Here is a 230686-nt window from a genome sequence, read left to right as displayed (position 1 = left end):
GCGTTCTGCATGTTGCTCGCGAGCGAATCGGCCGTCAGAAAGTCCGGCTGCAGCCATGCGTTCGCGATCACGACCGCGAGCAGCATGACGAGCGCGGGCAACGCGCTCGCGACACGCGCGCACGACGCCCTCAGCGCGACCCCGAGCCGTTTGCCCGGCGGCCGTGCGTCAACGCCAGCCAGTCCCTCTCCCAGATGCGCCTTCATGCCGCGCTCCGGCCGAACAGCGCGCTCGTCACGCGGGATTCATTCATCTCATCACCTTCCAGCTCCGCGACGATCCGGCCTTCGTACATGACGATCAGCCGGTCGCAAACCGCGAGCAATTCTTCGGTATCCGATGCATACACGAGCACGGCGGTCCCCGCTTGCGCAAGCGCACCGATCGTCTCGTAGATTTCCCTGCGGGCGATCACATCGACGCCCTTGGTCGGATCGCTGAGCAGCAGCACGTCGACCTGCCGGTTCAGCCAGCGTCCGATCACCACCTTCTGCTGATTGCCGCCCGAGAGATCGCGCACCGGCTGGCTCACGTCGGAGGTCTTGATGCGCAGACGCGCCACCACGTCGTCGACGAAGCGGCGGATCGGCGCGCGACGCAAGCGCCACGGGCTCGCCTCGAAGTTCACGCTGACCTGCGCCAGATTGAATTCGACCGGATGATCGAGCCACAGGCCCTGGCGATGCCGGTCGTTGGGCACGAGACACACGCCCGCGGCGATCATCTGACGGGCCGAGCGCGGCACGATCGTCCTCGCTCCGGCTGATCCGTCCAGCCTGAGCTCGCCGCCGTCCGGCACGCGAAAGCCTGCGAGCGCGTCGAGCAGTTCTTCCTGCCCGTGGCCCTGCAATCCCGCGATGCCAAGGATCTCCCCGCGTTTCAACTCGAAACCGACGCCGCGCAGCCGCGCACCCGCACGCAGATCCCTCACGCTGAGCGCGACGGTCCCAGCTGTATGCGCCGGACGACCGGCACGTCCACGCTTGCCATCGCGCACCTGCGCGGCAGCCGCGCCGCCCATCAGCTCGAGCACGCGCGCTTCGTCGAGTTGACCGCCAACCGGTAGCTCGCCCACCGGGCGGCCGTTGCACAACACCAGCACGCGATCGCACAGCGCTTCGATCTCCGCCATCCGATGCGAAATGAAAACGACCGCGGTGCCGCGCGCCGTCAGGTTTCGCACGACGTGCATCAGGCTGTCGACTTCGGCGGCGGTGAGCGCGGCGGTCGGTTCGTCGAGAATCAGAATGCGCGGCTTGAGCGCGAGCGCTCTCGCGATTTCGACGAGTTGCTGATCCGCGGCGCTGAGACTTCCCGCGCTCGCCTCGACGTTCCACCCCGGCCTCAAACTCTCCAACAGTTGCGTGGCACGCGCACGCGTGCGCGGCTGATCGAGAAAACGGCCCGCACGGCACAGCTCCGCGCCGAGAAACACGTTCTCCCACACCGGCAGATCGGGCGCGAGACCCGGATGCTGATGCGCGATCGCGATACCCGCCGCGCGCGCCGCCCTCGGTGAGCCGAGGCGCAATGGCGTGCCGTTCATGTCGATCGAACCTTCATCCGGCATCCGGTCGCCGGCGAGGATGCTCGACAACGTCGACTTGCCCGAGCCGTTGGCGCCGAGCAGCCCCAGCACTTCTCCCGGGTTCAGCGTGAGGCTCGCGCCATCGAGCGCGAGCACGCCGCCATAGCGTTTCGTCAGTCCCTTCGCGATGAGCACGGACATGATTGGCGCTATTGCGTGAAGAGCGCATCGAGCTCGGCTTCGCTCAGCCATTGGCCGAGAAAGTAGCTGTCAGGCTTGTTGCTCATCGAAGCGAGCGTAGCGTCGAGATTCTCGGCCGTCACGGTCTTGGTGATCGGGAAGTAGTAGGTGTTGTCGGGCAGCGGCTTGAGCGCGCGTCCATGCGCGAGGCGCACCGCGATACCGAGCGCCGTGCGGCTGATATCGGGCGGATTCACCTGCACGAAGACCTTCATTGGATTGCCGGCGTCGCGCTGCTTTTTCCATTCGGTGAGAAAGCCCTTTTGCGCCTCGCCGGTCATGATCGGCACGCGACGATTCGCGTTCTCGAACGCGCGCAGAACGCCGAGCGCCATCGCATCTTCGGTGAACACCGCGTCGATTTCCGGTTGCGCCGCGATCACCGTCGCCATCACCGATTGCGCCTTCGCCTCGTCCCATTCCCCATAGCCGGACCAGACGACCTTGATGCCGGGATATTTCGCGAAGGTATCGAGCGCGGCCTTCTTGCGCGCCTCGGCGGCCGGATGGCCGGGAATGCCGTCCAGCACCACGACATTGCCCTTGCCGTGCAACTGCTCCGCGATCCATTCCGCGTAGCGCTGGCCCCACTTGTAGTGATCGACGGTCACGTTGGTCGCGTAGCGATTCGACACCGCCTGGTCGAACGACACGACCGGGATCTTGCTGCGCTGCGCCTCCGAGATCACACCGTTCAACGCGGTGGCCGAGTTCGCATCGACCATGATCGCGCCGACCTTCTGGCGAATCATGTTGCGCATGTCCTGAATCTGCTGACCGGTGTTGGCGCCGGATTGCTGCACGACCAGCTTGTCGGCGAGGCCCTTCGACTTGTATGCATCGAACTGCTGATTGGCGCCGTCGATCATCTGATTGCGCCATTCGGTGCCGAAATAGCCGTTGGACAAGCCGATATCGGGTGCGGCGGCGAACGCCGATGCGCACGCGAGGCTCGTCGCCACGGTGGCCAGCAAAATACGCGGTGTCATCTCGTCTCCTGAAGTCTCATGTGCGCGCGAACACGCGAGCCGCGTCCCGCGGCCGGCTTCGCGCATTTTTTTGTGGGTGAAGCTCAGTGCACCGGTGCAGCGGTCGCCGCCCCGGTTTCGACGCCCGGATCGGCCGGCAAGGCAGCGCCCACATGAAGTTCGCCGCGCGGCGGCAACGCGTCGTGTTTCGTCTTGAAGATCTCGCCATCCTTCATCACGAGCGTGATCTTGTTGGGGTCCTGCAGGATCGTGAGGTCAGCGAGCGGGTTGCCGTCGACGAGAATGATGTCGGCGAGATAGCCCTCGCGAATCTGGCCGAGCTCCTCGGGCATCATCATCAGCTCGCCGCCGTAGCGCGTGGCCGCGATCAGCACTTCCATCGGCGTCATGCCGAGGTAGTCGACGAAGTATTGAAGGTCGCGCGCGTTCGTGCCATGCGGCATCCATGCAAAGCCGTAGTCGCCGCCCGGCAGAATGCGGATGCCGCGCTTGTGCATTTTCTGCAGCGTGATCGCGGCGGTTTCGAGCTCGCGCTTGTAGCCCATCTTCGTCGCCATCTCCTCGGTGATGCCCCACTTCTCCGCGTGATACAGCGTGCTGATGAGCCAGCCGATACCCGGCGCGACGAAGTGCTTCTCCTTGTTCGCTTCGAGCATGTCGAGGGCTTCCTCGTCGGCGAAGCTTGCGTGGAAGATCAGCTCCAGCCCGTGCCGCACGCATTGCTTGACCGATTCGCTCGAGCGCGCATGGGCCGCCACACGCTTGCCGGCGCGCTTCGCCTCGGCGGCGAGCATGGCAATCTCCTCCTCGGAAAACGGCGACGACTCCGCCGAAATGCCCGCGATGTATTCGCCCGACAGATTGATCTTCAGATGATCGACGCCATACTTGACGAACATGCGCGTGGTCGCGCGCATCTCTTCCGGCCCGCTCACGACCGCGCCGAAATTCAGTTCCTTGAATGGCATGTGCGGCAGCGTGTTGTCCGCGAGGCCACCGAGAATCGTGATCTCCTGGCTGCCCGCCAGATAGCGCGGACCCGGAAATTCGCCGGCGTTGACCGCATTGCGCAGCACGACATCGAGGCGCGGCTTGGCGGCGGCCGCGCCTAGCGCCGAGGTCCAGCCCATCTCCAGATAACGCTTGGCCACGCGCACGCACCAGAGCATGTGCTCCTCGGGCGGCATGAACTGGATCGCGGAAAGCGACGGCTGGTCGTTCCACGAGAAATGCGTGTGCGCTTCGGTCATGCCCGGCATCAGGAATGCGCCACGGCCATCGATGCGCTGTGCCTGCGGCGCATTGATCGGCTCTTCCTCGCGAGCGACGCGGATGATGCGCTGCCCGTCCACCAGCACCTGACCTCTGAAAGGCTGGGCACCGCTGCCATCGAAAACCGAAACGTTGGTGAACAAGATCGAACTCATGTCTGTCTCCTCCACGCGGCGCGGAACGCGCTTGGGCGTACGCCGCAGGTTGATTACTGCCTGATCCTGGTTAGCTTCCGATCGGGCGCCCGTCGATCGCCGTTCAATGCGGCTTTTGTGATCGACGCGGCTCGCCCGCCTGTTCAATTCCTCACAGCACCGCCTGATAGAAACGCTTCAACTCGGCCGTCGCTTCGGCGGGTTTTTCGAACGTCGTCCAATGACCGCAGCCGCTCAGCACGACCACTTGCGCGCCCCGGATGCGCTCGCCCATCGCCTTCACGGCGTCGGGCTTGCCGACGCCGTCCTGGTCGCCGGTCACGAGCAGCGTCGGCACCTCGATGCGTTCGATCTCGGCGGCTTGCGCGCCGGCCAGCGCCTCGCAGCTTTGCGCATAGCCTTCGGGCGATTGACGCATCACGCTTTCGCGCACGAGCGCGAGCGTCACGGGCCGCTGCGACTTCGTTTCGTCGCTGGTGGCGCCTTTGACGATCGCATCGGCGATCTCCTGCAGGCCCGGCACGCCCTTGTCGCGCGCGATGCCCGCGCGCTGACGCATGCCGTCGCGCGCGGCGTCGGGCGGAGCGACGAGCGGCCCGAACAGCGCGAGGCTTCTGACCAACTCGGGATACTTCACCGCCAGATGCTGCGCGACGATGGTACCCATCGAATGCGCGACGATGTCCGCGTGATTCACGTGAAGCTCGCGCAGCACGGAGACGATCGTGTCCACATACGAATCGATCGACAGCTTCCGCTCGGGCAACGGCGAGCGCGCGCTGCCCGGCAGATCGATGCGGATCACCTTCCTGCCTTCGAACGCCGGCAGCACCGGCGTCCAGTTGTTCGAGGAACCGCCAAGACCGTGGATGCAGACGACCGGCGCGCCTTCGCCTTCGGTCTCGATGAATACGCCTTGCACTTGCGTCGTTGCCATGTTCATGCCACCTCGTTTTCAAGGATGCCGATGCGCGCAATCTCCATGCGCACGACATCACCGCTTTGCAGGAATTTCGGTGGATTGAAGCCGATGCCGACGCCGGCCGGAGTGCCCGTCGCGATGACGTCGCCCGGCTGCAGTTCCATGCCGGCCGACAGCGTCGCGATGATCGTCGGGATGTCGAAGATCAGCAGCTTCGAATTCGACTCCTGACGCAACTCGCCGTTGATCCAGCAACGCACGTCGATGTTCGAGGCGTCGAGTTCGTCGGCCGTGACGAGATAAGGGCCCATCGGGCAGAACCCGTCGAGCGATTTGCCGAGAAACCACTGCCGATGCAGCTTTTGCAGATCGCGCGCGGTGACGTCGTTGATGATCGTGTAGCCAAACACGTGATCGAGCGCATTGGCCTTCGAGATGGCCCGACCCGCCTTGCCGATGACCACGCCGATCTCGGCTTCGTAGTCGAGCTGTTGGGTCACGTCGGCATGTCGCGGAATGCGCTCGCCCGTCGCGATGATCGTCGACGCGGGCTTGGTGAACACGACGGGCGCCTCCGGAATGTGCTCGCCTGCCTGTGCGCTTTTGTCGAAGCCGGACTTGCTGAACTCTTCGGCGTGGTCGTGATAGTTCTTGCCGACACAGAAAACGTTTCGCCGCGGCTGGTCGATCGGTGCGAGCAGCGTCGCCGACGCGAGCGCGTACCCTTCGCCACGCGGACGCAGCGCTTCGCGCAGGTCGGAGAATTGTTGAACCAATTGGACCATGTCACCGGAAAAGCCGTCGCAGAGCTGCGATACCGGCCAGTACACGCCGGCTTCCGTGTCGACAAGGGCGACCGCTCTCGCTCCTTCGTGGCGCAAAGTTGCTAATTTCATGATGGGCCTTTAATCTAGGTCTGGTGGGTCAATCTGGAACCACTGTAGGACCAACTTTGGACAAATAGAACTAGGGTTAACCAAAAACAAGAACCAATTGGTTCTGTTTGATGCACGGCAGGACTGGGTATGAGTGACGTCGAGACAAGACTGACAGTCAGGGCGAAAGGGGCACGGGAGCTCGCCAGCTATCTGGAGGAAGCGATTCGCAGCGGGCGTTTCGCTGAAGGCGTGCGCCTACCGCCCGAACGCGAACTGAGCGAGGAGTTCGGCGCTTCGCGCGGCGCCGTCAGGCGGGTACTCGCCGATTTGAAAGAGCGCGGGCTCATCCGCCAGACCGTTGGCAGCGGCACGTTCGTGCTGCCTGGCGCCAGCTTGCCGGCACCGGCGCCTATCCCGCTACCGCTGCCCGAGACGAAGCCACACCCGGTGCAGACGAGCCCGGCCGAGCTGATGGAAGCACGCCTGCTGATCGAACCGCTGATGCCCGGACTCATCGTCCGTTATGCGACGGTGGCCGATTTCGCGCACATGAGCGAGTGCATCGAGCGTTCCGAGGCGGCGCAGACGATCGAGGAATTCGAGCACTGGGACGGCGAGCTGCATCGCGCGTTGGCGGTCGCGACGCACAACAGCTTCTTTCTGCGCGTGCTCGAATTGACCAACGAGGTGCGCGAGCAGGGCGAGTGGGGACGTCTGAAGCGCCTGTCGCTCACGCCTGAACGGCGCAGCCAGTACGAGGCGCAGCACCGCGCGATCGTGGAGGCGCTGCGCGATCGCGATGCCGAGGCGGCTTGCGAGCTACTGACGAACCATCTCCGGCAAATCAGAGAGAATCTATTCGGGCGTTGACAGCATCGATCCACTGGCATTTGCTGAGGCGGCTCTTCGAATCAGAGAAACAAATTCTCCCGGCGGCCGCGGCGGCGAGGACAGACTTCCCTCACACATCACGCAGCCGTCGTCCCGGAGAAAATCGCGCTGCGCCGGATCTCCGCAAGTGTTTCCGTTCGTTTCCGCCGCGTTGATGCTCGGCCTTCGTGGTGTTCCTTCCTCTGGTTTTCCTGTTCGACGTCGCATGTCTTCCGGCTTCGAAATTTCCGAAATCCATCGAAAAGCTATCCCGGAAACTCGACGGCTTCGGCCTGTGGGACCAAAGTCTGATTGACCGACCTGAAGGTCACGAGTCTCATCATTTCGGAAAGGTTCGAGTGTCCGATAACCGCGTACGTGCCATCGAGCCCATCCAGGCCGGTGCCGATCCGGCGCAAACCCGCAATGATCAGACAGTACTGGTATAGCAGATCGACTCGCCTGTTGGCAGCACTGTCGGTTGCGGGTGTTGACAGGACCCTCGCCGTGCGGCATCGCGGTAAAGGCGGGGGATCCAACCCGGAAGACGCGACCATAAGGTAAGCGCAGATATTCGCGCACTTCATCGCGCAGTCTCCTTTGCATGGCCTCGAGGCGAACCGCGAACCTTTCGAACTCCACTGCGGTGTGGATATCAGGGAGAGCGCAAACATGGACTGGAATCGCTGGTACAGCTTAAAGAGTTACCTCAAAACTTCACTATGGACTGTGCCGCTCATCGCAGTAGCGATCTATGCTGTGGTAAAGCCCCTCACTGAAATGCTGGGAAGGTGGATGATAGGGCAACGCATCCTTGATCCGAAAACCGGCCTCCTTGGGCTATCCATGACTGGGGCGCGGTCACTCGTTGGCGACGTAGTTTCTGCAGATCTGGCGTTTCTGGTGTTTACGTTCGGCTCTCTGCTCGTAGCAATCCAGGTCGCTGGCGGCCAATACACCCCACGGATCATCGCGACGACATTGCTGCGCGATAACGTCATCCGCGGCATCTCTGGTTTGTTCGTTTTTACACTACTATTTGCCAACAGAACCCTGGGCTGGATGGGGGAAAATGAGGTACACCAATTTCAGGTATTCATTGCGGCGCTATTTGGATTTGCGTCCGTCGTCGCATTCCTTTTCCTGATCGATTACGCGGCGAAGTCCCTGCGGCCGGTAAGCCTCGTAGCGCGAGTTGGGGAACTCGGAATAGAGGTCATCGAGAGCGTCTATCCCACCCCGACTACGGGCCGAATTGCCCGGCCGAGACTTGACCAGAAGCGAGGTGAACCGACCCGCACCATTCGCCACCGTGGGAAATCGGGCATTGTTCTGGCCGTGAATCTCGACAGGCTTGTCGCCAAGGCGAGGCGCACTAACTCGGTGATCGAATTCGCGCCGCAAGTCGGCGATTTTCTCGCAGTGGACGAACCCTTGTTCTATTTGTACGGGAGCTCAGACGCAATCGATGAAAACAGGCTGCGCACACTGGTTGCTTTTGGGACTGAGCGCACGATGGAACAGGATCCCATGTTCGCGTTTCGCATCCTGGTCGATATTGCGCTGAAAGCGCTATCGGCTGCGATCAACGATCCAACCACGGCCGTGCTGGCGATTGATCAGTTGCAACGGCTATTGCGTGTAGTGGGAAAACGGTCTTTGTACAACGAAGAGATTGTCGATAGCTCTGGACGTGTGTGTGTCATCTTTCGAACGCCGAACTGGGAAGATTTCGTGCACATCAGTTTTCGCGAAATACGTCAGTGCGGCGCGGGCAGCATTCAGATCGCGCGCCGTCAGCGCGCGGCGATTGAGAATCTCATCCAGTGCTTGCCGGAACATCGCCATGACGCCCTGCGTGCCGAGCTGACACTGCTCGACCGCACGATCGACGCGAAGTATATATTTTCCGAGGACCTGGCCTTGGCCCGTATCCCCGACTCGCAAGGGCTGGGAGGATCGGATACCTCGACCGCAAAACAACCCACTCCTTTCTGAGGTAAGCCATGCGCAAACTCATCATGGGAATCGTTGAGTTCCGGGAGAAAATGCTGCCGCAATACGCGCAGCAGTTCAGCAAACTGGCGCTCGCGCAGACACCTGATGCGCTCTTCATAACATGCTCGGATAGCCGCGTGGTACCGGACCTGCTCGCCTCAACCCATCCCGGTGATCTCTTTACGATGCGCAACGTCGGCAACCTGATACCACCGGCGACCACGGAGGGCGTCTCTACCGGAGATCTTTCCGAGGCAAGCGCGATCGAGTACGCCGTGCTGGTGTTGAAAGTCGCGAATATCGTCGTGTGCGGGCATTCAGAGTGCGGTGCGATGAAGGCAGTCTTCTCGAGAAACGCCAAGCTGAAATCGCCAAACCTCGATAAATGGCTATGCCACGCCAGCAACGCAGCGTTTCGGCTCGAACAGGAAGGTCCTCTCGATGACAGCCTGAAAACGCACGATCAATTGTCGCAACTCAATGTACTGGTGCAACTCGAGCACCTGATGACATACCCGATCGTCCGCCAGCAAGTCACTGCCGGGGCGCTCGTATTGAGCGGCTGGTGGTTCGACATCGCGACTGGCGCCATGTATGCCTATGAGCGCACGAGCCGGTCATTCGAAGTCATCGACCGCGCGATGGCTGAACGGATGATCACGCGCCTTGCCGCACGGGCGCGATGATGGATTGCGAAGTCCCGCCAGCCGGGCGGTAAGGCGCCCGAACTCGACGAGTGCGTGAACGCGTCCGCTAATGGCGACGCAGCGGTGTTTGCGGGCCGCTGCGAGCGCAGCACCTTTCGCCGCATTGCTGATTGCACCGTCTCGTGGCTCGACGCCGACCGGACGGTGACGAGCCTCAAAACCCAGCTTTTGAATATTTTGGTCCATTTGCTTTTGCAATGAAGCGTCTGTACCGGCGACGTCTTACTGCTGGACGTGTGTCAGTTGTGCAAAAACGCCTTCCCGATACTATCGGCGTGCCCGGTTAATTGAGGGGACTGGGTGTAACCAGCGTCATGGAGGGCAGTCGTTGTTTGTGCCACGAGCTTCTGGAGTGGTTCCGTGACTCCGCCGGGTGACCTCAATTGTTCTAAAAAGAAATACGTAAATGCACCGTTATACCTGTCGTTTATATAGGCATCCGCGCTCGTTTGTGAGCTCTGACAACCTGCCACCAACGAAATATTAGGCAGCGCTGAAGAAACGTCCTTAAAGCTCCGGACTGTCTTTACGGGCTTCTGAGGCCGGGCACTGTAGAATTGTTTTGGCGCTCCCAAGCGGTAAAAATCCTTCTCGAGATCGCCACTGTGACATGAGTCGGACCCCCATGCCGCTACTACCCCATTGGGAATCTTTGAGAAGATATTGTGAAAATCGTCGACCGTGACAGACGTCTCTGGTGTGAAATCAAAATCGACGGGACATATCACGTCGGTGCCAATATCGCCCTCGGTGAGTTGAGCGCCATGACCGCTATACCAAAGAATGAATTTGTCACCGCTTTTAAGTTTGGCAACTGCTGCGGAGAGACTTGCTTTTATCTTCGATGCAGTCGCCTCGGCGTCCGTTATCGTAATTATTTCTGTCGGAGAAAATTGGTATTGCGACTGTAGTTCCTTGGATATGTCGGACACGTCATCGAGACAACCGTGGAGAACGTTAGGAAACGGATATGCGTTTATCCCTACCAGTATGGCATGGTTCATGATCGTTCTCCTCGGCGATTTAGAGTCACTTGCCCTACGGAACATTGCGTCCCTACGCGCTACAGCTTAGGCATGTTGATCTTGCAGCTGCAAGGGTAGGACCAAAAAATATATTGCAGATAACGTATGAAGAAGATCGTCGTCGATAAATAGAAAAGATGATGACCGGATTCGCCTGGCGTTGAGGTTCTTCCTCTGCCCGCTTCACGTTGATTTGCCGACTTTACTATTGGGAGGTGTGTTGCCGGCAGCCCACCCGCTCAATGAGCGAGTCGTCCGATGCTGCGATGCTCCCGAATGACGCTATGTGCGTTATCGCACAGTGATGTTTGGTTTTAGCGCGCCCCCTGCCTCCGCGCACTCTCATCAACCTTGCTTTCGCCATGCCTGATTACTATGGTTATGGGGGCGCAACCCAATCGATTGCTACCACGTTCCCGGGAATGCGGAAAACAGCAAGGAGACGACGCCATGCCCGTGCCGACCGCCAGGAAAATCATGATCATCCGGCACGCGGAAAAGCCTGATGGAGCCGGCACGCCGTATGGCATCAATGCCGACGGGGAACAAGACAATGAAAGCCTCATTGTGCGCGGCTGGCAACGCGCCGGAGCGCTTGCGGCGTTTTTCGCTCCTGCTCGAGGTCCGATGCAAGACCCGAGACTCGCGAAACCCGAAGTGCTGTTCGCGGCAGTGGTTGCGCCGCACGCGAAGAGCGAGCGCCCAACCGAGACAATTACTCCGTTGAGCCAGCGGCTCAAGATCCAACTTAATGTTCAAGGTGAGTACACCAAGGGACAGGAAGCGGCCGTTGCGAATGCCGCACTCATCAGCCAAGGCACGGTCCTGATCTGCTGGCAGCACGAGGACATTCCGACGATCGCCGACAACATTCCACTATCAAATGGCCCAGTGCCGGGGAAATGGCCTGGCGACCGATTCGATATCGTGTGGGTCTTCGACTTGCAACCTCCCAACGGCCTATACGCGTTCAGCCAGGTTCCGCAGGAACTGCTGGAAGGCGACCAACCTACTGTCATCTCTTAGCGATTGTCGAACCACGCTGCCGCGAGAGCGCGGGGGAGCAGCTGGCATAGTTGCGTACGCAAGTCGCGCGCCATGGAGCACGACGCACGGCGCCCCGGGATTCGAGCGATGCTGTGTCGCCGCAGCAAAAACCGTGGCCGCTCTATCAGTTTCTGCAACGCCCTTTCCAAAAACCTGCCGGGTTCATCAAGCTGGAGGCGGCGCTATCGCAATCGAAGTTCGTCGCGATTTACGGTCTCGTATTCGATGACGGAGGTCCCGATGGGAAGGGAGTGCATGAAACGCACTTCAATTCCACGCCTGAAGATAAGGATAAAGATGGCGCCGTCGTTGTTTACAACGTTGACGCAAACCAGAATCCGTCACGGACGTGGTTTTTCTTCAAATTTGTCGGTGACCAGATCACCACGTGAGCCCAATCATGGCCAGTAACAAAAATTCAAAGCTAAGAGATATCGACCGCGTGATCCGGAATAATCTGGGGCCGTTGACCAAGCCGGGTGTGCTGACCGTGCGTCCTGGATACGAAATCGCGGACGACCAACTCACTGGCAAGGCCGCGATCGTTGTGACGGTCCATACGAAGCGGGCGTTGGCATCCCTTTCGCGTGATGAAGTGCTGCCGAATTCAATCGAACGTATTCCGGTCGACGTTCGTGAGGCGACCGCGCATCAGCGCCTGCGCGCTCACGACCCCGCCGCCGCCGCACTGATCCAAGCCTATGGACGCCCCGAGGACAAGGACCCGGAGTGGGATTACGAGCGCGAAATGCCGAGTGGGCGGCTCCTAAGCGACAACCGCAGCGCTATCAGGAAGGCACTGGCGTACCGGATGGCCAATCAACCAGCGACGGCTCGCGCGCTGCATGCTCACACGCAGAAGCAGAAGATTGCGTACGTTCCCGCACCCGGTGTATCGCTAGATCCGGTCGCACTCCGGCAGGCGACGATCACTGCGCATGTCAGCCCCGACGCGGGGCTGGCAACACTGCAATCGTTTCTAACGGGAACACAACATTCCCTGGTTGTTGGCATGTACGACTTCACGTCCGGCCCGATCCTGCAAACATTCAAGACTGTTCTTGACGGTACAAAGACGCTGCAGATGGTGCTCGATAATCCCCCGCCGAATAAGATAGGTGACCAGACAGACCCGCAGACCGTGGCTGAGCTCGATCAGGTGTTGGGTCGCCGAGCGAAAATCGTCTGGGCGCTCGACCGACCGGACGTATTCGCGGCCGCCTGGATGTTTCCGTACGCGTACCACATCAAGGTTATCGTTCGTGATGGCAACACGGTGTGGCTGTCGAGCGGCAATCTGGACAATAGCAACCAGCCCGATCTGCATGCGCCTCCGCACACGGAAGATCGAGATTGGCATGTGATCATTCAGGACACGACGCTAGCCGGCATCTTTGGGGCGTTTCTCGATCAGGACTACGCGAGTGCCAAGGACCACCAGACTGCTGCAGATGCCGGTGCGGACATGCAACGAGCCGTTGCGGATGCGAATACGAAGCTCGCTGCGGAAACCAATCCGCCGGTGAACACACGGGTCATTCCGACTGACGGTAAATACGTTCCAGCGAAAGTATTCAGGAATGTCAACGTAAGTGTTACGCCTCTGCTGACGCCGGACAAGGTAGAAGGCTCCACGACGCAGGGCCAATATCTGACGAACATCCTGCAGCTCATCGCGAGCGCAGAGCACTCGCTATACATCCAGCTACAATACATCGAATCTTCGAGTGGCTCGGGAGACTACAACGGACTGCTTCAGGCAATCGCCGATCGTGTCGCTGCGGGTGTCGATGTCCGACTGATAGAAAGCGCCGAATATGGAATGAAGTGGGCGGAAAAGATGAAGGCGGCAGGTGTCGATCTCACCCAGAACATTCGTCTGCAGCGCAATGTGCACAACAAGGGGTTCGTGGTCGATTCGAAGGTGGTTGTCATCAGCAGCCAGAATTTCTCCCCGGCCGGCATAGAGGATAATCGCGACGCAGGCGTGATCATTCCATCGCAGCCGATTGCAGCGTACTACGAAAAGTTCTTCGTCTCCGATTGGGAAGAGCGCGCGAAGCCTTTCGTCGCCGGCAAGCCGGTGAGTGGCGCAAAGAAGTCGACCACGCAGAAGACAGCCGCAAAGAAGTCAGCGACGAAAAAGGCCCGGCAGCCCGCCGGCAAGGCGGCGGGAAAGCGGGCCATTGCAACCAGGACGCCGAGAAAATAGAAAAACAAGCGTGCCCGCGAGGCATGTTTGCATATCTTTCTCAAAGCCGCGCGAGCGCGCTACAAGAGCCACTCGACAGAAGCGTGATGTATGACATGCCAAGCGAGTAATCGGGTTATACAGCCACGACAACTGTCACCACACACAGGAAAATGACGAGCAGGCTAAAGCGGTTCCTGACTGCATAGACAATAGGATCGTCGTGCATCTCACCACGAAATGCAAGCATCCACGCCCGACTTATCCAATACAGCAGCAAGCCGAAGAGCACCCACAGGGCGTGGGGATGGCGATAGAGAGCGTGGACATCTGCCGAGTTCAGGTAAAGCGCAAGAATCAGCACCGCAACATATCCCGAAGCTGTTCCGAACGAACGCACAATGCCCAAATCGTGCGTGTCATACCCACGTCCTGAGGCGGACGCCTGACCATTGCGAAGCAGCGCATCGAGTTCGGTATAGCGCTTTACCATGGCAAGGCTCAGAAACATCATCACCGAGAACAGGATGAGCCAGTCGGACAAGAGAATATTGCCAGCCGCACCGCCCGCTATGATGCGGCTCGTGTAGAGCGCGGCAAGAGCAAAGACATCCACGAGCACGAGGCGCTTGAGCTTGAACGAATACAGCAGCGTGGCGACGAAATAGCCGGCCAGTACCACACCGAACAGCGGGTCCAATCGAGACGCCAGGGTCGCCGACGCGATCAGAAGCGTCACCGTGAGGATCATTCCGAATGTGAGCGATAGTTGCCCCGAGGCGAACGGCCGATGCTTTTTGTTCGGATGGCGGCGATCAGCATTCAGGTCGAGCATGTCGTTCAGCAGATAGCCGGCTGACGCGCAAAAGCTGAAAGAAAAGAAGGCGGTCACTTCCGCCAGCACCGTCGGCAGATCAGTGAAACGGTGTGATGCAAGAAGCGGCACGAAGATCAGCAGGTTCTTCACCCATTGATAGACACGCATCTCTTTGGCGACCAGCCGCCAAAGAGAGCGCTTTTCTTCAAAAACGAGGAGGTCCTGGTTGACCTTCTTTGCCGCATCCGCGATGCGCTGATCGCCCACCACGATCGCCCCACGCGCCTGCTTCCAGACTGGCAAATCCGCCAGTTCGTTACCGCAATAATCAAATCCGCGATGACCGAAGTGAGCAGTTAGCACACAGCCCTTCTGACTGCCCTTGAGATTGCGGACTTCATCACTGGCAAGCACGCCGCTGAAGAAGCCGAAATGACTGGCGATCTGATCAGCGAGTTGTTGATTGGACGCCGTACAAAGATAAAGGTCTCGCCCGTTCTCACGCTGGTCGCGCAAATAGCTGACGAAACTCGCGTTGTAAGGCAAAACCGACACGTCGATAGAGATCCGCTTCGCAATTTCGGCTTTCAGGCAGGCTCTGCCCTTTAACAGCCAAACGATGCAAGCAAATAGGTAAATGGGGTTTTTCTTGACGAGCATCAGGAACGACTCGGCAAGCAAATCCGTCGAGGTTAGGGTCCCGTCGAGATCTACGCACAGGGGAACGCTTACGTCACTCATTTCAAGACCACCCTCTCGTTTCGCTTATACGCCCTCACACGCTTTTCGAAGCCAGATTATTGTTCTACAGAAAGATTCCGAATTTTCAGCCTGTCACGGAGGCAGCCAACGCAGCATTGCAACGATGAAGGCTTTTTACGGAGCCGAAGACGTTGCAATGGAAGCGAAGGACCAACCACAACCTGCTCGACGCAACGCGTCGTGTGATGCCTTGTCTACACCGCGTATTTCTCATTCGTCGTGCTCGTCTAACATCAGTAATTGATCTCAACGGGGACGCAATTCATAGAGCCGATGTTCGGGTAAAGTCGCAACGAGTTGCCAACCATCAAGGGTCTCTGGCAGCCGTCGGTACGGGTCGAACACCGCAAGATAGACCGCCGTGAACCGGCTTTGAAGGTCCGGAAAACGGTCCAGCAGTGCAGTCGACCACGCGCGCAACATCGCGCCATTTGCTTCGAAATCCGGGTCCCGGTTAGAGCTCTCATCCTGGAACTGCCTCAATGCTACGTTCTCGCTCCGGTAGAGCACGGGTTGTTGCCCCGCTTTGAGATACAAATCCGGCACGAGTACGCCATCCACTGTTGCGAGCGCCACCACCTTGTCCAGATATGGGTTCCAGCGGTGGGGGTCCTTCCATGGAGACGGGTAGGCGGTGTCCTGCTTGTACTGGAACAAGACGGAACCGGCCTTCAGAGACGCGAACGTACTGCGGTAAGCCTGAATGACAGGCCTGCCGCCCCGCCAGTCCTCAGTCACGGTCGCAATCCGCAAAACAAAGACGAGCGTGAGCACGAGCGCGCCGATACGTTGAAGACGTGGCGCCACCGAAGGTTGTATGCCAACCAGCGCGGTCAGCAAAAACGCGAAACTGAGCCCACATCGCTCGATCACCCCGTAGGAAGCAAACGCGTCAAACGGTGCGAGCAGGACTACCAGCGGAAGTGCGAACACGGTTATCCGGAACTCCGGCTCGCACGTCCACCATCTTTGCACGAGACCAGTGACCACGAACACGACCAATCCCGCCACGATCGCCACATCGGCTACGCGATTGCCCACCGACAGGACATCGACGCAGTAAGCGATCTTCGAGAGTACGCGGAAAAGGCCGAAGTTGGTTGCCCCATGAAGGCCACCGGTGCTGCTGTGAACCAACAGTGCAAAGGGAAGCAGCAACGGAATAATGCTCGCGGCCGCGTGGCGAGCCAGTGCATGAATCGAGAACTTCCTCTCGCGAATAAAACAGCCAAGTTCCCACGTGCCTGTGATCAGAGCGAAAACGGCGAGCGGAAACAGATGGCAAAAGTAGATGACAAGGGCACTGCCGCACGAGACCAGAATCCGCACGAGGGTGGACCTGCGCAACGCCACATGTGCGGCGATTGCCCAAAAGCAGACGCCAAGACCAAACAGAAAGTTGTCGTAGCCGCGTATCAGTATCCAGTTATAGAGCAGCAGGAAGCTGATAAACGGTAACCATGACCAGCGGCCATTGGCAACACGGCTCAGCACTAGGCAGCCCGACGTCAGTAGCCCGAGTTCAACGAGGGTAAACAGCCAGGTGGCCCATTCCACCGGTATGAACTTCGTGAACCACGGGACGGCCAGGTCCATCGCTAGGTCAGGCAAGACATCCCACTGAACGACGAAATTTCTAACATACGATGCCGGATGAGAAAGAATGTCGACCCGGACGATATTGTAGAAATGTTGCCCAAGAGGAGGAACTGACGTGGTGAGGAATGGCACCGATGCAACGATAGTCGCAATCAGCCAAACACCCCACAGATGCAATGGCGAAACACCATGGTTCATCTGGTTTCTGACAGTCATCAAAAACCTCAGAAGATTGTTTTAGGATTCTCTAGACAAGGGATAAGGTATGCGCGTGCAACGCCGACGGCACGTAGTTCCGCGATGGCCTCACGACAGGCCATGCAGCAACGGGGTTACCGGGTAGGGCTTTCTGAAAGAAAACTCTAAACGTGGAAGCTGAAGGTTTTCTGAAGAGGCGGGAAACACTATGTGTCGCGCACCACATACCTCTGCAAAAGAGGCTCGTAAATAATGAGAGTCACAACACGGCAAATATCCGGTCACCGTTTAGACGAGCATGGCAGAAAAAAATGGCCTAACTCTTTCAAGGAGAGTAGGCCATGAAACACACGCGGGAACCAAAGCATCGGCGCCGGACGGAATCAGTCCGCGATGGCGGATGAAGCCACGTTCGATCTCGTGAATTGGCCGGCCGTTTGCTGGAAAGCGCCGACGGCTGCACGTGCGAGTGACGGCGCGGGCGAATGTCGGTCATGGCGGCCCCGGTCCTATGAGGAAACAATCACCGCTACGAAGATCCGAACACCGAAAGCGCCACGGCCAACAGGGCAGGTAACGCAAGCCATAACAGAGCTGGCACCTTCCATTGCCTCCCTACTCCACGATGCCGATGCTCGGCTTTATCCGCCGGCGCTTTCGCTTCACAACGCTGGCGTGCGGCTTGTATAGCCTGACGCCAGCCCGCTCCTTCGCCGCGCCTTTCACGCACTGCGTATAGCGGCTTGTGTGGTGGCGTGCTAGTAGGCCCGCTGGCATGGTCCTTAGCCGCCTTTGCGGCGAGCTGACGGTCATACTCCGCGCGCTTGGTCTCGTCGCTGAGTACAGTCCATGCCTCGTTGAGGATCAGCATGATCCGCGTCGCGTCCGGGGAGTCATTGCGGTCAGGGTGATACTGCTGACATAGCACCCGGTACGCCGCCTTGATGACGGGCAGAGGGGCGTTGGGCGCCACCTTCAGGTTGTCGTAGTGTGTGTGCATCTCTGTTCCCCGGTTTTTGAATTTTCTTGTCGAAGGACAATACCTCGTGTGCCCGCGTGGAACGGACGTCAAGGCGCGGCCCCAACCTCTATGGATGTAGCGGATTTTCAATCGTGCACGAAACGGGATGGCTCGCCATGTGGTAAACCGAACAGTTGGCGCGAAGAATCACTGACGCCAACGCGGCAGCGTTGCACCTGCTTCGAGGACGAGAAGCGCGCCGTTGCCGACGCTCGTGGCGTCGTGGTTGCAACGCCATGTTGGCTACAACACATAGCGGTTACAACGCCTTCAGTAAGCCTTCAGCTTCCACGTTTAGAGTTTTCATCGAGAGCGCTCCCGCACCTGAAGCGACGGTAACGTTGGTACCCAAAAAGTGGTGCCTTGAATGACATGGCGCTTTCCAGATCGGCGCGCCGCGGTCAGCGCAGCAATTTTTGCGTGCGGCATTTCTCGCCGCCCACCTGGACCACGCTGGCCTTGCATTGCGACTAGCTCATAGAAGAAATACAGAAAATGAATAGCGTCGATTCGTCTATCGAAACATATCTGTCAACTATCCATTTCAGTCATTTCTCGACCCAATCCATACAAGCCATCGCCGGCCTGTACAGCTGTAAAGGCCTCGTTCTGATTCCCGTGCTGTGGTGGATGTGGTTCCAGCAAGACGAGCGGCGCGCATGGCGGCGCGAAATGGTTGTCGCGACGCTTCTCAGCGGCATCGTGGCGTTTTTCGTCGCAAGACTGCTGACTCACTGGTTGCCGTTCAGAGTGCGCCCCCTCTATAACACCGAACTTCATCTGCAGTTCGCAAGCAGTGCGACCACGGGTGCGGGCCTGGCAGATTGGAGTTCGTTCCCAAGCGATCACGCAATGCTATGGATGGCCATCGCCACCGGCATCTTCCTCGTGCGGCGGCGCATCGGTGTGCTGGCGCTGCTCTACACCGTACTTTTCATTTGCGTCCCGCGCGCCTATCTCGGCTTTCACTACCCGAGCGATTTGCTCATGGGTGCCGTCATGGGGATTGCGATCACCTCGATCATGACGAGAGATGCGATCCGCGTGCGCTATGCGACTGCGCTGCTGCGCTGGATCGAACGCCACCCATCGCCGTCGGCGATGCTGGCCTTTATTCTGTGCATCCAACTCATCATGCAGTTCGACGAACTGCGTAATCTGGCGAGCGACATATTCACGTATCTTTGAACCGGGCGTCGCGAACAGGCACTCCCGTCAGTTGGGCGCGACTGACAGCCCGTCGTGAGTCCCGATGACTGGTCGGAACGAGCGAATCAATGCGGTACTATCGGCGCACGGCGCGCGTCTCGATCTACGTCCGGCTTCGCCGTTATCCGGTTGTCGAAGCCGCGGAGCTTTCGGCGCTGTATAGAGGCCCGGCAGTCCCCGTGTGCGCGATACTTCGCAGAGTCGCAGATGAAACGGCCATTGAGATGGATCGGCGCTATCCTGGCGGCCTTTGCGGTCGCTGCCCTGCTGGCTCTACCGTTGCCTGAGTCCGTCGACCTGACGACGGAGATCGTCACCGCGATCTTGATCGAGCGACCGGATTCGGTGGTTTTCGACTACGTGACGACACCCGCGCACTGGCCCGACTGGCACCCGTCTTCGTTATCGGTAAGCGGGGCGACCGATCACCCGTTGAGCGTTGGCGAACAGGTTGCGGAAGAATTTCGCGTGGCGGGTCGGCGGGGAAGCGTCGTGTGGACGGTTGCCGTGCGGGACCGTCCGCGTAAATGGGTCATTATCGGCAAGATAGATGGCAAGCCCGCCGGCACGGTGCGCTACTCCCTGACGCCCGTAGCGTCCGGGACACGATTCGAGCGTGTGTTCGTGTACCGCTCCCCGTCACTTTGGTTTGCAGCAGCGAATGTCCTGTTCCTGCGCGCGCGAATCCAGCAGGAGTCCGACGAGGCGGTCGCGCGGCTGAAGAAAGCGGTGGAAGCGATGCCGTAGAGCGGGTTGCACCGGCAATCGGATGGCTCGCCCTCTTCCCGACATGGCAGGCGGACCACGCGTGCATCGATGGTGTGCCGACAGGGTGGCGGATGGCACTGAAAGGGACGGAAAACGGCACGCGGGCCCTGCAGCCTTGCTGTCGTCTGCCGGCTCGCCGCCGCTGGCGGAGCCCGCGCTCGGAGCCCAACTATCTCGCCGCTCGCCGCGAATCACGACAGTTAGCAAATCTTTATGACGAATTCGGGTCCCGGTTTGGTCAAGCGGCTTCCCTTTGGGCTCGATATGTGGGCTGCCCCACACTTCGGTGCCAATTCCAACCCGTCAGAGGCTGTCCGAAGCGCCCTTTCTCCATAAAATTTCCCAAAAGGGGATCGGCACGGAGAAAAAATTATGGACGCACTTGCAGGTTTTTTCGTCTTTGGGGTTTCGTTAGCTGCGATCGTTGCGACAACAGAAGTCAACGGAAAATTGTGGTGGGCCAGTCTGCTCGGCACCCTCGCAGCCGGACCGATTGTGGCCGCGGTGCTGTTAATGGCGATCCCCGGCACTATAGGCAATATCGAGGCCGCAACGCTTGCATTTCTGGTGCCGCTCATCATTATGTGCGTCGCCCTATCGAGGCACATCATCCCGCAAATCACCGCGGAGCACCGCAGTTGATGGCATCACGTCCGGGCCTTGCGCGCGCCGAGCGTCGAGGAGGGTGAAGTCGACGAGTGTCATGCGCTTCGACGCCTCGCGACTAGCGCGGCGCAGCCGCGAAGCGCTGGTTGTAGCCGGGATCCGACAGTGGACCCCGCCTCGGCGATTCGGATCAAAACATCGCCCGCGAGCACACTGCCCATCGCACCGAGAACGCCCTCGCCTTCGCCGAACTCACCGGCCGTTTCAAGTCCGGACTCCTGAAGTTCCTGTTCGAACTCGTATTCGTTCATGTTGCCCATGCCGTGCCTCCCTGTGCGCGCTGAAGATCACCAGACGACATGGATGCAAACCAGGATCGCGTGACTGCGAGCCGTCGCCAGCGGCAGGCGCCCCGAACAACGCCTGCTCGCATGGATCCGGCCACCCAAAGCCTATGCCTCTACCTATGCCTACGACGACCGATCACGACTACGCGCTCGCGTAGCACCCGTAATCACCGCGACGCCGAGCAGTATCACCGCCACGATAGCAATGATGTGCTGCGCGACATGCAGCGCCATCAATCCCCACGCGACGCCGCCAATGAAAATGATCCATCCGACCAGATAGATGAGCAGGGTCATCGTTTTTCTCCTTGCGGTTTCGGCCAATAGCGCCGGTTGCCTGCGCTGCAAGATTTACCTGGCGCTCCGATGATCCGCTGACATCGCTTCTATCGGTGCGGGACGCGGTGCATACGACGCCCTCGCCGAAGAAGCGATCAACGGGTCTATCTCCAAGCACATTGCGCGCCTGACGCCGCCATCGCGCGCGGCCCGATGGACGACCGCGGTTCGCTCCGCCGCAATATCGGATTCGAATTTGCGGCCGATTCCAAGGTGCACGGCGGCGTCCCATGCTGCGGGGCCTTACACTTCAATGCCATCCAACCCGAACTTCTCGCGTTGTGCCTGGCATGCTCCCTGCGTCCCACATCATTTTTCGCGCAGCCGCCCAGGCACCGCGCTCATCCGCTATCGATCGACATGGACGCTCCCCGCAACAAACCCGGCCCGAACTCGCCGCCCTCCGACAGTCGCGCCGGCTTCGTACGCGTGCGAGGCGCGCGCGAGCACAATCTGAAAAACGTCGACGTGCAGATTCCGCGCGATGCGCTCGTCGTGTTCACGGGTGTATCGGGCTCGGGCAAATCATCGCTGGCGTTCGGCACGCTGTATGCGGAGGCGCAGCGGCGCTACTTCGAATCCGTCGCGCCGTATGCGAGGCGCCTGATCGAACAGGTCGGCGTACCCGAAGTCGACGCGATCGAAGGGCTGCCGCCCGCGGTCGCGTTGCAACAGCAACGTGGCGCACCGAGCGCGCGCTCGTCGGTGGGCAGCGTGACGACGTTGTCGAGCCTCGTGCGCATGCTGTATTCGCGCACCGGTGACTATCCTCCGAAACAGCCGATGCTATTCGCCGAGGACTTCTCGCCAAACACGGTGCAAGGCGCCTGTCCGACCTGTCATGGGCTGGGCCGCGTGTACGAGGTCACCGAGAAATCGATGGTGCCGGACGACTCGCTCACCATCCGCGAGCGCGCGATCGCCGCGTGGCCGCCAGCGTGGCACGGACAGAACCTGCGCGACATCCTGGTGACCCTCGGCTACGACGTCGACACGCCATGGCGCGATCTACCGAAAAAAGATCGCGACTGGATCCTCTTCACCGATGAACAGCCGACCGTGCCCGTCTACGCCGGCCTCACGCCCAAGGAGACTCGCGCCGCGCTCAAACGCAAGGACGAACCGAGCTATCAGGGCACGTTCACAGGCGCGCGCCGTTACGTGCTGCACACCTTTGCGACCACCCAAAGCGCGCTGATGAAAAAGCGCGTGTCGCAGTATCTGGTCGGCAGCGTCTGCCCGACCTGCGATGGAAAACGGCTCAAGAAAGAAGCGCTGTCGGTGAAATTCGCCGGGTTCGATATCGGCGAGTTTTCACAGTTGCCGCTCGCGGAGCTCGCCGCGCTTCTCGCGCCGATTGCGCGCGGCGAATGGCCGAAGCCAGATACGGCGACGACCGGCCGGGGCAGCGTACTCAGCAAGAGCGCGATGCGCGAAGCGGTCGACCAGCGGGTCGCGGCCGGCGGTTCCGCGCACAAGGCATCGCCCGATGTGCGGCGCACGCCGAACCTGTCCGGCGAGAAGCGCCTCGCGGCGCAGCGCATTGCCGCCGAACTGCTGGTGCGGCTGACCACTCTGGTCGAGCTGGGCCTCGGTTATCTCTCGCTCGAGCGCAGCACGCCCACGCTGTCGTCGGGTGAATTGCAGCGCTTGCGACTGGCCACGCAATTGTCGTCGCAGCTATTCGGGGTCGTGTACGTGCTCGACGAGCCATCGGCCGGCTTGCATCCCGCCGATGGCGAAGCGCTCTTCAGCGCGCTGCAGGAATTGAAGGCAGCGGGCAACTCGCTGTTCGTCGTCGAGCACGATCTGCAGACGATGCGGCGCGCCGACTGGCTGGTCGACGTCGGTCCGGCGGCCGGCGAAGCGGGCGGCCACGTGGTCTATAGCGGGCCACCCGCAGGACTCGCGAAGGTCGAAGCGTCGCAAACGCGCCTGCATCTGTTCGCCCCGCTCGCGCAGGTCGATCGCACGCCGCGCGATGCCACCGGCTGGCTGCGGCTCGCCAACATCACCCGCAACAATCTGCACGGGCTGAACGTCGCGTTCCCGCTCGGCTGCCTGAGCACGGTCACGGGCGTCTCCGGCTCGGGCAAATCGAGCCTCGTGAGCCAGGCGCTGCCGGAGCTGGTCGCGAGGCGGCTGGGAAAGATCATCGAAAGCGCGGACGACGACGAACCGGACCCGCTGCTCGCCACCGCGACGATACCGACGAGCGGCCACATCGCCGACGGCATGGACGCGCTGCGGCGGCTCGTGCGTGTCGATCAAAAACCGATCGGGCGCACGCCGCGTTCCAACCTCGCGACCTACACGGGTCTTTTCGACCACGTTCGCAAGCTGTTCGCGGACACGCCCAGCGCGCGCAAGCGTCACTACAGCGCAGGGCGCTTCTCGTTCAACGTCGCGCAAGGGCGCTGCCCGACCTGCGAAGGCGAGGGCTTCGTCAGCGTCGAGTTGCTGTTTCTGCCGAGCGTGTACGCACCTTGTTCGACCTGTCACGGCACTCGCTACAACGCATCGACGCTGGAGATCACGTGGCACGATAAAAACATTGCCGAGGTACTGGGCCTGACCGTCGACACCGCGTGCAGTTTCTTCGCCGACGAAGCCGGCGTGATGCGCGCGCTGAATGCACTGCGCGACATCGGCCTCGGCTATCTGCGGCTCGGCCAGCCCGCCACCGAGCTATCGGGCGGCGAAGCGCAACGCATCAAGCTCGCCACCGAACTGCAACGCGCGCAGCGCGGAGACACGCTTTACATCCTCGACGAACCGACCACCGGCCTCCATCCCGCCGACGTGGACCGGCTGATGGTGCAACTGCAGCGGCTCGTCGACGAGGGCAATACCGTGGTGGTGGTCGAGCACGATATGCGGGTGGCCGCCCAAAGCGACTGGATCATCGACGTCGGCCCGGGTGCCGGCGACGCCGGCGGGTCGATCGTGGCATGCGGCACGCCGGCTGAGGTCGCCCGCGAAAAGCAGAGCCGCACGGCCGCGTATCTGCGGCAACATCTCGTGCCGTGAGACAGAATCTTTCGGCATCCACCCGCGCATTTGCGCAACGAGCGACTACAGTTGATTGGCGGGACGGCGACTGCGCCCATGACAACTTGCGAGCGTCCGTTTGCGTCCGTTTGCGCCCGTCGGTTCGCAGACATCGCGAGAAGCGAAGTAAGCTGTCCGCGCGGGGCCGGGACATAGCTGGGAACGCATGAACCAGGCGAACACTCAGCAGCTTGACCACGCCGATATCGATCGCGCGGCACTTCACCCGTGCCCATCTCTGGAGGGCGCCTGAACTGCGCGCGATGCGCGTCTTCGTGCAGTCGAAATCGTATTGATGCGGCCATAACGGAGGCCAGAATGGCGCCTGTAATCGTCGATGTCGCGGAACAAAAGCGCTTGAACGACGCGCATACGGCGCAGGTGCCGTGGAAGAAGTGGGGGCCGTATCTGAGCGAGCGGCAATGGGGAACGGTCCGCGAGGACTACAGCCAGGATGGCGACGCGTGGAACTATTTCACCCACGATCATTCCCGCTCCCGCGCCTACAGGTGGGGAGAGGATGGGCTCGGCGGCCTGTCCGACGACCGGCAGCAACTCTGCTTTGCGCTCGCATTGTGGAACGGGCGCGACCCGATTCTGAAGGAACGCCTGTTCGGCCTCACCAATAGCGAGGGCAATCATGGCGAGGACGTGAAGGAATATTACTTCTATCTCGACAGCACGCCCACGCACTCGTACATGAAGTATCTGTACAAATATCCGCAGCGCGAATATCCGTATCTCGACCTGATCGAGACGAACCGGAAGCGATCGCGCGACGAACTCGAGTACGAACTGATCGATACCGGCGTATTCGATGACGACCGGTATTTCGATGTCTTCGTCGAATACGCGAAGCTCGATCCGCAAGACATCTTCGTGCGCATTTCCGTGCACAACCGCGGGCGGGACGCGGCACAGCTTCGGATCCTGCCGACGCTATGGTTTCGCAACACCTGGTCGTGGGGCCATGACGATCGCAGGCCGTCGCTGAGCGAAGCGGGTCCGGGCGTCATTCGGGCTAGCCATCATGAACTGGGCGACTACTGGCTCTATTGCGACGGCGCGACGGAACTGCTGTTCACGGAAAACGAAAGCAATGCGCAGCGTCTGTGGAATCAACCCAATGCGTCGCCCTATGTGAAGGACGCATTCCACGCGTATGTGATCGGCGGGCAGCGCGAGGCAGTGAATCCGGCCCGGACGGGAACCAAGGCGGCCGCCCATTACGCATGCAACGTCCCCGGCGGCGACAGCGTAACGATCCGGCTGCGCCTGAGCGCAGTGAGCCGCGACAACGCCTTCGACGGTTTCGAGAACACCTTCACTGAACGCATCGCCGATGCGGACGAGTTCTACGCGCACATCGCGCCGAAGTCGCTGACGGAAGATTCGCGCCGGGTGCACCGTCAGGCTTTGGCAGGCATGTTGTGGGGCAAGCAGTACTACTACTTCGATCTCGAACTGTGGCTGCGCGAGCATGGGAGTCACCCGTTGCTCGAAGGTGAGCGGCTCGATGTGCGTAACACCGGGTGGTTCCACATGCTCAACGCGGACGTGATCTCCATGCCGGACAAATGGGAGTATCCGTGGTACGCGGCCTGGGATCTGGCGTTCCACACGATCTCTCTGTCGCTCGTCGACTTCGATTTCGCGCAGGAGCAATTGCTGCTGATGTTGCGCACGCTGTATGTGCATCCGAGTGGCCAGATCCCGGCCTACGAGTGGAACTTCAGCGACGTCAATCCTCCGGTGCATGCCGCCGCCACGCTCTGGCTCTACCGGTACGGTAAAGAGCTGGGACGGGCCGATCCGCGCTTTCTCGAGCGCTCGTTCCAGGGGCTGATGCTCAATTTCAACTGGTGGGTGAATCGCAAGGATCCGTCAGGTCGCAACGTGTTTTCCGGTGGCTTTCTGGGGCTGGACAACATTGGGGTGTTCGATCGGAGCGCGCAGCTGCCGACGGGTGGATCGCTGGAACAGGCGGACGGAACCGCGTGGATGGCGTTTTATTGCCAGTGCATGCTGGAGATGGCGATCATCCTGACGGAATACGATCCGATGTACGAGGAGATCGCCTTCAGGTTCGTCCAGCACTTCATGTGGATCGCCTACGCGATGGATCGGCGCGGCGAACATGCGGACGAGATGTGGGACGAGCAGGACGGCTTTTTCTATGATCTGCTGCGGCTTCCCGACGGCCAGACCAGGCGCCTGAAGATAAGGTCGATGGTGGGGCTGCTGCCGCTGTGCGCGTCGACGGTGTTCGAAGCAGATGCGGTGACACGCTATCCGAAACTGATGGATCTGATCGCCCAGTTCCGCAAACGCTACCCGGAGTTGCTCGCCCACGTGGCTCCGACAGATGCCGGCTTCATCGGCCATCGGGAGCGCCGGCTCCTGTCGATCCTGAACAGGCGCAAGCTCGAGCGCGTGCTCGGATACCTGCTCGACGAGAACGAGTTTCTCGGGTCACATGGTATCCGTTCGCTCTCCCGCTATCATCTCGAGCATCCGTATGTGCTCAACGTCGGTGGGACCGACTACAAGGTGCAGTACCTGCCGGCTGAATCGAATACTGGCATGTTCGGCGGGAACTCCAATTGGCGAGGGCCGGTATGGATGCCGGTGAACCTGCTCATCGTCAGGGCACTCATGAATCTCTACAGCTTTTTCGGCGACGAGTTCAAGGTTCAATGCCCGACCGGGTCCGGACATTACATGACGCTGTTCGAGGTGACGCAGGAAATCGTCCGGCGACTGACGGGTACGTTCTTGCGCGACGCGGATGGACAGCGTCCCGTCTATGGCGGGACCAGCAAGTTCCAGGACGATCCGCACTGGCGCGACCTGATCCTGTTCTACGAGTATTTCCACGGAGACAACGGTGCGGGGCTAGGGGCCAGTCATCAGACGGGCTGGACGGGCCTCGTTGCACCTCTGCTGGACATGTTCGGGCGCATCGATGCTCAGACCGTACTCGAAAGCGACCGCTGGCGCGTCATGGCCGGCGCCTGCGCGCAACAGGCCGGCCGGGAATAGATCACGGGAAGTGGCGGGTTCCGCTCTCAACGCGCACCGTCCGTGACCATCGTTGCGGACGTCCTGAGACCCATGACTATGCTCAGGAGGCTTAAAAGCGTCACCGTAGCGGCCAGAATCGCAGCGAGATGGAGTCCTTCGGCAAGCCGGTCGAACTCCGGCCGCACCAGCGCACCGAACAAGCCCACGCCGAGCACGCCACCAATCTGACGTGCGGTGTTCAACACGCCCGATGCGATGCCCATGCACGACGAGTCCACGTGCGCCAGCACCGCGGTGTTGATCGACGGCACCGCGAGCGCCACACCGACTCCAACCGTCAGCAACGGCAACGCCACTGCCAGCGCGCTGCTATCCACCCGAACGAACGCAAGCGAAACATAGCCGAGCGCCGCCAGCGCCTGGCCGACGAGCATCGGCAGGCGGCAACCGAAACGCGCGGTGAGCGAACCTGACGCGACATTAGCGACTGTCACCACAGCCGTCATAGGCAAAAATGCGAGGCCGGTTTCGAGCGGCGTGTAGTGACGCGCGCTCTGGAAAAACAGACTCATCGCAAACATCAGTCCGTAGTAGCCGAAATTCAGCGCCAGCCCGGTTAGCGCGCTGACATTCACCGCGGCATTGCGAAACAGCGCGAGCGGCAACAATGGCTGCGCATGCCGAGCCTCGACCATCACAAACAAACCGCCCGCAACGGCCGCGACGGCAAATCCCATCAATACGGTCATGCTGGTCCAGCCCAGCCTGCCGCTTTCGACCACCGCATACGTCAGCCCGACCAACGCAACGACGGCAAGCGTCTGACCGGCCAGATCGATGCGACGCGCCGCGTGCGCCTCGGTGTCAGGCGCGTGAGCAATGGTCAGCCAGATGCCCGCGACGCCGATCGGCACGTTGATCAGAAAAATTGCCGGCCAACCGAAGCGCTCGACGAGCACGCCGCCGACCAGCGGGCCAGCCCCCAATGCGAGCGCCGCCGTGCCCGCCCACACGCTGACGGCCCTGGCCCGCGCATGCGGGTCCGGAAACGCCGCGCCGAGCAGCGCCAGCGACGACGGCACGCATAGCGCCGCGCCGATGCCCTGCACCACCCGCGCCACGATCAGCATCGCCGCGCCACCCGACAGTCCGCACCCCACCGATGCGCAGGTGAACACCACGAACCCGGCGAGAAACATGCGACGTGCGCCGAAGCGGTCGGCCAACGCGCCAGCCGACAGCAGCAGGCTCGCGAACGCCAGCGTGTAGGCGTTGACGACCCATTCCAGCGCCGTCGAATCGAGGCCGAGGCTATCGCGCATTCGTGCAAGCGCGACGTTCACCACCGTGACGTCGAGACAGATGATGACGAAGCCGAGGCTCGTCGCGAGCAAGGCAAGGCGTGGTGATCGGGCCGGTGAGCTGAGCTGTTTGCGCATGATGTCCGTGCATGAAGTCGGGCGATGCGGAGCCGGGATGGGCCGCAGACGACGTGTACGCGGACTGTATTCCTATAGCGAAGATTGATAAACGCACGGCGAATAGCAACAGAACCAATTATTATTGAGGAATGGATCTCCTCAAAGCGATGACCGTATTTGTGCGCGTAGTCGAAAGCGGCAGCCTGACGGCGGCGGCGGTGGCCTGCGACCTGTCGCCGACGATGGTCGGCAATCACCTTCAGGCGCTGGAAACCCGGCTTGGCGCGCGACTCATCCATCGCACCACGCGCAAGCAGCAGATCAGCGCGTTTGGTCAGGCCTACTACGAACGATGCGTCGAGATCCTTGGGCTGGTCGACGATTCGGAACGACTCGCGCTCGATCATCTCGCGACGCCGCGCGGACGCCTGCGTGTGACCGCGCCCGTCGTGTTCAGCAACGAATGCCTGATGCCTGTGATCGCGGATTACTGCGAGCGCTATCCCGAAGTGAAGCTCGATATCGTCGCCACCGATGCGCTGTCGGACCTGCTCGACGACGGCTTCGAGGCGGCGGTTCGCATCGGCGCGCTGGGCAATCCGGATCTCGTCGCACGGCCTCTGAAGCCGTACCGTCTCGTGTTGTGCGCGTCGCGCGGGTACCTGACGACGCACGGCACGCCGTCATCGCCCGACGCGTTGCGCTCGCATCAGTGCCTGACCTACGCGTATCCACCGCGCTCGGAATGGCACGCGGCGCAGGCCGAATGGAGCCTGCAGGGTCCGGACGGACGCGTGAGCGTGCCCGTCGACGGCAGGCTGAGAATCGACAATTCGGAAGCGCTGCGACGGGCGGTGCTGCGTGGTCTCGGCATCGCCATGCTGCCCGAGATTCTGGTGGCCGCGGATCTGCGAGCGAAGCGGTTGGTCGAAGTGCTGCCGGAGTTTGCCGCGCCCGAGCGGCCATTGAATCTGCTGTATCTGCGTGAGCGACAGACGTCGCCGAAGCTTCGGAGCTTCATTGAATTCATCGTCGAGCGCTTCGGCGCCCAGGCCGCAACATCAGCGGGTTGAACGCCCGGCACCGACTCTCAATGCGAATCCTGTTGCTGCCTACGCAGGTTGTCCCTGACACGACGGGCGACCAGAACCGTCAGATAATCCGTGATTCGTGCACCTTCGCTGTATTCGATCCACGTTTGCGCGTACATCTGCAAGACCGTTTCCTCGGGCGTGTTGGTAGCGGCCGCAATCTGCTTGATGACATCTTCGACGTTGCGCGTGACCATTGCTTGCTCCCGGCGTGCGGTGATAAAAGACCGTCACACACACGGTACGCGCCCCGATACGCAAGTCAATTGACCTGCGTCAATTGACCTGATCTATGACCGTTTACGCTTTGGTCGAGGCGCCCGGCAGCGAGGCCCTCACTGAAACACCGGTTTTCCCGACGCGTCCTTGACCTTCGCCTTCCACTGCGCGCGGATTTCCGACACGACCGCATCCGGCAGCGAGATGTAGTCGAGATCGCTGGCAGCCTGCCCGCCGCTCTTGAACGCCCAGTCGAAGAACTTCAGCGTTGCCGCGCCTTGCGCCGGCTTTTCCTGCGTCGCGTGCAGCAGCACGAAGGTCGCGCCGACGACCGGCCATGCGTCCTTGCCCGGCTCGTTCGTCAGGATCTGGTAGAACGACGTCTTCCAGTCCGCGCCCGAGGCCGCCGCCTTAAAGGTTTCGGTCTTCGGCGCAACCACGGCACCGGCCGAATTCTTCAGACTGGTGTAAACCATGTTGTTTTGCTTCGCATACGCCCACTCGACGTAACCGACCGCGCCCGGCAGCCGTTGCACGAAGGCGGCGACGCCGTCATTGCCCTTGCCGCCCGTACCGGTCGGCCAGTTCACCGTGGTGCCTTCGCCGACCTTCGACTTCCACTCCGGGTTCACCTTCGACAGAAAGTTCGTCCAGATGAAGCTCGTGCCCGAACCATCGGCGCGGCGCACCACGGCGATGTCCGTATCCGGCAGCTTTATGCCCGGATTGAGCGCGGCGATGGCCGGATCGTTCCATTTCTTGATCTTGTTCAGATAGATGTCGCCGAGTACGGCACCCGACAGCACCAGTTGACCGGGCTTCACGCCGGGCATGTTCACGACCGGCACCACGCCGCCGACCACCGTCGGGAATTGGAACAGGCCCGTCTTCGCCAGTTCGTCGTCCTTCATCGGCGCGTCGGAGCCTGCGAAATCGACGGTCTTCGCGATGATCTGCTTGATGCCGCCCGCTGAACCGATGCCCTGGTAGTTGACCTTGCCGCCTCCGCCCTTATGGAAAGCGTCAGCCCACTTGTTATAGATCGGGGCTGCGAAAGTGCTGCCCGCGCCTGTGACGTCCGCGGTTTGCGCTTGCGCGGCCGCGAGGGGGAGAGCAACGGCAAGAACTGCAATTCCTCGTTTGAACAGCATGGTTTGCCTCCACGAGATTGACTGACCGGATCAATAGTTGCAGCAAGCTACGCTCCGCGATGCAATTGCTCGACTATGCATCTTGCGGGCCCACGCTGGCTCCGCTGGCCACCCGCTACTTGCGCTGGTGCGCGGTGCTTTCTTCAATGGTGTCCGCTCCGCTCTGGCCCGCCTGATGCTGCATCGTGCCTGCGCGTCGAACCTTCCCCAACGCTCGAACTTTCAAACTTAAGCGGTTCAGATGACATTTCGTTGACAGCCGTGGCGAAGCGTCCAGGCGGTCTGATCGCGCGGCTCAGCTTCGAAATAAACGCAACGACGAATGAACATCTTGCTGGGAGAAGAATTCAGCAACGATCGCACAATGGGATTCTGAAAACCATCGACCGCCACGAACCTCGCCAACACACGTTGATTCCCAACGTGAAAGCGCCGCGTAAGTACATTAACTGAAAGCGGCAATTGGACTTACTCGGAGCTTTCTGCAATTCGCCAATCCGTCACGAGACGACATTGCGCACATGCGGTGCAATCCGACTAATTTGTATCCGTCAAGGAAAACACGGAAGGAGAAAAGCGCGCATAACGTCTACCGTTCGATTTGACTCAATACATCGACATCAAGCGGTTCCGCGTTGCGTTTTTTAGTCGGTCAGGGGCTTAGGACAGGTAAAGACACGAGCCTCCGGCGGCTCGAGCGACGATCAACGGAGTCAACACAGCGCTCCAACGACAACGCCGCTGCGCGAGCCTTCCGGCCACCAACAGGAGATGGCGCGATGCCAAACCTCGTCCGTATCGTATTCCTCGCATGCCTCGCTTGCCTCGTCGCGACGACCGCGGCAACGGCACAGACCCCAGCCTCACAACCCTCCTCCGGCACGATGCCGGAGAAGATGCCATTCGACATTCCTTACGGCACGCCAATAGGTGTAGACACCGCAAAGAAGCTGCTCGCGATTGCAGAAGCGGAAGCAAAGAGACGGGATTGGAAAATGAACATCGCAGTTGTCGATACGCATGGCGAGCTCGTTGCATTTGAACGCATGGACGGCGCGCAATACGCATCGATTGCGATATCGCAGAACAAAGCTCGTACGGCGGCGCGATTTCGTCGCGAAACCCGCGTCTTCTACAACCAGTTCGAGAGCGGACATACGTACTTGAGCACGCTGGATCCGGAACTGGTCGCGTCGCCGGGAGGATTCCCGCTTGTGGACGCAGGAAAGCTGATTGGCGCTATCGGATGCAGCGGTGGCACCGCCGAGCAGGACGCCGCCGTGTGCAAGGTGGCGGCCGACACGATCAAATAGTGCCAACTGTCATCGGTAGATCCGTTCGTGAAGGTCGCGCACGCCGACCGGCGCGCCCGTGCCGAGCCCGAACTCCTTCGCCAGAGGGGGAAATCCGCCCACGCTAACATGCACAACCTATATCTTTAGCTCAATTCAATATTTAGTCTTTGCATAACCCGGTGTTAGCCTGAATTCGTTCCGCAGGCGTGCACCGCGCCACGTCTGCGTCCGCTGCCATTTCTCCATCGAAACGAATATCCGGCAAGGAGCTACCGTGAGCGTCGAATTCATCGGCATGATCCAGCAACGCAAAGTCTCGGAGACACATGCTCCCCAAGGCCCCGCGATCGATACCGACTACGTGCGCACCTTCGCGCAAGCCCACGAAAACGCGGGCTTCGACCGTATCCTCGTGCCCCACAGTTCGACCAGTCCCGACGCGACCATCACGATCGCCTATGCCGCGAGCGTGACCTCACGTGTGCATTTCATGCTCGCGCATCGGCCGGGCTTCGTCGCGCCGACTCTGGCGGCGCGGCAGCTCGCGACGCTCGATCATTTTTCCGGCGGCCGCCTCGCGGTGCACTTCATCTCCGGCGGCAGCGACGAAGACCAGCGACGCGACGGCGACTTCCTGAGCCATGACGAGCGCTACGCGCGCACCGACGAGTATCTGCAGATTTTGCGCCGGGTCTGGACCGAAGAGCGTCCGTTCGATCACGAGGGCCGTTTCTACCGCTTCGAAAAAGCCTTCTCCGATGTGAAGCCGAAACAGACGCCACACGTGCCGATCTATTTCGGTGGCGCATCGGAACCCGCGCTCGCGGTCGCGGGCAAACACGCGGACGTCTACGCGCTGTGGGGCGAATCGAAACAGCAGGTCCACGAGCAGATCACGCGGGTGCGAGCCGAAGCCGCGAAACATGGCCGCAGCGTGCGCTTCTCGGTGTCGTTCCGGCCGATCCTCGCGTCGACGGAAAAAGCCGCGTGGGAACGCGCGGAACATATTCTCGACGAGACACGCCGGCTGCGCGTCGAGCAAGGCTTCGCACGTGGTGGCCCGCAACAGAGCGAAGGCGCGCGGCGTCTGCTAGCCGCCGCCGGTGACGGCGTGCGCGCGGACGAGCGTCTGTGGACCGCGGTCGCGAGAGAGATCGGCGGCCGTTCGAATTCGACGGCGCTCGTCGGCACACCGGCACAAGTCGCGCAAACGCTCGCCGAATATCACGCGCTCGGCGTCACGACGTTCCTGATCCGTGGCTTCGACCCGCTTGAAGACGCGATCGACTACGGCCGCGAACTGATTCCCGCCACGCGCGAACTAACGTCGCGCGCACGCCACGCGGCGTAACAGGAGCGTGACGACATCATGAGCACCGTACTCGCCGATCCGCCCTCGCTTGCGTTTCGCCCCACCCCCTTGCGCCAATTCTGGTTCGACGACGCAGCCGAGCCGCCCCGCTCGCTCGCGCAGGAGCGCCTGCACCGGCAACAGCGCCTCGCCGGCGCGTTCCGTCTGTTCGCGCGTTACGGATTCGCGCAGGGTCTGGCCGGTCACATCACCGCGCGCGATCCCGAATGGACCGATCATTTCTGGGTCAATCCGCTTGGCCGCCATTTCGGCCGTATCCGTGTGTCGGATCTGTTGCTCGTCAACAGTCACGGCGAGATCGTGATCGGCGACGGACCGGTGAATCAGGCCGCGTTCGCGATTCATGCGGCCATTCACGACGCACGGCCCGACGTGGTGGCCGCCGCGCATACGCATTCGCTGCACGGCAAGGCATGGTCGACGCTCGGGCGTAAGCTCGATCCATTGACCCAGGACGCCTGCGCGTTCTACGAAGACCACGCGCTGTTCGATGACTTTCGCGGCGTCGTGCTCGACACCACTGAAGGCGCGCGCATCGCGGACGCGCTCGGCTCGCACAAGGCCGTGATCCTGAAGAACCACGGCATCCTGACGGCCGGTCCTTCCGTGGAGGCAGCCGCGTGGTGGTACATCGCGCTCGACAACGCGTGCCATGCCCAACTGCTCGCGCAGGCGGCCGGCACGCCGCAGCCGATTCCGCACGACGTGGCGGCTCTCACGCATCAGCAGGTCGGCCGCGCGAACGGCGCACGACACGCATTCGACAGCCTGTATGAAGGGCTCGTCGAAGCCGAACCGGAACTGCTCGACTGATGGCCATGCATAAACTACGGCGTTTCGTCGGCGCCATCGCCACGCTCGTCGATTCTGGCGTCAATGAAGCCGAATTGCTCGACCAGGGCGCACACGCGCTGCGCGAGCTGATCCGCGTCGACGACTGGTTGCCGGACGCATACGTGCAAGCGTCCGCCGAGCGCTATCAACAGTTTCTGTTGTATGCCGATGCGCGCCAGCGCTTCAGCGTCGTCAGCTTCGTATGGGGACCGGGCCAGCAGACGCCGATTCACGACCACACGGTGTGGGGTTTGATCGGCGTGCTGCGCGGCGCCGAACTCGCGGCGCCATATGCGCGCCACGACGACGGCACACTGCGTCAGACGGGCGCCGAAGTGCGCCTCGAAGCGGGCGACGTCGATGCGGTGTCGCCGGGCATCGGCGACATTCATCGCGTTCGCAACGCCTACGACGACCGCACGTCGATCAGCATCCACGTGTATGGCGCGAACATCGGCGCGGTGCGCCGCTCGACGTACACGTGCGACGGCCGGCCGTTGCCCTTCATCTCCGGTTACTCGAACGACACGCTCCCCAACCTGTGGGACCTCAGCAAGGAACAGCATCACTGATGACGACCTATCCGGTTCGCACCTACGAAGACGTGCGCGAAGCGCTGCTCGCGCGCCGCGAAATCGCGCTGCTCGACGTGCGCGAAGAAGACCCGCATGCGCAGGCTCATCCGCTGTTTGCGGCCAATTTTCCGCTGTCGAAACTCGAACTCGACGCCTATCCGCGTCTGCCGCGCCGCGATGTGCCGATCGTACTTCTCGACGCCGGCGAAGGCCTCGCCGCACGCGCCGCCGACAAACTGACGGCGCTCGGCTACACGCAGGTCGCGTTGCTCGCGGGCGGGCTCGACGGCTGGATTCGCGCCGGCGGCGAGGTGTTTCGCGACGTCAACGTGCCGAGCAAGGCATTTGGCGAATTCGTCGAAGCGCGCCGGCACACGCCTTCTTTGTCGGCCGAAGCGGTGCAGACATTGCTCACGGATGGCGACGACGTCGTCGTGCTCGACGCACGGCGTTTCGACGAATACCAGACGATGAACATCCCCGGCAGCGTCAGCGTGCCCGGCGCCGAACTCGTGCTACGTGCGCGTGCGCTCGCGCCGGACCCGATGACGCGCGTGATCGTCAATTGCGCGGGGCGCACGCGCAGCATCATCGGCGCGCAGTCGCTCGTCAACTCGGGGCTGCCGAATCCGGTGGCGGCGTTGCGCAACGGCACGATCGGCTGGACGCTCGCGGGGCAGCCGCTCGAACATGGCAGCGATCGGCAATTCGATTCGCGAGCCGGGCTCGATACACACAACCTCGCCGCGTCGCGCGGCGCGGCGCGCGCGCTTGCGGACCGCGCGGGCGTGAACCGCACGACACTCGACGAAGCCACGCGCTGGACCGCGCAAGCGTCGCGCACCATCTATCGCTTCGACGTGCGCACGCCCGCCGAATACGAACGCGCGCATGCGCCTGGGTTTCAGGGCGCGCCGGGTGGCCAGCTCGTGCAGGAAACCGAGATGTTCGCGCCCGTGCGCGGCGCACGTGTCGTGCTGTTCGACGACGACGGCGTGCGCGCGAACATGACGGCGTCCTGGCTCGCGCAGATGAACATCGACGTATATGTCGTCGACGGGGCTACGCCCCAAGACCTGAGCGCGAGCGGCGCATGGCGCGGCGCAAAGCCCGAGCCGGCGCCCGCGCCACTCGTGTCCGCTGACGAACTGGCCGCGCTCCTCGCAGACCCTTCGAGCGGGACTGTCGTGATCGACGTGACGGCCAGCGCCAATCATGTGAAGGCCCATATTCCGGGCGCCTGGTGGCTCGTGCGCTCGCGACTGTCGAACACCGTCGACGATCTGCGCACGCTCCCCGATGCGAAACGCTACGTGCTCACGTGCGCGACGAGTGCGCTCGCGCCGTTCGCGGCGCCGGAGATTGCCGCGCTGACCGGCAAGCCCGTCCAGGTGCTCGAAGGCGGCACGTCCGCCTGGATTCGCGCGGGGCAACCTACCGAATCTGGCGACGCTCGCCTCGCGTCGCCGCGCATCGATCGTTACCGGCGTCCATACGAGGGCACCGACAACGCGCGCGAAGCGATGAACGCGTATCTGGAATGGGAGTACGGCCTCGTCGCGCAGCTCGAGCGCGATGGCACGCATGGCTTCTTCGTGATCTGATCCACGGATGCGACACGGGCGCCGCGTCAAGCGTGCGCCCGCATCGTCGTCGTTACGCCGCGCGCGACAGGCGCGCCGCCTTGAAGCTCTGCGCGACGCTTTCCGACAGCACGGCGAGCGCCGAGCGCATCTTGCCGAGCGCGTGCGACCTGACGATCCACACCGCGATCTCAGGCTTGAAGTCGCTCACCTGAACCACATCGAGCCGCGCGGCATGCGCACTGATGCGCAACAACGGCAGCGGAACCAGCCCCAGTCCGACGCCATCGGCGACGAGGCCTAGTTGCAGTTCCGTGCCGAGCGTCTCGAGGTTGAGCTTCAGCGCATAGCCTTGCGCGGCAAGCGCCTGCTGCAATCCCGCCCGAAAACCGCAGCCGTCCGGATTCAGCACCCACCCATAAGACTGGCATTCGGCCAGCGTGTGCGTGCGCTTTTTCAGACTGCCCTTTCGCGCGACGACCGCGAGCTTCAGCTCACCGAGCGTTTCTCCGGCCAACGTGTCAGGCAACACGCGATTGGCCGCCAACAGCACGATCGCGGCGTCGAGTTCGCCGTCATCGACCTTCTGCAGCAATGGATTGCCCCACCCCGTCGACACGCGCGCCTGTAACTCCGGATGCGCGCCGCGTAATGCATGCAAGGCCTTGAGCATCGCAACGTCGGCGACCGTCTGCGCGACGCCGAGGCGCAGCACGCCGGCAAGCGGTGCGTCGTCGGTGACGAGATGCCTGAGCGCATCGACTTCGCGGACGATCGCGCGGCATTGTTCATACACGGCGCGGCCCATTGGCGTGGTCTTCAACGGCTTGGTATTGCGGTCGAGCAACTCGACGCCGAGCGCTTCCTCGAAGTTCTGGATGCGTCGCGTGACGGCAGGTTGCGTGAGCGCAAGAGAATCGGCAGCCTGACTCAGCGACTGGCTGCGCACGACGGCGACGAAGGCTTCGATCTCATCGAGTTTCATGGAATGTTGTATGGCTGGATTGAACGTTGAATGGCCCGCTCATGCATGACCCTTGCATGAGCTTAGCGTGTCGACGCACCGATGTTCAAGCGGCGCGCGCTTTCCCCGCTCGCATATTAACAAAGCAGAACAATGCGTTTGCCTTATAAAACGTGCATACGTATCGTGTGCTTTTCTACCTCGCCTGCGCAGCGCATCCCATGTCCTATCTTTTGAATCGGTTTCTACTGAGGTTTTCCGGACTTCTGCTTGGCGCGCTCGGCGCGTTTGCCTCCTCTGCGGCGATGGCCGATGCCACGCTCAAAGTTGGCGACCAGCAGTTGCAGACTCGCGGCATTCTCGAAGCGTCTGGACAACTGAACAATCTTCCGTACAAGATCGAATGGTTCAATTTCCCGGCCGCGCAACCGCTCGGCGAAGCGCTCAATGCGGGCGCGATCGACGTCGGCGGTCTCGGCGATGCGCCGCTGATCTTCGCCTACGCCGCGGGCGCGCGGGTGCGCGCAGTCGCGGCAACACGCTCGATACCACGCGACCTCGCGATCATCGTGCCCGACGGCTCGCCGATCAAAACGGCCGCCGATCTCAAGGGCAAGCGCATCGCGACGACGCGCGGCTCGATCGGCCACTACCTCGCAATTGCGACCTTGGAGCGCGCCGGCATCAAGCTGTCCGACGTATCGCTGCGTTTCATGCAGCCGGCCGATGCGAAGGCGGCGCTCGCGTCGGGCAACGTCGATGCATGGTCCACGTGGGACCCGTACGTCGCCCTCGCCGAGCAAAAGGATCATGACCGTAGCATCGCGAACGGCATCGATCTTTCGTCGGGACTCAGTTTTCAGGCGGCGACGGAGACTTCGATCAACGCCAAGCATGCGGAAATCGCCGACTTCCTGAAGCGCGTCGCCGCAGGCCAGCGCTGGGCGCTCGCGCATCCCGACGAAGTCGCCGCGATGCAATCGAAGGTGACCGGCTTGCCACCCGATGTGCTGAAGACGGTCTACCAGCGCGCGCAATTGCATCCCGTCGCGATCGACGACGGTCTCGTCGCCGAGCAGCAAAAGACCGCCGACCTGTATCACCGCGCGGACGTGATCAAGACGCGCCTCGACGTCACACCAAGCTTCGACCGGCAGTTTCCTCTCGACGCGCGATGACCTCGCGGGCAACCCGGCAATCTGCGGTCGCAGCCGGTCCCATCACGATGGCGAGCCGTCCCCCGCATAGCGCGCTTGCGGACGAGATCGGCGCGCATCGAGCGGCTTGATCCAGCGCAGCGCCATACCGATTGGCTGACGCTGCGCGATGCTCATTCAGAGCCAGGCGAGGCCAGGTGCGGCCTCGCACTTTCGTAAGGTGCGGCGCCGGGTCACCCAGGCGCTGTGTCGACTGAACGATGCGTCAACGCGGGCTGCGAGTATGTGGTGCAATCCACAGGTTGCTCGCGGCAAATCGCAGTTGCCTGAACGCAATGCCGGTAAAGGCCATGCGACGCCCCACAAGCACGCCCCTCACGTGGGGTAAACTGCCTGCTCAAGCCCGCCATCTGGCGTTCCCACACTCCTTTCCGTCATGAAACCAAGACTTGACGCCGCGGTTTTGACCGCGCTCTGTGCCGCGGCACTGTTCGGAGCGGCGACGCCCCTCGCCAAAGCCCTGCTCGGCTCGATGTCCCCGTTCATGGTCGCAGGCCTGTTCTACCTTGGAAGCGGCGTCGGACTCGGTGTCGGCATCATCGTTCGCCGGATGCGACGGCCGTCGACACACGCCAGCCATGATCATCGGATTCAGAAAGCAGAATTGCCGTGGCTTGCCGGCGCGATCGCCGCCGGGGGGGTCGCCGGGCCCGCGCTGCTGATGCTGGGCCTGTCGAGCACGCCGGCCGCTACGAGTTCGCTGCTGCTGAATCTCGAAGGCGTGCTCACCGCCATCGTTGCATGGGTGGTTTTCCGGGAGAACGTCGATCTGCAAGTGTTTCTCGGCATGGTTGCGATCGTCGCCGGAGGCGTGATGTTGTCCTGGACTCCGGGAAAAGCGGGTGTGCCGGCCGGTGCGCTGCTCATCGTCGGAGCGTGTCTGTGCTGGGCAGTCGACAACAATCTCACGCGCAAGGTGTCCGCGAACGACGCGATGGTAGTCGCGTGCCTGAAGGGACTCATCGCCGGTCCTGTGAATCTTGCGATTGCAATCGCGACTGGAGCGTCACTGCCATCGGCAATCACGGTGGGTGCAGCCATGCTCACAGGGCTTGCAGGCTATGGGGTGAGTCTTGTTCTATTTGTCGTCGCGCTTCGTCATCTGGGAACGGCACGCACGGGGGCTTACTTCTCGATTGCACCGCTGTTCGGTGTCGCCATCTCGCTGCTCATCTGGCCTGAACTTCCGGCCGTCACCTTCTGGATTGCCGCAGCGCTGATGGGGCTTGGCATCTGGCTTCACGTACGCGAGCGGCACGAGCACGAGCATACTCACGAACTGATTGAGCACTCACACCGGCACCGGCACGACGAGCATCATCAGCACGAGCACGACTTTCCGTATGCCGGTGACGAGCCCCATACCCATCCGCACGTCCATCTGCCCATCACACATTCGCATGCGCATTTCCCGGACATTCACCATCGTCACCAGCATTAGGCCGTTGTCCTGATTGCAGGCGGCACCGTTGTTGGTGCGCCGGGGTGGTGAGTTGGCAGGCGTCATCGTCTCCGTCAATTGCTCCGCTCAGTGAGCGGATGGCCACCTGGCGTTACTGGAAGCGCCCTCACGGCGGTGCGTGCCTTCCAGGCTATCCATGCGACAGAGCAGCGCTTTCGCCTGCTTCTCGATGTGCATAGGCAGCAATGGCATGACCAGAGTCATCCGTACCCTGCCTCGCCAGTAGTTCAGGCTGGCGACTGCTCCCCCTTCGACCTGGTACACGTAACGAGTCGAGCACTCGAGATAGTCGAGTACATGTCTGATGTGCGCCAGATCTTGCTCTGCCAGTTCGTAGCTCAAGATGAAGTCACCGTCGTCAGTTGGGCTGGATTGTCTTCGTTGATGCTAATTCGACGCTTTGGTACCCATGCCGCTGGTCATGGCACCACGCTGGCACATGGGAAGAGACTCTTGCATTTGGCTTGCGACAGTGACACGCAACGCACCCTTGCTGGTTCGCCTGCCAACCTTGGACAGGACAATCCCACTGCGCGTTGGCTGCCGATAGCTGTATCAGCTACGTGTGACGGCTTTTTTTTTCGCTTGATTTCGGGTTTCGAGTGACAACAAAAACTAGTCGACACGCTCACCGACAGTCGAACCGATTTGTTTTTTTATAGTGCGAAGCTGGCCCAGGTCGGCGCAGCCACGTCTTCTGAAAACACTATCACGCATTGCTGAAGGAATACTTATGGGGTTCGCACGTTGACGCCAACTGCAAAAGACACTATCTCCGTCGGTCAAACAAAAAATGCGTCAGACCCACTGAATCAGCATCGGAAAATTCCCGATAGCGCGTGTGGCCAATAATTAGGATCGCTTTGTGAATTCAGCGAGAAGAATTCGTGACTGCACTCGAGAACCGCAAGCGCCAGCCACGAGCGCCGCCATTCAGCAGACTAAAGATTCGATGGACGTCAAAGAACCACAGAGACAAGCGCAAGTTCTTTGCACGGATTTGCCTCCTCGCTACATCTGCCATCGGACACGACAAAAGTTCTGAACCTTTCGAAAGATCAGTGCAGGTGAATCGTAGGGGTGGTCACGTGACCTGCACAAAAACGACTTGTCGCCGCCTCCTCATCGTCATTTGGAAGGTCTAGTTTTCCAGGCTGTAACACGCCGTAAGGATTCGAAGAGAGGTAGACGCCGTCCAACAGTCGTGCAAAGCAGTTCAACGCCTCAATGGAGCTCCCCATGATCCAGACACCAAGATCGACATTCCATCGGCCTTCAGTTTTTGCCTTGCTGAGCGCGGTCTCGCTAGCGGCTGCCGCAATCTACTGCTCTGCGGCGGACAGCAAGCCTCAATCCACGATGGATACATCTTCGGACACGGTAACGCCGATCAAACATGTCATCGTCATCGTGGGCGAAAACCGGACGTTCGATCACGTGTTCGGCGCTTATCAGCCGAGGGCTGGCCAGACCATATCCAACCTGTTGTCCAAGGGCATTATCAAGGCAGACGGCAGACCAGGACCCAACTTCAAGTTCGCTGAGCAATACATGGCCAAGGCCACGAATCCGTCACGGTTCGACGCCAGCCCAGAGGCGAAGCACCCTTACTCGACACTGCCCGCGCCGAACACGGGCTCGGCGCCTAGCGCGGCAAGCGACGCGAGTCCGCCGCCGTTTGCAACACTTGCCGAAGCACAGAAAGTCGAAGGGTATGCCCTCGAAACAGGCGATCTCATTCAATTGACTACGGGGGCGACGGGCCTCCCCAAAGACGTTCCTGACACGCGCTTTGGTTCGAACCTGTACAACCTGCCGAATGGTCCGTATCAGATCTCACGTGTCGGTCCGAACTACGACCAATACATGAACAGTCCGGTCCATCGCTTCTATCAGAACTGGCAGCAGGCCGACTGCAACGTCGCCCACGCGACGTCCGATAATCCGAGCGGTTGCGACATGGATCTATTCGCGTGGGTAGAGGTTTCGATAGGCGCCGGATCGAATGGCAACGCGCAGGCCGCAAACTTCAACGATCAGTCGACCAACGAAGGCGCAACCGCGCTCGGATTCTATAACGTGAATCATGGCGACATGCCCTACTTCACGGAGCTCGCGCGCAATTACACGATCAGCGACAACTATCATCAACCGGTAATGGGCGGCACGGGCGCGAACAGCATCATGATCGGCACGGCCGATGCACTCTATTACACGGACGGCAACGGCAATCCGACGACTCCTCCTCAGAACGAGATCGAAAACCCGCGGCCGCAGCCCGGCACCAACAACTGGTATAAGCAGGACGGCTACTCGGGTGGGTCGTATAGCAATTGCTCGGATCCGAAGCAACCAGGAGTAGGCGCGATCCGACACTACCTCGACAGCCTGTCATATCACCCCAATGCCAATTGCGCGCCCGGCACGTACTATCTGCTGAATAACTACAACCCCGGCTACAACGGTGACGGTAGCGTCAATACGAGTCCCTTCACCATTCCGCCTTCGCCGGTGCGCACTATCGCCGATACCCTGCTAGAGCGCAATGTTTCATGGAAGTACTATGGCGAAGGCTGGACCAGCTTCATAACCAGTCCGTCAACGAGCGTCTACTGCAATATTTGCAATCCGTTTCTCTACGAAACGGCGATCATGACCGAACCGTCACTGATGGCCGCGCATCTTCAGGATACGACGAACCTGTATGCCGACATCACAAACGGCACGCTACCCGCGGTTTCCTTTGTGAAACCGGGCGGATTACTCGACGGACACCCGGCTTCTTCAAAGTTTGGTCTCTACGAGGGATTCGTGCATAAGATCATCGATTCAGTTCAGGCGAATCCCGAGTTGTGGGAATCCACTGCAATCTTCATTACTACCGACGAGGGAGGCGGCTACTACGACTCCGGCTACATTCAACCCGTTGACTTCTTCGGGGACGGGCCACGCATTCCTCTCATTGTCGTGTCGCCCTATTCGCGTGGCGGCCGGGTGGTTCACGATTATTCGGATCACGTTTCGCTCGTAAAATTCATCGAACGGAACTGGTCGCTGGGACCTATCACGTCGCGCAGTCGTGACAATCTTCCCAACCCCGTTCAGTTGCCCTCCAGCCCATACGTTCCCACGAATGCACCGGCGCTTGGAGACCTGTTCGATGCATTCCGGTTCCGGCACGCCAGGGAGTCCGATGCGGATAGCGGCAAAGAGGGCGGTGCTGGAATGTTCCCGTTCTAACTGCGCCGGACAGGAATAAGGGCGCTGTGAATGCTTCGCATCGAGCCAGTAGGATGGCGTTGAATGGGGGAGGCTCGGCCTCCGCCATTTAACGCCGTTGATTTTCTAACCGACGGGTAAGCCTGAGACGAGATCATGTGTTGGCAAGACGAGTCTCCGAAATCGCGCGCACATCGATGCGGCCTGGCAGAATCGCGTCACGCTGGGCGCGATCCGCGACCTTTTGCAGCGCGTCGATGTCGCTGTCGTTGACGAAATGCTGCTTCAGCGCCGCGCGTTTCGTGATCTGCCGCGCGGCATCGATCGGCGAGCGCGTGAGCGTCGCATAGATTTGCGCGTAAGCCTCGGGGTTTGCGATCGCCCAGTCGCCCGCGCGTTGATAACGTAACAGCAGGTCCGCGATCGCGGCGCGCTTGCGCGGGTCAGCTAGAGCGCCGCCCGATGCCGTGATGAAGCCCAGCCCGCTGTTGATGCCGGTGCCGTCGCGCAGCACGCGGCCACCGCGCTGCACGGCGATGCCGTAGTACGGATCGAACGTCGCCCATACCTCGATCGAACCCGATGCGAAGGCGGCGAACGCATCGACGGGCAGAATGAAGCGCACCGATACGTCGTCCTTCGACAAACCCGCCTCGGCCAGTGCGCCATACAGCTGGAACTGAGAAATGCTGCCGCGCGCCGACGACACGAACACCGTCTTGCCCTTTAGATCGGAGACCGAACTGATCGTGGAGTGCGGCGCGACCAGGATACCGAGTTGCGCGCCCGACCCTACTCGCGTCGCGACGATTTTCAGCGACGGGTCGCCGACGGCTGCCGCGAGTACCGGCAAGTCGCCCGCCGGCGCGAGATCGACCGAACCGGCGCGCTGCGCTTCGAACAGCGGTGCCGCGCCCTGGAAGTTGGCCCAGCGCCACGCGTACGGCGTGCCGTCGAGCACTTTCGCCGCTTCGACGAGGGCGCGCGTGCCACCAGCCTGATCGCCGAGCACGAGGGTCACGTTTTCCGCGGCCCGTGCATCGTTCGTGCCGGCAAACGCGGATATCGCGGCGAATGGCGTCGCGGCCAGTGCTCGAAGCAGCGTGCGCCGCTGTGTCGAAATGGACGTTGAAGCAGATCCGGTCATAAGTCCTCGCTGTCGATGTGCAACACAGCGTAGCGACGAATAACCGCGCTGAGAATCATTCTATTTCGATATGTTTATATCGACTCAATATTTATGTTTTGCATCTTCCCAAGCCGCCATCGATGGCGTACTGGCTGCTCAATGCCAGTGCCCGCCATGTCCTCCGTGCCAGTGGCCGTAATAGCCGCCATGGCCATAGCCACCGCCCCAATAGCCTCCGATCACCACGGAAGGTCCCCACCATCCGTAGTAGCCTGCCCATGGATAGCCGTAGGGATAACCGTAATACCCTGGGTAGCCGTAGTACCCGGGATAGCCGTAGTACCCTGGGTAGCCGTAATAAGCAGGCGCAGGCACCGCGACATACGTGCAATTCTGTCCCGACAACGGCAAGGCGTTTGGCGTCGCATTCGCGCCGGCCGTCCCTCCTGGCGGCATAGGTGCGTTGCCAGTCGCGGATTCAGTGGTGGCGGTGGTGTTGACGGCGGCGGTGCCATTGGTGCAGGCGTAATAGCCTCCCGCTCCCGGATAATACGAATAGGGGCCGTAATAGACGCAGCCAGACAGCGCAAAAACGCTCGCCACGCCAGTGCATAGACCAACGATTCCACAACGCATGATCGCTCCCCCTGTCCGGGCTCAGCGCGGCCGTCTCGACACGGCGTGGCTTTATTCTAGTCTTCGAATCTGGTGCCGGGTACGCGTCTTGCGCAGAGCAGGTATTCCGTGGAAATCAGGAGCTTCGTCATGGACCCGCTCGATCCCCTCGACCCGAACGCCTCCGCGACTCCCGCACAGCCGGGCACCGGCGCCCGTATCGTCGGCGGCGGCATTGGCGACGGCCCCGGCCCAGAGGTCATGGCCGCCGCCACGCTCGACGGCAATAAGGTCATATCTTCCGACGGTCAGGACCTCGGCAGGATCTCCGACATCATGCTCGACGTGCGCAGCGGCCGCATCGCGTATGCGGTGCTGACGGAGGGCGCTTTTCTCGGCATCGGCGGGACTTTGCACGCGATTCCGTGGCGCTCGCTGACGCTCGACACGGAGCACAAGTGCTTCCAGCTGGACGCAACGGCCGAGCAGGCAAAGAGCTCGCCGGGCTTCGACAAGGACCATTGGCCATCGATGGCCGACCGCGCATGGGGCACGTCGGTCCACCAGTTCTATCACCGCGAACCGTACTGGGAAGCAACGCGCGGTGTCGTCGAAAGCGATCCCGCGACACGTGTCGATCCGACGACCGGGATCTAAGGACACTCATCGAGACGCTCGAGCACCGATCCCTCGTGCACGCCACGTTGCTGGCGGCAAAGAGGTGCGAGCGCGATGTCAAATCAGCTGCCGGCAGACTACCGCGCAGCGGAGGTGCAATGACGATGATCCGACGCACACTAGCTAATCGAAAAAATCTCTCCTATGTGGCATGGGTGGCTGTCGGCACGGGTTCTGTATTTCTGACGCTCGCGCTTCCGCTGCCCGCATTGGGCGCCTTCGTCGTCGGCGCCTGCTGTGCGTACGCGGGGCGTAATGGGGGGCGGCGAGATGCGCGATTTGTCGCCGCCTATCTGGCGCCGCCAGAACCGGGCGACAGTGCGGAGGTGCCACCGCCGCCCGCGGCTTCGACGAATGCTACGAACGCTACGAACGCTACGGACGAGCCGCAAAGCGAAGCCAGAATGCGCTAACGCGCTCCGGCCTCGCACCCGTCAAAGGCGATAAACCCGCTCGGCATTGTCATGAAACAGCGCAAGCCGCTCCTGCGCTGAAAAGTCTTTCGTGATGGCCTTGAACGCGTTGAAAACCGCGTCGTAACTGCTGAACAGCTTGTCGACCGGAAAGTTGCTGGCGAACATGCAACGCTCGACGCCGAATGCCTCGATCGCATGCAGCACGTACGGGCGGATGCTGTCGACCGTCCAGTTCCAGTCGCCCATGCCGAGGCCCGAAATCTTGCACGACACGTTCGGCGCCGTCGCGAGCAGCTTCATCGCCTTCTTCCAGCCTTCTATTTCGGCCGGCGCGCGGTCCACCGGCATGCCCGTGTGATTGAGCACGATCGGCGTCTCGGGAAACTCGCGCGCCAACGCGACCGCTTCCTCCATCTGCGTGTAGTACAGCTGCAGATCGAACGACAGGTCATAGCGCTTGAGCAGCGCATAACCGCGCCGCCACTGCCCGTCGCTCATCAGATGCGGACTGTCGATGAACGTCTTCACCGGATCGCGATGGAAGTTCAGACACTGTCGGATGCCGCGCACGTTCGGGAATTCGCAGTGCGCTTCGATCACCGCCTGCACGTCGGGAGACGACAGATCGGCGAAACCGACGATGCCATGCGGATAGCCGTGTTTGTCGGCGACGCCTTGCAGCCAGCGCGTTTCGGCGACCGGATCGTTGTGATCGTATTCGACCTGCAGATGCACGGTCTTCACGACGTTCTGGTTCTTGATGTCGGCGAGAAAATCGTCGATCAGATAGTCCTTGCGGATCGCCGAATAGTCGCCGAACACGCGGTCGAGCATGGGGCCTTGCAGCCACGGATAGGTGCCGGTCTTCAGATCGAAAAGGTGGTGGTGCGGGTCGATGATGGGCAGTATGTCCACGGTGTCTCCGGATCTCACGAGTGGTTCGGATCGAAACGCCGTCCACCTCGCGTGGACGGCTCGCATCGGGTTACGTTCGGCTCGCGTTCAATAGTTGCCGGCCGAAGGCGGATAGACGCGCTTGACGGTGGCCTGCGCGTCGGCCTGGTCGATCGTGTCCCTGGTGACGAGGGGTTCCTTCAACGCCAGTTGCTGGGTCGTCGGCTTGTGGTTCAGCGCATTGAACACCTGCGTCGTGGCGTCGATACCCTGTCCTACCGCTTCCTGCAAGAAGATGCCTTGAATCGAGCCGTCACGCAGCAAACGGATCGTCGTCGGGCTGCCGTCAGCCGTCACCACCGCCACCTTGCCGGTCAGCCCGCGCGTTTGCAGCGCCTTTGCCGCGCCGGTCGCGGCTTCGTCGTACATGCCATAGATCGCCTTGACGTCGGGATGCGCGGTCAAGATGTCGTTGGCTTGCGAGACCGCCTCGTTGACGGTCAGGCCATGCGTCTCGAGCACCTGCACGAGCTCGCAGCCGTCGGCCTTGAACGATTCCTGCGCGCCCTTCATGTACTTCTGCGCGTTCTCGCGGTCCTGCGGCAGCGACAGCATCGCGATCTTGTTGCCGCCGCGATCCTTGGCCAGCTTGCACACGTATGAACCTTCCGCCTTGCCCGTCTCATAGTTGTTCGCCGTGACCGCCGAGGTGAAATCCGTCTGCCCCGCCTGCGGTCCGATTCCGGTGAACGCGATCGGCACCGACTTCTCTTTCAGCACACGCAAGACGGGCGGCGTGCTGGTCGAACTGACCGGCCCCATCACGATCGCATCGACGCCGCGCGTCAATGCCGTGCGCACGTTGTCCATCTGCTTGGCGGGCGAATTCTCCGAAGTGAACTCGACGTAGTTCATGCCGAGTTCCTTCGCGCGCTGTTTGACGCCATAGGCAACCCACTGCCAGTACGAAATATCGAGGGACGGCGCGATATACGCGACGGTATGCTTCGCCTGCGCGAACGTCGATGACGACGCCATGGCCGTCGCCATCAACACGGCTGCCGCCATTACCCGGCCCCACGGCTTTCGCGTAACGCGGGCCTGCTTCGGTGCGATCTGCTTCATGTCTGTCTCCTATGAGCTTGTGTTTGCCGCGGCTTAACGCCGTGCTTTGGTAATGCGGTCGACCAGCACCGCGATAAGAATGACGATCCCCGTCACGGTGCCCTGCCAGAAACTGTTCACACCGATCAGATTCGCGCCGTTCTGGATGATCGTGATCATCAGCGAGCCGAGCAGCGCGCCGATCGCCGAACCCGTTCCGCCGAACAGACTCGCGCCGCCGATCACCACCGCCGCGATCGCCTGCAGCATCAGGCTCGAACCGGCCGTCGCCTCGGCGTTGCTGATGTACGAGATGCTGACGATGCCGGCAAACGAAGCGAGCAGCCCCGACAGCAGGTAGGCGGCAAGCCGCACACGGTTGACCGGAATGCCGATCACGCGCGCCGACGAACTGCTGCTGCCGACCGCATAGAGCCAGCGGCCAGCCACGACCTTGCGCAGGCAGAACTCGATCGCGACGAGCAGCAGCACGCACCACAGCGCGTAGTTGGGCAGACCGGGAATCAGCGTGCCGGAATTCAGCAGGTAATAGTTCGGATCGGAGATCGGCAGCGAATGGCCGTCGGTGACGATGAACGACAGGCTGCCCGCGATCGCATAGGTGCTCAGCGTGACGACGAACGGCGCGAGTCCGACGAAGGTGACGAGCGCACCGTTGATGAGCCCGATCACGAGCCCCACGCCCAGTCCGGCGAAACTGCTCGCAATGGAGCCGAAGCCGTGCGCCATCGCGAGCCCGGTCACCATGCCGGTCAGCGAGAACACGGAGCCGACCGAAAGATCGATGCCCCCCGTGATGATCACGAGCAGCACGCCGAACGCCATGATCACGAGCGGCGCCGCGGCCTGCGTGACGTTGGCGATGTTGCCCGCCGACAGCGCGGCGGGCACGACCATCCCGACCGCCAGCTCGATGACGATGAGCGCGATGGCGATCGCGATTTCGGTGCGGTACGTCGATAGCAATCGACGCCCGGTGCCGCCGGGCTGGCGGGTCCCCTCTGCGACCGGTTGAGTGACTGTCTTCATGTTCGTCTCCATTGCATTGTTTGATCAGGCGGCCATGCCCGTCGCGTTGGCCAGATTGGTTTCGTTGACGTCGGCGTGCGTGAGCACGCCGGTGGGACGGCCGTCGAGATCGAAAGCGAGCACGGTGTCGCACAGCTCGACGAGCTCCACGTACTCCGTCGACCACCAGACCACCGCGCAGCCCTCTGCGGCCATCTCGCGGATCAGCGCGTAGATCTCGCGCTTGGTGCGGATATCGACACCGCGCGTCGGTTCTTCGAGCACCAGCAGCTTCGGCTTGAGCGTAAGCCAGCGCGCGACCAGCAGCTTTTGCTGGGTGCCTCCGCTCAGCGTCGACGGCAGGTCCCACTGCGAGCCCACGCGCATGTTCAGCGCTTCGAGCAGACGCGCGCCCTGTCGCACTTCGGCGCGGCGCGCGACGCCGCGCCGCTCGACGATGCGCTGCGCCGCCATCAGGTTGTCGACGATCGGCAGCGTTTCGAGAATCCCTTTGTTCGCACGGTCGCCCGAGATGAAGCCGACGCCGCCGCGCGCCGCCGCGCCGGGATTCGCGAAGCGCAGCGGCTCGCCGTTGCGCTGCACGTCCCACGCGCTTTCGGTCGACTGTCCGGTCAGCGCGTTGATCAGCGCGGACGGTCCGGTCGGCGCGCCGGCGAGTCCAACGATCGAGCCGGGGCGAATCGCGACGCGGATGTCCTCGTGCGCGAACGTGATTTCGTCGCCTTGCGCAAAGCCGGGTGCCGCGCCGTTGCCCGCGTGGGTATGGATCGCCTTCGCCGCGTCACCTGTTTGCCCGTCGGACTCGACGCTCTGGCCCATGCATTCGACGATCTCGCGATCCGTGATCGCATCGAGCGCGACGCGATCGACTGCCGTCTTGCCGTCGCGGATGATCGTGCAGACGTCGGCGATCTGGCGGATCTCGCGCATCCGGTGCGACACGAAGAGAACCGCGAGCCCGGTCTCGGCGACCAGCCTGCGGATCACCGCGAAGAGCCGCGCCGTCTCCGCGGCCGTCAGGTTCGCGGTGGGTTCGTCGAGCAGCAGCAGGCGCGCGCCCGAACCCAGCGAGCGCGCGATCTCGACCAGTTGACGCTCGTGCAGCGTCAGATCGCCGACCAGCCGCGCGGCGGACTCGCGCGCGAAATGCGGATCGATCAGCGACAACGCGTCGACGGCAAGCGCTTGCGACGCGCGCTCGCTGTACTTTTGCGTCGCGCGCCGCAGGCGCGGCATCGCGATGTTTTCCGCCACCGACAGATGCGGCAACAACGCGAGCTCCTGATTCACGACCGCGATCGAACCCGCTTCGACATGTGCGGCCACCGAAGCGCCGAGCGACTCGCCGTCGAATTCGAGCGTGCCGCCGTCGCGTTCGTGCTGACCGGAGATGATCTTGATCAACGTCGATTTGCCCGCGCCATTGCCGCCGAGAAACGCATGCACTTCGCCTCGCGCGATGGACAGGTCGAAGCCGCGCAGCACTTGCGTCGGTCCGAAGCTCTTGACGATCGAACGGGCGGACAACAGGAATGGCGTTTGAGCCATGTCGAATCTCCAATTGCGACAGCGCTTTCGCACGCAACGAGGCCGGCGCAAGACCGGCGCGAAAGCGCGCGAATCGAACAGGGAAGGGGCGGCAAAGCCTGCGTATGCCGTCAATCGGCGCGATACGCGTATGACGGATATGGAGCGAAGCTTGCTTGACTAGCGAGGACGCGGCGACGATCGCGCGCGGCGAAGGAAAAACGGATAATGCATGGCGGTCTGTCTCCTGCGCAGTGGTGCACTGCGCCATATCGGTATCGGGATGGAAACGTGATCTGAGCGACGTTTCCAGCCTGCCGCATCGCGGGTCCCTGCCGTGAGGCAATCCGGACCGGTGCGGCTTATGGACAGAATGGCAGTGCGCATCACTCGCGAACAAGCCGGTTTCATTCAACTGCAACTGAAAAAAATTTCACTATGCGCATCCCACCGCTGAAGGCGATCATCGCGTTCGAAAGCGTTGCCCGCACGAAAAGCGTGAATCGCGCGGCCGATGAACTCGGCCTGACGGCGTCGGCGGTGAGCCATCAGCTGAGCAATCTCGAGTCGATCATCGGGCAGCCGCTGTTCCAGCGCTCGGGCCGCGGACTCGTGCTGACGCCCACCGGCGAGCGTTATCTGGCCGACGTGACGGGCTCGCTCGCGGACCTGAGCCGCGCGACCGAACGCGCGTCGAGCCGCACCGACGTCGAGATCCTGCGCGTGCATTCGAGCCCGAGCTTCGGGCTGATGTGGCTGCTGCCGAGGCTGTCGTCGTTCCAGGAAGCGAACGACGACATCCAGTTGAACGTCGCCTGCTCATACGAAAACGTGTCGTTCTCGAACGGCTTCTACGACATCGACGTGCGCCACGGCTACGGCAACTGGACCAATGTCGAAGTCAAAACGGTGCGCGGCGAGTTCATTGCGCCGCTCGCGTCTCCGAAGTACCTCGCACAGCATCCGGTGAAGACGCCGGAGGACCTGCTGTCGCATCGGCTGATCTATTCGGAGTCGCCGCTGGTGCAGTGGAAACAGTGGTTCGGCCGGACCGGCGTATCGGCCGCGCACAAGACTTTCGACTTCTCGTTCGACCGCTCGTACATGTCGCTCGAAACCGCGGCGCTCGGGCTCGGCATCGCGCTCGAAAGCCTGATGCTCGCTTCGGTGAAGATGCGCGAGGGACTGCTGGTGCCCGTGTTCGACGCCAGCTTTGCGGTCGAAGTCGGCGCTCATCATCTCGTCTATCCGGCGCAGAACGCGGAACTGCCGCGCGTCGAGCGCTTTCTCGCGTGGATCGAGCGCGAAGCGGCCGCCGACTTGCGGGGCTGAGTTTGCGCCTTGGCTTGCCCCCGCGCCTGCGCCGGGCTTTGCACCGGACCCGCGCCGCAGCCGTCATCTGAATTTTTCTCAGCCATTGCTGAACGTTTCCGCGTTGATGCGGGCGCTTCGCGAGCCGACACTCTGGGCATCAGTCAACACATAGGAGACGAACCATGCTGCTCGAGAACCGGACCATCATCGTGACGGGTGCGGCGTCGCCGCGAGGCATCGGCAAGGCCACGGCCCGTGCGCTGGCCGCGCAAGGCGCGCGCGTCGTGATCCTCGATCTGCGCCTCGAAGACGCGCAAAGCGCGGCCGCCGAGCTCGGCGCGGCGCATCTCGGTCTGGCGTGCGACGTTACCGACAAGGACGCCTGCATCGCGGCCGCGCGCGAGACGCTGCAGCGCTTTGGACGCATCGACGGTCTGGTCAACAACGCGGGCATCACGCAGCCGGTACGCACGCTCGACATCGGCGGCAAGGACTTCGACGCGATCGTCGACGTCAATCTGCGCGGCACGCTGTACATGTCGCAAGCGGTGCTACCGGCGATGCAGGAGCAGAACGGCGGCAGCATCGTCTGCATGTCGTCGGTATCGGCGCAGCGCGGCGGCGGCATCTTCGGCGGTCCGCATTACAGCGCCGCGAAAGCGGGCGTGCTCGGTCTCGCCAAAGCGATGGCGCGCGAATTCGGCGCGAACCGCATCCGCGTGAACTCGATCACGCCTGGTCTCATCCAGACGGACATCACCGGCGACAAGCTGACGCCCGCGATGCGCGAGGACATCATCAAAGGCATTCCGCTCGGCCGGCTCGGCGACGCCGCCGACGTCGCGAACGCGTGCCTGTTTCTGCTCAGCGACCTGTCGAGCTACCTCACGGGGATCACACTCGACGTCAACGGTGGCATGCTGATCCACTGACGCCGCGCGCCGCCAGTCGGCGCGTTTCGGCGCAAGCAACGCACCCGGAACACAATCCGGGGCACGTGGCCACAGGCACGCGCAGCAGCGCCTGCCGTGGCACCCAGGAGACATCGATGAAAGCCAAATACACCGCGACCGTTGCCAGCAACGTAATGCCGCGAAACGACAAGCTCACGTTCGAAGCACGGACCTATGCGAAAGTCGCCCGCCGGTTGATTCCCTTCCTGATGCTGTGCTATCTCGGCGCGTATCTGGACCGCGTGAACGTCGGCTTCGCGAAACTGCAGATGCTCAACGATCTGCGTTTCAGCGAAACGGTGTATGGGATGGGCGCCGGCATCTTCTTTCTCGGCTACTTCCTGTTCGAAGTGCCGAGCAACGTGATTCTTCACCGCGTCGGTGCGCGCCGCTGGCTAGCGCGAATCATGCTGACGTGGGCCGTCATCTCCGCGAGCTTCGTGTTCGTCAGGTCGCCCACCGCGTTCTACGTGCTGCGGTTTCTGCTCGGCGTGGCCGAGGCCGGCTTCGCGCCCGGCGTGATCCTCTATCTGACCTACTGGTTCCCGGCGGAGCGCCGCGCCAAGGCGTTGTCGCTGTTCTTCATGGCGATTCCGCTCGCGGGCATCATCGGCGGCCCGCTGTCCGGCGCGATCATGCATTCGCTGCATGGCGTGTGGGCGATGTCGGGCTGGAAATGGCTGTTTCTGCTTGAAGCGGTGCCCTCGCTCGTGCTCGGCATCGCGATTCTGCTGTATCTCGACGACGGCATCGCCAAAGCAAAGTGGTTGAGCGACGCGGAGAAAACGCTGCTCGCACGCAACGTCGCGAACGATGCGCAACAGACGGTCTCGCACGTATCGATTCGCGACTTCATCCGCGACCGTCGCCTGTGGCTGATGGCGGCGATCTACTTCTGCGTGGTGCTGGGCCAGTATGGTCTGACGTTCTGGCTGCCCACCATCATCCACCGGGCCGGCGTCGCCGATCCGTTGTGGGTCGGCGTGTTCACCGCGATTCCGTATCTGTGCGCGATCGTCGCGTTGCCGCTGATCGGCATGAGCGCCGATCGCCGCCGCGAGCGTCGCTTTCACCTGGCGATTCCGATGCTGGTCGCCGCCGCGGGCTTCGCGACGTTGCCGCTGCTCGGCAGCGTCGGTGCGTCGATCGTGTGTCTGAGCGTCGCGTCGGCGGGCATTCTTGCGTCGTCGTCGCAGTTCTGGTCGCTGCCGACCGCGCTGCTCGGCGGCATGTCCGCCGCGGCGGGCATCGCCGCGGTGAACTGCTTCGCGAACCTCGCCGGCTTCTTCTCTCCGGCGATCGTCGGCTGGCTCAACGACCTGACCGGCAAGTCCACCGCCGGGCTGATCTTCATTTCCGTCTCGGTGACGCTGGGCGCCATGCTGGTCTTTCTGGTGCCCGCCCGATCCGTGAACCGATGATTCCCTTTCTCGACCTGCTACAGGAGTTACCGATGGACGCTGAGACCATCACCGAGTCGGTCACGCTCGCCGAGCGTGCCTACCGCATCCGCCGCAACGCGTTGCTGATGGGCGAAGTACAGGGCCAGGGCTATATCGGCCAGGCGCTCGACATTGCCGACGTGCTGGCCGTCGCTTACTTCGGCGCGATGCGTTACCGCCCTGAAGACCCCGAATGGGAAGGCCGCGACCGCTTCCTGCTGTCGAATGGCCATTACGCGATTGCGTTGTACGCGGCGCTGTTCGAAGCCGGCATCCTGCCCGCCGACGAACTCGAAACCTACGGCAGCGACGACAGCCGCCTGCCGATGTCCGGCATGGCGAGCTACACGCCGGGCATGGAGATGTCGGGCGGCTCGCTCGGCCAGGGGCTGACGATCGCCGTCGGCCGCTGTCTTGGTCTGAAGCGCAAAGCTTCGGACTCCTTCGTCTACACGCTGTTCTCCGACGGCGAGCTCGACGAAGGCGCGGTCTGGGAGGGCCTGATGTCGGCCGCGCACTGGAAGCTCGACAACCTGATCGCGATCGTCGACGTGAACAACCAGCAGGCCGATGGTCCGTCGACGCAGATCATGGCGTTCGAGCCGCTCGTCGACAAGCTCGAAGCGTTCGGCTGGTACACGCAGCGCGTGGACGGCAACGACATCGAAGCGGTCAAACGCGCGTTCGACAACGCGCGCCATCACGACAAGCCGCAACCGCGCATCATCGTCTGCGATACGAAGATGGGCTGCGGCGTGCCGTTCCTCGAAGCGCGCGAGAAAAACCACTTCATCCGCGTCGACGCACACGAATGGCAACTCGCGCTCGAAGCGCTCGAAGCCGGGAGACAAGCATGAGTACCGTTGCAAAGAAGCCGCGCCTGAAGACCTCGGCGATGATCGCGTCGATCGCGTCGGAGGGCCAGGTCACGCGTTCGGCGCCGTTCGGTCACGAACTGGCCGAACTGGCGCGCAACAAGTCCAGCGTGATCGGCATGACGGCCGACCTCGGCAAGTACACCGACCTGCACATCTTCGCGAAGGAGTTTCCGGAGCGCTACTACCAGATGGGCATGGCCGAGCAGCTGCTGATGGGCGCGGCATCCGGCTTCGCGCACGAAGGCGCGCAGCCGTTCGTCACGACCTACGCGGTGTTCGGCACACGGCGCGCCTACGACTTCATCCACCAAACGATCGCCGAAGACAATCTCGACGTGAAGATCGTCTGCGCGCTGCCGGGCCTCACGACCGGCTACGGCCCGAGCCATCAGGCAGCGGAAGACCTCGCGCTGATGCGCGCAATGCCGAACATGACGGTGATCGATCCGTGCGACGCGCTCGATATCGAGCAGATGGTGCCGGCGATTGCCGCGCACAAAGGGCCGGTCTATGCGCGGCTGTTGCGCGGCAATGTGCCCGCCGTGCTCGACGAATACGACTACCGCTTCGAACTGGGCAAGGCGAAGCTGCTGCGCGACGGCAACGACGTGCTGCTGATCTCGTCGGGGATCATGACGATGCGCTCGCTCGAAGTCGCGAAGGCGCTCGAAGCGGACAACGTCGGTGTGGCCGTGCTGCACGTGCCGACCATCAAGCCGCTCGACACCGCGACGATCCTGCGCGAAGCGAAGCGCACGGGCCGCATGGTGATCGTCGCGGAGAACCACACGGTGATCGGCGGACTCGGCGAAGCGGTGGCGCGCACGCTGCTCGGCGCTGGCGTGACACCGCCATTCAAGCAAATCGCGCTGCCCGACGAGTTCCTCGCGGCCGGTGCGCTACCCACGCTTCACGACCGCTACGGCATCTCGACGGACGCGATGGCTACGACGATCAAAGCGTGGCTCGGTTGACGACGCAAGTCGTCACAACACCGCGCGGGCCTGTTCGGCTTTACACCCCGATGGTCCGCGTCGTCTTCAGCGCGATCCATGTCATGCCTTCGCGCAGTCCTTCGAGTACCGCTTCTCTTTCGGCGGCGAACACCCGCGATTGATGAAAGGTGCGTTCGAAATCACCTTCGGGCGACGTATGCTTGACATGGATCGTCGCCTGAAATCCGCCTTCCTGCGCCTCCTCCGTCTCGACACTCACGGACCAGGTTCCTTGCTGCGCGTTTGCTGAGATGCTCATTGGATGCTCCTCGGGTTGTCGCGAGCGGCTGCCACGGTCAGCCTAAGGCCGTGCAACGCCTCGATCGTTGATCCACGTCAAGCGTCGATGCGAGCCGTGAGCGACGCTAGACATCATTCGCTCGCCCGATGCCTTCAGCTTCGCTTCAGACTCACGCCGTCGCGTGAAAACGCACCGCGCACGCACCGATTTGGCGCCCCTCGCCCCGACGTTTCGCGGTAAGCTTTGCGAGAGTATCCGCGTCACGAGTTCGTGCCCGTGCGGCAACGCTGCCCTCATGATCGACGAACGCCGGAGTTCATCATGTGGTACGCCTTCATCGATGCACAGCAACGCCTCGCTCGCGCGATGGTCGGGGGAATGCTAACCGAATCGAGGTCGGTGCCGAACGCGCAAGCGGGCTGGCTCGGGCCGGAACAGGCGGCCGACGCGTTCAGCCACTGGCTGCTGAGGTCGAGCTGCGCTTTCGAGCGAACCCCGCCGTTCGCAATCCACTCCGTTGCCGCCAACGGTAGCCGCGTTGCGGTCGACGAAAGCGTCGTCGCCTCGTTGACGGTCGGCACGCTGCTCAGGTTCAGGCGCAACCCGTCTACGCCGCCTGCCGACGCAAAACTGCCGGTGCTGTTGTGCGCGCCTCTCGCCGGCCATCATTCGGTCATGCTGCGCGAGACCGTCGAAACACTGCTCGAAGAACGTGACGTGTTCGTGACCGATTGGGCCGACGCGCGCGACGTCCCTCGCGAAGCGGGCCCGCTTTCGCTCGCCGACTACGTGCAGGCGCTCGAAAGCTTCGTCGGCACCGCGTGCGCGTTCGGGTCGCCGATTCATGTGGTCGCGATCTGTCAGGCGAGCGTGCCCGCGCTCGGCGCCGCGGCGCTGCTTGCCACGGACGAGGCCGCGCCGATTGCGAGCGTCTCGCTGCTCGGCGGCCCGATCGATACGCGGTTGAACCCGACCGTCACGGACCGCTTCGCGAGTTCCCATACGCTCGAGTGGTTTCACGACCATGCAATCGATATCGTTCCACCGCCGTATCGGGGCGCGGGACGCCTCGTGTATCCGGGTTTCATCCAGCAGGCCGCGATTTTTGCCGCGCATCCGGAGCGGCACTTGCGACTCGAAGCGGATTACTGGTCCCGATGGCTCGCCGGCGACATACCCGGTGCGCAGCAGGCGCTGCGCTCGGCAAATGAATATGCCGCGGTGCTCGACATGGCGGAGTGCTACTTCCTCGACATGCTTCGTGTGGTGTTTCACGAACATCTGTTGCCGCGCGATCTGTGGTCGGTCGCCGGGCGCCGGGTGCGGATCGCCGCGCTGCGCGATACGCCGCTGTGCACGATCGAGGGTGACAGCGACGAGATCACCGGCGCGGGGCAAACGCATTGCGCGCATGCGCTGTGCGGTGCATCGCCGCTGCGGCCCGCGCGTCAGCTGACCATCGAGCAGTGCAATCACTACGATCTGTTCATCGGGCCGCGTTGGCGCGATGCGGTTCATCCGGGGCTCCGCGAATTCTGGCGCGATGTCGAGCACGCCGCGCTGGAAGTTCGACGGCCGCGCCGCGCGGCCAGGATTCCGGCAGGCCACAGATCGGCATAAGGCGGTTGGGAAAACGTCAGCATTGCGCAGCGGGCGATCGTTGAGCGTAACCTCACGACGCAGATTGGCTCAGTGCCCGCCCTCCATGCCGATCGCGGCTTCCAGGGCCGTTTCCGCCGCATCGAACGCACGGCGGATCGCCGCTTGCGCGTCGTCCCCAGCGCAGTGCGCGACGGGCCTGAGTTCATGCGCGCGCGTAACCAGATCGAGCCGCACGGCATACAACGGATGCGCCGATCCCGGCCGCAACGCCTCGATGGAGAGATGGCAGTGCGACACGAGTGCGCCGAACCGCGCGAGACGCACCAGTTGCGCACCTGCTTCCGCTTCGAGCGAAGCGGCACCCGCGAAGCCGACATAGACGATCTGCATGTCGATGCCCATCTTCGCCTCCCGGTGCGAATGTCGATCGGGCCTGTTCCTCGGAAACCCGGGCCAGGCGCTCGCTATCGGCTTATTTTGTTCTTGTGCGAAAGGCGGGCATTGACGTGGGTCAAGCGCGGTGAAGGCGCGCGCGGTGATACCGGTCGAAGTACTGAGGTGGGAATCAACCACGGATAGTCGCTTGACTGCCAGACTGCATCGGACTAACATGGACTTAGTCCACTAGGAGCAGTTATGCAGACAGTCAATATCCATGAAGCAAAGACCCAGTTTTCGCGTCTGGTCGACGCTGCGGCGCGCGGTGAGGAAATTGTGATCGCAAAGGCCGGCAAGCCGGCAGCGCGGCTCGTACCGATGGAACATGCCAAGACCGTCCGGCGCTTTGGTGGGCTCAAAGGCAAGGTTCGCATTGCGGAAGATTTTGACGCGCCCTTGCCCGATGACGTCATCGCGGCGTTCGAGGGCCGTTGATGCGACTCCTGCTCGATACGCACGTTTTCCTCTGGGCAGTCACCGACGATCGCAAGCTGACCAAAGCGGCACGCAAGTTGATACTCGATGCAAGCGAGGTTTTCGTCAGCAGCGCGAGTATTTGGGAAGCTTCGATCAAAGCCGGTCTTGGAAAGCTCGACGTAGACGTCAATCTCCTCGTTTCTGAGATCGAGGCGAGCGGCTTTCTGGAATTGCCGGTGCGGGCAGTTCATGCCGCTCTGGTTCGGGATTTGCCCGACATCCACAAGGATCCATTTGATCGGCTTCTGGTCGCGCAAGCTCTTTCAGAACCGTTGCGCCTACTGAGTTCAGACGGCCACCTGTCGAAATACACCGACCTGGTCATCACCGTCTAGGAATCCCCTCAATGCATATGCATCCCCCCATTGATCGCAATGTCCGCGCCGGTGATAAAGCCCGCATCCTCTGAGCACAGAAACGCAATCAACGCCGCCACTTCGTCCGGGCGTCCCAGCCGGCCGACCGGAATCTGCGGCAGGATCTTCGCGTTGAGAATCTCGCTCGGCACCGCTTCGACCATCGCGGTCGCGAGATAACCGGGCGACACCGTGTTCACCGTGACGCCGTGCTTCGCGGTTTCGAGCGCGAGCGCCTTCGTAAAGCCGTGCACGCCCGCTTTGGCCGCTGAATAATTGGTTTGCCCGAAGGCGCCGCGCGAACCGTTGACCGACCCCACGTTGACGATGCGGCCGTGGCGCCGCTCGAGCATGCCGGGCAACAGCGGCTTGGTCATGTTGAACAGGCCGTCGAGATCGGTGCGCAACACGGCGTCCCAGTGCTGCTTGCTCATCTTCGCGAAGCTCGCGTCGTGCGTGATGCCAGCGTTGTTGATCAGCACGTCGACGCCGCCCAGTTCGGTCAGCACGCGTTGCGCGCAGCGCGCGCATGAATCGAAGTCGGCGATGTCGGCTTCGTACGCGTGAAACTCGCGACCCGTGTCGCGCTCGTGCTGCAGCCATGTCGACACGTGATCGTTGTGCGTCGAGTGCGTCACCGCGACCGTCATGCCCGCGTCATGAAGCGCCCGGCTGACCGCCGCGCCCAACCCGCCCATCCCGCCTGTGACCAATGCCACGCGATCCGTTCCCATCTGAGCCCCTCCTTGCCGTGTCTGCGATTGACGGTGCGCGTACCGGCCTGGCCGGCTCGCGCGGCTAAACGACGCCCGCGAACGGCAGCGCGTTCTGCGAGCCCCACCACCATGCGTTCAGGCCGCCCGCGAGCGGAGCGACGCCCGGGGCGATGCCGTACGCCGCCTGCCACCACGCATACCAGGCGGCGAAAGCGCGGTTGGCCTGGTCGAACCAGTCCGCCTCGTGCTGCGCGGCGAAGGCGATCGACCTGCTCCAGTCGGCGAAGCTCCGTTCCGCGTACTCGCGAGCCGCGCACTGCGCGCTCTGATACGCCGCCGCGTAGTCGAACCATTCGGAAACCATCATCACTGCCCTCCAGAGCACAGCATAGGATTGCCAGCGGCGGTTGCAAACCGTCGAGCGCGCCTGCCACTGTATTGAGCGTCCGACGGCCCCTGCTTGATCTGCATCAACAGCCGCGGCCGCCGGGCTCATAGACTCCATTTGACGACGGGCTCGCGGCTGCTCGCGCCCGTTGCTCGCGCCCGTTTTCCCACGTTCTGTCACGGAGCTTTGGCGATGAGCTACAAAAGCATTCTCGTTCACCTCGATACGAGCGTTCGTGCACATCCGCGTCTCGAGATCGCATTGCAGCTTGCACACCGCTTTCATGCGACGCTGACCGGCCTGTTTTCGACGTACGTGCCACCGCGGCACGCGTTCTTCGTGATGGCCGGCACCGCCGACTACTACGCGGAGCACGAGCGCCTGCGGCACGAGCGTGCCGGCGCGCTGGAGCGGCTGTTTCGCGCGGAGCTCGCGCGCGCGAACGTCGACGGTCATTGGATCGCCGCCGACGGCTACGCGAACGACGTCGTGCCGCCCTATGCGCGCCTCGCCGATCTGATCGTGCTCGGACAGACCGACCCGACCGATCCCGAGGCGTTCGTCGCCGAACAGTTCGTCGAGCACGTCGTGCTGTCGGCCGGGCGGCCGGTGCTGCTGGTGCCGTCGGGCGGCACCTTCGCGGGGACGGGCCGCCACGTGCTGATCGCGTGGGACGGCAGCCGCGAGGCCACCCGCGCAATCCACGACGCGCTGCCGTTCCTCGCGCACGCGGCCAAAGTCACGCTGCTGACGGTTCATTCGTCGGCCGATCGTTCGCCGCGCGACACGGTTCCCGGCGACGACATTGCACTCGCCGTCGCGCGTCATGGCGTCAAGATCGACGTACGCGAACTGAGCGTCGCCGACGACACGCCGGTCGGCGACGCGCTGCTGTCGCAGGCGGCCGACCTCGGCTGCGACATGATCGTGATGGGCGCCTACGCGCATTCACGTCTGCACGAAGTCGTCCTGGGCGGCGCGACGCGCACGATGCTCGAGTCGATGACCGTGCCCGTGCTGTTGTCGCACTGAGGTTCGCACTGAATTTCGCGCTGAAGTTCGCGCATAAGGAGACCGCCATGTTTCAACGCATACTCGTCGCGCTCGATGGCAGCGACACCGCTTCGCGCGCGTTCGACGCCGCGCTGACCCTCGCCGCCGAGTCGGGCGCCGAGCTGATGCCGCTCTATGTGATCGACGTGCCCGTCATCGCCTACGACGCGCCCGGCTTCGACCCATGCGTGATTCAGGACGCCTTCATCGAGGAAGGCAAGCGAATCGCGGCCGACGCCCAGAGCCGGATGACCGCGCGCGGCGTCAAGGGCACGCCACGCACCGTCGAAGCCGCGCTCACCGGCGAAGACGTCGCGCATCGCATCGTCGCGGCGGCGCTCGGTTGGCACGCCGACGCGATCGTGCTGGGCACGCACGGCCGCCGTGGCTTCCAGCGCCTGATGCTCGGCAGCGTCGCCGAGCGGGTGCTGCGCAGCGCCCGTTGTCCGGTGCTGATGATTCCGGCGCAAGCGAACGACGCAACGCGCGACGAGCCCGTGCCGGCCTGCGCCGAAAAAGCACTCACCTGAGCCGCCGAAACCCGGCTGCTGCGCGGCCGCCGCGGCGCGACCGCACCACTGCTGCGCGGCGCGGCGCTTCAGGGCCGCGCCTGCTCCTGTTCGTCATGCCGCACGATCAGCACCGGTTTGTCGGTCGCCCGCACGAGCGACTCCGCGACGCTGCCGAGCAGAAACCGCTGCACGCCGCGTCGGCCGTGCGAGCCCATCACGATCAGATCCGCTTCGATTTCCTCGGCGACGCGCGCGAGCACAGCCGACACGCTTTCGGCGTACGCGTCGATCACGCGCACTGTGCCGGGCACCTGCGCCTCGCGCATCAGCTCGCGTGGCGCATCGAGCGAGCGGCTGGCAAATTCTTGCGCCGCGCCCGCCGGTTCCGGCTCGAAAGCCGCATCGGCGTTGTCCGACCACTTGCCGTGCCCGACCACGCAGCAGGCTTCGAGTGTGGCGCCCGACAGCTTCGCAAGCTTCAGCGCCTCGCCAAAGGCGCGCTGCGCACTGGGACTGTCGTCGAGCGCGACCAGAATTCGTTGATACATGTTGGACTCCCTCTGAAAGCGCTGGCATGCCCCGAAGCGGTGCCTTCGCGCGTCTGCACTGACAGTGTGAAGCGCGCGCCGCCGCGCGGCTTGACACAGGTCAACGGGCCGCCGCGCGGCGCCCCCGCTTGCGCGCGGCCCCCGCGGCCCCCGCGGCCCCCATAACGCCGCCATTCGCCCCGACCCGGCGCAGCCATGCCACGCGCTGCCTGCCGCGGATAGCGGACCACGGCCGCGCACCTGCCGCCAGTGGGCAAGCAACGCGCGGCCTCACGATTACCGTTATATGTCTTCCGTTGCAATCGATGCAAACCGGCATCTCGTCCCGCCGCATCGGGCCTCGCCAACTACGCACTAGGAATATTCCTACAACCATTTCCTGAACTCCTAGCGTCACTTAAAGCGCCGCCGATATATTTCTGAGATGAGGTCGCCAATACTGGTCGGCATGGACACCACCATGCCAGCCACCGTATCGAGAGTCTTCCTCGTCGACGATGCGACCGAGGTCCGGCGTCTGCTTGCTTGCCTGATCGCGCTGATTCCCGGCATCGAAATCGCCGGGGAGTCCGCGGGCGTCGAGCAAACGTTCGACGACATCGTCGCGAGTCGCGCCGATGTCGCGGTGCTGGACCCGTGCTTCTCGGGCAAGACCGACCTGGTGCTGCTCGCGGCGCTGTCGCGGGTGCGGCCGTCCATCGTCAGCATCGTGCTGACCAACCATTGCGCGACGGCGTTTCGCCGCGCGTGCGAAGCGGCGGGCGCCGACTTCTTCTTCGACAAGACCTCGGAGTTCGAGCTCGCCTGCCGTGCCATCGAAGCGATTGCCTATGCGCGTCGTGCGCATCCGGTCTGACCGCCAGGAGCCGATCATGCAAGTTGCCGCAGCCTGTGAACCCCGCCGCGACGCGCCCCGCACCTCGTACGTCGCGCCAATCCACGTCGTGCCACGCGGCGCGGAGGCACGCCATGCCGTGCCGCGTTGCTCCGCCTGCGCGATGCGTGCGATCTGCATGCCGCCCGATCTGACCTCGGACGAACTGAGCCGACTCGATGCGGTGATCTGCTCGACGCGCTCGATCAAACGCGGCGACGCGCTGTATCGCGCGGGCGACGCGTTTCATAGCATCTACGCGATCCGCGCCGGCTCGTTCAAGACGGTGGTCATGCATCGCGACGGCCGCGAGCACGTGACAGGCTTCCAGATCGCCGGCGATTCGCTCGGCCTCGACGGCATCAGCGAGGGCAAGCAGAATTGCGATGCGATCGCGCTCGAAGACAGCGTCGTGTGCATCATTCCGTTCGCGCAGCTCGAGGTGATCTGTCGCGAGATCAAGCCGATGCAACATCACATCTATCAGATGATGAGCGGCGAAATCGTGCGCGAATCGGGCCAGATGCTGCTGCTCGGCACGATGACCGCCGAACAGCGCGTCGCGACGTTTCTGTTGAACCTGTCGAAACGCTTCAAGGCGCGCGGCTTTTCCGCGGCGGAGTTTCATCTGCGCATGACACGCGAGGAAATCGGCTGCTTTCTGGGCATGAAGCTCGAAACGGTGAGCCGGATGTTCTCGAAGTTCCAGCGCGAGCGTCTCGTCAAGGCGAACGGCAAAACGATTCGCATCGAAGACCCGGAAAAACTGGCTCGCGTCTGAGCGCTTGCGCGAGGCTCGCCTCACGTTCGTTCGCGGGACATGCCGGGTGGAACATGCGCTCCTGACCTGATATAACTCAGTGCGATACGGTGCGCGACCTTGCGCGACCGCGTGGAGGAGCGATGAGTCTGTCGAGTGGCGAGTCTTTGCGCTTCACCGGTACGGCGTCCGAGTCGGCGGTGCCCGTCGAGGATCGCTATTTCATGTTGGTCGAAGCGGTGCAGGACTACGCGATCTTCATGCTGGATCCCGCCGGCCGCGTCACTAGCTGGAATCCGGGCGCACAGCGCATCAAGGGCTACACGCCCGAAGAAATCATCGGCCAGCATTTCTCGAAGTTTTATACCCCCGAAGACATCGCGGCCGGCAAGCCCGCCCGCGAACTGGAAACCGCCGCGGCCGTGGGCCGTGCGGAGGACGAGGGCTGGCGCGTGCGCCGCGACGGCTCGCGCTTCTGGGCCAACGTGGTCGTTTCCGCCGTGCACGATGCGTCGGGCGCGTTGCTCGGCTTCGCCAAGATCACCCGCGACCTGACCGAGCGCATGCGCCTCGCGGAACTCGAACGCGCGGATCAGGTATCCACGCACGTGCAGATCGCTCGTGAAAACGAGCAGAAACGCATTGCGCGCGAACTGCACGACGATCTCGGCCAACGGCTGACCGCGCTGAAAATGAGCGTTGCGTTGCTCGAAGCAAAGCTGAACAGGCAAGCCGACACCGAGCCGCTCGCCGCCCAGACGCAGGAACTGCAAAAGCAGATCGACTGGATGGCCGCTTCGCTGCGGCGTCTCGCCGCCGATCTTCGGCCCCCGCTGCTCGATGACCTCGGACTCGCCGCCGCGCTCGACTGGCTCGCCGAAGACTTCACCAAGCGCTATAGCGTGCGCTCGAGCGTGCACCTCGAACCGGCCGAGCCGGTATGCGGCGAATTTGCGGCGACGGCGCTGTTTCGCATCGTTCAGGAGGCGCTGACGAACGTCGCGCGGCACGCCAAGGCCAGGCGCGTACGCATCGAGATGGTCTGCACGAGCCCCATCGTATCTCTCGATATCGAGGATGACGGCGTCGGTGTCGCGCTGGATCAGTCGCAGGGAACCAATTCGTTCGGTCTGCTTGGCATTCGCGAACGCGTTCGGCAGTTGCGCGGCAATGTGTCGTTCACCAGCTCGCCGGGCCATGGTTTCAGGATCTCGATCCAGATACCGGCCGACGCGCTCGTGTAGTGCTCACCCGCTGCCGCGCCCCGCTGTCGCGGACTACTCGGCAGGCGCTTCCTCGGCGCTCGGCTCGCGCATCAGCAACACCGGACAGCGCGAGAAACGCAGCACCCGCTCCGCCACACTGCCGATCACGAGACGCCGCACGCCGCGCCGCCCATGCGTGCCGAGCACGAGCAGATCGGCGTGGATCTGCTCCCCGTGGCGCAGCACGATAGTGGCGACATCGTCGGACAGGCTCTCCGACTCGATCAGTTCGGGGCGGCAAGGCACGCCGGCGGCGGCGCAGGCCTGTTCGGCCTCGTCGAGCACCGAGTGGCCGTCCTGACGCAATGCGTCGACGAGCGTGATCGGATCGTAATAGCCGGCATAGGAAAAGATCGGCGTCTTGTCGACCACATAAATCGGATGCACGACGCCCTTCGTCAACCCGGCGAGATTCACCGCTTCTTTCAGCGCGCGTTTCGAGAAGCTGCTGCCGTCGAGCGCGACGAGGATATGCTGGTACATGCCGATTCTCCACTGAGGTTGGATTTGTCAACGCGCGTGGCGCGTCCCCGCTACAGATAAAAGAGCCCGCCCGCGCTGACAGTGTACGGCTGCGGGAACTCGCCGCGCGGCACCGCGTCCGCCCCCAACGACGACGCATCGCGCGGACACACGAGCACCGGACACGCCGCGTCGCGCAGCGTGCGCGACGTCACGTGGCCCGGCAATGGATGCGGCGCGCCGCGCATGCCGTGCGAACCCATCACGATCAGGTCCGCGTGCCAGCGTTGCGCTTCGTCGAGAATCGCGCTCGACGCATCGCCAGAATCGTCGTCGAACTCGAGCAACGCGGTTTCGGCCGCGCGCCCGCTTTGGTCGAGCATCGCCGCACCGCGCCGCAACACATCGATGCGATGCTGCGACACGACTTCGAACGGCAGCCATTCGCACCACGCGAACCGGTCGTCGGCCGCGTAGACGACCTTGATGCGCGCGTCGGGCGGCGCGACCGCGAGCGCGGTGCGCAACGCGTCGAGCGCGGTGTCGCTGCCGTCGATCGCGACCAGCACGCGGCTCACCGCCGAGGCATCGCTCGCGGCGGTCGACCTCGCCGGCATGTACAGGACCGGGCGCCCTATCGAAGCGACCAGCTCCTCGGGATCGATGCGGCCGTCCCAGCGATGTTCGCGCGGATGCGCGGCCACCGCGACCAGATCCGCGTCCCATTGCTTTGCCGTGTGAGCCAACGCTTCGGCCGCGCCCTGATGCAGCGCGGTGAGATCGACGATCTCCACGTCGGTCGCCGCGACGACGTCGTGCGACGCGAGCACCGCGTCGCGCAGCGCGGCCTGCGCGCCGTGCAGCATCGCGCGATGCGTCTCGCACCAGTCGGGATAGCTGAGCATCAGCGTCGGATAAAGCGCGGCCGGGTTGCAGACGATATCGACGAGACGAAAGCGCGCATCCGCGGCGACGAACTGCCTGGCGATGCGCGTGCCGGACGGCAGTCCGGTGCCCCCCGCGGACGCGATCATCACGCGGTGGAAGGTGTTGCGCTCGGCAGCAGTGTTCATTAGTGTTCCTCGGATCGTCGCACCGTGCGGCGGCGCGTCGGCCGCTTCGCTTTACGCGTCGGCCCGCGACGGCGACCCCAACGGTTCGCGCTTACATGATGAACGCCGACGCGGCGGGCGGCTTGATCTGCATCAAGCGCCAACGGCTAGCGAGCGGATCACGGGCGGATCGACAGCACGGCCGCGCCGGTCAGCCTGCCGTTGCGCAGATCGTCGAGCGCCCGGTTGGCGTCGCGCAAAGCATAGGTGGTCGTCTCGATCGCGAGCCGGATCTCGGCGGCGCTGCGCATGAACGCAAGCCCATCGTCGCGGGTCAGATTCGCGACCGACACGACGCGACGCTCGCCCCACAAAAACGCGTATGGAAACGACGGAATCTCGCTCATATGAATGCCGCCGCACACCACCACGCCGCCTTTGGCGACCGCCTGCAAGGCGAGCGGCACCAGTGCGCCGACCGGCGCGAACAGCAGCGCCGCATCGAGTTCGCTGGGGGGTGCCTCGTCGCTGCCGCCGGCCCAGACCGCGCCGAGGCGCAGCGCAAGTTGCTGGGCCGCGTGATCGCCGGGACGCGTGAACGCATACACGGTGCGCTGCTGATGACGCGCGACCTGCGCGACCAGATGCGCGGCCGCGCCGAAGCCGTAGATGCCGATCCGTTCGGCGTCGCCCGCCATGCTCAACGTGCGATAGCCGATCAGCCCCGCGCACAGCAGCGGTGCGGCCTCGATATCGCTGTAGTGCGGCGGCAGATGAAAGCAGTAGCGGCTATCGGCGACCGTGCGCTCGGCATAGCCGCCGTCGATCGTGTAGCCGGTGAAGCGGGCATCGTCGCAGAGATTTTCTCGGGCGGACAGACAATAGCGGCAGTGGCCGCAGGTGCGCCCGACCCATGGCACGCCGACCCGCTCGCCTACCGCGAAACCGCTGACGCCCGCACCCAATCCGGCCACCACGCCGACGATTTCGTGACCGGGAATCACCGGCCGCTTCGGATGCTCCAGCTCGCGGTCGACCAGATGCAGGTCCGTGCGGCACACGCCGCAAGCATGAATGTCGATCAGGATCTGGCCGGAACCGGGCTGTGGATCCGGCACTTCCCGCTCGCCCAGCGTCGCCGAGCTGCCGTCGAACACCATCGCTCGCATCGGGTTCTCCTTCAGACGCGGCAGCGCCAGCCGTGACCGGCCGCCGGGTGCGCCGCCTCACCAGCATAGGCGCGCCATTGTGTCGCGCAATCGTCCCCTGCCATAGACCGTTTGATCGAGGTCAATAAGGGCCGTTTTGTCGTCCGTAGACTGATCTTATTCCTGATACGGGAGTACGTGCCGTGATTGCGCGAATCCGAAATTGTCTGCTCGTATACGCGGTGTCCGCGCTGACGGCCGGCCTCGCCTACGGCGAGCCCGAGCCGAGCGCGCTCGTCGATCAGCAGCACTGCATGTTTTGCCATACGCGCGATGCGCCGTTTCTCGCGCCGTCGTTCCAGCAGATCGCCGAGCGCTATCGCAACGTGCCAAACGCGCAGACGATGCTCGAGCACAAGCTGCGGCTCGGCGGCAAGGCGCACTGGGGCGATACGCCGATGCCGCCGGCGGCCGAGCGCGGCGGCCCTCTATCGGCGGAGGACGCGCACACGCTCGTGCAATGGGTACTTAGCCAATAAGGACTCGATGCGCATGCATCGGGCCCGCTGCCGACGCGCGATGGCGTCGGCAATGCGAATCAGTCGTCTACATTTGCGGAGACTTGTCATGCGTTTGACCGTTCATCTCGACACGTTCGATCGTGTCAACCCAATGGCCTTCGCCATTCTCTGGCTCGACAAGGACACGCGGCAATGGTCGCGCGAAGGGCATTTCGGGCTCGAGTTGCCCGAATGGGGCGCGTTGCATGTGGATTGCGGCAACACGCTCGTGTGCGCGCCGCATAGCTCGGCGCCGGTCTGCGTGCTGGAGGGGCTCGATCTGAACCAGGTAGACGGGCCGTTCGAAGGCGAGGTCGGCCGCGTGCAGTGGTGCGCCGAACGCGGCCGCAGCCTGATAAGCGGTCACTGGCGCGTGCAATGCATCGACGTCGAACAGACGGAGCCGGAAAACGGTGTATTTGCGGCCGGCGAAGACGCCTGAGTCGGGGCGTCGTCACATCAACGAATTTGATTTCCTCCTACAGGTCTGAAATTATCGCCATTCGAACAACGCAAATTGAGCAGCCGCGGTCGCGAGCCAATGCGCGTTGTTCTCCCGAAGCCCCTGCAACACATGGGCGAGCGCAGCGGCATGGTCGAAGTCCGCTTGCGCGGTCTTTAGCATCTCGGGATACGCCTTCAATGCCTTGGTGTGGGTCGCATACTCGTCGGCCGCTGCGTCGAGCTTATCCCACAGCGATTTGTCAAATAGCATCTGAAAAGCCGACACACCCGAAATGCCGATCTTTCTGGATTCCTCACGCACAGTCTTGTACTCGGTAAGGGCCGCGTCGCACAGCGACAGACACATTTCTTGCGACGGTGATTGGAATCTCGTCTCCTGGTACTTCGGGTCTAGGATGTCGTAGCGCACTCTCAGCATCAGCCTCACAAGCTGAACGAACGACGCAAGTTGACCTGGCATCGCCGCCGGCATTTTCCATTCGAACATCGGCCGCAGCTTCTGGCTATTCGCTTCAACAAAGAGCACGACGACGCGTCGAAGTTGTAACGGTGCGACTTCGCACTTCGCTATGATCGGGATGAAAATTCCTTGCTCAGTCTCGAACGGCGAAAGGTGAGCAGGTAGCGCCCCCGTCACTATCGACGCAAACTCTGCCTGTAGTTCACGCGGCCAATCGACCTTGTCCCCGAACATTTCCATTACAGCAGACCAACTGAGCGTCGCGTCAGGGCTCATGCCAAGCATCTTCATGCCATCGTCATATCCAGTGACCTTCGATTGCTCCGGATCGAACTTTCGGTTCCTGTCATATGCAAGGGAGATCAGGATTCGCCTCGTGTAATACTTTGGTTCGATCAACGTGTCGGCAAAGGCTTCTGCCAGTTCGCAAGCAGCGTCCACCGCGCTTTTATGGGACTTGGACCCGATGTTGTCCACTTCTGCGTTTAGAGGTTCACCGTGAGTGAACAATCCTTTCGCGAAGACCTCACTAAAGAACTTCAGAATGCCTTCTTCCGTTGCAGGATAAGACTGATACTGCTCGAACATGCCTGGAAGCTTTTTCAGATCAAGATTGCGTATCCATATCACCGGCTTTTCGCAATTTTCCGTGAAACGCGCGAGTTCATAAGCGGGCCAGCCGTTGTCGATATCGGAGCGTGGATACAGGAATACGAAGGCGTCGGTCTCGCGGGTATTCTGCTCGATCCACGCCCGCCAGTTGGCGCCACCCTGCATTTCTTCGCTCAGCTTCACCTCAACGGAATCCGGAGACGCCAGAGCCAGGATTGACCATTTCAAGCTTCGCGCAATGTTAACGAACTCCGACGTGTGACTCAGGAATATTTTGACGGTGCTCATTCAAGTCTCCTTATGTCGGGCTCAAGTATTGCCTACTCCCCTTTACGATGCAGTAAAGACGATTGGAGATCAAGAAATTGAATCGGCGCGACCATTGATGAACGGTGCTGATATTTGGAACCTGCGTTCAGCGTCACGGCCACTGCGATGAGTGCCCCGAACGAATCAAAAATGTCCTAAGCGCTGTGCGAATTCTGGCAACCGATGCCCAATGAGATCTGTCCCGCGCGGCCGCCTGACTCCGTCGAAGAACGCGGCGTGGCGCCCAAACCGTCACCGCCCGACGATGACCAACGCTGAAGGGCTGCGGTCATTTCAGCACATTCTGCCTTCATAGCTGTCCCGACTAGCACTCGTCCGCCAAAATCCACCGATTCCGCGGACAATTTCAACGCCGACGTTGAAATTGTCTCTCACTATTCCAGAACTGTTTTTATTCAACCCAGCTCAATAGTGCGTGGTATGCGCGAAATCAATCATCGAAATCCCGGCATTGGAGCAATGGCGTTCGGCCACGCAAGCGAAGCACCTCGGGTCTTCATTGAGAATGTCTTTTTCTGAACGTTCGTCGATTTCAAAGATAATCGCGTCCAATCGTTTTCAATTTGAGACCGCCGGGCTCGGCCGGACATTCGTTCGCATCTGAGATCACTACAACCGGTTTCGGCCATTGTTGTTCATTGACCTTTTGGCACCGCGCAGCTTCGTATCACCCAGAGGGAGTTGCCCATGTCCCACGAAGAAGTTGTCGCGTTTAGAGCCGGCGACGGTCACGCGTGCAACCTGATTCACATCAGGGGCTCGAGGCAAGCTTCGAAGGGACCTGTCCTGCTGGTACATGGAGCAGGCGTGCGCGCCAACATATTTCGCCCCCCAAACGCTACGAACTTCGTCGATGCGTTAATCGATGAAGGATATGACGTCTGGCTGGAAAACTGGCGCGCCAGTATCGACCTTCCGCCGTGTCAATGGACGCTCGACGAAGCTGCTCTTTATGATCACCCCGCCGCCGTGAATAAAGTGGTCGAGCTGACTGGGGCTCCCACGATCAAAGCTGTGGTGCACTGTCAGGGCTCTACGAGCTTCCTCTTGTCGGCAGTTGCCGGGCTCGTCCCGCAAGTCGACACGATCGTATCAAACGCAGTATCACTTCATCCTCAGGTCGGTTGGTTTTCATATCGCAAGGGTCGCTACGCGCTGCCCATCGTCGGCCTGATGACCGACTACCTCAATCCTCAATGGGGTGAGCACGCCGACGGTGTCGTACCCAACCTGCTCAAAGGCCTGGTGCTGCTTACCCACCACGAATGTGCCAATGGCGTCTGCCGATTTTCCAGCTTCACCTTCGGTGTAGGATTTCCGGTGCTGTGGCGTCATGAAAATCTCAGCGATGCCGTGCACGACTGGATCCGTCAGGAATTCGCCAATGTGCCAGTCTCGTTCTTCCGGCAGATGAACCGGTGCCTGGATGCAGGTCACCTGGTGTCACAGTTGCCGGGGCTACAGCCGGATCCGACAGCACAGCCGCCGAAGACGCAGGCGCGCTTCACGTTCATCGCTGGCGAACTCAACGACTGCTTCAAGTGGCAGAGTCAGCAGGCTACGTTCGACTGGTTCGAGCGCCATCGGCCTAACTATCACCGTCTGCATGTGCTGGGCGGATATGGGCATCTCGACGTTTTCATCGGCAAGAACGCGGAGCGCGACGTGTTTCCCGTGCTCATGGCGTCACTGGCCGCCCCCCACTGACTCAGAACCGACAAAGGGAGCCGGTGATGGCGATACCAGCACGACAGAGGTGGCTTGCCGGCCGCCATGCACTGGTCGATGACATTCCATTCCAGATGCCAGTCGCTTCCCAGAATTCACCGGCGCTGATGGCGGTCTTTTCGATCGACCTCGACGCAGCGCGCAGCGTGATCCCGGGCAATGAAGTCCATCCATTCCAGCTCTGGCGCCGAGGCCTGCTTGTCGTGACCGTGATCGACTATGTCATCACCAACATCGGCCGCTACATCGAATACTCCATCGCGATCGCCTGCACCCACGGGCGCCAACCGGCCCCACGCCTGTTGCCGGGCCTTTTCATGAAGACCTTCGGTACAGGGCAGTACGTGGTGGACCTTCCGGTGTCGACCGAGGTTTCGGTCAAAGGTGGTCGTGGCATCTGGGGCATGCCGAAGCACCAGGCGAACCTCGACTTTGTCATCGGAGAGCAGTGGGTCAGCAGTCAGTACGACCTCGATGGCCAGATGATGATGCGCATCGACGTGCAAAAGCCCCGGACAGCGTGGTTGCCCGTCAACACCGGGGCAGTCAACTACTGCTCCTTTCGCGGCATGCTGATGAAGTCGTACATCTATTTCAGGGGCAAGCTCGGTTTCTCGCTGTTTGCCGATAAGTCCGCCCGCATGTTTATCGGCGATCACCCGCGCATGGCCTGGCTAAAGGCACTGGATATCGATCCGAAGCCGATCGCCACAGGCTTCTTCCCGTCGACAACCGGCGTGCTGGATGACTACTTCGAGTGCTGGTTCGTGACCAGCGCCGAGCCGCCGGCTCAGCCCATGCCAGGCCTCGAGACGACGTATCCGCTCGGGCAATCGCAGCAATGGCTCGCGCCGCCAGCTCGTCCGGCGGACTGGGAGTCTGCGCCATGATCGGCCGCCTGTTGATAGTCAATCACGTGTTCCTGCTGCTGTGCACATCGATGTACCTGGGCACGGGCGGCTCGCTAGTACTCTTTTCGTTTCCCATTGCCTCGCAGCTCACCCCGGACAACTACTATCTGCAGTTCGTCCCCCAGGTGGCGGCAGCCACCGCGTTCTTCACGACGATGACGAAACTGATGCTGGCGAGCGGCGTCGTCATGCTCATCGGCGAATGGCGTCAGCCCACCCGCTGGGTACCGATTGTGGTTCTGCTCGGTGTGTTCATTGCCACGTTTCTCACACTGAAATGGATTTTCCCGCTCAACGCGGAAATGGCCAGTCACATCAAGGATGCCAGCAGGTTGCAAGAGGTGCTGAACGAGTGGATGCGGCTCAATCGGATACGTGCCGGGTTGTGGTGTATTCAGTGGCTTTCGATGGCCTGGTATTTTGCACGCTGGACATATCGAATCCGCTATTCAGCGTTGGGGCGATGATGCGATTCCTGATCTTCGAGCGCCGTGCGACGACATTGATAGCGGCCATAACCGTGTTGACGGGAGCCGCCCAGGTCATCGCCCCGAGCCCCTTACTGGCCCTGATCGCGTACACACCACCCGATCGGCTCGCAGATCAACTGTTCGCCACGGTAGGCATGTTCATGATGCTGTTCGGCGGCAGTCTGCTGCACGCGCAGCGGCGCACGGAAGCCCTTCCCGTCGTGCTTCTCTGGGGAGCGTTCCAGAAGCTGCTGGCGTCGGCGTTCGTGGCGTGGGGCGTCACGCGAGGCGCATTCATTTCCGCGGCATTGCTGGTCGCGATGTTCGACGGCGCCAGCGGCTTGCTCTATCTGGACTTGCGACGCCGCGGAGGATAGTCGATGGAACGCCTCGCGCGCATTTGCTTCTGGGGCTACATGCTGATGCTTCTGGGCATCGGTGGAAGCGGGATCTTCATTGCCGCCTGGGAGCTTCCTCACATCTTCGAAGTGCGATTGGATTCGATCCAGGAACTGCACCGGGCCACCTTTCTCAGCCAATATCGTTTTCTCAAAGGGCTCGAGCTGGGCTTCGGTGTGTTTTGCTGGGCCTTCCGGAACGAAATCTTCTTGCCTCTCACGGCATCACGCGTGTTTCTCGGCGGCCTGTGCGCCGGTGTCACGGCTCGGGTACTGAGTTTCATCGTCGATGGCATGCCCACCAAGACCTTCATCGCGTTCTGTGTTCTGGAGGCTGTGACGGGATTTCTGGTGTGGGAAGTCGTCTGGCGCGGGAGAACGTCGTGAGCGCAAACCATTGCCCGCCTATCGCGGCTGATAATCCCTCCGTTCGTCGCGCACTGGTGCTGGCCGGCGGCGGCATGCGTGTCGCCTACCAGGCGGGAGCCGTCAAGGCGCTGATAGACGAGGGACTGCGATTCAGTCACGCCGACGGGGCTTCGGGCGGCACGATCAATCTGGCTGCCTTGTTGTCCGGTGTACCGCCGGACGAGTTGTGCGCCCGTTGGCGAGCACTGCCCGTGAAGCAGTTCGCCGCGCTGCGCCCGGCGCCTGAATACCTGCACGTCGCGAACATGAGTGCGTTGGGCAGTGCCGCCGGATTGACGGAGCATGTCTATCCGTCGCTGGGTATCGACATCGAACGGGTTCGCGCGGCGACCGGCATTGATGGCTCCTTCAATGCCTGCTGCTTCGACGACAAAACCGTGGTGCCCATCCCTCACCCGCAGCTCGACCTGCAGCGGCTGGTCGCGGCCGCCTCGCTGCCCATCTTCATGCCCGCCGTGAAGGCCGACGGCAAGACATGGACGGATGCGGTCTGGATCAAGGACGCCAATCTGCTGAGTTGTGTCGAACGCGGTGCGCGCGAGCTTTGGCTCGTCTGGTGCATCGGCAACACGCCCGTCTACCGCGATGGCGCGTTCAACCAGTACGTGCACATGATCGAGATGAGTGCGGGGGGCGCACTTAACTGGGAGTTGGAGACGATCGCGGATATCAATCGCAGGATCGCGCGCGGCGAGTGTGTCTTCGGACACGATCAGCCCATCTCCGTGCACGTGATCAAACCGGAGTTGCCCCTGCCCCTCGACCCCGACTTCTACCGAGGACGGATCGACGCCGCGACACTGATCGACATGGGCTACCGTGACGCGCGACGTACGCTGCGCATCGGTACTCCGTCGCCACTGAACCCGAGTGCATCATTGATGCGCGAGCCCGGCGTGGGGCTGAGCTTTCGCGAGACGATGGCGGGCGGCTTTCGTCTGGGGGCTACCGACCCAAGCGCCGTCGAGAGCGACAGGGATGGCTCCCCGCTGACCATGAACGCCACGATTCACATCGACGACATGGCGGCCTTCATTGCCGACCCTCGTCATCTCGGTGGCCTGACAGGCCACATAGATTTCGCCCCGTTTGGACTCGCGATGCCGTCGGAGTCGGGCGTCTTCGGACTGTTCACGCCTTGCGACGATCCAGAGCTAACCTACATGATTTACGAAATCGGCTTTCGTCACGCAGGCCAACCGTACTATCTGGCAGGCAAGAAGCATGTCCGCATTGGCAGCCCATTCAAGATGTGGGGCGAGACGACGACCCTTTACACGACGTTGCACCGGGGCAGCGATGCGACGGGACCCGTCGTCGGCGCCGGCGTTCTACATCTTGGCGTGCCCCAGCTCGGGCGCCTGATGCAAACGGTCTATGCCACGAATGCTCCTGACTCGCGACAAGCGGCACATGCGATCTCGCGGTTCTTCAGGTTCTTCGTATCGGAACTGTGGCGCATCTATATCAGGAGATCGCCGACATGAGTGCGTTCGAACACGATGTGATCATCGTCGGTAGCGGCTTTGGCGGTGCAGTCGCGGCCTGTCGCCTTGCGCAGGCGGGACGCGACGTACTGGTGCTGGAACGTGGCCGCCGCTGGACCCCGCAAACCTATCCGCGCGACGACGCCGAGTCCTGGTTGTGGAACCAGCAGCATCCGCAGCGATTCAACGGCTGGGCCGACCTGCGCGCATTCTCGAACATGTGGGTAGTCGCTGCCGCGGGTGTGGGTGGAGGATCGCTGATCTACGCCAATGTCTCGGTCGAAGCTAAACGTGATGCCTTTGACCGCGGCTGGCCGCCCGCGATCACGTATGAAGCGCTCAAGCCCTACTACGAGATCGTGGGATACATGCTGTCTGTTCAGGAACTGCCCGACAACCAGCTTAGCGAACGCACGCGACTCATGCGCGAGGCCGCCGAAGCATGCGGCTGGGGCGACCGCTTTCGAAAGCTGCCGCTGGCCATAAGCTTCTGGAAAGACTACGACCCGTCTTTGCCCGATGCTCGCAGCGACAGCCGCTCGGTCAAGATCACTAACGTGCATGGGGTGGAGCAAGGCACCTGCGTACACTGCGGCAACTGCGACATCGGCTGCCAGGTGTCGGCGAAAAATACACTCGATCTGAACTATCTCGCCGTCGCCGAGGGTCACGGCGCAAAGATCCTGCCGCTGCATGTGGTGCAAAAGATCGAGCCACTTAGCCCTGGATGGCGTGTGCATTTCAATGTCGTTGATCGATCAACAGGCGGCTGCACGCCCGGGACCGCAACGGCGGCCAAAGTGATCGTTAGCGCCGGTTCAATCGGCAGCACCGAATTGCTGCTGCGCTGTCGCGACGAACATCGCTCACTGCCCAATCTATCTTCGCGGCTCGGCTGCGGATGGGCGTTCAACGGCGACTTCGTCACCCCAACGTTCTATCGGGACCGCAAGATATCGCCGTCACATGGCGTGACCATTTCCGCCGCGATCGACCTGCTGGATCATGCTGGCGCCAACGGGCAGGCACTGTTCGTGGAAGACGGCGGGGTACCCGATCTTATGCATGATCTCGTGCAACGCCGCCTTCAACGTACGCCTCGTGGCATATCGCGCACCTTCTGGCGTAGCTTCGCGCGCCATTTTGATTCCGAGGACCCCGTCAGCAACATGATGCCGTGGTTCGGCCAGGCGATCGATCCGGGCGACGGGCGAATGCGCCTGGGTCGCTGCTGGTATGCCCCGTGGCGCCGCGAGTTGCGACTCGACTGGTCGTACCTGCGATCTCGAGCGGTGGTCGACGCCATGATCGACGCACACGAGCGGTTGTCGGCCGCCACCGGCGGCCGACCGTTCATCCCACCGACGTGGAGCGAGTTGCACAAGCTGATCACGCCTCACCCGCTCGGCGGCTGCAACATGGGCCTCACCGCGGCGGATGGCGTCGTTGACGCGAACGGTAAGGTATTCGGCTACGAAGATTTGTACGTGATGGATGGTGCCGTTGTCCCGCGAGCGTTGGGGCTGAACCCGTCGCGCACGATCGCTGCGCTGGCTGAGCGCAACGTCGCGTTGTTGCTCGACAAGACTGGATCGGCACGTTGAGAGGATAGTCACACTACATCGCGATCACCTTGCCGGGGTTCAGAATATTGTGAGGATCGAGCGCGAGCTTGATCGCCTTCATCGCCGCGAGTTCGGCCGGCGAGCGTGACAGGCCGAGCACGCTCAGCTTCTCCTCGCCGATTCCATGTTCGGCCGATACCGAGCCGCCCATTTCTCCCGTGAGTTCATAAACGACGCGCTTGACCTCGTCGATGGCCTCGTCGGTCCAGCCCGGTTCCTGCACCACCACGTGCAGATTGCCGTCTCCGAGATGCCCGTACACGAGGATCGTCGCCTGCGGCCAGCGCGCGCGCAGCCGCTCGTCGCAACGCTGCGCCGCATCGCCCGCCTGCGCGACCGCGAAGCTGACGTCGAACGAGATGCGTCCCGGTATCAGGCGCGGATATTCGGCTGGCGCGTCGCGAATCGCCCAGAACGCCGCGGCATCCGCGTCCGATTGCGCGATCGCGGCGTCGGCGATCACGCCGGCATCGAGCATGTCGGCGAGGAACTCCTCGAAAGCCGCCGACTGCCGCTCCGGGTCCGCGCCGCAAGTCTCGAGCAGTACGTAGTAAGCGTGATCGCTCGCGAGCGGCACGCGCAGTTCGGGCAGGCATTGCCGCACGAAGTCGCAATAGCTCGGCCACATCACCTCGAACGCGGACACGCCGGCCGGCAGCCGTTCCTGCGCGCGGCCGAGCAGCGTGGTCACCGCCGCGTAGTCCGGCATGCCGCACCACGCGGTCGAGATCGCGCGCGGTTTGGCGCGCAGGCGCAGCACCGCGCGCGTGATGACCGCGAGCGTGCCTTCGCTGCCCGTCAGCAGGTTGCGCAGGTCGTAGCCGGTATTGTTCTTGATCATCTTGCGCTCGCCGCCGATCACGCTGCCGTCGGCGAGCACCGCTTCGACGTCGAGCACCTGGTCGCGCATCATGCCGTAGCGGATCACGCGATTACCACCGGCATTGGTCGCGATGTTGCCGCCGATCGTGCAACTGCCGCGCGCGCCGAGGTCGAGCGCGAACATGAAGCCGGCATGATCGGCCGCTTCCTGCACCACCTGCAGCGGCGTGCCGGCGAGCACGGTCATCGTCGCGCTGACCGGATCGATGTCGAGAACGCCATTCATCCGCTCGACGCTCAGCGCGACCTCGCCGCCGAGCACGCAGGCGCCGCCCGCGTGGCCGGTCATGCCGCCTTGCGTGACGACCGGCTGGCGCAGCTGATGGCAGATCCTGAGCGCGGTGGCGACCTCGTCGGTCGTGCGCGGGCGGATCAGCGCGATCGGTTCGGTCGATGGCGTGCCGCTCCAGTCCGCGAACTGCCGCCCGCCAAATTCGGCCGGCAGGCTCACGATGTCCGCGCCGAGCGCCGCGCGCAGCGCGGCGACGGCTTCGTTACCGCGGCTCGCGGCGGTCGGTTCGTGCTGCATCGCTTATCTCCAGTTCGTCAGACGGGCAGCGCCGCTGCGCGCGTTTGCCCCGTTTGCATCTGCATTTGCATTTGCGTTTGTGTCCCCGCTCGCACACGCGCGAGCGGCGCCCGATGCCCAAGCCAGCGCAGATAACCGCGGTCGAGCCCGGCGATATCGCCGCAACCCAGCAGACCGAGCGCCCGGTCGATCTCGGTCTTCAGAATCTCGATGGCACGCTCGGCGCCCGGCTGACCGCCCGCGCTCAGACCATAGGTGGTCGCGCGTCCGAGCAACACCGCGTCGGCGCCCAGCGCAACCGCCTTGAGGATCTCCGAGCCGCGGCGAAAGCCACCGTCGAGCATCACGCAGAGCTTACCGCCGACCTGATCGACGACTTCGGGCAGCACGTCCATTGCCGATACCGCGCTGTCGAGCTGCCGCCCGCCGTGGTTCGACAGCACGATGCCGTCGACGCCGACCTCCAGCGCCTTCAGCGCATCCGGTGCGCCAAGCACGCCTTTGACGATCAGCCGACCCGGCCACAGATCGCGCAGCCAGCGGATATCGTCCCACGATAACGACGGGTCCAGTTCCCGGCCCAGCGTGATCGTCGCGCCCTTCACGCTGTCCTGGCCCGGCGGCAGCAGGTCGCCGAGATTCGCGAAGCGCGGCATGCCGTTGGGCCACAGCACGTTGGCCATCCAGCGCGGATGGCGCAGCACGTCGAATTTGTTGCGCCAGTCGAGTTTCAACGGTTCGATGTAGTTGCGCAGGTCCCATTCACGCTTGCCGAACACCGCGCTATCGGTCGTGACGACCAGTGCCTCGATGCCCGCGGCCTTCGCGCGCTGCGCCAGTTTGGCGAGAAATTCGCGCGTGCGGTACATGTAGACCTGCATCCACACGCGCCCCCCGGCGCGCCGCACGACTTCCTCGAGCGAAACCGTCGACACGTTGCTCAGCACGAACGGAATGCCGGCCGCCGCAGCGGCACTGGCGAGCTTGACGTCGCCTTCGCGAAACATCAGGCCGCTATAGCCGGTCGGGCCGATCATGAACGGCGCCGCGCTGCGTTCGCCGAACAGCGTCACGCTCTGGTTGCGCTGCTCGACGTTCACCAGCGTGCGCGGCAGAAAAGCGATTTCGCCGAACACGTCGCGATTGCGGCGCAGCGTCGCTTCGTCTTCGGCGCCGCCCTCGACATACTCGAAACAGAAATTCGGCAGACGCTTGCGGGCCATCGCGCGCAGATCATCAATGCTGTGCGCGCGCTTCACGTCGCGGCCTGAATAAAGGCGGCGTTCCAATTGCATCCTCCTGTGCGTGATCGATCCGGCTATTGGTTATTTGTTTGTGTCGCTGCAATGCAGCCGCTCAGGTCACCACGCCGACCTGCCACGGCACGAATTCGCTTTGCCCATAGCCGTGCAGCTCGCTCTTCGTGCGGGTGCCGGACGCGCAGTCGAGCATCGTGCGGAAGATCGCTTCGCCGAGTTCATCGATGCTCGCGCTGCCGTCGATCACACCGCCGCAATTGATATCGATGTCATCCTGCTGGCGCTCCCACAACGCGGTATTGGTCGCCAGCTTCAACGACGGCGACGGCGCGCAGCCGTACGCGGAGCCGCGCCCGGTCGTGAAGCAGATCAGGTTCGCGCCCGAGGCGACCTGCCCCGTCGCGGACACCGGGTCGTAGCCGGGCGAATCCATGAACACGAAACCCTTTGCGGCGATCGGCTGCGCGTATTCGTAGACATCGACCAGATTCGTCGTGCCGCCCTTCGCGACCGCGCCGAGGGATTTTTCGAGGATCGTCGTCAGGCCGCCCACCTTGTTGCCCGCCGATGGGTTGTTGTCCATCGCGCCGCCGTTGCGCGCGCAATAGTCCTGCCACCACGCGATGCGCGCGAGCAGCTTGTCGCCGACCGCGGCGCTCACCGCGCGGCGCGTCAACAGATGTTCGGCGCCGTAGATTTCCGGCGTTTCCGACAGGATCGCGGTGCCGCCATGCCGCACGAGCCGATCGACCGCGGCGCCGAGCGCCGGATTCGCGGAGATGCCCGAATAGCCGTCCGAGCCGCCGCATTGCAGACCGACGCATAGATGCGAAGCCGGCACCGGCACGCGCTGCACGCGGTTCGCGTCGGCGAGCATCTCGCGCACCATCGCGATACCGCGTTCGATCGTCTTGCGCGTACCACCGCTATCCTGGATCGTGAAGCTGCGCAGCTTCGTGCTGCTGGCGTCGAGGCCGCCCGCCGCGAGCACGCCGTCGATCTGGTTCGTCTCGCAGCCGAGCCCGACGAACAGCACCGACGCGAAGTTCGGATGCACCGCGTAACCGGCGAGCGTGCGACGCAGGATCGCGATGCCCTCGCCTTGCATGTCGATGCCGCAGCCGAGCCCGTGCGTCAATGCGATCACACCGTCGACGTTCGGATAGTCGGCGAGCGCGTCGGGATGCACGTCGCGCCGGAAATGATCGGCGATCGCGCGCGCGACCGTCGCCGAGCAGTTCACGCTCGTCAGGACGCCAATGAAATTGCGCGTCGCGATGCGGCCGTCGTCGCGCCGAATGCCCATGAAATGCGCGGGTTCATCGACGTAGACGGTGGGCTGCGCATCGACGCCGAACGCGTGCTCGCGCGCGAACTCGGACATGCCGAGATTGTGCGTATGAACATGCTGGCCGCGCGCGATCGCCTCGCGCGCGACACCGATGATCTGGTTGTAGCGCTTGACCGGCTCGCCCTGCGCGATGTCGCGCGTCGCGATCTTGTGGCCCGGCGGAATCAGCCCGGCGACGACCAGTCGTTCCGCCTCGATGCGCGTGCCCGGCAACAACTGCCGGGTCGCGATGATGACGTCGTCGCCGGGATGCAGGCGGATGATTGCGGACGCGACGCTAGCTTGAGTCGACATGAAAAGCCTCGAAAACAGGGTTATCCGTGAGCGTTGAAACAGAATACGTCAGATCGTGGAGCCGGCGCCCTTCGGCAGATCGCGGCTGTCCGACTCCAGCGACAGCGGCTCGATGCGCCCCACGATGACAAGATAGCTGAACGCGCCGAGAAAGCAGAAACCGCCCGCGACGACGAGAGGAATCGTGAACGAGCCCTTCGTCATCGCGACCATCACGCCGGTGAACGTCGTGATGACGATGCCCGCCAGATTCGACGCGAAGTTCTGGATGCCGCCGATCGACGCGACATGGCGCGGCGTCGGCGCAACGTCGCAGGGCAGCGACCAGATGCTGGCCGCGGCGAACGCGAGGCTGCCGTAGGCGATGCCGAAGAACGCGAGCATCAGATACGTGTTCTCCGTGAACGCCGACAGCGTGATCACCGACGACAACAGCATGCCGCCGACCATGCAGGTCTTGCGCGCGGCCGTCAGGCTCCAGCCGCGCCGGAACAGCGCGTCGGACACATAGCCGCCGAGCCAGCCGCCTGGAATCGCGATCAGCGCCGGAATCATGCCGAGCGTGCCGAGCGATTTCAGCGAGAAGCCGCGCGTCTGCACGAGGTAGCTCGGGAACCACGTGATGAAGAAGTAGATCACGAAGTTCAGGCAGAAGAAGCCGAGCATCATGCCCCACAGCGTGCGGTGACGAAACAGCGACGCCCACGTCACTTTGTCCTGCTCGCCGCGTGCCTGAGTCGCCTGCACGGCGTTGTGCGCGGTTTCCATCGCGTCCTGCACGGGATTGCGGTAGATCACGAACCAGCCGACGATCCACACCGCGCCGAGCAGGCCGGTGAGGATAAAAGCCGCCTTCCAGCCGAGCGTGCCGATGATCAGCGCGACCACGGGAATCGACAGCGCGGAGCCGACCCGCGAGCCGCTATCGAAGATGCTCGTCGCGATCGCCCGTTCCTTCGGTTCGAACCATTGGCTGACGAGCTTCGTGCAGGACGGATACGCGCCCGCCTCGCCGACGCCGAGCAACAGGCGGCAGCCGAACATGCCCGCGACGCTGCTCGTGACCGCGGTGGCCGCGGTGAACACCGACCACCAGCCGACCGCGAGCGGCAACGCGATGCGCGCGCCGACACGATCGACGAACCAGCCGAACGGCATCTGCATCAACGCATAGGTCCAGAAGAACCCGCTCAGGATGAAGCCCATCTCGGCGGGGCCGATACCGAGCGCCTTTTCGATTTGCGGCGCGGCAACCGCGAGATTCGCACGATCGATGTAATTGACCGCGATCGCGAGAAAGCACAGAAAAATCACTACCCAACGCATCTTCTTCATGAAATCGTCTCCTCCTGGGCTGGCATCTACTCTATTTGGATGAACCGCGCGGCCTCGCGGCCGCCGGTGTGCTGCCGGGGTTTGCTACAGATTTACTGCCGATTCATGGCCCGCGCCGTTAGCCGTCGTGCGCGCACGCGGTAAGCGCCGCATTCAGGCGCGGTTGCTCGACACGCACGCCAAGCTCGCGCGCCAGATCGATCACCGGCTTGAAGCGCCGCTCTTTCTTCTGCTCGTGATTGCGCGCAATGTCGGCGAGGCGATGATCGAGGAACGGGTTTTCGAAGCGCTCGCGCACGTCGTCGAGATAGGCGCGCGCGTCGCTGCCCTGACCGAGCGCATCGAAGACCGGCAGCACTTCGTCGCGCCACAGCGATTCGAGATCGGCCCGCAACAGCGGATCGCGCATCGCGTGAAGCACGTTTTCGCCGGGATCGCGCGCATCGGCCTGCCAGCGCTCGGCAAGCCACGTGTGTCCGAGATTCAGCAAGAACAGCTTCAGGCGCTCGTAGTGCAGCAGATCGTCGGTGACGATCATCGCTTCGTGCTCGCACGGCAACACCATGCCGGCGCGCCGCTCGATCGCCCACAACGCGTAGGGTTCGGCAACCGCGCCGACCGGCCGGATCGGCTCGGACACGATGCGGTCCACCAGCGAATTGACCCAGACGCACGTGTGCTCGATGTAGCTCAGGAAGCCGGTTCCGGCGTTCCAGCCGCGCGCGATATCGGCGACGAGGCTACGCAGTGTGTCGCCGTTGTTGGACACGAGTTCGCATGGCAGCAGCGTCAGCGGCGCGGCCCCGGCTTTGAAGCGTGCATGCAGCAGCACCACGAGCTTCGCCGCGAATCCACGCGGCACGCTGTTCTCGTCGTGCAATAACTCGGCGGTGTCGTCGGCGAAGCACTCGTAGCCCCGGTCGCCGGTGTTCGAGATCACCACACGCGCATCGCACGCGAAGCGCTGCACCACGGTCGGCCAATCGGTTTGCGCGTTCAATGCCTCGGTAATCGCGTGACATCGCGTGGTCGTATCGATCACCGCTTCGCGGCGCAGGCCCCGAATGCGCACGTCGTATTGCCGGTGCGCGCGTAGCGCGTCGATGCGCGCGAGGCTCTCGGGGTTGGCCGTCGTCTGTACGACCGTGACGTGGCCCAACGCGCGGCCCGCGTCGAGTGCCGCCGACACGAACAGATCCGCGTGCGCCTGCAGAAAACGGCTCGTGCCGAATTGAAGGATCGGGTTGCCCATCGTTCGCATCGTTCGCATCGTTCATCGTCCCCGCTCGTTCAACAGGCGACCAGCGCCTTGATGACGCCGGCATCCGGTTTCAGCAACTTGGGGAATTCGCTCGGCAGATTGCCGAGTTCGACCACGTGCGTATTGAGCGCGGCCGTCGGAATCTTGCCCGCGCGCATCGCGTCGAGCACCGTTTCGAAGTCGGCGACGGTCGCGTTGCGGCTCGCGAGCAAGGTCGTCTCGCGCTTGTGAAACTCGGGATCGGCAAAAGAAATGCGCTCGCTGACGATCGACACCAACACGTACTTGCCACCATGTGCGACGAACTGCAACCCGCGCTCCATCGCCTTCACGTTGCCGGTGGCGTCGAACACCACGTCGAAGAACTCGTTGTCGGTCAGCGCGGCGAGTTCGGCGGCATCGGTCGCGGCCTCGGTGGTGTCGAGCAGCACCGTGTGATCCGCCTGCAACGCGCCGGCACACACCGACAAGCGGTCCGCGCGGCCATCGAGCACCGTGACTTCGGCGCCGCGCAGCTTCGCGAAGATCGTCGCGGCCATGCCGATCGGTCCTGCGCCGACTACCAGCACACGCTGCGCGGTCTGCACGTCGGCGCGCGCGACCGCGTGTGCGCCGATCGCCAGAAACTCGAGCATCGCGGCTTCGTCGAGCGTCACGCCGTCTGCCTTGAAGACGAACGCCTGCGGCACCGCAAGGTACTCGGTCATGCCGCCGTCGGTGTGGACGCCGAGCACGCGGATGTTCACGCAGCAGTTGCCCTTGCCCGCGCGGCACGCGACGCAGCGCCCGCACGACAGATACGGCATCACGTACACCTGATCGCCGGCCGCGACGCGCGCGCCGGCCGGCGCCGCTTCGACGATGCCGGCAAGCTCATGGCCCATCACACGCGGATACGACAGATACGGCTGATTGCCGGTGAAGATATGGAAGTCGGTGCCGCAGATGCCGACCCGGCGGATGCGGATCAGCACGTCGTCAGGACCCGCGTCGGGCATCGCACGTTCGGCGAGCGCGAGCTGGCCGGGTTGTTCGCAAATGACTGTCTTCATCGTCATGGAGGAATTGATCGGGTGGCGGGGAGCGGAGCGACCCGGAGGCTCGCTCGTCTGGCGTCTACTTGGCGTCAATCTGGCCTTACCAATTTGCAAAAGTAAAGGTACGTGCGATACTGGTCAAGCCAATTTGCGTGAACTTGGGGGAAACCCCGAACGCTGACCGATCGCCCCCCGAGGGGCCGCGGTTTGCGCGCGGTTTGCGTGTTGGGCGCTTCGATCTACAATCGGCGCTCGCCTTATCGGGCTTACACAAGCTCCATCGCCGGGAAACGTTTCGTGACCGCCAAACCTGCCGACCCTCGCCGTCTCTATCTTCAGATCGCGGAAAAATTGCGCGATCTGATCGCTCAGCCGGAGTTCGCGCCGAACGGCCGCCTGCCGCCCGAGCGGGCGCTGGCGGAGACGCTCGGCGTGTCGCGGCCGTCGGTGCGCGAGGCGCTGGTCGCGCTGGAACTCGAAGGGCTCGTCGAGATTCGTATGGGCTCGGGCGTCTATCTGTGCGCGACGCCGTCCGCGCAGAACGATGCGTCGCTGTCGCAGGCCGAACTCGGCGATAGCCTGCTCGATATCCTCGGCGCGCGCTGCCTGATCGAAGGCTCGATCATCGCGAGCGTCGCACCGTTCTGCAAACCGAAAGACCTGAAGATGCTGCGCGCCATCTACAACGAGATGCAGCGCGAGGTGAAGGCAGGCAGAATTCCGGTCGCGTCCGATCGCGCGTTCCATCTCGCGATCGCGCAGATGTCCGGTAACGAGGTGCTCGTGCGCACCGTCAGCTCGTTATTCGATGCGCGGCATAGTCCGCTGTCGGAAAAGCTGCGCGGCCACTTCGAGAACGAAACGACGTGGGGCGCGGTGCCCGACGAACATCTGGTGATTCTCGAAGCGCTCGAGGCGCATGATCCGATTCAGGCGCAGGCGGCGATGCAGCGTCACTTGAAGCTGTCGTTGGAGCGGGTGATTACGGGGGGGCAGCGCACGCCTTAGGCGCCGCTGCGAGATACGGCTGATGCGCGGATGCGTGTCGCCCCTCAAACGTCGGTATAAACCTGCATCGCAATCCGCTTGCTCTGCGGCTCACCCTCCGAGATCTGAATCAGCTCGCTATCACGGCGTTGCGGCCCTGCCATGCCGGGCGTCCACACCCAGTAGTGATTGCCCGGCAAGCCATTGACCGCCACCACGCGATGATTGCCCGCCGCGTCGATCGCATGGATCGTCACGCGGCTGATCAAGCCGCCCTTGAGCGCGCGCATGTCGTCGACGGCCTCGCTCACCGCGCGCTCGACACTCATTCCCATCTTCATGTAGAGCACCACCGCGCGCGCCGTGCCCGCGCGGATCGTCATCTCGCCCGCGCCCGTGCATGCACAGGCGCCGTAGCGGCTATCGGCATAGGAGCCCGCGCCGATCACGGGACTGTCGCCGAGACGGCCCGGATATTTCCAGCCCCATCCCGACGTACTCGTGCCGCTCACGACATTGCGGGCGCTGTCCAGTGCGAGAAAAACGGTGGTGTCCTTGCCGATCTCCGGATCGACCGCGTCGTGGCAATAGCGTTCGAGCGGCACGTTCGGCCATGCGGCCTTGTCGGCCGCGCTGACTTCGCTGTCGAACCAGTGCGCGTACGCTTTGCGCGAATGTTCGGCAAGCAGTTCGCAACGCTCCGCGGCCGTTTCGGCTGCATAGCGCGCGGCGCCCTCGCCGATCAGCAGCTCGTGCGGCAGCCGCTCCATCACCGCGCGCGCGACGCTCACCGGATGCCTGAACCCCTTCAGGCCGCCGACCGCGCCAGTGCGCAGCGTCGAGCCATCCATCAGCGACGCATCGAGCTCCACTTCGCCGAGCAGATTCGGCCAGCCGCCGCGCCCGACCGTGCGCACCTCTTCATCATCTTCGACGAGCCGGATGCCGGCCTCGACCGCGTCGAGCCCGGCACCGCCGTTGCGCAGCAGTTCGGCGGTCAGGCCGATGCCGGATTTACCTTCGTTGTTGGTCAGAATGATCATGTGTTCAGCTCTTACAGGCGGAAGAATACGGACCGTTACAGCCCAGCGCGAAAATCCTTGTTCCAGAAGTCGAGCATTGCCGTTTTGTGTTTCATCAACATCGCGAAGTCGACCGGCACGATCCGCTCCAGTTCCTTGCCCGAGAATCCCACCGCCTGTTGCAACGACTGCGGCAGGTTCGCGTTCGCGATCGTCGGCGCGTAGCCCATCGACTCGGCGAACGCGCGCTGCGAACGCGGATCGAGCATCGCATTCAGATACGGAAACGCGCACGCGGACGACTTGCTGCCCGCGGTCACCGCCGCCTCGAACGTGGCCGGCAATGCGCCTTCCTTCGGAAACACGTAATCGACCGCAAGGCCTGCTTTTTTCCACTGCAGCGTGCGCGCCTTCCACGTGACGGTCACGACGATCTCGCCGCTCTTGAGCGCCGACGCCAGCGCATCGACCGACGGATACACGCGCGGCGACGCCTCGCGCAGCGCGCGCAAATACTTCTGCCCGAGCGCGAGATCGCTCGCCTGTCCACCCGAGGCGAGCGCGCCCGCGAGCGTCAGATAGTCATACTGATCATCGACCAGGCCGATTTTGCCCTTGAATTGAGGGTCCAACAGCGCGGCGAGACCATCGGGGCGCGTGCGCACGCGATCCGTATCGTAGACCAGCACGAGCGCGCTGAAGATGTGCGGCACCGCGTAGCCGCGGCGAAATTGCGGAATCACGTTGGCAAGGTTCGGCAGCAGCGCGTCGTCGAGTTTCGCGGTCGTGCCTTCGGAGTACATCTGGAACATGTCGTTGTCACGCAGCAGCGCGACGTCCATCGTGCTGCGCCGGCCGTGCGCTTCGGCGCGCATCGTGGTCTGCCGCGCGAGCGCACTGCCGACCGCATAGGTGATCGTGTCCCCGCCAGGCGTCACGAGCGAATCGATGTTCTGTTGCAGCAGGCGTTGATAGTCGCCGCCCCAGGTGCCGACCACTACTTGCCCCGAGCACGCACCGGCCGCGTTGGCTTTTACCGCGAACGGACCCAGTGCGGATGCGGCAACGAGTGCGCCCGTGGATCGAAGAAAACGGCGGCGTGGCTGGTTGATGTGATTCATACACTCGCTCCAGGAGAAATGCGTTTTCGAAAAGAAGCCGCGACAGACGAGCTCAGGCCTCGGTGGCCCGATCTGTATTTGAATGGATAGGTTCGGAACGCCGCTGCCGCCGCGAAGCGGCAGTAAGTCAACTCGCTGCGCTCAAGCGCGCATTCACGGCCGCCAGCACTTCTTCGAGCGTCTCCTCCAACACCTTCGACAATTCGTCGAGATGCGGAGCCGGCGCCGCGCCATGCGGCGTGATCTTCAGCGTGTGGAAAGGCATCGCGTGTTCGAAGCGGCGCAGGATCAGATTCGAGTCGAGGAAGTCGTAGGCCGACACCGGATGCAGCAAACCGATGCCGAGGCCTTCCTTGACCATCGTCGCGATGTTGACCGAATACGGTGCGGTCGCGACCACCTGCGACTGCAACTGGCCGGTCGCGAACACCTGATCCATGCCCCAGCGCACGAGGTCGGGCAAATCGTACGACACGATCGGCTGATTCTGCAGATCGGCGACCTTGATGACCTTGCGCTTGCCGAGCGGATGACCGGCCGGCAACGCGCAGATCGCATCGAGCTGCGCGAAGGCGGTCGAATCGGTGCCGGTCACGTCGACCGTATTCGTGACGAGGCCGAGCGCGAGTTGACGCGACACCACCTGATCGCGAATCAGCGACGATGCCCCGGTCGTCAACGCGATCTGCACGGCCGGGTGCCGCCGATGAAAGTTCGCGACGACGCGCGCGAAGTAGCCGAGCCCGAACGACACGACCGAGCCCACGCGAATCACCGCGGTCGACGGATTGCGCAAGCTCAGCGCGAACTCGCGGATGTTGTTCAGGCCGGCATAGCGCCGCTCGACTTCCTCGAACAGCGCCAACGCTTCGACGGTCGGTTCGAGCCGTCCGCGGCTGCGATCGAACAGCGTCAGACTGAGCGAGCGCTCCAGGTCGGTAATCAGGCGGCTGATGCCCGACTGCGACGTGCCGATGACCTGCGCGGCGCGGGTCGTCGTGCGGGTGAGCATCAGCGCCCTGAATGCGTCGATGTGCCGAAAGTCCATCCGTTCTCTCCGGATTGCATGGGCCGCCGGCGCTCCCCGCTGTCAACCCCGCTCGCACGGGAGCGCTGCGCATGTCAGGCCGGCAAATCAAAGGCATGGATTTTACCGCCCTTCATCACGACCGGAATGCGCTCACCCTGCCCCAGCAGACAGTCGAGCGACGCGAGCGGATTGCCGTCGACGACCAGCATGTCGGCATGCGCGCCCGCCGTGATCTGTCCGAGCTGCCCGACCTGGCCGAGCACCTGCGCGCCGACCACGGTCGCGCTGCGCAGGATCTCGAGCGGCGACAGCACTTCGCTGCGCAAGCGGAATTCGTCGCTTTGCAGACGCTGCGACTCGCCGAGCAGATCGCTGCCGAAGCCCATCGGCACGCCCGCCGCGCGGAAGATTTCGAGCGAATGCAGGCCCGCCTGGCGCACGCTCTCGATCTTCGCGACGCTGTCGGCGGGTAGGCCCAGCGATTCGCCTTCGTTCGCGAGCGCATCGTAGGTGACGAGCGTCGGCACCGCGAACGCGCCGTGCTCGGCCATCACGCGCGCGGCCGCTTCGTCGACCAGATTGCCGTGCTCGATCGTCCGGACCCCGCACCGCACCGCGCGCGTGATCGCCTCGGCCGTGTACGCATGCGCGAGCACGTAGGTGCCGCGCGCCCGCGCCTCGTGGACGATCGCCCTGATCTCGTCTTCCGAATAGCCCCATGCGCCGACCGGATCGGTGGGCGAGGCGACGCCGCCGGAGGCCATGATCTTGATCTGGTCGGCGCCCATCTGCAGTTCTTCGCGCACCGCGCGGCGCACGGCATCGACACCGTCGGCGACACGCGAGATCGCGCCGACCCGCGCGCAACACGCGCATGGGCTATCCATGCCGATGTAGTCGCTCCTGCTGCGCATGTCGCCGTGTCCGCCGGTCTGGCTGATCGCGCGGCCCGACACGAATAGCCGCGGACCATCGGCCAGCCCCTGTTCGAGCGCCTGTTTGAGCGCGAAGCCCGCGCCGCCGGCGTCGCGCACCGTCGTGAAACCGCGTCTGAGCATGCCTTGCAACAGCGGCAACGACTTCAGCGTGACCAGCACGTTCGGCAGATTCACCTGTGCCGCGAGATTGAGCTGCGTCGCGTGCACGTGCACGTGCAGATCGATCAGGCCGGGCATCAGGGTCTTGCCGCGTACATCGATTTCGCGCGCGGACGTGGTGCGGATCGGCCGATCCGAGACCTCCTTGATGCGTCCGTTTTCCACCAGCACCGCGTGGTCCTCGCGCAACTCGCCGGCAACCGGGTCGAGCAGCGCGCAGTGCGAGAACAGAATCGACTCCATCATGTCTCCTCCCGGTTCAGGACCGGGGTGATCTCCAACGTTGAAGGGTGTCGCGAGCTGCGCGACTCAATCGATGGTCGCGTGCGCGAGCGTGCGCGGGGTCTTCGTCAGCAGCTCGGGTGTCGGGCCGGTCACGACCGAATCGTCGAGCCGGAAGCCGCCGAGTCCGTACACATAGATGCCGGGCTCCGCCGAGTAGACCTCGTTGTCGAGCAGCGCGCGGTGATTGAACGCCATGTCGTCCGGATACTCGTGACCGATGATGCCCATGCCATGCCCCGTGCGATGCCGGATGTACTTCGCGCAATCGGCCTGCTCGATCACCGCCTGCGCGGCCGCGTCGATACCCGACACCGGCTGGCCGGTGACGGCCGCCGCGACGGCCGCCTCGTTGGCCGCGCGCGCGACCTCATGAAAACGCGCCTGCTCGGCGCTCGGCTTGCCGCAGAACCACGTGCGCTCGTTCTCGATCACGAGACCGTTCAAACGCGGAATCACGATATTGACGAGACCATCGCCCGCCTTGATCCGCGCGCCGCATGACGCACCGTCGCCATGCGGCGACGCCGATGCCGGCCCCGACAAGGTCCAGCAGCGCATCACTTCGAGATTCTCACCGGGAAAGCGGCGCGCGCCTTCGGTCACCATCAGTGTGGCCATCTGATAGTCGAGTTCCTGAACGAGCCGTCCGGGGCGGATGTTCTCGCGATAGCGGTCCTGCACCCAATCGGCAAGACTCGACGCCGCACGCATGATCTCGATCTCCTCCGCGTGCTTGACCCAGCGCAACGAGCGCAGCTCGGCGAGCATCGGCAGGAATTTCGCGTCCGGCAGCAGTGACCCTGTACGGCCGAGCGGACCGCCCGCCGCCTCGACGCCGATTCGCGATGCAGCGAGCCCGGCGGCACGCAAACGCGCGGCGATCAGTTCGGGGACTTCCGCGAGCAGCGGCTGTCGCTCGACCACGCGCGGATGCTCCGAATAGAACGAGATGTTGTCGAGCCACAGATGCCCGCGCTCGCGCGCCATCATCACGTGATGCGTCGACAGCTCGTTCATGATCGCAAACGGCTCACCCGACAGCGGCACGCACACCGCGATCGGCCGCTCCCAGGTCTGCACGTCGACATGGAAATTCGTGGCCCACTGGAAGAAGTCGGCGGACGTGAAAATCAGCGCATCGACGCGCTGACGTTCCATCAGTTTTTGCATCAGGTCGTGACGGTAAGCGCGAGTCTTTTCAGTGAGGATCGGCATCGGTTATTCCTTCAGGAACACGAATAGAGAAGAGGCGCATCCCACCCGCGAGCCCGCGGCGCGCCTGCCAGTTCAGGTCATCATCGTTTTTGCGTAGCGCCGCTGGATGATCCAGTGCGAGAACAGCGCCAGCGCAAACGTCACGACCATCGATACGAGCGACAGCACGGCCCCGAACGGCCAGTTGTTCGCCTTGGCGATCTGGTCGTAGATCGCCGGCGTCATCATCGTGATGCCGGTGCCGCCGAGCAGCACCGGCGTCGCGTACGCGTTCATGCACAGAATGAACACGAGCATCGTGCCGGCCGCGACGCCGGGCGCCGCGATCGGCAGCACGACGCGCGCGAGTGTCTGGCCGAAGCTCGCGCCGAGATTGCGCGCGGCTTCCTCGATCGAGAAATCGAGGCCTTCGAGCACGCTCTGCAAGGTCAGGATCATGTACGGCAGCACCACGGCGGTGGTGCCGGCCACCACCGCGAACGGCGTATACAGCAGCCGTACCGGTTGATCGACGACGCCGAGCGCGATCAGCATCGCATTGACGAAACCCGCGTTGCCGAGCATGACCATCCACCCCGCCGCGCGCACGACGTTGCCGACCAGCAGCGGAAACACCAGCAGCATCACCAGCTGGCTCTTGAAGCGGCTCTGCGTTTTCGCGAGCACATAGGCGACCGGAAAACCGAGCACGAGCGACAACGCCGTGCACAGCGCGGCCACCTTGATCGTGGTCCACAGCACCGCGTGGTAGTACGGATCGGTCAGAAACTGGACGTAGTTCTCGAGCGTGAACGCCGCCTGCATCATCTGGACCGAGTCGAAATGATTGAAGCTGTAGCGCACCAGTTGCGCGCCCGGCAGCACGATCACGAATAGCACGACCAGCACGGCAGGCGATGCGAGCAGGCCCCCGGCAAAGTCGCGGCGCCGCGGCGCGGCGTTCAGTGCGCTCGTCGTCATGGTTCAAAGTCCCGGCTTGAATTCCTTGTTCCAGAAGTCGAGCAGCGCCGGTTTTTCCGCGGTGAAACGCGCGTAGTCGACTTTGACGAGGCGATCGAGTTCGGCATTCGTGAAGCCGACGCTCTGTTGCAGCGTCGGCGGCAACGCCGCATCGGTGACGGTCGGCGCATAGCCCATCGTCTCGGCGAAGCCGACCTGCGCGCGCGGATCGAGCATCGCGTTCAGATAGTTGAAGCCACAGCCACGCGTCGGCGCGTTCTTCGGCACGGCGGCTTCGAACGTGACCGGCACGCCGCCCTCTTTCGGGAACGCATAGTCGACCGGCACGCCGCCTTTTTTCCACTGCAACGCGCGCGCCTTCCACATGCAGGTCATCCAGATTTCGCCGCTTTTCAGCGCCGCCGCGACCGCTTCGTTCGACGGATAAACCTTCGGCTGCTGCTTGCGCGCCTCGCGCAGAAACTGGATGCCGGCCGCCGTGTCGCCGTTGTGCTGGCCCGCCGCGAGTGAAGATTGCAGCACGTTGAAGTTGTACAGAATGTCGGAAAAGCCCACCCGTCCCTTCAGTTTCGGATCGAGCGCGACCGCGAGCGAGTCGGGCTTCGCCTGAAACTTCTCCGGGTTGTAGACGATCACCATCGCACTGAAGATGTGCGGAATCGAATAGGGACGGCGCAGCGCTTCGATCGTGCGCGCCGAGTTCGGCACCAGTTTGGAATCGAGCGGTTCGAGCACGCCCGAACGGTTGACGTCGAACATATCGATGTCGGCGAGACACGCGACGTCGAGCGAACCGTGACGCGACATTTTCTCCGCGCGCAGCTTGGTCATGCGGCCGATCTGATCGGCCGAGTCGTAAGTGACGTGACCGCCCGCGGACTCGATGATCGGCTTGCCGATGTTCTGTTCGAGCAGGTTCAGATAATCGCCGCCCCACGTGCCGACGACCACACTGGGACAAGCGTCGGCCGCCAACGCCGCGCGCGGATCGAAGCCGAGCGACGGAGCGACGAGCAGACCGGATGCAGCTTTCAGAAACGTGCGGCGCGTGATGGGATGGGTCATTTTATGGTCCTTCAGGCGGAAAAAAGCAGGCAATCTTCGGTTCTGAAGCACGCGTGCAGCGTGTCGCCCGGCGACCACGCGCCGGCACCCGCATGCGCGGTGTTCGGCACGAGCGCGACGAGGCTCTGGCCACGCTCGCTCGTCAGGCGTAGTTCGACGCTCGCGCCGAGATAGATCCGCTCGGCCAGCCGCACCGGAATCGATACCTCGCTGTGCTCGGGCGCCGCGGCGAGACGCAGGCGCTCGGGACGGATGCCGAGCGTATTGGCATGGCGCGCGGCGGCATCGACCGCGATTTTTTCGCCGTTCGCCGTGATGAATTGCCCGTTGTCGACGTGGCCCGCGAGGAAATTCATGCGCCCCAGAAAGCTCGCGACGAACGGATTCGCGGGCCGCTCGTACAACTCGTCCGCGCGGCCGATCTGCTGCACGCGTCCGTCGTGCATGACGGCCACGCGGTCCGCCATCGCGAGTGCTTCTTCCTGATCGTGCGTGACGAAGATCGTCGTGAGACCGAGACGCTGCTGGAGCGCGCGGATTTCTTCACGAACCTCGACGCGTAGCTTCGCGTCGAGATTCGACAACGGCTCGTCGAGCAGAAACACGTCGGGCCGGATCGCGAGCGCGCGCGCAATCGCGACACGCTGTTGCTGGCCGCCGGATAACTGCCGCGGATAGCGTTCGGCGAGCGAGCTCAGCCGCACCATGTCGAGCGCCTCGCGAATGCGCGTATCGCGCTCCGCCTTCGGTACGCGCCGCATTTCCAGACCGAACGCGACGTTTTGCGCGACGGTCATGTGCGGAAACAACGCATAGCGCTGAAACACCATGCCGGTGTTGCGCTTGTCGGGCGCGAGCCGCGTGACCTCGGTGTTGCCGATCCAGATTTCGCCATCGCTCGGCTCGACGAAACCCGCGACCATGCGCAGCGTCGTCGTCTTGCCGCAGCCGCTCGGTCCCAGGAACGCGACCAGCTCGCCCTCGGCGATATCGAACGACACGTCGGCGACCGCGGTCGTCGCACCGTACTGCTTGCGCAGATTGCGCAGGGATACCTGAGCCATGATCAGATCACCTTGCCGAGCTTCACGAAACGATCGGTGATCAGCATCACGATGCCGAGCAGCACGATCTGCGCGGCCGATACCGCCGCGATGGTTGGGTCGAGATTGAATTCGAGGTACTGCATGATCGCGATCGGCAACGTGGTCTTGCCGGGGCCGACGAGCGGCAAGGTCATCTCGAGGTTCTCGAACGAGACGATGAAGCCGAACAGCGTGGACGCGACGATGGCCGGGCGCAGCATCGGCAACGTGACGCGCCACAGCGTGCGCCACGCGCCGGCGCCGAGATTGCGCGCCGCCTCCTCGACCATCGTGTCGATCTGGCCCAGGCTCGCGGTGACGAGCCGGATGGTCCACGGAATGGTCAGGCAGATATGCGCGAGCAGCAGGCCGCCGAACGTGCCGACGATGTCGGTGTCGAGCGCATTCTCGGCGCGCAGATAGAACAGATAGGTCGCAATGCCGGCGACGATGCCAGGCACGACTAAGGGCAGAAGCAGCGTGTTGCTGACAAGGCGCCGCCCGGGAAAGCGGTAGCGCGCGAGTGCGAGCGAGGCCGCGACACCGAGCACCACGCCGCCGATCGCCGCGCCGGCCGCGAGCTTCAGCGACAGCACGAAACCGTTCGCGAACGCGTCGTTGCGCCATGCGTTGACGTACCACGACAGCGTGTAGCCGGACGGCGGGAACGTGATGATCGCGTCCTTGAAGAAGCTCAGCCAGATCACGAAGATCAGCGGGCTCAGCATGAACAGGTAGATGAGCGCGACGCCCGCCCTGACGAGCCATTTCGCCGAGGCTAGACGTGGGCGGGACAAAGCGTGCGCGGAAACGATGCTGCTACGGTCGATCGGAACCTGCGTCACCGCGCTTTCTCCTTGGTCGCGATTACACGTTGGGGTGTGTCCGATGAGGTGGCGAGCTCATGCCATCCCAGCTCCGCCTCGGCTGGTGCAATGTAAATTTGCATAGCCTTGCGAACTGCGATTCACAGTAGCATGAATAAAAAAATGCGCAAAGCGGGTTCTGACCGGACGCGCGCTGGGGTTTACGCGGGCGGTGGGCGCCCAGGGGAAGGGTATCAGCGCACCACCGCTGCCCGTGCCCGGCCCGACTTCACGCGCCAGTTCGCGAACGCGCCGAGCGCCATCAGCACGCTGGTGCCGAGAAACACCGCGCGCATGCCGACGTGTCCGCCGACGAAACCGCCGAGCAGCGGGCCGACCACCTGTCCCGCGTACTGCGACGACACCGAGTAGCCGAGAATCGCGCCCGTCACGCTCGCCGGCACGTTGTGGCGGATCACGCTCGCGATGCACGGCAACAGGCCGCCCAGTGCCATGCCCATCAGGAAACGCAGCACGATCAGCTGCCAGCTCGCGGTAACGAACGCCTGCGGGATGAGCAGCACCGCCGCCACCGCGAGGCAGCCGACGATCACGTTCCAGTGCCCGGCGCGATCGGCGAACCTGCCGAGGCGCGACGATGAGATCACGCTGCCGAGCGCCGCGCCCGACATGACGAAGCCCGCGACCATCGTCACGCTTTGCGGCTTCGTGAGCTGGGCGACGTAGACGGTGATGATCGGCTCGATCGACATGTTGGCGACCATCAGCAGCAAACCCGTGGCAAGCATCGCGATGGCCGGCCGCTTGTCGTCCACCGATGCCCACGCGCCTTTCTTCGACGCGTCGTCCGCGCGCTTGCGCACCGGCGTTTCGCGGATCAGGAACGCCGTCGCGAGAAAGGCGACGAAGATCGCCGCGCCCGATGCCCAGAAGGTCGCGCGAATGCCGATCAGCGGCGGCAGGAAGCCGCCGATCAGCGGGCCGACCAGATTGCCCGCCATGATCCCCGACGACAGCACGCCGAGCGCCCAGCCCGAGCGCGCCTTCGGCGTCTGCGTCGCGACGAGGATCATCGAGCCCGACGCATAGCCGCCAAGCAGCCCCGCGAGCAGCCGCAACGCGACCAGTTGCCACGCCGAGTGCGCCATGCCGATCAGCGACATCGCGACCGCCATGCCGAGGCTCGAGCGGATCAGCATCAGCTTGCGGCCGTAGAGGTCCGCGAGCTTGCCCCACAGCGGCGCGACGAGCGCCGCGCTGAAGAAGGTCGCGCCGAACGCGGCGCCTGACCATTGCACGATCGCCGCATGATCCTTCACGCCGAGCTGCTCGACGTAGAGCGGCAGGAACGGCAGCAGCAGCGTCATCGCGACGATGGTGGTGAACGAGCCGAACACGCACACGCAGAGATTGCGCTGCCAGTGCGCGGCGGCTTCATCGTCGGCGGGCGGGACGGCCTGCGCGGGCACCGTGGCCTGCGCCTGCGGCGGCACCGGTTGGGCCGATGGTATGTCGAGCTTGCGATTCATCTTCGAGACTTTCCAGGGTGGCTAGAGACCGTTCGAGCTATCCGAAGCATCGTAACGGGCTGCGCCGCGGTCAGGCAGTCAACCCATCATCCTGGTATCGCTACTACCTCTTCGGAACTCGCGGGCCTGACTGCGCGTCCTGCGCGACTAGTGGCCCACGCGCGACGTGCTGTGCGACGTCTGCGGCGTGGCGGCCGCCGACGCCGCCGCATCCGACACCCCGACCGCGCCGCCGGGCAGATCGGCCGGCTTCGTCGACCTCACCGCATCCGGATAGAGCTGCATCAGCACGCGCAGCACACCGTTGGTCCAGCCGAAGCCGTCCTGTAGCGGATACTCGCCGCCGCCCGCCGACCTGTCGTTCGCGTCGACGTCGTACTTTTCGACCAGCTTGCCGGTGCGCTGGTAGTACGCGACGTCGGTGCGGATCCAGCGCGTCGCGATATCGCGCGCGAGTTCCGGCTCGCTATAGCGGCGCAGCCCCATTACCGCGAGATACTGCAGCGGCGCCCAGCCGTTCGGTTCGTCCCACTGCTGGCCGGTGTTGGTCCGCGTCGTCGCGAGACCGCCCGGGCGCAGCAGATCGCGCCGGATCGTCTGCGCCACTTCGCGCGCGTCGTTGCGTGTCGCGACGCCGGCGTAAAGCGGGTATACGGTCGCGGCAGTGAGCCGGTGCGTGAGCGTGCGATGCACGAAGTCGTAGTCGCCGAACGCATGCAGTTGCGGATCCCACAGCACCCGGCGGATCGCATCGGCGCGCACGCGAGCGCGTAGTTCGAGATTCTCCGCGTGACCCGCATCGCCGGTCACACGGTAGGCTTTCGCGAGCGTGCGTTCGAGGTCCACCATCAGGCAGTTCAGGTCCACCGGCACTATCGAGGTCACGTCGATGCTCGCGAGCGTCCTGCCGTCGGCGAACCAGCGCGAGCTGAAATCCCAGCCGGTTTCGCCGCCCGCGCGCAGGTTGCGCCACAAATCCTGCGCCTCGCGTTGCGGCGCCTGCTGCGCCGTCATCACATCCTCACGATATGACTCGTCGCGCGGCGCCGCGCGCTCGTCCCAGTAGCGATTGAGCAGCGTGCCGTCGGCAAGGCGCACCAGATGGCGCGCCGCGGTCCCAGACGCGACACTGTCGCTGCCGGCCATCCAGTACGCGTATTCACGGCGCAGTTCGGGCAAATAGCGGGCGTACACCTGATCGCCCTCTTTGCGCGCGACGAGCTGCACCATCTGCGCGAAGAACGGCGGCTGGGAACGGCTCAGGTAATACGTGCGATTGCCATTGGGAATGTGGCCATAGCGGTCGATCAAGGTCGAGAAATTGTTGAGCTCGTCGTCGACGAGCGCGTGCTGGCCGCTCGCATCGAGCCCCAGCAGGATGAAGTACGAATCCCAGTAGTAGATCTCGTCGAAGCGGTCGCCAGGCACGATGTACGGCGACGGCAGCGGCAACAGCGACGAGTACGGACTCGCGCTGGCGTCCGGCTCGCGGCGCAGCACGCTCCACAGCGTATCGATGTGCGCGGTGACGCTGTCGTTCGGATCGGACACGTAGCGCTTCGGTGCGCGCGCGGGCAGCGTGAAGCGCTGTTCGACGAACTGCTTCAGGTCGAATTGCGGCTGGGTGCGCCGGCTGTTGTAATCGGCGATGACCTGCGCCGGCGGCTCGTTGGGCCACATATCGGCAAAGGTCTTGCTGTCCGGGTACAGATGCGCGAGTTCGACGTCGCGGTACAGCTCGCCGTACAGTTCGGACGGCGGCGTCGGCACGACCGGCGACGGCTGCGCGTGATCCGTGTTTTCGATGTGCCGGAGCGCGGCGCTGCTGGCGGCATTCGCAGCGACGGCCGATGCGGGCAGCGTAATCGCAGGCACCGCCGGCCTGGTTGGCGCGACAGTCGGGGCGGATTGCGCGCCGACGCCGGTGCTCGCGGCGAGCGCCAGCGCGGTGGCCACCGAGGCAACAGCGCGGCGGTGCAGCCGCGCGCGGCAAGACCAAACGGCAAGATCGGGACGAAATGGCATCGGCGGACCCGTTGAGGGCGACGCGGTGACGTCGACGTAGGCGGCCCGCCGCGCGTGCCGATCACATGCTGCACGCTACCGCGGGGCTTCGAGAGGGTTTCACGAGCAAATGTGGGGCCCGCTTCGCAATGCAAGCTAGCGCGCAAGCGCCTTTTACCGGTGAATTACGGACAACGGAATTGATGCCCGGGCGCCTTTCATCGTCACACGCGCGAGCACCGAATGAAGTGATCAAAAGTTGACGGAAGATTTTCCAGTTGTCATGGGACCGGACGAAAATGGCCAGGTTCAATAGCTGGACCAGTCATTGCGTGCGCGCTTGCGCTGCGGCACCGACGCATGAACAGAGCGCGTCGACCTGTCGATGGCGCTCCCGTCAGACGTTCATTCAATCGAGGCCGAGATGAAAAATCCCTGGACGAAGAAGAACCCGTTCATGAGCATGTGGTTAAGCGGCGCCAATACCGTCGCGAACGCCGCGAGAGTACGGACGATCGCCGCATCCAAGCGGGCGGTCTCCGCATTCTGGACCGCGGCGCTCACGCCGCCGAAGCCGAAGAAAAAAAGCAAGGCGCGCCGCTAAGCAGTCTCGTCTTCGATCACCGCAGCGGCGGCAAGTTTGCACTGCTTTCTCTGGAATAGAATTTGCCGCCCGGAAAGTTGAGCCGGAATCCAGCCTTAGCCTCCGGTCTGGAATCCCAATGACGCCGCCTTCGCGCGCAACTCCGCGAAGCGGTCCGCCGTCGGGTTGATCGCCAGCTTTTGCGACTGATCGATCGCCGATACCGAGCTCGACGGCGAAGGCGCGAGCGCCCCCAGGCACGCTCCGCCGAACGGCCCCTGGGCGACCGTGAACGCGGGAGCGTCGGTGCGCGGCGCGTCGGTGAAATCGAGCGCATAAGCGAGATTGACCGTCGCCGCATCGCTGCCGCGCACCCCAAGCGGCTGCAAGCCGAAGCGCCATTGCAGCAGCGCGTGAATCGAGCTGGGGTCGAACGGATAGCGCGTGACCGAGCCGGCGCGCACGCGTGGGCCAAGCAGCGCGAGCGGCACGCGAAAGCCGAGCTTGCCGTCGTTGCCGAGGGTGAGTTCGCTGTTGCTGATCGGCCTGGTGGGCGGCACCACGTGTTCGAGAAACCCGCCCCATTCGTCGTAGACGACGATCATCAGCGTGCGGCTCCATGTCGGGCTCGTGCGCAGTGCCTCGTAGACCTGCGCGAGAAACGCCTCGCCGTCGCGGATGTCGGCATGCGGATGATCGTCGGCGGAAACGCCTTCCGGCTCGCCCGTGAACGACGGATCGATCATGCAGAATGGCGGCAGCGTCCCCGCCGCGGCATTCACGAGGAAATCCGCATACGGGCGCGAAATGCCGAGATACCGCGTGCCATAAAGCGCCGTGAACGGCACGTCGTGGTAGTAGTAGCGACAGTCGACATTGGCGTCGTTCAGCTTGTCCCAGATCGTGGCGAGCGACGAAGTGCCGGCGCTGTCATCGAGCCGATCCGTTGCGCCGCTATGCAGGTACAGGCGATTGGGAAACGTGCTCGTCAGGATGCCGCTGAAGTAGAAGTCGCCGATCGTGTAACTGCTCGCCACGGCGTTGAAAAATTGCAGATCGGCCGACGTGTAGTAGCCGATAGGCAGCAGATCGCCGGGAATCAGGCTCGTGCCCGGCGTCAGCAGCCAGCCATTCATCGCCCCCGAAGCCAGTTGCGTGCGGGCCCCCGAGAAGCTGTGATTGGGATCCTGGTAGGAGCACGCCTGATAGCCGTACGCGGCATTCGCCGCGAGCGAAAACGGCGTTTGCGTCGCGCCGAACGCGTCCTTGAACTGCTGGTTCGCGGGCCGGCCCTCGGCGCCCGGCACCCAGCCGAGGAAATGGTCGAAGGAACGATTTTCCATCGTGACCAGCACGATGAAGTCGATTCCCGAACCGGCCGGCGCGGGCAACGCCGGGCGCGGCAGGCTATAGCGGTCGGCGGCGTTGGGCGAGGGAATGTCGGTAATCGAGGACGCGGGGTCGCCGCCCGATCCGCCCGATCCGCCCGATCCGCCTGATCCTCCGCCGCTCGATCCGCCGCCTCCGCAACCCGATAGCGCAACGCTGCCGGCCACGGCGGCTACGCCCGCAAGAAAGCGGCGGCGGTCGTGTCCGTGATTCTGGTGAGTCTCGTCGCCCATCACACGTCTCCCTCGTTGGATGCGCCGCGGGCATCCAACCAGGCTTGCCTGCCGCGAAGCAAAACACGCACGCCGATTCGAGCGGCGGCCAGGTCGTTGGCAGCAAGATTCAAACCCGAGGGATCGGCGGTGTGTTTCCCTGCACGGTCAAAAGCGATCGCAGCGAAGAGGCTCGGCGCGAACCCAGGCAGCGTTTCGCAGACCTCTTCGAGGCACGCGCGCCGACACTCGGCAAAGGCGAGGCTATGCGCGTGACGGAAGTGGCGTTGATGATCGCCAAGGGCCTGCCGGATTGGTACGCACGCGTCATAGCGCAGCGCAGTGGCAACGCCAGCGGCTTCAGGCCGAGGTGGAAGCAGCGTTGACGGCCTATCTTCGCGACAGGCTCGCAGCGATTTACCGGCGTGATGCGATGGCGCGCCCTAGATCTCCACGCGCGCGCCGACTTCGATCACGCGATTGGCCGGCAATTTGAAGAACGCCGCGATATTGCCCACGTTGTGCAGCATCACCGCGAACAGGCGCTCACGCCACAATGCCATGCCGTGACCGCGTTTGGGCACGACGACCGCGCGGCTCAGGAACCACGAGGTGTCGTCAAGGTTGAAAGCGAATTCGGGCGATTTGTAGGCGGCCAGCGTGCACGGCAAGTCCACATCGTCCTTGAATCCGTAGTTCACCGTAGCGTGCCAGCAGCCCGTGCACAGCGGGCTGATCGTCACACGCTCGCTTTCGGCCACCCACGGCACGCTTTTCGTGAGTACGCTCAGGAACACCGTCCGCTCATGCAGCACACGGTTGTGCCGCAGGTTGTTGACAAGCGCGTGCGGCACCGCTTCGGCGTCCGGCGTCAGGAAGATCGCCGTGCCGCCGACGCGCGTCGGTGAGCTTTCGAGCAGCGTAGCAAGGTACGGCTTGAGCGGCATCTTTCCCGCCCGCACGCGCGCTTCGGCCAGCATCATTTCCCAGCCGCGTCCCCACGTCGCCATGACCGTGAACACGATCGCGCCGATCACGAGCGGGAACCAGCCGCCATCGACGATCTTCAGCAGATTCGCCGAGAAGAACAGCGCGTCGATCACGAAGAAGAATGAAGTGGACAGCACGCACAGCAGCCAGTTGTAGTGCCATGCGTAACGCACGACGAAGAACGTGAGGAACGTCGTGATCAGCATCGTGCCGGTCACGGCGATGCCATACGCGGACCCGAGCGCCGTGGACGAGCGGAAGCCCAGTACCGCCGCGACCACGGCGATCAGCAGGATCCAGTTGATGCCGGGCACGTAGATCTGGCCGATCTCGCGCTCCGACGTATGCACGATGTTCATGCGCGGCAGGAAGGACAGCTGCATGGCCTGCATCGTCATCGAATAAGTCCCTGAGATGACGGCCTGCGAGGCGATCACGGTGGCGATCGTCGCCAGCACGATCATCGGCACGATGGCCCACTGCGGGAACAGCCGGTAGAACGGGTTTTGCACCGCGCCGGGGTTCGCCAGCAGCAGCGCGCCCTGGCCCAGATAGTTGAGCGCGAGCGCGGGGAAGACGATGCCGAACCACGTAAGCCGAATGGGGCGCTTGCCGAAATGGCCCATGTCGGCATAGAGCGCCTCGGCGCCGGTCAGCGAGAGCACCACCGCGCCGAGCGCGACGAACGCGAGCCAGCGGTGATGCATGACGAAGGCGAGCCCTTCCAGCGGATTGAGCGCATAGAGCACGACCGGCGCGGTCATGATGTTCGCGACGCCCGCCACGCCGATCACCACGAACCAGAGCACCATCACCGGCCCGAACACGGCGCCGATGCCGCCCGTACCGTGCTTTTGCGTGACGAACAGGATGATGAGCGCGGCGAGCGTCACCGGAATCACATAGGTCTTGAGCCCGGGCTCGACGACTTCGAGCCCTTCCACGGCGCTCAGCACGGAAATGGCCGGCGTGATCACGCTATCGCCGAAGAACAGCGCCGCACCCATCACGCCGACCACGAGCAGTCCACGACGCAAACGCGGCCGCGACTTGATCGACGACGCCGCGAGCGCGAGCAGCGCCATGATGCCGCCTTCGCCGTGATTATTCGCCCGCAGGATCAGCACGACGTACTTGAGCGAAACGACGATCATCAGCGACCAGAAGATCAGCGAAACGATGCCGACGATATTGAAAGCATTGAGCGAGAGACCGTTGCTGGGATCGAACACGGTGGCGAGCGTATAGAGCGGGCTCGTGCCGATGTCGCCATAGACTACGCCGAGCGCGGCCAGCGCGAGCGCTGGAAGAGCCGGCGAGGCTTCGCCGTGGCCTTGCTTCTCCGGCGCGGCGGATGCGGAATGTCCCATGTCTCCCTCCTCATACGAATCGCGCGTGAGCCGCGATGGCCGCGCCGCGTGTTCGCTTCGATTCTTTCGTTTCGTTGACGTCAATTCGTCTGGGTCGTACGGGCTGGATCCTGCCAGGAGTGCGCTAGAGGAAGTATAGAAATTTCCGGCGAACATGCGTATCGACGGTACCCATGCTGCGTCGTCGCGCGGTTTCCTGACGCGGATCAACGACTGAACGGGGCCCGCCCGCCGCCAGGGTTTCCCCTCCTTCGCCACACCAGAAAATGTCCTAGTATCAATCAGTTAAAACTAACTAACTCGTCAATTAGTGTCGTGGCCATGCCTCAAGCCGCCCGCTCCCGAATGGGTCGCCGTCCTCATCCGCAGAACTTCGACGCACGCGAACATCTGCTCGATGTCGCGGTGACGCTGTTCGCCGAGCGCGGCATCGCCAATACGACGGTTGCGCAGATCGCGGCGGCGAGCGGCGTCACGTCCGCGATGGTGCACTACTGGTTCCAGACTCGCGAAAAACTGCTCGACGCCTTGTTCGAGGAAAGGCTCGTCGCCGCCTTCGGGGCGATCTGGGATCCGGTCGATCCCGAACACGACGAGCCGCTTGCGCTGACGCAAGGCATCGTCAAACGCATGTTCGACGTCACCGAAAGGATGCCCTGGCTGCCTTCGCTATGGCTGCGCGAGATCGTCAACGAAGGCGGCCTGCTGCGCGAGCGCGCGTTTGCGCACATCCCCCTCCAGAAACTCGCCGCGTTTGGTGAGAACATCGCGCGCGGCTGCGCATCGGGTCAGTTGAACGCGGAGCTGGAACCGTTGCTGCTGTTCAACTCGGTGCTGGCCCTCGTGATGCTGCCGCAGGCAACCGCCAGGATCTGGCAGCGCCTGAATCCGCGCACCTCGTTCGATCGCGCGACGCTCGAACGCCACGTCGTCGCGCTGCTCACGCAAGGCATGAGCGCATCCGACGCGGTCAAGGCCAACGCGAAGGTGAAAGCCACGGCCACAACCACCGCACGTCGCGCGAAAGGGAAGCCGTCATGATTGCGTCCGCCCGCTCATCCATTCGTGCCCCGTTGCTCGCACTGTGCATCGCGGTGTGCGCGAGCTGTTCGCAACAACCGGCAAATACGTGGCAAGGCTATGTGGAAGGCGAGTTCCTGTACCTCGCGTCGTCGCAGGCGGGACAGCTGACCGAACTCGCGGTCTCGCGCGGGCAGACCGTCGCGCAGAACACACCGCTCTTTGCGCTCGAAGCGCAGAACGAAACCGAGGCCGTCGCGCAGGCCAACCAGCAACTGCGCTCGGCCCGCGCGCAGCTTGCCGACCTTGGAACCGGCAAGCGTCCGCCGGAAGTCGACGTGACGCGCGCACAACTCGTGCAGGCCGAAGCCGATGCGGCGCGCGCCGCGACCCAGTTCCGCCGCGATCAACAGCAATTCGGCGCAGGCGGTATCGCGCAAAGCCAGCTCGACGACTCGCGCGCGAACGCGCTGTCGAGCGCCGCACACGTGCGCGAGCTGCAAAGCCAGCTCGCCGTCTCGCGTCTGCCAGGGCGGATCGAACAGATTCGCGCGCAACAGGCGCAGGTCGACGCGGCGCAGGCCCAACTCGGCCAGGCCCAATGGAAGCTCGATCAGAAAAGCGTGCACGCGCCGCACGCGGGCCTAGTGTTCGACACGATGTATCGCAGCGGCGAATGGGTGCCGGCCGGCAGCCCCGTCGTGCGCATGCTGCCGCCGGAGAACGTCAAGGTGCGCTTCTTCGTGCCCCAGGGGGTGGTTGGTTCGCTCGCGCCGGGCCGTCGCGTCTCGATTCATTGCGACGGTTGCGCCGCCGATGTGCCGGCCGTGCTCAGCTTCATTTCGGACCAGGCGGAGTACACGCCGCCAGTGATCTTCAGCAACGAAAGTCGCGCGAAGCTCGTGTTCATGGTCGAAGCCAGACCCCAGATCGCCGATGCGCCCAAGCTGCGGCCCGGCCAACCCGTCACGGTAACGCTGCAATGAATGCGCCCGCGCCCGCCGGCAACGCCAGCGACCCCGTGTACGCGATCGACGTGCACGGGCTGAACAAGCACTTCGGCACCAAGCACGTGGTCAACGACGTCACGATGCAGGTGCGGCGCGGTGAGATTTTCGGCTTCCTCGGTCCGAACGGCAGCGGCAAGACCACCTGCATCCGCATGATGTGCGGACTGCTGACGCCGGACTCCGGCAGCGGCACGTGTCTGGGCTACGACATCGTGCAGGACAGCGCGCAGATCAAGCGGCGCACCGGCTATATGACGCAGCGCTTCTCTTACTGGGAAGATCTGACGATCCGCGAAAACCTCGACTTCGTCGCGCGCATCTACGAGATGAAGAACCGCCGCGAGGCGGTCGACCGCGCGCTCGAACAACTTGGCCTGCAAAGCCGTGCGAAGCAACTGGCCGGCGCGTTGTCGGGCGGATGGAAGCAGCGTCTGGCGTTGGCCGCGTGCATGCTGCATGAGCCGGAACTGCTGCTGCTCGACGAACCAACCGCGGGTGTCGACCCGAGCGCGCGCCGCGACTTCTGGGAAGAGTTGCACCGCCTCGCGGCGCGCGGCATCTCGGTGCTCGTCAGCACGCACTATATGGACGAAGCGGAACGCTGCCACAAGCTCGCCTATATCGCCTACGGCAAGCTGCTCGCGCAGGGCACGTCGAAACAGGTGATCGACTCTCAAGGGCTCGTGACGTGGGCCGTGTACGGCCAGAATCTCGTTGAGCTCGGCGACCGGCTGCGCCGCTCGCCCGGTGTCGAGCAGACGGTGGCGTTCGGTTCGTCGCTGCATGTCAGCGGTCCGGACACGCCCGAACTCCACGCTACGATCGACCAACTCGGTCATTCGGATCCAACGCTGCGGATCGAACCACAGGAAACCGGCCTCGAGGACGTGTTCATCTTCATGATGAACCGCTCGACCGACAATTACGCAGCTGCTTCGGCGAAGCAGGCATCATGAATTCCGCGCGCCGCCTTCCGCGCTTTTCGCTGATGCGTTGGTGGAGCATCGTGCGCAAGGAGTTTTTGCAACTGAAGCGCGACCGCATCACGTTCGCGATGATGATCGTGCTGCCGATCATGCAGATGGCGCTGTTCGGCTTCGCGATCAATACCGACCCGAAACATCTGCCGACCGCCGTCATCGCCGCCGATCACAGCGAGTTCACCCGCAGCTTCGTGATGGCGATGCGCAACTCCGACTACTTCGACATCGTGTCGACGCTGCCCGATGAAGAGTCCGGCCGCCGCGCGCTCGCGCAGGGCAAAGTGCTGTTCGTGCTGAACATTCCCGTCGGCTTCACGCGCGAGCTGGCCAAGGGCGCGCGGCCATCGCTGCTCGTCGAAGCCGACGCGACGGACCCCATGGCGGTGGGCACCGCGCTCGGCGCGCTGCCGTCGATCACGCAGTCGGTGTTGCAGAAGGACCTCACGGGTGCGCTGTCCTCGCTCGCGGTCGGTCCCACGGCTTTCGATGTTCAATTACACCGGCTCTACAACCCCGAAAGCATCACCCAGTACAACGTGGTGCCGGGCCTGATGGGCGTGATCCTGACGATGACGATGGTGATGATGACCGGCCTCGCGATCACGCGCGAACGCGAGCGCGGCACGATGGAAAATCTGCTCGCCACACCGGTGCTGCCGCTCGAAGTGATGACCGGCAAGATCGTGCCTTATGTGGCGATCGGCCTGGTGCAGGTCAGCATCATTCTCGCGGCGGCGCGCTTCGTGTTCAATGTGCCGTTCGAAGGCAGTCTGATCGCGCTGTATCTGTCCGCGCTGCTGTTCGTCGCGGCCAATCTGACGATCGGCATTACGCTGTCGTCGCTCGCGCAGAACCAGTTGCAGGCCATGCAGCTGACAATGTTCTATTTTCTGCCCAACATCCTGCTGTCGGGTTTCATGTTCCCGTTCGCGGGCATGCCGAAGTGGGCGCAGTACATCGGCAACCTGTTGCCGCTCACCTACTTCAACCGGCTCGTGCGCGGCATTCTGCTCAAGGGGGTCGGTTGGACCGATATGTGGCCGCATGTGTGGCCGCTGCTGATCTTTCTGTTGGTCGTGATGGGTGTCGCCGTGAAGTTCTATCGACGCACGCTCGATTGAGGAAGGCCTGCAATGTGTTCCGCTCCTCGCATTCGTGACGTGGTTTTTCATCCTGCGGCTTGCTGGTCCGAGCGATCCGCCACGCGTCGGCTCGCAGCATTCTGCGCAAGCGCGGCATTGTGCGCGTGCACGGTCGGCCCGGATTTCCACCGCCCCGACGTGACCAGCGTGTCGAGCTATACCGCCGCGCCGCTGGCGGCAAGCACCGTCGCAGCCGATGGTCCCGGCGGCGCCGCGCAACACTTCGCGCCGACCGACGTACCCGGCGACGGCTGGTGGCGCGCGTTCGGCTCGCCGGTGCTGAACGCGCTGGTGCTACAGGCGCTCGACGACAGCCCGAGCCTCGCGCAAGCCCGCGCGAAACTCGATCAGGCGCAACAGGACTATCGCGCGCAGGCGGGCGGCACGCTGTGGCCGCAGGTCGATGCGAACCTGTCGGCCACGCGCGCGCAAATCGATCCCGAAGCGCTCGGCTTCGGGCAACTGGCGCAGGGTCGCTCGTTTGCGCCATTTACGCTGTACAGCGCCCAGGTCGCGGTGTCGTACACGCTCGATCTGTTCGGCGCGAATCGCCGCGCGCTCGAAGCGGTGGCCGCGCAGGTCGACTATCAGCAATACGAACTCGAAGCCGCGCGTTTGACGGTCGCGGGCAACGTCGTGACGGCGGCGATCCGGCGCGCGTCGCTCGCGCGGCAGATCGCGCTCACCGAAGCGCTGCTCGCGAACCAGATGCAGCAACTCGATATCGCCGAACAGCGCTATCACGCGGGCGGCATCTCCGAGGTCGATCTGCTGAGCCAGCGCACGCTCGTGCAGCAAACCCGCGCGACGTTGCCGCCGCTGCGTACGCAGCTCGCGCAGACCGATCATCTACTCGCGATCTATCTGGGTCGCGCACCGGCGGAATCGGGCGCCTTGCCCGAGCTCGCCGCGCTCGACCTCGATACGCTCGTGCTACCCCCCGACCTGCCGCTGACCTTGCCGTCGACGCTCGCGCAGCAGCGGCCTGACATTCGCGCGTCCGAAGCGCTGTTGCATCAGGCGAGCGCGAACATCGGCGTCGCGACCGCGAATCTGTATCCGCGCATCACGCTGTCGGGCAGCGCCGCGACCGAACGGATCAATCTGTCCGACCTGCCGACGGGCTTCAACGTGTGGAGTTTCGGTGCGGGTCTCACGCAGCCGCTGTTTCATGGCGGTGAGCTGCTGGCGCGCAAGCGTTCGTCCGAGGCGGCCTACCAGGCCGCGCTCGCGGTGTACAGGCAAACCGTGCTGCAGGGACTGCAACAGGTCGCCGACGCGCTGCGCGCGCTCGATCAGGACGCCGTCGCGTTGCAGGCGCTCGACGCCGCTCAGCGCAGCGCGCAACATAGCGCCGGCATCGCGAGCCAGCGCTACGCGGCAGGCGGCATCAGTCAATTGTCGCTACTCGATACGCAGCGTCAGGAATTGCAGACCGGACTCGATCGCACCAAAGCCGCGGCGCAGCGTTATGCCGATACCGCCGCGCTGTATCAGGCGCTCGGCGCGCGGCCTTGAGTGACCGATTCGTTATCGGTTCGCAGGCGTCTCGCGCAGTACCTTGTTCAGCACCAGGTACGCGAACGAGCCGATCACGATGCCCCAGAACGCCGAGCCGAGCCCGAGGAAGGTCATACCGGATGCGGTCGCCAGAAACGTGATGACCGAGGCCTCGCGATGGTCTTCGTCCTGGATCGCGCCCATCACGTTCGAGGTAATTGCGCCGATCAACGCGAGGCCCGCCAGAATCGCGACGAATTCCTTCGGCAGCATCGTGAACAGCGCGACGATCGCCCCGGCGAACGTGCCGCCGATCAGATAGAACACGCCGTTCGCAATGCCCGCGATATAGCGCTTGTCCGGGTCGTCGTGCGCATCCTTGCCGGTGCACAGCGCCGCCGTGATCGCCGCGATCACGATCGTGATGCCGCCGAAAAACGCCACGCCGATCGACGCGATGCTCGTCGCGGTGATGATCGGACGGGCCGGCGTGTGATAGCCGGACACGCGCAGAATCGCCATGCCCGGCAGGAACTGCCCGGTCAGACTGACGACGACGAGCGGCAACGCGAGGCTCAGCGTCGAACTCAGCGTCCATTCGGGTTCGATGAAGATCGGCCGCGTCACTTGCAGCGGCAGCGCGCCCAGATGCGCGGCGCCGAGCGCGATGGCGAGCACCGCGCCCGTCAGCAGCACCAGCACGATGCAATAGCGCGGCAGCAAACGCCTGAACACGATGTACGCGCCGATCATGCCGAACGCCAACGCCGGCATCGACGCCGCCGCCTTGAACGCATGCGTGCCGAACTGCAGCAGGATGCCGGCCATCATCCCGCAGGCGATGCCCTTCGGAATGCTGCGCACCATGCGGTCGAAATAGCCCGATACGCCGATCAGCAGAATGATCACGGCCGCGGTGAGGTACGCGCCCACCGCCTGATGCAGCGTCAGCGCGGGAAACAGTCCGACCAGCAGCGCGGTACCGGGCGCGGACCAGGCGGTGACGACCGGCACCTTCAGCTTCCAGCTCGCGAAGATGCCGGAGACGGCCGCGCCGATCGAGATGCCCCACACCCACGACGCGACCATCTCGTTGGGCATGTGGGCCGCTTGCGCCGCCTGGAAAAAGATCACGAGCGGGCCCGCGTACGAAATCAGCACGGCCAGAAAGCCGGCTACGATGGCGGACACGGACCAGTCGGCCGCAATGGCGCGGGTGGTCGGCGCCTGGCTAGGGGTGGGATTCATCGTCGATGTGGGTCGAGGTGGCCCGCGCCGCGGGCCACCGTCAGGCAGCGGAGTCATTCCGGGCCGATAGTATGAAGGACATTCGCCGCGCGGCCTATCGGCATCGTTCGGCGCCCGCCGCTCGCTAGCCCTGATCGCCGCCGCCGACCGGCAGCACGGTGCCGGTGATGTACGACGCTTCGTCGGAAGCGAGGAACAGGATCGCGCCGACCTGTTCGTCGATCGTGCCGTAGCGATGCATCAGGCTCGACGCGATCGTCTGATCGACGATGCCCTGGTACCACCTCGCTTCCTGCTCGCTTTGCGCTGCGGTATTGCGCGGCACGCGGCGCGGCGGCGCTTCGGTGCCGCCCGTCGCGACCGCGTTGATGCGGATGCCGTGCTCCGCATGCTCGAACGCGAGGCTCGCGGTCAGCGCGTTGACGCCGCCCTTCGACGCCGCGTACGGCACGCGATAAATGCTGCGCGTCGCAATCGACGACACGTTGACGATCGCGCCGCTCGCACGCTGCAGCATGCCGGGCAACACCGCGTGGCAGCACCACAGTGTCGGGAACAGCGAACGCCGCACCTCGGCCTCGATCTGCCCGGCCTCATATTCCTCGTACGGCTTCGCCCAGATCGTGCCGCCGACGTTGTTGACGAGCGCGTCGATGCGGCCGAACGCGTCGATCGCGAAGGCCGTCATCGCGGCCGCGCCCGCATAGGTTTCGAGGTCGGCGATGAACGCGCGCGCGTCGCCGCCGGCGCGCGCAATCTCTTCGGCCACTTCGTGCACGATCGGCGAGCGGTCGACCAGCACGACAGCCGCGCCCTCGCGCGCCGCGCGCAATGCGACGCCGCGGCCGATGCCCTGGCCCGCGCCGGTCACGACGAGCACCTTGCCCTTGAAGCGATCGGTAAAGGTCGAAGTCATGCTAGTTGCTCGCCGAGAATTTTTCGTAGTAGAAGTTCGCGGGCTCGACGCTGCTGTCGCGCAGCCAGCCCTGCACCGCGTCGACCATCGCCACCGGGCCGCACAGGTAGACATCGACGTCGCCGTCGTTCAGCCAGTCGCTGTCGACGTGCGCGGTCACATAGCCCTTGCGCTCGTGGCCGCTCGCGGAATCGACCACACAGGTGCGATAGCTGAAATTCGGCAGCGTGCGCTGCGCTTCGTCGATCTGTTCGAGCGCGACCAGATCGATGTCGTTGGTCACGCCGTACACGAGCCGCACCGGCTGCGTGTTGCCGCTCGCCTTCAGCACGTCGAGCATCGACAGGAACGGTGCGATGCCGGTGCCGCCCGCGAGGAACAGCACCGGACGCTGCGGATCGCGCAGATAGAAGCTGCCGTACGGACCCGTGAAGCCGATCCGCTGACCCGGCTGAGCATCGTTGCTCAGAAAGCCGCTCATCTTGCCGTCCGGCACGTTGCGCACGACGAACGCCGCGCGCGTCGCGCCCGGCGCCGAGCTGAACGAGTACGACCGGCTCTCGCCGCTCGCGCCCGGAATGTCGACGTTCACGTATTGACCCGCGAGAAAGCTCGGCGCGCTCGCGTCGTCGATATCGATCGAGAAATGGATCGTCGAATCGGACAGCCGGTCGACCGCCGCGAGCGTGCCTTCGAAACGCGACACGCCGGTCTTGCACGCCGCCGACGACGCCTGCACGCGAATCACCAGATCCGAGCGCGGCCGCGTCTGACACGCGAGGATATAGCCCTTGCCCGCTTCCTCGGGAGTCAGCGCGTCTTCGACGTAGCTCGACTCGGGCATGTCGTACGCGCCCGATTCGCACAGCCCGCGACAGGTACCGCACGCGCCTTCGCGGCAATCAAGCGGAATGTTGATCTTCTGCCGGTACGCGGCATCCGACAGCGTTTCGTGCTCACGGCAGCTGATGAAGCGTGTGACGCCGTCTTCGAACTGAAGTGCAATGGTGTGTTCCATGACCTGTCTCCTGCGACCGCACCAATTAGATGTGGTAGATATCGATGACCTGATTGATGTAGTCGTTCTTCAGCACGACGTACTTGCTCAGGATTTGCGGCTCTTCGCCGTTGAAGTCGATCACGTAACGCGACATGCCGAAGTAGCTGTAGTTCGTCTTGTAGCGATGGCTCAGCGTGTGCCAGTTGAAGCGCACCGTGTACACGCCGTTCTCCGCGCTCTCCACCTCGACGTTGGCCACGTTGTGGCTCGTGCGGGTGTCGGGCATCGTCGCGCTCGAACGCTCGGTCTTGATGCGGAACACGCGGTCTTCGAGGCCCTGGCGGTTCGGGTAGTAGATCAGCGAAATCTCGCGCTGCGGATCGGTGACGAGCTTGTCCTCGTCGTCCCACGACGGCATCCAGAACGACGCGTCCGGGTGATAGCAGGTGAGCCACTCGTCCCACTGCTCGTCATCCAGCAGGCGGCTTTCGCGGAATAGGAAAGCCTGAATATCGGTGATGGCGATGTTGCTCATGCGCGGCTCCCCGGCGCGCTCAGCGCCTTTTTCATCGTGTCGATCCAGTAGCGGTGCTGCACCGTGTACAAGCCTTCGTCCTCGGTCTTCACGCCGCTCATCACCGGGTTGAGGCCGATCTTTTGCGCGGCTTCGTCGGCGCCGTCGATCCAGTGCTTCGAACCGCGGCACATGTCGTTCCATTCGACCGCGCGGCCCGCGTAGCCCAGCTGGCAGGCGCGGAATTCCTCGAGGTCGTCGGGGGTGGCCATGCCGCTCACGTTGAAGAAGTCCTCGTACTGACGGATGCGGCGCGAGCGCGCTTCGTCGGATTCGCCCTTCGGCGCGATGCAGTAGATCGTCACCTCGGTCTTGTTGACCGACAGCGGGCGCAGCACGCGAATCTGCGAGCCGAACTGGTCCATCAGATACACGTTCGGATAGAGGCACAGGTTGCGCGAGTTCTGGATCATCCAGTCCGCGCGCTCAGTGCCGCAGCGCGCGGCGAATTCGTCACGGCGACTGAAGTTCGGACGATCTTCGGGATTGGCCCAGCGCGTCCACAGCAGCATGTGGCCGTGATCGAACGCGTAGAAGCCGCCGCCCTGACGGCCCCAGCTGCCGGCATCCATTGCGCGGATCTTGTCTTCGCGCGCGTTCTCTTCCTTGCGATGGTTGGTCGTCGCCGCGTAGTTCCAGTGCACCGCCGACACGTGATAACCGTCCGCGCCGTTTTCGGCGGTCAGCTTCCAGTTGCCTTCGTACGTATAGGTCGACGAGCCGCGCAGCACTTCAAGGCCGTCTTCCGACTGGTCGACGATCATGTCGATGATGCGTGCGGCCTCGCCGAGGAACGTCTCGAGCGGCGGCACGTCGTCGCTCAGGCTGCCGAACAGGAAGCCGCGATAGTTGCCGAAGCGCGCGAGCTTCTTCAGGTCATGCGAGCCTTCCTTGTTGAAGCAGTCGGGGTAGCCCGCGTCCGCGGGATCCTTGACCTTCAGCAGCTTGCCGCTGTTGTTGAAGGTCCAGCCGTGGAACGGGCACGTATAGGTCGCCTTGTTGCCGCGCTTGTGACGGCACAGCATCGCGCCGCGGTGCGTGCACGAGTTGATGAACGCGTTCAGCTCGCCCTGACGATTGCGCGCGATCACGACCGGCTGACGGCCCATGTAGGTCGTGAAGTAATCGTTGTTGTTCGGAATCTGGCTTTCGTGGGCCAGGTAAATCCAGTTGCCCTCGAAAATGTGCTGCATTTCGAGTTCGAACAGCCGCTCGTCGGTGAACGCGCTGCGATGCAGGCGGTAATCGCCGCTCTCACGGTCTTCCACGAGGAAGTCGTCGATGTTCTTCAGTTGCGGAGTGTGATCCGGGTAGATCGGAATCATGCGTGTCTCCTGATTCGGACTGTCGGTATGCGTGCGATGCACGCGTGTAGGGAGCGGCCTGCCTGCCGGGAGGCCGGCGGGCCGATTGGTCTTTTACGTCGGGGAGTGGAGGCGGTGCGCCTCCGGTATGGCGTCAGGCCGGGGCGCGCAAGCGCTCGACCTTCGGCATGGAATGCAGGACCTGGTGCCCGAGGGATTCCACGCGCGCATCGGCCGCGGGTGGCAGGGCATTGGTGGACAACCCATTCATCGGGGTTGCGATTTCAGCATGTCTCATTGCTGCTCCTGAACTCTTTCTAGGTCTTGGATCCCATGCGCGAGGAATTGCCTGCGCCGTCTCCGGGGGCCGACCGACGCTTCAGACCGGGCCGAGCCGTCAATGCTCGGGAGGTATAATTTTGCGGGGCGTCTACGGTAACTGAAGGATAGTTCTACGCCGTTCGCATCGTCCAACACTGATTTAGTATCGCGACGATACTTAAAAGGTATTTCTATGGAACTGCGCCATCTGCGCTACTTCGTGGCCGTCGCCGAGGAATGCAACGTCACCAAGGCCGCCAAACGTCTGCACATTGCGCAGCCGCCGCTCAGCCGGCAGATCCAGCAGCTCGAGGAGATACTCGGCGTGCAGCTGTTCGAGCGCGACTCGCGGCCGCTGAAGCTCACCGAGGCCGGCCGCTTCTTCTATTCGCATGCGGTTCAACTGCTCGCACAGACCACGGAAATCGAGGCGATGACGCGGCGCGTCGGCAAGATCGAGCGCAGTCTGTCGGTGGGCTTCGTCGGCTCGACGCTGTACGGCATGCTGCCGAAAATCATCCGGCGCTTTCGCACCGAGAACAGCACCGTCGAGCTGAGCCTGCACGAGATGTCGACGATGGATCAGATCAAGGCGCTCAAGGAAGGCCGCATCGACGTCGGCTTCGGCCGCATTCGTCACGAAGACCCGAGCATCAAGCGTGTTGTGCTGCGCGAGGAGCGGATGATCGTCGCGTTGCCGCTCGGCCATCCGCTGATCGACGCGAAACCGGTGCTGTCGCTGCACGACCTGACCAGCGAAACGCTGATCATCTTTCCGAAGGCGCCGCGGCCCAGTTACGCGGACCAGGTGCTCGCCGCGTTTCACGATCGCGGCCTGAAGCCGCACCGGCTCTACGAAACACGCGAATTGCAGATCGCGCTCGGCCTCGTCGGCGCGGGCGAAGGCATCTCGATCGTGCCGGCGAGCGTGTACGGCTTGCAGCGCGGCGACGTCGCCTACAAAGACCTCGACGATCAGAACCTCGTGTCGCCGATCATCATGAGCATGCGCATGCTCGATGAATCGGCCGACATCCAGCGCATGCTCGAACTGATCTACGCGTTGTACGACGAAGAGCACATGACCTATCTGCCGCCTTCGCATCAGTAACGCGGATTGTTCCGCTTACGGCCCGACGTCCAGACGGGTGTCGCCGTAACGAAGTTGTATGGACAAGATACCCCCACGGTATAGACTGGGGGTATACGCGAAAATTTGCGACTTCCGCCGAACCCTTCAACTAGCCTGCCAATCTTGCCTACAAAGGCTTTTACGCCTATTTCCCGCCTCCTTCCCGAGTGCCCGTAAGCACTAACCCTGATTGCCGCTCGTCTCTCGTACCGGATAATTTGTCTATACAACATCGTACCAGCAGTATCCATCCCGGAGACTTTATGAAGAAACTTGCGTTGTCCCTCGCCCTCGCGCTCGCTGCCACCGGCGCCTTCGCCAAAGATTGGTCCACGGTCCGCTTCGGCGTGGATGCAAGCTACGCCCCGTTCGAATCGAAAGCGACGGATGGCAAGCTGGTCGGCTTCGATGTCGACCTCGGCACCGAAATCTGCCGCCGCCTGAACGCGAAGTGCGTGTGGGTCGAGCAGGACTTCGACAGCATGATTCCGGCACTGAAGGCAAAGAAGTTCGACGGCGTGCTGTCGTCGATGTCGATGACGCCGAAACGTGCTGAACAGATCGCTTTCTCGTCGAAGCTGTTCAACACGCCGACGCGCCTCGTCGCGAAGAAGGGCTCGGGCATCGTGCCGACCGCTGAATCGCTGAAGGGCAAGACGGTGGGCGTCGAACAGGGCACGATCCAGGAAACCTACGCGAAGACCTATTGGGAGGCGAAGGGCGTGAAGGTCGTGCCGTATCAGAACCAGGACGCCGTTTATACCGACCTGCAGTCGGGCCGTCTGGACGCGGCGCTGCAGGACGCGGTGCAGGCTGACCAGGGCTTCCTGAAGACGCCGCGCGGCGCCGGCTTCGACTTCGTCGGCAAGAACATCGACGATCCGCAGATCCTCGGCAACGGCGCGGGCATCGGCATGCGCAAGGAAGACGCGGATCTGAAGACGAAGGTCGACAAGGCGATCGCCGACATGATCAAGGACGGCACGTACAAGAAGATCGAGCAGAAGTACTTCACCTTCGACGTGTACGGCGGCTAAGCCCGCACCAGTCCCACGAGCCCGCTTCACGAGCCCGCTCCACCCGATCGCTAGGCCCCGCGCGCGCAGGCGCGCGGTTCGCTCCTTCAACAAGGACACTCCCATGCTGTTTCAAGGCTTCGGTCCGCTGCTCCTCGCGGGCACGTGGGTAACCATCAAGCTCGCGGTGCTGTCGCTCGCGGCGTCGTTCGCGCTGGGACTTCTCGGCGCCGCCGCGAAGCTGTCGACCAACCGCGTGATCTCACGCATCGGCACGATGTACACGACGCTGATCCGCGCCGTGCCCGACCTCGTACTGATGCTGTTGCTGTTCTACAGCATTCAGATCTGGCTCAATGATCTGACCGACATGTTCAGCATGGAGCAGATCGACATCGATCCGTTTCTCGCCGGTGTGATCACGCTGGGCTTCATCTACGGCGCGTACTTCACCGAAACCTTCCGCGGCGCGTTTCTCTCGGTGCCGCGCGGGCAGATCGAAGCGGGCTTCGCGTACGGCATGAGTGCGCGGCGCGTGTTCACCCGCATCCTGTTTCCGCAGATGATGCGCTTCGCGCTGCCGGGCATCGGCAATAACTGGCAGGTGCTCGTGAAGGCCACCGCGCTGGTGTCGATCATCGGTCTCGCGGACGTGGTCAAGGCATCGCAGGATGCCGGCAAGAGCACACAGTCGTTCTTTTTCTTCACGCTGGCGACCGGGGCCATCTACCTCGCCATCACCACCATTTCGAATCTGGTATTGATCCGCCTCGAGAAGCGCTACTCGATCGGCGTACGGAGGGCCGCGCTGTGATCGAACTGATCCGTCAATACTGGCAGAACTACATTTTCACGGACGGCTTCAACTACACCGGCCTCGTCATCACGCTGTGGCTGCTGGTTGCGTCGATCGTGATGGGTTTCGTGCTGGCCGTGCCGCTCGCGATCGCGCGCGCGTCGCGCAACCGCTACATCTCCGGACCCGTCTGGCTTTTCACCTACGTGTTCCGCGGCACGCCGTTGTATGTTCAATTGCTGCTGATCTACACGGGGCTCTACAGTCTGCATTTCGTCCATTCGCACGCGATGCTCGACAGCTTCTTTCGCAATGCGATGAACTGCACGCTGCTCGCGTTCGCGCTGAACGAATGCGCGTACGCCACCGAGATCTTCGCCGGCTCGATCCGGGAGACCTCGCACGGTGAGATCGAGGCGGCCCAGGCGTACGGCATGTCGAAATTCAAGCTGTATACGCGCATCATCCTGCCCTCGGCGCTAAGGCGCGCGCTGCCCTCCTACAGCAATGAAGTGATCCTGATGCTGCACGCGACCACGCTCGCGTTCACTGCGACCGTCCCCGACATCCTGAAGGTGGCGCGCGACGTCAACTCGGCGACCTACGCGACGTTCCAGGCCTATGGCATCGCGGCGATCCTGTATGCGTCGATCGTGTTCGCGCTGATCTGGGGCTTCCGCAAGCTGGAAATCCGTTTGCTGGCTTATCTGAAACCGCAAGGGCATTAAACCCGGGCGCATTCGCGCCATGATGGAGCATACGAGCATGTACAAGCTGACAGTCGACGACCTGCACAAGAAGTTCGGCGACAACGAGGTATTGAAGGGCGTCTCGCTGAAGGCGAAGGCGGGCGACGTGATTAGCCTCATCGGGTCGAGCGGCTCCGGGAAAAGCACCTTCCTGCGGTGCATCAACTTTCTCGAATCGCCGTGCTCCGGGCGCATCACGCTGAACGGAGAGGAAATCAACACGAGCAAGGATCGCAACGGCTCGCTGCGCGTGACCCATCCGAAGCAGTTGCAGACGATGCGCACGCGTCTGTCGATGGTATTCCAGCATTTCAATCTGTGGGCGCATATGACCGTGCTCGAGAACATCATCGAGGCGCCGATCAGCGTGCTGGGATTGAGCCGTGCCCAGGCCGAAGAGCGCGCTCGAAAGTATCTGACCAAGGTCGGCTTGCCGGCCAATACGGAAAAGAAATATCCGTCGCATCTGTCGGGCGGTCAGCAGCAGCGCGTCGCGATTGCCCGCGCGCTTGCGATGGAGCCCGAGGTGATGCTGTTCGACGAACCGACTTCGGCGCTCGATCCCGAGCTCGTCGGCGAAGTGCTGCGCGTGATGCAGGCGCTCGCTGAAGAGGGCCGCACGATGATCGTCGTCACGCACGAAATGGGCTTTGCGCGCAACGTGTCCAATCATGTCGTGTTCCTGCACAAGGGCAAGATCGAGGAGCAAGGGCATCCGCAGCAGGTGCTGACGAATCCGCGTAGTGAGCGGTTGCAGCAGTTTCTGGCGGGACGGTTGAAGTAGCGGCAACGGGTGTGGCGCGTGGTTCAGCCGCGCGCCGTTACTCACCAGATTGCCCCCGCATAGGAGTACGCGCGCAAACGCGCGTCAGGCGTGATCAGCATGCCGCCAAGCACAATCGCCGTGGATGCGATCAGCCGTTGATGCGACGTGAGTAGGGTGGGCAATGCCGCGGCCTGTACCGCGATAGCCATATCGACCGGCACCACCCGCATGCCCTCGATCGACGCCAAGGTCGACAACCAGCGCCGCGTATCGACAGACAATTTCAGCCGGCCGTCGTCGACGTATTCCGCTACCTCGACGACGCTGATCATCGAAATGGCGATTTCACCCACCTGCATTTCGCGCTCGATCGCCTCACGAGCCGCCGCGCTCAGCTTGTCGTGACCGCCCAGCCACATGATCAAGGCCGTGGTATCAAGCACGATCATCGAACTCTCGCCGTTCGCTCAGTGCGAAACACCGCTTTTGAAATCTGTCGTTCCATTTCTTCCTACCCATTTCCATGCGGCCAGTCGGGCCCGCAGCACTTTCGAGCGGAACGTAAGCCGGCCAGCGTCGAGCGATTACGCGCGCCACGCCGACCGCATTTGCGAGACCGGCAAGCGCTCAGGCGGTCACACGTACACCGTGTGTTCGCTGTCCCCCTCGGGCAGAACGAGCAGCACGCCTGACTCGTGCGAGCGCACCTCCAGGCCTCCCGCATCGCGCAACGCCGAGCATTGCCTCAACACCAGCGGCAACGCTGCTGCCTTGACGCCATGAGCGCTAATCCGAAGGATCTTGTCGCTGCGCGTCACGCTCACGCTCGTCACCGCCGCACCGTCCGGGCCGCGCAAAGTCACGCTGGCCGATTCGCCCGACTCCAGTTCGAACAGATGCAGCACACTGCGCAACGCGTAGTCGTAATCGGGACGCTGATTCTCGGTGCCGATCGCGAGCAGCGTATTCGGCCGCACGTACAACGGCAGACTCAGAAAGCCGTGTCGTTCGCGCACCCACCTGCCGCCCTCGACCTGCTTGCCGGTGAACAGATGCGTCCAGCGCCCCGCCGGCAGCCAGAAGTCCACGTCGCCCACGGCATTGAACACCGGCGCGACCAGCAGCGCGTCGCCGAGCAGATACTGGCGGTCCAGATAATCGCAGCTCGGATCGTCCGGAAACTCCAGCAGCATCGCACGCAACATCGGCGTACCGTGATCCACCGCCTGCTGCGCGGCGTCGAACAGGTACGGCATCAGACGCGACTTCCATTCGGTGAAATGGCGCACCACGTCCACCGCTTCATCGTCGAACAGCCATGGAACACGGTACGACTTGCTGCCGTGCAGGCGGCTATGACTCGACAGCAGCCCGAAGGCGCACCAGCGCTTGTAGACGTCGGCGGGCGCGGTGTGCTCGAAGCCGCCGATGTCGTGGCTCCAGAAGCCAAAGCCGCTCAGGCCTAGCGAGAGCCCGCCGCGCAGCGTCTCGGCCATCGACTCGTAAGTCGCGCTGCAGTCGCCGCCCCAATGCACGGGCAACTGCTGGCTGCCCACGGTTCCGGAGCGCGCGAACACCACCGCCTCGCCCTCGCCGCGCACCTCGCGCAACACGTCGAACACCACCTTGTTGTAGAGGTAGCTGTAGTAGTTGTGCATCTTCTGCGGGTCGGAGCCGTCGTGGTAGACCACGTCGGTCGGAATGCGCTCGCCGAAATCGGTCTTGAAGCAGTCGACGCCCATCTCCAGCAGTCGCCGCAAGTGTCCCGCGTACCATTGCGCCGCGGCGGGATTCGTGAAGTCGACGATGCCCTGACCGGGCTGCCAGCGGTTCCACTGCCAGACGTCGCCGTTCGGCTTGCGCAGCAGGTAGCCCTTCTCCATGCCTTCGGCAAAGAGCGGCGACGGCTGCGCGATATACGGATTGATCCACAGGCAAATCTTCAGTCCGCGAGCCTTCAGCCGCGCCAGCATGCCCCGCGGGTCCGGAAAGGTCTCGCGGTTCCACTCGAAATCGCACCAGTGGAAGGCCTTCATCCAGAAGCAGTCGAAGTGGAATACGTGAAGCGGGATGCCGCGTTCGGCCATGCCGTCGATGAAGTGGTTCACCGTGGCTTCGTCGTAATTGGTCGTGAAGGACGTGGTGAGCCACAGGCCGAACGACCACGCGGGCGGCAGCACGGGCCGCCCGGTGAGTTGCGTGAAACGTTCAAGTACGGCTTTTGGCGTGGGACCGTCGATCACGTAGTATTCGAGCCGTTCTCCGGCGACGCTGAACTGCACCTTCGCGACCTTCTCGCTTGCCACTTCGAACGAGACGTTTTCCGGGTGATTCACCAGCACGCCGTAGCCACGGTTGGTCAGATAAAACGGCACGTTCTTATAGGCCTGATCGGTGCCCGTGCCGCCGTCGCGGTTCCAGCTTTCGACCACCTGGCCGTTCTTCACGAACGCGGTGAAGCGTTCGCCGAGGCCATAGACGTTTTCGCCAACGCCCAGATCGAGTCGCTCGAACATGAATGCGGCGCCGTGCTGGCTTGCATCGTGAGCCTGACCGCTCGCGCGAAAGCCGCTGCCGGTGATGCGCTCGCCGTCACGCAGGAAATCGACCGACCAGTCGCCCGACTTGACGACGCGCACCGTGAGCGAGCCGCTGGTGAGAGTCGCTTCGTTCGCGGTGTTGTTTGTAACGACGGTCCCCGGCTCGCGGTTGAGCGCGAAATGCGGGCCACGGTCGAGCGCGCCGGAAAAGTGCTCGACGCGCACGCCGATCACGCCGCTTTGCGGCGAAAAGAAGCGCCAGGTAAAGAGCCCGGTATCGAGCTGTCGTTCGCGGTTCGATACGTCACGCGGCGCCACGTGCACGAGCAGTTCGTCGCCGACGATCTCCACGCTGTGCGGTGCCGCCGAATACGACACGTTCAGGCCGTCACGGATCAACCAGTTGCCATCGCTGATTTTCATTTACGTGTTTCTCGAATGGTATTCATTGCTGGTCCCGCCCAATCACGGAACGCGTGCTGTTCGCCTATAGCGCGCGTTCGCTGTTGCGGTCGAAAACATGGACGTGCTCGCTTGCGATGTCGAGACTGAACGCCTCGCCGCTCGCGATCGCGCATACCCCGGCTTGCGCAACCAGCACGGGCGCCGCAACGCCATCGAGCTTCACGGTGACGAAGCTCATCGAACCGGTGGACTCCACCACGTCGACCACGCCACGCAGGCCTGCGGCAGTGGACTGCAAGCGCAGATGCTCGGGACGCAGACCGATCCAGACCTCGGTGCCCGGCTGCAGCGAGCGGCCCAGCGCGAGCGTCTGCCCGCTCGCGCCGCCGAACTGCGCGCTGTGCCCGTCGGGTCCGATCACGGCCTCGATGAAGTTCATCGCCGGCGAACCGATGAAGCCCGCGACGAACCGGTTGGCTGGCCGGTGATACAGCGCGAGCGGAGCGCCCTGCTGCTCGACCTGGCCCGCGCGCAGCACGACGACGTGATCGGCCATCGTCATCGCCTCGATCTGGTCGTGCGTGACGTACACCGAGGTCGCGCCGAGGCGCTGATGCAGCTTGCGAATCTCCGTGCGCATGTGCACGCGCAGCGCCGCATCGAGATTCGACAGCGGTTCGTCGAACAGAAACACCTTCGGATTGCGCACGATCGCGCGGCCCATCGCCACGCGTTGGCGCTGCCCGCCCGACAGCTGGCGCGGCATGCGCTCGAGCAGATGGTCCAGCCCCAGCGTGCGGGAGACGCTGTCGATGCTCTCGCGGATCGCGCGTGGCGCCGCGCGTCGCAGCCGCATCGAGTAGGACATGTTCTTCTCGATGTTCATGTGCGGATACAGCGCATAGCTTTGGAACACCATCGCGACATCGCGCTTGCGCGGCGGCACGTCGTTGACGACCTGGCCGTCGATGCGCAGCGTGCCGCCCGTGATCTGTTCGAGCCCGGCGATGGTGCGCAACAGCGTGGACTTGCCACAGCCCGACGGACCGACCAGCGCGACGAAGCACCCTTCGGGCACACTGATGTCGATGTCCTTCAAAATCTGCACGGCTCCGTAGCTCTTGCTCAGCCGCTCGATCTGTATGCGATCCACAGCGATTCTCCGACCGGCCGGCGCCGGCAAAAAAAGTATGCGTTACTTGAGCGCGCCGGCCGTCAGGCCAGCCACGATCCTGCGTTGCAGCAGCATGAAGACGACAAGGATCGGCGTGACGAAGATCGCCGAGTACGTCATGATGCCGATCCAGTCGACCTTGGTTGCCCCGACGAACGCGGACAGGCCCACCGTGGCGGTCTGGTAACGGTCGTCGAGAATCAGCGAACGGGCGTAGACGTACTCGCCGAACGATTGCAGGAACACCAGGATCGCCGAGACCAGAATGCCGTTGATCGCAAGTGGCAAAATCGCGCTGAAAAATGCCCGCCTCGGTGACGCGCCATCCACGAGCGCCGCATCGCGCAACTCACGCGGCACCTGCACGAAGCTCGGGCGGCACAGCACGATATAGAACGGCAGCGTCTTCGTGATCTGCGCGAGCACGACCGCGAAGCGAGGGGTATCGAGCAGACCTAGGCTTTTGAAGGCGGTGAAGATCGGCGTCACCATCAGGCTCGACGGCAGTGCCTGCAGCACCAGCACCGCGAAGATCGCGAAGCTGGTCCAGCGGTTCTGCACGAACGCCAACGCGTAGGCCGCGCCCGTGCCGATCAGCACGGTCACCGCCACGGTGCCGCACGCGGTCACGAACGAGTTCCACAGGAAGTTGCCCATGCCGCTGTCGCTGAACACCCGCCACAGGTGTGACTGCGGATGTTGCGGCCAGAACGTGGGCGGAAAATGGAACATCTCGCCCGCGCTCTTGAACGCCGTGATGTACATCCAGTACAGCGGGAACAGATAGACCGCGGTAACGCACAGCGCGATGACGAACAGGACATAGCGCTTCATGTCAGACCATCCTTTCGTTGCGCGTCGAGCGCACGTAGATCACCGCGACGATCAGCACCAGCACCAGCATCATCGTGGCGACCGCGGAGCCCGCCGAGACTTCGAAGGTCTGCAGCGAAAGCTGCCACGACCAGAATTGCGCGACCTGCGACGAGTTGGCCGGACCGCCCTGCGTGAGCGCCGCGATCAGGTCGAACTGCTGCATCGTCATGATTGCGCCTAGCGCGATCACGGCGCCCAGCGTGGCTTTCATCATCGGCAGCGTGATGCCGGTGAAGCGTTGCAGCGCGTTCGCGCCGTCGAGTTCGGCCGCTTCGTACAGGTCCGCCGGAATGGCCGCGAGCCCGACCGACAGCAGCAGCATGTTGAACGGCACCCCGAGCCAAACGTTGGCGCCGATCACCGCATAGAGCGACCAGCGAGGATCGGACAACCAGAAGATCTTTTCGTCGAGCACGTGCATTTGCATCAGCACATGATTGAGCACACCGTAGTCGCCGGCGAAAATCAGCTTCCAGATCACGCCAACCACCAGCCCCGGCATGATCCAGCCCGCCAGAAACAGGCCGCGCATCAGGCTCGCGAACGGGAAGTCCTGCGCGAACAGCAGCGCCAGCAGGAAGCCGATCAGCACTTGGAAGGTCAGCGACAGTCCGACGAACAGCACCGTGTTCACGACGACCTGATGCATTTCCGGCCGGCTGAACACATCGCGGTAATTCGCGAGTCCGACGAACGGACGCAGCAGCGTCGCGGGCGCCATCAGATCGACCTGCTGAAACGACAGCACGATGTTGTAGACGAGCGGCAGCCCGGCAAAGACCAGCAGATACAGCAGCGCGAACACCGCCAGCGAGATCTCGAAGGCATGGGCGCGCGGAATGCGGCCCAGGATCCCGCTAGCGGGGTCGCGCGGGATACGGCGCAACAGTGTGTTCATAGCGTTCATCGCTCAAAGACGGGACGGCGCGCGAAGCCGGCCGACGCCTGACGCCCGGCGTTCGGCCACCTCGATCATGTCCAGCGCAGTGCCTAGTTGCTGACTGCCTGCACGGTCTTCGCCGCCTCTGCCATCGCCTGTTGCGGCGTGGCCTGATGCGTGATCACGGACTGGACCGCATCGGAGATCGCCTTCGAGATTTTCGGCCACTGCGGGTTCGGTCCGCGCGGACGGGCGTACTGCATCTGCTCGTTGAAGACTTGATACGCCTGCGGCCATTTCGGGTTCTGCGTATTGGTGTCTTTCGACGGCGGCTGCATGCCGAAGTCGTTCCAGTTCCGGTCGCGCTGCGCGTACATGTATTCGAGGAACTGGAACGCCGTATCCGGATTCTTCGCGCCGCGCAGGATCGCGTGATTCTGCTCGCCCAGCGCCGATGCGCGCGGGCCGCCCGCTTTCTCGACCGGCAGGAGCGCCACGCCCCACTTGAACTTCGCGCCCTTGTCGACGGCACTCAGTTCCCACGGACCGTCGATGTCGATCGCGGCATTGCCGTTGATGAACGTCGCGGCCGCCTCCGACTGGCTATGCGTGAGCGTGTCCTGCGACGCGACCTTGCTGTCGAGCAGCTTCTGCCAGAACGCGGCAGCCCGGGCGGCGCCCGGATCGTTCAAGCGATTCCAGTCGGCGCCCGCCGCCTGAACGAACGGCAGGAACTGGAACACGCCCTCTTCGGTGTTGATCGCGGAAAACGCGAGGCCGTACACGCCCTTCTTCGCGTCGGTCAGCTTCTGCGCGTCCGCGTACAGCTCGTCCCACGTCTGCGGCGGATGCTCGGGATCGAGCCCCGCCGCCTTGAACATGTCCTTGTTGTAGTACATGGCCAGCGTGTTCGTGCCGCGCGGAATCGCGTACACCTTGCTGTTCCAGGTGGCATTCTTCAGCGGCCCGGGAAAGATCGTCTTCTCGTCGATCACCTTCGACTTCGCGAGGTACGGCCCGAGATCGAGCAGCGCATTCTTCGAGGCGAACATCGCCGTGTTCGGGTTGTCGATCGGCACGACGTCCGGCATGTTGCCGGACATCACGGCGCGCATGGTTTCGTCGTTGAGCGCAGCAAAGCCCACTTTGCGGATCTGCAGATGGACATCGGGATGCAGCTTCGCGAATTCCTGCGCCATCTTCGCGGTGTAGTCGTCGGGCTCGTCCACCGCCCAGACCGACAGCGACGCCGCATGCAGCGGCGCGCAGGAAAGCGAGAATGCCAGACCGATGGCCGCGGATGCGGCAAGTAGCTTCTTCATGCTGTCTCCGTTTTTGCGCGCCGCGACCGCGCTTTGTCTAAGTATTTTCTTCGGGCTGTGCGGGAGCCGTCTCGTTCGGTTTGCGAAGCACCACGAGGTTTCGTGCTGTCGTGGCCGGTTTTCCGGAAACGTTTCCGGGAACGCTCGCATCATCGCCTCACAAGGAGGCGTCGTCAAGTCGCCCACGGAACCAACTTCGCGTCGCTGCAACCGGTTTTCCGGAAACGTTTCCGGGGACGCTTGAATGATCTTCCCGGAGGCAGGCGTCGTCAAGCCACCCACGAAAATCGCAATTGCATTTGGCGCAAACCACAATGCGCGCCGGCGCGGCGAGAACCACGTGACAGACAGGTCGATGCGGGCGAGACGGCTGCTATCGCGCTGCCGGGGGCGCGGCGTCTTCGTTGTCGCGCAGGGTCAACGGCCACAGTAGCGGCTCGCGCTCGGCACGATAGGTTTCGGCAAGCTCGGGAAGCTGGGCGAGCAGCGCTCGTGCGAGGCGCTGCCCCAGTCCATGGGCATCCAGGGTGAAGCCGCTCAGCGGCGGCGCGAGGTATTCCGACACCTCACCGGCCAGAACGCCGCCCGAGATCGCCAGATCGCGGCCCGGCGTCTGGCCCATTTCGTGAAGCTTCCGATAGGCGCCGATCGCCATGCAGTCGCTCTGGAACATCAGCGCGTCCGGTGCATCGCCGAGGGCGAGCAGCGCCTCGGTCGCCAGATACCCGCCGCGCTCGGACAGCCTGTTGCGCTGCACGTACCCCGCGGGCACCTCGAGCCCGTGCCTCTTCATCGCCCTCTTCCATGCACGCAGATAGATGTGCGCCTGCATCGCGTCGCCGTCAGGAATCGCCAGCGCGATGCGCCGGTGTCCCCCTGCGACGAGTCGAGCGACACCCGCGGCGGCGGCCGCCTCGAAATCCAGATCGACCCACGTGTGCTCGCCGCCCGACTCGCTGCGGCCCAACGCGACGAACGGAAAATTGCGGCTCGCGACATAGTCGAGCCGCTCGTCGTGGCGCCGCGTGCCGGCGAGAATCACGCCGTCCACCTGGCGGCGATCGACGATGCGTCGCAGTCGCGCGACCTCGTCGTCCCAGGACTCGCTCGAGTACATGACGAGATCCATGCCATGCTGCGACAGAACCGATTGCAAGCCATCGGCGAGTCTCATGAAGATGCCGAGGGTGTAGGTCTCTTCTTCACGCCGCACCGGAAGCATCAGGCCGACCACGTCGAGCCGGCCCCGGCGCAGACTCGCCGCGGACTTGCTGGGTGCGTAGCCGAGTTCGTGCGCCGCGGCGCGGACACGTTCACGCGTTTTGGCACTCACCTCGTCGGCGTCGTTCAAGGCGCGCGAAACAGTCGAAATGGACAGCTTGAGCTCTCTGGCTAGTTCCCGGATATCCATGCGCCTGTCTATTGATGAAGGAAATCTGCCCGGGCTCGCGGTGCGAGCCCGATGCGCAAGGCCATAACGGTACGTCACCGGAGGGCTGCTGTCGAGCCACTCGCACCGGACCGCCTGCATGGCGTGGACAGGGTCGGGCGTTCGTCTTCGACGCCTTTGATGGCTTCGGCCGCTGGCCGCAGGCAGTGTAGCCTGGCGAATTCGCCCGGCCTCGAGACGGCGAGTGCCATGTGAGGCCGGGGCTCATTGTAGTCCCGCGGCCAGACCTCGATTTGAGGTTTGGCTCAGCGGGGCATACGAACCAATGAAGCGGCAGGCAGACTGAAACAGGCATGCCGGGCTACGCGCTGGCAGCCCGCGTCGCTTAGAACGTATGACGCAGGCCGATACGCGCCATCACCTGTTCCCTACCCGACGACGAGTCGTCGGCGGCGGTCATATAGGCTTTGTCGAGCGCGGTGCCCGAGTTGCCGTTCACCTTCATATACGTACCGGCGATATACACGTCGGTACGTTTCGACAGGGTGTAGTCGGCGATCAGGCCGACCATTTGCCAATGCAGCTTCGCGTCGCTCGCCGACGCATCGAGCTTGCCCTGCGTGTAGTAGTACATCGCGCCGACGAGCAGCGCCGGCGTCACGTAATACGTCGCGTTGACCTCGAAGTTGTCGAATTTCAGCGACGACAGCGTCTGCCCCGGCGGCACGATCGAGCCGCTGATGAACTGGAACGAGGTCGGGTCTTTCAGATCGGTGTGCGTATAGACGAAGCCGAGAGTCGACTGCCCGATCTTGTAGCTGACGCCCGCGCCATACACCGTCTGGCGGCTCGCGAGAAAACCGGCGTCGTCGGTCGTGACCGCGCCTACCGTGTTCGCGCCGGGATCGTTGACGTTCAGGTAGCCCACGCCGATCGTCAACGGTCCGTTCGTATAGCCGGCGCCGACACTTTGCGCATTGTTCTTCGAGAACTGCCCGGCGCTGTTCGAGAACGCGTAGGTGGTGCTCAGCTGGAAGCCCGACCAGTTCGCGCTGTTGAACTGGACCGCGTTGTCGAGCCGGAAGAAGTTGTCGGTGTTGTCGTTGCCGTACGGGTGGTCGAACATGAAACCGCCCCAGTTGCCATTCGCGGTCAGCGGCCCAAGGAACGTCACCAGCGAATCGTATTGACGTCCGAACGTCAGCGAACCGATGCCGTCCTTCGAAATCCCGACATAGGCCTGGCGACCGAACATGCGACCGCCTTCCATCAGACGGCCGCTGCTCGCGTCGAAACCGTTCTCGATCCGGAACAGCGCCTGCAGACCACCGCCCAGATCCTCGGAGCCCTTGAGCCCCCAGCGGCTGCCTTGCGCCTCGCCGCTCATCATTTCCCAATTCGAGTGGCCCTGCACGTTGCTCGTGTAGGTCAGGCCTTGGTCGATCAGGCCGTACAGCGTCACGCTGCTTTGCGCGTGCGCACCGACCCCGATGCCGCTTGCAATCAATAGTCCTGCCAACTGTTTTTTCTGCATTTTTTCCAAACCCATTAGTAGCTATCGTTATGGTTCGCCGCGACGGGCAAGCGGGCAAACGCCGTGACGGTTGCCCGCGCCCGATTGCTGGATCGGCTTAGTCGCCGTAGATGTCGAAACTGAAGTACTTGTGCGCGAGCTTGTCGTACGTGCCGCTCTTGCGAATCGCGTCGATGGCCTGGTTGATCTTCGCGATCAGTTGCTCGTCTCCCTTGCGTGCGCCGATCGCGATGCCGTCGCCGGTCGCGCGCGGGTCTTTGACTTCCGCGCCGGCGAACGCAAACGACTTGCCGCGCGGCGTGCGCAGGAAGCCCAGATCGGCCTGAACCGACGCCTGGAACGAGGCATCGAGACGCCCCGTCGACAGGTCTTCGTAGATCTGGTCGGGGCTCTGATACGACACGATCGTCACACCGTTCGGCGCCCATTCCGCCCGTGCGTAGCTCTCTTGCACCGCCCCCTGCTGCACGCCGATGCGGTGGCCGCGCAGCGAGTCGACGGTCGGCTGCAGCTTCGAGCCGGCCGGCGCGACGAGTCGCGCGGAGCCGCCATAGAGCTTGTCGGTGAAATCGATCTGCGCGCGACGCGCGGGCGTCGCCGTCATCGCGGACAGAATCGCGTCGAACTTGCGCGCCTTCAATGCGGGAATCATGCCGTCGAAGCCTTGCTCGACCCATTTGCAATGCACGTTCAGCTGCGCGCAGATCGCGTTGCCGAGATCGATGTCGAAGCCGACGAAGGAGCCGTCGGGCGTCTTCGATTCGAACGGCGGAAAGGTCGGATCGACGCCGAACGTCAGCGTCTGCGAGTTTGCCGGGCTGGCCGCCGACGCGGACGGCGGCATGGCGGTCAACGCGCAGACAGCCGCGCACGCGGATGCCAACAGGGTGGAACGGATCAGTCGTTTCATGGTGTCTCCAAGTCGGGAAGAGGCGCGCTCGCACAAATCGAGCGACAGGTTGCCGCCGCTGTTATTAAAGCCGCGAGCAGGCGACGGCACCCGCGCGCGGCATGCTTGAACGCCGTGGCCTAGCGCAGGAACCGCTCCGTGAGCCGAACCCAGTAGCTCGCGCCGATCGACAGGATGTCGTCGTTGAAGTCGTAACCGGGGTTGTGCGCCATGCAGCCGCCCTTGCCTTCGCCATTGCCGACGAGCAGGTAGCAGCCGGGGCACTGTTCCAGCACGTAGGCGAAGTCCTCGCTGGCCGTGATCGGCCGCATGTCGTGCACGAGGCCTTCGTCGCCGAGCCATTCCCGCGCGACGGACTTCGCGAGCCGCGTCTCGTCGGGATGATTGATCAGCACGGGATAGCCACGCTCGTAGTCGACTTCGGCGCGGGCGCCGTAGGCCTGCGCATGCGCTTGCGCGAGCGCGGTGATGCGCTCCTGCAGATGGGCGCGTACCGCGGGACTCAGTGAACGGACCGACAGCCGGATTTCCACGCTGTCCGGAATGATGTTCGGCGCGCTGCCGCCATGAATAGCGCCGACCGACACGATGCCCGTTTCGAGCGGATCGACGTTGCGCGAGACGATGGTCTGCAACCCCATCACCAGCGACGCGCTCGCGACGACCGGATCGACGGCCTTGTGCGGCACCGCGCCGTGCCCGCCGTGACCGACGATGCGGATCGTCACCGTGTCGGCGGCGGCCATGAACGGCCCCTCGTAAAAGCCGAAGCGGCCGGCCGCGACGCCGGGCATGTTGTGCATCGCGAACACCGCGTCGCACGGAAAGCGTTCGAGCAGCCCGTCTTCGAGCATCTTGCGCGCGCCGCCGCCGTGCTCCTCGGCCGGCTGGAAGATCAGGTTCAGCGTGCCGCTGAAGTTGCGCAACTCCGCCAGCACGCGCGCCGCCGCGAGCAGCATCGCGGTATGGCCGTCGTGGCCGCACGCATGCATCACGCCGTCGTGCTTGCTCGCATAGTCGAGGCCGGTCGCTTCGGTGAGCGGCAGCGCGTCCATGTCGGCGCGCAGGCCGAGCGACTTGCCGCTGCCGTTCGTCAAGGTACCGACGACGCCCGTGCCGCCCAGCCCGCGATGCACGCTATAGCCCCATTCGGCGAGGCGCTGCGCGACCAGCTCGCTCGTCTCGAACTCCTGGAAGCTCAGTTCGGGATGCGCATGAATGTGCCGGCGCAGCGACACCATATCGGCTTCGATCGCGCGCATGCGCGACGGGATGAATTCGTCGAGGGATTCGTCGAGAGATGCTTCAACTGGGTAGGACATGGAGGGCTCGTTGGTGAAGACTGTCGGCGCATCATAGGCAGGCATTTTTTGAGCGGGAAGCCGCAATTTTGTTATATTGATAACCAACGGTTGTCACCGTGTTAACCCCCTCGTCAGCCTTCCCCCCCGATGAAAATCCATCAACTCCAGGCGCTCGTGACGGTCGCCGACGCGGGCAGCATCCGCGCGTCGGCACGTCTGCTCGGCGTGTCCCAGGCGGCAGTCACGAAGGCGTTGCGCGAACTCGAAAAGGATCAGCAACTGACGCTGCTGTCGCGCAGCCCGAGCGGCGTGAGCTTCACCGAGGCCGGCCAGACGCTGCTCGGTCACGCGCGTCTGATGATCGGTCAGCTCGAACGCGCGAACGAAGACCTCGCGAAGCTGCGCGGCGATCAGACCGGCAAGCTCGCGATCGCGATCACGCCGCTCGTGATGCTGGCCTTCATGGCGGAAACGATCACGCTGTTCCGGCAACAGATGCCGAAGGTGCGGCTGGAGATTTTCGAGGGCTTGACTGCCGTCGCGGTGCCGAGGATGCGCGAAGGGTTGCTGGATCTGTCGGTGGTGCCGCTGTCGTCGGCGCTGCCGAGCCGCGAGTTCGATCAGGAATTGCTGTTCACGTACGAGTCGTGCGTGATCGCGCGGCGCGGGCATCCGCTCGCGGATCGCCGCTCGATTCACGATCTGCTCGAGCATGACTGGGCGGTCAATTACACGGCGGCGAGCTTCGAAGGGATGATGCGCAACATCTTCTGGCAGCATGGCGCCGCGATCGAGCCGCATCGGCTGCATTGCGCGCATTCGAGCACGTTGCTCGTCGAACTCGCGCGTCATAACGACATGTTGTCGCATTGCCCGCGGCCGCTGCTGCTGAGCGACTCGCTAAAGGACTGGGCGCAACCGCTCGAACTCGTCGAGCAGTTCGACCTGAGTCAGGTCGCGGTGATCGGCCTGCACAACACGATGCGCAGCGCGGCGAGTCAGTGCTTCGTCGAATGTTTGTCGACGGTGATCCGCAAGCGCCGGCGCTCGGCGAAGGCGCACAACCGGATGTTGTTCGATATGCTCGACGTGGTGCTCTGACGGCGCACGTCGACTAGGGATTCAACACGACCCATGCGTTTGCGTCGACCGTGATCTTCATCGCATCGAGGCTCGCGCCCGCGCACGGTCCCTCGATGCAGCGTCCGTCCTCGAAGCGAAACAGCGCGCTGTGATGCGCGCACATCAACACCTGCGAGCGATAGCACAGCACATCGCCGGGCTCGAAATCGAGCGGCACCGAGAAATGCGGGCAGCGGTTCGCGTAAGCCCACACCTGCTCGCCCCGCCGCACGACCACGACGGGCAGGCCGGCGGGCGTTGTATCGACGACCCGCGCGCCGCCGTCGGGCACGTCGGCGAGCGGACATAGCGGCGTTGCGTTCATCGCTCAGACTCTCCGTTCCGGATTGCCGAGGCTCCAGTCCCACGGACGGATCTCGACGCTATCGAACAGCCCCGCCTGCATATACGGATCGTTGCTGACGAACTCCATCACGTCGTCGATACGTTCCGCTTCGACGACCAGCAAGGTGCCATTCATCGCATCGCATTGCGGCGCGAGCGTCGGACCGCCGAGGCGCACGAATACGCCGCGATGCGCACCACCGCGCAACCACGTCCGATGCACCGGACGCACCCGTTCGCGCACTTCGCGCATGCCGGGCTTGTCGGTTGCGAATACCGCGAAAAAGCGTGCCATTGCCGTCAACTCCGATCGAGGATGAAGTCGTAGCGCGCTTCGCGGAACGGGCCGTCGAAACCGAAGCGGCGCGCGAGCTCGTGGTCGGCCGGGCACTCGCGATAGTCGACCATCAGCGACGGCTTCACGCCGAATACCGCGTCCGAACCCAGATACGGATCCTCGCGATCGAACACATGTGTGACGAGCGTGCGATGCGCGGGCGCGTCGATCATGAAGTGCAGATGCGCGGGGCGCCACGGATGCCGTCCGGTCGCTTCGAGCATGCGGCCCACCGGGCCGTCGGTCGGAATCGGATAGCTGACCGGCACGATCGTCGAGATCGCGTAGCGGCCTTCGGCGTCGGTGCGAAAACGTCCGCGCAGATTGCCGTGCGGCTGCTCGGTGTCCTGCCCGGAGTACATGCCGTTGTCGGCGGTCTGCCAGACGTCGAGCACCGCGTTGGCAAGCGGCTCGCCGTCCGTCGACAGCACGCGCCCATGCACGAGCGCGGGTGTGCCGGGCGTGAACGCGATGTTCTCGCCATACGCGCGCTCGGGCATGCCGCGAATATAGAACGGACCGAACACGGTGGTGTCGGTGGCGCCCGTCGCCAGACGATGGTTGATCGCGTCGACCAGCATCGATACGCCGAGCGTATCCGACAGCAGGATGAATTCCTGCCGCACGAGGTCGTCGCACATCTTGCCGGTGTCGGTCAGAAAGCGAATGGCCGACATCCATTCGGCCTCGGTCGGCTCGACTTCACGCACGAACGCATGCATGTGCCGCACGAGGCTTTGCATCAGCGTGCGCAGCCGTTCATCGGGCGTGCCGGCGAAGCTCGCCACCACCTGCTCGGTCAGGGCCTGTTCGGCCTCCTGGTTGTCTGTCGACATGTCTGCCTCCATCGATTGTTTGGGTGGCGCCGCGTTCTGCGGCGCTCAGGCGGGTTCGGCGCCCTGCCACGCACGTTGCAGCAGCGCGCGTATCGCCTCACGCTCCACGGCACGCGGGTTCGCATACGGATTTTTGCACGCGAGATCGGCTGCTTCGTCGAGGCCATGCTCGGGCATGCCGATCTGCGCGAGCGCCAGCGGAATGCCGAGCGCGCGGTTCAGTTCGAACAGCAGCGGACCCGCGTCGGCCGCGCGCTTGCCACCGAGCGCGCGTGCGACGCGTGCGAGCGCATCGGGCGCGGCGCCGTGGTTGTAGTGTGCGGTATGCGGCAGCATCGCCGCATGCGTTTGCGCATGCGGCAGGTTGAACGTGCCACCCAACGTATGACAAAGCTTGTGGTGCAGCGCCATGCCGACCGCGCCCAGACAGGTGCCCGCGAGCCACGCGCCGTACAGCGCGCCGCCGCGCGCGGCGGCGTCGTTGGGCGCGCGCACGATCGCGGGCAGCGCTTCGCCGAGCGCGCGGATCGCTTCCTCGGCCATCAGGCTGATCACCGGGTTCGCGTCTTCGGCATACAGCGCTTCGACCGCGTGCGCCATCGCGTTGATGCCCGACGCAGCGGAAATGCCCACCGGCAACGACAACGTCAGCGACGGATCGTAGATCACCGTGCGCGGCAGCACGCGCATGTCGCGGCCGGTGCGCTTCAGACGGCCCTCGGTGAGGCCGTAGATCGGCGTCATCTCGGAGCCCGCATAGGTGGTGGGCACCGCGATGATCGGCAGCGACGATTCGAGCGCGATCGCCTTGCCGAGGCCGACCGTCGAGCCGCCGCCCACCGCGACGCAGCAGTCGGCGTCGAGCGCGGCAGCCGCATCGCGCGCCGCTCGTGCAACTTCGATCGGCACGTGCATCACGGCTTGCGCATGCACACCCGCCGCGCGGGACCCGAGCACATCCGCGACCCGCTCGGCCAACGCGTGCTGCTCGGGCGTCGCGAGGATCAGCGCACGCCTGGCTCCTAGCCGCTCGAGCTCCGCGGGCAGTGATGCGAGCCCGCCCCATTCGAACACCACACGCGACGGCGTGCCCTGATAGACGAAGCGCTCCATGCCGGCCTCAGCGCTTGAAATGCGGCGGCACGTTGCCGTCGACATTGACCCACACCGAGCGCGCTTCCGTGTAGTCGTGCATCGCCTCGAAGCCCATCTCGCGTCCGTAGCCCGACTGTCCGACGCCGCCGAACGGGCTGCCCGGATTGACGCGCTTGTAGCAGTTGACCCAGCACATGCCCGCATGAATCCGCGCGGCCATCGAATGCGCGCGCGACAGATCGCGCGTCCACAGCCCGCTGCCGAGGCCGTAGTCGGTACCGTTGGCGATCGCGAGCGCTTCGTCGTCGGTGCTGAAGCGCAGCACCGTGACAAACGGGCCGAACACTTCCTCCTGCGCGACGCGGTCGTTCGGGCTCGCGGCCTCGACCACGGTCGGGCGCACGTAGTAGCCGTTCGCGAGCGCCGCGTCGCTCGGCGCAATGCCGCCGGTCAGCACGCGGCCGCCCTGCTGGCGCGCGATGTCGACGAACGCCAGCACGCGTTCCTGATGCTGCTTCGACGTGAGCGGGCCCATCTCGGTGTTTGCATCGAGCGGATTGCCGAGCCGGATCGACGACGCCAGCGACACGAAGCGTTCGAGGAACTGATCGGCGATGCGCTCGTGCAGGATCAGCCGCGAGCCCGCGATACACGCCTGGCCCTGGTTGTGGAAGATCGCCCACGCGGCGCCGTTGATCGCGGCGTCGAGATTCGCGTCGTCGAACACGATGTTGGCGCCCTTGCCGCCGAGTTCGAGCTGCACGCGCTTCAGGTTGCCCTGCGAGGCCTCGACGATGCGCCGTCCGGTCGCGGTCGATCCGGTGAACGCGATCTTGCCGACGCCCGGATGCTCGGCGAGCCGCTGCCCGGCAGTATGACCATAGCCCGCGACGATGTTGACGACGCCGTCAGGAAAGCCGACCTCGGCCATCAGCTCGACGATGCGCAGCGTGGACAGCGGCGTGATCTCCGACGGCTTCAGCACGACCGTGTTGCCCGCCGCGAGCGCCGGGCCCATTTTCCAGCTCGTGAACATCAGCGGGAAATTCCACGGCACGATCTGTCCGACCACGCCGATCGGTGCGCGCTGCACGTAGTTCAGAAAGCCCGCCTCGACCGGAATCACCGAGCCTTGCAGCTTGTCGGCCATGCCGCCGAAGTAGCGGAAGCATGCGGCGGTGCGCGGTACGTCGAGCGAGCGCGAGTCGCGAATCGGATGGCCCGTGTCGAGCGATTCGAGTTGCGCGAGTTCTTCGGCGTTGGCCTCGATCGCGTCGGCGAGCTTCAGCAGCAGGCGGCCGCGTTCGGCGGCGGGCAGCGCGGCCCACTTCGGGAACGCGCGGGCGGCGGCAGCAACGGCGAGATCGACATCGGCGGCGCTCGCCGCGGCGATCTGCGTGATCAGCGAGCCGTCGTGCGGATTGAGCACGTCGATCGTGCCGCCTTCGACGGCGTCCGTGAAGCGGCCGTCGATGAACAGTTGGGTTTGCATGAATGATCCTCGGTGAATACGGGCGCGGGGGCTCTTCGATCAAGCCTTCAGAAATCGACGGGATACGGCTTGAGCTCGCCGCTCTCGTAGCGCTTCGGCAGATTCGGCGTCGCGTTCTCCCACACCAGCAGCATCGAGCGCTTGGTCGAATAGCCCTGATGGCGGATATCGGCCGGCATCGTGCAGATGTCGCCCGCGCGCATCGTGATACGTGCGCGCGGCGCGCCGGTGTTCTTGTCGCCGACGTCCCAGACGATTTCATCCGACATCTGCAGGAACCACTCGACCCGATCGTTGCCGTGAAAAACCGGCAGGATGTATTCCTCGGTGGTCGGGCAGAACAGGCTCTGGCCGCACACGGACGTGACCGACGGATTCCACGTGACGTCCGAGCGCGACAGATACTTGAACAGGTTGAACGCGTGCAGCTGGCCCTCGAAGCCGGGCTCGACGTGCACTTCCGGATCGTCCTGCGTGACGTCGGCGAACGCGCGGTTCACCGGCAGATCGTCGCGCAGCGGCGAATCGCCTTCGAGACCCGGCATGCGGCGCGTCGCGATGCGCGTGCGCTCGATCGCGGCATCGTTGTCGCCATGCTTGCGGCCGAACGCGGTGCCGGTTTCTTCGGGTGCGGCGAACGGGTCGAAGCCTTCGTTGGTCCAGTCGTGCAGGATCGCCTTGAAGGTCGCCATGATCGTCGGCGTCTCGAAGGTTTCCATGTAGTCGACGCCCGCGTCCTTCATGATGCCGTTGAACGAGCCCGCATACACGTCGACCTTGCCGTAGTGATTGCGCGTGCCGAACACATGGTCGAAGTTGACCCAGCCGTAGAAGAAGCCCCACGCGACGTCGCGCATCATCGCGCGCAGGAACGCATCGGCAGGTACCGCGTGGGTGCGGGTCTGACCTTTCGCGGGCCAGTTGATCTTGACGAAGTACTCGTCGCGCAGGAATTCGAACGCGCCGAGCGTGAAGCGGCGATAGCCGGTGACAGCGTCGGGTTCGCTTGAGCGCACGGTGTCGGCGGCGAAGCCGGCCGGGTGATCCAGGGTTTCGAGAGATGCCATGTTTTGTCTCCTAAGGTCGTGTGCGTATCAGTGCAGGCAGATGTCGGCCCACTTCTCTACCGACAGTTCGCCGAGCATCGTTTGCACGAGCGCGACACCGGCTTTCTGTGCGGTGAAGCGATACGCGCAGCCGGCCGGCAGCAATGCCTGATGACCGCGACGCAGCACCACGTGACCCATCGCACGGCCGGCGGGTTGCGCACCCGCTGCGACGGTGCCCGTGCCGCTCTTCGGCGGGTTGTCGAGCTTGATGAAATCGATGCGCACTTCGCCGTCCATCAGGATCGCGAACTCGTCGTGCGCGCAGGCGAACCATTGCGATTGACCTTCGGTGCGTAGCGCCTCGATCACGTAGTCGAGGTTCTTGCCGACCACGACCTTCTCGTAGGGCGCCGACTGGGAAGCGACTTCGAAGATGTTGGAAAACACGTAGTGGCGCGCTTCGCCGCTCGTGATTTCGATTTCGCCTTTGCGGTAGCCGTCGAGCGAGCCAAAGACGGTGTGGAACGACTGGTCGGTCATTGCTGTCTCCTGTGTCGATCGGAGTTGGCGCTTCAGCGCTTACTCCGATCCCATGCAACGAAGTTGCGGTCGATCGGAGTTGGCGCTTCAGCGCTTACTCCGATCCCATGCAACGAAGTTGCGGTCGATCGGAGTTGGCGCTTCAGCGCTTACTCCGATCCCATGCAACGAAGTTGCGGTCGATCGGAGTTGGCGCTTTAGCTGTCGACCGGTGTTGGCGCTTTAGCGCCTACTGCGGTCCCATGCAAAGCTCTTACTCCGATCCCATGCAACGAAGTTGCGGTTGTTGAATCGGTCTTGCTGGGATCAACTTTAGAAGCGCAACAGGATGGCAACAACCGGCGATCGGGCGATTACAGCATTTGCACTTTGCAAATAATCGCCGCGTAGGCAGCCGCCTTACGTCACCCAGCCGCGCTCGATAAGCGGCACGTCCCAAGCGGGTTCGGGACCCAGGTACTCGGCCAGAAACTCGACCAGCGCTTTCACCTTGAGCGCCTGTCGTTGAGTCGCGGGATACACGGCCGCGAAATTGAGCGGGGACAGCGTGTAGTCGGTCAGAATCGGCACCAGCGAACCATCGAGCAGCGCGGCGCTCGCGACGAGCGTCGGCAGACAGACGACGCCGCCACCGGTCAGCGCATAGTCGCGCAGCAGATGCACCGAGTTCGAACGGATCATGCCGGGCAGCTCCATTTCGACAACCTCGTCACCGTGCGTCATGGTCCAGCGATTGCGCGACGGGTAGCCCGAATAAAGTGCCGTGGTGTGTTGCAGCAGGTCGCGCGGATGCTGCGGCGCGCCATGCTCGTTCACATACGCGGGCGCCGCGCAGAAAAGACGCCGCACTTTGAAGAGACGCCGTTCGATCAGCGATTCGGCGATCGGCGGAAAGATCTGGAAAGCGACGTCGAAGCCCTCTTCGATCGGATCGACCACCCGGTCGTTGACGATCACGTCGAGCTGGATGCCCGGATAGCGCCGGTTGAATTCCGCAAGCGGCGCGCCGAAGTGGCCTAGCGCGAAGCCCGGCAGCATCTGGATGCGCAATCGGCCAGTGGGTGTGGCGCGCAGCTCGCGCATCTGGTCGGTCAGTTCGTTGACACGCCCGACCACTTCCGCGCATTCGCGATAGAACGCCTCGCCCACTTCGGACAGGCGCACGACCCGTGTGCTGCGATGAAAGAGCGGCGCGTTGACGAACTTCTCCAGCTGCTGGATGCGCGTCGTGATCACTGAACTCGTCACGCCCAACTGCCGCGCCGCTTCGGCGAAGCTGCTCGTCTCGGCTACGCGTACGAAGGCCTCGATGCTCAGAAAACGGTCCATGCTGGGTCCTTGTCCACTCGTCCGGCCTGTCAGTGTATCTGGGCTGGGACGCGTGAACGCGCCGCTCGGTCGGCAACAACGGCCTCGTTATCGAGCGCGGCACCGACTGCATTGCCGAGTGCCGTGCCGACCGGTTGCAGCGCATCATTCCGGTTGCTCGCTGACCGGCAGGTCGAGCGACGGCGCGCGGCCCTGACGACGCACTCGGGCCGGCGCGGTTTCCTCGAGCAGCAGGCTCACGCCGATGCCGAGCAGCACCGCGCAGATCGGCAGCCACAGGATGTTCTGGATGCCGAAGTGGGTCGCGACGAAGCCCGCCAATGCCGGCGCAATGCCGCCGCCGAAAATCTCGCCCGCGCCGACGACGATGCCGATCGAAGTCGAGATCATGCCGATCGGTGCAGCTTCGGTCGCAACCGGACTGGACAGCAGCGACACGAGTCCGAGCGTGAAGAACGACGCGACGAACAGCACCGCGAACAGTTGCACCGGTTGCGCGCCGAGTCCGCGGAACACGTACAGCATCACCGCGGTGCCGGCAAAGCCGACGATGCTCGCGACGCGCCGCCCGGTCAGGTCCGACAGCCCCGGCAAACCGAACTGGCCGATGAAGCCGCCAAAGCCGATCGCCGACACGACGACACCCATGCGCTGCGTGTCGAGCGACAGGTAGTCGGTCAGGTACAGCGGCAGCATCGCGCCGAGCACGAACACGCCGGTCATCGCGCAGAACAGCGCGGCCATCGCGATCGGGATGTTGCGGCTCTTCAGCACGGCGCGCCAGTTGCCGCGTTCGGCCGGGCACGTGGCGCGCTTCGGCGCAGCTTGCGGCGCGGCTTTCGGTTCGCGAATCACGAAGTACATCAGCACGCCGAGAATCAGCCCCGGCACCGACACCAGCGCGAACACCCAGCGCCACGAGACCACGCTGAGCAATTGCGTCGCGATGATCGGCGCCAGCGCGAGGCCGAACAGCGCGAAACCGCTTTGCTGCAGACCCAAATTGAAACCGCGGCGCTTCGGATGCGACGCATCGGCGGTCGCGGCGAAGCTGGTCGGGCAGAACGAGCCTTCGGCGACGCCCATCAGCGCGCGCACCGCGAGCAGGCTCATCAGGCCGCCGGCGACCCCGGAGAACCCGGACAGCAGCGAAAACGCCAGAATCGCCGGGATCAGCACCTTGCGGCGCCCGATCTTGTCGGAGATGCCGCCCATCAGCGCCGCGAAAATACCCCACGACAAGCCAAGGATGCCGATGCAGTTGCCGACGTCCTGCGCGGTCAGATGCAGGTCCTTCATGATGGCCGGAAAAAGCGGCGCGATCAGCCACCGGTCGAGTCCCACGAGGCCAAAGCCCAGGGCCAGCAGCACGACGGCCTTCCATTCGTAGGCCACGTCCCAGTCGTTCGATTTCATCTGTGTCTCCATAGGCCGGCCGCCTGGCGCGGACGGCATTCGCTGGCGCGGGGGCGCGCCGCCGGGTTCGTCGAATGCAATAACGGGTGTCGTGCCGCGCTGCGTCGATGCGGCTACGACGCGGCCAAGATTGGCGCAAGTGCGGCGGCTCAGGAACGGGACAAGCGGCGAATGCGGTATTCGTGAATCGCAAATAATCGCGACGGATGGCGCGTGGGCGAATGGGGACAAGGCTCGGCGGCAAGCCGGGGCAGCGAACCGCGAGCGCTTCAGGGTGCCCCAGGACAAGCCCGGGTAGACGCGCGCGTCGGCGCCGGGCGGTGGGTGGCGCGACTCGATTTCGGCGCGCCGACGCCAGCAGCGGTGGCGCGCAAACTCTGCCTCACAAAAAGTGTCGAATCTGCGATGTCATCACACATGGAGGGACATCATGCATAGACGAACCGAAGGTGCTCCCGACGCTCACGGATTGGGTGCTTCGAGGGGGTGCCCGGGTGGTTTCGCGTTGCCTGTCCCGGCAACCGCGAGCGCGGCGGCCTTGCTCGGCGCGATTCTGCTGGCCGGTTGCGCGCAACCGTTGACCGCGTTCCACCCCGGCGAAGATGCCGCGCTGCTGACCACCCGGCTAGGCCAGCCGGCCGAAACCTACAGCCTGCCCGACGGCAGTAAGCGCCTGATGTGGCCGACGCAGCCGCTTGGGGTGACGACGATCGCCGCCGATGTGTCGGCCGACGGCAAGATCGAAAGCGTGCATCAGGTGCTGCAACCGAGTGAATTCAATCAGGCGCAGGTCGGCACGTGGACCAAGCAGGACGTGCTCGTGCATTTTGGCCGCCCGGCCGAATCGAAAACCATGCCGCGCCTCAACGAGGAAGTCTGGAGCTACCGCTATCAGGACAGCGGCGTCTGGCATCTGCTGTACAACTTCTACTTCGATCAATCCGGCGTGCTGCGGCTCACGCAGCAGTCGCCCGACCCGCTGCGACAGACCGGCGACACGCTTTACTGAGCGACGCCGTCCGACGGCGCAGCGTCAAGCCGCGCCCTCAGCACTTCTCAACCGCGCGCGGCTATTGGACAGGTGCATATGCATCGCCGCGCGCGCACCGTCGACATCACCGCGTGAAATCGCCTCGTAAATGTTCAGGTGCTCGCTGTTGACGCGCGACGAGTAGCTCGAAGGATCGAGCCGCGGTCGCGGCGCGAACGACGGATCGAGTTGCGACAGCACATCGACGAAAAACGGATTGCCGGTCGCGCGCGCAATCTGGATGTGGAACTGGAAGTCGTACGGCGCGGCATCGACGCCGGCACCTGCATGCGCGTCGAGGTCGTCGAGCGCGGCCTTGATCGCCACGAGGTCCTGGCGCGACGCGCGCTGCGCGGCGAGCCCCGCGCTTTCCGTTTCGATGCAGATGCGCAGCTCCAGAATCGCCAGCACGTCGCGGCGCGTGCGCGCGGTGGCCCCCGACAGCTCAACGGTCGGCGACGGCGCGCCGGCGTCGAGCACGTAGCTGCCCATTCCCTGGCGCGTCTCAATCTGACCGGACATGCGCAGCCTCTGCACCGCCTCGCGCGCGACCGCGCGGCTCACTTCCTGAGTGCGCATCAGGTCGAATTCGGTCGGCAGCTGGTCGCCCGGCTTGAGCGCCCCCGTGCGGATCTGCTCGCTGAGCCAGTCGTACACGTTTTCGGCACGCCGCCGTGTGCGACGTACGGGCAACGGAGAATTCATTGAGTCGTCCAGATTCGTTGTGTTAAATTGTCCGTCATACGATGACTGACAGTAGTTGATAGTTCGAGTATACCGCTGGCGCCGCGCGCCCGCGATGTCCGCGCGCCGCCCGGGCGGCTCTCGCGCCCTGGGCGGAGCCGATTCAACCCCTATGGAACCGAATTCATGAAGATCGAACGCGTCACGCGCACCGTCTTTACCTATCCCACGCGGCGCGCCGTCGATAGCGGCGGCCACTCGCACCCCGGCGACGAGCGCGAGGCCACGATGGCCCTGCTGAAAATCGAGGCGGACAACGGCGCGGCCGGCTACGCGTTCGGGCCACCGGAGGTGATCCGCGAGGAACTCCTTGCCGCGCACGTGCGGCGCGTGCTGCTCGGGCAGCATCCGTTCCAGCGCGAGGCGCTGTGGCAGGACCTCGCGCACCGGCAACGCGGCAGCGCCGGCCAGCTGACCGACCGCGCGCTGGCGATCGTCGATCAGGCGCTATGGGATCTGGCCGGGCGGGCGCTGCAAACGCCGGTCTACCAGTTGATCGGCGGTTATCGCGACAAGGTTCCGGCCTATGGCAGCACGATGTGCGGCGACGAGCTCGCCGGCGGCCTCGCCACGCCCGACGACTACGGGCGCTTCGCCGAAAAGCTCGTCGCACGCGGCTACAAGGCGATCAAGCTGCACACGTGGATGCCGCCGGTGTCGTTCGCGCCGGACGTGACGATGGACATCAAGGCGTGCGCGGCGGTGCGCGAGGCGGTCGGCCCGGACATCGCGCTGATGCTCGACGGCTACCACTGGTACAGCCGCACCGACGCGCTGCGAATCGGCCGTGCGCTCGAACAACTGAATTTCGCGTGGTTCGAGGAGATGATGGACGAGCAGAGCATGGCCTCGTACAAGTGGCTCGCCGACCAGCTCGACGTGCCGATCGTCGGACCGGAATCGATGTCGGGCAAGCATCATCTGCGCGCGGACTGGGTCGCCGCCAATGCCTGCGACATCCTGCGCGCGGGCGTGGCCGGCGTCGGCGGCATCTCGCCGACGCTCAAGGTCGCGCATCTGGCCGAATCGTTCGGGATGAACTGCGAAATCCACGGCAACGGCGCGGCCAACCTGGCCGTCACGGCCGCCGTGTCGAACTGCCGCTGGTATGAGCGCGGCCTGCTGCACCCGTTTCTCGACTACGACGTGCCGCCCGCCTATCTGCGCAGCCTCGCCGATCCCATGGACGCCGACGGTTTCGTGCATCTGTCGCAGGCGCCTGGCCTCGGCGAGGACATCGATTTCGAGTACATCGCCGCGCACACGATTCAGAGCAGCTGATCGGGCGCGAGCAGGTTGGGCGGGTCTGCCGATCCGACCCTGCTCCTTCATTCCATCCCCAATTCCCGTGCGAGGGTATACCGCCATTGAGACAGTTGTTCGATGACTGATAATGTTCGTTGTCGGTTGTACGATGACGAATAAATAAACAGGTTATCGAACATCCGGCGAACAACTAAAAACATCCGCCCGACTGGCTCCACCTCGGTCAGGCGAGACCTTCTAACGTGATGGAAGTGAATCAGGATGTCGACCACAAATAGACTGTGCACAGCTCTCGCACTGTGCATCGGCCAGCTGGCCGCCGCTTACTCGCCCGAACTGCTGGCCCAGGAGACGCCGGTGCAGTTCTCAGGATGGTCCGACAAGGCCTACACGCCCTACGGTGGCGATTCGATCAATTTCTATGGGCGCTTCATCAACTCGATCGACTGGGTCACGGGCGGCGGCAATCCCGGCAGTGTGCGCATGGCCAACTACGGCTCGGCATGGGGCTTTCGCGGCTCCGAGACACTGACCTCGGACCTGAAGGCGGTCTTCCAGGTGGAAAGCTCGTTCAGCACGACGGACGGCACCGGCACGTTCGGCGCCCGCGAAACCTTCGTCGGTCTCTCGAGCAAGACCTTCGGCTCGCTGCGCATGGGCCGCTTCCAGGCGCCGTTCGACCGTCACGGCATCTTTGGCGACACGCTCGCCGAAACCCAGGGCCTAGGCATCACCACCGTGCTGTGGTCGAACTGCGGCATCGCGATGAAGGGCACCGCCGGCTATACGAAAGCGCAGGGCTGTTTCGACATCAAGTACCCGACCTCGATCCGCTACGATTCGCCGAATTTCGGCCCGGTGTTCGGCGCGGTGCAGTATTACGCGTACGATCAGGACGTCAACAACGGCGGCCTCGGCGCGCCGCATGTGTGGTCGGCATCGCTCAACTACGTGAGCGGCCGGCTGCAGGCGGCGATCGGCTTCGAAGGCGATTACGGCGTGCTGGGGCCGGGGCAGAACAACTATGCGGCGGAAATCGTCGCCGGCTACCAGCTCACGCAGTCGGTCTACTTCGGCGGCATCGTCCAGCAGCTCAATTACGAGGTCAACGCGCAGCGCCAGAACATCCGTCAGAACATGCTCGGTCTCGTTGCGCGCTATACGCCCGGTCCGTGGGGCTTCGAGCTGAACTACGGCATCGCCGGCAGCGGTTACGGCAGCGCGCCGATCGGCGCGTCGGTCGGCTCGGTCAAGAAAGGGCCGAACACCGGCGCGCAGCACATCGTGTTCACGACGCGCTATGACTTCTCGAAGCGCACCGCGCTCTATGCGCAGCTCGTTGCGCTGCGCAACGCGTCGAACGCGATCTACAGCATCAAGCCGATGGGCATCCAGAGCCCCGGCGAAAACGAACAGGGCGTCTCTCTCGGCATCATTCACTACTTCTGATCCGTACCGCAGCACGACTCTCTTCGATTCAAAGACATCAGCCTGCGCGGAGAAATGCATGGACATCAACATTCTCGTCGTGGTCGCGTATATCGGCTTTCTGATCGCGATCACCCTGTCGTTCCGTTCCTTCAACCGGAACACGAGCGACTATTTCAGCGGCGGCGGCAAGGTGCTGTGGTGGATGGTGGGCGCCACCGCCTTCATGACGCAGTTCTCCGCGTGGACCTTTACCGGCGCGGCGTCGAAAGCATTCAACGACGGCTTCGCGATCGTCGTGCTGTATCTGGCCAACGCGGTCGGCTATCTGAGCAACTATCTGTACTTCGCGCCGCGCTTCAGGCAGATGCGCGTCGTCACCGCAACCGAAGCATTGCGCTCGCGCTTCGGCCGGACCAGCGAGCAGAGCTTCGTGTGGCTCAGCGTGCTCGACGGGCTGCTGTCGGCCGGGCAATGGCTGAATGGTCTCGCGATCATCACCGGCGCGGTGTTTCATCTGCCGGTCGGCACGGTGATCGTCGGAACGGGACTCGTCGTGATCGCGATGGCACTCGCGGGCGGTGCATGGGTAATGGTCGCCTCCGACTATCTGCAGATGCTGATCGTGATGGCCGTCACCTTCACGTGCACGATCGTTGCGCTCGGCAATGCGGGCGGCATCGCGCCGATCGTCGGCAGCTTCCACGATACCTTCTGGACCGGCCACGGCTACGCCTATGCGGGGCTCTTTGCGGTGTGGGTCGTGATGATCGTCGTCAAACAGATCTTCATGATGAACAACGGCCTGAACTCGTACCGCTACATCTGCGCGAAAGACAGCGAGCATGCGCGCAAGGGCGCGTTGCTGACCTGCGTGCTGAGCATTCTCGGGCCGCTCGTGTGGTTCGTGCCGGCGTGGTTCATGCATTACCGGATGCCCGATTTCGCCGGCGACTTCGGCATGCTCGGCCACGATGCCCGTGAAGCCGTATTCGTCGCGTTCGTGTCGAAGTTCATGCCGGCCGGGATGCTGGGCCTCCTGATGGCGGCGATGTTCGCCGCCTCGATGTCGGCGATGGACGCCGGCATCAACCGCAACGCCGGCTTCTTCGTGCGCAATTTCTATCGCACGGTGTTGCGCCCGAAGGCCAGCGAAAAGGAGCTGATGGTCGCATCGAAGCTCGCGTCGCTGGTGTTCGGGTTGATGGTCGTCGGCGTCGGTATGGCGATCAATGCGGTGCACGGCATGACGCTGTTCGACATCCTCGTCACGCTGAGCGCGATGGTGACGTTCCCGCTCGCGGTGCCCGCGATGCTCGGCTTCGTCGTACGCAAGACGCCGGACTGGTCGGGTTGGGTAACGCTGCTGGTCGGTCTCGTGGTCTCGTACGTTTTCGGCATCCTGATCGGGCAGACGACGATCGAAGCGTGGTTCGGCATCAAGCTGAGCGGACGCGAATGGGCGGATCTGCGGGTGTCGATCGTGCTGCTTGCGCATGTCGTGATCACCGGCGGTTTCTTCGTGTCGACGCGCCTGTTCTATTCGGAATCGAATGCGACGCGCGTGGCCGAACGCCGCGACCTGTTCCAGCGCTGGGACACCCCTGTCGAGTCCGACAACGACGACGCCACCGACAGCGAGCGCGAGCATCGTCAGCGTGGCCTGCTAGGCCGGCTGGTGTGCCTGGCGGCGCTCGGCATCATGGCGCTCGCGCTGCTGCCCAACGCGATGAACGGACGCTTCGTGTTCCTGATCTGCGGCGCGGTTCTGCTCGTGCCGGGCGCATGGCTGTATTACTCCGCCAGCGCGGGACGGGTGGCCGCCGTCGCAGAGCGCCGCGAGAGCGCGAAAGGCAAGATGACGCGCTCGCGAACCTGAGTGCGCGGACCCTCGTCCGTGAAACGAAACAAACGAAACGAATGGGCTCGCGGCCATCGCGCCGCGCGGCTCGCTGCGAAGGACTGACAATGAGCAAGGGCACAACGCTACAACTCGACTACGCGGAACACGTCGATCCGCTAACCGGCGCAAAGGTCACGCGCCTCACGCCGCCGCACGTGACGTGTCATCGCAACTACTTCTATCAGAAGTGTTTCACCAACGACGGCAACCGCCTGCTATTCGGCGGTGGTTTCGACGGGCACTGGAACTACTGGCTGCTCGATCTGCCCACCGGCGTCGCGACACAGCTCACCGAAGGCCCGGGCGACAACACGTTCGGCGGCTTTCTGTCGCCCGGCGACACGCATCTCTACTACGTGAAGAACGACCGCCGTTTGCAGCGGCTCGACCTGCGCACGCTGGAAGAGTCCGTGGTCTATGAAGTGCCCGACGATTTCGTCGGCTACGGTACGTGGGTCGCGAATTCGGCGTGCAGCAAGGTGGTCGGTATCGAGATCGCGGCGGACGACTACATGCCGTTGACCGACTGGCGCAAATTCCACGAGTTCTATTTCAAACAGCCGCGCTGCCGCCTGCTCAGCATCGACCTGCGCGACGGCGCATGCACGGTGATCCACGAAGCGCATCAATGGCTTGGACATCCCATTTATCGTCCGTTCGACGACCACACCGTCGCCTTCTGCCACGAAGGCCCGCACGATCTCGTCGACACACGCATGTGGCTCGTCGATGAAGACGGCACCGATGTGCGCAAAGTCCACGAACACGCAGAAGGCGAAAGCTGCACGCATGAATTCTGGGTGCCGGACGGCAGCCGGATGATCTACGTGTCGTATCGCAAAGGCGATCCGCGACGCACGATCCGCAGCTTCGATCCGCGGCTCGATGCCGACGTCGAACTGATGGACATGCCGCCGTGCTCGCATCTGATGAGCAATCACGACGGCTCGCTGCTGGTCGGCGACGGCTCAGACACGCCCGTCGACGTCAGCGACGTCGGTGCGCACGAGATCGAAAACGATCCTTATCTGTACCTGTTCGAACCGGCGACGCGCACGACCAGGCGCATCGCCGCGCACAATACGTCATGGCGCGTGCTCGACGGCAATCGTCAGGTCACGCATCCGCATCCGTCGTTCACACCGGATAACCGCAAGGTGCTGTTCACCTCCGATTGCGACGGGCTGCCCGCGCTGTATCTGGCGGACTTGCCTGCGGCTACCGCGAGCGCTACGCCATTGCGGCAGCAGGCTCCCGCGACAGCCCGATAACCGCCTGCAGAATCGCGGCGCGCGCCTGACCGAGAATCAGGCCGCGCCACACGTCGTCCTCGCAGTAAAAGCCAGCGCGGATCTCGTCGCGAATCGCGTCGATCTGTTGCGGGTCCGCGTCGGGATGCTGACGCACCCAGCTATCGGCGCGCAACCGGTGCAGCATGTCGACGAGCGGCACCGTGCCGTACTCGATCGCAATCGCCGTGGTGCGCGCATGCGTGCACGCGCGGCGCAGCGTATCGAGCACCGGACCCGCGACGTTGGCCGCAACCGACGTGCCGTCGAGCGGACTCGTCACGTCGGCGCCCCACCACGCGCGGGCGCGCTGCAATTCGTCGGCGCCGAGTTGCCCGACACAGATTTTCTCGCCGTGTCCATACGGACCGAGTCCCGTATGGAAATCGATCCAGCCGATGCTGTCGCAGGCCGGGCCGTACTGTTCGAACAGCGTCTGCAACAGCCGTGTGCTCCACACCGTGCGCGCGCCGCCGAAGAACATGCCGTCGGCGTGGCGGTACTGGCCGATCGTCAGCGCCTGCTGATAGGCAGCCTCGCCGCGCTCCTCGATATACCTCGCGATCGCCGCGGCGTTCTCCGCGCACGGCGGCCAGCCAGCCGGCACCAGCAACGCGTGCAGATCGTCGTACGCGGGATTGACCGGCAACGGCCGCGAGAAATCGATGCTGTTGCGGTTCAGATCGACGTTGTCTTCGTTCGTGCGGCTCAGATACGAGAAGCCGTACGGATTGATCGCATGCACGACGAGGATCGCGACATTCAGCCTGTCGAGCAGCGCGTGCATCGGCCGGTCGTGCAATAGCGCGATCTGCGCGGCCGAGCCGCAAAATCCCTCGACGCCATGCGTGCCCGACGTCAGCACCAGCAGACGGCGTGCGTTTGCCGGACCGATGCGCGCGACGTCGGTGGCGAGCTCCTCGCCGTTAAGGCCACGCAGACCGGGTATCACGTGACTGTCGACGCGCGCCGCCGCATCCGCGGCGGAGCGCAGATAGAGCCGCCGCGCATTCACGTATGACGACGCGAAATACGACGATGGGTTCATCGGAGCTCCAGGAGTTATGCGGGTTTCAGGAACGATTCGGTCAGACGCACCCAGTAGGTCGAGCCGAGCGACAGCACGTCGTCGTTGAAATCGTAGCTGGTGTTGTGCAGCATGCACGGACCAAGCCCGTGACCGTGATCGCGATGCTCGCCATTACCGTTGCCGATGTACGCGTAGCAGCCCGGCTTTTCGAGCAGCATGAACGAGAAGTCTTCAGCGCCCATGGTCGGATCGATGTTCGTCTCGACATGCTCCCTGCCGACGATTTCCTGCATCACGCCCAGCGCGAAATGCGTTTCCTTTTCGGTGTTGACGGTCGGCGGATAGTTGCGGCGGAACGAGAACTCGACCGAGCAGCCGTACGCCAGCGCGGTCGCTTCCGCAAGCTGCTTCATGCGGCTTTCGATCAGATCGAGCACTTCGACCGAGAACGTGCGCACCGTGCCGGCCAGCGTCGCCGTGTCGGGGATCACGTTGACCGCTTCGCCCGCGTTGATCTGCGTGATCGACAGCACGGCCGCATCGATCGGACGTTTGTTGCGCGTCATGATGCTTTGCAGCCCGGTGCCGATCTGCATCGCGGTGAAGACCGGATCGATGCCGTTGTGCGGGATCGCCGCGTGCGCGCCGACACCCTTCACGGTGATCCTGAATTCGTTGCTCGACGCCTGGGTCGCGCCGACGCGCGCGCCGAACTCGCCGGCCGGCATGCCCGGCCAGTTATGCAGCGCGAACACCGCATCGACCGGGAAGCGCTCGAACAGACCATCTTCGATCATCGCCTTCGCGCCGCCGCCGCCCTCCTCCGCCGGCTGGAACATGAACACGACGGTGCCGTCGAAATTGCGATGCTGCGACAGATACTGCGCGGCGCCGAGCAGCATCGCGGTATGGCCGTCGTGGCCGCACGCATGCATCTTGCCCGGATGCTGCGACGCGTGCTCGAACGTGTTCAGCTCCTGGATCGGCAGCGCGTCCATGTCGGCGCGCAGGCCGATCGACTTGCGGCTCGAACCGTGGCGCAATACGCCGACCACGCCGGTCTTGCCGAGCCCGCGCGTCACTTCGATGCCCCACGCTTCGAGCTGCCGCGCGACGACATCGGCGGTGCGGTGCTCTTCGTAGCACAACTCCGGGTGCGCGTGAATGTCGCGGCGGATCGCCTGGATGCCGGTGTTGGCGTGAGCAATTTCGGGGATGATTTTCATGGGGTATCCTGGTTGAGTCGGCGGGAATTACATCAGCGGTTGTTTCGAGCGGTCCTTCAGCAGCGCAATCGTGACCAGACCGATCACGCAGCCGAACAGGCCGTAATAGACGGTGACGACGACGATCACGCGCGCGTCGAAAGGCTTCGTTGTGGGGGTGCTGAAAGGTATCGCGTCGGATTCGCGTTGGTGAACCGATACATCCATTCCTGTCTCCATGTTCGTGACGATGGGCTCGCGCGCTATATCGCCTGTTCTTTTGACCTCATTGTCCATAGCCGCTTAAATCAAGGAAAGCTAAAATTTCTTGTTATTCACTTCAAGAAATTTGATGTCTCGCGGCCCGCGTCGGCGCCGCTCTCCCCACCTGGTCGAGGCCCCTTTGAGTACGATCCGTTTCCTACGCACCTTCGCCGCCGTCGCGCGTCACGGCTCGTTCGCGATTGCCGCCGAGCAGATGGCGCTCACGCAGTCGGCGGTCAGCATGCAGATGCGCGCGCTCGAAGCCGAGTTCAAACACGAGTTGTTCGATCGCAGCGGCCGCAAGGTCATGCTCAATGCGATGGGCAAGAGCCTGCTGCCGCACGCGCAGCAACTGCTCGCCGTGTACGAGGCGATGCGCGTGATGGCGGGCGGCCTCGAAGAAGACGTCGGGCCGGTGTCGATCGGCGCGGTCGAATCGGTCGTCGGCACCTTGGCCGAAGCCGTCGCGCACCTGAAGATGACGCGGCCGAGTCTCGACGTGCGCATTACGGCCGCGAAATCGGTCGATCTCGCCGCGCGCGTCGATTCGGGCGAAATCGACGCGGCCGTGATCATCGACACGCCGGGCCGCCGCCCGGCCAGCGTGCAATGGACACCGGTCTATTCGGAGCCGCTCGTGCTGCTCGCAAATGCGAACATGGCTGAAGCGCCTGTGGCCGAGCTATTGCGCACGCAGCGTTTTTTGCGCTTCGATCGAACTCAGCGGACCGGCGTGATCATCGACCGTGCGTTGCGCAAGCAGCGCGTGAAGGTCAATGAGTTTCTCGAACTCAATTCTCTGGAAGGGATCGCCGAACTCGTACGCCAGGGGATCGGCGTTGCGGTGGTGCCGCTGCTGCGCCGCTCCTCATGGACCCGCGACGACGCATTGCGCGTCGTACCGCTGCCCGAAGCCGGCGTGCGGCGCAACGTGGGGATGCTGGAGCGCGCGCAGCATGGAAAGATGAGCGTGACGGCCGCGATCGTGCGGCAGTTGAAGGAAGTGATCTGAGGTGGCTCAGCCTCCGCCCGATCCGTGGCCACCTCCGCCGCCATGACCGCCGCCCTCTCCTGCGCCATGCCCGCCTTCGCCGTGTGCCGAAGCGAATAAGCCTGAAATACGACACATGCGGAAATTGTTTGCGGCCGTTTTTTAGAGGCTCTGGATTTCGAATCTGAAGTGTATTGCGGGCAAATAATTTAATTGACCGTCAGTCGCAATACGAAGCGGGACACTCGTGCCCGATATACTCCCCCTCACCCCTGAACGTCTTTCAGCCACGGGCGAGCACTCGGACCATGAAAGCAACGGACCTCGAACAGCGCATCCTCAAACAATCCCTGCTTTGCACCGTGATGATCGCCGGACTCGGCATCGCGGTCGGGATTCTGAGCGGCTCGCTGGCGATCATCTTCGACGGCATGTTCTCCGCGCTCGACACCGCGATGTGCGGCCTGTCGCTGCTCGTCACCCGCCTGCTTCAACAGGAGGGCAGTCGACGCTTCCAGCACGGCTTCTGGCATATCGAGCCGCTCGTGCTGGTGTTCAACGGCAGCCTGCTGTCGGTGCTGTGCTTTTACGCCTTCATCAACGCGGTAAAAGGTCTGCTCGACGGCGGCCACGAGCTCGAATTCGGTTGGGGCGTTCTCTACGCCGTGGTGGTTGCCGCGTTCTGTTTCGCCATGTTCTGGCGCGAGCGGCGCGTGAATCGCGCGATCGACTCCGAACTGATCGGGCTCGACATCAAGAGCTGGCTGATGTCGGCGTGCATCAGTTCGGCGCTGCTGCTGGCGTTTTCGATTGCATGGCTGCTCGAACGAATCGGGTACGGCCACCTGACGCCGTACATCGACCCCGGCGTACTCGCGCTGCTGACGCTCGTCCTGATCCCGATGCCGATCGGAACCGTGATCGGCGCGGTCAAGGAAGTGTTGCTGATCACGCCGCCGGATCTGGAGCGCGAGTTGCGCGACCTGATGCAACAACTGACCGCCGACTACGGCTTCGTCAAGCACTCGCACTATGCGACGCGCGTCGGCCGCGGCCTGTTCGTCGAGGTGCATATCGTGTTGCCCGAGGCGATGGAGCACACCGGCGTCCGCCAGCTCGATCAGATCCGCGACAGGATCTCGCGCGCGATCGGCGAATCGGGCCCGGACCGCTGGCTGACGGTCGCGTTCACGCGCGACCCGCGCTGGTTGTAACCACGCGCGACCGACGCGCTTGCAGGCGGCCCGATTTTGCGACAACTACAGCCACGCCATTCGTCGATACGGAGTCGGCGGGTTTGATTCGCTGATACTTGCGTCGCTCAGTTAGGCGGCCGGCCGCAGTCGGGCGGCGGCCCTTTCGGCGGTTGATTGCCGTCGCCGTCGCGCGGTGGCGGAGGCGGCGGTGGATGACCCGAGTCCGATGGCGGAGGTCCCGGCGGATGATCGAAACACGGCGGGGGCGGCCGATTGCCGCCAGCGCCGCCATCCGATTGCGCCTGCGCCGTCACCGATACGCCAAGCGCGCACCCGGCCAATGCGAGCGCTACGAGCCTGCTTTTCATTTAGCGGTCCTTCTTTGAACGTCGCGGCTGCGACAACGCCCGCGACCTTATCGCGTCGGACCGGGCGATTGCGCTACCGTAAGTTGCCGGAAGCTTCAGTTGCCATTCCCGTTTCTAACATGCGCACGCGAAGCCGCCATTCCAGACACCACGGAAAAGCGCACCGTCAGTGCTCTCGCCATCAAGAACGAACAGGCAATCGACGTCCTTCGCGACTAGTCTCCAAACGGGTTGCCGGTGTCCTTCACTTCGGTACTGAGGTTGTATTCCGCTCGCACGGCCTTGAGTACGCCCTCGATGTCGCGCTCGAAGCCGATCGCGTTGCCGAAGTGGGTCATGTTCCAGTTGCAGCCGGTCTTGTCGGCCTCCTGCAACTGCGGCCGCGGCACGCGAATCTTCACGCCGTCCTCGACGATTTCCTGTAGTCGATGGATGCGCCGGTTGACCTCCTGCTGAAGCTGCGAGGCATTGAGCGTCTTGCGTATCATCCAGGTCTCCTTCCGGTTGCTCGAGCCAGTCTAGCGCAAGTGAGGCGCGTCGCGACCTGGCGCTTACATGCAAAGTGCCAGAGAGCAAGCAGCCGCGTTGGGTCGTTGGCACGCGTGAGCCGGCGACCGACGCACACGAAAGCGCGGCGGCTTCAGGCCACGATGGTTGTGCACCGCACCACGCAGTCGTGCGCTCTTTCTGTCGCCGGCCTGGATTGTTTCCCCGATAGGCAGAGACACGGTTTGCGAGGAACATAGGTCTGCGCTACAAGTTGCCAACGTGTCAAACCGGTGGGGGTGAGCATGGGACAACTCGACTTCAGCACCTTCGAGCACGAAGGTTGGGAGCGGGTCGCGCAGGCCTATCATGAGTATTTCGGTGATTTGACCGCCCAGTCGAACCACGCAATGCTCGAGACCCTTTGCGTTCGGCGGGGCGCGCGTTTTCTCGACGTCGCGTGCGGCCCTGGCTACCTCGCGGCGGCCGCTACGCGGTGCGGCGCGGATGTCGCTGGTGTGGATTTCTCGGTCGCGATGGTCGACAAGGCGAGACGCGTCTTTCCGGGACTCGAGTTCCGCGTCGGCGACGCGGAGGATTTGCCATTTCCCGACGAAAGCTTTGCGGCAGTGGGCATCAGCTTCGCACTGTTGCATTTTCCGCACCCCGAGCGCGCAGTCGCGGAGGCGTTTCGTGTACTTCAACCTAACGGCAGAATCGCCTTCACGGTATGGGCGACACCGAACAAGGCGGTGGGCTTCGGCATGGTGTTGAAGGCAATCGAAGAGCACGGCACGACCGATGTACCCGTCCCGCCGGGACCTCCCTTCTTTCGCTTCAGCGACTGGCAGGAATCGCGGCGCGTGCTGCTCGATGCCGGATTCGTCCAACCGGAGGTGCGGGAGTTGGATCTGACGCTCACGCTCCGTGCGCCCGATACCCCCTTTCATGCACTGCTACGCGGTGGCGTGCGAGTTGCCGCCTTGCTACACGGCCAGACGCCGGCCGCGCTCGCGTCGATTGAACGGGCCGTCGCACGCGACGCAGAGGCGTATCGAAGCGACACCGGGGAACTGCGGCTTCCCATGAGCTGCGTTCTGGCTTCCGCACTCAAGCCCTAGGGCGCGCGGGTCCATCCGAAGGGCCCGCGTTCGATGCGACCATCGGAGCACCGCGTGGCTTGCGCGCGAAATACCGCCGGTGCTCAAGGAGTGCGGTAGAAACAGGCGCGTTCCCGCTCGCCGAAGGATGCGGCAACCCTCCGACGTCCACTAGACCGTTGCGGCGAGCTTGAATTCATCGAACCTGGCCACTGGTAACGGTAGTTCCTGGACTTCCAGGCGGTCCACCAAAGCTGCATGCGCACCGTCAACCAGCCACTCGCAGATCCGGTCGAGTGCTTCAGCGTGGCCTTGCAACACAGCTTCGACCGAACCGTCCATCCGGTTGCGCACCCAACCCGTGATCCCTCGGGCCGTGGCCTCATCGATGCAAGCTTGCCGGTAACCTACTCCCTGCACGTGACCATATGCCCGCACCAGTCTGGTCCGCAAATCGGTATTGAACTGTGGCGTCATGGTGCACCCAACTCCAGTCCGGAAACAAAAGCTCTGCAGGCTACGAATCGCGAGTTCGACGGTCAACCTCCGCGCAGCTCGTCGCTTTCGCCTGCCGCGTCTGTTTCATCCCCATCCGCCTGTGTCGCTACCGGTGGCGTCGCAGGCTTGACACGTGTCCACCCCGTGGTATTCGCCGGTGCATGGAAGCGGAACTGCATGTTCCATGCGGCCCAAAACTTACGCTGTGCAGCCTGGGATGTCGGGAGAACAAAACCCAACTGCTCGGCGAGTGCCGGCAGATAAAGGTCAAACGCTGCTTTGACGACATCGCCCCAGCTCCTTGCCGCAAGTATCGCAAGCCGATACGCGATTGCTGCAATGGCGGCCGCAATCGCGGCATTGCGCAAAAGATCAGCCAACAGGCAGTTACCAGCCAGCCCCTCTACGAGCCACATGTCGATCGCTCGCACAAGGGTAAAGATGAACGTGAATGTACCCAGAACGACGAGTCCGACCAGAAAGTCAACCGGCGCCCTGGCGTCCGCAATTGCGGCTTGATAGTCCTTTGGGATGACTGCAAGAAGACGCGGCCATACAAATATGCTGTCAACTTTATAGACTTCGCTCGAGTAGCCCTCGAATGCACGCAACGTGTTCCCAAAGGCTGTAGAAAGGACAAGATTTTCATACCGGGGGAAATCACGGGCGTTCTGCTCCTGGGTGCGGTACAACCTCGCCCTTACGGTGGTTCTGTTCGATTCCGCCGTTCTGTATTCCGCCGATTCCTTTGAGTCTTTAAGCCGCTCGATCGTACTGTTCGCTGTATCGAGTTCCGTACGGAGGCGATCGATCAGGTCCAGCTGACGCTTGCGGCGATTGCGCTGTTCGCGCTTCCAGGCCTCGCGATCGAATGGCCATTTGTATCCTTCGAGGACCTGATAAAACCAGTTGTTCAATACCAGCAGGATCAGCGATAGAACCCACACGACTATGACGAAATAGAACAAGCCTCCAACCTTTTCGCTGTCCGAGGTCGCCTTGTTCAGCAACTCGCAAAATGCCGGGATATCCGCGTTGGCTGCGAGAAAGCCTGTAAAGCCAAGCAGGGCCGGCAAAAAGAAGCCGAGGATAAATGCTTTGTCCAGCAGTTTCGATAGGCCCGAGAGCATCGGAGGTTATCCCCTGGCGAGTTCAGCGACGCACTGGCGGCGGGTTGTCGTCATCCGGGTCTTGCTGCGACTGTCCCGGCAGACCTCCAAGTAAGAGCGCCTGGTGAGCGGCATCCAGATCGATGCTTTCCAATTTGCTGGGTGGCGTTGCCGAGCCCGAGTCGTCGACGAGATGTTGATGAAGAAAAGCGACGACCGCTGTGAGGGCTGTGAGGGCGCCCACGTAATCCTGGGAAATTGCCAGGTCATGGACTTCCAGGGTCCGCTTCATGACCAATTCGCGTAGCGGTTCCGGTGCTGACTCGTACTGGCGAGCGAACGCGCTGTTCCGTTTGATCTCTTCGAGCCGATCATTCGCTTTCGAGGCACTCCGGCGGGTTTGCCCCCTGGGTACATGCGTGGCGGTCCGGCCGACCACTTTTGTCAGCAGCTCGACGATTTCCCGAGACGAGTTTTCTTTCATCCTGGTCCTCCTGGAGGGAAGCACGCCCGCCTCCCCGGCGCCGCCCCGGTCGTCAGTGCTCGAACCGTTACTGGATGTTAGTACAGCTGTTCCGTAGGAGGAAACAGTATATCGGTGCGCTTGCCGCACAGGCGTGGCTTCCGAACTAGTTGGCAATTGCTCGCACTGGAAACGGGCAGGTGGTCATTCGTTCTTGTAGTGGCACTTCGCAGTAAGTGATTTGTCGCCAAGGTTCCAGGCCGTGCAAGCGGTTGGAACCGGACAATTTCTGAACACCCGCCGCGCAAACGTTCAACACTTGCGGGCGCGATTAGTTGCAGGGAAGTGTTGGTTTCGGATCGTCGCAGCGGGTCAAGGTGTACGGTGCGTCCCACCACCGTGCCCGCCTCGCCATCGTCACGACAGCAGTCAACACGGGTGCAGGCGGCCGGCAGCATGCTTCCTGACAGGCCCCTGCGTCGGCACAACCTTTGCGTACAAAGACCGCGTCAACTGGAGATAGCCATGATGCGATGTTTTGCAGACCTCGCGCCCAAGCGAGCGGTTCGCGGCAGTGCAGCCGTGCTTGCTGCCGCCCTACTCGTAGCGACCTGCGCGACGGGAATCGCGGCATTCGCTGGACTGCTTCCGAAATCCGACGGGGTAGCGACCGCCGTGACGGCTACGCCGTTGCTTGAAGTGCAGACCACCTTGATAGATCTCATCGAATCCGGCTCCGCCGACACGCCTTCAACTTCTGACGAAGCTCGCACACAAGCGTGGTTCGTAAGCGAACCTTGCCCGCCGCTGTGAGCGGGCATTTTCGCAGCCTTCGCCCATGGCCAGATCGGGCAAACGTGAATATTTGCCGCGACGCACCACGCGACATCACTTTCGGAACCCACTCCACCGTTAATCAGGCGTAGAGAACGGCTTTTGAAGTATTGCAGTTCGTTGAAGCGCTCCTGGCTGAACAACAGCGTCCCCTTGGTTCCGTACACCTCGAACTCGAGATGCATCTTGCGCCCGGTTGCGACCCAGTTCGCCTCGATTGACCCCGAGCAGCCGCGCTCGAACTTCACAATCAATCGCGCGATGTCATCGACCTTGACCTCCCGTCGCTCGACCGACCCAGGTGCGGCGGGACGAGTCTTATTGACGGTCTCGAGCCGGGCGTTCACCTGTGCAATAGGGCCCAGAAGGAAGCGCGCCATACCGACGATATGGTTGCCGATTTCGGCCAGAGCGCCGGCACCGTTCTGAACGGTCTACTCTCCAACTGTAGGGAATCTCAGGGTCCGCCACGTAGTCTTCTGCGTGCACGCCCCGGAAGCTCGTGAATTCGCCCAGTTCCCCGGACGCAAGCACATGCGGGAGCAACAGCGCGGCGTGGCCGCGCGAAGGAGCGTTGGTCGATTAGGTGTCGGTTCGACGCAAGAAGCGGCCCATGAAGATAGGGCTTACTTGCGGGTCGCAGCGACTAATTTGATTTCGACGATAAGCTCAGGACGCGCGAGCGCCGCGATACCGAGGATGGTCCATGCTGGGAAATCGACGCGGATGTAGCGCTCCTTCACTTCACGGAACGCCGCCAGGTGCGAGCCGACATCAACGTGGTAGGAGACCATTTCAACCACGTCCGAGAAGTCCAGACCGAGATGCGTGAGCACAGCTTCGATGCGCTTGAACGCGACATCGATTTGCTCCTTCGGGTCTTCCGGAATCGACCCATCGGCACGCAGACCGATTTGACCTGCGATGAAGACCAGTCCGTTCGCCGTAACAGCCGGCGAGTACTGGAACAGGTCGAAAATGCGGTTGCTTCCGAAAGTGGCGTCGTCTTCGGGGAGACGCAGACGCTCGATTCGGCTCATGACAGTCCTTCAATCAGTTGGTGTAGTACAGAGGGAGGTGAATCCAATGTGCCCCACTCTACGCGAGTGACCGGACCGTCGTCTGTATAGCGAGTTACCAAATCACCCGAGAAGTTTTGATGGGTCTAGTACCCAGATGCGACGCTGTCGGAGTTCGATTGCACCGAGGGCCGTGAGCCGCTTCAAGGCCCGCGTAACGGTGACCCGGGTCGCTCCCGTCATCGCAGCGATTTGCTCGTGGGTCAGGTGAATGGATATGAGCGTTCCACCCTCGCGCTTCTCACCGTACAAATCTGCCAGCCGACCGAGCAATTCCCCGATTCGCATTTCTGGCTTCGGAAGCGCGAGGTATTGAATGCGGGAGGCGAGAATCCGCTGCTTGATTGCAACGATGCGCATTAGGGAGATTGCGAGCTCCGGGCAGGACGGAATTGCCTCCGCAATAACCCTGATATCAAACTCAATGAGTTCGGATGTCTCAGCGGCGATGGCTGTGGCAATACGCGCAAAGCCATCCATCGCAGGCGACTCCCCAAACATTGCCCACGGCCCCCTCATCTCGAGCATGAACTCGGGACCGTCGCTCGCAGAGCCGTCGATGCAGCCAGACGCAGAGCCGCCGCGCCCCTGAGCTGTCAGTGGGCCAAGCGTGCCCTGAACACCGAATAGGCACGCCGCACTGAGTTCCAGATGCATGCCCTGCGCTCGCCAGTGGTGACTCGACGACAGGAGGTCAGAGACGCGCCCACGGCGCACCTGCCTTAAGGCAAGGCCTGTGCCTGGCATCGCCTCACGTTCACGAGTTTAAGCGATTCGGGCCGTCTGACATCTCCGTTATTACGTCTCGCCGCTCCACGCCCTTCAAATCTTCGGGCGAACCGGTTTTCAATACTTCCGGGCGTAAGAACCAAGCACCCTGACTTGAGCATTGGCTTGCACGAACTGTTGCAGAGCGCCCACCTTGGAGTGCCCGGCCACTTCGATAAGGTAGAGGTGGGTGTCTAACGTTCTTTTGCTCGGACGCTCGTAGATTGCAAGGATTTTGAGCTTCGCGGCAGTCATATCTTCAAGTAGCAAAGAGAAGTCCTTATCTTCGATGTCGACAAGAAGAGATGTTTTGTCGTTTCCGGTCGGCGCAGGCATCTGCCTTCCAAGCACCCACCATCTCGTCACGTTGTGTGGACCTTCTTCGATGTTGTCGACGAGAGAAATGAGTCCGTAAATCGAGCCCCCGATTTTCGGCCCCATCGATGCTGAGTGGAGCGACCGGCTTTCCGATACGCCCTTTGCGGCTGCACCGCCACCGAGTGCGGTCACACGCCGGACAGTGGGCATTTCCTTGTCGAGCCACGGTTTGACTTCTTCTAGCGCCACGGGATGAGCGACGACCTCTCTGATGTCTTCCAGCTTCACGCCGGGACGCGCGAGAAGGCTATAGCCGAGCATCTTCGGATACTCGGCAATCACGACGACAGATGAGAGAGCGAGTACAGGGTCAAGATAAGGTGTAACGCCGACCACTGAGGTCGTCACAGGTACACACGCCTGGTCGATTTCTCCACTGGCGAACGCTGCGAACAGTCTTTCACTCTCCAATCCAATCAGTCCTTCCGGACCAAAAAGGTCCAGGCAAGCCTGATGCGTCCATGAGCCGCCCGGCCCGAGGTAGCCAATCTTCGCTTTCGAAACCTCAATTTGGCTCTCAGAAGCCGAATTCAAACTTGCCATGTTTAACCCCTGCCCAGAGTGCTGAGTGAACCAAGACGACATCGCTGAGGCGTTTTTGATTGCGTGCGGCAGCTAGTTCAGTTTCCGCGGGGTACCGGCCGCGGGTCTGCTGCTGACAGACAGCAGTTCATAACTGCAAATCACGCATCAAGTGCTGACATTTTAACAACATGCCAATTTTTTACTATAATGAAAGACAGCATACCCCTTACAAATCGAGTCTGAGGCGTGGTCCAACTTCGACGAAGCCCTCTGATTTGTAGAAACGGAGCGACCGAGTCCAGCGAGGCTGGTGTGGAGCGCCGACGTCCATCCGCTTCCAGCCTCGCGCCCGTCCGAATTCGGCGGCCCGATGAACCAGGAGTGCCGCAATGCCACGCGACCGATGTTCCGGTTCGACATACAACTCAGTAATCTGGCCAAAGACACCACCCGCGAAAATGGCAACCCCCTCTGTGAGCAGAAGGAGGCCAATAGCATGCTCATCATCGATTGCGACGAAACCAAAACTGCGTTCCCTGTCTCGCAACACCTTCTCCACGGATTCGAGACGATATTGTGGTATCGCGTCGTCTTCGCGGAGTTCGGCGAATAGCGCTGCTACCAGGTGGCTAACAGCGGCAGCATCCTCGCTCGTGACTGGGCGGACTTCCGCGCCGCTTGCCTTGACATCATCATGTGTCATTTCTTCGACTCACTTTATGACAGACTTGGCGGAACCAGGTCGCCTCATATAATGGCAGCCGAGGGTACTTATCCGCCAATCAACGGTTGAAAATCCATGCCACAAACGCAAGCAAAACCCCCACTACAGGAACAGCAGAACGTTGATGCTGACAAGCCGCGTGACCCGGACGTGGAGAAGGTCTCACGAGCTCTGTCAGCGCAGATTCACGCCTTCCGTACGGCTGCAGGCATTGCATCCGGAACCTTGGCGAAGATGGCAGGCATTTCGCATTCCATGCTCTCCAGAATTGAGAAGGGAACGGCAACGCCTTCCATCGAAACCCTCACGCGAATCGCCAATGCACTCGGCAAACCGGTGTCGCGCTTTTTTGTCGACCAAAGTGAGCGGCATGACTGTTCGTTCGTTCCCGCCGGTGGTGGTGTATCCGTAGACCGCGAAGGTTCGTCGTTTGGTCACGTCTACACCTTGATAGGCCATGTGCTTTCCGGAAACCTCTCAGTTGAGCCGTACATCGTGACTCTCGATGAGAATTCGAAACCTTGGTCCACGCATCAGACAACAGGTCTACAGTTTCTTCACGTTCTCGAGGGCCGAATGAAGTATCGCTATGCCAACCGCCTGTACGACGTAAAACCTGGAGACAGTCTGCTATTCGACCCCAATGCAGCGCACGGGCCAGAGGAAATCGATAGCCTCCCGGTTCGCTTCCTTGCCGTCTTCTTCAACATCCGGGAGTACAGCTAGCGCTATCGCACAATGGCGGCCCCAATCACTTGGGTTCACTCGCTTGTCGAGGCGAACTGGACGACCGCCGTTTCAAGCGCATCCAACCCGCCGCGGAGTACATCCAGCGGAATCACAAGCGATGGAGCAAACCGGAGTACGTCTGGTCCTGCCATCAGAGTGAAAACGCCCGCAGCGTAAGCATGCTCAACGAGCTTCGCTGACTGGCCTTTGAATCGCTCCCCAAGTTCGGCGCCAATGAGTAGCCCGCGCCCACGAATCTCGGCGAAGACCGAAGTTCTCGAATTGATTTCGGCCAAACGCTGCATGCAAATGTCATGACGTTGCTTCACCCCCTCAAGTGTCTGAGGACGTCTGACGATTTCCATGACCTTTCCAGCGACCGCCGCGGCGAGAGGATTCCCGCCAAAGGTGCTTCCGTGCGACCCTGCAGTGAAATGCCCGGCCAAACGCTCGGTAGTCACCATTGCCCCAATAGGGAAACCGTTTCCCAGTGCCTTCGCGGTCGTAAGGATGTCGGGAATGACGTCATATCCCATATACGCAAACAGCTCACCGGTCCGCCCGACACCGGTCTGCACCTCATCGAAGATGAGTAGCGCATCGACCTCATTACAGCGAGCACGCAGCGTCTCAACGAACTCGGCGGAAGCTGGCCGCACGCCGCTTTCGCCCTGAACCAGCTCGACGATGACTGCGCAAGTCGCTTCAGTAATTCCGTCTAGTGCGGCCCGCGTGTCATTGAATGGTAGGTGTCGTATGCCCGGCGGCAACGGCCCGAACGGTTCACTGTACTTTGTTTGGCCACCGACGCTAACTGTGAAGAGGGTCCTGCCATGAAAGGAATGATGAAAAGCAACGATTTCCGTCTTGCCCCTCTTGGCGTCTCCCGCGTCATAAGCGACCTTGCGGGCCAGTTTCAACGCTGCTTCGTTCGCTTCCGCACCGGAGTTTGCAAAAAATGCTCTATCGGCAAACGTCGAATCCGTGAGTTGCCTAGCCAGGTTTAGAACTGGCTCATTGGTGAAAACGTTGCCAACGTGCCATAGCGTCTCGCTCTGTTCACGCAATACGGCGACCAGTTCGGGATGAGCGTGACCGAGCCCCGTGACCGCGACGCCTCCGGCGAGGTCAACGAACTGGCGACCGCTTTGGTCCCAAACGAGTGAGCCCTTCGCTTTACGAGGAATCAACTGCGCCGGTGAATACGTCGGTGCGATGAGCTTTCCAAAGTCACTACGTTGCACGACTGCCTGCAAGACACTTCTCCGGTTGGCTTACTTGTGAATCATCTGGCTGAGGAAGCGCTTCGCACGCTCAGTCTTTGGAGCTGAGAAGAACTCGGCTGGCGGAGCATCTTCGATGATTTCCCCTTGGTCAAGGAACAGAACACGGTCTGCGACCGCTTTTGCGAAGCCCATCTCGTGCGTGACACAGAGCATTGTCATCCCGTCCTCGGCTAGAAGTGTCAGGGTGTCTAGTACTTCGCGCACTACTTCCGGGTCCAGCGCGGACGTCGGCTCGTCCAGCAGCATGATTGTCGGAGACATGCAAAGGGCCCGCGCGATGGCGACACGCTGTTGTTGCCCACCGGACAGCTGGGCCGGGTATTTTGATGCATGTCCAGAGACGCGCACACGTTCGAGCATCTGCATTGCCTTTTCTTCCGCCTCCTTGCGCTTCATACCCCGCACACTCATAGGAGCCAACGTGCAGTTCTGCAACACGGTCATATGCGGAAAGAGGTTGAAATGCTGGAAAACCATCCCGACATCCGCTCGAACCATACGCACATTCTTGACGTCATCTGTGAGTGCAACGCCGTCAACAATGATGTCGCCAGCATCATGTTTCTCCAGTCGGTTCACGCAACGGATTAGCGTCGACTTGCCCGACCCGGACGGGCCACAGAGCACGATTTTTTCGCCCTTCCGGACATCAAGGGACACGGACTTCAGCACATTAACGTCGCCGAAGCTCTTGCGCAGACCCTTTATGGTAATCACGTATTCAGCGTTCGATTCGGTAACCATGACAAATCCTCTTTGCTTGCTGCTCAGCGGGCAGCCTGTTTCAGTTCGCTCTGGTAGGCTCGGCCTGCAGGACTATCCCTCCACGTCACCACTTTTCCTTCGGAGAGTCGTTGACGGCCGTAGACGATCCACGGGTCGTCGACGGTTCCGACAATCTCATCGAGCCGGAAGCGTGACGGGTAATCCTTAGCAAGCGACGAATAGGTCAGTCCGCTCTCGTACTTTCCAGAGAGTAGTCCCTCGGCAACCGACGCTGTCGACGTTTCGGGGATGAGTTGCAGGCCTTCTGTGTCAACATAGTCCCGTGTCGCAGGTTGCAGCGCCAACGACTTTGGCTGTTCGACATCGATACGAGTGACGACGGCCATGTCTTTGCTCCCTGACACGAACGCATCGACGACAAAGAGATGCTTTCGAAACTTCGCCACGATTTCTGTAGTGGATGGATGGACCGCCACCTGAATCAGGTAATCTGCGTCGCCATTTATCACTGCCTTGGCTGCAGTATCGAAATCAAGAACCAGCTCGACAGAAGCTTTATCCTCAAGCTCATGAAATTTCAGATATCGAGCGGTGACAAATTCATGATTGCTGCCACTCGGACCTAGGGTCATAAATCGAAGCACTTGTAAATCTCCAGACTTGTAAAAAAGGGACCGTTCCCTTAGTGCGAGGCAGTCTGCGTGTCAGCAGAATCGCCCGCTTCGAGCGCCGCGACGCGGCTTCTCTTCCTGGGCGTCGAGGTTGAGTCGGGCTTGCCGGTCTTCCGTCCCACGATGAGTTCAAGGTGCTTGAAGAGTTGTGCGAGAACGAACGTCATTGCCAGGTAGACAAGACCTGCACCAACGAAAATCTCATACGGTGCGTAGGTTTCACTGACGAGCAACTTCGACGTTCCCGTCAATTCCATGATGGTCACGGTGGACGCCAGTGACGTCGCTTTGAGATTCAGAATGGTCTCGTTTGCGTACGCGGGGATTGACATCCGGACTGCAAGGGGCGCCTTAATCTTGACAAGAATTGACGCATTGCTGAGGCCAAGTGCCTGCGCTGCTTCAACGATACCTTTTGGAACTGCGCTCAACGCTCCCATGAGAATACGTGCCGTGTAAGCGCCTGAATTCATGCCCAAAGCAATTACTGCGCACATGAACGGGTCGCGCAACAGCGGCCAAAGCATCGAATGGCGGATAAAGGAAAATTGCCCAAAGCCGTAATATAGGAAGAACAACTGCACCAAGGCTGGCGTACCGCGGAATGCACCGATATAGAACTTGACGAAGCCATTCAGAACCGTCGAATTGCTTAGCCCGAGCAGGGCCATCGGGACACCGATGCAGATACCTGCGACCACAATAGCTGCGAAGAGCTCGAGCGTTACAGGTAAAGATGCGAGCAGCTTGGGGAGACTTGAGATAAGCAGTGGAAAATCGAACATGTCTCACCTTGCCAAGGATGTAGCAGTCTTTTGCCGTGCAAAGCCGAAGGCGTTCGTCATGGCGTAGCTGAGCACAAAATAGAGAATGCCGGCGACCAGATAGAAGAAGAATGGTCGGTTGGTTCCCTCAACGGCGAAGCCTGTGCGTCGCATCAGGTCTTCCAGGCCGACGAGTGACACGAGTGCGGTTTCCTTCAAGAGAACCGTCAGTTGATTTCCAAACGCAGGCAGCGCCAACCGCCACGCCTGGGGAGCGATGACATGTACGAACGCACCCGAGGATGACAGGCCAAGCGCGGAAGCGGCCTCCATCTGACCTCGTGGAACTTCGAGAATGGCACCACGGAAGATTTCCGTGGCATAGGCGCCAAACACCAGGCCCAGTGACACAGCACCTGCGGTGAACGCGTTGATTTCGATGGACCGACCCATCAAATGCGATAGGGTTGAACTTCCCCCGTAGTACACGAGAAAAATTACCAGCAGGTCCGGTACCCCTCGAATCGTCGTCGTGTAGGCACCGGCAATGTGCCGCAGCACACTCGACGGCGACAACTTCGCTGCTGCCATCAGCACGCCGATGACCGAGCCAATTGCCGTGGCTGCCAATGCCACGAGCAAGGTAGTGGCGGCACCCAACAAAATCAGACCGCCATATCCGTTAAGAGTGAAACTAGACATGCTGGCACCTGGTTACATCAGAGGGAACGGGAAGTACTTCTTGCGAATCTGGTCGTAAGTACCGTTTTTAATGATTGCATCAAGCGCGGTATTCAGACGGTTGCACAGGTCGCTGTCATCGAGGCGGACAGCGATAGCGTTCCCCTCTCCAAGGACGCCGCCTTTGAACTCCGGCCCCACGAACGTGAAATCGCCGGACTCAGGACGCTTGAAGAAATCGGCGTAGAAGGTCGCCTTGTTTCCGATGATTGCATCTACACGGCCTGCCACGAGGTCAAGTTCCGGCTGGCGCGTGTCGTCGTAAAGCACAAGGGTCGCAGTTTTGTCGTAGCCATTCGCAGTGAGCCACTGATGCTGTGAGGAGCCGCGCTGAACACCGATGCGCTTGCCCTTCAGACCTGCTGGCGTCACATCCTTGATGCCGCTGTCCTTGGCGACAATGAAGCTCGAGGTCGTCTCCTTGTATTTATTCGTGAACAGAACCTGCTTGCGACGAGCCGGCGTTGTCGACATCGAGGCCACGATGGCGTCATACCGGTTAGCCTGCAGGCCCGGAATAATGCCGTCCCACGCCTGAGCAACAATCTGGCACTTCACTTTCATCTGCGCACAAAGGGCGTTTGCGATATCCACATCGAAGCCCTGCAGGTTACCGCTGGCGTCCTTGAAGCTCCACGGCGGATAGGTTCCTTCGGTCGCGACGCGCAGCGTGTCGCTGGCCGAAAAAGCCGGTGCCGCCGCCGCCATCGCCACAACAGCCAAACCACATCCGAGCGCGCCCCGGAGACGTTGAAACAGACTGAATGACATGGTCTTCGCTCTCTCGCAGTTACAGCGCAGGTCATCCGCGCCATGGAGACAAGGTAGTCAACCGTTAATTTAATGTCAATATTTTAATTATATGCAAACACCCTACCAGGGTAAACTATGACATCGGACAAATGTTGCCCCTCGTGACGTCGTGGAAGCTGAACGGGAAACTCGACACAAGACGTCCATGTCTTTCCGGCAGTGGGCCGGCAATGTATGGACGCGCCCGGCACGCGGAGAAATCAGATTTCGCGTCTGGAGGCAATTCGGAAGTCTGCAGTCCACCCGAGGTGCGCACGACTGCGCCTCACCGTGTCGACTTTGCACACACGCCCGGCTACGATAAAGGTCCATGCTCGACGAGCGCCGATATCTGCGCCCAAGCTCGTGGCGAAACAACGTAATGGAGCAACGAGCACGCCGGCGACCGAACCCGACATGTCCGAAATCCGGTTGAACGCTAATGCAGAACGAGTCGTACAAGGGCTACGCCCTGTGGGGTCACGCAATTGCGCAGCAAGAAGAGCTTCTGGAGCGGAAACGCTATGCCGGAAGTGGCACCATTACGCGTGACAACAGGCTCGTCGAAGCCTCTGCCGTACTTGGCGTTTTTGATAGTGAACAAGAAGCCGAAGACGCGGGAGTGTCTTGGGCGCGTGCGTGGGTGGACAGTCACGGGTAGAACCGCGTACCGACCCACGCACATGGAACCTGCACGCCAATCGTGGACTACATTGACGCCGTCGACATGGCGCCGCTGCTGGCCGACGGCATAAGAGCCGTAGGTGGCCCTCTTGTGCATGCCGCGCGGGTTCACTATGTTCGCACCACTCTTTGATAAGAGGCTTTTTTGTTTTCTGGCAAAGCCTTTTTAGACTGGAAGAGACTTGTTTTTCAATTAAATTAGATACCGCGTCTTATACGTCGCGCAGGAGCGAACCTACTTCACAGGCGGCTTTCTCTTTTGTGAGCAGGCGAAGTATAGGAGTAGTTGCGCCAGATGAGAGACCAGCCGACAAAGCCCTCCGCTGAGCACCAGTCGGCGCACCGTTGACGAGCAAGCGTCCGCGAGACATCCTAGCGGTTAGAAAGTCTGCAACGTCGAGATTCCCGCTTGAGCCTAGCCTGTGTCCTTGAAGAGCAAGCCTGCATGAGGGCGGCCTCAAGATTATCCGGCCGGAGCTTTGGAATGGATGCTGGTCGAACGATGTAGGGCAGCAAATCCGGCGTTCGCTGATTCGAAGGGCCAAGTCGACAGCGACGCCAGAGCGTCAATCAGAAAGCCTTGCAGGATGACTTCCAACCGGTCGCGAAGCGGTTGGACGGTGGACAGGCGTTCGCGCGACGCGAGTGAAGGGTGCTCGAGTCGCTAAGGTTGAGCTCGAATATTGCTGCCATGCACCATGCGAAATCACGGTTGGAACCAACTTTACTGTTATTCAGGCGTTGAAAACTATCTGACTCCGACTTTGTTGTGTCCCAGTACCAGCGGCAAAATCTCCCTCGTCTGGCATCCTCCCCGGCGAAGTTAACCTAAACTCTGTGCGTGTCGCATTTCTCAACAGGCTGTGCGTATCCATGCGCCGACGGCATCGCGCCGCTCCGGACCGCCAGCCACAACACGATCACTTTGACGGACAGAGGCTGCGCCGCGTGGCCGATCGGGGTCCGCGCGGTTGCGCCAGAACGGCCGCGGTTCGTCGTGCCCGGTGTCGCGACGATGACACGCCGTGCGAGGTGCTTCACCCGCCGCAAGCGTGAAGCCCGCGCGACCCGAGCGACGCTGCATTGAACACCTGATCAGGCGCCTCAGCACCGCGCGGGACCGCCGCCGGTGCGTCTGCCGAAATCGCGCGACGCGTGCAACCGCTGAGGACTCGTCGCGGTCCGCAGAGGGGAAGAACATGCGCGCGCTCGACATCATGACTTCTTCGGTCATCACCGCAACACCGGATATGACCATCCACGACGCAGCGAAACTGTTCGTCGATCACCACATCAGCGGTATGCCGGTGCTCGGCGCTGACGGCCGGGTGATAGGCATCGTCAGTCAGGGCGATCTGCTGCATCGCGTGGAAAACGGCACCGGGCACGGCAAACGTCGATGGTGGCTCGAATTGCTGTCGTCGTCGGCTCGGGAGCAGGCCGCGAGGTATGTGAAGGAGCATGGCCATGTCGTCGGCGACGTGATGTGCGAGAACGTCATTTCGATTCCCGAAGACATGCCGCTGCACCAGATCGCCGATCTGATGGAGCGCCGGCATCTGAAACGCGTGCCGGTGCTGAAGGATGGGCAGCTCGTCGGCATCGTCAGCCGCTCTAACCTGATCCGCGCGCTCGCGGCCGTCGAGCCAATCATCGACACGAACTCGCACGACGATGCAAGCTTGCGCGACGCAATCCTGCGCGAGATGCACGGACAGCGCTGGGGGCTCGCGAAACACGGCGTATTCGTCAAGGACGGCGTCGCGCATCTGTGGGGCATCATCGAATCCGAAGAGGAGAAGCGCGCAATCCGCGTCGCCGCGGAGAACGTGCCCGGCATCAAGCGGGTAGAGAGCCATCTGGAATCGCCGAGTGTGATTCCGACGATGTAGCCGACGCGCCGTCTATGCGCCGAACGTTCCCAGCTTGAGTGGTCGAGTGCGGCCGGCGCGGTATGGAACCGCGCCGACGTGTGCAATGGCGGCGCGCCTGACCGGTGGCGGCCGCATGCGTGCGCAGATGGAACCCGTGACGGCCGCGTCGTCGAATAACCGGGGAGTCTCGTCGCGTGCGAGGCTTCGTCACAAGTCGAACGTCAGTCCGGAATCTCCGGCTCGACCAGCTTCGCCAGCTGCGCGAGCGACTCCTGCCAACCGAGGTAACACATCTCGACCGGAATCAGCTCGGGGATTCCCTCCTGCACGATGTTCAGCTCGGTTCCGCACGACACCTGCCGCAACGAAACGGTCGTGTGCATCTGACCGGGCAGATTCGGATCGTCGAAATGGTCCGAATAGCGGATCTTTTCGAACGGAACGAGTTCGAGGTACTCGCCGCCGAACGAATGACCGTTGCCCGAGCCGAAGTTGTGAAACGACATCCGGTAGGTGCCGCCGACGCGCGCATCCATCTGATGCACGTCGCAGGTGAAACCATATGGCGGCAGCCATTTCGCCATCGCGGCGGGTTCGAGGAACGCGCGATAGATACGCTCGGGGGTCGTGCGCAAAACACGGTGGAATTTGACGGTTCCGGTAGCCATGATGAGGCGCCTTTCACAGGAGTGGGTTGAACATACTGTCACGACGCGCCCGCGTTGCGGGAATCGACATGCACGAGACCAGGCAAAACCCGTAGACGGCGTCGATACGCGCCGCTGCTGCTTTCGCTTCCCGCCCTCGGTCCGCGCGCCTATTTCCGCGCGACGGCCTGGCCGACCACGAAGCGGTGTCCGTCGGGCGTTGCGGCGACGAATTCGCGCATGCCGTACGGACGGTCCGCCGGCGGCGAAACAATCAGCGCGCCTCGCTGAACGAATTCGTCGTGAAGCACATCGACATCGTCGACTTCCATGTAGCCAAAGTAACTGTGATCGCCGATCGCCGAGGCCGGCACGGCGTCCGGGCAAGAGCCGAGCATGACGCGCACCTGGCCTCGCGACAGCAGGCGCCAATCGGAGGCGTCGGCCCAGTCCGCGTGGAAGCCGAGCACGTCGCGGAAATACGAGGTGCTTCGGTCGAGGTCCTGGACGGCGAGGACGAAGGCAAAGGGGCGCAGTGAGTTCGGAGTGGGCATGAGGATTCCTTGGGTAGTTCGACCGGGCGGGCTCGATCGACGTTAGGAGACAACCTGGAGACGTTTGCCTCGCACGCAAGCTCTTTGGTTCACTTCACTCCAGACACTGGTGACACGGTAGACGTGTGGTGCATTCACCGCTACGTCTACCGCCTGCGCCGCGCCGATCACCCCATCGACGCCTCGAACACGCGCCGATAATTACCGCCCAACAGCATTTCGCTTTCCTTCTGCGAAAATCCGGCCGAAAGCAGCGCGGCCCCCAAAGCCGGCAACTGGTCATAGTCGCGGAAAACCGGCGGTGAGATGAAGCCGTACATATCCGTACCGAGTCCGACATGCTCGACGCCTACGACCTCGACCATCCGTTTGAAGCCGTGCGCCATGCCATCGAGGTCGTGGAACGTCCCCGAACTTGGCCACACGCCGATCACGCCGCCCGTCTGCGCGACCGCGCGCGCATGATCGGCCGTGATCAGGCGGCTACGCGCGCCGGGGTGCGTCGCAAGCGCCGTGTGCGATAACACCAGCGGCTTCGTCGTGACGGACGCGGCGCGCTTCACCAGGTCGTACGTGCCATGCGCGACGTCCACGACGATGCCGAGCGCGTTGCAACGACGCACGACGTCCGCGCCGAAATCGGTGAGACCGCCATGCACCGGTGCCTCGGTTTGAATATCGCCGAGTTCGTTGACGCGGTAGTGCGTCAACTGCAAATGCCGCAGCTGATGTTGCGAATACGCTTCGTCGACACGCTCCAGTTGGCCTTCGAGAAAATCGCCGCCTTCGGACGCGATGATCACATGCGGGGTCCGCGGATCCGCGGACGCAAGCATCGCCGCATCGGTCACGACGACCAGTTGTTCGCGCTCGATCAACTCGTGCGCGCGAGCAAACTCGGTTTGACCCAGCTGATAAAGCTCGCCGGGCTGCGGCGTGCGCCATGCCTCGAAGCGTTTGCGGTCGGCGGACACGCGCGTGACGACGGTATCCGTGACGATCGCGAGGCAGATCACGTTCATGCCGCCCGCGCGCATCGGCGCGCTGACCGGCGTGAACGGCCGATGCGCGCCGAGCTTCGGATTGCGCGAAACGATCACGTGGCCGGCGTGACTGTGCATGTCGATGGTCAGCGCACCGGCGGCAGCTTGCCACTGCTCGGGTTCGCTGTCGCGCGGCTCGGCCGGGTCAGGCTCATGCGAATCGGTGTAGCCCGCGAAGCGTCCCGGCGCACAGGCCGCAAGACTCAATGCAGCGCCGCTCGCGAGAAACGCGCGGCGGCTCATGCCCGCGGCGCTCGACGATGCGCGCTTCGGTTCCGACACGTGCCGCGCCGCTTCGAGCTGATAACGCCAGCCGGCCGGATCGTCGATGAGCCGGATCAGACGGCCACGCAGCCGGACGAAACCGCCGTCGAGTTCGAGCGGATCGCGCGAAATCACTTCGATGCAGCGCAACGGGTCGCGCGGCACGCATCCGCCGCAGCACGGTTCGTCCTCGGTGAGCAGAAAATAGTCGGCAGCGCTCTCGGTCGGATCGAGCGGAATCATCCATCCGCCGATCTCCACCGTCGATGCGCTCTGCTCGTGGGTCGAGTCGTCGCGCATCGCGTTCCATACGGACTGCGTTGCGCTCGAAGCGTCACCGCTCGCCATTGAGTCACCCCGTCGTGATTGGTCGACCGATGATAGCAACGCATGCTTTCTTTTCGCCTAAGATGGATTGTTCCCGCCACAGCCGCCAAAGGAAGGTCATGGGCATCGACTCGACACATCAAACCGCCATCAAAGCTTTCGTGTTCGATGTCTTCGGAACCGTGGTCGACTGGCGAAGCGGTGTCGCGCGCGAAGCGCAAGCGTTTCTGCAGCGGCACGCACCGAATCTCGACCCGTCCGATTTCGCGGACGCATGGCGACGCGAGTATTCGCCCGCGATGGAAGAAGTGCGCAGCGGACGCAGACCGTATGTGCGGCTCGACGTGTTGCATCGGGAGAACCTCGTCAAAGTGCTGGCGCGTTTCGGCATCGCCAACGTTTCCGAGCCGCAGATCAATGAGTTGAACCTCGCCTGGCATCGGCTGGACCCCTGGCCCGATGCCGTCGACGCATTGCAAAGGCTGAAGACGCGCTTCATCATCGCGCCTCTTTCGAACGGCAACATTCGCCTGATGGTGGACATGGCAAAGCGCGCCGGTCTGCCGTGGGATGCCATTCTCGGCGCAGAGGTAGTCCGCGCTTATAAACCGTCGCCGCAGGTCTATAGCGAAACGGCGGAAATTCTTGGCATTGCGCCATGCGAGCTATGCCTCGTTGCCGCGCATAACAACGATCTCGCCGCCGCCCGACGCGTCGGTCTGAGCACCGCGTTCGTGCTGCGGCCGACCGAGCATGGCCCGCAACAGACGAGCGATCTGAAGGCGGACGAGGCGTGGGACTTCGTCGTCGCCGATCTGCACGAACTCGCGACGCAACTAGGCTGCGCGCGCTGAGGCAACCCCGCGTAAAGCGATGTACTGCAACAACATGATCGTCTTGCCGTCGACGATCTCCCCCGCGTCGACCGCCCGTAACGCGGCTTGCAACGGCATTTCGATCACCTCGAGATCCTCCCCCTCCTCCTCGACACCGCCGCCATCGTCGATCCGCATCGACGCGTCGTACTCGCCGACATAGAAGTAGAGCTTTTCGGTCACGGATCCCGGGCTCATGTAGGCCTCGAAAATCTTGTGGACCCGACCGACGCGATACCCCGTTTCCTCCTCGACCTCGAGGCGGATGCGCTCCTCCGGCGAAGCGTTGTCGAGCAAGCCGCCCGGCGCTTCGATCATCATGCCGTCGTGACCGTTCACGAAGGTAGGCATGCGGAATTGTCGCGTGAGTATCACGTTGCCGGTGCGCGGACTATGCAGCAGGATCGTCGCGCCGTTGCCGCGATCGTAGGTCTCGCGACTCTGGCGCTGCCATGTGCCGTCGCGACGCAGAAAGTCGAACGTGACCTTCTTCAGCGTGTACCAGTCGTCCGACAGCAAGGTCGTTCCGACGATGCGAACCCGGTCTTTCGTTGCAGTTTTCGTTGCAGTCATGGTGCCTCCTGTCGACCATAGACAATGATTCATGGTATCGTGCAACTTCGTGCAATTTCAAGATATTTCGTGCAATCCAATGTTGACGACCCAACGCAAGAAGGCGATCCTCGACGAACTCGCGCGCAACGGCCAGGTGCTGGCAGGCGAGCTGAGCGCGGCGTTCGGCGTGTCGGAAGATACGATCCGCCGCGATCTGCGCGAACTGGCCGCGGAGGGGCGCTTGCAGCGGGTCCATGGCGGCGCGCTGCCCGCGTCGGCGGCGCTTGCGTCGTTCGAGCAGCGTCAGGACATCGAGACGCTCGCGAAGCGGCGCATCGCGCGGCGAGCGGTCGAGCTGATCGCGCCGGGGCAAACCGTGATCGTCGACGGTGGCACTACGTCGGCCCTACTGGTCCAGGAACTGCCGGCCGATCTGCACGCGACCATCGTCACGCATAGTCCGAGCGTCGCGACGGCGCTGGCCGCGCATCCTCGTGTCGAGGTGATCCTGATTGGCGGGCGGCTCTACAAACATTCGATCGTCGCGGTCGGCGCCGCGGCGATGGAAGGCATTGCGCGCATTCATGCCGACCTGTACTTCATGGGCGTGACCGGCGTGCATCCCAGCGCGGGGCTGAGCACCGGCGACTTCGAGGAAGCCGCCATCAAGCGCGCGCTCGCCGCGCGCGCGGCGGAAACGGTCGTGCTCGCGTCGGCGTCGAAACTGAACGCCGCGTCGCAGTTCGTGATCGGCGAGATCACGCTCGCGCAAACCATCGTGGTGGAGAAGAAGACCAGCGTGGAATTGACGAAGCCGCTCGAAGCGGCCGGGGTCACCGTGGTGAGGGCTTAGGGTGTCAGCGTCGACACCCAGCGCGCTCAATCATCCATCGGCCGATCGTTCGGGTGCTCGAACACGGCCTTCATCGTGTCGCTCATCGGCATGTCGAGATTGATACCCTTCGGCGGAATCGGCGACATGAACCACGTTTTATAGAGCTTCTCGCCTTCGCCGCTCTGTTCGATTTTCGCAATCGCACGGTCGACGATCGCCTTCATCGCGGGATCGTCCTTCGGCAACATGCAGGCAATCGCCTCGTGCGTTTGCGGATCGCCGGTCACCACGTAGTCGGCCGGATTGGACGAGGTCGCACGTTCCGCCGAGAGCACGTCCGAATCCATGAAAAAGGCCTGTGCACGTCCCGTTTCGAGGTTCAGGAACGAGCCGCTATGATCGCGCGCGGAGACCACCGTGATGTTCGCGTGCTTCTCCTCGACGTATTTGCGCAGAAAGCGCTCCGAGGTCGTACCGGCCGTCACGGCGACGGTCTTGCCATTCAGATCGTTGAACGAACGGATCCCGGAGTTGGCTTTCGTCAGCAGCCGCGTTTCAGTCACTGAAATCGTGTTGGAGAATCCAACCTGCTGGGCGCGCTCCTTGTTATTGGTCGTGCCGCCGCATTCGAGATCGATCGTGCCGTTCTGCATCAGCGGGATGCGGTTTTGCGCGTTCACCGGAATCATCCTGACCTGCAGCGATGGCGCATTGATCGCCTGCTGGATCTCCTTGACGATTTGCTGCGCGATGTCGTGCGAATAGCCGACCACCTTCTGCTCGTTGTCATAGTACGAATAGGGCAACGACGATTCGCGGTAGCCGAGCACGATGGTATTGCGCGCCTTGATATTGGCAAGCCGCCCCGTCAGATCCTGCGCGTGCGCGCCGAGCGTCAAACAGCCTATCAGCAGCGCCGGCAGCGCGCGTTGTATTAGCGTATGCATGGTGTCTCCTTGGCAGATTTATTATCAACTTTCCTTCACGCATCTCTTGTCAGCGATTCGCATGCGATGGCGATCCGCCGGCATCCTTCCTGAAGCTGCTCGTACGAAGTCGCAAACGATATCCGGAACGCCGGCGACAAGCCGAATGCCGCGCCCTGGATCACGCCGACGTCCTGGGATTCGAGCAGATACATGACGAAATCACTGTCGTTGGCGATCACGCGTCCATCGGGCGTACGCCGCCCGATCACGCCCGCGCATGACGGATAAACATAGAACGCGCCGGCCGGACGCGGACAATAGAGTCCGTCGACGGCGTTCAGGCTGTCCACCACGAGATCGCGCCGCCGCTGGAACTGTGTGCGCCAGTCGGCGAGAAAATCTTTCGGACCATTGAGCGCGGCCAGCGCGGCCGCCTGGCTGATCGCCGAAGGATTCGTCGTGCTTTGCGATTGCAGCTTCGCCATCGCCTTGATCAGCGTCTTCGGACCGCCCGCGAAGCCGATGCGCCAACCGGTCATCGCATAGGCCTTCGATACGCCGTTGACCGTCAGCGTACGCTCCTGAAGATGTGGATTGCACTGCGCGAACGTGGCGAATTCGAAGCCGTCGTAAATCAGATGCTCGTAGACGTCGTCGGTCAGAATCCACACGTGCGGATGGCGGCTCAGCACCTGGCCCAATGCCACCAGTTCGCCGTGGGTATACGACGCGCCGGTCGGATTGCACGGCGAATTGAGCACCAGCCATTTCGTGCGAGGTGTGATCGCGGCCTCCAGTTGCGCCGGCGTCATCTTGTAGCCGCTGTCGACATCGCATTCGACGATGACGGGGCGCCCGCCGTTGAGCAGTACCATGTCCGGATACGACACCCAGTACGGCGCCGGCACGATCACCTCGTCGCCCTCTTCGACCGTGCAGGTCAGCGCGTTGAAGATGACCTGCTTGCCGCCATTGCCGACGCTCACTTCATCCTGCGCGAAAACCAGGCCGTTTTCGCGCTCGAACTTGTCGCGCACCGCGCGCTTCAATTCGGGCGTACCGTCGACCACCGTGTAGCGCGTCTTGCCGCTCTTCATCGCGTCGTACGCCGCTTCGATGATATGGGGCGGCGTATCGAAGTCCGGTTCGCCGACCGTGAGCCCGATGATCTCGCGCCCCGCCGCGCGAAGTTCCTTGACGCGCGCGGTCGCCATCGAACTCGGCGAGGGTTTTATCCGGTCGAGACGCGTCGCAATCAGTTTCATGTGTATCCCTTTCGCTTTGGTCGTGCGCGCTTTCGGCGCTTATACGATCACGCCCTGCTCTTTCAGATAGGCGTCGATCCAGCCGCGCTTGTCCTGTCCGACCAGAATCGCCTCCTTGCGCTGCTGTTCGCGCTGCGCCTGTGCGCGCGCCGCCTGCAGCACTTCGTCGAGCCGTGCCGCGGGCACGGCGACGAGGCCGTCTTCATCACCGACGATCAGATCGCCCGCCTCGATCACGAGGCCTCCGATCGCAACCGGCACATTGATCTCGCCCGGGCCTTCCTTGAACGGCCCCCGATGCGTATTGCCCCGCGCGAAGCACGGAAAATCCGCGTGATAGAACGCCGCAACATCGCGTATCGCGCCGTCGATCACGAAGCCCGCCACGCCGCGCACCTGCGCATGCATCTGCATCAGTTCGCCGACCAGCGCCTGCGTCACTTCCCCGCCGCCATCGACGACGATCACGTCGCCGGGCTCGGCGATATCGATCGTTTTGTGGATCATCAGGTTGTCGCCCGGGCGCACCTTGACTGTCAGCGCACGGCCGACGAGCTTCTTCTCGCGGTGATAGCGTCGCAAACCGATCACGCCGCATAGGCGCTGCATGTTGTCGCTGATATGCGGCGTCACGATCGTGCTGAACGCGTCGATCATTTCAGCCGGAATCGGCGCGGGCATCGGCAATATGCGGAATCCTAACTTGTTCGAATGACTCATGGATGTCTTCCTCGCTACAGATACGATGTTCAGAACGCCGGGTGTCGACGCAGGTACGGAACGAGGCCGCCCGCGTCGAGAATGGCGAGCATCTCCGGCGCAATCGGCGCGGCCCGCAGCGGTTCGGCGCTGCCGTTGCAGCGCACGGAGACGTGCGCTCCCAACTCGATGTGCAATGCCGTACCTTCGCCGATGCGGCTCGTGTCGCATTCGATCGGGTACAGCCCGTTATTCACCGCGTTGCGGAAGTAAGTGCGCGCGAAGCTTTGCGCGAGCACGACCTTGATGCCGGCGCCGACCACCGCCGTGACGCCCACCTCCATCGCCGAGCCGCAGCCAAAGTTCTTGCCGGCAACGAGGATGTCGCCCGCGCGTACCGATGTGGCGAAATCAGGCGCAATCGTTTCGAACAGATACTGTTTCAGCACGGCGGGATCGAGCGATTCCCGCTTGCGCCGTGACGAAATGATGTAGTCGGTATTGACGTTATCGCCGAAGCACCGCGCCCTGCCGCTGATCGAAGTGGTCATGTTCACTGTTCTCCAGCGCCAAGCATGCGAGGACTCACGATACGCCCAGCGATCGCGCTCGCCGCACAGACCTCGGGAGACGCGAGGAAGATGTTGGCGCTCGAATTGCCCATACGTCCCTTGAAATTGCGGTTGGCGGTGGAAATCACGTTCGCGCCGTCCTCGGGAATCGCTCCGCTCGTGCCGCAGCACGCGCCACAACCCGGCGTCACGATCACCGCGCCAAGCGAGATCAGCTCGGCGAGTTCGCCGCTCCGCGTCAGTTCCAGCAGCACCTCGCGCGAAGCTGGCGTTACTACGAGCTGAACGCCGTCGGCGGGAGCGCCAAACTCCCGGAATACGTTCAACGCCTGGCGGAAGTCTTTCGTACGGCCGCCGGTGCAGGTGCCGAGAAACACCATCTGCACGGTTGTCGTATCGAGCGAGCCGACCCGCACGTTGTTCGACACCTCGTGCGGCACGGCGACATACGGCTCCAGCGTCGCGAGATCGATGTCGAGCGTGCGGGAATAGATTGCGTCGGAGTCGGCACTGACCGCGCCGGACAGGTCGTCGACGCGCCCTTCGAGGTAGCGTCGGCACGCGTCGTCGTACGGGAAGATCGCGTTCTTGGCGCCGAGTTCGACCGACATGTTGGCGACCACGAGGCGGTCCTCGAAGTCGAGGCTTTGCACGCCGTCGCCGGCGAATTCGAGCGTCTCGTAGGTGGCGCCGTCGTTGCCGAGCAATTGGGCGAGGTAGAGCGCAAGGTCTTTCGGATAGACGCCTCGTGCGAGCCGGCCACGCAAGTTCACGCGAATCGAGGTCGGCACCTTGAGCCAAACCTTGCCGGTCTTCATGACGCCCGCCAGATCCGACGAACCGATGCCCGTCGCGAAGCAGTTCGCCGCGCCATACGTGACCGAGTGACTGTCCGCGCCGACCAGCAGGCGACCCGGCGCGGCAAAGCCCTTTTCGACGACGAGCTGATGGCCGATACCCTCGCCGATGTCGAACAGGCGTATACCCTGCTCCTTCGCGAAGCGGCGGATACCGGCCTGCAACAAGGCGGCTTTCGGGCTCGGCGCGGGCGCGTAGTGGTCGAGCGCGAACAGCAGCTTGTGCGGCGCGTGCACCCGCTCGCCGTCCATCGCGGCAAAGTAATCGATGGCCATCGGAATCGAGCCGTCGGTGCCCAGCGCGTAGTCGACCTCGCAGATCACGACGTCGCCCGCGCGAACATCGCGGCCCGCTTTGGCCGACAGAATCTTTTCAGACAGGGTTTTTCCCGACATGGCCTCGATCTCGTTGCTAGACTCCGCGTTGGCGCACCGTTTCAACGCGTTATCGGCACAGTATCGCAAAGACGAATGTGCAGAATGCGGAGAAATCGGCATCGCGATCCATGAAAAAAATTCCTGGTTGGACGCCGGGACGCTTGCCAGATCGCCGCGCCGCATTCGATACTGCGGGTTATCACCGAACTGGCGCTTACGCCAGATCCTCTCCCCGTCAATGATCCTCCGACCTACGTGATCACGCTCAAGCAGCTCGAAGCGGTCTACTGGGTGGCCCGGCTCGGCACCTTCGCCGCGGCCGCGGATCGCCTGCATACGACACAGTCCGCGATCTCGAAGCGCGTCAACGAACTGGAAATTTTTTTCTCGACGCCGCTCTTCGATCGCAGCCACCGCGCGCCTCGCCTGACGCCGAAAGGCCGCGAACTGCTCGACACCGCGGAGGAAATGCTGCAATCGCGCGACCGACTGCTCGAACGAATGGGCAAGCCGGTCGAAGAAGTCCGGCGCTTTCGCATCGGTATAACCGAGCTGATCGCGCTAACCTTTCTGCCCCGCCTCGTGCGCGAGATCAGGCACGCGTACCCGGCGGTGTCGTTCGAGCCGGAGATCGACGTCAGCACGAAACTGACAGAGCGGCTTTTCGCCGGGGAGATCGACTTCATCATCGCGCCGACCCCGATCCGCACACCTCGCTTCACCTCGATACCGCTGCGCAAGATGCATCTGGCGTGGATGGCCAGCCCGTCGCTGGTCGGCGAAGCGCGCACGCTCTCGCTCGACGAGATCGCCGCGTGGCCGATCCTGATGCAGGCCGGCACTTCCGGCGTCGACGCGATCTATGAACGCTGGTTCGAGTCGAACAACGTATCGATACGCCGCGCCTTCGCGGGCAACAGTCTGATCTCGCTGTGTTCGCTGACGATCGCGGGTGTCGGCGTCAGCTACCTGCCCGCGCTTTATTTCGCCGATTTCGTTCGGCAAGGCGAACTCACGGTATTGCATTCGCAGCCGGAGTTGCCGCCGGTGCGGTACTACGCGGTCTATCGCAGCGACGGACCACAGCCGCTCTATTCGCACGTCGCGAGCCTCACGCGCGAGTTCTGCGATTTTTCGAAACCGGAGTTTCATCCGCGCGCGTCCGCTTCCGAACAAAGATGAAACAGACGACTTTTGGAGTGCTAGGATGACGCCCGCACCCCGACTTGTTCCGCGAAACGAGACTGTCGCAGGTGCAAACACGATGATGAAATCGTTGCGTTGTGCAGCCTGATACTCAAGTACAGAGGAGACACTCAATGAAACTTTCGAAGCTGCTGATTAACGCGCTGGCCATCTCCGCCTTCGGCTTTACCGCAGTCGCGGCTCATGCCGAAGATCTGCTCGACTCGGTCAAACAGGCTGGAGTCCTGAAGATCGGTCTTGAAGGCACCTATCCGCCGTTCGACTCGCGCAACAAGGACGGTCAACTGGAAGGCTTCGACGTCGATGTCGCGAAGGCCGTGGCGGCGAAGCTCGGCGTAAAACCTGAGTTCATTCCGACCGAGTGGAGCGGCATTATCGCGGCGCTGCAAAGCGGCAAATTCGACGTGATCATCAATCAGGTCACCATTACCCCGCAACGCCAACAGGTTCTTGATTTCAGCCAGCCGTACACGTACTCGGCCGCGCAGCTGATTCAACGGGCCGACGACAAGCGTGAATTCAAATCGCTCGACGAGTTCAAGGGCGACAAGAAGATCGGCGTGACGCTCGGCACCAACTACGACCAGATGGCGCGCGCGGTACCCGGCATCAACGTGCAGACTTATCCGGGCGCGCCCGAGAAGCTGCGCGATCTCGCCGCGAAGCGTATCGACGCGACGATCGACGATCGGCTGATGCTGCCGTACATCATCAAGAACTCGCAGTTGCCGCTGCGCACGGGCGCGGTACTGAAAGGCGCCGATCAGGAAATGGGCATCCCGTTCCGCAAGGACAATCCGAAGTTCGCGAAAGCACTCGACGATGCGCTGACCCAACTGAAGCAGGACGGCACGCTGAAAAAGATCTCGATGCACTGGTTCGGCACGGACGTGACGCAGCCTATCGCGCAGTAATTTTCTCGTTGTTCTCGCGTACCCGCGCCGGCCTGCCGAATGGTCGACGCAGGTACGTCATTTGCTCGATGAGCGGTTTCTCTCGCGGAACCGCTCGCGATCAACACTTCCATTGCTTCAAATCACGAAGCACGCGCAAATACGCGATTGCGCGCACCTGCCCGTTCGTTCTTCCCGTTTCATTCGTCATGCTGAGTGCATACAGGATGCGCTGCGCCGCAGTTGCCTGATGCTTCGAAAGCGTGCGATGCTTTCGGAGCCATTGATCCGGCCACCTCGTGTCGGACTCGCGTGTCGCCGGGAGACGGCATCGAATGGCGTGCGATGAGACCAGTGAAATGCCCACAACCTTGGAGGCATCATGAGCATTCAATCACTGTCTCGCATCAGCACCGCATCAAACGCGCATCTCTTCCCCAGCCCAAATAAGCACTTCGTGCCGCGACGTTCGCCTATCACGCTCGGCGTCGCCTGCATCGCCTCGCTCGTCTTCGCGTCCGCGAGCTCTCTGGCCGATACCCAGGTGGGCGCCACGCTGCCGCCCGCGCCCGACATTCTGTACGGCGATCTGTTCGTCGCCGTGCAAACCGCGCAGATCTTCGCCGACCAGAAGACGTTCGTCGACGCAACGCCGAATGGCAATCCCGCCGCGATCGTGCAGTTATACGAAACCCAGAAGAACCAGCCCGGCTTTTCGCTGCAGAAATTCGTCAGCCAGTACTTCACACCGCCGCCCGATCAGAGCATCACGCCACCGCCGAACCAGAGCTTGCGCGAACACATCGACTGGCTCTGGAACGGCCTCACGCGAACGACGACGAGCGCACCCGACTACAGCTCGCTGATCCCGTTGCCCAAGCCGTACGTGGTGCCGGGCGGCCGCTTTCGCGAAGGCTACTACTGGGATACCTATTTCACGATGCTGGGGCTGCAGGAGTCCGGACGCGAAGATCTCGTCGACGACATGCTCGACAACTTCGCGTACATGATCGACACGTTCGGGCATATTCCGAACGGCAATCGCACGTACTATCTGAGCCGCTCGCAGCCACCGTTCTACTCGTATATGGTCGAGCTCGCGGCGCAAAAAGAAGGCAACAAGGTTTATCAGAAGTACCTGCCCGAATTGCGCAAGGAGTACGCGTACTGGATGCAGGGCTCGACCAGCACGCCACGCGGCGGCGCGACGCGCAATGTGGTCGTGCTCAACGATGGCACCGTGCTGAACCGCTACTGGGACGAACTGGACACGCCGCGCGACGAGTCGTATCTCGAGGACGTGCAGACCGCGCAGGCTAGCGGCCGGCCGGCCGGCCAGGTCTACCGCGATCTGCGCGCGACCGCCGAAAGCGGCTGGGATTTCAGCTCGCGCTGGTTCGGCGACAACCAGACGCTCGCCACGGTGCGCACGACATCGATCATCCCGGTCGACCTGAACAGCCTGTTGTTCCATCTCGAGACGACGATCGCGCGCGGCTGTTCGGAGACACGCGACTTCCGTTGCGTCGCGCAGTTCATCGGCCACGCGGCGCGGCGCGCGGAAGGCATCAACCGCTATCTGTGGAACAGCAACGGCTACTACGGCGACTACGACTGGCAACTCGGCAAATCACGCGACAACCAGACACCCGCGATGCTGTATCCGCTGATGGCGGGCGTGGCGTGGCCCGATCGCGCGTGGAAGACCGCGCGGACCGTGCAGAACGTGCTGCTCAAACAGGGCGGTCTCGCGACATCGACCTATAACACCACGCAGCAATGGGACGCGCCGAACGGCTGGGCGCCGTTGCATTGGATCGCGATTCAGGGCCTCAAGCGCTACGGACGCGCCGACCTCGCGCAGCCGATCGGCACGCGCTTTCTCGCGGACGTCCAGAACGTCTACAACACGCAGCAGAAGCTCGTCGAGAAGTACGTCGTCGAAGGCGCGGGAGAAGGCGGCGGCGGTGGTGGCGAGTATCCGCTGCAGGACGGCTTCGGGTGGACCAATGGCGTGACGTTGATGCTGCTCGATCTGTATGGCAATGGGCAGTGACACGCCGCGGCGTTTTCAAGCGAGTGCTGTGAGGTCGGTCTTGCGATTCTGAAGACATCACATCAAGCCTGCGGGGTCGTGAAAAAACCTCGCAGGCAGAATTTCCCGCCTCGAACGCCCGATGCACCGACACGTGATTCGCCGCACGAATCGCTCTTCCGTCAGTCCAAACCAGATCGACGTCGTCTACAAGATCCTCTCCGGTGGAAGCAGAATGATCTGGCTCGCCAATATTGTTCTCGTGCTGCACGCGCTGATCGTGGTGTTCATCGTGGGCGGACTATTCGCGATCTGGATCGCCGACGGTTTGCGACTCCCGTGGGCGCGCAATCGTGCATTCCGGACCACACATGTTCTCGCCATCGGCATCGTGGCGACCCTCGCAGTGCTCGATGTGCCCTGCCCGTTGACCGTTCTGGAGGACTATCTGCGCACGGGAACGGCCGGTCCGCAAGGCTTCATACAGCGCTGGGTCAGCGTCTGGCTGTATTACGACTTTCCGGGCTGGGTGTTCGTGCTCGCATATGTCGCGTTCTTGCTGACGGTGCTTCTTACGTGGTATCGAATCCGGCCACGATCGTGAGTCGGATAAGGTCCGCCCTGGCGCTCGCTGGCGGAAGGAGAACCCCTTACTCTATGGCCGTTACATAGGCTCAAATCGGCTTTGCGCAGTGAGACGGGCAGACAGAGGACAAACCTACCGGTCTATTGGACGGCGAGCAGCTTCGTGACGACCATTGGTTCACGCGACAGGAAGCGTCGACTTTTAGCGGGCAATTTTTATTTGCCCACCTTGTCGTCGGACTTGACCTTGACCCACACCAGCACTGAAGTACTTTGCTTTCCCGTCACCGGGTTCTTGTCCGGCAGCGTCGTGATGTACAGATGCTCGCCGTCGATCTTGAATTGCCGCACCTGCACCGTGCCGGTCCATGACTCGTTCCACGATGCGTCGACATGATGACTGACCAGGTCGCCATCGATGCTATACGTTCCCGCGTAGGCACTGAGTCCGTTATAGAGTTCGATGCGCTCGGCGTCGGTTGGCACGACACCGGTAGGTGCCTTGCGTCCTTCCTTGAGTAAGATCGCCTGCATGCGGCCGTCGGGGCCATAGCTCAGATAACCGTCCGGGTGTGCGCCGAACAGGTCCGTCCTTTCGCCGTTGGCCAGCTCTTCGGTGGTGAAGGACTGAAGCTTCCAGGTTCCCAGCAGCGCACTGTTGTCGTTACGCCGATCTCGTGCCATAGCCGCCCCTTTCCGAAAACGAACTACGCCCCCCCTCGGCAACACTACCCGCAACCGGCGTCCCGAGCAATCGACGCCGCCCGAACGGAATTTCCACGGCTTGCCTTTTTAATTGCGTTGAGAAGGTATTTTTACCGGTTAAATTTACCATTTAATTATATTTTTCAATCGCAACTAATTCCGACGATGTACCCACGAAAATCCGCAGTTCAGCGTCACTATTCAATGCAATTCGGATAAGCCCCGTCAGCATTTTTCCGTCCTCTTGCCGCCGCGACCGCGCCAATGCTCGATCTCACAGCTCAACTCCTCGACAACGAGCCAAGCTTATTCTGAATCGCATAATCACCGCTTGATGCTTGACAAGACCTCATTTCACCGCCTATTTTCACTCTTGCTGTAAGTATCGGAAAGATTAAATTTTAGATTTCTCTTGAAATGTCGAGATAAATCGACAGGGAATTCCTTTGTCCATTCAATCGATAATTTGGGAAAGCAAATAGAAATATCATTGAAAGTATTTTGAATTAATACATTGGGAAAAGCTGTCCATGCAACCGCTGCGTGCCTTCGAGTGCGGTGCGGGTTATTCGATCTCCCACGCGCGCGACCGGCGAAAAGCGGCCTTTGTGTAGCGGTATCACTCACCAGGGAACGAGATGAAACCAGACAGAAGGAGTACCGGCGATGGCCGCGTCCGTCGTCATGGCCGGCTAGCCGCACTTAGCGCGCTGACACTCGGAATCGTCATCCTCGCAGGATGCGGCGGCAGCGACGGAGGTTCGTCGGCGTCGGCGGTGCCGAGCAGCATGGCGCAGGTCGCCAATCAGGCACAAGCCGCATCCGCGCCGCAAACGCCGTCCGCCAATCAGCCCTACATCGATCTCACCAGCTATTCGACGAGTGCAACGTCCGGCATCGCCGAGTCACTGGTCGCGGAGAAAGCGGCGATCATGCATTACCAATGGACGTCTGGCAGCACCACCGTCAACTACACGACGACCACCGGTCACCTGACCGCCATGGATCTGACGAGCGGCGCAGCCGAGGCGACGATGTCCTACGTGGCCTACACCGCGCCGAGCACGAACGGCAAACCGCGCCCCGTCACGTTCGTCTATAACGGCGGCCCCGGCTCTTCGTCGATCTGGCTGCGACTGGGCTCGTTCGCGCCGACGCGCGTCGCGACCACCGACCCGCTGCTGAACGGCACCAGCTGGCCGAACTACCCGCTCGTGAACAACACGGAGAGCCTGATCGACACGACCGACCTCGTGTTCATCGATCCGCCGGGCACGGGTCTCTCCGAAGCGATCCTGCCGAACACGAACCAGACCTACTGGAGCACCGATGCGGACGCGAACATCATGCGCGACTTCATCATCCGCTACCTGACGGTCAATTCGCGCAGCAGCTCGCCGATCTATCTGTACGGTGAGTCGTACGGCACGCCTCGCACCGACATCCTTGCGCTCGCGCTCGAATCGGCCGGCGTGCATCTGACGGGGATCACGCTGCAGTCTTCGATCCTGAACTACTTCGCCGATGCGATCGAGGCGGTGGCGATCACGGGTTCGCCCGATCAGCTCGCGCTCGAAACCGATACGTTGAGCGGCTACATGCCGGGCTATGCCGAGGTTGCGGCGTACTACCACCAGGTATCGCCAGCGCCGATGAACCAGGCGACCTACGCGCTTCGCAGCGAGGCGTTCGTGACCGCCAACTACAACCTGTTCAAGAATTATTCGCTGTACTGGACATTGAGTCAGCTCGGCGCGCCGACTTACGCGGGACCGCCGAACTTCCCGCCGACGTGGCTCGAGAAGTTCTGGGACGCCGAATCCGGCCTCACGTTGCAGGCGATGCAGGGATACTTCAACATCAACCCCTTCAACATCACGCTGGTGCCGGGCTCGACGATCGGCCGCTACGATGGTCGCGTGTCGCTGCCCAACTCGGACCCGCGCCTGCAAACCGATGGCGACCCGTCGGACATCCTGATCTCGCTGCCGTTCACCAATGCGTTGGCGACGCAGATGCCGGATTACCTCGGCTACACGGCACCGAACGCGGCGTACATGCCGCTGAACGACGCGATCATCCAGGTATGGGATTTCTCGCACGGCGGCCAGCCGCTGCCCGACACGATCCCCGATCTGCTCGGCGCGCTGAAGCTGAATCCGCAACTGAAGGTGCTGGCGGAGAACGGCTATCACGATCTCGCCACGCCGTTCTTCAATACCGAGAAGCAGCTCGCGCGGCTCAAAACGGTGCAGGGTCTCAACCCGAATCTGCAGGTCAACTTCTTCCAGGGCGGACATATGATCTATCTGGACGACGTGGCGCGCCCGCAGATGAAGACGGACCTCGCGGCATTCTATGGTGGCACGCCGATCGCAGGCGCACTGACGCTGGCGACGCTGCCGCGGCCGTGGGCCGACGAAGCGCCGGCCGCTACGCCGACGAGCGAGGCGGTCGCCGCGGCCGCGCCCTGATTGATGGTGGTTTTCGCTTCGCGCGAAACCCTCTGACTACCTTTTATGGCGAGTGATCATGTCTTCAATCGATATCTTGCGACGTACGCTGGCGTTGATCGTCCTCGGTGTGGTCGTCGGCAGTGCGCACGCGTTGCCGCCTCAGCCGGTGGCGCCCGTGACGCTACCCAACGGCGGACACGGCGTGGATGGTCCGTTCTTTCCTCATAACCGTGCTAACGCGGTCGCGCCGACCACCGGCACGACGCTGCAGCAGCAGGCTCAGCAGCGCATGGAGAGCAGGCTGGGCGCGAATTCGGTGCTCAGCAATGGCTCGTCGATCACCAAGGCCCAGGCGCAAAGCAATGGGCTCGGCTATATCGCCAAACATTTCGACGAGATCGATACCGCGCATTCGGGCCGTGTGACGTTGAACGACGTTCGGCAGTATCTGCAGCAGCATCAGCAGTGATGGTCCGATAGTTCAGTGGTCCATTGGTCCGGCATGGCGGCCGGCGGCGCGTCGCGATCGTGCGGCGCGCGGCCGGCCGGATGCGGTCCGAGGTATTTCTGATTCACGCCCCCGGTCAGTCCCGAGCCCGCTAAAATCCAGTGGTTCAAGCGCTCGCGCATGCGACGCGTTCAGGCCATCCCAACAAGAATTGCGAAAACTCAGGAGACACCGCCCATGAGCGATCAGCCGTTTGGACGCTCCCGTCGCGACTTCATGCGTCTTGCCGTGACCGCCGGCACCACCGCCGCGCTGCCGTGGATGCAGGAGGCCAACGCGCAGTCGCCGGCGAGCGCAACGCCCGCGGCAACTGCCGCCGCGACGACCAGCGCCACCGCAGCCGGCTCCTCGACCAAAGGCACCCAGCTGATTCTGCTCGGCACCAAAGGGGGCCCGACGCCGTCGGATCTGCGCGCGGCGCCGTCGAACGTGCTGGTGGTCGACGGCCAGCCGTACGTGGTCGATTGCGGCAACGGCGTCGCGCTTCAATTGACCAAGGCGGGCATCAAGCTGCCGGGCATTCGCGACATTTTCCTCACCCATCATCATTCGGATCACAACGCCGACCTCGGCAATCTCGTGTTCCTCGCGTGGGCGACCGGTCTGCATACGCCGGTCAATCTGTACGGGCCGCCGCGCATCACGAAGATGATCGACGATTTCGTCGACATGAACGCGATCGATCTCGACGTGCGGATGCGCGAAGAAGGCCGCCCGCCGATGCGTCCGCTGATCAACATCCACGAGTTCGACGGGCCGCGCGTCGTGATGGAAGACGAGCGCGTGCGCGTGACGTCGCTGCTGGTCGATCACTACACGATCAAGCCGGCATTCGCGTACCGCTTCGAGACGCGGGATCGCACGATCGTCTTCTCCGGCGACACGACCTACTATCCGCCGCTCGCCGACTTCGCGAGAGGCGCGGACGTACTCGTCCACGAAGTGATGTACCTGCCCGCGCTGGAAAAGCTGATGAAGACCGTCGACAACGCGCCGACGCTGCTCGATCACCTGATGAAGAGCCACACCACGACCGAGCAGGTCGGCCGGATCGCCGCGGCGGCCGGCGTGAAGACGCTGGTGCTGAGCCACTTCGTGCCCGGCGGCGACCCCGCGATCACCGACGACATGTGGGCCGCCGACGCGCGCAGGCATTTCGACGGACGGATCATCGTCGGTAAAGACCTGCTGGTGATCTGAGTGACGCAGAGCCATCTCGCGCACGCGGCCCCGATTCCCGTCACGCTGCTGACGGGGTTTCTCGGCTCGGGCAAGACCACGCTGCTCAATCGCCTGCTGCCACAGCCGGTGCTAGGCCGTTGCGCGGTGGTCATCAACGAGCTCGGCGCGATCGGTCTCGATCATCTGTTCGTCAGCACGTCGCGCGACGAAACCGTCGCGCTGCTCGAAAACGGCTGCCTGTGCTGCGGCGTGCGCGACGAACTGGCGGCGACCGTCGCCGACCTGCTCGCGCGCCGCGAGCGGGGTGAGATTCCGGCGTTCGAGCGGATTCTGATCGAGACCACGGGGCTCGCGCGACCCGGCCCGGTGATCTCGCTGTTGCTCGGCGACGCGGCGCTCGAAGGCCGCGTGCAACTCGACGGCATCGTGACGACCGTCGATGCGAAGCACGGCGCCGCGCAGCTTGCACGTCACGAGGAATCGCGTCAGCAGGTCGCGGTCGCCGACCGGCTGTTGCTGACCAAAGCCGAACTGGCCGATGCCGCGGCGCTCGCCGAGCTGAGCGCGACGCTCGACACGCTGAATCCCACGGCGACGCGCATCTCCGTGCGCAACGGCGAGCTCGACGCGAGCCAGTTGCTCGGCATCCTGACGCCGCGTACCGTGCGGCCATGGCTGCGCGCCGCGCCCATGCGACGCGCATCACTGATGAGCGGCACAGCAACCGCGAGCGCCGCCCATCCGGACATCGACAGGTTCTGCCTCACCTACGCGCAGCCGTTGCCGATGCAGGCCTTTGAAACCGCGCTGACCGTGCTGCTCGGCTATCACGGCGAACGCATCCTGCGGGTCAAGGGTATTGGCAATTTCATCGGCGAGGCGCGGCCGATCGTGTTTCATGGCGTGCAGCAGCTACTGCATGAGCCGCTACGCCTCGACGCCTGGCCCGACGACGATCGCACGACGCGGCTCGTGTTCATCGTGCAGGGGCTTGCGCGAGCGGTGATCGAAGACACGATTGCGCACTTTCTGCGCGAGGCGGACGTGACGGCGCCTCGCTGACGCTCACTTGCCCGCTGCCGCCTGGATCATCTTCCAGCCATTGCCGGCCGGATCGCGAAAGCCCGCATCGACGCTGCCGAAGCGATCCACCGGCTCCTGCGTGAATTCCACGCCGCGCGCCTTCAACTGCGCGTAGCTCGCGCGACAGTCGGCAACGGACAACACCAACGGCGGCATCGCTCCCTTCGCGACCATCACGCAGCGTTTGCGCGGTCGCTTCATCGTGGACCGGCGGTCCCGGCGCGAACAGTCCCAGCTGGAAAGTCGGCTGCTCCGGGTGCTGGACCGTGAGCCAGCGGTAAGCCCCGTTGCGCACGTCCGTGTGGACCTGAAAGCCGAGCTTGTCGACGTAGAACGAAAGCGCCGCATCCTGATCGTCGACGTACAAACCGACCACATTGATACCCTGATTCATGATTCTTCCCTCCGTGGTTGAGGGCTCGACTGTATCGCTGGCCACGCGGCGGCGCTTCTCCAAAACTGCGATCGCCGGGTCGCAAGCGCAACGAATGGATGATTCGCGGGCTCAATGCAATTCGTTGAATTCGACGCGGCCGCCCTTCATCACCAGCGGGATGTGCTCGCCCTGGCCCGTCAGGCAGCTCAAGTCGCGCAACGGATCGCCGTCGACCACCAGCACGTCGGCATAGGCGCCCGGGGTGAGGCGCCCCAGCTTACCCGTCATGCCGAGAATTTCGGCGCCGATGGTGGTCGCGCTGCCGATGATCTCGGCGGGACTCAGCACTTGCGCGCGAATCGCGAACTCGTCGCTTTGCATACGGTGGCCCGGGCCGAGCAGATCGGAGCCGAAGCCCATCTTGACCCCGGCGCGCCTGAAAATCTCCAGTGACTTCAAGCCGGCTTCACGCACGGTATCGATCTTGGCCGCGCTCTCGGCCGACAAGCCATAGCGCACGCCCTCGAGATGCAAGGCCTCGTAGGCCACCAGCGTGGGTACCACGTACGCGCCGCACTCGGCCATCAGATCGGCGGTCGGCGCATCGATCAGGTTACCGTGCTCGATGGTGCGCACGCCGCAGCGCACCGCGCGTCGCATCGATTCAGCCGTATAGGCGTGCGCCATCACGTAGGTGCCGCGCGCCTCGGCTTCGGCGACGACCGCGCGGATCTCGTCCTCCGAATAGCCGAGCGCGCCGATCGGATCGGTCGGCGACGCGACGCCGCCGGAGGCCATGATCTTGATCTGGTCTGCGCCCATCTGCAGTTCTTCGCGCACGGCGCGGCGCAACGCGTCGACGCCGTCGACGACCCGGCTCAACGCACCGACTCGCACGCAGCAGTTGCAAGGCGCGTCGCCGGGCATAAAGTCCGTGCGCGCGCGGCCGTCACCGTGGCCGCCGGTCTGGCTCAGCGCGCGTCCGGCGACGAACAGGCGCGGCCCTTGCGCGAGGCCCATTTCGACCGATTGCTTGAGCGCGAAGCCGGCGCCGCCCGCGTCGCGCACCGTCGTGAAGCCGCGCCGCAGGATGCCGCGCATGATCGGCAGCGCCTTGAGGGTGACGAATACGTTGGGCATGTTCACCTGGCTCGGCAGATCGAATTGCGTCGCGACCATGTGCGCATGCAAGTCGATCAGGCCCGGCATGATGGTCTTGCCTTTCAGATCGATCACCTGTGCGTCGGGGGCATCGATCGGCTGCTGCGATACTTCCTTGATCGTGTCGCCTTCAACCAGCAGGTTGTGGCCCGGCTGCAATGCATGATGCAGCGGATCGAGCAAAGCGCCGTTCTTGAACAGGATGCGGTCCATCTGTGGTTCCTCGGGTTGCAGGGTGCGAGCGCGCGATGCGCCGGCTGTGAGCGGTTCAGCGGTTCAGCGGTTCAGGCGCATCGCGGCAATTTCTTCGAGCGACCGGCCTCGGGTGGACACGCCCATGATCAGAACGGCGAGCGCACCGATGATCAGCACCAGCGTCGTGCCGCCGAAAACCCCGCCGAAGCCGAGGCGCGGGTATAGAAAGCCGACCAGAATCGGCGCGGCGATCGCGCCCAGGCGTCCGATCGCCGAAGAGACGCCCATGCCGGTCGCGCGAACTTCGGTGGGGAACACTTCGGGCGTGTAGGCATAGACGCCGGCATAGGTCCCGTTCATGAAGAACGACAGCAAGAAGCCGGACGTCAGAATTTGAGCATCGCTGTGCGTGAGCGCGAGCCCAAGCGCGGAGAACCCGCCCAGCGCCATGTACGTGACGATGGTCGCGCGCCGGCCGATCTTTTCATTGAGCCACGCGCCCGAGAAGTAGCCGGGAATTTGCGCGAGGTACATGACCAGCGAGTACGAAAAGCTACGCGTGATCGTCATGCCGCTTTGCACCAGCAGCCCGGGGATCCACGTGAAGAACGCGTAGTAACTGAACGTGATCGACAGCCACATCAGCCAGGCCATCGCGGTGATGCCGGCCAACTGGCGCGACCACAGCGCCCTGAGTTTGGCGAATGGCGAGCCGCTCGCGACAGGGGGCGGGGCGCTCGTCGCGAGTGCCTGCTCCGGCAGCAGCGGCAAGCCCGCGGCGCGCACCACCTCCTCCATCCGGTCGACGATCACCGAGGCTTCGGCAGTTCTGCCGCGGCTGTCGAGCCAGCGCGGTGATTCGGGCAACGCACGCCGCCACCACAGCAGCATGACGATCGGCAGCGCGGTGATCACCGAGACGACACGCCAGGCTTCGGGCGCCAGCGGGATGACCAGGTAACCGAGTATCGCGGCGAACACGAAGCCGAACGAGAAGAACGCCGCCAGACTGCCGGTGAAGGTGCCGCGATACTTGCGCGCGCAGAACTCCGACAGGAACGGCGCGACGATTGCACTTTCAGCTCCGGTGCCGACCCCGGCGACGATGCGCGTCGCCATGAAGAAGGGCCAATCCTGCGCGGTGGCGCTGATCAGCGACGCGATGCAGTAGATGATCAGCGCCCACACCATGACTTTGCGCCGGCCGATTACGTCGCCGAGGATGCCAGCGAGCGCGGCGCCGAAAAAGTAGCCAATGAAGGTGCCGCTGCCGAGTACGCCGGTCTGCACGCTGCTCAGATGCCACTGGTTGCGCAGCACGGGCAGCATGAATGCCAGCACGGCGGCATCCATCGCATCGAAGACGTAGCCGAGTCCTCCCAGCCAGAGCAGTTTGCGATGAAAGCTCGAATACGGCAGGCGTTCTATACGCGCGGGGATCGTCGGCATGGCTTGCTTCCAGAAAGGGCAGCGCCGTGGCGCCGGGCATGGTCGAACGAGTATAGGAAGTCGAAATGGGGGGGTCTTGGTCGGAAACCGCATCGAACATGCGGATTCCGGCATCACGGCGCGTCGAGCACGAGCGCCGCGTCCCGATCGTCGACGCACCGGCCGATCAGATTGACGCCCTGATTCACGACTCCTCGCTGGTCGGCGGCTCGATGGGGTCGCCGGCCACGCGGCGGCGCTTCTCCAGAACCGCGATCGTCAGGTCCGGGCGTTGCGCGGCCTTCAGCACGCAGGCAGGCACGCGATCGAGCGCGGTGGGGTTGGCGCGCGCCTGCACACGCATCTCGCTCGGGCTCAAGCCGGTGATGTCGCGAAAGACGCGGCCGAACGTGCCGAGGCTTTCCCAGCCGGTTGCGAACGCGATGGCCGTGATGCCGAGGTCGGTGTCGCGCAGCAGCGTGGCGGCCTGCTCGATACGCCGCGTCAACAGGTAGCGGTGTGGCGGCACGCCGAAAGCCCGCTTGAACGAACGCGCGAAGTGCGCTTCCGACACGCCGCTGACTTCAGCCAGGCGCCGCACCGGCCAGGCTTCGTGCGACGCGGCATCGATGCGGTCTTTCGCACGCAGCAGGCGACGCAGCAGCGCCGGGTCTTCGAGTACGTCGGCGCCGCGCGAAGCCGGCAGCGGCGGGACTTCAGGGTCGTGTGAATGGGCCATATGTTCGCGTTAGAACCGATACCCGATGCCGCCGCGAATAACGTCGGTATCGCGGCTATAGCGCGTCATCACGCGATTCCAGGTGACGCGCGCCGACCAGCGCCGTGTAGCTCGATACGACGCCGTGATCGACAGGAGTCCGGACGAGATGCCGTTCTTTGCGCGGCACTGATGAGCGTCCAGGCAGGCTTTGTCATCGAGCGGCGGGCCTCGGGTTGATGGAAAGACGCGCAAGCTGCGGCCACTCGCCCTGGCCGCCACAACCTGAGGCCATTGTTGCATGGCTTTGCGTGAACCTCGCGTCGAAAGCGGCATGGAAATTTTTCGATTTACTTACAGAGATGACAGCGGCGCCGTGGGCTCGCTTTCGTCAGGCTGAGCGCGGGAAGCGTCGGAAAGCTCGTCCGTGCGGGGCTCGCCCTGCTCGGCTCGTCCAGAGATCAAGCCCCCTTTTGTTATATGTTGTCGTATGACTTTGTCTTGAGATGGCGATCAGGGGACAAGAGCAGCGTCAGCCCATCACCTCCGAGAGCCCTATAAATCCAGGAACATCAAATCGTCACAATGTAAGTTCGGGTAAGTACTGCATGTACGTAGAGGCAACCTTCGCCTAACATTCATATGTCGTCATATAACTAGCGCGGCACGACCCGCCTATTGCCGTCCCCATCGCCTCGTACCAAACCAATTCAGGCTGACCGATAGATGCCCTTCCGAGCGACGCTTCACCAGCACGCCCCGCCGCACCTTCACGCGCCACCGTCGAGGCGCGCCCGGGTGCCCGAGGCGCGGCGTCGCCTGGCCTGCGGCCTCGTCGAGGCCCCACCCCGTCAAGAATAAAAACAACCAACCATCGAGACCCGTCTCGCCGTTCCGGAACACGTCTAAGTACTTAGTATTCTTTAATAAAAAGGATGACCCCATGCTCTACAGAGTCACCGTCATAACGTGCCTGACCGCGCTGCTTGCAGCCTGCGGCAGCGGCGATAACGCGCCGCCCGCGTCGAGCACTAGCAGCACCACGACGCCGGCATCGGCCGCGCCTGCCGCCTTCAAGGTCGGCACCACGACCAGCGACGCCGATCTGCCCGCGGCTCCGCAACTGCCGACCGCCGATCAGGTCTGCAGCACGCTCGAAGCCAGCAATAACCTGGTGAGCCAGCCGAGCGGCGCGCTCGGACCCGAAGCCGACAACGGCACCACGTCGGCGATCCTGAATCCGGACCAGGCGCGCATCCAGGCCGCGCTCGACGCGTGCGGCGCCGCCGTGGACGCCCAGGTCGGCGCAGCCATCCAGGCCGCGGACGCCGCGGCAGCCGCATCGCAAACCGCGGCTGCGGTGCCGAACGTCAACATCAAGGGTGCGTCGGCGCAAACGCTCGCGGGCTCGCAGTTCCGCGCGAAGCAGTTCGCGGTGCGTCTCGTCGTGTCGAGCACCGGCGCGGGTAACGCGTTCATCACGGGTCCGCTGACGCTGCCCTCGGGCGTCACGCTGTGGATCGACAACGGCGTGACCGTCTACGCGACGCGTGACGTGATGGCCTATTCGCCGAACGCGGCCGGACCGTACTGCGCGAACACGGCCGTCAGCTCGACCAAGGCGGGCAGCTCGGGCAACTGTACGGCGCTGATCAACGGCCAATACCTCGTCAACTCGGCGGTGGTCGGCGGCGGCACGATCGATGGCCGCGCGGCATCGGAAATCGTTAGCTCGAACCCCCTCTACCCGCTGATGCGCGTCGACCAGACCTGCACGAACACCTACACCTCGTATGCGCAGGGTCTGCAGGCTGCGGACAACACGCCGTGCGACGACGGCGGCACGTTCGTGGATTCCAAGGCTTCGGCGCGCCACATGACGTGGTGGGATCTCGCGTGGCTCGGCAACATGGTCGAGAACGGCACGACCGGCGTCGGCTCGCAGTCGAACTTCCGCATGATGGTGTTCAACTACGCGAAGAACCTGACGCTGTTCGGCATCACGCTGCACAACAGCGCGAACTTCCACGTCGTGCCGAGCGGTGTGGACGGCCTGACCGTGTGGAACGTCAAGGTGCAGACGCCGTCGGCATCGGCATCGGCTAACCCGGCGGGCAACGGCAACCCGAACTACCTGGGCATGGTGCCGACCGTCGACACCGCGAAGAACACCGACGCGTTCGACCCGGGTTCGGCTTCGAAGGCAGTCACGCAAGCGCTGACGATCAGCAGCACCAAGACGTCGTCGGCCGGCAAGATCGCGTTTGACGGCTACCTGAAGAACGTCGTGTTCGCGTACAACTACATCAGCACCGGCGACGACGACATCTCTCCGAAGGGTTCGAACAACCCGAGCCCGGCGGGTTCGGGCCTGTACGGCATCGACGGCAATCGCGACGTCGCGACCGATCGCAAGTATGGTTTTGTCATCGCGCACAACCATATTTACGCGGGTCACGGCGTGTCGGTCGGCAGCGAGACCAACGCAGGCGTGACGAACATCCAGGTGTACGACAACTCGTTCGATGGCTCCGAACAGGCACTGCGCATCAAGTCCGACTGGGCGCGCGGCGGTCTCGTGACGAACATCAACTACAACAACATCTGTATCCGCAATAGCGGCCAGGCGCTGTTGTTCACGCCGTACTACAGCACGAAGGCACTGCCGAATCCGACTTCGCCGCTCTACCCGGACTTCCACGCCATCACGCTGTCGAACGTCCACATCATCGGTGGCACGTCGGCGATCTTCGAGGGCTTCGAGGCGAACTCGGGCGGCATCGCGCACGCGCAGATTCCGCTCGGCATGACGCTCAACAACGTGCTCGCCGACTCGCCGGAGCTCGTCTCGGTCACCGCATCGGATGCGAATCTGACGCTAAACAACGTGAACCTGCCGATCTTCCCGTCGACCGCGAACCGTGTCGTTCTGAACGGCTCCGCGTCGCAGTCGCTGTCGACCAAGGACGCGGTCGATTGCAGCGCCGCGTACGTCGACTTCCCGGCAATCGGCGATTCGTCGACGACCGGCCAGACGTGGGCGGGTTCTTCGCAGTAAGCCGTAAGATGGCAACGGCGTGCGGCGGAGGTAAGCCGCACGCATCGAGGTAGACGTGTTTCATTCGACGGCCTGCGCGGACTACTCCGCGCGGGCCGTTTTCATTTCATGCGCTGGGTGGACGACATGGTCGTCGCGGCGGCCGTTGCCGTGGCGGCCGTTGCCGTGGCGGCCATTGCCGCGGCGGCTGTCGTGATGGCGATCGCTACCGTGGCGGCCGCTTCACGCGGTCTGCTCGGTCTTGCCGTAAGTGAGCCGGCCGTTTTTCGACAGCAGCACCGCAACCGGCCGCGTCATTTCGAACTCGGAGAAAATGATCGTCATGCTGGCAGTGATCGGCACCGCGAGAAAGGCGCCGGGCACGCCCCACAACGCCGACCACACCGCCATGCTCGCGAGAATCGCGAACGGGCTCAGGTTCAGGGAGTTGCCCGTCAGATACGGGTCGAGAATATTGCCGATCACGAAGTGAATCGCAGTGAGCGACACCAGCACGACGAGAATTGAATTCAGGTCGCCGAACTGCAACACCGACATCAGCACCGGGAACACGATCGCGAGCACCGAGCCGATATATGGCACGTAGTTGAGCAGCGCGGTCAGGATCGCCCACAGCCCGGCGAACTCGAGGCCGACGCTGCGCATCGCGAGCCAGCAGATCCCACCGAGCAGCACGCCGAGAAACGTCTTGAGCGCGAGGTAAGCGCCAATGCGCCGGTTGATGTCGGTGACCACGCCGCGGATGCGTGCCGCGTTGGTCGAATTGGCGGTCATGTTCGTCAGCTTGTCGCCGAAGGTCCGACGCTCGACCAGCAGGAAACTCGCATACAGCACGATCACGAAGAGGTCGATGATCACCGACGACAGCGACGTCAGCATGCCGGTCACCATCGCCTGAATGTTCAACTGCGCGAGTATGTTCCGCCGCAGCGACTCCCAGGTCGGCTCGCTTTCGAGGTGCAGCAGGATCGAGATCTTGTGGATCATCAGCAGGACCGAGTCCTGGTAGCGCGGTGCGAGCGCGACGAGCGCGTCGTAGTTCTCGACGAGCATATCGACCGCGAAAAAGATCGCGGCGCCGATCAGGAACATGGACAGTCCGTAGCGCAACTGCACCGGCAGCCGCGGGCCGATCACCGGTATCCGTTGCAGCAGCCGAGTGAAGTCGACCACCACGTACACCGCGATCGCGCCGAACACGATCGGCACGAAGACTGCGCGCCCTATAAATAGCACCCAGCCCACAATCAGCAGCAGCACTACTACGCATACGGACGCTTGCAATCTGTCGGTCATTGGTCAGTGCTCCATGAATCCGCAAACAGGTGCGCCGCAGAGTCGCTCGAGGCTCACCCGAGTTCAGGCGACGGCCGCGCGAGCGCCCGCCGTACGACCGCCTGCAAAGCGTGTCGCGCGCGATGGACAGCACTGATCTTCGCACAGAACGATGACAGCTCACATAAAAAGCGCGCCAGATCGTTTCGTCGGCAAACTCGGCAAATTACCGGGCCCACACCTCGAAATGCGCCAGCAGAATGTCGCGAATCGTTGTGATGCGCCGGATTCGCTCGTGAAACCCATCTGCTACGCTGGGCTAATTGGTTTCAATACCCTGACGTGATCCGATGCGAGCGCCCGCGCCACGCAGTGGCGGCGCTTGCCCAAATCCACGCAGTGAAGCCCGCGCCGCGCGTGGCGGTGCGATGTCGGCACGATGTCTGTGCGTGATGTCCGCTGCACGCATCCCTCTCACTTCACGGCATGGAGAACGAGATGCTGCAACGGCTGGGGTCGCGATTCGTCGCAATGGGTCTGATGTTGACAGTCACCGCTTGTGGCGGTGGTGGTGGCGGCAGCGGCGCGGACCCGGGCAGCACCGGCGTGAACGGCGCGGCCGGTGTGACCACCCCCGCATCGAGTTCGACCCCCGCGTCGAGTCCGGCTCCCGCGTCGAGTTCGACGCCGGCATCGAGTCCGACTCCAGCATCGAGTCCGGCCCCAGCGTCGAGCCCGTCGAGCGCATCCGACGCGAGCGGCACGACGCCGAAGCTCGCCGCCGCCACGCCGATCCTCGACGGCACGACACTCGGCGCCGCCATCTGGCCCGCGGGCGTCACCGCAGCAGGCGGAAGCGGTCAGGCCGTCGGCGGATTGAACTGCGCGTTGCGCAGCACCGCGTATACGTATGCGCATGTGTCGATCTACCAGAACGGGCAACTACTGACGCTGCCGCCCAACATCGGCATGGTCGAGCCGACGCTGGCCAAGCCGACAGGCTGCGCATATCCGGTGCACACGGTCGATTCGAGCGGCAAGATCCATATGGACCCGACGACCGGCGCGACCTATACGCTCGGCGAGTTCTTCTCGATCTGGGGCGAGCCGCTGAGTGCGTCGAACGTGGCGGGTCTGACCGGCGCGCCGATCGCGATCTACGTGAACGACGGCGGCACGCTCACGCAATACACGGGCGACCCCGCGAGCCTCGTGCTGAAGCCGCACGACGAAATCACCATCATGGTCGGCACGCCAGTCACGCAAGTGCCCACCTACACGTGGACCAATCCGCCGCCGTTCGACCCGAACCCGATCACGCTCGTCTACGGAGGCGTCGTCGGCTCGTCGTTCTGGCCGAACGGCACGACCTCGGCGGGCGGCACCGGCACGCCGGTCGATGGCCTGACCTGCGCGCCGAACATGAGCGTGCTGTACCACGTGCACGCGCACCTGGCGATCATCAAGGACGGGCAGTGGCTCGCGTTGCCGATGGACGTCGGCATCCTGTCGCAATGCACGTATGAGATGCATACGCACGACAACACCGGCATCATCCATATCGAAGCGCCGAGCCAGAAGACCTACACGCTCGGCGAGTTCTTCGACATCTGGGGCGAGCCGCTGACCAACACGAACGTCGCGGGCATCATGGGCAACGTGGTCGCGTATATCAACGACAACGGCGATTCGCGCCGCTATATGGGCGACCTGCGCAGTATCGAGCTGACGTCGTTGCGCGACATCACGCTGCAGATCGGCACGCCGCCGGTGAGCACGCTGGCGACGTATTCGTGGTACGAACCGCAGTGAGGTCTGCCGGAAGCCACGCCAGTTCGTTTGCCATGGCGTGGCTTCAACGCGACGTACCCGAATGCCCGATACCGCCCGGCCGCCGCGGCACGATGCCCGCGGCGGAGCGCGGCGTCGCGTTCGCGACCAGAATCATCGACGCGCCGGCGAGACCGCTCGACACATGCTTCAACGCATGGCCGGCGATCATGTGATGCGTCAGCTCCCAGATCTGCCAATCGAGGCTTTCGAAAATCTTCGCCACCCCGTAGAAGACGATCACGAGCGTCCATGCGATCACGCCGTCCACCTTGCGGGTGAGCGTCATGCCGACGATCAGCATGAGCCCGCCGAACTGCAGAATCGCATACGGCCACAGGCTGTTGAACACGAGCCAGTAGCCGACGGTGGCGGGCGACACGATCACCATGATCAGCATCTGCGCCCAGCCGACGCGCTGTCCGCTCCACGCCGTCCAAAGCATCGCGAGGATGCCGGCGAACACGATCGTCATCGGCAGGCGATCCCAGACTAGCGTCGCATCGTTCGGCGTCATGTGATAGTAAGCCGAGCCGAACGCGGTGAAGAGCAGGCCGAACGCGGCCACCACCATGCCGGGGAATTGCGCCGGCTGGTTCGACGCATGCCGTCCGACCCAACGCAGACTGAGCACGCTGGCGATCAGAATGACGAGGTTCGACAGCACGTCCGCCGCGTTGTGCAGCGGCCCCAACGCGCGTTGATCGGCGAAGTGGTGATAGGAAGCCGGCTGCGCGAGCGGCCATATCATTTGCAGCGCGCTGCCCACGACGAAAAGCAGCACGCTAGCAAGCAGCAAGCGGGAGATCTTCACGTTGCTCGACTCCAGAGTGGGCTAAACGCTCGAAGGGCTCGAAGGCACCGATGCGCGGCCGGCCTGGCCCCGTTCGAATTCACGCAGCCTGCCCGTATCATCGGACAAAGCGCTTTGTGCAACAAGAGCGTCGGGCGGCGCACCGATAAGCATGCGCTCATAGTATTCTTCTCAACCAATGCAAGCTGCGTGCAAGAATGCGCGCGACATCGCCACTACGGGCTGTCGAGCGAAGCTTGATCGAGCAACGCAACGCCACGCGATGTTCCAATTGTGGAACCGGCCGGGTCGCGCGACCCAAAGGAAGACCTGGACTCCATGCAAGCGCAGACACACCACCCGCTGTTGCCGCATCGTCGATGGAGGGGCGCGCTCTGCGCGCTGCTGTGCGCTGGCCTGCTTGCCGGCTGCGCGGGGTTGCCGTCGCTCGAGGATCGCAAGGAGACGCACGCGTTGTCGCCCGCCGTGGCGGCCACCACGGATCTCGGTCGCGCGGTCGCGCCCGAGCTCGCCGCGCACCCGGGGCTGGCGGGCATTTATCCGTTGGCGGATGCGCATGCCGCGTTTGCCGCGCGCATGGACCTGATCCGTTCGGCGCAACGCACGCTCGACATTCAGTACTACATCTGGCGCGACGACCTGACCGGCACGCTGCTGCTCGAACAGATCCACGAAGCGGCGGACCGGGGCGTGCGGGTGCGCCTGCTGCTCGACGATCTCGGCATCGCCACCGCGCTCGACCCGACACTCTCTGCGCTCAACTCGCATCCGGACATCGAGGTGCGGCTGTTCAACCCGTTCGTCGTGCGCAGCCCGAAGTTCCTCGGCTTCGTGACCGACTTTTCGCGCGCCAACCGGCGCATGCACAACAAGTCACTGACCGCCGACGCCACCGCGACGATCCTCGGCGGCCGCAACATCGGCGACGAGTACTTCGATGCCACCGACGGCGTCGTCTTCGCCGACCTCGACGTCCTCGCGATCGGACCGGCCGCGGCCGACGTGTCGCGTGACTTCGACCGCTACTGGGCAAGCGCGTCGGCGTATCCGGTCGAGAAGATTCTGCCGCACGAAAGCGTCGATGAACTGGCCGCGCTAGAGCGCGATGCGCAGGCGATCGAGCAGGATCCGGCGGCCGCGGCCTACAAGGAAGCGCTGCGCGGTCCGCGCGTCGTGCAGAGCCTGCTCGACCACAAGCTGCCGCTCGACTGGGCCAAAACGAAGATGATCAGCGACGACCCCGCGAAAGGTCTGAACGACGCCCCGCCCGAAGCGCTGATTTCCCACCAGCTACGCGAAGTAATGGGCCAGCCGACGCAGTCGCTCGACCTCGTATCGCCGTACTTCGTGCCGGCGAGCTCGGGCACGCAGTATCTGAGCGGGCTTGCCGCCCAGGGCGTCGATGTGCGCGTGTTGACGAACGCGCTCGAGGCGACCGACGTCGCCGCCGTGCACTCGGGCTACATCAGACGGCGCGTCGAGCTGCTGCAAAACGGCGTGCACCTTTATGAATTGCGGCGCGTGGCGGGCGTCCCCTACAAGAAAGAACAGTCGCCGGGGCCGTTCGGCAGCTCCGGGTCGAGCTTGCATGCGAAGACGTTCATCGTGGATTCCCAGCGGGTCTTCGTCGGTTCGTTCAACTTCGATCCGCGCTCCGCGCATCTGAATACCGAGCTTGGCCTCGTCATCGACAGCCCCGAGCTCGCGACGCGGGTCGATCGCAAGTTTCTCGCGCTGCTGCCGAAAGTCGCGTATTCGGTGCATCTCGACGAAAACGGCAAGCTGTACTGGATCGAAACCAACGGCGACGTCGAAATCCGCCACGACACCGAACCGAATACGACCTGGTACGCACGGCTCGGCGTGTGGATGCTGTCGATTATGCCGATCGAATCGCTGCTATAGCGCGCAGTTCAGAATCGCCGCAAATCGCGATCTCGCAATGGATCGGGCGTGCGCTGCGTCTCGCGCAGCACGCCATTGGTGTCGAACGCGAAATTGAACAGCATCGGGTGGATGTTGTTTTCGGTGTAACGGTATGACCAGACTTCGCGTTGCGAGAGCCGGAAAAACTGCGTTTGCGCGGGGCGGCCGAAATTGATCAGCACATCGTCGCGCGTCCATTTGCCGATTTCCGCGCGATTGAATTCGCTCAGTTGCAAAACCTGACGCACATTCACGATCTTGCCGGAAGCATCGATGTCGGCCGCGACGGTGGTCGAGCCCATCGGCTGGGTCGGCCACATCAGTCGGCGGCCGCCTCCGGGCAGGTCGTAGACTTCGCGCGGCTGACCCATGCGGGCGATGATCGCCGACTGATCCTGGCCGGCCTGGAATTGCTGCCACGGTTGCACGCATGCCGTGAGCATCAACGCCGTCACGCACGTGAGCGTAGCGCGGCGCAAAGTCAGCGACGCGCGTGCGGTTCGCGCGGCAGCGTCCGGAACGTGGGCGAGGCGGTGAAGCATGGCTTTCTCCCGTTGCGTTCGATCCACGCGATGAGGTCAGGGGCCTGCGATGCGTCTGAAAACCCGGCGTCACCCGCCGTAGCAGACAAGCTCGCGCAATGCGACGTTGGCGCGTCGAACCGCGAACCCCTGAGCGCGCAGAAGCCAGGGCGAAACAGGCTGTACGCCCGCTCGCCCATGGCTGCAGTCTGATAGCCGACGCTTACTGCACGAGCTTCGCGCGAAGCCGTGCGTGCTCGTCAGCGGAAATGGAACCGGACGCTTTCAGCTTGTCGAGCTTTTCGAGTTCGTCGGCGACACTGAAGCCCACCACATTGCGCAGATCTTCGCGCACCTGCTTCGCCCGCGCCTGATCGCGCTCCGCCATGCCGCGATGCTGCGTGAGCAGATACGCGAAGATGCCGATATACGGCAGGATGATCAGGAAGATCACCCACAGAACCTTGCCCCATCCGGACACGTCATGGCGGCGGAACAGGTCGCCCGACACCGTGATCAACAGCCAGAACCACAAGATAAAGATGAAGATGGAGAAAACGTCGGCCAGAAAATTCGGGAATGTGAAACCATCATTAAAGAAAAGCATTGTTGTTCTCCAGTCATTCCGGTTGCAATTGAAAGGCTTAACGGATTTCGACCTATGGTTGCCCGCTATGGATGGCGCATACGATCAGCGCGGCAGCGCTGAAAATCTACCATGACGGCATGTCGATTGCGCACGCGCATTCATACGGGTCGTATGAAAGACATGCATCAGGTTCAGTGGCTCGTTTGAAACCACGAACCTTCTGGTCGACACGTGTTTCATTTGTCCTCCTCACTTCGCGCGGGGCAAATTCATGATGCGGACCTTTTTGCCTTTATAGCTTATCCCGATCGAGTAACGCGAGCAATTTTTAAGGATTCCGTTCGATTGAAGATTTCTGCAGATGCGGCGATCATGCCGCGTGGCGTTGAACATGCGCGAGTGAAAACGATGTCAAAAATCAGCGCTTTTGCGGTGCAAAACTAATGCCATCAGACTCCCTCAGTTCACATTCGTAAGTAAATCTGAACAGATCGGCGGCATGCGTCGTCGCCCTGCGCAAGCCGGCATTCCGGCGCGCAGGCCGAGACGAATCGGAAGGTGTTCTGCATGCCGCCGGCGATCAGCGCTCCCGCCGACCAAGCTGACGAGCGCGAGCCCGCGTCGCTGACGTCGCAGGAACGCGAGCGATGTAAGGTGGAGGGTATTACGCGGATCGTGAAGAGACCTTAGTCGATCGCGCGGCTGCGATCGAGCCTTGCGGAAATTGCTGGACTGCCGGCCGCAAGGCCGGCGGCGGCCGCAGCCGCAGATCGTGAGGCCGGGCAAGCCGCCGCTAGTTGCTACCCCGTGCGCTGAATTCCTTGCGCACCGCGACGCGGCTCGTCACCGACTGTACACCGGGCACGCCTTTCGCAATGTTGGTCGCAAGGTCGACCTGCTCCGGGGCCGGCACGCTGCCCGTCAACGTCACGACGCCGCTATTCGCGCGTACGGTAATGTTGCTGGCCCGTAGTCCCTGGCTGCGCGCGTTTTTGAATGCGCGGCGTACGTCCCGCACGAGTTGTCGGTTGGCCGCCTTGATCTCGCCCGCACTTGGCGCCGAACTCGCCGCACCTTGTGCTGCCGGAGCGGAGCCGACGGCTTGCGGCTGCGCGTAGGTATTCAGGCAAGTGAACACGACCGCGGTCGCGCCAACCAGCTTCAGCCATTTCTGTGCGTTCATTTCGTTCTCCTGTTGTCTATGGCCGGATCACATCGACGATGACTCCGGCGGTTATTCGGTAATGCGCTCGTCGAATACGGTCAGCGCGGCGAGACTGACGAGACTGCACGCGCTCATGTACCAGACCGGCGCATAGGCGCTGCCCGTCGCGCCGATCAGCCACGTCACCACGAACGGCGCGAAGCCGCCGAACAGCGTGACGCCGACGCTATAGATAATTCCGAGCGATCGCCCGCGCATTTCGCGCGGAAATCCTTCCAGCAGCAGCAGAAAGCCGGCCGGATTGCCGAGCACCCACAGGCCGATCAGCAGCGCAACGGCCGCGAGAATCGCCGCGAGCACCTGCGCGTGCAGCATCAGCGCGAACGCCGGATAGAGCGCTAGCAGGCTCGCGATTCCGGTCGCGAACAGCAACGGCTTACGTGACTTCAGCCGATCGGTCAGCTTGCCGCAGAAGGGCGACGCAACGGTCAGAATCAGTCCAGCGAGACCGCTCGGCAAAAACGCCGCCGCGCCCGACACATGCGCGAAGCGCGTCAACCAGCCGGGCAGATAAAACACGAGGATGTACATGGACGACGTACCGCCGATCATCAACAGCGTGCCGAGCACGATGCGGCGCACGTCGTAGCGCGCTGGCGTAACCTCGGTCGCGCTCTGGTTCGAGCCACTCGCCGCGTGCAGCGTCTCGTGCAGATGACTGCGTATGTACAACCCGACCGGACCGATCAGCAGGCCGAGCAGAAACGGCACACGCCAGCCCCAGCTTTCGAGCGCGGAAGGCGTCAACGCGTGGGTCAACAGCATTCCGCACAACGCGCCGGCGAGCGCCGACGCGCCCTGGCTCGCGAGCTGCCAGCTCACCAGATAGCCGCGGGTACCCGGCGCGGCCGATTCCATCAGAAACGTCGTCGACGCACCCACTTCGCCGCCCGCCGAAAATCCCTGAATCAGGCGGCCAGCGACGATCAGCAGCGGCGCCGCCACGCCAATCTGCGCATAAGTCGGCGCAAGACCGATCGTCGCCGTGCCGAGCGCCATCATCAGAATGGTCAGCGTCATCGCAGCTTTGCGGCCGCGCCGGTCCGCATAGGCGCCGATCACGACGCCGCCGATCGGCCTGACGACGAATCCCGCGCCGAACGTCGCGAACGACAACAGCAGCGGCCCGTGCAAGCCGCCTACCGGAAAGAACAGCTTGCCGATCAGCGCAGCGAAAAAGCTGTAGACCGTGAAGTCGAAGAATTCGAGCGCGTTGCCGAGCGAAGTCGCGAGAATGACGCGGCGATGCGTGGACGCCTGCGACGCGTCGCTCGATGCAATGTTCGACGCGGCCTTCGACACGACGACGTCGCGCGGTGGCGCTACAACTGGGCTGGTGGTCTTCATGCGTGTGATTCTTCAGAGACGATGGAAAGCGCGAGCCACGCGGCGGGGGTCGGCGTCTCGCGCTCGCCGACCCGCCGTGTCTCGACTCAGAACAGGTGATAGATGCCGAGCGACGCGGTCATCGGCGTCGTGCCTAGTTCGGGCGACGCGGTACCGGTCTGCAGCGGCAGCGGATTGCTGTTCAGAATCACGCTCGAAATCCCGTAGTTGCGGATAAAGCCCGCGCGCGCATACAGCGACGTGCGCTTCGACAGCGAGTAGTCGTAGCCGAGCATCACGCCGAGTGCCGAGTCCTTCGCCGGATCGCCGGCGCTGTCGCGCACGCCCGACGTATCGCGATAGACCACCGACGCGCGCACCGCGTGACGTCCCCACGGCACCGTCGCGCCGACCATGTACGAGCGCGCGATGCCGTTGCCTTCGAGCTTCGGCGCCACCTGCGCGAACGCAGCCGACAGCACGTAGCTGCCGACGTCGTAGATCGCGGACACACCATAGATATCGTTGCGCACGGTTTGCGTGCCGGCCGAGGTCTGGACCGGCGAGCTCCACACGCGGTTATACGCGCCCGACAGATACCACGTACCGTTCGTCCACGACGCGACCACGCCTTGATTCGAAGCATTCGGCGACACGCCGGCCTGATTGTTGAACGCATACAGGAAGGTCGCGCCGAAGCCCATCACGCGCGGCGTGGTCCACGTCGCCGCGTTGCTCGCGCGCACCAGCACCTGGCTCGAGCCCGGCCCGAGGTCCGCGTTGTAGCCGACGCCCTTCGGCGTCTGCACCGCACCGCCGGCGAGCCAGGTGACGACCGAGTTCGTCATCACTTCGCCGAACGGGTCGATGACTTGCGGCAGGTTCGCGGTCGGTTGCAAGCCGAGGCGCACGACACCCCATGTCGCCGAGTTCAGGCCGACCCAGGCGGCGCGATCGAACAACGTGTTGCTGGTGCCGAACGATCCGTTGTTCGCCATGAAGCCGTTTTCAAGGTTGAATTCCGCCTTCAGGCCGCCGCCGAGATCTTCGCGGCCGAACAGCCCGAATTGCGACGTATGAACGCCGCCGCTCTGCATTTGCCACTTCGAGGTGCCCCCGACGCTCTGGAAGTTCAGACCCATGTCGACGGCGCCGTACAGCTGAATGCCGTTCTGCTGGACCGCGCTTTCCATCGTCGGCCATGCCGACAGCCACTGCTGTAGATAAGAGTCGGCCCAGGCCGCGTGAGACATCAGCGCCACGGCCGCGGCGCAAACGGTCTTTTTATATTTCATGTGAATCCCCGATATGGACGTAGTCTGGCCGCCGACCCGGCCGCACGCGGGGTCGGCGAAACGCGATTCTGGTGAAGTTCAGGCTGTGAGGTAGTGCTCGACGAGCGTGGCCCAGTAGGCGACGCCGATCGGCAGCGCCTGATCGTTGAAGTCGTAGCCGGGGTTGTGGATCATGCAGCTGCCGTGGCCCTCGTGGCCATTGCCGAGCGCGACGTAGCAGCCCGGCACTTTCTCGAGCATCCACGAGAAGTCCTCGCCGCCCATCATGCCCGGCGGCAGCGGCAGAATGTTCTGCGCGCCGACCACCGCGGCCACCGCTTCGCGGGCGCGTGCGGTCTCCTGAGCGGTGTTCATCAGCACGCGCGTGACCCGCTGATAGTCGATGTGGGCAGTCACGCCGAAGCTCGCCGCCTGGCTCTCGACGATCTCGTGCACACGCGTCTCGATCAGCTGCTGGACTTCGGTATTGAGCGTGCGCACGGTCAGCAGGATCGTCGCCGTGTTCGGCACGACGTTGTGCGTGGTGCCGGACTGGATCGCACCGACGGTCAGCACCGCGGCATCGGCCGGCGGCACGTTGCGCGCGACGATCGTCTGCAGCGCCATCACGATGCTTGCGGCCGCCACCACGGGATCGCGGCTCAGATGCGGCATCGCCGCGTGCATGCCCTTGCCGGTCAGCGTGAGCGTCACCAGATCGGCCGATGCCGCCATCGCGCCCTGCTGCACGATGAACATGCCGACCGGCACGCCCGGCGCGTTGTGCAGCGCATACACCGCATCGCACGGGAAGCGCTCGAACAGGCCCTCCTCCATCATGCGCACGGCGCCGCCCTGGCCTTCTTCGGCCGGCTGGAAAATCAGATTCAGCGTGCCGTTGAAGCGGCGTGTTTGCGCAAAGTATTGCGCGGCGGCCAGCAGGATCGCCGTGTGTCCGTCGTGCCCGCATGCATGCATCTTGCCGTGCACCTTGCTCGCGTAGGGCAGGCCGGTGTCCTCGAGGATCGGCAGCGCGTCCATGTCCGCGCGAATGCCGATCGCGCGCGTGCCGTCGCCCAGTTTCAGACGGCCAACCACCCCCGTGCCACCGATGCCTTCAGTGACCTCATAACCCCATTCTTTAAGTTTTTCGGCGACGAGCCGGCTCGTTTCGACTTCTTCGAATCCCAGTTCCGGATGCGAATGAATACGTCGGCGCAATTCGACGAATTCGGCCGCCTTCTCGCGAATCGCGGGATCGATATTGATTTTGTGGGACAACGCCGTCTCCTCTGACAGACCCGTGTGACACGCGCTTGATCAAGCTCGGCGCGGATTGAGAGCCAGTCTACGAGAGCGGCGGTGAATAAAAACATGATAAAGTTTTATCCCAATAACCGTTAGTTATAGTATTTACCCTAAGGTAATAAGGTTAATGGCAATCAAGCTTCATCAATTGCGCGCACTGGTCGCCGTCGCGGATCATGGCACGATTGTCGGCGCTTCGCGAGCGCTGTTCGTCAGTCAGCCGGCAGTCACCAAAGCGATTCGGGAATTGGAAACCGATATCGGCATGTCGTTATTCGGCCGCAGTGTGAATGGCGTCGCGCTCACGCATACCGGGGAATCTCTGTTGCGGCATGCGCGCCTGATCGTCGGCGAACTGGGGCGCGCCGAACAGCAGATGGCGATGGAACGGGGTGCACAGGAAGGCCGCGTGAAGATCGGTGTTACGCCGCTCGCGGCGCTCACGTTGCTGCCCGATGCTTATGCGCGCTTTCGTCAGCATATGCCGCACATCACGGTGGAATTTCTCGAGTTTCACGCGACGAAACTGCAGGATCAATTGCGCCAGGGCTCGCTCGATTTCGCGCTCGCGGCTGCCGCGGAATCGTCCGCCGATTCATCGATCGAATGTTCTGAACTGCTGGCTTATCCGTTGGCGTTCGCGGTGCGCGCGAACGGGCCGCTCGCAAAGACCACCTCGCTGGCCGATCTGTGCGACGCCGAATGGGTGCACTCCGACACCACCGACGAATTCCCGCAATTCATTGCCGATCTGTTCAACCGTCAGGGTCTGCCGGTGCCGCAAAGAATTACACGCTGCACGTCGCAATCGCTGATGTACAGCCTCGCGCTCAGCATCGACGCCGTGATGGCCTGGGCTTCGCACACGCTCGAACTCGTCAACTCGACGGGGCATATGAAAAAGCTGGATTTCATCGAAACCTCGCGCGCCGCGAGACTGCATCTGATGCAGCGCGAAGGCGCGATTCACACACGCCCGGCCGACTATTTCATTCGCTGCATTCGCCAGGCCGCGATCATGTGAAGCGCGAGGCGTGCGAGCGGCCCCCTATCTCCTGAATACCGTCCTCACCTGCACACGGCCTTTTTTGCATTCGGCGCACAGGCCGAACAACACGAGTTGCCGCCCCGCCACGTCGAATTCGAATTCATCCGCCACGGCCCGCTGCCGCGCCTCGATCTGCTCGTCGAAAAACTCGTGGATACCGCCGCACGCGGTGCAGACGATGTGATCATGCCGCTTGCCGTCGTTCAGCTCATACACCATGCGGCCCTCGCCCAACGCGACGCTGCTCAGCAACTCGCCGTCGACGAGCAGGCCCAGCACCCGGTACAACGTACCCAAACTCATATTGCGAGTGTCGCCATTCAGACGCTTGTAGACCTGCTCCGCAGTGAAATGCTCGTGCGGGTGCTGATTAAAAAACTCGAGCACGAGGACGCGTGGAAGCGTAGGCCGCAAACCGGCTCGCTCCAGAATTCGGTGGATGTTCATGGACGTGGTGGCAACGCGGGACGGATGCAACAAGGCGAGCTGTCCACCGTTGCCAGTCGATGCAAGGGAGTGTTCGCGACGGCCATTGCCCCACCTACTAAGGCAAACGGCGAGAGGCCAGACTATGTGTGGCCACGCCTTAAGGGAACCTTAAGCCGCAAAATGATTGCGCACGAGATCCGCGAACGCGACTAGCGCGGCGACCAGGACCACGATAAACAGCCAGCGCTCCAGCAGCGAAAATACAGGCCGTTTCCCCTTGCGACGCTCGGCGAGGAAAAACCACGCGGTCGCCGCCGTGTAAAGAACGGTCGACATCAACAGATAGTGCAGGCCGCCCGCGTACACGAGAAAGAGCGCGTAGCCGCAGCCCACCAGCGCGAGCGTGAAATCGACGCGTCGCGACCACGGCTGCCCCGCGTAAGATTCGCCTCTTGCCGCGAGCTTCAACCCATAGCCGGCGACGAGCAGGTACGGGATCAGGTTCATCGACGTCGTGAACTCCTTGGCCAGCGTGAACGCTTCTTTCGAAAACAGCGTCACGATCAGAAACGCCTGGATCACGAGGCTCGTCATCCATAGCGCGGCGACAGGTACGTGGTTGCGGTTTTCGCGCCCGAGAAACGCGGGCATCGTCTGGCTCTTGCCCGCCGCGTGCAGAATTTCAGCGGCGAGCAGCGTCCAAGCGAGATAGGAGCCGAGCACCGAGAGCAACAGGCCGAGCTTGATCACGACCGCGCCCCACGCACCGACCGCGGCGCTCAGCACGCCGGCCATCGACGGATTCTTCAGCATGCCCAACTGCTCGAGCGGCAACACCCCATACGACAACAACGTGACCATGACCATCAACGCAAGCACGCACAGAAAGCCGAGCACGGTCGCAACGCCGACGTCGCGACGCTCGCGCGCATGCCGCGAATAAACGCTCGCTCCTTCGACACCGAGAAACACGAAGACCGTGCCCAACATCGTCTTACGCACCTCGCCGAACAGGTCGGCCGCCGGCAGCTCGGGACTGGTCCACAGATTCGCGACCAACAGCTGCCACTTGAAGTTCGATAGCACGAGCACCGCGAACAGCCCGAGCGCGAGCAACTTGGCGACCGTCATCGACGCATTCACGATCGACGATCCCTTTACGCCGCGCAGAATCAGGAAGTGGAACACCCAGATCATCAGCGAGGAACTGACGATCGCGCTCAGCGTATTGCCGGCGCCAAACGAGGGCACGACGATCGCAAGCGCGGACTTGATCAGCACGAGATACGCCACGTTGCCCAGACAGCTTGCGCACCAGTAGCCGAACGCCGACAGAAAGCCCGTATAGCGTCCAAAACCGACGCACGCATACGTATAGACGCCGACGTCGAGCTCAGGCTTGCGCCATGCGAGACGCTGAAAGATCAACGCGAGGATCAGCATGCCGGAGCCAGTGATCGTCCAGCTGATCAACGATCCGACGACGCCGGTATATTTGCCGAGCGCCTGCGGCAGCGAAAACACGCCCACCCCGACCATCGAGCCGATCACCATCGCCATCAGGCCCGGCGTTGAAAGTCTGACGCGCTTCTCCATGCTGCGATCGCTCTCCCGCGAACATGTGCCGATCCAGCCGCCGCCATGCAAACCCACGCAAATCAGCGCCCCTTCGCACCTCCGACGCCCACCGTTCAGCCGCGCTCGCGCGACTTCGATGATCGATCGCTCAGATCACGATCGTGCCGGTCGCGAGGCCGATCAGCGCGGCGATCGCGCCGCAGGCCGCAACGGCAAAGATGACCCATTCGAGTTTCGAAAACACCCGCAGGCCACGCTCACGTTTGGCCACCACATACAGCACCGTACCGGGGGCATAAAGCAGCGCCGATAGCATCAGGAACTTCAGGCCGCCCGCGAACAGCAGAAAGGCCGTATACAACGTCGCGAACGTCGCGACGAAATACTCGGTGCGCAACGCTCCGCTCAAAGTGCCGCCATTCTGTGCGCTGTCGTAACGAGCGGCCTTGATGCCGTAGGCGGCCACGAGGAAATAAGGAATCAGCGCCATCGAGCTCGTCAGGTTGAGCATCAGCGCAAACGCATCGGTGGACCAATACGTGCTGATCACGAAACACTGCACCACCGTACTCGTGAGCCAGACCGCCGCGACCGGCAGCTTGCGCTCGTTTTGTCGCGCGAAGATGCGCGGCATCGTGTCAAGACGCGCGGCGGCGAACAGCACCTCGGCACAGATCAGCGACCACGCGAGGTACGCGCCGAGGATCGAGATGATCAAACCGGCGCTGATGAACACGACGCCGAATGGGCCGAGCAGCGCGCCGAGTACCGCAGCCATCGACGGCTGGCGCATCACCGCGATGTCGGCGCGCGGCAAGGTCGCGTAGGGCAGCAGCGTTACCAGCACCAGCAGGCACAGCACGGCCACGAAGCCGGTGATCGTCGCCGTGCCGACGTCCGAGCGCTTTTTCGCGTAGCGCGAGTACACGCTCGCACCTTCGATACCGACGAACACGAACACGGTGACGAGCATCGTCGCGCGAACCTGCGAGAAAAGTCGCGCGCCGATCTGATCGCTGCCTTCCCACCAATTCGTGCGGAACATGTCGACGCGAAACAGCGCGATCAGCATCACGATGAACAGCACAATCGGTATCACCTTCGCGACCGTGACGATCGTGTTGATCATCGTGGCCTGCTGGACGCCGCGCAGCAACACGAGATGAAACAACCAGATGCCCACCGACGACACGATGATCGCGGTCGCCGTATTGCCGTTGCCGAAGGCCGGGACGAAAGCGCCGAGCGTCGATTTGATCAGCACCCAGTACGACACGTTGCCGAAGCAGCCCGCCATCCAGTAGCCGAATGCGGATAGAAAGCCCGCATAGTCGCCGAAGCCCGCGCGCGCGTAGGCGAACACGCCGGCATCGAGCTCGGGCCGCCGCTGTGCGAGCGCCTGAAAAACGCGCGCCAGCGCATACATGCCGATGCCCGCCACGCACCATGCAATGACCGCGCCGAACGGTCCGGTCGCGCGCGCGAAATTGCGCGGCAGCGAGAAAATCCCTGCACCCACCATCGAGCCGACGACCATCGCGGTCAATGCGGGCAACGACAGTTTCGTCTCGACCTGGGTTGCCATCGTGCACCATTCAGAGAAGCTGATTTCGCCCTGAAACGGACTCACATGGAGCAGGCTCGCGTACCTTGCGCCTCCCCCTGTTAGTCCTCCCGACTGAAGCCACCTGCGTTGCGTGAAAGGGACTGGCCATCGCTCGCGCAAGCGTGCGGCCGGATTCGCTCGATCAAACAGGAAAACGCCGTCACTGTGGGATTGCGATGACGGCGCTTTGCATTTCGCGCGTCGGATGTTCCGGGCGCTCGCGGCGCTTCGGGCCCGCTCACTGCGAAGCCGGTGCCGGCGCGCTCGCGGTCGCGGGCGCGGGTCCCGACGTCGTGGGCGTATTCGCGGCCACCGGCGGATTGGCCATCCAGCCGCCTCCCATCGCCCGGAACAACGCGAACTGTGCCTGCAGTTCGCCGACCTCTTCCCTTGCCTGCGACGACTGGCTTTCGAGCAGCGCAACGCGCACCTGATCGATATCGACGCGACCCGTATCGCCGAGCGTATAGCGACGCTGCACCTGGCTCAGCTGCGTGGTGCGACGCGTGACTTCTTCATTGCGTGCCTTGAACAGCTCGTCCTGGCGGTTCAAACGCGCCAACGCACGGTCGACGTCATAGAACGCACCGAGCGCGGTCTTTTCGTAATTGAACATGGCCTGCTGCGCCTGCGCATCCGACGACTCCACCTGCGAGCGCCGCGCGCCGAAATCGATCAACGGCATCGCCATCGCCGCGCCGAACAGCCAGAACGTGCTGGCCCCGAGGTTTTGACCCGCGATCTCCCAGCCATTGCGCGCGAGCAAGCCGCTGAGCGAGATGGTCGGCCAGTAATTGAGGCGCGCGACATCGGACTGCCTGACCGCCGCATTCACGCGCGCCTGCGCCGCGATCAGATCCGGGCGCCGCATCAGCAGATCGACCGGCTGGCCGGGTTCGATATGCGGCAGCGCGGTCATCAGCGTATCGCTTTCATCGAGAATTCCGGCGAATTCCGCAGGCTGCACGCCGCACAGATTCTGCAGGTTCAGCCGCGCCTGAGCGATGCCGTTCTCCACGTCCTGCAATCGCGCATCGACCTGTGCCCGGCCAGCGCGCGCCGCTTCGATGTCCGTACTGAGCACGAGGCCGGCGGTAAAGCTCTTTTCGGCGATGTTGACGAAGTCGTCCGCGATGGCGCGGCTTTGCAGCAGAATCGTGCGTTGACGCAGCAGCCCACGATACGTGACGTACAGATCCGCGACACCCGACACCACGCTCAGGCGGACCGCCTCCGCATCGCCCGCGGCCGCCCGCGCCTGTTCGCGCGCGGCCGAGAGCCGCGCCCGTCCCTGGCCGAACAGGTCGATCTCCCATTGCGCCTGCAGACCGACTCGCCAGAACTGCGCATCGGTATTGTTGATGCCGAGTATTTCCTCGAACTCGAGTTGTGTCTCGCCACCGTGGTACTTCGCGGCGCTCACGCCCGCACCGACCGACGGCAACAGTTGCGAGCGAGCCAGCCGGATTCCGGCCTGCACCTGATCGACGCGTGCGTAAGCGGTGGCGATATCGAAGTTATGCGCGAGCGCGAGATCGATCAGTTTGTTCAGCGTCGGATCGTTGTACTGCGTCCACCATGCCGCGAGATCGTGCGCGGACATCGGTGTCGCCGCGCCCGGTTGGGCCTCCGAGTACTGCGGCGGAAACGCGGCGGGCTTTTCCAGCTGCAATGATCCTGTACATCCGGCTTCGAGCAGCAGGGCCGCGATGGCAAGAAGATAGGCGCGCGCGCGGATCATTTTGCTTCCGGGTGCTTACCCGGCTCCCATTCCGCCTGCTTGATCGAGAACAGCATCGCATACAGCGCTGGCACGGCGACCAACGTCAGCACGGTGGCAAAAACAAGGCCCGCCATGATCGTGATCGCCATGTCCTTGAAGAAAGGATCCCACAACAGCGGCGCCATCCCGAGCGCCGTCGTGCCGCCCCCCAGTATCACCGGCCGCAGACGGTTCATCGCGCCGTGGGTCACCGCCTGCATGCGCGGCACGCCCGCGGCGATCTGGCCATCCATCTCTTCGACCAGCACCACGCCGTTCTTGATCAGCATACCTATCAGACTCAATAGACCGAGCAACGCCATGAAGCCGAATGCGCCGCGGAACAGCAGCAGACCGATCGTCACACCGACGATCGACATCGGTACGACGAGCAGCACGACGAGCGCGGGCTTCAGGCGCCCGAACATCATCAGCACGATCAGCGCCATGCCGATGAAGCCGAGCGGCAGTTGACGGAAAAGACTCGCCTGCGCGCGGGTCGACGATTCGTGCTCGCCGCCCCACTCGAAGCTGTAGCCGGGCGGCAGCTTGATGTGTTCGATGCCGGAGCGGATGCGGTTGAACGCGTCGACACTGTTCTGCCCATAGACCGGGTTGGCCGAAACCGTCAGCGTGCGAATCCGGTTTTCGCGCGCGATCTGGCCTTCTTCGGTACCGACCGTGAAGCCGTTGACCACGTCGCCGAGCGGCACGTAACGGCGCAGCCCCGCGCTGAACACCTGCAGGTCCTGCAGACCCGCGACGCCACGCGTGTAATCGGGCGAGCGCAGCACGATCGGCAGCAGCTGATCGCCCTCGCGATAGATGCCCGCGCGCAGGCCTTCGGTCGCATAAGCCATCGTGTCGGTGACCTGCCGGCGCGCCACACCGAGCGAGCGCGCACGCGATTCGTCGAATTCCGGCCGCACGATGCTGATCGGGTCCTCCCAGTCGTCGCGGATCGCGATGATCCGGCCGTCGGCCTTCAGCACGTTCTGCGCTTCCTGCGACAGGCGGCGCAGCACGAGCGGATCGGGTCCGGAGAAGCGTGCCTGAATCGCCGCGCCACCGCCGGGGCCGAAGTTCGGCCGCGTGACCGTCCAATGCTGTTCAGGGAAGCGCTTCTTCAGATCCGCTTCGATGTCCGGAATCATGTCGTCGATCAGGCCCTGGTCCTTCGCGCCGACGATGAACTGCGCGTAAGCCGGATCGCGCGTCTCCGGATCGTAGACGAGGAAGAAGCGTGTCGCGCCCCCGCCGATATACGTCTGTACGTTGGTGACGTCCGCATGCTTGAGCAGCACCTTCTCGACGTCGCGGCTCTTTTCGACGACCGCGCGAATATCGGCGCCGCGAGGCAAGCGCATATCGACATAGAAGATCGGCGTGGTCGATGCGGGGAAGAAGCTCTGTTCGACGAAACGGAACCCCCATCCAGCGAGCACCGTCAACGCGACGAGGCCGATGAGCACGATCACGCGCCGTGCGGTGACCCATGCCAACAGCTCGCCGTAACGCTTGTACAGCTTCGACTTGAACGGGTCTTCGTCGATGACGTCCGCGACCTTGAAAAGATACGTGCCGAACAGCGGTGTCAGCGCAATGGCGATCACCCAGCTAAATAGCAGCGAAATCGCGGCGACAGCGAACAGCGACGCACAGAATTCGCCGACCGAGTCCGGCGACAGTCCGATGCCCGAGAAAGCCAGAATCCCGACAACGGTCGACGCGAGCAGAAGCCATTGGCTCTGTTTGAGAATTTGGGTCGCCGCCTCGAGATGCGACTTGCCCCGCTGCACCTTCACGAGCATGCCCTCGACCACCACGATGCTGTTGTCGGTCAGCATGCCCATCACGATGATCAGCGCGCCGAGTGAGATGCGCTGCAGCTCGATCCCCGCCGCGTACATGACCAGCAGCGTGCCGAGAATCGACAGGAACAGCTCGACGCCCAGCACGACGCCCGCACGCCAGCCGAGCGCGATGCCGAGCGCGACACCGACGATCGCCACCGACAGGAACACGTCGAAGATAAAACCGCGCACGCTGTCGTCGACGACCTGCGGCTGATCGTAGAGCGAGTAGAGTTTGATGCCGATCGGGCGGTCGCGCTCGAGTTCGGCGAGCTTCGCCTTGATTTCCTCGCCGACCCTCACCACGTTGACGCGCGGCCGCGCGCTGATGCCGATCGTGATCGCGGGCTGACCGTTGTAGTGAATGACCTGGTTCGGAATCGTCGCATAGCCATGGCTCACGCGGGCGATGTCGCCGAGCAGCAGCGGGCCGGGCGTATTGTTGACGGGCAGCGAACGGATGGCCTGCAGCGAATCGAGCGAACCGGTCGGCGCAATCCGCAGCGACAGGTCGCCGACTCGTTCGCGGCCCGCGGGCCGAACCTCGTTCTGCACGAACAGCGTCTGCGCAAGATCGTCGGTGGACAGATTGTTGGCGATCAGTTGCGACTGGTCAACGTCGACCGAGATCTGTTCCTGCTGGTTGCCGGCGATCACGATGTCGGACACGTCGTCGAGCGTCAGCAACTGGCGGCGCAGTTCGCGCGCGTACTCATATAGTTGCGCCTGCGTGTAACCCTCGCCGGTCAGCGCGTAGAACATCCCGTAGACATCGCCGAAACGGTCGAGCACGAGTGTCGGGCCGGCCCCCGGCGGCAGCCGTACCTGCGCATCCGACACCGAGTTGCGCAATTCGTCCCACACCTGCGGCAATTGCGCCGACGTGTACTGGTCGCGAATCTCGACGCGGATTTCGGAGTAGCCCGGCGTGGAACGCGAGGTCAGCTTCTCGACTTGCGGCATCTGCTGGATCGCGCTTTCGAGGCGGTCCGTCACCTCCTGCTCGACCTCGTGCGCGCTCGCGCCCGGATACAGCGTCACGACGACCGCGGTCTTGATCGTGAACTTCGGGTCTTCGAGACGCCCGATGTTGTAGTACGCGAAGATGCCGCCCAACAGCGAGATGAGCGTCAGCACCCACGCGATCAGCGGCTTTTCGATAAGGGGGCGCGCGAGGTTCATTGAGGTGCATCCATTGGACGGACCGCCATTCCCTCTTTCATGAACTGCGAGCCGCCGGCCACCACGCGATCACCCTCCGCCACCGCACCGGCGACGACCACATCGTCATTGCGGATCTCGCGCACGGTGACCGGCACCGCATGCACACGGCCGGATGCGGCATCGTAGCGCCACAGACTACGCTGACCGTCGGCGCCGATCGACACCGCCGCGATCGGAATGGCGAAGTTACCGGCGTTGTCGCTTTGTGCGACCTGCCGCGCCGTGTCGGAAATCTGTACGCGCAGCGCCATGCCGGGGAACAGCATCGCGCTTTGCGGTCCTTCGATCGAGAACACGAGCCGGTAGGCCGGCGAAGTCGGCGAACTCTGCGTGGTTCGTTCGCGGAACACCATCGGGAAGCGGGTCTGCGGCCGCTCGGGCAGCCACGCCTCGGCTCTCAGCGTCTTGTCGACGAGCAGCCGCTCGGCAATGCTCTGAGGCAGATCGACGCCGACATCGACGCGGCCGATGTTTTCCAGATTGAACGCGGGCGCCCCGGCTTGCACGACCTGCTGGATCTCGATGTTGCGGCGAGCGATCCGGCCGTCGAATGGCGCGACGAGCTGGGTATTGCGCAGGTCGCGGCTCGCCATGTCGCGTGCCGCGCGTGCGGCGTCCGTTGAAGCCGACAACTGCTCATACGCAGCCTGAGACAGAATTCCGTCCTTGCGCAGCACCGCCTGGCGCTTCAGGTTGTCGCTCAGCTGCTGATACTGCGCGTTCGCGCGTTGCAGTTGCAGCTTGTAGGGTTCCTCGTCGATACGCGCGATCAGCTGGCCGCGTTTCACCGACGCACCTTCGAGCACCGCGATCTGCACGACGCGGCCCGAAACTTCGAAGGCGAGCGGGGAGATGCTGGTCTGCTCGACCCGCCCGGTAAAAATGCGAATGGCGGAAGCGTCGGCCGGTTCGACCCTGGTGAGCTGCACGGCTGGCCGCGTATCGCCGCTCTGCGTTTCGGTCTGGCGTTGGCAGCCCGACAGTGCAAGGAAGAACACACAGGTCAATGCGCACGACAATGCGCCGGTCGATGCGACTCCGGCTGATCGGGGAGGTCGCGGTGCATCGGAGCGGTTTGCGTTCATGACGTTCTCGGCTGACTGCTGACGCAACCCATGCCGTACGCCCGGCGACAACGTAGCTCGCGGGCCAGCGGATACAGAGCTCTACAGGTTGCTCAGGAATTCATAGGGGTCCATAACAGTGGATCGATGAGAGGATCCGCTGCGACTTCCACGGCCAGGTCGGACTCGAGAGACAGCTGCATCCCTTCTGTCGGGCCGGCAACGTCGTTCAAATCAGTCTATTGGCGCCGATTGGGTTGTGGCTGTCTGGACTTGCGCGACGCCAGTCTCATTTGTCATCTCGGTTCCTCGCGTTCCACATTGAGCCCTGTCCATCTGATCACGGGGGCAACCCGGAACATTACCTGCTTGGGTTAAAGGACAGTGACCACAGCCGCAACCGATGCGTTGCCATGTCGGCTCCGTTTATCTGGCATCCTGTCTAACTGCTATACCGCTTCGCCGCGCCGAAGAAAGACGGAGGAAATTGACAAGCCCCACCCTGTCTCGAATGCTTGACGATTCCAGCACAACTTGAAGACAAATGAATGTGCAGGCGCATTGCAGCATGGAATCGGTCCCGTCGATTTGAGCCCAGCTGCAAAATTATTTAAGTTCCCAAACAATTGGTTGTCAAGAGCCTCACCGCCACAGCGCGTTCGTATCGGGCAGAATCATGACGCGAGAGTACGCGTGCCAGATCGATTAACTTGCTGAAGCGGTATATCGAAGACATCAAAAGCGTTCAAGACTTCGTGCAGTTCACTGGCGGTCTGCCTGTGTCATGCGTGCGTCATTGTCCCCTTTCAAAGTTCGTCACAGGCATCATGGCCGATCAATGTGCTGGCCGTCAATCGCTTCGCGGCCTACCCCGCCAATACACATATATTCCATGATCTCTTCGACTTCTATTGGCGAAATATAAGCGTGGCTATTCTGCTGTACTAATGGCGGACCGCGATGAGCAAAAATGCTATAGGTTTCAAGGAATTATTGTTTCGTCGGTGGAGCAGCCGTGATTGTTAAATAGGAATGCTTTCTCATTGATACCTATGCGCGCGATCGAGAACGGCGCTGGTTGCACAAGCAATGTGCCGGGCGTAGAGTATTCAGCGGACAAATAATTCGCTTTCAGCTTTATCGGTTTGATGCACGAGGCAAGGGCCTTACGAGTCAACTCTGCGAGAGAAGAAAGTTGGCAGTTGCAACGTCGCGGGCCGCCGGAGCGTTCATCGTATGTCGGTCGGTCAGCGCGCCGTCAGCGTCGGAAACGAGCGGGGTCTTTCTGCCATTCAGCCATGACAACGGTCCACAGCATAATGACTGATGCGGTACCGCACACGACTGAACTCAATTCCACGCGCCTCGAAGCGCTTAGTGCCGGCAGGCGCTTCGCGCGCCGCGATAGTCACGGCGATCGAGCGAACGCGATGCCGTGGCGTCTTCCATCGCCGCATGCGCGTATGCTCGTTGGCCCAAGTCGTCCAACGTTACGCGGTTCGCGATTGTTTGGACGAGCCGGCGTCGGCGTAGCCCGGCAGCCGTCTCGCACGAACCGGTTCGACGCATCATGACGCGCGCACTCGCATCGTGGATATCGCGGTGCGCAACACTTGCGGTACTCGCCAGCAGTCTGCTGTCCGGTTGCGCGATGGTGACCGTCAGCTCGCAAGGCCCCGCGCAGTACATCGCGATGCGCCGCGGCGATATTCTCTCGACCGGCCGTCTGAGCGCCGCGACTCGAGACACGCTGCACATCGCGGCACTCGACGAGAGCACCTGCCAACGCGAGCCACTCGATTGCATCAATACGATCTCGACCGTCGGGGGAATCAATACCGACCGGCGCTTGTCGAGCCTCGCCGAATTGTCGTTGCAGATGGCCATCACGAACACGCCCGTCAACGCCACCGAATGGAGCGACGCGCAATTCGATCTATGGCTCAGGGCCGCGCGATTCGCATATGCCTTTCTATTCCTCGGTGAACGCACGGCTGGCGAACGTGCATTCGAAGATCGTCAGACCCAGGTCCGTGACTACTACAACTACGCGGTACAGGAGCTTGCCCGCGCGCTGTTTGTGCGCGGCGCGCTAACGACCAATGGCGGCAACCGCGAGCCGGGCACGCAGTACATCGCGGGCTGGTCGATTCATCTCGACCTGAGTCGGACGCGGCTGCCCGAGGGCGTGCGCGAACCGCGCGAAGTCATCCCGGCCTCGCGGCTGTCGTTCGCGGGGATACGAAGTATTTATCGCCGCGATGGTTTGGGCGCGGAACTCGTGGCTGTGATGAATGTGCCGTCGCCCGAGGAGGACGCCGACGCGGGTGGCGATGCCGGGCGCAATGCCGCTAGCAATACCGGGGACGATGGCGTCGACAATGGCGGTGGTCGTGCCGGCGCCGATACCGGTGCGACCACCCGCGCCGCGGGTGGCGCGAACCCACGGCTCAAAGCCGGCGAGTCGTCAGCAGCCGCGGGACGGCCGAGGTCAGCGTCGCGCTTTTTCAGCGAGATGCCGTCGCCGAACGTCACCGCGTTGATCTGGTTCAGTCAGGGCACGCTCGAACAGGTGCTTGCCTCGCATGATGTCGTGCTGTCCGTCTATGACCCGTATCGCGATGCCAGTGTCGAGCGACACGGCCAGACTGTGCCACTGTCGGCCAACTTCAGCGCGGGCTATGGCATCTGGCTCGCGCGCTCGGGTTTCGCCGGGCAATCGTTGCGCGCGCTGTTTGGACGCGCGCGCGGCATCGATGCGCCGCGTATCTACATGATGCAACCGTTCGATCCCAATCGACGGATCATTCTGATGCTGCACGGCCTCGCAAGCAGCCCCGAGGCATGGGTGAACGTCGCCAACGATATTCAGGGCGATGAAGTGCTTCGCCAACACTTCCAGGTGTGGCAGGTCTATTACCCGACCAACGCGCCGATTCTGGTCAACCTCGTCCGCATCCGGCGCGCCACACAACAGACGCTCGCGCACTTCGATCCAGACGGCGCGGCGCCGGCCTCGCGTGGCATGGTGCTGATCGGCCACAGCATGGGCGGCGTGATCGCGCGACTGCTCGTGTCGACTTCCGGCGATGCGCTGTGGGAGACGTTCAAGGACAAGTACGTGCCCGAAGGCACCGATCTCGATCGCGAGGACGAGCGGCTCAACCGGCTGCTCAACTTCACGCCGATGCCGCAAGTCGAGCGCGCGATATTTATCGCGGCACCCCACCGAGGCACACCGTTCGCGAGCAACCGGTTGTCGCGCTGGGCGGCCAACCTGGTGCGTCTGCCGCTTGCCCTGCTGAACGAGATCGAGGAAGTGATGCAGACGGCAACGAACATCGAACCGCAGGGCCAGACCTTCCACGTGCCGAACAGCATCGAACAGCTGCGGGAAACCGATCCGTTGATTCGTGCGACGTCGCAGTTGCCGATCAGCCCGCAGGTCTGCTTCCATTCGATCATCGCTCGGCGCCGCGCCGACGGGCCACTGGAAGACTCCAATGATGGCGTCGTGCCCTATCGCAGCGCTCATCTCGCGGGGGCGCTGTCGGAGACGGTGATCGTTGCAGGGCACAGCGTGCAGGAGACGCCGCAGGCGATCCTCGAGATCCGTCGGATCTTGCATGAGGATATCGCGCAGATCGATCAGCGCGGGGCGGTTTGCACGGAGGCTGGGTTGGCAAAATGATGGTGGAGGCGGGGTGTGTTTTGCGACGGCTCGGGCTTGACGAGGCCACTGTTGCAGCACTTACTTCGACTCAGCGGTACCGCGCTCCGAATCAGGCCAGTGCGACCGCGGCAAGCATGGAAGATCGGTCTCGACGCGCGGTTGCATCAGCGGGACGCCCGAAAGATCACGGGTGGCCCCTCGAAATTCATTCGCTACAAATTACGTATTAAATGATACGGATTGCCGAGCCGCCTACGCCCGTTTCGCCGTCTTGTCCCGTTTTATGCGGGTTGCCACTTGTCGTGCACTAATTTCGCGATTTTTCGTGAAACAATCGTCGCCGCAGGCGAAAAATGGCTTTTAAAACAAAAGGTTGTCGCATTGCGAAGACGTTTAACTATGTTTCACGGTGGGCGGTTGGCGAGAATGGCCGAATAATCATGCGTTCGCGCTCGTATTGGCTAATACTCGCTCATTTTTCGATATTTAGTTCGTGAGATTCACCTTTGCGTTCTGTCCCCGGATATTGTTCGCTTGTCACGTCCGACGTTCGTATTCGCTGCGCTTCAGGTTTCTTGCAGCGCGCTTTGCGATCGACAGTCGCTCGCGTCGGGGACTAGATGATTCGCCATCGTCTGGCTAATCAGCGTCACGGGGCGGTCCCGTGACACGAGTCTTTACGTGTGCGATCGCTTGCCCGTTTGCCCTCACCTATTCTGTCGACCGTCGTGCGGTGAATTTCTTGCAGCGGAGCCGAGAACAGCGATCATGATTGAGTGACGCGAAGTTGGCCCGATTCGGTTAGCCCGACATACGGAATGGGACGCGGATGATCAGCTGTCGTCCATGCTCTCGGTACTCAAGCGCTTGCACAACGATGAGTCACACGGGCGCGATTCATCGTTCCAATACATCAATCAGGCCATCCCACCAGCGGGCAAGTCGATCGGCAGTCCTGTTGACAGCCATCCATTGGCTTCAGGATGTGTTCTCACTGACAACGCTGTGACGTTGGTTCAACGCGAGTACTACAAAGTGCTTCGCATCCGGCGGGTGTCAGCAATTTGCTTTCTAGTCGTCGGGCAAGAACCGGTGCGACAGCAGAAGCGAGTCGAGGTCAAGTGGGCGCCTCATAGAATCAGAGAAGCACGCCGTTCGCGGAAATCTAGACCTGCTCCGATCGTGAGGGATCTCGACGCACGGTTCAGCGTCCCTTGACGCGACATTCAAGTAACAACTGGCCTCGGGCGCGCATCGAGGTATGTGTTGTGTTCGCGGCGGCAAGCCGAATTCACGGCATTCCTTCGCGCATCGGTCCATGCGGATTTCATCGCGAATCGTAGGAACGGATTCCCCTGCGAGAAAGTCCGCGTGGCTTGCGGTCGATAAGCGTTGGCCTCAGCGCTGTGCGCGTCAGTTGCCTCGGGTACGCCGGGCGCGTGAAGGATCGGAGTGAGTCCGCGACGATTTTCATCGGGGTGGCCGTGATGGACGGCGCCATCATGGATGCAGCGCTTTATGGAAGCGCCATGATCAACCCAGTCTGCGTAATTTGACCTGTGTGGCGAGGTGGACGATAGCCTGCGCAATCGGCAAACCGATTCCGCTGATCACGCATTCCCGTGGCCGGTGGCACCGGGTTGGTGAGTAGGGACTCGATGGCATGTGCAGCGGCTTCTCTCGTTGACAAGAATGTTGCCGCCGCCAGTTGAGGGAAGTCGCACCGACGAATCCCGCCGATGTGGCGTAGGGTTGAGAATGACCGCGGAGGGCGTTCAGGGAAACACGATTCGGTCGAAGGATAGAGTGCGGGCGCTCCATCCCCTTCGTCATTTGGCAACTGTGCGACTTTGAGTGCGTCACGGGCAACAACCGGTCAGCGCGATACTTGATTGCTGATTGTGGCTCCAGAATTGCCAGCCGATGACGGACTCGCTGATGTCGGGTGGCTGATGTTGCAACCGGCGCACGCAAAACCATTGCTAAATCACCGCCGCGCGAATCGCCCCACAAATCGTGCAAGGAACGAAGGAAGTTCGATCGCACCGACATGGCCCTCTTGCGTCGATACCGGCCGGGGTCGACAGCAGTGTCTAGAGTCTAGACACTCAGATGGTGTCGGGGGGTGTCTGCCGACCGAGTGTCTAGACTCTAGACACTCTCGAACCCCGGACCACTTTGACTGGCCGAAAAAAAGCCCGCACTGGGCGGGCCTTTCTACACTACAAACCAACCATCAAATCAGCTCGTTTTCGGCTGCGATTGGAACATCTGTCCGATCAACTGCCGTATCTGAACTTCTTGCGCCTCGGTGATGACCCCGGTTTTGATCTTGATCGTGAAGTTACCAACATCCTTCGTGATCACTCAGATGGTGTCGGGGGTGTCTGCCTTCCGAGTGTCTAGACTCTAGACACTCTCGAACCCCGGACCACTTTGACTGGCCGAAAAAAAGCCCGCACTGGGCGGGCCTTTCTACACTACAAACCAACCATCAAATCAGCTCGTTTTCGGCTGCGATTGGAACATCTGTCCGATCAACTGCCGTATCTGAACTTCTTGCGCCTCGGTGATGACCCCGGTCTTGATCTTGATCGTGAAGTTACCAACATCCTTCGTGATGCTTCCAGCGTGCTCTCGACCCGCAAAAAACTTCTCGATACTGCGTCCGCTGCTACCTGTCGACGTAGTCTGACGGGTCGCCAGAGCGATGATCGCCGCTGCGACCTTGCCTTGCTCCATCTCGCCTCTCACTAACAGCGGCCAAATCTCGCGGGCGGCCTTAACGCCGTCCTCGCCGTGCTTTTTGATAGCGGCTGCAATTGCTTGCGCCGCGGTCCCACCCAAAAGACGCGGCTGAATGTCGAGATCCTTCTTGATGAAGTCCGGCAAATTATCGAACGACAGGAACTGATACAGACCCGCCCGCGACAATCCCATCGCTTCCGCCAGTCGCGTGCGATTCGGGAATTCCGTTTCCGATCGCCGGATCGCTACTCCGATTTCATAGTCAGCAAGGTCGTCGCGGCTGATGTTTTCGACCATCGCCAACACGGCCATGTCTGAATCGGAGCAATCCGCGACGACGGCCTTGATCGTGTCCAGTCCCAACATCTTGTGCGCACGCCAGCGCCGCTCGCCGGCGACGATCTGATAGTCGTCTGCGATACGGCGAACCACGATCGGCTGCATCAGCCCAACTTCCCGGATCGACTCCGCAAGCTCGGCCAGCTTTACTTCGTTGAACACTCGACGCGGCTGCCAAGGGTTCGGCAAGATTCCCGCCACCGCCAGTTGCGAAGCGACGCCAGTCGATTCCAATTCCTGCACGCGAAGTTGCGCAACGGCCAGCGCCCCGGCCAGGCCGGGCGCCGTCTGCGTGCGGTTGCTGCGCTTAACCTCGTCTTCGTTAATCGACGAAGTTTTGCGAATGCCGGACGTCTTGGCCAGCAACTGTTCTCGCATATTGCTCATTGCGCTTTCCTCCATTTTTCCGAGTAGATCTCGTCGATCCAGCGACAGTAGTCGACGAGAGGCTGCCGCACGCGTTGCAGCGACTTGGCCGCGCTGTGATTGCTACTGATGTCGAAAACGGTCGAGAACGCCAACGCCCCGGTGCTCATCACCGAGCTAGCAGGTACCTCGATCGAGTGCAGCCAGTTTTCGTACGCGCTTTGCGCCCACGCGCGCACGATCGGCGCCGATGAGTTCCGCCCATAATCGACCCGCGACAACACAAGCGACACAAAGTCGTATTTCTTGTCCTTCTCGAATTTGATGAAGCTTTTGGAAACGTCGGAGAAAAGTCGCCAGAACGACAACGAACTGATGAAGTCCAGGTTTTCCGGGACCATCGGCATCACCATCGAATCCGCCGCCATCAGCGCGTTCAGGTTGAGGTACGACAGCGACGGCGACGTGTCCATCAGAATGTAGTCGTACTTCTTGCGCAGCGGCTCGAGCCCTTGACGAAGCACGGTCCAGAAGCGAAAACCTGGCCGGATCTTTTGCATCGCAGGCAGATGAAACTCCGCTCCGATCAGTTCCGTGTGCGCAGGAATTACGTCGATGCCGTCCCAGTACGTCGACTGAACCCGCCCCTCGAGGCCGCCTTCGATGTCCTGGTCGTAGACGTACGGCAACACCGTGTCTTCCGGCGTAACGTCTTTTTCCGCGTACAGGCCGCACAGTTCAGAAAGCGACGCCTGCGGATCGAGATCGACGACCAACACTTTGCGTCCCCGCAGCGACAACCCCTGGGCCAGGCACATAGTCGTCGTGGTCTTCGCGGAGCCGCCTTTGAGCTGCGCGGTAATAATGATCTTGCCGTCGGGCTCCTTCAGCCGCGTGACCAACGGAGTCTGGTAGATGTCGGAAATCTTTTGCACCCAGATCCGCGCTTCTTCCAGCGTGAAGGTCCGGGTGCGGCCCGTGCCGGCCGCCGTGCCCGAAGGCAGGTCTCCATCGCCTTTAGTCGCGAGATACTGAACCTGCGAGTGAGAGATGTTGCACATCTCGGCAATCTCGCCGGTCTTGAAGACGGGAGCCGTTTTTCGAGGACGCGGAGCCAGAATCGTGTCACGCAGCTCATTAGTGAAAATGGTGACTTTTTCTGCGAACTCACTGATCTGCTCAAAGTGAACGGTTCGGTCTACGGCAGGAAGTTGGCTCGTTCTGACCATTCTGAGGTTTATCCATAAAATTCCAGAAACCTCAGAATACAGGAAATACTTGAAAATAGCTTTTTAAATTACTGTTTTTATGCAGATTTTTCGCAAATTTCTGTATTTCTGCATCGTTTCGATAGCGGGATTACCGTCGAAACTAAACAAGCCTCGAATACACCGACAATTCGAAGGCACAAATGACCTCACCTTGCCCCGCGGCCCGAGCACCGAAATAGGTGCGCATGCTCAAAACTTAGGCACTTGGTGAGGTCATTTGTGCACTTCCGCATTTTACAGATGACCAACCGATCGCCCTTCCGCACAACCAACCTCACCATTATCAGGATTTTGGCGTACCTCAGCGAGCGCCCAGCCGACTAAAGCGCAACTGCACAATCAACCTCACCTACGAAAGCTCCAATCTGCCGGCAACGGGCCCTCACCAGAGGCCGCAACACTTCACCCAGGGTGCCGATCACGATGAAAGCACAACCAACCTCACCTTGGGTACGCCGCCTCCCGAACATTCGCCCTACGCATCGCACAATCAACCTCACCATGCTGCATTGCGCAATCTGACTCAGCAATTTCAGTAAATATTGTCGAGTCAGGTTGGTAGGTTTTTTTTAAAACGACAGCAAACCGACAAACCTACACGGCGACACGATATTCAATCTGATCAAACACTTAAGTTGGAAAAGGTGAGGTGCGTTGTGTCGAAGGTGAGGTTTAGTGTGCGCACAGGTGCGGTTGGTTGTGCAGCAAGGTGAGACCAATTCTCCACCAAGGTGCGGTTCGCTGTGTTCGACCGAGTCTCGCATCTCGAAGGTGAGGTGGGTTGTGCATCTGCGGAGAAACAGGACTGGAAGGCTTGCCGCATAAGGCCTAGCGCCCCGAAAGACCTTCTACATGGTGAGGTTCGTTGTGTGCATGGTGAGGT

208 protein-coding genes and 1 pseudogene (1 of these 209 running past the window's edge) are annotated in these 230686 nt (G+C 62.8%); 84 read left to right on the top strand and 125 right to left on the bottom strand.

Annotation, left to right across the window (positions count from 1 at the left end; translation table 11 throughout):
• The 6 genes from L0U84_RS37700 to L0U84_RS37675 all read right to left on the bottom strand — a co-directional run.
• A protein-coding gene (locus L0U84_RS37700; protein ID WP_233858225.1) for an ABC transporter permease crosses the window boundary here: on the bottom strand, positions 1-206 show its beginning. Its footprint begins 802 nt before the window's first position; only the first 206 of its 1008 coding nucleotides appear in the window; it begins with the start codon at positions 204-206; its stop codon lies beyond the left edge, outside the window.
• Positions 203-1729: a sugar ABC transporter ATP-binding protein gene (locus L0U84_RS37695; RefSeq protein WP_233858223.1), complete on the bottom strand. Its 1527-nt coding sequence runs from the start codon at positions 1727-1729 to the stop codon at positions 203-205. The genes L0U84_RS37700 and L0U84_RS37695 overlap by 4 nt, the downstream gene beginning before the upstream one ends.
• An 8-nt stretch (positions 1730-1737) precedes the next feature.
• Positions 1738-2757, bottom strand: a complete 1020-nt coding sequence (locus L0U84_RS37690) for an ABC transporter substrate-binding protein (protein WP_233858221.1) — start codon at positions 2755-2757, stop codon at positions 1738-1740.
• Positions 2758-2840: 83 nt separating this feature from the next.
• Entirely contained in the window at positions 2841-4184 is a 1344-nt protein-coding gene (locus L0U84_RS37685; RefSeq protein ID WP_233858219.1) for a metal-dependent hydrolase family protein, read from the bottom strand.
• A 151-nt stretch (positions 4185-4335) separates the two neighbouring features.
• Positions 4336-5121 (bottom strand): alpha/beta fold hydrolase, encoded by a 786-nt coding sequence (locus L0U84_RS37680; protein ID WP_233858217.1) that lies wholly within the window; start codon positions 5119-5121, stop codon positions 4336-4338.
• A gap of 2 nt (positions 5122-5123) precedes the next feature.
• On the bottom strand, positions 5124-6002 hold the full coding sequence (locus tag L0U84_RS37675) for a fumarylacetoacetate hydrolase family protein (RefSeq protein ID WP_233858215.1): 879 nt from the start codon (positions 6000-6002) through the stop codon (positions 5124-5126).
• Positions 6003-6131: 129 nt separating this feature from the next.
• Here L0U84_RS37675 and L0U84_RS37670 point away from each other — a divergent pair, with 129 nt between their 5' ends.
• From L0U84_RS37670 to L0U84_RS37655, 4 genes are all read left to right on the top strand, one after another.
• On the top strand, positions 6132-6854 hold the full coding sequence (locus L0U84_RS37670; RefSeq protein ID WP_233858213.1) for a FadR/GntR family transcriptional regulator: 723 nt from the start codon (positions 6132-6134) through the stop codon (positions 6852-6854).
• Positions 6855-7526: 672 nt separating this feature from the next.
• Positions 7527-8852: a DUF2254 domain-containing protein gene (locus L0U84_RS37665; protein WP_233858211.1), complete on the top strand. Its 1326-nt coding sequence runs from the start codon at positions 7527-7529 to the stop codon at positions 8850-8852.
• 8 nt (positions 8853-8860) lie between these two features.
• Positions 8861-9538, top strand: a complete 678-nt coding sequence (locus L0U84_RS37660) for a carbonic anhydrase (protein ID WP_233858209.1) — start codon at positions 8861-8863, stop codon at positions 9536-9538.
• A gap of 54 nt (positions 9539-9592) precedes the next feature.
• Positions 9593-9760: a hypothetical protein gene (locus tag L0U84_RS37655; RefSeq protein ID WP_233858207.1), complete on the top strand. Its 168-nt coding sequence runs from the start codon at positions 9593-9595 to the stop codon at positions 9758-9760.
• Positions 9761-9798: 38 nt separating this feature from the next.
• Here L0U84_RS37655 and L0U84_RS37650 read toward each other — a convergent pair whose 3' ends face one another.
• Positions 9799-10563, bottom strand: a complete 765-nt coding sequence (locus L0U84_RS37650) for a caspase family protein (protein WP_233858205.1) — start codon at positions 10561-10563, stop codon at positions 9799-9801.
• Between the two features lie 471 nt (positions 10564-11034).
• Between L0U84_RS37650 and L0U84_RS37645 the strand changes: the two genes are divergently transcribed.
• The 3 genes from L0U84_RS37645 (at position 11035) to L0U84_RS37635 (ending at position 13843) form a co-directional block, all read left to right on the top strand.
• On the top strand, positions 11035-11610 hold the full coding sequence (locus L0U84_RS37645; protein WP_233858203.1) for a hypothetical protein: 576 nt from the start codon (positions 11035-11037) through the stop codon (positions 11608-11610).
• Positions 11611-11723: 113 nt separating this feature from the next.
• Positions 11724-12023, top strand: a complete 300-nt coding sequence (locus tag L0U84_RS37640) for a hypothetical protein (RefSeq protein ID WP_233858202.1) — start codon at positions 11724-11726, stop codon at positions 12021-12023.
• A gap of 8 nt (positions 12024-12031) precedes the next feature.
• Positions 12032-13843 (top strand): phospholipase D-like domain-containing protein, encoded by a 1812-nt coding sequence (locus tag L0U84_RS37635; protein WP_233858200.1) that lies wholly within the window; start codon positions 12032-12034, stop codon positions 13841-13843.
• A gap of 115 nt (positions 13844-13958) precedes the next feature.
• Here L0U84_RS37635 and L0U84_RS37630 read toward each other — a convergent pair whose 3' ends face one another.
• The 3 genes from L0U84_RS37630 to L0U84_RS37620 all read right to left on the bottom strand — a co-directional run bounded on the left by L0U84_RS37630 (position 13959) and on the right by L0U84_RS37620 (position 18198).
• On the bottom strand, positions 13959-15380 hold the full coding sequence (locus L0U84_RS37630) for a UbiA family prenyltransferase (protein ID WP_233858198.1): 1422 nt from the start codon (positions 15378-15380) through the stop codon (positions 13959-13961).
• A gap of 267 nt (positions 15381-15647) precedes the next feature.
• A complete protein-coding gene (locus L0U84_RS37625; RefSeq protein ID WP_233858196.1) occupies positions 15648-17216 on the bottom strand; it encodes a hypothetical protein in 1569 nt (522 codons plus the stop codon).
• Between the two features lie 511 nt (positions 17217-17727).
• Positions 17728-18198 carry a J domain-containing protein gene (locus tag L0U84_RS37620; RefSeq protein WP_233858194.1) on the bottom strand — a complete coding sequence of 157 codons (471 nt, stop codon included), beginning with the start codon at positions 18196-18198 and terminating at the stop codon, positions 17728-17730.
• Positions 18199-18714: 516 nt separating this feature from the next.
• Between L0U84_RS37620 and L0U84_RS37615 the strand changes: the two genes are divergently transcribed.
• From L0U84_RS37615 to L0U84_RS37605, 3 genes are all read left to right on the top strand, one after another.
• Positions 18715-19407, top strand: coding sequence for a phosphatase PAP2 family protein (locus L0U84_RS37615; RefSeq protein WP_233858192.1), 693 nt, complete (start codon positions 18715-18717; stop codon positions 19405-19407).
• A gap of 228 nt (positions 19408-19635) precedes the next feature.
• Positions 19636-20175 (top strand): SRPBCC family protein, encoded by a 540-nt coding sequence (locus L0U84_RS37610; protein ID WP_233858190.1) that lies wholly within the window; start codon positions 19636-19638, stop codon positions 20173-20175.
• A 393-nt stretch (positions 20176-20568) separates the two neighbouring features.
• Positions 20569-20838: a hypothetical protein gene (locus tag L0U84_RS37605; RefSeq protein ID WP_233858188.1), complete on the top strand. Its 270-nt coding sequence runs from the start codon at positions 20569-20571 to the stop codon at positions 20836-20838.
• 59 nt (positions 20839-20897) lie between these two features.
• Here the strand turns inward: L0U84_RS37605 and L0U84_RS37600 are convergent, their stop codons facing one another.
• Both L0U84_RS37600 and L0U84_RS37595 read right to left on the bottom strand, forming a co-directional pair.
• Positions 20898-21122: a hypothetical protein gene (locus tag L0U84_RS37600; protein WP_233858186.1), complete on the bottom strand. Its 225-nt coding sequence runs from the start codon at positions 21120-21122 to the stop codon at positions 20898-20900.
• A gap of 150 nt (positions 21123-21272) precedes the next feature.
• Positions 21273-21446 carry a hypothetical protein gene (locus tag L0U84_RS37595; RefSeq protein WP_233858185.1) on the bottom strand — a complete coding sequence of 58 codons (174 nt, stop codon included), beginning with the start codon at positions 21444-21446 and terminating at the stop codon, positions 21273-21275.
• A 402-nt stretch (positions 21447-21848) separates the two neighbouring features.
• On the opposite strand from L0U84_RS37595, the gene L0U84_RS37590 reads away from it, so the two are divergent.
• Positions 21849-24518: an excinuclease ABC subunit UvrA gene (locus L0U84_RS37590; protein WP_233858184.1), complete on the top strand. Its 2670-nt coding sequence runs from the start codon at positions 21849-21851 to the stop codon at positions 24516-24518.
• Positions 24519-24857: 339 nt separating this feature from the next.
• A complete protein-coding gene (locus L0U84_RS37585; protein ID WP_233858183.1) occupies positions 24858-27581 on the top strand; it encodes an MGH1-like glycoside hydrolase domain-containing protein in 2724 nt (907 codons plus the stop codon).
• A 26-nt stretch (positions 27582-27607) separates the two neighbouring features.
• On the opposite strand, the gene L0U84_RS37580 is transcribed toward L0U84_RS37585, so the two are convergent.
• A complete protein-coding gene (locus L0U84_RS37580) occupies positions 27608-29002 on the bottom strand; it encodes an MFS transporter (RefSeq protein WP_233858182.1) in 1395 nt (464 codons plus the stop codon).
• Positions 29003-29133: 131 nt separating this feature from the next.
• On the opposite strand from L0U84_RS37580, the gene L0U84_RS37575 reads away from it, so the two are divergent.
• Positions 29134-30057 (top strand): LysR family transcriptional regulator, encoded by a 924-nt coding sequence (locus L0U84_RS37575; RefSeq protein ID WP_233858181.1) that lies wholly within the window; start codon positions 29134-29136, stop codon positions 30055-30057.
• A gap of 17 nt (positions 30058-30074) precedes the next feature.
• On the opposite strand, the gene L0U84_RS37570 is transcribed toward L0U84_RS37575, so the two are convergent.
• Together L0U84_RS37570 and pstS are read right to left on the bottom strand one after the other, a co-directional pair.
• Complete coding sequence (locus L0U84_RS37570; RefSeq protein WP_233858180.1) at positions 30075-30272, bottom strand: DUF3562 domain-containing protein; 198 nt, start codon at positions 30270-30272, stop codon at positions 30075-30077.
• Between the two features lie 138 nt (positions 30273-30410).
• The gene (gene pstS / locus L0U84_RS37565; protein ID WP_233858179.1) at positions 30411-31445 is read right to left on the bottom strand and encodes a phosphate ABC transporter substrate-binding protein PstS; all 1035 of its coding nucleotides are present in this window, start codon (positions 31443-31445) and stop codon (positions 30411-30413) included.
• A 779-nt stretch (positions 31446-32224) separates the two neighbouring features.
• On the opposite strand from pstS, the gene L0U84_RS37560 reads away from it, so the two are divergent.
• From L0U84_RS37560 to L0U84_RS37540, 5 genes are all read left to right on the top strand, one after another.
• On the top strand, positions 32225-32758 hold the full coding sequence (locus L0U84_RS37560) for a GlcG/HbpS family heme-binding protein (RefSeq protein ID WP_233858178.1): 534 nt from the start codon (positions 32225-32227) through the stop codon (positions 32756-32758).
• A 256-nt stretch (positions 32759-33014) separates the two neighbouring features.
• Positions 33015-34091 (top strand): LLM class flavin-dependent oxidoreductase, encoded by a 1077-nt coding sequence (locus L0U84_RS37555; protein ID WP_233858177.1) that lies wholly within the window; start codon positions 33015-33017, stop codon positions 34089-34091.
• Positions 34092-34109: 18 nt separating this feature from the next.
• The gene (locus L0U84_RS37550) at positions 34110-34925 is read left to right on the top strand and encodes a class II aldolase/adducin family protein (protein WP_233858176.1); all 816 of its coding nucleotides are present in this window, start codon (positions 34110-34112) and stop codon (positions 34923-34925) included.
• On the top strand, positions 34925-35518 hold the full coding sequence (locus tag L0U84_RS37545; RefSeq protein ID WP_233858175.1) for a cysteine dioxygenase: 594 nt from the start codon (positions 34925-34927) through the stop codon (positions 35516-35518). Before L0U84_RS37550 ends, L0U84_RS37545 begins: the two co-directional genes overlap by 1 nt.
• On the top strand, positions 35518-37125 hold the full coding sequence (locus L0U84_RS37540) for a rhodanese-related sulfurtransferase (RefSeq protein WP_233858174.1): 1608 nt from the start codon (positions 35518-35520) through the stop codon (positions 37123-37125). The genes L0U84_RS37545 and L0U84_RS37540 overlap by 1 nt, the downstream gene beginning before the upstream one ends.
• Before the next feature lie 52 nt (positions 37126-37177).
• On the opposite strand, the gene L0U84_RS37535 is transcribed toward L0U84_RS37540, so the two are convergent.
• Positions 37178-38089, bottom strand: coding sequence for a LysR family transcriptional regulator (locus tag L0U84_RS37535; protein ID WP_233858173.1), 912 nt, complete (start codon positions 38087-38089; stop codon positions 37178-37180).
• A gap of 200 nt (positions 38090-38289) precedes the next feature.
• Between L0U84_RS37535 and L0U84_RS37530 the strand changes: the two genes are divergently transcribed.
• Together L0U84_RS37530 and L0U84_RS37525 are read left to right on the top strand one after the other, a co-directional pair.
• Positions 38290-39246 carry an ABC transporter substrate-binding protein gene (locus L0U84_RS37530; RefSeq protein ID WP_233858172.1) on the top strand — a complete coding sequence of 319 codons (957 nt, stop codon included), beginning with the start codon at positions 38290-38292 and terminating at the stop codon, positions 39244-39246.
• Positions 39247-39661: 415 nt separating this feature from the next.
• Positions 39662-40726, top strand: coding sequence for a DMT family transporter (locus tag L0U84_RS37525; protein ID WP_233858171.1), 1065 nt, complete (start codon positions 39662-39664; stop codon positions 40724-40726).
• Positions 40727-40813: 87 nt separating this feature from the next.
• On the opposite strand, the gene L0U84_RS37520 is transcribed toward L0U84_RS37525, so the two are convergent.
• Positions 40814-41089, bottom strand: coding sequence for a hypothetical protein (locus L0U84_RS37520; protein WP_233858170.1), 276 nt, complete (start codon positions 41087-41089; stop codon positions 40814-40816).
• Between the two features lie 897 nt (positions 41090-41986).
• Here L0U84_RS37520 and L0U84_RS37515 point away from each other — a divergent pair.
• Complete coding sequence (locus L0U84_RS37515) at positions 41987-43987, top strand: alkaline phosphatase family protein (protein WP_233858169.1); 2001 nt, start codon at positions 41987-41989, stop codon at positions 43985-43987.
• A 133-nt stretch (positions 43988-44120) separates the two neighbouring features.
• On the opposite strand, the gene L0U84_RS37510 is transcribed toward L0U84_RS37515, so the two are convergent.
• Both L0U84_RS37510 and L0U84_RS37505 read right to left on the bottom strand, forming a co-directional pair.
• Positions 44121-45113, bottom strand: a complete 993-nt coding sequence (locus L0U84_RS37510) for an ABC transporter substrate-binding protein (RefSeq protein ID WP_233858168.1) — start codon at positions 45111-45113, stop codon at positions 44121-44123.
• A gap of 138 nt (positions 45114-45251) precedes the next feature.
• Positions 45252-45551 carry a hypothetical protein gene (locus L0U84_RS37505; RefSeq protein WP_233858167.1) on the bottom strand — a complete coding sequence of 100 codons (300 nt, stop codon included), beginning with the start codon at positions 45549-45551 and terminating at the stop codon, positions 45252-45254.
• A 309-nt stretch (positions 45552-45860) separates the two neighbouring features.
• Between L0U84_RS37505 and L0U84_RS37500 the strand changes: the two genes are divergently transcribed.
• Positions 45861-46367 carry a PRC-barrel domain-containing protein gene (locus tag L0U84_RS37500; RefSeq protein ID WP_233858166.1) on the top strand — a complete coding sequence of 169 codons (507 nt, stop codon included), beginning with the start codon at positions 45861-45863 and terminating at the stop codon, positions 46365-46367.
• 119 nt (positions 46368-46486) lie between these two features.
• On the top strand, positions 46487-46801 hold the full coding sequence (locus tag L0U84_RS37495; RefSeq protein ID WP_233858165.1) for a hypothetical protein: 315 nt from the start codon (positions 46487-46489) through the stop codon (positions 46799-46801).
• 21 nt (positions 46802-46822) lie between these two features.
• Here the strand turns inward: L0U84_RS37495 and L0U84_RS37490 are convergent, their stop codons facing one another.
• The 4 genes from L0U84_RS37490 to L0U84_RS37475 all read right to left on the bottom strand — a co-directional run bounded on the left by L0U84_RS37490 (position 46823) and on the right by L0U84_RS37475 (position 51400).
• Positions 46823-47710, bottom strand: coding sequence for an amidohydrolase family protein (locus L0U84_RS37490; RefSeq protein ID WP_233859819.1), 888 nt, complete (start codon positions 47708-47710; stop codon positions 46823-46825).
• A gap of 96 nt (positions 47711-47806) precedes the next feature.
• On the bottom strand, positions 47807-48823 hold the full coding sequence (locus L0U84_RS37485) for a substrate-binding domain-containing protein (RefSeq protein ID WP_233858164.1): 1017 nt from the start codon (positions 48821-48823) through the stop codon (positions 47807-47809).
• A gap of 33 nt (positions 48824-48856) precedes the next feature.
• Positions 48857-49852, bottom strand: coding sequence for an ABC transporter permease (locus L0U84_RS37480; protein ID WP_233858163.1), 996 nt, complete (start codon positions 49850-49852; stop codon positions 48857-48859).
• Between the two features lie 24 nt (positions 49853-49876).
• The gene (locus L0U84_RS37475; RefSeq protein WP_233858162.1) at positions 49877-51400 is read right to left on the bottom strand and encodes a sugar ABC transporter ATP-binding protein; all 1524 of its coding nucleotides are present in this window, start codon (positions 51398-51400) and stop codon (positions 49877-49879) included.
• Positions 51401-51817: 417 nt separating this feature from the next.
• Between L0U84_RS37475 and L0U84_RS37470 the strand changes: the two genes are divergently transcribed.
• From L0U84_RS37470 to L0U84_RS37450, 5 genes are all read left to right on the top strand, one after another.
• Complete coding sequence (locus tag L0U84_RS37470; RefSeq protein ID WP_233858161.1) at positions 51818-52711, top strand: LysR substrate-binding domain-containing protein; 894 nt, start codon at positions 51818-51820, stop codon at positions 52709-52711.
• Positions 52712-52875: 164 nt separating this feature from the next.
• Positions 52876-53625, top strand: a complete 750-nt coding sequence (locus L0U84_RS37465) for an SDR family NAD(P)-dependent oxidoreductase (protein ID WP_233858160.1) — start codon at positions 52876-52878, stop codon at positions 53623-53625.
• 116 nt (positions 53626-53741) lie between these two features.
• Positions 53742-55067: an MFS transporter gene (locus L0U84_RS37460; RefSeq protein WP_233858159.1), complete on the top strand. Its 1326-nt coding sequence runs from the start codon at positions 53742-53744 to the stop codon at positions 55065-55067.
• A 32-nt stretch (positions 55068-55099) separates the two neighbouring features.
• Positions 55100-55945, top strand: coding sequence for a transketolase (locus tag L0U84_RS37455; RefSeq protein ID WP_233858158.1), 846 nt, complete (start codon positions 55100-55102; stop codon positions 55943-55945).
• Positions 55942-56940 carry a transketolase family protein gene (locus tag L0U84_RS37450; protein WP_233858156.1) on the top strand — a complete coding sequence of 333 codons (999 nt, stop codon included), beginning with the start codon at positions 55942-55944 and terminating at the stop codon, positions 56938-56940. The genes L0U84_RS37455 and L0U84_RS37450 overlap by 4 nt, the downstream gene beginning before the upstream one ends.
• Positions 56941-56980: 40 nt before the next feature.
• On the opposite strand, the gene L0U84_RS37445 is transcribed toward L0U84_RS37450, so the two are convergent.
• Positions 56981-57220, bottom strand: coding sequence for a hypothetical protein (locus tag L0U84_RS37445; protein ID WP_233858154.1), 240 nt, complete (start codon positions 57218-57220; stop codon positions 56981-56983).
• Between the two features lie 303 nt (positions 57221-57523).
• On the opposite strand from L0U84_RS37445, the gene phaZ reads away from it, so the two are divergent.
• Positions 57524-58822, top strand: coding sequence for a polyhydroxyalkanoate depolymerase (phaZ, locus tag L0U84_RS37440; protein WP_233858152.1), 1299 nt, complete (start codon positions 57524-57526; stop codon positions 58820-58822).
• 69 nt (positions 58823-58891) lie between these two features.
• Here the strand turns inward: phaZ and L0U84_RS37435 are convergent, their stop codons facing one another.
• The gene (locus tag L0U84_RS37435; protein WP_233858150.1) at positions 58892-59206 is read right to left on the bottom strand and encodes a hypothetical protein; all 315 of its coding nucleotides are present in this window, start codon (positions 59204-59206) and stop codon (positions 58892-58894) included.
• Between the two features lie 234 nt (positions 59207-59440).
• Between L0U84_RS37435 and L0U84_RS37430 the strand changes: the two genes are divergently transcribed.
• Positions 59441-59677, top strand: a complete 237-nt coding sequence (locus tag L0U84_RS37430; protein WP_233858148.1) for a type II toxin-antitoxin system Phd/YefM family antitoxin — start codon at positions 59441-59443, stop codon at positions 59675-59677.
• A complete protein-coding gene (locus tag L0U84_RS37425) occupies positions 59677-60054 on the top strand; it encodes a type II toxin-antitoxin system VapC family toxin (protein WP_233858146.1) in 378 nt (125 codons plus the stop codon). The genes L0U84_RS37430 and L0U84_RS37425 overlap by 1 nt, the downstream gene beginning before the upstream one ends.
• Before the next feature lie 8 nt (positions 60055-60062).
• On the opposite strand, the gene phbB is transcribed toward L0U84_RS37425, so the two are convergent.
• A complete protein-coding gene (gene phbB / locus L0U84_RS37420; RefSeq protein WP_233858144.1) occupies positions 60063-60809 on the bottom strand; it encodes an acetoacetyl-CoA reductase in 747 nt (248 codons plus the stop codon).
• Between the two features lie 64 nt (positions 60810-60873).
• Entirely contained in the window at positions 60874-61158 is a 285-nt protein-coding gene (locus L0U84_RS37415) for a polyketide synthase (protein WP_233858142.1), read from the bottom strand.
• A gap of 213 nt (positions 61159-61371) precedes the next feature.
• Between L0U84_RS37415 and L0U84_RS37410 the strand changes: the two genes are divergently transcribed.
• Both L0U84_RS37410 and L0U84_RS37405 read left to right on the top strand, forming a co-directional pair.
• Positions 61372-62211: a universal stress protein gene (locus L0U84_RS37410; protein ID WP_233858140.1), complete on the top strand. Its 840-nt coding sequence runs from the start codon at positions 61372-61374 to the stop codon at positions 62209-62211.
• A gap of 47 nt (positions 62212-62258) precedes the next feature.
• On the top strand, positions 62259-62762 hold the full coding sequence (locus L0U84_RS37405; RefSeq protein WP_233858138.1) for a universal stress protein: 504 nt from the start codon (positions 62259-62261) through the stop codon (positions 62760-62762).
• A gap of 68 nt (positions 62763-62830) precedes the next feature.
• Here L0U84_RS37405 and L0U84_RS37400 read toward each other — a convergent pair whose 3' ends face one another.
• The gene (locus L0U84_RS37400; protein WP_233858136.1) at positions 62831-63292 is read right to left on the bottom strand and encodes a universal stress protein; all 462 of its coding nucleotides are present in this window, start codon (positions 63290-63292) and stop codon (positions 62831-62833) included.
• Between the two features lie 448 nt (positions 63293-63740).
• Between L0U84_RS37400 and L0U84_RS37395 the strand changes: the two genes are divergently transcribed.
• The 3 genes from L0U84_RS37395 (at position 63741) to L0U84_RS37385 (ending at position 66170) form a co-directional block, all read left to right on the top strand.
• On the top strand, positions 63741-64148 hold the full coding sequence (locus L0U84_RS37395; protein WP_233858134.1) for a response regulator: 408 nt from the start codon (positions 63741-63743) through the stop codon (positions 64146-64148).
• A gap of 16 nt (positions 64149-64164) precedes the next feature.
• Positions 64165-64947 carry a fumarate/nitrate reduction transcriptional regulator Fnr gene (gene fnr / locus L0U84_RS37390; RefSeq protein WP_233858132.1) on the top strand — a complete coding sequence of 261 codons (783 nt, stop codon included), beginning with the start codon at positions 64165-64167 and terminating at the stop codon, positions 64945-64947.
• A gap of 122 nt (positions 64948-65069) precedes the next feature.
• On the top strand, positions 65070-66170 hold the full coding sequence (locus tag L0U84_RS37385) for a PAS domain-containing sensor histidine kinase (protein WP_233858130.1): 1101 nt from the start codon (positions 65070-65072) through the stop codon (positions 66168-66170).
• Between the two features lie 33 nt (positions 66171-66203).
• Here L0U84_RS37385 and L0U84_RS37380 read toward each other — a convergent pair whose 3' ends face one another.
• The 3 genes from L0U84_RS37380 to L0U84_RS37370 all read right to left on the bottom strand — a co-directional run bounded on the left by L0U84_RS37380 (position 66204) and on the right by L0U84_RS37370 (position 68874).
• Positions 66204-66674 carry a universal stress protein gene (locus tag L0U84_RS37380; RefSeq protein ID WP_233858128.1) on the bottom strand — a complete coding sequence of 157 codons (471 nt, stop codon included), beginning with the start codon at positions 66672-66674 and terminating at the stop codon, positions 66204-66206.
• Between the two features lie 50 nt (positions 66675-66724).
• The gene (locus L0U84_RS37375) at positions 66725-67726 is read right to left on the bottom strand and encodes a universal stress protein (protein ID WP_233858126.1); all 1002 of its coding nucleotides are present in this window, start codon (positions 67724-67726) and stop codon (positions 66725-66727) included.
• Positions 67727-67884: 158 nt separating this feature from the next.
• Positions 67885-68874 carry a zinc-dependent alcohol dehydrogenase family protein gene (locus L0U84_RS37370; RefSeq protein WP_233858124.1) on the bottom strand — a complete coding sequence of 330 codons (990 nt, stop codon included), beginning with the start codon at positions 68872-68874 and terminating at the stop codon, positions 67885-67887.
• Between the two features lie 182 nt (positions 68875-69056).
• Between L0U84_RS37370 and L0U84_RS37365 the strand changes: the two genes are divergently transcribed.
• A complete protein-coding gene (locus tag L0U84_RS37365; protein ID WP_233858122.1) occupies positions 69057-69392 on the top strand; it encodes a c-type cytochrome in 336 nt (111 codons plus the stop codon).
• A gap of 88 nt (positions 69393-69480) precedes the next feature.
• On the top strand, positions 69481-69855 hold the full coding sequence (locus tag L0U84_RS37360; protein ID WP_233858120.1) for a DUF3564 domain-containing protein: 375 nt from the start codon (positions 69481-69483) through the stop codon (positions 69853-69855).
• Positions 69856-69906: 51 nt separating this feature from the next.
• On the opposite strand, the gene L0U84_RS37355 is transcribed toward L0U84_RS37360, so the two are convergent.
• On the bottom strand, positions 69907-71238 hold the full coding sequence (locus L0U84_RS37355) for a hypothetical protein (protein ID WP_233858118.1): 1332 nt from the start codon (positions 71236-71238) through the stop codon (positions 69907-69909).
• A gap of 729 nt (positions 71239-71967) precedes the next feature.
• On the opposite strand from L0U84_RS37355, the gene L0U84_RS37350 reads away from it, so the two are divergent.
• From L0U84_RS37350 to L0U84_RS37320, 7 genes are read left to right on the top strand one after another with little or no spacing between them, the layout of a single operon-like run.
• Entirely contained in the window at positions 71968-72987 is a 1020-nt protein-coding gene (locus L0U84_RS37350; protein WP_233858116.1) for an alpha/beta hydrolase, read from the top strand.
• 26 nt (positions 72988-73013) lie between these two features.
• The gene (locus tag L0U84_RS37345; protein WP_233858114.1) at positions 73014-73898 is read left to right on the top strand and encodes an acetoacetate decarboxylase family protein; all 885 of its coding nucleotides are present in this window, start codon (positions 73014-73016) and stop codon (positions 73896-73898) included.
• Complete coding sequence (locus L0U84_RS37340) at positions 73895-74386, top strand: DUF1772 domain-containing protein (RefSeq protein WP_233858112.1); 492 nt, start codon at positions 73895-73897, stop codon at positions 74384-74386. Before L0U84_RS37345 ends, L0U84_RS37340 begins: the two co-directional genes overlap by 4 nt.
• A complete protein-coding gene (locus tag L0U84_RS37335) occupies positions 74386-74766 on the top strand; it encodes a hypothetical protein (RefSeq protein ID WP_233858110.1) in 381 nt (126 codons plus the stop codon). Before L0U84_RS37340 ends, L0U84_RS37335 begins: the two co-directional genes overlap by 1 nt.
• A gap of 3 nt (positions 74767-74769) precedes the next feature.
• Positions 74770-75174 carry a DUF4345 domain-containing protein gene (locus L0U84_RS37330; RefSeq protein ID WP_233858108.1) on the top strand — a complete coding sequence of 135 codons (405 nt, stop codon included), beginning with the start codon at positions 74770-74772 and terminating at the stop codon, positions 75172-75174.
• Positions 75171-76703: a patatin-like phospholipase family protein gene (locus L0U84_RS37325; RefSeq protein ID WP_233858106.1), complete on the top strand. Its 1533-nt coding sequence runs from the start codon at positions 75171-75173 to the stop codon at positions 76701-76703. The genes L0U84_RS37330 and L0U84_RS37325 overlap by 4 nt, the downstream gene beginning before the upstream one ends.
• Complete coding sequence (locus tag L0U84_RS37320; protein ID WP_233858104.1) at positions 76700-78307, top strand: GMC oxidoreductase; 1608 nt, start codon at positions 76700-76702, stop codon at positions 78305-78307. Before L0U84_RS37325 ends, L0U84_RS37320 begins: the two co-directional genes overlap by 4 nt.
• A gap of 13 nt (positions 78308-78320) precedes the next feature.
• Here the strand turns inward: L0U84_RS37320 and L0U84_RS37315 are convergent, their stop codons facing one another.
• The 6 genes from L0U84_RS37315 to L0U84_RS37290 all read right to left on the bottom strand — a co-directional run bounded on the left by L0U84_RS37315 (position 78321) and on the right by L0U84_RS37290 (position 86291).
• A complete protein-coding gene (locus L0U84_RS37315) occupies positions 78321-79739 on the bottom strand; it encodes an FAD-binding oxidoreductase (RefSeq protein WP_233858097.1) in 1419 nt (472 codons plus the stop codon).
• A gap of 17 nt (positions 79740-79756) precedes the next feature.
• Positions 79757-81028: an alpha-hydroxy acid oxidase gene (locus tag L0U84_RS37310; RefSeq protein ID WP_233858095.1), complete on the bottom strand. Its 1272-nt coding sequence runs from the start codon at positions 81026-81028 to the stop codon at positions 79757-79759.
• Positions 81029-81095: 67 nt separating this feature from the next.
• Positions 81096-82643 (bottom strand): UxaA family hydrolase, encoded by a 1548-nt coding sequence (locus L0U84_RS37305; protein WP_233858093.1) that lies wholly within the window; start codon positions 82641-82643, stop codon positions 81096-81098.
• 48 nt (positions 82644-82691) lie between these two features.
• Positions 82692-83978 carry an MFS transporter gene (locus tag L0U84_RS37300; RefSeq protein ID WP_233858091.1) on the bottom strand — a complete coding sequence of 429 codons (1287 nt, stop codon included), beginning with the start codon at positions 83976-83978 and terminating at the stop codon, positions 82692-82694.
• A 118-nt stretch (positions 83979-84096) separates the two neighbouring features.
• Positions 84097-85230, bottom strand: coding sequence for a mannitol dehydrogenase family protein (locus L0U84_RS37295; RefSeq protein WP_233859817.1), 1134 nt, complete (start codon positions 85228-85230; stop codon positions 84097-84099).
• A 38-nt stretch (positions 85231-85268) separates the two neighbouring features.
• Positions 85269-86291, bottom strand: coding sequence for a zinc-binding alcohol dehydrogenase family protein (locus L0U84_RS37290; protein WP_233859815.1), 1023 nt, complete (start codon positions 86289-86291; stop codon positions 85269-85271).
• 282 nt (positions 86292-86573) lie between these two features.
• On the opposite strand from L0U84_RS37290, the gene L0U84_RS37285 reads away from it, so the two are divergent.
• A complete protein-coding gene (locus L0U84_RS37285; protein ID WP_233858089.1) occupies positions 86574-87284 on the top strand; it encodes a FadR/GntR family transcriptional regulator in 711 nt (236 codons plus the stop codon).
• 44 nt (positions 87285-87328) lie between these two features.
• Here the strand turns inward: L0U84_RS37285 and L0U84_RS37280 are convergent, their stop codons facing one another.
• The 11 genes from L0U84_RS37280 to treA (L0U84_RS37230) all read right to left on the bottom strand — a co-directional run bounded on the left by L0U84_RS37280 (position 87329) and on the right by treA (L0U84_RS37230) (position 100455).
• Positions 87329-88306 (bottom strand): N(4)-(beta-N-acetylglucosaminyl)-L-asparaginase, encoded by a 978-nt coding sequence (locus L0U84_RS37280; RefSeq protein WP_233858087.1) that lies wholly within the window; start codon positions 88304-88306, stop codon positions 87329-87331.
• Positions 88307-88341: 35 nt separating this feature from the next.
• Positions 88342-89406, bottom strand: a complete 1065-nt coding sequence (locus L0U84_RS37275) for an ABC transporter substrate-binding protein (protein WP_233858085.1) — start codon at positions 89404-89406, stop codon at positions 88342-88344.
• A 127-nt stretch (positions 89407-89533) separates the two neighbouring features.
• Positions 89534-90454, bottom strand: a complete 921-nt coding sequence (locus tag L0U84_RS37270) for a LysR substrate-binding domain-containing protein (RefSeq protein WP_233858083.1) — start codon at positions 90452-90454, stop codon at positions 89534-89536.
• 74 nt (positions 90455-90528) lie between these two features.
• Positions 90529-91776: a metal-dependent hydrolase family protein gene (locus L0U84_RS37265; protein WP_233859814.1), complete on the bottom strand. Its 1248-nt coding sequence runs from the start codon at positions 91774-91776 to the stop codon at positions 90529-90531.
• Positions 91777-91842: 66 nt separating this feature from the next.
• Complete coding sequence (locus L0U84_RS37260) at positions 91843-93033, bottom strand: M24 family metallopeptidase (protein WP_233858081.1); 1191 nt, start codon at positions 93031-93033, stop codon at positions 91843-91845.
• Positions 93034-93105: 72 nt separating this feature from the next.
• The gene (locus L0U84_RS37255; RefSeq protein WP_233858079.1) at positions 93106-93993 is read right to left on the bottom strand and encodes an ABC transporter permease; all 888 of its coding nucleotides are present in this window, start codon (positions 93991-93993) and stop codon (positions 93106-93108) included.
• Positions 93994-93996: 3 nt separating this feature from the next.
• Entirely contained in the window at positions 93997-95058 is a 1062-nt protein-coding gene (locus tag L0U84_RS37250) for an extracellular solute-binding protein (RefSeq protein WP_233858077.1), read from the bottom strand.
• An 11-nt stretch (positions 95059-95069) separates the two neighbouring features.
• A complete protein-coding gene (locus L0U84_RS37245; RefSeq protein WP_233858075.1) occupies positions 95070-96122 on the bottom strand; it encodes an ABC transporter ATP-binding protein in 1053 nt (350 codons plus the stop codon).
• Between the two features lie 2 nt (positions 96123-96124).
• Positions 96125-96988: an ABC transporter permease gene (locus L0U84_RS37240; RefSeq protein WP_233858073.1), complete on the bottom strand. Its 864-nt coding sequence runs from the start codon at positions 96986-96988 to the stop codon at positions 96125-96127.
• Positions 96989-97203: 215 nt separating this feature from the next.
• The gene (locus L0U84_RS37235; protein WP_233858071.1) at positions 97204-98499 is read right to left on the bottom strand and encodes an MFS transporter; all 1296 of its coding nucleotides are present in this window, start codon (positions 98497-98499) and stop codon (positions 97204-97206) included.
• Between the two features lie 147 nt (positions 98500-98646).
• Positions 98647-100455 (bottom strand): alpha,alpha-trehalase TreA, encoded by a 1809-nt coding sequence (treA, locus tag L0U84_RS37230; RefSeq protein WP_233858069.1) that lies wholly within the window; start codon positions 100453-100455, stop codon positions 98647-98649.
• Between the two features lie 472 nt (positions 100456-100927).
• Here treA (L0U84_RS37230) and L0U84_RS37225 point away from each other — a divergent pair, with 472 nt between their 5' ends.
• A complete protein-coding gene (locus tag L0U84_RS37225; protein WP_129960769.1) occupies positions 100928-101107 on the top strand; it encodes a hypothetical protein in 180 nt (59 codons plus the stop codon).
• A 95-nt stretch (positions 101108-101202) separates the two neighbouring features.
• Here the strand turns inward: L0U84_RS37225 and L0U84_RS37220 are convergent, their stop codons facing one another.
• Both L0U84_RS37220 and L0U84_RS37215 read right to left on the bottom strand, forming a co-directional pair.
• Positions 101203-102708: an alkaline phosphatase family protein gene (locus L0U84_RS37220; protein WP_233858067.1), complete on the bottom strand. Its 1506-nt coding sequence runs from the start codon at positions 102706-102708 to the stop codon at positions 101203-101205.
• 422 nt (positions 102709-103130) lie between these two features.
• Positions 103131-105047: a potassium transporter Kup gene (locus tag L0U84_RS37215; protein WP_233858065.1), complete on the bottom strand. Its 1917-nt coding sequence runs from the start codon at positions 105045-105047 to the stop codon at positions 103131-103133.
• Positions 105048-105392: 345 nt separating this feature from the next.
• Between L0U84_RS37215 and L0U84_RS37210 the strand changes: the two genes are divergently transcribed.
• From L0U84_RS37210 to L0U84_RS37190, 5 genes are read left to right on the top strand one after another with little or no spacing between them, the layout of a single operon-like run.
• Complete coding sequence (locus tag L0U84_RS37210) at positions 105393-106088, top strand: TetR/AcrR family transcriptional regulator (protein ID WP_233858063.1); 696 nt, start codon at positions 105393-105395, stop codon at positions 106086-106088.
• Positions 106085-107053, top strand: a complete 969-nt coding sequence (locus L0U84_RS37205) for an HlyD family secretion protein (RefSeq protein WP_233858061.1) — start codon at positions 106085-106087, stop codon at positions 107051-107053. Before L0U84_RS37210 ends, L0U84_RS37205 begins: the two co-directional genes overlap by 4 nt.
• Positions 107050-108033: an ABC transporter ATP-binding protein gene (locus L0U84_RS37200; protein WP_233858052.1), complete on the top strand. Its 984-nt coding sequence runs from the start codon at positions 107050-107052 to the stop codon at positions 108031-108033. Before L0U84_RS37205 ends, L0U84_RS37200 begins: the two co-directional genes overlap by 4 nt.
• Complete coding sequence (locus tag L0U84_RS37195; RefSeq protein WP_326491234.1) at positions 108030-109181, top strand: ABC transporter permease; 1152 nt, start codon at positions 108030-108032, stop codon at positions 109179-109181. Before L0U84_RS37200 ends, L0U84_RS37195 begins: the two co-directional genes overlap by 4 nt.
• A 12-nt stretch (positions 109182-109193) precedes the next feature.
• On the top strand, positions 109194-110720 hold the full coding sequence (locus tag L0U84_RS37190; RefSeq protein ID WP_233858050.1) for an efflux transporter outer membrane subunit: 1527 nt from the start codon (positions 109194-109196) through the stop codon (positions 110718-110720).
• 12 nt (positions 110721-110732) lie between these two features.
• Here L0U84_RS37190 and L0U84_RS37185 read toward each other — a convergent pair whose 3' ends face one another.
• The 6 genes from L0U84_RS37185 to L0U84_RS37160 all read right to left on the bottom strand — a co-directional run bounded on the left by L0U84_RS37185 (position 110733) and on the right by L0U84_RS37160 (position 116042).
• Positions 110733-111950 (bottom strand): benzoate/H(+) symporter BenE family transporter, encoded by a 1218-nt coding sequence (locus L0U84_RS37185; protein WP_233858048.1) that lies wholly within the window; start codon positions 111948-111950, stop codon positions 110733-110735.
• A gap of 124 nt (positions 111951-112074) precedes the next feature.
• Positions 112075-112866 carry a 1,6-dihydroxycyclohexa-2,4-diene-1-carboxylate dehydrogenase gene (locus L0U84_RS37180; RefSeq protein WP_233858046.1) on the bottom strand — a complete coding sequence of 264 codons (792 nt, stop codon included), beginning with the start codon at positions 112864-112866 and terminating at the stop codon, positions 112075-112077.
• A 1-nt stretch (position 112867) separates the two neighbouring features.
• Positions 112868-113884 carry a benzoate 1,2-dioxygenase electron transfer component BenC gene (gene benC, locus L0U84_RS37175; protein WP_233858044.1) on the bottom strand — a complete coding sequence of 339 codons (1017 nt, stop codon included), beginning with the start codon at positions 113882-113884 and terminating at the stop codon, positions 112868-112870.
• Positions 113885-113909: 25 nt separating this feature from the next.
• Complete coding sequence (gene benB / locus L0U84_RS37170) at positions 113910-114401, bottom strand: benzoate 1,2-dioxygenase small subunit (RefSeq protein ID WP_233858042.1); 492 nt, start codon at positions 114399-114401, stop codon at positions 113910-113912.
• Positions 114398-115765, bottom strand: a complete 1368-nt coding sequence (gene benA / locus L0U84_RS37165; RefSeq protein ID WP_233858040.1) for a benzoate 1,2-dioxygenase large subunit — start codon at positions 115763-115765, stop codon at positions 114398-114400. Before benA ends, benB begins: the two co-directional genes overlap by 4 nt.
• A 133-nt stretch (positions 115766-115898) precedes the next feature.
• On the bottom strand, positions 115899-116042 hold the full coding sequence (locus tag L0U84_RS37160) for a hypothetical protein (protein ID WP_233858038.1): 144 nt from the start codon (positions 116040-116042) through the stop codon (positions 115899-115901).
• A gap of 216 nt (positions 116043-116258) precedes the next feature.
• Here L0U84_RS37160 and L0U84_RS37155 point away from each other — a divergent pair, with 216 nt between their 5' ends.
• The 5 genes from L0U84_RS37155 (at position 116259) to L0U84_RS37135 (ending at position 120542) form a co-directional block, all read left to right on the top strand.
• The gene (locus L0U84_RS37155) at positions 116259-117176 is read left to right on the top strand and encodes a LysR family transcriptional regulator (RefSeq protein ID WP_233858036.1); all 918 of its coding nucleotides are present in this window, start codon (positions 116259-116261) and stop codon (positions 117174-117176) included.
• 284 nt (positions 117177-117460) lie between these two features.
• Entirely contained in the window at positions 117461-118234 is a 774-nt protein-coding gene (locus L0U84_RS37150) for an ABC transporter substrate-binding protein (protein ID WP_233858034.1), read from the top strand.
• A 103-nt stretch (positions 118235-118337) separates the two neighbouring features.
• Positions 118338-119027 (top strand): ABC transporter permease, encoded by a 690-nt coding sequence (locus L0U84_RS37145; RefSeq protein ID WP_129963139.1) that lies wholly within the window; start codon positions 118338-118340, stop codon positions 119025-119027.
• Positions 119024-119737 carry an ABC transporter permease gene (locus tag L0U84_RS37140; RefSeq protein ID WP_233858032.1) on the top strand — a complete coding sequence of 238 codons (714 nt, stop codon included), beginning with the start codon at positions 119024-119026 and terminating at the stop codon, positions 119735-119737. The genes L0U84_RS37145 and L0U84_RS37140 overlap by 4 nt, the downstream gene beginning before the upstream one ends.
• 37 nt (positions 119738-119774) lie before the next feature.
• Positions 119775-120542 carry an ABC transporter ATP-binding protein gene (locus L0U84_RS37135; protein WP_233858030.1) on the top strand — a complete coding sequence of 256 codons (768 nt, stop codon included), beginning with the start codon at positions 119775-119777 and terminating at the stop codon, positions 120540-120542.
• Between the two features lie 41 nt (positions 120543-120583).
• Here L0U84_RS37135 and L0U84_RS37130 read toward each other — a convergent pair whose 3' ends face one another.
• The 10 genes from L0U84_RS37130 to L0U84_RS37080 all read right to left on the bottom strand — a co-directional run bounded on the left by L0U84_RS37130 (position 120584) and on the right by L0U84_RS37080 (position 132817).
• Positions 120584-120973, bottom strand: coding sequence for a type II toxin-antitoxin system VapC family toxin (locus L0U84_RS37130; protein ID WP_233858028.1), 390 nt, complete (start codon positions 120971-120973; stop codon positions 120584-120586).
• 186 nt (positions 120974-121159) lie between these two features.
• Positions 121160-123487 (bottom strand): alpha-xylosidase, encoded by a 2328-nt coding sequence (gene yicI, locus L0U84_RS37125; RefSeq protein ID WP_233858027.1) that lies wholly within the window; start codon positions 123485-123487, stop codon positions 121160-121162.
• Between the two features lie 64 nt (positions 123488-123551).
• On the bottom strand, positions 123552-124622 hold the full coding sequence (locus tag L0U84_RS37120) for an ABC transporter ATP-binding protein (RefSeq protein WP_233858024.1): 1071 nt from the start codon (positions 124620-124622) through the stop codon (positions 123552-123554).
• 42 nt (positions 124623-124664) lie between these two features.
• Positions 124665-125477, bottom strand: coding sequence for a carbohydrate ABC transporter permease (locus L0U84_RS37115; RefSeq protein WP_233858022.1), 813 nt, complete (start codon positions 125475-125477; stop codon positions 124665-124667).
• A 1-nt stretch (position 125478) separates the two neighbouring features.
• Positions 125479-126417, bottom strand: coding sequence for a carbohydrate ABC transporter permease (locus tag L0U84_RS37110; RefSeq protein ID WP_233858020.1), 939 nt, complete (start codon positions 126415-126417; stop codon positions 125479-125481).
• Positions 126418-126509: 92 nt separating this feature from the next.
• Positions 126510-127721 carry an ABC transporter substrate-binding protein gene (locus L0U84_RS37105; RefSeq protein ID WP_233858018.1) on the bottom strand — a complete coding sequence of 404 codons (1212 nt, stop codon included), beginning with the start codon at positions 127719-127721 and terminating at the stop codon, positions 126510-126512.
• 373 nt (positions 127722-128094) lie between these two features.
• Entirely contained in the window at positions 128095-129132 is a 1038-nt protein-coding gene (locus L0U84_RS37100) for a substrate-binding domain-containing protein (protein ID WP_233858016.1), read from the bottom strand.
• 364 nt (positions 129133-129496) lie between these two features.
• On the bottom strand, positions 129497-130660 hold the full coding sequence (locus L0U84_RS37090) for a porin (RefSeq protein WP_233858014.1): 1164 nt from the start codon (positions 130658-130660) through the stop codon (positions 129497-129499).
• A gap of 82 nt (positions 130661-130742) precedes the next feature.
• A complete protein-coding gene (locus L0U84_RS37085; RefSeq protein WP_442794102.1) occupies positions 130743-131555 on the bottom strand; it encodes an ABC transporter substrate-binding protein in 813 nt (270 codons plus the stop codon).
• 119 nt (positions 131556-131674) lie between these two features.
• Positions 131675-132817: a M20 aminoacylase family protein gene (locus L0U84_RS37080; protein ID WP_442794132.1), complete on the bottom strand. Its 1143-nt coding sequence runs from the start codon at positions 132815-132817 to the stop codon at positions 131675-131677.
• 189 nt (positions 132818-133006) lie between these two features.
• On the opposite strand from L0U84_RS37080, the gene L0U84_RS37075 reads away from it, so the two are divergent.
• A complete protein-coding gene (locus L0U84_RS37075) occupies positions 133007-133960 on the top strand; it encodes a LysR family transcriptional regulator (protein WP_129963150.1) in 954 nt (317 codons plus the stop codon).
• A gap of 13 nt (positions 133961-133973) precedes the next feature.
• Here the strand turns inward: L0U84_RS37075 and L0U84_RS37070 are convergent, their stop codons facing one another.
• The 9 genes from L0U84_RS37070 to L0U84_RS37030 all read right to left on the bottom strand — a co-directional run bounded on the left by L0U84_RS37070 (position 133974) and on the right by L0U84_RS37030 (position 142420).
• Positions 133974-134306, bottom strand: a complete 333-nt coding sequence (locus L0U84_RS37070; RefSeq protein ID WP_233858010.1) for a Rieske (2Fe-2S) protein — start codon at positions 134304-134306, stop codon at positions 133974-133976.
• 3 nt (positions 134307-134309) lie between these two features.
• The gene (locus L0U84_RS37065; protein ID WP_233858008.1) at positions 134310-134621 is read right to left on the bottom strand and encodes a YciI family protein; all 312 of its coding nucleotides are present in this window, start codon (positions 134619-134621) and stop codon (positions 134310-134312) included.
• Positions 134622-134626: 5 nt separating this feature from the next.
• On the bottom strand, positions 134627-135499 hold the full coding sequence (locus L0U84_RS37060; RefSeq protein WP_233858006.1) for an intradiol ring-cleavage dioxygenase: 873 nt from the start codon (positions 135497-135499) through the stop codon (positions 134627-134629).
• A gap of 45 nt (positions 135500-135544) precedes the next feature.
• A complete protein-coding gene (locus L0U84_RS37055) occupies positions 135545-136612 on the bottom strand; it encodes a maleylacetate reductase (RefSeq protein ID WP_233858004.1) in 1068 nt (355 codons plus the stop codon).
• Positions 136613-136619: 7 nt separating this feature from the next.
• Complete coding sequence (locus L0U84_RS37050; protein WP_233858002.1) at positions 136620-138086, bottom strand: aldehyde dehydrogenase family protein; 1467 nt, start codon at positions 138084-138086, stop codon at positions 136620-136622.
• A 47-nt stretch (positions 138087-138133) separates the two neighbouring features.
• Positions 138134-139153: a hydroxyquinol 1,2-dioxygenase gene (locus L0U84_RS37045; RefSeq protein ID WP_233858000.1), complete on the bottom strand. Its 1020-nt coding sequence runs from the start codon at positions 139151-139153 to the stop codon at positions 138134-138136.
• Positions 139154-139180: 27 nt separating this feature from the next.
• Positions 139181-139675: a hydroxyquinol 1,2-dioxygenase gene (locus L0U84_RS37040; RefSeq protein WP_233857996.1), complete on the bottom strand. Its 495-nt coding sequence runs from the start codon at positions 139673-139675 to the stop codon at positions 139181-139183.
• Between the two features lie 399 nt (positions 139676-140074).
• Positions 140075-141004 (bottom strand): LysR family transcriptional regulator, encoded by a 930-nt coding sequence (locus L0U84_RS37035; protein WP_233857995.1) that lies wholly within the window; start codon positions 141002-141004, stop codon positions 140075-140077.
• Between the two features lie 144 nt (positions 141005-141148).
• Entirely contained in the window at positions 141149-142420 is a 1272-nt protein-coding gene (locus tag L0U84_RS37030) for an MFS transporter (protein ID WP_233857993.1), read from the bottom strand.
• Between the two features lie 430 nt (positions 142421-142850).
• Here L0U84_RS37030 and L0U84_RS37025 point away from each other — a divergent pair, with 430 nt between their 5' ends.
• Entirely contained in the window at positions 142851-143429 is a 579-nt protein-coding gene (locus tag L0U84_RS37025; RefSeq protein WP_233857991.1) for a hypothetical protein, read from the top strand.
• Positions 143430-143453: 24 nt separating this feature from the next.
• Here the strand turns inward: L0U84_RS37025 and L0U84_RS37020 are convergent, their stop codons facing one another.
• Positions 143454-144155 carry a FadR/GntR family transcriptional regulator gene (locus tag L0U84_RS37020; protein WP_233857989.1) on the bottom strand — a complete coding sequence of 234 codons (702 nt, stop codon included), beginning with the start codon at positions 144153-144155 and terminating at the stop codon, positions 143454-143456.
• A gap of 165 nt (positions 144156-144320) precedes the next feature.
• Between L0U84_RS37020 and L0U84_RS37015 the strand changes: the two genes are divergently transcribed.
• From L0U84_RS37015 to L0U84_RS37000, 4 genes are all read left to right on the top strand, one after another.
• Positions 144321-145475 carry a mandelate racemase family protein gene (locus L0U84_RS37015; protein WP_233857987.1) on the top strand — a complete coding sequence of 385 codons (1155 nt, stop codon included), beginning with the start codon at positions 144321-144323 and terminating at the stop codon, positions 145473-145475.
• Between the two features lie 246 nt (positions 145476-145721).
• The gene (locus tag L0U84_RS37010) at positions 145722-146909 is read left to right on the top strand and encodes a porin (RefSeq protein WP_233857985.1); all 1188 of its coding nucleotides are present in this window, start codon (positions 145722-145724) and stop codon (positions 146907-146909) included.
• Between the two features lie 58 nt (positions 146910-146967).
• Positions 146968-148767: a sodium:solute symporter family transporter gene (locus L0U84_RS37005; RefSeq protein ID WP_233857983.1), complete on the top strand. Its 1800-nt coding sequence runs from the start codon at positions 146968-146970 to the stop codon at positions 148765-148767.
• 89 nt (positions 148768-148856) lie between these two features.
• Entirely contained in the window at positions 148857-150062 is a 1206-nt protein-coding gene (locus L0U84_RS37000) for an oligogalacturonate lyase family protein (protein WP_233857982.1), read from the top strand.
• Here the strand turns inward: L0U84_RS37000 and L0U84_RS36995 are convergent.
• From L0U84_RS36995 to L0U84_RS36985, 3 genes are read right to left on the bottom strand one after another with little or no spacing between them, the layout of a single operon-like run.
• The gene (locus L0U84_RS36995; RefSeq protein ID WP_233857980.1) at positions 150022-151128 is read right to left on the bottom strand and encodes a M14 family metallopeptidase; all 1107 of its coding nucleotides are present in this window, start codon (positions 151126-151128) and stop codon (positions 150022-150024) included. The two genes, L0U84_RS37000 and L0U84_RS36995, sit on opposite strands and share 41 nt — an antisense overlap.
• 14 nt (positions 151129-151142) lie before the next feature.
• Entirely contained in the window at positions 151143-152336 is a 1194-nt protein-coding gene (locus tag L0U84_RS36990; protein ID WP_233857978.1) for a M20 aminoacylase family protein, read from the bottom strand.
• Between the two features lie 27 nt (positions 152337-152363).
• Entirely contained in the window at positions 152364-152543 is a 180-nt protein-coding gene (locus tag L0U84_RS36985) for a hypothetical protein (protein WP_233857976.1), read from the bottom strand.
• 175 nt (positions 152544-152718) lie between these two features.
• On the opposite strand from L0U84_RS36985, the gene L0U84_RS36980 reads away from it, so the two are divergent.
• Together L0U84_RS36980 and L0U84_RS36975 are read left to right on the top strand one after the other, a co-directional pair.
• A complete protein-coding gene (locus tag L0U84_RS36980; protein WP_233857974.1) occupies positions 152719-153591 on the top strand; it encodes a LysR family transcriptional regulator in 873 nt (290 codons plus the stop codon).
• Between the two features lie 287 nt (positions 153592-153878).
• Positions 153879-154784, top strand: a complete 906-nt coding sequence (locus L0U84_RS36975; protein WP_233857972.1) for a cation diffusion facilitator family transporter — start codon at positions 153879-153881, stop codon at positions 154782-154784.
• 565 nt (positions 154785-155349) lie between these two features.
• Here L0U84_RS36975 and L0U84_RS36970 read toward each other — a convergent pair.
• Positions 155350-155622: a hypothetical protein gene (locus L0U84_RS36970; RefSeq protein ID WP_129958085.1), complete on the bottom strand. Its 273-nt coding sequence runs from the start codon at positions 155620-155622 to the stop codon at positions 155350-155352.
• A 303-nt stretch (positions 155623-155925) separates the two neighbouring features.
• Between L0U84_RS36970 and L0U84_RS36965 the strand changes: the two genes are divergently transcribed.
• On the top strand, positions 155926-156741 hold the full coding sequence (locus L0U84_RS36965; protein ID WP_233857970.1) for a class I SAM-dependent methyltransferase: 816 nt from the start codon (positions 155926-155928) through the stop codon (positions 156739-156741).
• A gap of 150 nt (positions 156742-156891) precedes the next feature.
• On the opposite strand, the gene L0U84_RS36960 is transcribed toward L0U84_RS36965, so the two are convergent.
• The 8 genes from L0U84_RS36960 to L0U84_RS44310 all read right to left on the bottom strand — a co-directional run bounded on the left by L0U84_RS36960 (position 156892) and on the right by L0U84_RS44310 (position 163077).
• Positions 156892-157197: an acylphosphatase gene (locus L0U84_RS36960; RefSeq protein WP_233857969.1), complete on the bottom strand. Its 306-nt coding sequence runs from the start codon at positions 157195-157197 to the stop codon at positions 156892-156894.
• Between the two features lie 62 nt (positions 157198-157259).
• Entirely contained in the window at positions 157260-158348 is a 1089-nt protein-coding gene (locus L0U84_RS36955) for a hypothetical protein (protein WP_233857967.1), read from the bottom strand.
• A 22-nt stretch (positions 158349-158370) separates the two neighbouring features.
• On the bottom strand, positions 158371-158811 hold the full coding sequence (locus tag L0U84_RS36950) for a hypothetical protein (protein ID WP_233857965.1): 441 nt from the start codon (positions 158809-158811) through the stop codon (positions 158371-158373).
• A 488-nt stretch (positions 158812-159299) separates the two neighbouring features.
• Positions 159300-160004, bottom strand: a complete 705-nt coding sequence (locus L0U84_RS36945; RefSeq protein WP_233857963.1) for a Gfo/Idh/MocA family protein — start codon at positions 160002-160004, stop codon at positions 159300-159302.
• A gap of 246 nt (positions 160005-160250) precedes the next feature.
• On the bottom strand, positions 160251-160664 hold the full coding sequence (locus L0U84_RS36940) for a RidA family protein (RefSeq protein WP_233857961.1): 414 nt from the start codon (positions 160662-160664) through the stop codon (positions 160251-160253).
• Positions 160665-160766: 102 nt separating this feature from the next.
• Positions 160767-161360 (bottom strand): Crp/Fnr family transcriptional regulator, encoded by a 594-nt coding sequence (locus L0U84_RS36935; RefSeq protein WP_233857959.1) that lies wholly within the window; start codon positions 161358-161360, stop codon positions 160767-160769.
• 189 nt (positions 161361-161549) lie between these two features.
• Entirely contained in the window at positions 161550-162392 is an 843-nt protein-coding gene (locus tag L0U84_RS36930) for a prephenate dehydratase (RefSeq protein WP_233857957.1), read from the bottom strand.
• Positions 162393-162600: 208 nt separating this feature from the next.
• The gene (locus L0U84_RS44310) at positions 162601-163077 is read right to left on the bottom strand and encodes a GNAT family N-acetyltransferase (RefSeq protein ID WP_442794100.1); all 477 of its coding nucleotides are present in this window, start codon (positions 163075-163077) and stop codon (positions 162601-162603) included.
• Positions 163078-163173: 96 nt separating this feature from the next.
• Here L0U84_RS44310 and L0U84_RS36920 point away from each other — a divergent pair, with 96 nt between their 5' ends.
• Positions 163174-163824 (top strand): helix-turn-helix domain-containing protein, encoded by a 651-nt coding sequence (locus L0U84_RS36920; protein ID WP_233857954.1) that lies wholly within the window; start codon positions 163174-163176, stop codon positions 163822-163824.
• Between the two features lie 35 nt (positions 163825-163859).
• Here the strand turns inward: L0U84_RS36920 and astC are convergent, their stop codons facing one another.
• Genes astC through L0U84_RS36890 form a run of 6 tightly spaced genes read right to left on the bottom strand, consistent with a single transcriptional unit; the run spans position 163860 to position 168786 of the window.
• Complete coding sequence (astC, locus tag L0U84_RS36915; protein WP_233857952.1) at positions 163860-165083, bottom strand: acetylornithine/succinylornithine family transaminase; 1224 nt, start codon at positions 165081-165083, stop codon at positions 163860-163862.
• An 18-nt stretch (positions 165084-165101) separates the two neighbouring features.
• Positions 165102-165857 (bottom strand): amino acid ABC transporter ATP-binding protein, encoded by a 756-nt coding sequence (locus L0U84_RS36910; RefSeq protein WP_267940129.1) that lies wholly within the window; start codon positions 165855-165857, stop codon positions 165102-165104.
• Between the two features lie 23 nt (positions 165858-165880).
• Positions 165881-166483 (bottom strand): hypothetical protein, encoded by a 603-nt coding sequence (locus L0U84_RS36905; RefSeq protein ID WP_233857950.1) that lies wholly within the window; start codon positions 166481-166483, stop codon positions 165881-165883.
• A 38-nt stretch (positions 166484-166521) separates the two neighbouring features.
• Entirely contained in the window at positions 166522-167295 is a 774-nt protein-coding gene (locus tag L0U84_RS36900) for an ABC transporter permease (protein ID WP_233857948.1), read from the bottom strand.
• Positions 167296-167298: 3 nt separating this feature from the next.
• Complete coding sequence (locus L0U84_RS36895) at positions 167299-167976, bottom strand: ABC transporter permease (RefSeq protein ID WP_233857946.1); 678 nt, start codon at positions 167974-167976, stop codon at positions 167299-167301.
• Between the two features lie 12 nt (positions 167977-167988).
• Positions 167989-168786: a transporter substrate-binding domain-containing protein gene (locus L0U84_RS36890; RefSeq protein ID WP_233857944.1), complete on the bottom strand. Its 798-nt coding sequence runs from the start codon at positions 168784-168786 to the stop codon at positions 167989-167991.
• Between the two features lie 463 nt (positions 168787-169249).
• Here L0U84_RS36890 and L0U84_RS36885 point away from each other — a divergent pair, with 463 nt between their 5' ends.
• On the top strand, positions 169250-169468 hold the full coding sequence (locus L0U84_RS36885) for a hypothetical protein (RefSeq protein WP_233857942.1): 219 nt from the start codon (positions 169250-169252) through the stop codon (positions 169466-169468).
• Between the two features lie 1222 nt (positions 169469-170690).
• Entirely contained in the window at positions 170691-171383 is a 693-nt protein-coding gene (locus L0U84_RS36880; protein WP_233857940.1) for a CBS domain-containing protein, read from the top strand.
• Positions 171384-171586: 203 nt separating this feature from the next.
• Here the strand turns inward: L0U84_RS36880 and L0U84_RS36875 are convergent, their stop codons facing one another.
• From L0U84_RS36875 to L0U84_RS36865, 3 genes are all read right to left on the bottom strand, one after another.
• Positions 171587-172033, bottom strand: coding sequence for an SRPBCC family protein (locus L0U84_RS36875; protein WP_233857938.1), 447 nt, complete (start codon positions 172031-172033; stop codon positions 171587-171589).
• Positions 172034-172182: 149 nt separating this feature from the next.
• Complete coding sequence (locus L0U84_RS36870) at positions 172183-172566, bottom strand: VOC family protein (protein ID WP_233857936.1); 384 nt, start codon at positions 172564-172566, stop codon at positions 172183-172185.
• 167 nt (positions 172567-172733) lie between these two features.
• Positions 172734-174221: a dipeptidase gene (locus tag L0U84_RS36865; RefSeq protein WP_233857934.1), complete on the bottom strand. Its 1488-nt coding sequence runs from the start codon at positions 174219-174221 to the stop codon at positions 172734-172736.
• Between the two features lie 98 nt (positions 174222-174319).
• On the opposite strand from L0U84_RS36865, the gene L0U84_RS36860 reads away from it, so the two are divergent.
• Positions 174320-175054 carry a haloacid dehalogenase type II gene (locus tag L0U84_RS36860; RefSeq protein WP_233857932.1) on the top strand — a complete coding sequence of 245 codons (735 nt, stop codon included), beginning with the start codon at positions 174320-174322 and terminating at the stop codon, positions 175052-175054.
• Here L0U84_RS36860 and L0U84_RS36855 read toward each other — a convergent pair.
• Positions 175037-175648 (bottom strand): NUDIX domain-containing protein, encoded by a 612-nt coding sequence (locus L0U84_RS36855; protein ID WP_233857930.1) that lies wholly within the window; start codon positions 175646-175648, stop codon positions 175037-175039. The two genes, L0U84_RS36860 and L0U84_RS36855, sit on opposite strands and share 18 nt — an antisense overlap.
• A gap of 79 nt (positions 175649-175727) precedes the next feature.
• Between L0U84_RS36855 and L0U84_RS36850 the strand changes: the two genes are divergently transcribed.
• Positions 175728-176483 (top strand): DeoR/GlpR family DNA-binding transcription regulator, encoded by a 756-nt coding sequence (locus tag L0U84_RS36850; RefSeq protein WP_233857928.1) that lies wholly within the window; start codon positions 175728-175730, stop codon positions 176481-176483.
• Positions 176484-176509: 26 nt separating this feature from the next.
• On the opposite strand, the gene L0U84_RS36845 is transcribed toward L0U84_RS36850, so the two are convergent.
• The 5 genes from L0U84_RS36845 to L0U84_RS36825 are packed head-to-tail and all read right to left on the bottom strand — an operon-like array spanning position 176510 to position 181183.
• Complete coding sequence (locus L0U84_RS36845) at positions 176510-177412, bottom strand: transporter substrate-binding domain-containing protein (protein WP_233857926.1); 903 nt, start codon at positions 177410-177412, stop codon at positions 176510-176512.
• Between the two features lie 35 nt (positions 177413-177447).
• Positions 177448-178659, bottom strand: a complete 1212-nt coding sequence (locus L0U84_RS36840) for an aminotransferase class I/II-fold pyridoxal phosphate-dependent enzyme (protein ID WP_233857923.1) — start codon at positions 178657-178659, stop codon at positions 177448-177450.
• A gap of 39 nt (positions 178660-178698) precedes the next feature.
• Positions 178699-179379 carry an RraA family protein gene (locus L0U84_RS36835; protein WP_233857921.1) on the bottom strand — a complete coding sequence of 227 codons (681 nt, stop codon included), beginning with the start codon at positions 179377-179379 and terminating at the stop codon, positions 178699-178701.
• Positions 179380-179408: 29 nt separating this feature from the next.
• The gene (locus tag L0U84_RS36830; protein WP_233857919.1) at positions 179409-179909 is read right to left on the bottom strand and encodes a LeuD/DmdB family oxidoreductase small subunit; all 501 of its coding nucleotides are present in this window, start codon (positions 179907-179909) and stop codon (positions 179409-179411) included.
• A gap of 2 nt (positions 179910-179911) precedes the next feature.
• Complete coding sequence (locus L0U84_RS36825) at positions 179912-181183, bottom strand: aconitase/3-isopropylmalate dehydratase large subunit family protein (protein WP_233857917.1); 1272 nt, start codon at positions 181181-181183, stop codon at positions 179912-179914.
• Positions 181184-181420: 237 nt separating this feature from the next.
• Here L0U84_RS36825 and L0U84_RS36820 point away from each other — a divergent pair, with 237 nt between their 5' ends.
• The 4 genes from L0U84_RS36820 (at position 181421) to L0U84_RS36805 (ending at position 185903) form a co-directional block, all read left to right on the top strand.
• Entirely contained in the window at positions 181421-182347 is a 927-nt protein-coding gene (locus L0U84_RS36820; RefSeq protein WP_233857915.1) for a LysR family transcriptional regulator, read from the top strand.
• Positions 182348-182484: 137 nt separating this feature from the next.
• Entirely contained in the window at positions 182485-183285 is an 801-nt protein-coding gene (locus L0U84_RS36815) for a transporter substrate-binding domain-containing protein (protein ID WP_233857913.1), read from the top strand.
• A 361-nt stretch (positions 183286-183646) separates the two neighbouring features.
• Positions 183647-185320, top strand: coding sequence for an alpha,alpha-trehalase TreA (gene treA / locus L0U84_RS36810; RefSeq protein WP_233857912.1), 1674 nt, complete (start codon positions 183647-183649; stop codon positions 185318-185320).
• A gap of 214 nt (positions 185321-185534) precedes the next feature.
• Positions 185535-185903 carry a DUF2784 domain-containing protein gene (locus tag L0U84_RS36805; protein WP_233859806.1) on the top strand — a complete coding sequence of 123 codons (369 nt, stop codon included), beginning with the start codon at positions 185535-185537 and terminating at the stop codon, positions 185901-185903.
• 197 nt (positions 185904-186100) lie between these two features.
• Here the strand turns inward: L0U84_RS36805 and L0U84_RS36800 are convergent, their stop codons facing one another.
• Entirely contained in the window at positions 186101-186568 is a 468-nt protein-coding gene (locus L0U84_RS36800) for a lipocalin-like domain-containing protein (protein ID WP_233857911.1), read from the bottom strand.
• 659 nt (positions 186569-187227) lie between these two features.
• Here L0U84_RS36800 and L0U84_RS36795 point away from each other — a divergent pair.
• The 4 genes from L0U84_RS36795 to L0U84_RS36780 all read left to right on the top strand — a co-directional run bounded on the left by L0U84_RS36795 (position 187228) and on the right by L0U84_RS36780 (position 191797).
• Positions 187228-189063: a S10 family serine carboxypeptidase-like protein gene (locus L0U84_RS36795; protein WP_233857909.1), complete on the top strand. Its 1836-nt coding sequence runs from the start codon at positions 187228-187230 to the stop codon at positions 189061-189063.
• Between the two features lie 58 nt (positions 189064-189121).
• Positions 189122-189514: a 2-oxoglutarate dehydrogenase gene (locus L0U84_RS36790; protein WP_233857907.1), complete on the top strand. Its 393-nt coding sequence runs from the start codon at positions 189122-189124 to the stop codon at positions 189512-189514.
• Between the two features lie 255 nt (positions 189515-189769).
• The gene (locus L0U84_RS36785; RefSeq protein WP_442794131.1) at positions 189770-190753 is read left to right on the top strand and encodes an MBL fold metallo-hydrolase; all 984 of its coding nucleotides are present in this window, start codon (positions 189770-189772) and stop codon (positions 190751-190753) included.
• Positions 190754-191797, top strand: a complete 1044-nt coding sequence (locus L0U84_RS36780; RefSeq protein ID WP_233857903.1) for a CobW family GTP-binding protein — start codon at positions 190754-190756, stop codon at positions 191795-191797.
• 3 nt (positions 191798-191800) lie between these two features.
• On the opposite strand, the pseudogene L0U84_RS36775 reads toward L0U84_RS36780, so the two are convergent.
• From L0U84_RS36775 to L0U84_RS36760, 4 genes and pseudogenes are all read right to left on the bottom strand, one after another.
• Positions 191801-192212: pseudogene (locus L0U84_RS36775) on the bottom strand (VOC family protein).
• A gap of 111 nt (positions 192213-192323) precedes the next feature.
• A complete protein-coding gene (locus L0U84_RS36770) occupies positions 192324-193568 on the bottom strand; it encodes a metal-dependent hydrolase family protein (RefSeq protein ID WP_233857901.1) in 1245 nt (414 codons plus the stop codon).
• Positions 193569-193631: 63 nt separating this feature from the next.
• Complete coding sequence (locus L0U84_RS36765; protein WP_233857899.1) at positions 193632-194999, bottom strand: MFS transporter; 1368 nt, start codon at positions 194997-194999, stop codon at positions 193632-193634.
• Positions 195000-195183: 184 nt separating this feature from the next.
• Positions 195184-195717: a helix-turn-helix transcriptional regulator gene (locus L0U84_RS36760; protein WP_233857897.1), complete on the bottom strand. Its 534-nt coding sequence runs from the start codon at positions 195715-195717 to the stop codon at positions 195184-195186.
• Positions 195718-196639: 922 nt separating this feature from the next.
• Here L0U84_RS36760 and L0U84_RS36755 point away from each other — a divergent pair.
• A complete protein-coding gene (locus tag L0U84_RS36755) occupies positions 196640-198754 on the top strand; it encodes a glycoside hydrolase family 28 protein (RefSeq protein WP_233857895.1) in 2115 nt (704 codons plus the stop codon).
• A 222-nt stretch (positions 198755-198976) separates the two neighbouring features.
• Here L0U84_RS36755 and L0U84_RS36750 read toward each other — a convergent pair whose 3' ends face one another.
• Positions 198977-200050: an AI-2E family transporter gene (locus L0U84_RS36750; protein ID WP_233857887.1), complete on the bottom strand. Its 1074-nt coding sequence runs from the start codon at positions 200048-200050 to the stop codon at positions 198977-198979.
• A gap of 477 nt (positions 200051-200527) precedes the next feature.
• Between L0U84_RS36750 and L0U84_RS36745 the strand changes: the two genes are divergently transcribed.
• A complete protein-coding gene (locus L0U84_RS36745; protein WP_233857885.1) occupies positions 200528-201841 on the top strand; it encodes a hypothetical protein in 1314 nt (437 codons plus the stop codon).
• Positions 201842-201884: 43 nt separating this feature from the next.
• Here L0U84_RS36745 and L0U84_RS36740 read toward each other — a convergent pair whose 3' ends face one another.
• A complete protein-coding gene (locus L0U84_RS36740; protein WP_233857883.1) occupies positions 201885-202673 on the bottom strand; it encodes a ceramidase in 789 nt (262 codons plus the stop codon).
• Positions 202674-202991: 318 nt separating this feature from the next.
• Here L0U84_RS36740 and L0U84_RS36735 point away from each other — a divergent pair, with 318 nt between their 5' ends.
• Positions 202992-204578: a phospholipase D family protein gene (locus tag L0U84_RS36735; RefSeq protein WP_233857881.1), complete on the top strand. Its 1587-nt coding sequence runs from the start codon at positions 202992-202994 to the stop codon at positions 204576-204578.
• Between the two features lie 8 nt (positions 204579-204586).
• Here L0U84_RS36735 and L0U84_RS36730 read toward each other — a convergent pair whose 3' ends face one another.
• From L0U84_RS36730 to L0U84_RS36705, 6 genes are all read right to left on the bottom strand, one after another.
• Complete coding sequence (locus L0U84_RS36730) at positions 204587-205141, bottom strand: hypothetical protein (protein ID WP_233857879.1); 555 nt, start codon at positions 205139-205141, stop codon at positions 204587-204589.
• Positions 205142-205343: 202 nt separating this feature from the next.
• The gene (locus L0U84_RS36725; protein WP_233857877.1) at positions 205344-205727 is read right to left on the bottom strand and encodes an SHOCT domain-containing protein; all 384 of its coding nucleotides are present in this window, start codon (positions 205725-205727) and stop codon (positions 205344-205346) included.
• Positions 205728-206502: 775 nt separating this feature from the next.
• A complete protein-coding gene (locus L0U84_RS36720) occupies positions 206503-206892 on the bottom strand; it encodes a BON domain-containing protein (protein WP_233857875.1) in 390 nt (129 codons plus the stop codon).
• A 51-nt stretch (positions 206893-206943) separates the two neighbouring features.
• Positions 206944-208281, bottom strand: coding sequence for an MFS transporter (locus tag L0U84_RS36715; protein WP_233857873.1), 1338 nt, complete (start codon positions 208279-208281; stop codon positions 206944-206946).
• 86 nt (positions 208282-208367) lie between these two features.
• Positions 208368-209555, bottom strand: a complete 1188-nt coding sequence (locus L0U84_RS36710; RefSeq protein WP_233857871.1) for a porin — start codon at positions 209553-209555, stop codon at positions 208368-208370.
• A gap of 78 nt (positions 209556-209633) precedes the next feature.
• On the bottom strand, positions 209634-210815 hold the full coding sequence (locus L0U84_RS36705; protein ID WP_233857869.1) for a M20 aminoacylase family protein: 1182 nt from the start codon (positions 210813-210815) through the stop codon (positions 209634-209636).
• Between the two features lie 154 nt (positions 210816-210969).
• Between L0U84_RS36705 and L0U84_RS36700 the strand changes: the two genes are divergently transcribed.
• Complete coding sequence (locus tag L0U84_RS36700; protein WP_233857861.1) at positions 210970-211866, top strand: LysR substrate-binding domain-containing protein; 897 nt, start codon at positions 210970-210972, stop codon at positions 211864-211866.
• A 24-nt stretch (positions 211867-211890) separates the two neighbouring features.
• Here L0U84_RS36700 and L0U84_RS36695 read toward each other — a convergent pair whose 3' ends face one another.
• From L0U84_RS36695 to L0U84_RS36670, 6 genes are all read right to left on the bottom strand, one after another.
• Complete coding sequence (locus L0U84_RS36695) at positions 211891-212337, bottom strand: Fur family transcriptional regulator (RefSeq protein WP_267940128.1); 447 nt, start codon at positions 212335-212337, stop codon at positions 211891-211893.
• Between the two features lie 150 nt (positions 212338-212487).
• The gene (locus L0U84_RS36690; protein ID WP_233857857.1) at positions 212488-213915 is read right to left on the bottom strand and encodes a basic amino acid/polyamine antiporter; all 1428 of its coding nucleotides are present in this window, start codon (positions 213913-213915) and stop codon (positions 212488-212490) included.
• Positions 213916-214045: 130 nt separating this feature from the next.
• The gene (locus tag L0U84_RS36685) at positions 214046-215482 is read right to left on the bottom strand and encodes a basic amino acid/polyamine antiporter (RefSeq protein WP_233857855.1); all 1437 of its coding nucleotides are present in this window, start codon (positions 215480-215482) and stop codon (positions 214046-214048) included.
• 259 nt (positions 215483-215741) lie between these two features.
• Positions 215742-217244: an efflux transporter outer membrane subunit gene (locus L0U84_RS36680; RefSeq protein WP_233857853.1), complete on the bottom strand. Its 1503-nt coding sequence runs from the start codon at positions 217242-217244 to the stop codon at positions 215742-215744.
• A complete protein-coding gene (locus tag L0U84_RS36675; RefSeq protein WP_233857851.1) occupies positions 217241-220300 on the bottom strand; it encodes an efflux RND transporter permease subunit in 3060 nt (1019 codons plus the stop codon). Before L0U84_RS36675 ends, L0U84_RS36680 begins: the two co-directional genes overlap by 4 nt.
• Entirely contained in the window at positions 220297-221427 is a 1131-nt protein-coding gene (locus L0U84_RS36670) for an efflux RND transporter periplasmic adaptor subunit (RefSeq protein ID WP_233857849.1), read from the bottom strand. The genes L0U84_RS36675 and L0U84_RS36670 overlap by 4 nt, the downstream gene beginning before the upstream one ends.
• A 1549-nt stretch (positions 221428-222976) precedes the next feature.
• Between L0U84_RS36670 and L0U84_RS36665 the strand changes: the two genes are divergently transcribed.
• Positions 222977-225097, top strand: a complete 2121-nt coding sequence (locus tag L0U84_RS36665) for an esterase/lipase family protein (protein ID WP_233857847.1) — start codon at positions 222977-222979, stop codon at positions 225095-225097.
• A 2481-nt stretch (positions 225098-227578) separates the two neighbouring features.
• On the opposite strand, the gene L0U84_RS36660 is transcribed toward L0U84_RS36665, so the two are convergent.
• Both L0U84_RS36660 and L0U84_RS36655 read right to left on the bottom strand, forming a co-directional pair.
• Entirely contained in the window at positions 227579-228553 is a 975-nt protein-coding gene (locus L0U84_RS36660) for a ParB/RepB/Spo0J family partition protein (RefSeq protein WP_233857845.1), read from the bottom strand.
• Positions 228550-229761: a ParA family protein gene (locus L0U84_RS36655; RefSeq protein ID WP_233857843.1), complete on the bottom strand. Its 1212-nt coding sequence runs from the start codon at positions 229759-229761 to the stop codon at positions 228550-228552. Before L0U84_RS36655 ends, L0U84_RS36660 begins: the two co-directional genes overlap by 4 nt.
• Positions 229762-230686: the final 925 nt, after the last annotated feature.

Source organism: Paraburkholderia sp. HD33-4 (assembly GCF_021390635.1).
GTDB lineage: Bacteria > Pseudomonadota > Gammaproteobacteria > Burkholderiales > Burkholderiaceae > Paraburkholderia.
The sequence above is the reverse complement of the archived record's forward strand: the minus strand, read 5'-3'. Positions and strand labels throughout refer to the sequence as shown.

Coding starts and splice junctions, on each gene's coding strand:
- L0U84_RS37695 (WP_233858223.1), bottom strand. CDS start 1,729: ATGTCCGTGCTCATCGCGAAGGGACTGACGAAACGCTATGGCGGCGTG.
- L0U84_RS37690 (WP_233858221.1), bottom strand. CDS start 2,757: ATGACACCGCGTATTTTGCTGGCCACCGTGGCGACGAGCCTCGCGTGC.
- L0U84_RS37685 (WP_233858219.1), bottom strand. CDS start 4,184: ATGAGTTCGATCTTGTTCACCAACGTTTCGGTTTTCGATGGCAGCGGT.
- L0U84_RS37680 (WP_233858217.1), bottom strand. CDS start 5,121: ATGGCAACGACGCAAGTGCAAGGCGTATTCATCGAGACCGAAGGCGAA.
- L0U84_RS37675 (WP_233858215.1), bottom strand. CDS start 6,002: ATGAAATTAGCAACTTTGCGCCACGAAGGAGCGAGAGCGGTCGCCCTT.
- L0U84_RS37670 (WP_233858213.1), top strand. CDS start 6,132: ATGAGTGACGTCGAGACAAGACTGACAGTCAGGGCGAAAGGGGCACGG.
- L0U84_RS37665 (WP_233858211.1), top strand. CDS start 7,527: ATGGACTGGAATCGCTGGTACAGCTTAAAGAGTTACCTCAAAACTTCA.
- L0U84_RS37660 (WP_233858209.1), top strand. CDS start 8,861: ATGCGCAAACTCATCATGGGAATCGTTGAGTTCCGGGAGAAAATGCTG.
- L0U84_RS37650 (WP_233858205.1), bottom strand. CDS start 10,563: ATGAACCATGCCATACTGGTAGGGATAAACGCATATCCGTTTCCTAAC.
- L0U84_RS37645 (WP_233858203.1), top strand. CDS start 11,035: ATGCCCGTGCCGACCGCCAGGAAAATCATGATCATCCGGCACGCGGAA.
- L0U84_RS37635 (WP_233858200.1), top strand. CDS start 12,032: ATGGCCAGTAACAAAAATTCAAAGCTAAGAGATATCGACCGCGTGATC.
- L0U84_RS37630 (WP_233858198.1), bottom strand. CDS start 15,380: ATGAGTGACGTAAGCGTTCCCCTGTGCGTAGATCTCGACGGGACCCTA.
- L0U84_RS37625 (WP_233858196.1), bottom strand. CDS start 17,216: ATGACTGTCAGAAACCAGATGAACCATGGTGTTTCGCCATTGCATCTG.
- L0U84_RS37620 (WP_233858194.1), bottom strand. CDS start 18,198: ATGCACACACACTACGACAACCTGAAGGTGGCGCCCAACGCCCCTCTG.
- L0U84_RS37615 (WP_233858192.1), top strand. CDS start 18,715: ATGAATAGCGTCGATTCGTCTATCGAAACATATCTGTCAACTATCCAT.
- L0U84_RS37610 (WP_233858190.1), top strand. CDS start 19,636: ATGAAACGGCCATTGAGATGGATCGGCGCTATCCTGGCGGCCTTTGCG.
- L0U84_RS37605 (WP_233858188.1), top strand. CDS start 20,569: ATGGACGCACTTGCAGGTTTTTTCGTCTTTGGGGTTTCGTTAGCTGCG.
- L0U84_RS37600 (WP_233858186.1), bottom strand. CDS start 21,122: ATGGGCAACATGAACGAATACGAGTTCGAACAGGAACTTCAGGAGTCC.
- L0U84_RS37595 (WP_233858185.1), bottom strand. CDS start 21,446: ATGACCCTGCTCATCTATCTGGTCGGATGGATCATTTTCATTGGCGGC.
- L0U84_RS37590 (WP_233858184.1), top strand. CDS start 21,849: ATGGACGCTCCCCGCAACAAACCCGGCCCGAACTCGCCGCCCTCCGAC.
- L0U84_RS37585 (WP_233858183.1), top strand. CDS start 24,858: ATGGCGCCTGTAATCGTCGATGTCGCGGAACAAAAGCGCTTGAACGAC.
- L0U84_RS37580 (WP_233858182.1), bottom strand. CDS start 29,002: ATGCGCAAACAGCTCAGCTCACCGGCCCGATCACCACGCCTTGCCTTG.
- L0U84_RS37575 (WP_233858181.1), top strand. CDS start 29,134: ATGGATCTCCTCAAAGCGATGACCGTATTTGTGCGCGTAGTCGAAAGC.
- L0U84_RS37570 (WP_233858180.1), bottom strand. CDS start 30,272: ATGGTCACGCGCAACGTCGAAGATGTCATCAAGCAGATTGCGGCCGCT.
- pstS (WP_233858179.1), bottom strand. CDS start 31,445: ATGCTGTTCAAACGAGGAATTGCAGTTCTTGCCGTTGCTCTCCCCCTC.
- L0U84_RS37560 (WP_233858178.1), top strand. CDS start 32,225: ATGCCAAACCTCGTCCGTATCGTATTCCTCGCATGCCTCGCTTGCCTC.
- L0U84_RS37550 (WP_233858176.1), top strand. CDS start 34,110: ATGAGCACCGTACTCGCCGATCCGCCCTCGCTTGCGTTTCGCCCCACC.
- L0U84_RS37545 (WP_233858175.1), top strand. CDS start 34,925: ATGGCCATGCATAAACTACGGCGTTTCGTCGGCGCCATCGCCACGCTC.
- L0U84_RS37540 (WP_233858174.1), top strand. CDS start 35,518: ATGACGACCTATCCGGTTCGCACCTACGAAGACGTGCGCGAAGCGCTG.
- L0U84_RS37535 (WP_233858173.1), bottom strand. CDS start 38,089: ATGAAACTCGATGAGATCGAAGCCTTCGTCGCCGTCGTGCGCAGCCAG.
- L0U84_RS37530 (WP_233858172.1), top strand. CDS start 38,290: ATGTCCTATCTTTTGAATCGGTTTCTACTGAGGTTTTCCGGACTTCTG.
- L0U84_RS37525 (WP_233858171.1), top strand. CDS start 39,662: ATGAAACCAAGACTTGACGCCGCGGTTTTGACCGCGCTCTGTGCCGCG.
- L0U84_RS37515 (WP_233858169.1), top strand. CDS start 41,987: ATGATCCAGACACCAAGATCGACATTCCATCGGCCTTCAGTTTTTGCC.
- L0U84_RS37510 (WP_233858168.1), bottom strand. CDS start 45,113: ATGACCGGATCTGCTTCAACGTCCATTTCGACACAGCGGCGCACGCTG.
- L0U84_RS37505 (WP_233858167.1), bottom strand. CDS start 45,551: ATGCCGCCAGGAGGGACGGCCGGCGCGAATGCGACGCCAAACGCCTTG.
- L0U84_RS37500 (WP_233858166.1), top strand. CDS start 45,861: ATGGACCCGCTCGATCCCCTCGACCCGAACGCCTCCGCGACTCCCGCA.
- L0U84_RS37495 (WP_233858165.1), top strand. CDS start 46,487: ATGACGATGATCCGACGCACACTAGCTAATCGAAAAAATCTCTCCTAT.
- L0U84_RS37485 (WP_233858164.1), bottom strand. CDS start 48,823: ATGAAGCAGATCGCACCGAAGCAGGCCCGCGTTACGCGAAAGCCGTGG.
- L0U84_RS37480 (WP_233858163.1), bottom strand. CDS start 49,852: ATGAAGACAGTCACTCAACCGGTCGCAGAGGGGACCCGCCAGCCCGGC.
- L0U84_RS37475 (WP_233858162.1), bottom strand. CDS start 51,400: ATGGCTCAAACGCCATTCCTGTTGTCCGCCCGTTCGATCGTCAAGAGC.
- L0U84_RS37470 (WP_233858161.1), top strand. CDS start 51,818: ATGCGCATCCCACCGCTGAAGGCGATCATCGCGTTCGAAAGCGTTGCC.
- L0U84_RS37465 (WP_233858160.1), top strand. CDS start 52,876: ATGCTGCTCGAGAACCGGACCATCATCGTGACGGGTGCGGCGTCGCCG.
- L0U84_RS37460 (WP_233858159.1), top strand. CDS start 53,742: ATGAAAGCCAAATACACCGCGACCGTTGCCAGCAACGTAATGCCGCGA.
- L0U84_RS37455 (WP_233858158.1), top strand. CDS start 55,100: ATGGACGCTGAGACCATCACCGAGTCGGTCACGCTCGCCGAGCGTGCC.
- L0U84_RS37450 (WP_233858156.1), top strand. CDS start 55,942: ATGAGTACCGTTGCAAAGAAGCCGCGCCTGAAGACCTCGGCGATGATC.
- L0U84_RS37445 (WP_233858154.1), bottom strand. CDS start 57,220: ATGAGCATCTCAGCAAACGCGCAGCAAGGAACCTGGTCCGTGAGTGTC.
- phaZ (WP_233858152.1), top strand. CDS start 57,524: ATGTGGTACGCCTTCATCGATGCACAGCAACGCCTCGCTCGCGCGATG.
- L0U84_RS37435 (WP_233858150.1), bottom strand. CDS start 59,206: ATGGGCATCGACATGCAGATCGTCTATGTCGGCTTCGCGGGTGCCGCT.
- L0U84_RS37430 (WP_233858148.1), top strand. CDS start 59,441: ATGCAGACAGTCAATATCCATGAAGCAAAGACCCAGTTTTCGCGTCTG.
- L0U84_RS37425 (WP_233858146.1), top strand. CDS start 59,677: ATGCGACTCCTGCTCGATACGCACGTTTTCCTCTGGGCAGTCACCGAC.
- phbB (WP_233858144.1), bottom strand. CDS start 60,809: ATGGGAACGGATCGCGTGGCATTGGTCACAGGCGGGATGGGCGGGTTG.
- L0U84_RS37415 (WP_233858142.1), bottom strand. CDS start 61,158: ATGATGGTTTCCGAATGGTTCGACTACGCGGCGGCGTATCAGAGCGCG.
- L0U84_RS37410 (WP_233858140.1), top strand. CDS start 61,372: ATGAGCTACAAAAGCATTCTCGTTCACCTCGATACGAGCGTTCGTGCA.
- L0U84_RS37405 (WP_233858138.1), top strand. CDS start 62,259: ATGTTTCAACGCATACTCGTCGCGCTCGATGGCAGCGACACCGCTTCG.
- L0U84_RS37400 (WP_233858136.1), bottom strand. CDS start 63,292: ATGTATCAACGAATTCTGGTCGCGCTCGACGACAGTCCCAGTGCGCAG.
- L0U84_RS37395 (WP_233858134.1), top strand. CDS start 63,741: ATGGACACCACCATGCCAGCCACCGTATCGAGAGTCTTCCTCGTCGAC.
- fnr (WP_233858132.1), top strand. CDS start 64,165: ATGCAAGTTGCCGCAGCCTGTGAACCCCGCCGCGACGCGCCCCGCACC.
- L0U84_RS37385 (WP_233858130.1), top strand. CDS start 65,070: ATGAGTCTGTCGAGTGGCGAGTCTTTGCGCTTCACCGGTACGGCGTCC.
- L0U84_RS37380 (WP_233858128.1), bottom strand. CDS start 66,674: ATGTACCAGCATATCCTCGTCGCGCTCGACGGCAGCAGCTTCTCGAAA.
- L0U84_RS37375 (WP_233858126.1), bottom strand. CDS start 67,726: ATGAACACTGCTGCCGAGCGCAACACCTTCCACCGCGTGATGATCGCG.
- L0U84_RS37370 (WP_233858124.1), bottom strand. CDS start 68,874: ATGCGAGCGATGGTGTTCGACGGCAGCTCGGCGACGCTGGGCGAGCGG.
- L0U84_RS37360 (WP_233858120.1), top strand. CDS start 69,481: ATGCGTTTGACCGTTCATCTCGACACGTTCGATCGTGTCAACCCAATG.
- L0U84_RS37355 (WP_233858118.1), bottom strand. CDS start 71,238: ATGAGCACCGTCAAAATATTCCTGAGTCACACGTCGGAGTTCGTTAAC.
- L0U84_RS37350 (WP_233858116.1), top strand. CDS start 71,968: ATGTCCCACGAAGAAGTTGTCGCGTTTAGAGCCGGCGACGGTCACGCG.
- L0U84_RS37345 (WP_233858114.1), top strand. CDS start 73,014: ATGGCGATACCAGCACGACAGAGGTGGCTTGCCGGCCGCCATGCACTG.
- L0U84_RS37340 (WP_233858112.1), top strand. CDS start 73,895: ATGATCGGCCGCCTGTTGATAGTCAATCACGTGTTCCTGCTGCTGTGC.
- L0U84_RS37335 (WP_233858110.1), top strand. CDS start 74,386: ATGCGATTCCTGATCTTCGAGCGCCGTGCGACGACATTGATAGCGGCC.
- L0U84_RS37330 (WP_233858108.1), top strand. CDS start 74,770: ATGGAACGCCTCGCGCGCATTTGCTTCTGGGGCTACATGCTGATGCTT.
- L0U84_RS37320 (WP_233858104.1), top strand. CDS start 76,700: ATGAGTGCGTTCGAACACGATGTGATCATCGTCGGTAGCGGCTTTGGC.
- L0U84_RS37315 (WP_233858097.1), bottom strand. CDS start 79,739: ATGCAGCACGAACCGACCGCCGCGAGCCGCGGTAACGAAGCCGTCGCC.
- L0U84_RS37305 (WP_233858093.1), bottom strand. CDS start 82,643: ATGTCGACTCAAGCTAGCGTCGCGTCCGCAATCATCCGCCTGCATCCC.
- L0U84_RS37300 (WP_233858091.1), bottom strand. CDS start 83,978: ATGAAGAAGATGCGTTGGGTAGTGATTTTTCTGTGCTTTCTCGCGATC.
- L0U84_RS37295 (WP_233859817.1), bottom strand. CDS start 85,230: ATGGGCAACCCGATCCTTCAATTCGGCACGAGCCGTTTTCTGCAGGCG.
- L0U84_RS37290 (WP_233859815.1), bottom strand. CDS start 86,291: ATGAAGACAGTCATTTGCGAACAACCCGGCCAGCTCGCGCTCGCCGAA.
- L0U84_RS37280 (WP_233858087.1), bottom strand. CDS start 88,306: ATGATCATTCTGACCAACAACGAAGGTAAATCCGGCATCGGCCTGACC.
- L0U84_RS37275 (WP_233858085.1), bottom strand. CDS start 89,406: ATGAATCACATCAACCAGCCACGCCGCCGTTTTCTTCGATCCACGGGC.
- L0U84_RS37270 (WP_233858083.1), bottom strand. CDS start 90,454: ATGGACTTTCGGCACATCGACGCATTCAGGGCGCTGATGCTCACCCGC.
- L0U84_RS37265 (WP_233859814.1), bottom strand. CDS start 91,776: ATGGAGTCGATTCTGTTCTCGCACTGCGCGCTGCTCGACCCGGTTGCC.
- L0U84_RS37260 (WP_233858081.1), bottom strand. CDS start 93,033: ATGCCGATCCTCACTGAAAAGACTCGCGCTTACCGTCACGACCTGATG.
- L0U84_RS37255 (WP_233858079.1), bottom strand. CDS start 93,993: ATGACGACGAGCGCACTGAACGCCGCGCCGCGGCGCCGCGACTTTGCC.
- L0U84_RS37250 (WP_233858077.1), bottom strand. CDS start 95,058: ATGACCCATCCCATCACGCGCCGCACGTTTCTGAAAGCTGCATCCGGT.
- L0U84_RS37245 (WP_233858075.1), bottom strand. CDS start 96,122: ATGGCTCAGGTATCCCTGCGCAATCTGCGCAAGCAGTACGGTGCGACG.
- L0U84_RS37235 (WP_233858071.1), bottom strand. CDS start 98,499: ATGAATCGCAAGCTCGACATACCATCGGCCCAACCGGTGCCGCCGCAG.
- L0U84_RS37225 (WP_129960769.1), top strand. CDS start 100,928: ATGAAAAATCCCTGGACGAAGAAGAACCCGTTCATGAGCATGTGGTTA.
- L0U84_RS37220 (WP_233858067.1), bottom strand. CDS start 102,708: ATGGGCGACGAGACTCACCAGAATCACGGACACGACCGCCGCCGCTTT.
- L0U84_RS37215 (WP_233858065.1), bottom strand. CDS start 105,047: ATGGGACATTCCGCATCCGCCGCGCCGGAGAAGCAAGGCCACGGCGAA.
- L0U84_RS37210 (WP_233858063.1), top strand. CDS start 105,393: ATGGGTCGCCGTCCTCATCCGCAGAACTTCGACGCACGCGAACATCTG.
- L0U84_RS37205 (WP_233858061.1), top strand. CDS start 106,085: ATGATTGCGTCCGCCCGCTCATCCATTCGTGCCCCGTTGCTCGCACTG.
- L0U84_RS37200 (WP_233858052.1), top strand. CDS start 107,050: ATGAATGCGCCCGCGCCCGCCGGCAACGCCAGCGACCCCGTGTACGCG.
- L0U84_RS37195 (WP_326491234.1), top strand. CDS start 108,030: ATGAATTCCGCGCGCCGCCTTCCGCGCTTTTCGCTGATGCGTTGGTGG.
- L0U84_RS37190 (WP_233858050.1), top strand. CDS start 109,194: ATGTGTTCCGCTCCTCGCATTCGTGACGTGGTTTTTCATCCTGCGGCT.
- L0U84_RS37185 (WP_233858048.1), bottom strand. CDS start 111,950: ATGAATCCCACCCCTAGCCAGGCGCCGACCACCCGCGCCATTGCGGCC.
- L0U84_RS37180 (WP_233858046.1), bottom strand. CDS start 112,866: ATGACTTCGACCTTTACCGATCGCTTCAAGGGCAAGGTGCTCGTCGTG.
- benC (WP_233858044.1), bottom strand. CDS start 113,884: ATGGAACACACCATTGCACTTCAGTTCGAAGACGGCGTCACACGCTTC.
- benB (WP_233858042.1), bottom strand. CDS start 114,401: ATGAGCAACATCGCCATCACCGATATTCAGGCTTTCCTATTCCGCGAA.
- benA (WP_233858040.1), bottom strand. CDS start 115,765: ATGATTCCGATCTACCCGGATCACACTCCGCAACTGAAGAACATCGAC.
- L0U84_RS37160 (WP_233858038.1), bottom strand. CDS start 116,042: ATGAGACATGCTGAAATCGCAACCCCGATGAATGGGTTGTCCACCAAT.
- L0U84_RS37155 (WP_233858036.1), top strand. CDS start 116,259: ATGGAACTGCGCCATCTGCGCTACTTCGTGGCCGTCGCCGAGGAATGC.
- L0U84_RS37150 (WP_233858034.1), top strand. CDS start 117,461: ATGAAGAAACTTGCGTTGTCCCTCGCCCTCGCGCTCGCTGCCACCGGC.
- L0U84_RS37145 (WP_129963139.1), top strand. CDS start 118,338: ATGCTGTTTCAAGGCTTCGGTCCGCTGCTCCTCGCGGGCACGTGGGTA.
- L0U84_RS37135 (WP_233858030.1), top strand. CDS start 119,775: ATGTACAAGCTGACAGTCGACGACCTGCACAAGAAGTTCGGCGACAAC.
- L0U84_RS37130 (WP_233858028.1), bottom strand. CDS start 120,973: ATGATCGTGCTTGATACCACGGCCTTGATCATGTGGCTGGGCGGTCAC.
- yicI (WP_233858027.1), bottom strand. CDS start 123,487: ATGAAAATCAGCGATGGCAACTGGTTGATCCGTGACGGCCTGAACGTG.
- L0U84_RS37115 (WP_233858022.1), bottom strand. CDS start 125,477: ATGAAGCGCTATGTCCTGTTCGTCATCGCGCTGTGCGTTACCGCGGTC.
- L0U84_RS37110 (WP_233858020.1), bottom strand. CDS start 126,417: ATGAACACACTGTTGCGCCGTATCCCGCGCGACCCCGCTAGCGGGATC.
- L0U84_RS37105 (WP_233858018.1), bottom strand. CDS start 127,721: ATGAAGAAGCTACTTGCCGCATCCGCGGCCATCGGTCTGGCATTCTCG.
- L0U84_RS37100 (WP_233858016.1), bottom strand. CDS start 129,132: ATGGATATCCGGGAACTAGCCAGAGAGCTCAAGCTGTCCATTTCGACT.
- L0U84_RS37090 (WP_233858014.1), bottom strand. CDS start 130,660: ATGGGTTTGGAAAAAATGCAGAAAAAACAGTTGGCAGGACTATTGATT.
- L0U84_RS37085 (WP_442794102.1), bottom strand. CDS start 131,555: ATGAAACGACTGATCCGTTCCACCCTGTTGGCATCCGCGTGCGCGGCT.
- L0U84_RS37080 (WP_442794132.1), bottom strand. CDS start 132,817: ATGCGCGCGATCGAAGCCGATATGGTGTCGCTGCGCCGGCACATTCAT.
- L0U84_RS37075 (WP_129963150.1), top strand. CDS start 133,007: ATGAAAATCCATCAACTCCAGGCGCTCGTGACGGTCGCCGACGCGGGC.
- L0U84_RS37070 (WP_233858010.1), bottom strand. CDS start 134,306: ATGAACGCAACGCCGCTATGTCCGCTCGCCGACGTGCCCGACGGCGGC.
- L0U84_RS37065 (WP_233858008.1), bottom strand. CDS start 134,621: ATGGCACGCTTTTTCGCGGTATTCGCAACCGACAAGCCCGGCATGCGC.
- L0U84_RS37060 (WP_233858006.1), bottom strand. CDS start 135,499: ATGTCGACAGACAACCAGGAGGCCGAACAGGCCCTGACCGAGCAGGTG.
- L0U84_RS37055 (WP_233858004.1), bottom strand. CDS start 136,612: ATGGAGCGCTTCGTCTATCAGGGCACGCCGTCGCGTGTGGTGTTCGAA.
- L0U84_RS37050 (WP_233858002.1), bottom strand. CDS start 138,086: ATGCAAACCCAACTGTTCATCGACGGCCGCTTCACGGACGCCGTCGAA.
- L0U84_RS37045 (WP_233858000.1), bottom strand. CDS start 139,153: ATGGCATCTCTCGAAACCCTGGATCACCCGGCCGGCTTCGCCGCCGAC.
- L0U84_RS37040 (WP_233857996.1), bottom strand. CDS start 139,675: ATGACCGACCAGTCGTTCCACACCGTCTTTGGCTCGCTCGACGGCTAC.
- L0U84_RS37035 (WP_233857995.1), bottom strand. CDS start 141,004: ATGGACCGTTTTCTGAGCATCGAGGCCTTCGTACGCGTAGCCGAGACG.
- L0U84_RS37030 (WP_233857993.1), bottom strand. CDS start 142,420: ATGAAATCGAACGACTGGGACGTGGCCTACGAATGGAAGGCCGTCGTG.
- L0U84_RS37025 (WP_233857991.1), top strand. CDS start 142,851: ATGCATAGACGAACCGAAGGTGCTCCCGACGCTCACGGATTGGGTGCT.
- L0U84_RS37020 (WP_233857989.1), bottom strand. CDS start 144,155: ATGAATTCTCCGTTGCCCGTACGTCGCACACGGCGGCGTGCCGAAAAC.
- L0U84_RS37015 (WP_233857987.1), top strand. CDS start 144,321: ATGAAGATCGAACGCGTCACGCGCACCGTCTTTACCTATCCCACGCGG.
- L0U84_RS37010 (WP_233857985.1), top strand. CDS start 145,722: ATGTCGACCACAAATAGACTGTGCACAGCTCTCGCACTGTGCATCGGC.
- L0U84_RS37005 (WP_233857983.1), top strand. CDS start 146,968: ATGGACATCAACATTCTCGTCGTGGTCGCGTATATCGGCTTTCTGATC.
- L0U84_RS37000 (WP_233857982.1), top strand. CDS start 148,857: ATGAGCAAGGGCACAACGCTACAACTCGACTACGCGGAACACGTCGAT.
- L0U84_RS36995 (WP_233857980.1), bottom strand. CDS start 151,128: ATGAACCCATCGTCGTATTTCGCGTCGTCATACGTGAATGCGCGGCGG.
- L0U84_RS36990 (WP_233857978.1), bottom strand. CDS start 152,336: ATGAAAATCATCCCCGAAATTGCTCACGCCAACACCGGCATCCAGGCG.
- L0U84_RS36985 (WP_233857976.1), bottom strand. CDS start 152,543: ATGGATGTATCGGTTCACCAACGCGAATCCGACGCGATACCTTTCAGC.
- L0U84_RS36975 (WP_233857972.1), top strand. CDS start 153,879: ATGAAAGCAACGGACCTCGAACAGCGCATCCTCAAACAATCCCTGCTT.
- L0U84_RS36970 (WP_129958085.1), bottom strand. CDS start 155,622: ATGATACGCAAGACGCTCAATGCCTCGCAGCTTCAGCAGGAGGTCAAC.
- L0U84_RS36965 (WP_233857970.1), top strand. CDS start 155,926: ATGGGACAACTCGACTTCAGCACCTTCGAGCACGAAGGTTGGGAGCGG.
- L0U84_RS36960 (WP_233857969.1), bottom strand. CDS start 157,197: ATGACGCCACAGTTCAATACCGATTTGCGGACCAGACTGGTGCGGGCA.
- L0U84_RS36955 (WP_233857967.1), bottom strand. CDS start 158,348: ATGCTCTCGGGCCTATCGAAACTGCTGGACAAAGCATTTATCCTCGGC.
- L0U84_RS36950 (WP_233857965.1), bottom strand. CDS start 158,811: ATGAAAGAAAACTCGTCTCGGGAAATCGTCGAGCTGCTGACAAAAGTG.
- L0U84_RS36945 (WP_233857963.1), bottom strand. CDS start 160,004: ATGGCGCGCTTCCTTCTGGGCCCTATTGCACAGGTGAACGCCCGGCTC.
- L0U84_RS36940 (WP_233857961.1), bottom strand. CDS start 160,664: ATGAGCCGAATCGAGCGTCTGCGTCTCCCCGAAGACGACGCCACTTTC.
- L0U84_RS36935 (WP_233857959.1), bottom strand. CDS start 161,360: ATGCATCTGGAACTCAGTGCGGCGTGCCTATTCGGTGTTCAGGGCACG.
- L0U84_RS36930 (WP_233857957.1), bottom strand. CDS start 162,392: ATGGCAAGTTTGAATTCGGCTTCTGAGAGCCAAATTGAGGTTTCGAAA.
- L0U84_RS44310 (WP_442794100.1), bottom strand. CDS start 163,077: ATGACACATGATGATGTCAAGGCAAGCGGCGCGGAAGTCCGCCCAGTC.
- L0U84_RS36920 (WP_233857954.1), top strand. CDS start 163,174: ATGCCACAAACGCAAGCAAAACCCCCACTACAGGAACAGCAGAACGTT.
- L0U84_RS36910 (WP_267940129.1), bottom strand. CDS start 165,857: ATGGTTACCGAATCGAACGCTGAATACGTGATTACCATAAAGGGTCTG.
- L0U84_RS36900 (WP_233857948.1), bottom strand. CDS start 167,295: ATGTTCGATTTTCCACTGCTTATCTCAAGTCTCCCCAAGCTGCTCGCA.
- L0U84_RS36895 (WP_233857946.1), bottom strand. CDS start 167,976: ATGTCTAGTTTCACTCTTAACGGATATGGCGGTCTGATTTTGTTGGGT.
- L0U84_RS36890 (WP_233857944.1), bottom strand. CDS start 168,786: ATGTCATTCAGTCTGTTTCAACGTCTCCGGGGCGCGCTCGGATGTGGT.
- L0U84_RS36885 (WP_233857942.1), top strand. CDS start 169,250: ATGCAGAACGAGTCGTACAAGGGCTACGCCCTGTGGGGTCACGCAATT.
- L0U84_RS36880 (WP_233857940.1), top strand. CDS start 170,691: ATGCGCGCGCTCGACATCATGACTTCTTCGGTCATCACCGCAACACCG.
- L0U84_RS36875 (WP_233857938.1), bottom strand. CDS start 172,033: ATGGCTACCGGAACCGTCAAATTCCACCGTGTTTTGCGCACGACCCCC.
- L0U84_RS36870 (WP_233857936.1), bottom strand. CDS start 172,566: ATGCCCACTCCGAACTCACTGCGCCCCTTTGCCTTCGTCCTCGCCGTC.
- L0U84_RS36865 (WP_233857934.1), bottom strand. CDS start 174,221: ATGGCGAGCGGTGACGCTTCGAGCGCAACGCAGTCCGTATGGAACGCG.
- L0U84_RS36860 (WP_233857932.1), top strand. CDS start 174,320: ATGGGCATCGACTCGACACATCAAACCGCCATCAAAGCTTTCGTGTTC.
- L0U84_RS36855 (WP_233857930.1), bottom strand. CDS start 175,648: ATGACTGCAACGAAAACTGCAACGAAAGACCGGGTTCGCATCGTCGGA.
- L0U84_RS36850 (WP_233857928.1), top strand. CDS start 175,728: ATGTTGACGACCCAACGCAAGAAGGCGATCCTCGACGAACTCGCGCGC.
- L0U84_RS36845 (WP_233857926.1), bottom strand. CDS start 177,412: ATGCATACGCTAATACAACGCGCGCTGCCGGCGCTGCTGATAGGCTGT.
- L0U84_RS36840 (WP_233857923.1), bottom strand. CDS start 178,659: ATGAAACTGATTGCGACGCGTCTCGACCGGATAAAACCCTCGCCGAGT.
- L0U84_RS36835 (WP_233857921.1), bottom strand. CDS start 179,379: ATGAGTCATTCGAACAAGTTAGGATTCCGCATATTGCCGATGCCCGCG.
- L0U84_RS36830 (WP_233857919.1), bottom strand. CDS start 179,909: ATGACCACTTCGATCAGCGGCAGGGCGCGGTGCTTCGGCGATAACGTC.
- L0U84_RS36825 (WP_233857917.1), bottom strand. CDS start 181,183: ATGTCGGGAAAAACCCTGTCTGAAAAGATTCTGTCGGCCAAAGCGGGC.
- L0U84_RS36815 (WP_233857913.1), top strand. CDS start 182,485: ATGAAACTTTCGAAGCTGCTGATTAACGCGCTGGCCATCTCCGCCTTC.
- treA (WP_233857912.1), top strand. CDS start 183,647: ATGAGCATTCAATCACTGTCTCGCATCAGCACCGCATCAAACGCGCAT.
- L0U84_RS36805 (WP_233859806.1), top strand. CDS start 185,535: ATGATCTGGCTCGCCAATATTGTTCTCGTGCTGCACGCGCTGATCGTG.
- L0U84_RS36800 (WP_233857911.1), bottom strand. CDS start 186,568: ATGGCACGAGATCGGCGTAACGACAACAGTGCGCTGCTGGGAACCTGG.
- L0U84_RS36795 (WP_233857909.1), top strand. CDS start 187,228: ATGAAACCAGACAGAAGGAGTACCGGCGATGGCCGCGTCCGTCGTCAT.
- L0U84_RS36790 (WP_233857907.1), top strand. CDS start 189,122: ATGTCTTCAATCGATATCTTGCGACGTACGCTGGCGTTGATCGTCCTC.
- L0U84_RS36785 (WP_442794131.1), top strand. CDS start 189,770: ATGCGTCTTGCCGTGACCGCCGGCACCACCGCCGCGCTGCCGTGGATG.
- L0U84_RS36770 (WP_233857901.1), bottom strand. CDS start 193,568: ATGGACCGCATCCTGTTCAAGAACGGCGCTTTGCTCGATCCGCTGCAT.
- L0U84_RS36765 (WP_233857899.1), bottom strand. CDS start 194,999: ATGCCGACGATCCCCGCGCGTATAGAACGCCTGCCGTATTCGAGCTTT.
- L0U84_RS36760 (WP_233857897.1), bottom strand. CDS start 195,717: ATGGCCCATTCACACGACCCTGAAGTCCCGCCGCTGCCGGCTTCGCGC.
- L0U84_RS36755 (WP_233857895.1), top strand. CDS start 196,640: ATGCTCTACAGAGTCACCGTCATAACGTGCCTGACCGCGCTGCTTGCA.
- L0U84_RS36750 (WP_233857887.1), bottom strand. CDS start 200,050: ATGACCGACAGATTGCAAGCGTCCGTATGCGTAGTAGTGCTGCTGCTG.
- L0U84_RS36745 (WP_233857885.1), top strand. CDS start 200,528: ATGCTGCAACGGCTGGGGTCGCGATTCGTCGCAATGGGTCTGATGTTG.
- L0U84_RS36735 (WP_233857881.1), top strand. CDS start 202,992: ATGCAAGCGCAGACACACCACCCGCTGTTGCCGCATCGTCGATGGAGG.
- L0U84_RS36730 (WP_233857879.1), bottom strand. CDS start 205,141: ATGCTTCACCGCCTCGCCCACGTTCCGGACGCTGCCGCGCGAACCGCA.
- L0U84_RS36725 (WP_233857877.1), bottom strand. CDS start 205,727: ATGCTTTTCTTTAATGATGGTTTCACATTCCCGAATTTTCTGGCCGAC.
- L0U84_RS36720 (WP_233857875.1), bottom strand. CDS start 206,892: ATGAACGCACAGAAATGGCTGAAGCTGGTTGGCGCGACCGCGGTCGTG.
- L0U84_RS36715 (WP_233857873.1), bottom strand. CDS start 208,281: ATGAAGACCACCAGCCCAGTTGTAGCGCCACCGCGCGACGTCGTCGTG.
- L0U84_RS36710 (WP_233857871.1), bottom strand. CDS start 209,555: ATGAAATATAAAAAGACCGTTTGCGCCGCGGCCGTGGCGCTGATGTCT.
- L0U84_RS36700 (WP_233857861.1), top strand. CDS start 210,970: ATGGCAATCAAGCTTCATCAATTGCGCGCACTGGTCGCCGTCGCGGAT.
- L0U84_RS36695 (WP_267940128.1), bottom strand. CDS start 212,337: ATGAACATCCACCGAATTCTGGAGCGAGCCGGTTTGCGGCCTACGCTT.
- L0U84_RS36690 (WP_233857857.1), bottom strand. CDS start 213,915: ATGGAGAAGCGCGTCAGACTTTCAACGCCGGGCCTGATGGCGATGGTG.
- L0U84_RS36685 (WP_233857855.1), bottom strand. CDS start 215,482: ATGGCAACCCAGGTCGAGACGAAACTGTCGTTGCCCGCATTGACCGCG.
- L0U84_RS36680 (WP_233857853.1), bottom strand. CDS start 217,244: ATGATCCGCGCGCGCGCCTATCTTCTTGCCATCGCGGCCCTGCTGCTC.
- L0U84_RS36675 (WP_233857851.1), bottom strand. CDS start 220,300: ATGAACCTCGCGCGCCCCCTTATCGAAAAGCCGCTGATCGCGTGGGTG.
- L0U84_RS36670 (WP_233857849.1), bottom strand. CDS start 221,427: ATGAACGCAAACCGCTCCGATGCACCGCGACCTCCCCGATCAGCCGGA.
- L0U84_RS36665 (WP_233857847.1), top strand. CDS start 222,977: ATGACGCGCGCACTCGCATCGTGGATATCGCGGTGCGCAACACTTGCG.
- L0U84_RS36660 (WP_233857845.1), bottom strand. CDS start 228,553: ATGAGCAATATGCGAGAACAGTTGCTGGCCAAGACGTCCGGCATTCGC.
- L0U84_RS36655 (WP_233857843.1), bottom strand. CDS start 229,761: ATGGTCAGAACGAGCCAACTTCCTGCCGTAGACCGAACCGTTCACTTT.